The 230,686-nt window shown below is 44.4% G+C and carries 211 protein-coding genes and 23 pseudogenes (1 of these 234 only partly in view); 157 read left to right on the forward strand and 77 right to left on the reverse strand.

Annotated elements, in window-relative coordinates; all coding sequences use genetic code 11:
• Nucleotides 1–144: 144 nt before the first annotated feature.
• The 6 genes and pseudogenes from BLO31_RS16345 (at nt 145) to BLO31_RS16370 (ending at nt 7,589) form a co-directional block, all read left to right on the forward strand.
• Nucleotides 145–971: pseudogene (locus BLO31_RS16345) on the forward strand (helix-turn-helix domain-containing protein).
• A gap of 188 nt (nt 972–1,159) precedes the next feature.
• A pseudogene (gene putA, locus BLO31_RS16350) lies at nt 1,160–4,278 on the forward strand (bifunctional proline dehydrogenase/L-glutamate gamma-semialdehyde dehydrogenase PutA).
• 20 nt (nt 4,279–4,298) lie between these two features.
• Nucleotides 4,299–4,997 (forward strand): 1-pyrroline-5-carboxylate dehydrogenase, encoded by a 699-nt coding sequence (locus BLO31_RS16355; RefSeq protein ID WP_070969072.1) that lies wholly within the window; start codon nt 4,299–4,301, stop codon nt 4,995–4,997.
• A 74-nt stretch (nt 4,998–5,071) separates the two neighbouring features.
• On the forward strand, nt 5,072–6,562 hold the full coding sequence (putP, locus tag BLO31_RS16360) for a sodium/proline symporter PutP (protein WP_070969075.1): 1,491 nt from the start codon (nt 5,072–5,074) through the stop codon (nt 6,560–6,562).
• Nucleotides 6,563–6,724: 162 nt separating this feature from the next.
• Nucleotides 6,725–6,952: a hypothetical protein gene (locus BLO31_RS16365; protein WP_070969079.1), complete on the forward strand. Its 228-nt coding sequence runs from the start codon at nt 6,725–6,727 to the stop codon at nt 6,950–6,952.
• A gap of 160 nt (nt 6,953–7,112) precedes the next feature.
• Nucleotides 7,113–7,589: an Lrp/AsnC family transcriptional regulator gene (locus BLO31_RS16370; RefSeq protein ID WP_070969083.1), complete on the forward strand. Its 477-nt coding sequence runs from the start codon at nt 7,113–7,115 to the stop codon at nt 7,587–7,589.
• A gap of 52 nt (nt 7,590–7,641) precedes the next feature.
• Here BLO31_RS16370 and BLO31_RS16375 read toward each other — a convergent pair.
• Nucleotides 7,642–8,348: pseudogene (locus BLO31_RS16375) on the reverse strand (DUF445 family protein).
• 634 nt (nt 8,349–8,982) lie between these two features.
• Here BLO31_RS16375 and BLO31_RS16380 point away from each other — a divergent pair.
• From BLO31_RS16380 to BLO31_RS16390, 3 genes are all read left to right on the forward strand, one after another.
• Entirely contained in the window at nt 8,983–9,360 is a 378-nt protein-coding gene (locus BLO31_RS16380; RefSeq protein ID WP_139159052.1) for a S24 family peptidase, read from the forward strand.
• Between the two features lie 76 nt (nt 9,361–9,436).
• Complete coding sequence (locus BLO31_RS16385) at nt 9,437–10,468, forward strand: hypothetical protein (protein WP_070969086.1); 1,032 nt, start codon at nt 9,437–9,439, stop codon at nt 10,466–10,468.
• A gap of 2 nt (nt 10,469–10,470) precedes the next feature.
• Nucleotides 10,471–12,012, forward strand: coding sequence for a hypothetical protein (locus tag BLO31_RS16390; RefSeq protein ID WP_070969089.1), 1,542 nt, complete (start codon nt 10,471–10,473; stop codon nt 12,010–12,012).
• Between the two features lie 190 nt (nt 12,013–12,202).
• Here the strand turns inward: BLO31_RS16390 and BLO31_RS23890 are convergent, their stop codons facing one another.
• Entirely contained in the window at nt 12,203–12,373 is a 171-nt protein-coding gene (locus BLO31_RS23890; RefSeq protein WP_175443238.1) for a hypothetical protein, read from the reverse strand.
• Nucleotides 12,374–12,428: 55 nt separating this feature from the next.
• Between BLO31_RS23890 and BLO31_RS16395 the strand changes: the two genes are divergently transcribed.
• Together BLO31_RS16395 and BLO31_RS16400 are read left to right on the forward strand one after the other, a co-directional pair.
• On the forward strand, nt 12,429–12,776 hold the full coding sequence (locus BLO31_RS16395) for a hypothetical protein (protein WP_139159031.1): 348 nt from the start codon (nt 12,429–12,431) through the stop codon (nt 12,774–12,776).
• Between the two features lie 583 nt (nt 12,777–13,359).
• Nucleotides 13,360–14,064: an NYN domain-containing protein gene (locus tag BLO31_RS16400; RefSeq protein ID WP_070969095.1), complete on the forward strand. Its 705-nt coding sequence runs from the start codon at nt 13,360–13,362 to the stop codon at nt 14,062–14,064.
• A gap of 442 nt (nt 14,065–14,506) precedes the next feature.
• On the opposite strand, the gene BLO31_RS16405 is transcribed toward BLO31_RS16400, so the two are convergent.
• Nucleotides 14,507–16,351, reverse strand: a complete 1,845-nt coding sequence (locus BLO31_RS16405; protein ID WP_070969100.1) for an ABC transporter ATP-binding protein — start codon at nt 16,349–16,351, stop codon at nt 14,507–14,509.
• A gap of 308 nt (nt 16,352–16,659) precedes the next feature.
• Between BLO31_RS16405 and BLO31_RS16410 the strand changes: the two genes are divergently transcribed.
• The 5 genes and pseudogenes from BLO31_RS16410 (at nt 16,660) to BLO31_RS24590 (ending at nt 30,884) form a co-directional block, all read left to right on the forward strand.
• The gene (locus BLO31_RS16410; RefSeq protein ID WP_070969104.1) at nt 16,660–17,637 is read left to right on the forward strand and encodes an arginine deiminase-related protein; all 978 of its coding nucleotides are present in this window, start codon (nt 16,660–16,662) and stop codon (nt 17,635–17,637) included.
• 674 nt (nt 17,638–18,311) lie between these two features.
• A complete protein-coding gene (locus BLO31_RS23225) occupies nt 18,312–23,873 on the forward strand; it encodes a retention module-containing protein (RefSeq protein WP_084659874.1) in 5,562 nt (1,853 codons plus the stop codon).
• Complete coding sequence (locus tag BLO31_RS23230) at nt 23,831–25,738, forward strand: hypothetical protein (RefSeq protein ID WP_084659876.1); 1,908 nt, start codon at nt 23,831–23,833, stop codon at nt 25,736–25,738. The genes BLO31_RS23225 and BLO31_RS23230 overlap by 43 nt, the downstream gene beginning before the upstream one ends.
• A 3,362-nt stretch (nt 25,739–29,100) precedes the next feature.
• Nucleotides 29,101–29,526 (forward strand): annotated as a pseudogene (locus BLO31_RS25230) (cadherin-like domain-containing protein); the annotation flags it as partial.
• Nucleotides 29,527–30,533: 1,007 nt separating this feature from the next.
• Entirely contained in the window at nt 30,534–30,884 is a 351-nt protein-coding gene (locus BLO31_RS24590; RefSeq protein ID WP_281182289.1) for a type I secretion C-terminal target domain-containing protein, read from the forward strand.
• A gap of 89 nt (nt 30,885–30,973) precedes the next feature.
• Here BLO31_RS24590 and BLO31_RS16420 read toward each other — a convergent pair whose 3' ends face one another.
• Nucleotides 30,974–31,426: a MarR family winged helix-turn-helix transcriptional regulator gene (locus tag BLO31_RS16420; protein ID WP_070969107.1), complete on the reverse strand. Its 453-nt coding sequence runs from the start codon at nt 31,424–31,426 to the stop codon at nt 30,974–30,976.
• A gap of 91 nt (nt 31,427–31,517) precedes the next feature.
• Between BLO31_RS16420 and BLO31_RS16425 the strand changes: the two genes are divergently transcribed.
• Nucleotides 31,518–32,666, forward strand: a complete 1,149-nt coding sequence (locus tag BLO31_RS16425) for an Acg family FMN-binding oxidoreductase (RefSeq protein WP_070969110.1) — start codon at nt 31,518–31,520, stop codon at nt 32,664–32,666.
• A gap of 201 nt (nt 32,667–32,867) precedes the next feature.
• Nucleotides 32,868–33,680, forward strand: a complete 813-nt coding sequence (locus BLO31_RS16430) for a siderophore-interacting protein (protein ID WP_070969113.1) — start codon at nt 32,868–32,870, stop codon at nt 33,678–33,680.
• Between the two features lie 40 nt (nt 33,681–33,720).
• Here BLO31_RS16430 and BLO31_RS16435 read toward each other — a convergent pair whose 3' ends face one another.
• Nucleotides 33,721–35,022, reverse strand: coding sequence for an NtaA/DmoA family FMN-dependent monooxygenase (locus BLO31_RS16435; RefSeq protein WP_070969116.1), 1,302 nt, complete (start codon nt 35,020–35,022; stop codon nt 33,721–33,723).
• A 179-nt stretch (nt 35,023–35,201) separates the two neighbouring features.
• Between BLO31_RS16435 and fepB the strand changes: the two genes are divergently transcribed.
• From fepB to BLO31_RS16460, 6 genes are all read left to right on the forward strand, one after another.
• A complete protein-coding gene (gene fepB, locus BLO31_RS16440; RefSeq protein WP_425425305.1) occupies nt 35,202–36,140 on the forward strand; it encodes a Fe2+-enterobactin ABC transporter substrate-binding protein in 939 nt (312 codons plus the stop codon).
• Nucleotides 36,137–37,198, forward strand: coding sequence for a FecCD family ABC transporter permease (locus BLO31_RS16445; protein ID WP_070969122.1), 1,062 nt, complete (start codon nt 36,137–36,139; stop codon nt 37,196–37,198). Before fepB ends, BLO31_RS16445 begins: the two co-directional genes overlap by 4 nt.
• Entirely contained in the window at nt 37,177–38,250 is a 1,074-nt protein-coding gene (locus BLO31_RS16450; protein WP_070969125.1) for a FecCD family ABC transporter permease, read from the forward strand. Before BLO31_RS16445 ends, BLO31_RS16450 begins: the two co-directional genes overlap by 22 nt.
• Nucleotides 38,251–38,522: 272 nt before the next feature.
• Nucleotides 38,523–39,026, forward strand: a complete 504-nt coding sequence (locus BLO31_RS23600; protein WP_139159033.1) for a TonB-dependent receptor plug domain-containing protein — start codon at nt 38,523–38,525, stop codon at nt 39,024–39,026.
• The gene (locus tag BLO31_RS16455) at nt 39,023–40,564 is read left to right on the forward strand and encodes a TonB-dependent receptor (RefSeq protein ID WP_139159034.1); all 1,542 of its coding nucleotides are present in this window, start codon (nt 39,023–39,025) and stop codon (nt 40,562–40,564) included. Before BLO31_RS23600 ends, BLO31_RS16455 begins: the two co-directional genes overlap by 4 nt.
• 73 nt (nt 40,565–40,637) lie before the next feature.
• A complete protein-coding gene (locus BLO31_RS16460) occupies nt 40,638–41,465 on the forward strand; it encodes an ABC transporter ATP-binding protein (protein WP_070969129.1) in 828 nt (275 codons plus the stop codon).
• Here the strand turns inward: BLO31_RS16460 and BLO31_RS16465 are convergent.
• The 3 genes and pseudogenes from BLO31_RS16465 to BLO31_RS16475 form a co-directional block, all read right to left on the reverse strand.
• Nucleotides 41,462–43,162 carry a choice-of-anchor I family protein gene (locus BLO31_RS16465; protein ID WP_139159053.1) on the reverse strand — a complete coding sequence of 567 codons (1,701 nt, stop codon included), beginning with the start codon at nt 43,160–43,162 and terminating at the stop codon, nt 41,462–41,464. The two genes, BLO31_RS16460 and BLO31_RS16465, sit on opposite strands and share 4 nt — an antisense overlap.
• Before the next feature lie 199 nt (nt 43,163–43,361).
• Nucleotides 43,362–44,281, reverse strand: a pseudogene (locus BLO31_RS16470) (polyprenyl-phosphate transporter).
• 581 nt (nt 44,282–44,862) lie between these two features.
• Nucleotides 44,863–45,597 carry a PilZ domain-containing protein gene (locus BLO31_RS16475; RefSeq protein ID WP_070969139.1) on the reverse strand — a complete coding sequence of 245 codons (735 nt, stop codon included), beginning with the start codon at nt 45,595–45,597 and terminating at the stop codon, nt 44,863–44,865.
• A 114-nt stretch (nt 45,598–45,711) separates the two neighbouring features.
• Between BLO31_RS16475 and BLO31_RS16480 the strand changes: the two genes are divergently transcribed.
• From BLO31_RS16480 to BLO31_RS16490, 3 genes are all read left to right on the forward strand, one after another.
• The gene (locus tag BLO31_RS16480; protein WP_070969141.1) at nt 45,712–46,020 is read left to right on the forward strand and encodes a GNAT family N-acetyltransferase; all 309 of its coding nucleotides are present in this window, start codon (nt 45,712–45,714) and stop codon (nt 46,018–46,020) included.
• Complete coding sequence (locus tag BLO31_RS16485) at nt 45,999–47,000, forward strand: phosphotransferase (RefSeq protein ID WP_070969145.1); 1,002 nt, start codon at nt 45,999–46,001, stop codon at nt 46,998–47,000. Before BLO31_RS16480 ends, BLO31_RS16485 begins: the two co-directional genes overlap by 22 nt.
• Nucleotides 47,001–47,076: 76 nt before the next feature.
• Nucleotides 47,077–48,258 carry an MFS transporter gene (locus BLO31_RS16490; RefSeq protein ID WP_070969149.1) on the forward strand — a complete coding sequence of 394 codons (1,182 nt, stop codon included), beginning with the start codon at nt 47,077–47,079 and terminating at the stop codon, nt 48,256–48,258.
• A 17-nt stretch (nt 48,259–48,275) separates the two neighbouring features.
• Here BLO31_RS16490 and BLO31_RS16495 read toward each other — a convergent pair whose 3' ends face one another.
• The 9 genes and pseudogenes from BLO31_RS16495 to deoD all read right to left on the reverse strand — a co-directional run bounded on the left by BLO31_RS16495 (nt 48,276) and on the right by deoD (nt 58,684).
• Nucleotides 48,276–49,115, reverse strand: a complete 840-nt coding sequence (locus tag BLO31_RS16495) for an energy-coupling factor transporter transmembrane component T family protein (protein WP_070969151.1) — start codon at nt 49,113–49,115, stop codon at nt 48,276–48,278.
• Nucleotides 49,112–50,806: an ABC transporter ATP-binding protein gene (locus BLO31_RS16500; protein ID WP_070969154.1), complete on the reverse strand. Its 1,695-nt coding sequence runs from the start codon at nt 50,804–50,806 to the stop codon at nt 49,112–49,114. The genes BLO31_RS16495 and BLO31_RS16500 overlap by 4 nt, the downstream gene beginning before the upstream one ends.
• Nucleotides 50,807–50,811: 5 nt before the next feature.
• Nucleotides 50,812–51,360: an ECF-type riboflavin transporter substrate-binding protein gene (locus BLO31_RS16505; protein WP_070969157.1), complete on the reverse strand. Its 549-nt coding sequence runs from the start codon at nt 51,358–51,360 to the stop codon at nt 50,812–50,814.
• Nucleotides 51,361–51,538: 178 nt separating this feature from the next.
• Entirely contained in the window at nt 51,539–52,669 is a 1,131-nt protein-coding gene (locus BLO31_RS16510) for an HlyD family secretion protein (protein ID WP_070969160.1), read from the reverse strand.
• The gene (locus BLO31_RS16515; protein ID WP_070969163.1) at nt 52,669–53,052 is read right to left on the reverse strand and encodes a DUF3302 domain-containing protein; all 384 of its coding nucleotides are present in this window, start codon (nt 53,050–53,052) and stop codon (nt 52,669–52,671) included. Before BLO31_RS16515 ends, BLO31_RS16510 begins: the two co-directional genes overlap by 1 nt.
• 221 nt (nt 53,053–53,273) lie before the next feature.
• Nucleotides 53,274–54,854 (reverse strand): diguanylate cyclase, encoded by a 1,581-nt coding sequence (locus tag BLO31_RS16520; protein ID WP_070969166.1) that lies wholly within the window; start codon nt 54,852–54,854, stop codon nt 53,274–53,276.
• Nucleotides 54,835–56,322, reverse strand: a complete 1,488-nt coding sequence (locus tag BLO31_RS16525; protein WP_070969168.1) for a tetratricopeptide repeat protein — start codon at nt 56,320–56,322, stop codon at nt 54,835–54,837. Before BLO31_RS16525 ends, BLO31_RS16520 begins: the two co-directional genes overlap by 20 nt.
• 127 nt (nt 56,323–56,449) lie before the next feature.
• A pseudogene (locus tag BLO31_RS16530) lies at nt 56,450–57,918 on the reverse strand (transposase).
• A gap of 55 nt (nt 57,919–57,973) precedes the next feature.
• The gene (gene deoD, locus BLO31_RS16535) at nt 57,974–58,684 is read right to left on the reverse strand and encodes a purine-nucleoside phosphorylase (RefSeq protein ID WP_070969172.1); all 711 of its coding nucleotides are present in this window, start codon (nt 58,682–58,684) and stop codon (nt 57,974–57,976) included.
• A gap of 367 nt (nt 58,685–59,051) precedes the next feature.
• On the opposite strand from deoD, the gene BLO31_RS16540 reads away from it, so the two are divergent.
• From BLO31_RS16540 to BLO31_RS16555, 4 genes are read left to right on the forward strand one after another with little or no spacing between them, the layout of a single operon-like run.
• Nucleotides 59,052–60,002, forward strand: a complete 951-nt coding sequence (locus BLO31_RS16540; protein ID WP_139159055.1) for a YbgA family protein — start codon at nt 59,052–59,054, stop codon at nt 60,000–60,002.
• Nucleotides 59,992–60,807: a MerR family transcriptional regulator gene (locus BLO31_RS16545; RefSeq protein WP_070969179.1), complete on the forward strand. Its 816-nt coding sequence runs from the start codon at nt 59,992–59,994 to the stop codon at nt 60,805–60,807. The genes BLO31_RS16540 and BLO31_RS16545 overlap by 11 nt, the downstream gene beginning before the upstream one ends.
• The gene (gene phrB / locus BLO31_RS16550; protein ID WP_070969183.1) at nt 60,804–62,222 is read left to right on the forward strand and encodes a deoxyribodipyrimidine photo-lyase; all 1,419 of its coding nucleotides are present in this window, start codon (nt 60,804–60,806) and stop codon (nt 62,220–62,222) included. The genes BLO31_RS16545 and phrB overlap by 4 nt, the downstream gene beginning before the upstream one ends.
• Complete coding sequence (locus BLO31_RS16555) at nt 62,219–63,124, forward strand: L,D-transpeptidase family protein (RefSeq protein WP_070969186.1); 906 nt, start codon at nt 62,219–62,221, stop codon at nt 63,122–63,124. The genes phrB and BLO31_RS16555 overlap by 4 nt, the downstream gene beginning before the upstream one ends.
• A gap of 224 nt (nt 63,125–63,348) precedes the next feature.
• Here the strand turns inward: BLO31_RS16555 and BLO31_RS16560 are convergent, their stop codons facing one another.
• Genes BLO31_RS16560 through BLO31_RS16570 form a run of 3 tightly spaced genes read right to left on the reverse strand, consistent with a single transcriptional unit; the run spans nt 63,349 to nt 65,573 of the window.
• Nucleotides 63,349–64,395 (reverse strand): phage integrase, encoded by a 1,047-nt coding sequence (locus BLO31_RS16560; protein WP_070969189.1) that lies wholly within the window; start codon nt 64,393–64,395, stop codon nt 63,349–63,351.
• On the reverse strand, nt 64,395–64,943 hold the full coding sequence (locus BLO31_RS16565) for a DUF4875 domain-containing protein (protein WP_070969192.1): 549 nt from the start codon (nt 64,941–64,943) through the stop codon (nt 64,395–64,397). The genes BLO31_RS16560 and BLO31_RS16565 overlap by 1 nt, the downstream gene beginning before the upstream one ends.
• A 30-nt stretch (nt 64,944–64,973) precedes the next feature.
• Nucleotides 64,974–65,573, reverse strand: a complete 600-nt coding sequence (locus BLO31_RS16570; protein WP_084659881.1) for a phage repressor protein CI — start codon at nt 65,571–65,573, stop codon at nt 64,974–64,976.
• 184 nt (nt 65,574–65,757) lie between these two features.
• Here BLO31_RS16570 and BLO31_RS16575 point away from each other — a divergent pair, with 184 nt between their 5' ends.
• From BLO31_RS16575 to BLO31_RS16620, 11 genes are all read left to right on the forward strand, one after another.
• The gene (locus BLO31_RS16575; protein ID WP_070969195.1) at nt 65,758–65,958 is read left to right on the forward strand and encodes a hypothetical protein; all 201 of its coding nucleotides are present in this window, start codon (nt 65,758–65,760) and stop codon (nt 65,956–65,958) included.
• Nucleotides 65,955–66,101 carry a hypothetical protein gene (locus BLO31_RS23895; RefSeq protein WP_175443239.1) on the forward strand — a complete coding sequence of 49 codons (147 nt, stop codon included), beginning with the start codon at nt 65,955–65,957 and terminating at the stop codon, nt 66,099–66,101. Before BLO31_RS16575 ends, BLO31_RS23895 begins: the two co-directional genes overlap by 4 nt.
• A gap of 9 nt (nt 66,102–66,110) precedes the next feature.
• Nucleotides 66,111–66,650 carry a phage regulatory CII family protein gene (locus BLO31_RS16580; RefSeq protein ID WP_070969199.1) on the forward strand — a complete coding sequence of 180 codons (540 nt, stop codon included), beginning with the start codon at nt 66,111–66,113 and terminating at the stop codon, nt 66,648–66,650.
• A 33-nt stretch (nt 66,651–66,683) separates the two neighbouring features.
• Nucleotides 66,684–67,034 (forward strand): hypothetical protein, encoded by a 351-nt coding sequence (locus BLO31_RS16585; protein WP_070969203.1) that lies wholly within the window; start codon nt 66,684–66,686, stop codon nt 67,032–67,034.
• A gap of 65 nt (nt 67,035–67,099) precedes the next feature.
• The gene (locus tag BLO31_RS16590; RefSeq protein ID WP_084659883.1) at nt 67,100–67,687 is read left to right on the forward strand and encodes a hypothetical protein; all 588 of its coding nucleotides are present in this window, start codon (nt 67,100–67,102) and stop codon (nt 67,685–67,687) included.
• A complete protein-coding gene (locus BLO31_RS16595; protein ID WP_031844044.1) occupies nt 67,684–68,091 on the forward strand; it encodes a hypothetical protein in 408 nt (135 codons plus the stop codon). The genes BLO31_RS16590 and BLO31_RS16595 overlap by 4 nt, the downstream gene beginning before the upstream one ends.
• A gap of 16 nt (nt 68,092–68,107) precedes the next feature.
• On the forward strand, nt 68,108–68,392 hold the full coding sequence (locus tag BLO31_RS16600; RefSeq protein WP_070969207.1) for a hypothetical protein: 285 nt from the start codon (nt 68,108–68,110) through the stop codon (nt 68,390–68,392).
• Nucleotides 68,389–68,931, forward strand: coding sequence for a class I SAM-dependent methyltransferase (locus BLO31_RS16605; protein WP_029837881.1), 543 nt, complete (start codon nt 68,389–68,391; stop codon nt 68,929–68,931). Before BLO31_RS16600 ends, BLO31_RS16605 begins: the two co-directional genes overlap by 4 nt.
• A complete protein-coding gene (locus BLO31_RS16610) occupies nt 68,928–69,224 on the forward strand; it encodes a hypothetical protein (RefSeq protein WP_070969210.1) in 297 nt (98 codons plus the stop codon). The genes BLO31_RS16605 and BLO31_RS16610 overlap by 4 nt, the downstream gene beginning before the upstream one ends.
• The gene (locus BLO31_RS16615; RefSeq protein WP_070969213.1) at nt 69,221–71,743 is read left to right on the forward strand and encodes a replication endonuclease; all 2,523 of its coding nucleotides are present in this window, start codon (nt 69,221–69,223) and stop codon (nt 71,741–71,743) included. Before BLO31_RS16610 ends, BLO31_RS16615 begins: the two co-directional genes overlap by 4 nt.
• 11 nt (nt 71,744–71,754) lie before the next feature.
• Complete coding sequence (locus BLO31_RS16620) at nt 71,755–73,269, forward strand: DNA cytosine methyltransferase (RefSeq protein ID WP_070969216.1); 1,515 nt, start codon at nt 71,755–71,757, stop codon at nt 73,267–73,269.
• On the opposite strand, the gene BLO31_RS16625 is transcribed toward BLO31_RS16620, so the two are convergent.
• Complete coding sequence (locus BLO31_RS16625) at nt 73,266–73,592, reverse strand: helix-turn-helix transcriptional regulator (RefSeq protein WP_070969219.1); 327 nt, start codon at nt 73,590–73,592, stop codon at nt 73,266–73,268. The genes BLO31_RS16620 and BLO31_RS16625 overlap by 4 nt on opposite strands.
• 239 nt (nt 73,593–73,831) lie before the next feature.
• On the opposite strand from BLO31_RS16625, the gene BLO31_RS23900 reads away from it, so the two are divergent.
• Nucleotides 73,832–74,071, forward strand: a complete 240-nt coding sequence (locus BLO31_RS23900) for a hypothetical protein (protein WP_031844051.1) — start codon at nt 73,832–73,834, stop codon at nt 74,069–74,071.
• On the opposite strand, the gene BLO31_RS25235 is transcribed toward BLO31_RS23900, so the two are convergent.
• The 3 genes and pseudogenes from BLO31_RS25235 to BLO31_RS16640 all read right to left on the reverse strand — a co-directional run bounded on the left by BLO31_RS25235 (nt 74,013) and on the right by BLO31_RS16640 (nt 77,338).
• The gene (locus BLO31_RS25235) at nt 74,013–74,465 is read right to left on the reverse strand and encodes an ogr/Delta-like zinc finger family protein (RefSeq protein ID WP_076653621.1); all 453 of its coding nucleotides are present in this window, start codon (nt 74,463–74,465) and stop codon (nt 74,013–74,015) included. The genes BLO31_RS23900 and BLO31_RS25235 overlap by 59 nt on opposite strands.
• Nucleotides 74,466–74,530: 65 nt before the next feature.
• Nucleotides 74,531–75,564 (reverse strand): annotated as a pseudogene (locus BLO31_RS16635) (phage portal protein).
• Nucleotides 75,564–77,338 (reverse strand): annotated as a pseudogene (locus BLO31_RS16640) (terminase large subunit domain-containing protein). The pseudogenes BLO31_RS16635 and BLO31_RS16640 overlap by 1 nt, the downstream one beginning before the upstream one ends.
• A 180-nt stretch (nt 77,339–77,518) precedes the next feature.
• Between BLO31_RS16640 and BLO31_RS16645 the strand changes: the two are divergent.
• The 25 genes and pseudogenes from BLO31_RS16645 to BLO31_RS23250 all read left to right on the forward strand — a co-directional run bounded on the left by BLO31_RS16645 (nt 77,519) and on the right by BLO31_RS23250 (nt 94,429).
• A complete protein-coding gene (locus BLO31_RS16645) occupies nt 77,519–78,388 on the forward strand; it encodes a GPO family capsid scaffolding protein (RefSeq protein WP_070969222.1) in 870 nt (289 codons plus the stop codon).
• A gap of 49 nt (nt 78,389–78,437) precedes the next feature.
• Complete coding sequence (locus BLO31_RS16650) at nt 78,438–79,451, forward strand: phage major capsid protein, P2 family (RefSeq protein ID WP_070969226.1); 1,014 nt, start codon at nt 78,438–78,440, stop codon at nt 79,449–79,451.
• Between the two features lie 19 nt (nt 79,452–79,470).
• Nucleotides 79,471–80,184, forward strand: a complete 714-nt coding sequence (gene gpM, locus BLO31_RS16655; protein WP_070969230.1) for a phage terminase small subunit — start codon at nt 79,471–79,473, stop codon at nt 80,182–80,184.
• Between the two features lie 121 nt (nt 80,185–80,305).
• On the forward strand, nt 80,306–80,677 hold the full coding sequence (locus tag BLO31_RS16660) for a hypothetical protein (protein ID WP_070969234.1): 372 nt from the start codon (nt 80,306–80,308) through the stop codon (nt 80,675–80,677).
• Complete coding sequence (locus BLO31_RS16665) at nt 80,674–81,093, forward strand: head completion/stabilization protein (RefSeq protein ID WP_070969238.1); 420 nt, start codon at nt 80,674–80,676, stop codon at nt 81,091–81,093. Before BLO31_RS16660 ends, BLO31_RS16665 begins: the two co-directional genes overlap by 4 nt.
• Nucleotides 81,093–81,575, forward strand: a complete 483-nt coding sequence (locus BLO31_RS16670; RefSeq protein WP_070969243.1) for a phage tail protein — start codon at nt 81,093–81,095, stop codon at nt 81,573–81,575. Before BLO31_RS16665 ends, BLO31_RS16670 begins: the two co-directional genes overlap by 1 nt.
• The gene (locus BLO31_RS16675) at nt 81,553–82,221 is read left to right on the forward strand and encodes a hypothetical protein (protein ID WP_031844058.1); all 669 of its coding nucleotides are present in this window, start codon (nt 81,553–81,555) and stop codon (nt 82,219–82,221) included. Before BLO31_RS16670 ends, BLO31_RS16675 begins: the two co-directional genes overlap by 23 nt.
• 20 nt (nt 82,222–82,241) lie before the next feature.
• A complete protein-coding gene (locus BLO31_RS16680) occupies nt 82,242–83,363 on the forward strand; it encodes a DUF2586 domain-containing protein (RefSeq protein ID WP_070969246.1) in 1,122 nt (373 codons plus the stop codon).
• The gene (locus BLO31_RS16685; RefSeq protein WP_070969251.1) at nt 83,360–83,815 is read left to right on the forward strand and encodes a phage protein; all 456 of its coding nucleotides are present in this window, start codon (nt 83,360–83,362) and stop codon (nt 83,813–83,815) included. The genes BLO31_RS16680 and BLO31_RS16685 overlap by 4 nt, the downstream gene beginning before the upstream one ends.
• A gap of 7 nt (nt 83,816–83,822) precedes the next feature.
• Nucleotides 83,823–84,050 (forward strand): TraR/DksA C4-type zinc finger protein, encoded by a 228-nt coding sequence (locus BLO31_RS16690; RefSeq protein ID WP_070969254.1) that lies wholly within the window; start codon nt 83,823–83,825, stop codon nt 84,048–84,050.
• Nucleotides 84,047–84,469, forward strand: coding sequence for a DUF5675 family protein (locus tag BLO31_RS16695; RefSeq protein ID WP_031844062.1), 423 nt, complete (start codon nt 84,047–84,049; stop codon nt 84,467–84,469). The genes BLO31_RS16690 and BLO31_RS16695 overlap by 4 nt, the downstream gene beginning before the upstream one ends.
• A gap of 3 nt (nt 84,470–84,472) precedes the next feature.
• Nucleotides 84,473–85,060: a 3TM-type holin gene (locus tag BLO31_RS16700; RefSeq protein WP_070969258.1), complete on the forward strand. Its 588-nt coding sequence runs from the start codon at nt 84,473–84,475 to the stop codon at nt 85,058–85,060.
• A complete protein-coding gene (locus tag BLO31_RS16705) occupies nt 85,061–85,336 on the forward strand; it encodes a hypothetical protein (protein ID WP_031844064.1) in 276 nt (91 codons plus the stop codon). It abuts the gene before it with no gap.
• On the forward strand, nt 85,333–85,602 hold the full coding sequence (locus tag BLO31_RS16710) for a putative phage tail assembly chaperone (RefSeq protein WP_031844065.1): 270 nt from the start codon (nt 85,333–85,335) through the stop codon (nt 85,600–85,602). Before BLO31_RS16705 ends, BLO31_RS16710 begins: the two co-directional genes overlap by 4 nt.
• Before the next feature lie 41 nt (nt 85,603–85,643).
• Nucleotides 85,644–85,787: a DUF6890 family protein gene (locus tag BLO31_RS23905; protein WP_175443241.1), complete on the forward strand. Its 144-nt coding sequence runs from the start codon at nt 85,644–85,646 to the stop codon at nt 85,785–85,787.
• Between the two features lie 3 nt (nt 85,788–85,790).
• Nucleotides 85,791–87,662, forward strand: coding sequence for a phage tail tape measure protein (locus BLO31_RS16715; protein WP_070969261.1), 1,872 nt, complete (start codon nt 85,791–85,793; stop codon nt 87,660–87,662).
• Complete coding sequence (locus BLO31_RS16720) at nt 87,659–87,991, forward strand: DUF2590 family protein (protein WP_031844067.1); 333 nt, start codon at nt 87,659–87,661, stop codon at nt 87,989–87,991. Before BLO31_RS16715 ends, BLO31_RS16720 begins: the two co-directional genes overlap by 4 nt.
• Nucleotides 87,991–89,174: pseudogene (locus BLO31_RS16725) on the forward strand (baseplate J/gp47 family protein). The gene BLO31_RS16720 and the pseudogene BLO31_RS16725 overlap by 1 nt, the downstream one beginning before the upstream one ends.
• Before the next feature lie 2 nt (nt 89,175–89,176).
• Complete coding sequence (locus BLO31_RS16730) at nt 89,177–89,791, forward strand: phage tail protein (RefSeq protein WP_070969265.1); 615 nt, start codon at nt 89,177–89,179, stop codon at nt 89,789–89,791.
• A gap of 24 nt (nt 89,792–89,815) precedes the next feature.
• Nucleotides 89,816–90,640, forward strand: a pseudogene (locus BLO31_RS25240) (phage tail-collar fiber domain-containing protein); the annotation flags it as partial.
• Nucleotides 90,641–91,214: 574 nt separating this feature from the next.
• Nucleotides 91,215–91,640, forward strand: a complete 426-nt coding sequence (locus BLO31_RS16740; RefSeq protein WP_070969270.1) for a hypothetical protein — start codon at nt 91,215–91,217, stop codon at nt 91,638–91,640.
• Nucleotides 91,641–92,180: a baseplate complex protein gene (locus BLO31_RS16745; RefSeq protein WP_070969274.1), complete on the forward strand. Its 540-nt coding sequence runs from the start codon at nt 91,641–91,643 to the stop codon at nt 92,178–92,180. It abuts the gene before it with no gap.
• Entirely contained in the window at nt 92,177–92,863 is a 687-nt protein-coding gene (locus tag BLO31_RS16750; protein WP_070969278.1) for a hypothetical protein, read from the forward strand. Before BLO31_RS16745 ends, BLO31_RS16750 begins: the two co-directional genes overlap by 4 nt.
• Entirely contained in the window at nt 92,854–93,591 is a 738-nt protein-coding gene (locus BLO31_RS16755; RefSeq protein ID WP_070969281.1) for a hypothetical protein, read from the forward strand. Before BLO31_RS16750 ends, BLO31_RS16755 begins: the two co-directional genes overlap by 10 nt.
• Nucleotides 93,592–94,189: 598 nt before the next feature.
• On the forward strand, nt 94,190–94,429 hold the full coding sequence (locus BLO31_RS23250; protein WP_084659914.1) for a hypothetical protein: 240 nt from the start codon (nt 94,190–94,192) through the stop codon (nt 94,427–94,429).
• A 113-nt stretch (nt 94,430–94,542) separates the two neighbouring features.
• Here the strand turns inward: BLO31_RS23250 and BLO31_RS16760 are convergent, their stop codons facing one another.
• The gene (locus tag BLO31_RS16760; RefSeq protein WP_070969284.1) at nt 94,543–94,803 is read right to left on the reverse strand and encodes an Lpp/OprI family alanine-zipper lipoprotein; all 261 of its coding nucleotides are present in this window, start codon (nt 94,801–94,803) and stop codon (nt 94,543–94,545) included.
• 385 nt (nt 94,804–95,188) lie between these two features.
• Between BLO31_RS16760 and BLO31_RS24925 the strand changes: the two are divergent.
• The 6 genes and pseudogenes from BLO31_RS24925 to BLO31_RS16790 all read left to right on the forward strand — a co-directional run bounded on the left by BLO31_RS24925 (nt 95,189) and on the right by BLO31_RS16790 (nt 102,019).
• A pseudogene (locus BLO31_RS24925) lies at nt 95,189–96,534 on the forward strand (DEAD/DEAH box helicase).
• Nucleotides 96,535–96,860: 326 nt separating this feature from the next.
• A complete protein-coding gene (locus BLO31_RS16770) occupies nt 96,861–97,682 on the forward strand; it encodes a phosphate ABC transporter substrate-binding protein (protein WP_070969285.1) in 822 nt (273 codons plus the stop codon).
• A 96-nt stretch (nt 97,683–97,778) separates the two neighbouring features.
• The gene (gene pstC / locus BLO31_RS16775) at nt 97,779–98,711 is read left to right on the forward strand and encodes a phosphate ABC transporter permease subunit PstC (protein ID WP_070969289.1); all 933 of its coding nucleotides are present in this window, start codon (nt 97,779–97,781) and stop codon (nt 98,709–98,711) included.
• 5 nt (nt 98,712–98,716) lie between these two features.
• On the forward strand, nt 98,717–99,580 hold the full coding sequence (gene pstA, locus BLO31_RS16780; RefSeq protein WP_070969293.1) for a phosphate ABC transporter permease PstA: 864 nt from the start codon (nt 98,717–98,719) through the stop codon (nt 99,578–99,580).
• Between the two features lie 44 nt (nt 99,581–99,624).
• On the forward strand, nt 99,625–100,374 hold the full coding sequence (gene pstB / locus BLO31_RS16785) for a phosphate ABC transporter ATP-binding protein PstB (RefSeq protein WP_070969296.1): 750 nt from the start codon (nt 99,625–99,627) through the stop codon (nt 100,372–100,374).
• A gap of 259 nt (nt 100,375–100,633) precedes the next feature.
• Nucleotides 100,634–102,019, forward strand: coding sequence for a UDP-glucose dehydrogenase family protein (locus BLO31_RS16790; RefSeq protein WP_070969300.1), 1,386 nt, complete (start codon nt 100,634–100,636; stop codon nt 102,017–102,019).
• A 41-nt stretch (nt 102,020–102,060) separates the two neighbouring features.
• Here the strand turns inward: BLO31_RS16790 and BLO31_RS16795 are convergent, their stop codons facing one another.
• From BLO31_RS16795 to BLO31_RS16815, 5 genes are all read right to left on the reverse strand, one after another.
• Complete coding sequence (locus tag BLO31_RS16795) at nt 102,061–103,203, reverse strand: GGDEF domain-containing protein (protein ID WP_245688511.1); 1,143 nt, start codon at nt 103,201–103,203, stop codon at nt 102,061–102,063.
• 4 nt (nt 103,204–103,207) lie between these two features.
• Nucleotides 103,208–103,627 carry a putative pterin-binding protein gene (locus BLO31_RS16800; protein ID WP_175443242.1) on the reverse strand — a complete coding sequence of 140 codons (420 nt, stop codon included), beginning with the start codon at nt 103,625–103,627 and terminating at the stop codon, nt 103,208–103,210.
• Nucleotides 103,628–103,781: 154 nt separating this feature from the next.
• On the reverse strand, nt 103,782–105,152 hold the full coding sequence (locus tag BLO31_RS16805) for a YjiH family protein (RefSeq protein WP_070969308.1): 1,371 nt from the start codon (nt 105,150–105,152) through the stop codon (nt 103,782–103,784).
• Nucleotides 105,153–105,371: 219 nt separating this feature from the next.
• Nucleotides 105,372–106,046 carry a YoaK family protein gene (locus tag BLO31_RS16810; RefSeq protein WP_070969312.1) on the reverse strand — a complete coding sequence of 225 codons (675 nt, stop codon included), beginning with the start codon at nt 106,044–106,046 and terminating at the stop codon, nt 105,372–105,374.
• A 96-nt stretch (nt 106,047–106,142) separates the two neighbouring features.
• On the reverse strand, nt 106,143–106,550 hold the full coding sequence (locus BLO31_RS16815; protein ID WP_070969317.1) for a GFA family protein: 408 nt from the start codon (nt 106,548–106,550) through the stop codon (nt 106,143–106,145).
• A gap of 87 nt (nt 106,551–106,637) precedes the next feature.
• Between BLO31_RS16815 and BLO31_RS16820 the strand changes: the two genes are divergently transcribed.
• The 3 genes and pseudogenes from BLO31_RS16820 to shyA all read left to right on the forward strand — a co-directional run bounded on the left by BLO31_RS16820 (nt 106,638) and on the right by shyA (nt 109,019).
• Nucleotides 106,638–107,249 carry a hypothetical protein gene (locus BLO31_RS16820; RefSeq protein ID WP_070969320.1) on the forward strand — a complete coding sequence of 204 codons (612 nt, stop codon included), beginning with the start codon at nt 106,638–106,640 and terminating at the stop codon, nt 107,247–107,249.
• Nucleotides 107,250–107,362: 113 nt separating this feature from the next.
• Nucleotides 107,363–107,662, forward strand: a complete 300-nt coding sequence (locus BLO31_RS16825) for an isoamylase early set domain-containing protein (RefSeq protein WP_070969324.1) — start codon at nt 107,363–107,365, stop codon at nt 107,660–107,662.
• 110 nt (nt 107,663–107,772) lie between these two features.
• Nucleotides 107,773–109,019: pseudogene (shyA, locus tag BLO31_RS16830) on the forward strand (peptidoglycan DD-endopeptidase ShyA).
• A gap of 66 nt (nt 109,020–109,085) precedes the next feature.
• Here shyA and BLO31_RS16835 read toward each other — a convergent pair.
• The gene (locus BLO31_RS16835) at nt 109,086–110,930 is read right to left on the reverse strand and encodes a putative bifunctional diguanylate cyclase/phosphodiesterase (protein WP_070969328.1); all 1,845 of its coding nucleotides are present in this window, start codon (nt 110,928–110,930) and stop codon (nt 109,086–109,088) included.
• A 147-nt stretch (nt 110,931–111,077) separates the two neighbouring features.
• Nucleotides 111,078–111,956 (reverse strand): LysR family transcriptional regulator, encoded by an 879-nt coding sequence (locus tag BLO31_RS16840; RefSeq protein WP_070969330.1) that lies wholly within the window; start codon nt 111,954–111,956, stop codon nt 111,078–111,080.
• A gap of 154 nt (nt 111,957–112,110) precedes the next feature.
• On the opposite strand from BLO31_RS16840, the pseudogene BLO31_RS16845 reads away from it, so the two are divergent.
• Both BLO31_RS16845 and BLO31_RS16850 read left to right on the forward strand, forming a co-directional pair.
• Nucleotides 112,111–113,291, forward strand: a pseudogene (locus BLO31_RS16845) (multidrug effflux MFS transporter).
• A gap of 110 nt (nt 113,292–113,401) precedes the next feature.
• A complete protein-coding gene (locus BLO31_RS16850) occupies nt 113,402–113,752 on the forward strand; it encodes a hypothetical protein (RefSeq protein WP_070969333.1) in 351 nt (116 codons plus the stop codon).
• 43 nt (nt 113,753–113,795) lie between these two features.
• Here BLO31_RS16850 and BLO31_RS16855 read toward each other — a convergent pair whose 3' ends face one another.
• The 6 genes and pseudogenes from BLO31_RS16855 to BLO31_RS16880 all read right to left on the reverse strand — a co-directional run bounded on the left by BLO31_RS16855 (nt 113,796) and on the right by BLO31_RS16880 (nt 120,559).
• Entirely contained in the window at nt 113,796–114,419 is a 624-nt protein-coding gene (locus BLO31_RS16855) for a glutaredoxin domain-containing protein (RefSeq protein ID WP_070969336.1), read from the reverse strand.
• Nucleotides 114,420–114,472: 53 nt separating this feature from the next.
• A pseudogene (locus tag BLO31_RS16860) lies at nt 114,473–115,320 on the reverse strand (DMT family transporter).
• 198 nt (nt 115,321–115,518) lie between these two features.
• Nucleotides 115,519–116,439 (reverse strand): DMT family transporter, encoded by a 921-nt coding sequence (locus BLO31_RS16865; protein ID WP_070969341.1) that lies wholly within the window; start codon nt 116,437–116,439, stop codon nt 115,519–115,521.
• Between the two features lie 217 nt (nt 116,440–116,656).
• Nucleotides 116,657–117,986: pseudogene (locus BLO31_RS16870) on the reverse strand (MATE family efflux transporter).
• A gap of 44 nt (nt 117,987–118,030) precedes the next feature.
• Nucleotides 118,031–119,942 (reverse strand): annotated as a pseudogene (locus BLO31_RS16875) (monovalent cation:proton antiporter-2 (CPA2) family protein).
• Nucleotides 119,939–120,559 (reverse strand): NAD(P)H-dependent oxidoreductase, encoded by a 621-nt coding sequence (locus BLO31_RS16880; protein ID WP_070969345.1) that lies wholly within the window; start codon nt 120,557–120,559, stop codon nt 119,939–119,941. Before BLO31_RS16880 ends, BLO31_RS16875 begins: the two are co-directional and overlap by 4 nt.
• Nucleotides 120,560–120,759: 200 nt before the next feature.
• Here BLO31_RS16880 and BLO31_RS16885 point away from each other — a divergent pair, with 200 nt between their 5' ends.
• On the forward strand, nt 120,760–121,734 hold the full coding sequence (locus BLO31_RS16885) for a GGDEF domain-containing protein (protein ID WP_070969348.1): 975 nt from the start codon (nt 120,760–120,762) through the stop codon (nt 121,732–121,734).
• Here BLO31_RS16885 and BLO31_RS16890 read toward each other — a convergent pair.
• The 3 genes from BLO31_RS16890 to norR all read right to left on the reverse strand — a co-directional run bounded on the left by BLO31_RS16890 (nt 121,712) and on the right by norR (nt 124,384).
• Nucleotides 121,712–122,326 (reverse strand): HAD family hydrolase, encoded by a 615-nt coding sequence (locus BLO31_RS16890; RefSeq protein ID WP_070969351.1) that lies wholly within the window; start codon nt 122,324–122,326, stop codon nt 121,712–121,714. The two genes, BLO31_RS16885 and BLO31_RS16890, sit on opposite strands and share 23 nt — an antisense overlap.
• Before the next feature lie 41 nt (nt 122,327–122,367).
• On the reverse strand, nt 122,368–122,724 hold the full coding sequence (locus BLO31_RS16895; protein ID WP_070969354.1) for a glutathione S-transferase N-terminal domain-containing protein: 357 nt from the start codon (nt 122,722–122,724) through the stop codon (nt 122,368–122,370).
• Nucleotides 122,725–122,809: 85 nt separating this feature from the next.
• The gene (gene norR, locus BLO31_RS16900; RefSeq protein WP_070969359.1) at nt 122,810–124,384 is read right to left on the reverse strand and encodes a nitric oxide reductase transcriptional regulator NorR; all 1,575 of its coding nucleotides are present in this window, start codon (nt 124,382–124,384) and stop codon (nt 122,810–122,812) included.
• Between the two features lie 202 nt (nt 124,385–124,586).
• On the opposite strand from norR, the gene BLO31_RS16905 reads away from it, so the two are divergent.
• Complete coding sequence (locus tag BLO31_RS16905) at nt 124,587–124,883, forward strand: DUF3088 family protein (RefSeq protein WP_070969362.1); 297 nt, start codon at nt 124,587–124,589, stop codon at nt 124,881–124,883.
• A gap of 187 nt (nt 124,884–125,070) precedes the next feature.
• Here BLO31_RS16905 and BLO31_RS16910 read toward each other — a convergent pair whose 3' ends face one another.
• The 5 genes from BLO31_RS16910 to BLO31_RS16930 form a co-directional block, all read right to left on the reverse strand.
• A complete protein-coding gene (locus tag BLO31_RS16910; protein WP_070969365.1) occupies nt 125,071–125,553 on the reverse strand; it encodes a hypothetical protein in 483 nt (160 codons plus the stop codon).
• 13 nt (nt 125,554–125,566) lie between these two features.
• Nucleotides 125,567–126,541, reverse strand: coding sequence for a DoxX family membrane protein (locus tag BLO31_RS16915; RefSeq protein WP_070969369.1), 975 nt, complete (start codon nt 126,539–126,541; stop codon nt 125,567–125,569).
• Nucleotides 126,542–126,927: 386 nt separating this feature from the next.
• Entirely contained in the window at nt 126,928–127,461 is a 534-nt protein-coding gene (locus BLO31_RS16920; RefSeq protein WP_070969372.1) for a hypothetical protein, read from the reverse strand.
• Nucleotides 127,462–127,992 (reverse strand): YaeQ family protein, encoded by a 531-nt coding sequence (locus tag BLO31_RS16925; protein WP_070969732.1) that lies wholly within the window; start codon nt 127,990–127,992, stop codon nt 127,462–127,464.
• Between the two features lie 57 nt (nt 127,993–128,049).
• A complete protein-coding gene (locus BLO31_RS16930) occupies nt 128,050–128,259 on the reverse strand; it encodes a cold-shock protein (protein WP_070969374.1) in 210 nt (69 codons plus the stop codon).
• A 353-nt stretch (nt 128,260–128,612) separates the two neighbouring features.
• On the opposite strand from BLO31_RS16930, the gene BLO31_RS16935 reads away from it, so the two are divergent.
• Nucleotides 128,613–128,852 (forward strand): alternative ribosome-rescue factor A, encoded by a 240-nt coding sequence (locus tag BLO31_RS16935; protein WP_070969377.1) that lies wholly within the window; start codon nt 128,613–128,615, stop codon nt 128,850–128,852.
• A gap of 39 nt (nt 128,853–128,891) precedes the next feature.
• On the opposite strand, the gene BLO31_RS16940 is transcribed toward BLO31_RS16935, so the two are convergent.
• Nucleotides 128,892–130,055 carry a threonine/serine exporter family protein gene (locus tag BLO31_RS16940; RefSeq protein WP_070969380.1) on the reverse strand — a complete coding sequence of 388 codons (1,164 nt, stop codon included), beginning with the start codon at nt 130,053–130,055 and terminating at the stop codon, nt 128,892–128,894.
• Between the two features lie 414 nt (nt 130,056–130,469).
• Here BLO31_RS16940 and BLO31_RS16945 point away from each other — a divergent pair, with 414 nt between their 5' ends.
• The 27 genes and pseudogenes from BLO31_RS16945 to BLO31_RS17065 all read left to right on the forward strand — a co-directional run bounded on the left by BLO31_RS16945 (nt 130,470) and on the right by BLO31_RS17065 (nt 154,533).
• Nucleotides 130,470–130,826: an NADH:ubiquinone oxidoreductase gene (locus BLO31_RS16945; RefSeq protein WP_070969384.1), complete on the forward strand. Its 357-nt coding sequence runs from the start codon at nt 130,470–130,472 to the stop codon at nt 130,824–130,826.
• A gap of 204 nt (nt 130,827–131,030) precedes the next feature.
• A complete protein-coding gene (locus tag BLO31_RS16950; RefSeq protein ID WP_070969387.1) occupies nt 131,031–132,200 on the forward strand; it encodes a D-alanyl-D-alanine carboxypeptidase family protein in 1,170 nt (389 codons plus the stop codon).
• A gap of 207 nt (nt 132,201–132,407) precedes the next feature.
• Nucleotides 132,408–132,761, forward strand: coding sequence for a helix-turn-helix domain-containing protein (locus BLO31_RS16955; protein ID WP_070969390.1), 354 nt, complete (start codon nt 132,408–132,410; stop codon nt 132,759–132,761).
• Between the two features lie 87 nt (nt 132,762–132,848).
• Nucleotides 132,849–133,520 carry a DUF3313 domain-containing protein gene (locus BLO31_RS16960; RefSeq protein WP_070969393.1) on the forward strand — a complete coding sequence of 224 codons (672 nt, stop codon included), beginning with the start codon at nt 132,849–132,851 and terminating at the stop codon, nt 133,518–133,520.
• Nucleotides 133,521–133,529: 9 nt separating this feature from the next.
• A complete protein-coding gene (locus tag BLO31_RS16965; protein WP_070969396.1) occupies nt 133,530–133,745 on the forward strand; it encodes a DUF3820 family protein in 216 nt (71 codons plus the stop codon).
• 41 nt (nt 133,746–133,786) lie between these two features.
• Nucleotides 133,787–134,029, forward strand: a complete 243-nt coding sequence (locus BLO31_RS16970) for a hypothetical protein (protein WP_070969401.1) — start codon at nt 133,787–133,789, stop codon at nt 134,027–134,029.
• 272 nt (nt 134,030–134,301) lie between these two features.
• Complete coding sequence (locus BLO31_RS16975; protein ID WP_070969404.1) at nt 134,302–134,604, forward strand: hypothetical protein; 303 nt, start codon at nt 134,302–134,304, stop codon at nt 134,602–134,604.
• Nucleotides 134,592–135,980 (forward strand): ShlB/FhaC/HecB family hemolysin secretion/activation protein, encoded by a 1,389-nt coding sequence (locus BLO31_RS16980; protein WP_070969407.1) that lies wholly within the window; start codon nt 134,592–134,594, stop codon nt 135,978–135,980. The genes BLO31_RS16975 and BLO31_RS16980 overlap by 13 nt, the downstream gene beginning before the upstream one ends.
• Nucleotides 135,981–135,992: 12 nt before the next feature.
• Nucleotides 135,993–138,326, forward strand: a complete 2,334-nt coding sequence (locus BLO31_RS16985) for a filamentous hemagglutinin N-terminal domain-containing protein (protein ID WP_070969412.1) — start codon at nt 135,993–135,995, stop codon at nt 138,324–138,326.
• Between the two features lie 95 nt (nt 138,327–138,421).
• Nucleotides 138,422–140,164 carry an autotransporter outer membrane beta-barrel domain-containing protein gene (locus BLO31_RS16990; RefSeq protein WP_070969416.1) on the forward strand — a complete coding sequence of 581 codons (1,743 nt, stop codon included), beginning with the start codon at nt 138,422–138,424 and terminating at the stop codon, nt 140,162–140,164.
• Nucleotides 140,104–143,004, forward strand: coding sequence for a DUF637 domain-containing protein (locus BLO31_RS16995; RefSeq protein WP_139159035.1), 2,901 nt, complete (start codon nt 140,104–140,106; stop codon nt 143,002–143,004). The genes BLO31_RS16990 and BLO31_RS16995 overlap by 61 nt, the downstream gene beginning before the upstream one ends.
• 8 nt (nt 143,005–143,012) lie before the next feature.
• Nucleotides 143,013–143,849, forward strand: coding sequence for a hypothetical protein (locus tag BLO31_RS17000; RefSeq protein WP_070969422.1), 837 nt, complete (start codon nt 143,013–143,015; stop codon nt 143,847–143,849).
• Between the two features lie 8 nt (nt 143,850–143,857).
• The gene (locus BLO31_RS17005; protein WP_139159036.1) at nt 143,858–144,193 is read left to right on the forward strand and encodes a hypothetical protein; all 336 of its coding nucleotides are present in this window, start codon (nt 143,858–143,860) and stop codon (nt 144,191–144,193) included.
• A gap of 395 nt (nt 144,194–144,588) precedes the next feature.
• Nucleotides 144,589–144,894: a hypothetical protein gene (locus BLO31_RS17010; RefSeq protein ID WP_139159037.1), complete on the forward strand. Its 306-nt coding sequence runs from the start codon at nt 144,589–144,591 to the stop codon at nt 144,892–144,894.
• Between the two features lie 91 nt (nt 144,895–144,985).
• Nucleotides 144,986–145,468: a transposase gene (locus BLO31_RS17015; protein ID WP_217495131.1), complete on the forward strand. Its 483-nt coding sequence runs from the start codon at nt 144,986–144,988 to the stop codon at nt 145,466–145,468.
• Entirely contained in the window at nt 145,441–145,692 is a 252-nt protein-coding gene (locus BLO31_RS24085) for a hypothetical protein (protein WP_217495132.1), read from the forward strand. Before BLO31_RS17015 ends, BLO31_RS24085 begins: the two co-directional genes overlap by 28 nt.
• Before the next feature lie 159 nt (nt 145,693–145,851).
• Nucleotides 145,852–146,241: a hypothetical protein gene (locus tag BLO31_RS17020; protein ID WP_070969433.1), complete on the forward strand. Its 390-nt coding sequence runs from the start codon at nt 145,852–145,854 to the stop codon at nt 146,239–146,241.
• 430 nt (nt 146,242–146,671) lie between these two features.
• Nucleotides 146,672–147,379, forward strand: coding sequence for a transposase (locus BLO31_RS24615; RefSeq protein ID WP_070969439.1), 708 nt, complete (start codon nt 146,672–146,674; stop codon nt 147,377–147,379).
• 466 nt (nt 147,380–147,845) lie between these two features.
• Complete coding sequence (locus tag BLO31_RS17035; protein ID WP_070969442.1) at nt 147,846–148,205, forward strand: hypothetical protein; 360 nt, start codon at nt 147,846–147,848, stop codon at nt 148,203–148,205.
• 69 nt (nt 148,206–148,274) lie between these two features.
• A complete protein-coding gene (locus tag BLO31_RS23910; RefSeq protein WP_175443243.1) occupies nt 148,275–148,451 on the forward strand; it encodes a hypothetical protein in 177 nt (58 codons plus the stop codon).
• Between the two features lie 191 nt (nt 148,452–148,642).
• Nucleotides 148,643–149,395, forward strand: coding sequence for a substrate-binding periplasmic protein (locus BLO31_RS17040; RefSeq protein ID WP_070969446.1), 753 nt, complete (start codon nt 148,643–148,645; stop codon nt 149,393–149,395).
• A gap of 70 nt (nt 149,396–149,465) precedes the next feature.
• Nucleotides 149,466–149,623: pseudogene (locus tag BLO31_RS25245) on the forward strand (IS3 family transposase); the annotation flags it as partial.
• 411 nt (nt 149,624–150,034) lie between these two features.
• Nucleotides 150,035–150,295, forward strand: a complete 261-nt coding sequence (locus BLO31_RS17045; RefSeq protein ID WP_070969449.1) for a DUF5062 family protein — start codon at nt 150,035–150,037, stop codon at nt 150,293–150,295.
• A gap of 642 nt (nt 150,296–150,937) precedes the next feature.
• Nucleotides 150,938–152,500, forward strand: coding sequence for a nickel ABC transporter substrate-binding protein (gene nikA, locus BLO31_RS17050; RefSeq protein WP_070969452.1), 1,563 nt, complete (start codon nt 150,938–150,940; stop codon nt 152,498–152,500).
• A 535-nt stretch (nt 152,501–153,035) separates the two neighbouring features.
• Nucleotides 153,036–153,173: a hypothetical protein gene (locus BLO31_RS24095; RefSeq protein ID WP_217495133.1), complete on the forward strand. Its 138-nt coding sequence runs from the start codon at nt 153,036–153,038 to the stop codon at nt 153,171–153,173.
• A complete protein-coding gene (nikB, locus tag BLO31_RS17060) occupies nt 153,170–153,961 on the forward strand; it encodes a nickel ABC transporter permease subunit NikB (protein ID WP_217495134.1) in 792 nt (263 codons plus the stop codon). The genes BLO31_RS24095 and nikB overlap by 4 nt, the downstream gene beginning before the upstream one ends.
• 194 nt (nt 153,962–154,155) lie before the next feature.
• Nucleotides 154,156–154,533 (forward strand): GNAT family N-acetyltransferase, encoded by a 378-nt coding sequence (locus tag BLO31_RS17065; protein ID WP_175443244.1) that lies wholly within the window; start codon nt 154,156–154,158, stop codon nt 154,531–154,533.
• A gap of 49 nt (nt 154,534–154,582) precedes the next feature.
• Here the strand turns inward: BLO31_RS17065 and trpB are convergent, their stop codons facing one another.
• Complete coding sequence (gene trpB / locus BLO31_RS17070) at nt 154,583–155,806, reverse strand: tryptophan synthase subunit beta (RefSeq protein WP_070969459.1); 1,224 nt, start codon at nt 155,804–155,806, stop codon at nt 154,583–154,585.
• Nucleotides 155,807–156,008: 202 nt separating this feature from the next.
• Between trpB and cbiB the strand changes: the two genes are divergently transcribed.
• The 9 genes from cbiB (at nt 156,009) to BLO31_RS17110 (ending at nt 162,936) form a co-directional block, all read left to right on the forward strand.
• A complete protein-coding gene (gene cbiB, locus BLO31_RS17075) occupies nt 156,009–156,962 on the forward strand; it encodes an adenosylcobinamide-phosphate synthase CbiB (protein ID WP_070969462.1) in 954 nt (317 codons plus the stop codon).
• Nucleotides 156,962–157,216, forward strand: coding sequence for a hypothetical protein (locus tag BLO31_RS23915; RefSeq protein WP_175443245.1), 255 nt, complete (start codon nt 156,962–156,964; stop codon nt 157,214–157,216). Before cbiB ends, BLO31_RS23915 begins: the two co-directional genes overlap by 1 nt.
• The gene (locus BLO31_RS17080) at nt 157,198–157,992 is read left to right on the forward strand and encodes an aminotransferase class I/II-fold pyridoxal phosphate-dependent enzyme (RefSeq protein ID WP_175443246.1); all 795 of its coding nucleotides are present in this window, start codon (nt 157,198–157,200) and stop codon (nt 157,990–157,992) included. Before BLO31_RS23915 ends, BLO31_RS17080 begins: the two co-directional genes overlap by 19 nt.
• Entirely contained in the window at nt 157,985–158,581 is a 597-nt protein-coding gene (locus BLO31_RS17085) for a histidine phosphatase family protein (protein WP_070969465.1), read from the forward strand. The genes BLO31_RS17080 and BLO31_RS17085 overlap by 8 nt, the downstream gene beginning before the upstream one ends.
• A 229-nt stretch (nt 158,582–158,810) precedes the next feature.
• Nucleotides 158,811–160,184 carry a cysteine--tRNA ligase gene (cysS, locus tag BLO31_RS17090; RefSeq protein WP_070969468.1) on the forward strand — a complete coding sequence of 458 codons (1,374 nt, stop codon included), beginning with the start codon at nt 158,811–158,813 and terminating at the stop codon, nt 160,182–160,184.
• 115 nt (nt 160,185–160,299) lie between these two features.
• A complete protein-coding gene (gene fos, locus BLO31_RS17095) occupies nt 160,300–160,698 on the forward strand; it encodes a fosfomycin resistance glutathione transferase (protein ID WP_070969471.1) in 399 nt (132 codons plus the stop codon).
• Between the two features lie 84 nt (nt 160,699–160,782).
• Entirely contained in the window at nt 160,783–161,346 is a 564-nt protein-coding gene (locus BLO31_RS17100; RefSeq protein ID WP_084659895.1) for an RBBP9/YdeN family alpha/beta hydrolase, read from the forward strand.
• Nucleotides 161,346–161,738, forward strand: coding sequence for a ribosome recycling factor family protein (locus tag BLO31_RS17105; protein WP_070969474.1), 393 nt, complete (start codon nt 161,346–161,348; stop codon nt 161,736–161,738). Before BLO31_RS17100 ends, BLO31_RS17105 begins: the two co-directional genes overlap by 1 nt.
• A gap of 184 nt (nt 161,739–161,922) precedes the next feature.
• Entirely contained in the window at nt 161,923–162,936 is a 1,014-nt protein-coding gene (locus BLO31_RS17110) for an AraC family transcriptional regulator (protein ID WP_139159040.1), read from the forward strand.
• Here BLO31_RS17110 and BLO31_RS17115 read toward each other — a convergent pair.
• The 6 genes and pseudogenes from BLO31_RS17115 to BLO31_RS17140 all read right to left on the reverse strand — a co-directional run bounded on the left by BLO31_RS17115 (nt 162,933) and on the right by BLO31_RS17140 (nt 168,300).
• Nucleotides 162,933–164,131, reverse strand: a pseudogene (locus BLO31_RS17115) (MFS transporter). The gene BLO31_RS17110 and the pseudogene BLO31_RS17115 sit on opposite strands and share 4 nt — an antisense overlap.
• Entirely contained in the window at nt 164,128–164,274 is a 147-nt protein-coding gene (locus BLO31_RS23920; RefSeq protein ID WP_175443247.1) for a hypothetical protein, read from the reverse strand. The pseudogene BLO31_RS17115 and the gene BLO31_RS23920 overlap by 4 nt, the downstream one beginning before the upstream one ends.
• 53 nt (nt 164,275–164,327) lie before the next feature.
• Nucleotides 164,328–165,086, reverse strand: a complete 759-nt coding sequence (locus BLO31_RS17125; protein WP_070969485.1) for an NAD-dependent epimerase/dehydratase family protein — start codon at nt 165,084–165,086, stop codon at nt 164,328–164,330.
• A gap of 175 nt (nt 165,087–165,261) precedes the next feature.
• Nucleotides 165,262–166,038 carry an EAL domain-containing protein gene (locus BLO31_RS17130; RefSeq protein ID WP_070969489.1) on the reverse strand — a complete coding sequence of 259 codons (777 nt, stop codon included), beginning with the start codon at nt 166,036–166,038 and terminating at the stop codon, nt 165,262–165,264.
• A gap of 150 nt (nt 166,039–166,188) precedes the next feature.
• Nucleotides 166,189–167,391, reverse strand: a complete 1,203-nt coding sequence (locus tag BLO31_RS17135) for an MFS transporter (RefSeq protein WP_084659898.1) — start codon at nt 167,389–167,391, stop codon at nt 166,189–166,191.
• 15 nt (nt 167,392–167,406) lie between these two features.
• A complete protein-coding gene (locus BLO31_RS17140; RefSeq protein ID WP_139159042.1) occupies nt 167,407–168,300 on the reverse strand; it encodes a dihydrodipicolinate synthase family protein in 894 nt (297 codons plus the stop codon).
• A 158-nt stretch (nt 168,301–168,458) separates the two neighbouring features.
• On the opposite strand from BLO31_RS17140, the gene BLO31_RS17145 reads away from it, so the two are divergent.
• Both BLO31_RS17145 and dsdA read left to right on the forward strand, forming a co-directional pair.
• Nucleotides 168,459–169,760 (forward strand): aminotransferase class I/II-fold pyridoxal phosphate-dependent enzyme, encoded by a 1,302-nt coding sequence (locus BLO31_RS17145; protein ID WP_070969492.1) that lies wholly within the window; start codon nt 168,459–168,461, stop codon nt 169,758–169,760.
• Between the two features lie 28 nt (nt 169,761–169,788).
• Nucleotides 169,789–171,117 (forward strand): D-serine ammonia-lyase, encoded by a 1,329-nt coding sequence (gene dsdA / locus BLO31_RS17150; protein ID WP_070969496.1) that lies wholly within the window; start codon nt 169,789–169,791, stop codon nt 171,115–171,117.
• On the opposite strand, the pseudogene BLO31_RS17155 reads toward dsdA, so the two are convergent.
• Nucleotides 171,093–172,285, reverse strand: a pseudogene (locus BLO31_RS17155) (aminotransferase-like domain-containing protein). The gene dsdA and the pseudogene BLO31_RS17155 overlap by 25 nt on opposite strands.
• Before the next feature lie 105 nt (nt 172,286–172,390).
• Between BLO31_RS17155 and BLO31_RS17160 the strand changes: the two are divergent.
• The 10 genes from BLO31_RS17160 to BLO31_RS25250 all read left to right on the forward strand — a co-directional run bounded on the left by BLO31_RS17160 (nt 172,391) and on the right by BLO31_RS25250 (nt 181,800).
• The gene (locus BLO31_RS17160; RefSeq protein ID WP_070969744.1) at nt 172,391–173,260 is read left to right on the forward strand and encodes an AraC family transcriptional regulator; all 870 of its coding nucleotides are present in this window, start codon (nt 172,391–172,393) and stop codon (nt 173,258–173,260) included.
• A 362-nt stretch (nt 173,261–173,622) separates the two neighbouring features.
• A complete protein-coding gene (locus BLO31_RS17165; protein ID WP_070969499.1) occupies nt 173,623–174,501 on the forward strand; it encodes a helix-turn-helix domain-containing protein in 879 nt (292 codons plus the stop codon).
• A gap of 10 nt (nt 174,502–174,511) precedes the next feature.
• Nucleotides 174,512–175,678, forward strand: a complete 1,167-nt coding sequence (locus BLO31_RS17170) for an EAL domain-containing response regulator (protein WP_070969502.1) — start codon at nt 174,512–174,514, stop codon at nt 175,676–175,678.
• Complete coding sequence (locus tag BLO31_RS17175) at nt 175,662–175,979, forward strand: hypothetical protein (RefSeq protein WP_070969506.1); 318 nt, start codon at nt 175,662–175,664, stop codon at nt 175,977–175,979. The genes BLO31_RS17170 and BLO31_RS17175 overlap by 17 nt, the downstream gene beginning before the upstream one ends.
• A gap of 127 nt (nt 175,980–176,106) precedes the next feature.
• A complete protein-coding gene (locus BLO31_RS24930) occupies nt 176,107–176,949 on the forward strand; it encodes an ABC transporter substrate-binding protein (RefSeq protein WP_070969509.1) in 843 nt (280 codons plus the stop codon).
• Nucleotides 176,946–177,485, forward strand: a complete 540-nt coding sequence (locus tag BLO31_RS24935) for an extracellular solute-binding protein (RefSeq protein WP_070969512.1) — start codon at nt 176,946–176,948, stop codon at nt 177,483–177,485. Before BLO31_RS24930 ends, BLO31_RS24935 begins: the two co-directional genes overlap by 4 nt.
• A 4-nt stretch (nt 177,486–177,489) precedes the next feature.
• The gene (locus BLO31_RS17190) at nt 177,490–179,820 is read left to right on the forward strand and encodes a response regulator (protein ID WP_070969515.1); all 2,331 of its coding nucleotides are present in this window, start codon (nt 177,490–177,492) and stop codon (nt 179,818–179,820) included.
• 170 nt (nt 179,821–179,990) lie between these two features.
• Nucleotides 179,991–180,656 carry a hypothetical protein gene (locus BLO31_RS17195; RefSeq protein WP_070969518.1) on the forward strand — a complete coding sequence of 222 codons (666 nt, stop codon included), beginning with the start codon at nt 179,991–179,993 and terminating at the stop codon, nt 180,654–180,656.
• A gap of 385 nt (nt 180,657–181,041) precedes the next feature.
• The gene (locus BLO31_RS23605) at nt 181,042–181,266 is read left to right on the forward strand and encodes a hypothetical protein (protein ID WP_139159045.1); all 225 of its coding nucleotides are present in this window, start codon (nt 181,042–181,044) and stop codon (nt 181,264–181,266) included.
• Between the two features lie 189 nt (nt 181,267–181,455).
• Nucleotides 181,456–181,800 carry a winged helix-turn-helix domain-containing protein gene (locus BLO31_RS25250; protein WP_070969521.1) on the forward strand — a complete coding sequence of 115 codons (345 nt, stop codon included), beginning with the start codon at nt 181,456–181,458 and terminating at the stop codon, nt 181,798–181,800.
• Nucleotides 181,801–181,853: 53 nt separating this feature from the next.
• Here BLO31_RS25250 and BLO31_RS17205 read toward each other — a convergent pair whose 3' ends face one another.
• Nucleotides 181,854–182,810 (reverse strand): helix-turn-helix domain-containing protein, encoded by a 957-nt coding sequence (locus BLO31_RS17205; protein ID WP_070969524.1) that lies wholly within the window; start codon nt 182,808–182,810, stop codon nt 181,854–181,856.
• A gap of 266 nt (nt 182,811–183,076) precedes the next feature.
• On the opposite strand from BLO31_RS17205, the gene BLO31_RS17210 reads away from it, so the two are divergent.
• The 3 genes from BLO31_RS17210 (at nt 183,077) to yegD (ending at nt 186,719) form a co-directional block, all read left to right on the forward strand.
• Complete coding sequence (locus BLO31_RS17210) at nt 183,077–184,708, forward strand: methyl-accepting chemotaxis protein (RefSeq protein ID WP_175443248.1); 1,632 nt, start codon at nt 183,077–183,079, stop codon at nt 184,706–184,708.
• Nucleotides 184,709–184,822: 114 nt separating this feature from the next.
• Nucleotides 184,823–185,038, forward strand: a complete 216-nt coding sequence (locus BLO31_RS23610; RefSeq protein ID WP_139159046.1) for a hypothetical protein — start codon at nt 184,823–184,825, stop codon at nt 185,036–185,038.
• Between the two features lie 328 nt (nt 185,039–185,366).
• On the forward strand, nt 185,367–186,719 hold the full coding sequence (gene yegD, locus BLO31_RS17215) for a molecular chaperone (RefSeq protein ID WP_070969532.1): 1,353 nt from the start codon (nt 185,367–185,369) through the stop codon (nt 186,717–186,719).
• Here yegD and BLO31_RS17220 read toward each other — a convergent pair.
• Nucleotides 186,716–187,618, reverse strand: coding sequence for a LysR family transcriptional regulator (locus BLO31_RS17220; protein WP_070969537.1), 903 nt, complete (start codon nt 187,616–187,618; stop codon nt 186,716–186,718). The two genes, yegD and BLO31_RS17220, sit on opposite strands and share 4 nt — an antisense overlap.
• Before the next feature lie 103 nt (nt 187,619–187,721).
• Between BLO31_RS17220 and BLO31_RS17225 the strand changes: the two genes are divergently transcribed.
• Entirely contained in the window at nt 187,722–188,204 is a 483-nt protein-coding gene (locus BLO31_RS17225) for a GNAT family N-acetyltransferase (RefSeq protein WP_070969541.1), read from the forward strand.
• A gap of 160 nt (nt 188,205–188,364) precedes the next feature.
• Nucleotides 188,365–188,979 carry a fumarylacetoacetate hydrolase family protein gene (locus BLO31_RS17230; protein WP_070969544.1) on the forward strand — a complete coding sequence of 205 codons (615 nt, stop codon included), beginning with the start codon at nt 188,365–188,367 and terminating at the stop codon, nt 188,977–188,979.
• A gap of 47 nt (nt 188,980–189,026) precedes the next feature.
• Here the strand turns inward: BLO31_RS17230 and BLO31_RS17235 are convergent, their stop codons facing one another.
• From BLO31_RS17235 to BLO31_RS17245, 3 genes are all read right to left on the reverse strand, one after another.
• Entirely contained in the window at nt 189,027–189,341 is a 315-nt protein-coding gene (locus tag BLO31_RS17235) for an AzlD domain-containing protein (RefSeq protein WP_070969547.1), read from the reverse strand.
• The gene (locus BLO31_RS17240; RefSeq protein ID WP_070969550.1) at nt 189,338–190,054 is read right to left on the reverse strand and encodes an AzlC family ABC transporter permease; all 717 of its coding nucleotides are present in this window, start codon (nt 190,052–190,054) and stop codon (nt 189,338–189,340) included. Before BLO31_RS17240 ends, BLO31_RS17235 begins: the two co-directional genes overlap by 4 nt.
• Nucleotides 190,055–190,133: 79 nt before the next feature.
• Nucleotides 190,134–190,982 (reverse strand): AraC family transcriptional regulator, encoded by an 849-nt coding sequence (locus tag BLO31_RS17245; protein ID WP_070969554.1) that lies wholly within the window; start codon nt 190,980–190,982, stop codon nt 190,134–190,136.
• Nucleotides 190,983–191,190: 208 nt separating this feature from the next.
• Between BLO31_RS17245 and BLO31_RS17250 the strand changes: the two genes are divergently transcribed.
• Both BLO31_RS17250 and BLO31_RS17255 read left to right on the forward strand, forming a co-directional pair.
• Nucleotides 191,191–191,835 carry a LysE family translocator gene (locus BLO31_RS17250; protein ID WP_070969557.1) on the forward strand — a complete coding sequence of 215 codons (645 nt, stop codon included), beginning with the start codon at nt 191,191–191,193 and terminating at the stop codon, nt 191,833–191,835.
• Nucleotides 191,836–191,898: 63 nt separating this feature from the next.
• Complete coding sequence (locus tag BLO31_RS17255) at nt 191,899–192,318, forward strand: GNAT family N-acetyltransferase (protein WP_070969560.1); 420 nt, start codon at nt 191,899–191,901, stop codon at nt 192,316–192,318.
• A 70-nt stretch (nt 192,319–192,388) separates the two neighbouring features.
• Here BLO31_RS17255 and BLO31_RS17260 read toward each other — a convergent pair whose 3' ends face one another.
• Nucleotides 192,389–194,095 carry a phospho-sugar mutase gene (locus BLO31_RS17260; protein WP_070969747.1) on the reverse strand — a complete coding sequence of 569 codons (1,707 nt, stop codon included), beginning with the start codon at nt 194,093–194,095 and terminating at the stop codon, nt 192,389–192,391.
• Nucleotides 194,096–194,524: 429 nt separating this feature from the next.
• Between BLO31_RS17260 and coxB the strand changes: the two genes are divergently transcribed.
• The 4 genes from coxB to BLO31_RS17280 are packed head-to-tail and all read left to right on the forward strand — an operon-like array spanning nt 194,525 to nt 198,764.
• A complete protein-coding gene (coxB, locus tag BLO31_RS17265; RefSeq protein WP_425425306.1) occupies nt 194,525–195,643 on the forward strand; it encodes a cytochrome c oxidase subunit II in 1,119 nt (372 codons plus the stop codon).
• Nucleotides 195,640–197,283 (forward strand): cytochrome c oxidase subunit I, encoded by a 1,644-nt coding sequence (ctaD, locus tag BLO31_RS17270; protein WP_070969568.1) that lies wholly within the window; start codon nt 195,640–195,642, stop codon nt 197,281–197,283. Before coxB ends, ctaD begins: the two co-directional genes overlap by 4 nt.
• 12 nt (nt 197,284–197,295) lie before the next feature.
• A complete protein-coding gene (locus BLO31_RS17275; protein ID WP_070969571.1) occupies nt 197,296–197,883 on the forward strand; it encodes a cytochrome c oxidase assembly protein in 588 nt (195 codons plus the stop codon).
• Nucleotides 197,880–198,764, forward strand: a complete 885-nt coding sequence (locus BLO31_RS17280; protein WP_070969574.1) for a cytochrome c oxidase subunit 3 — start codon at nt 197,880–197,882, stop codon at nt 198,762–198,764. Before BLO31_RS17275 ends, BLO31_RS17280 begins: the two co-directional genes overlap by 4 nt.
• Before the next feature lie 4 nt (nt 198,765–198,768).
• Here the strand turns inward: BLO31_RS17280 and BLO31_RS17285 are convergent, their stop codons facing one another.
• On the reverse strand, nt 198,769–198,993 hold the full coding sequence (locus BLO31_RS17285; protein ID WP_070969750.1) for a DUF2909 family protein: 225 nt from the start codon (nt 198,991–198,993) through the stop codon (nt 198,769–198,771).
• 67 nt (nt 198,994–199,060) lie between these two features.
• Here BLO31_RS17285 and BLO31_RS17290 point away from each other — a divergent pair, with 67 nt between their 5' ends.
• The 4 genes and pseudogenes from BLO31_RS17290 to cyoE all read left to right on the forward strand — a co-directional run bounded on the left by BLO31_RS17290 (nt 199,061) and on the right by cyoE (nt 202,175).
• The gene (locus BLO31_RS17290; RefSeq protein ID WP_245688513.1) at nt 199,061–199,723 is read left to right on the forward strand and encodes an SURF1 family protein; all 663 of its coding nucleotides are present in this window, start codon (nt 199,061–199,063) and stop codon (nt 199,721–199,723) included.
• The gene (locus BLO31_RS17295; protein WP_070969577.1) at nt 199,707–200,252 is read left to right on the forward strand and encodes a hypothetical protein; all 546 of its coding nucleotides are present in this window, start codon (nt 199,707–199,709) and stop codon (nt 200,250–200,252) included. Before BLO31_RS17290 ends, BLO31_RS17295 begins: the two co-directional genes overlap by 17 nt.
• Before the next feature lie 15 nt (nt 200,253–200,267).
• Entirely contained in the window at nt 200,268–201,257 is a 990-nt protein-coding gene (locus BLO31_RS17300) for a COX15/CtaA family protein (RefSeq protein ID WP_070969580.1), read from the forward strand.
• A 22-nt stretch (nt 201,258–201,279) separates the two neighbouring features.
• Nucleotides 201,280–202,175 (forward strand): annotated as a pseudogene (gene cyoE / locus BLO31_RS17305) (heme o synthase).
• An 81-nt stretch (nt 202,176–202,256) separates the two neighbouring features.
• On the opposite strand, the gene BLO31_RS17310 reads toward cyoE, so the two are convergent.
• Nucleotides 202,257–202,763 (reverse strand): winged helix-turn-helix transcriptional regulator, encoded by a 507-nt coding sequence (locus tag BLO31_RS17310; protein ID WP_070969583.1) that lies wholly within the window; start codon nt 202,761–202,763, stop codon nt 202,257–202,259.
• Between the two features lie 100 nt (nt 202,764–202,863).
• Here BLO31_RS17310 and BLO31_RS17315 point away from each other — a divergent pair, with 100 nt between their 5' ends.
• Together BLO31_RS17315 and BLO31_RS17320 are read left to right on the forward strand one after the other, a co-directional pair.
• Nucleotides 202,864–204,081: a beta-ketoacyl-ACP synthase II gene (locus BLO31_RS17315; RefSeq protein ID WP_070969586.1), complete on the forward strand. Its 1,218-nt coding sequence runs from the start codon at nt 202,864–202,866 to the stop codon at nt 204,079–204,081.
• Between the two features lie 282 nt (nt 204,082–204,363).
• Nucleotides 204,364–204,582 carry a DUF6500 family protein gene (locus BLO31_RS17320; RefSeq protein ID WP_070969756.1) on the forward strand — a complete coding sequence of 73 codons (219 nt, stop codon included), beginning with the start codon at nt 204,364–204,366 and terminating at the stop codon, nt 204,580–204,582.
• A gap of 205 nt (nt 204,583–204,787) precedes the next feature.
• Here BLO31_RS17320 and dbpA read toward each other — a convergent pair.
• Nucleotides 204,788–206,166, reverse strand: a pseudogene (gene dbpA / locus BLO31_RS17325) (ATP-dependent RNA helicase DbpA).
• A 577-nt stretch (nt 206,167–206,743) separates the two neighbouring features.
• Between dbpA and aroG the strand changes: the two are divergent.
• The 4 genes and pseudogenes from aroG (at nt 206,744) to BLO31_RS17345 (ending at nt 210,349) form a co-directional block, all read left to right on the forward strand.
• Nucleotides 206,744–207,795 (forward strand): annotated as a pseudogene (aroG, locus tag BLO31_RS17330) (3-deoxy-7-phosphoheptulonate synthase AroG).
• A 128-nt stretch (nt 207,796–207,923) separates the two neighbouring features.
• A complete protein-coding gene (locus BLO31_RS17335; RefSeq protein WP_139159047.1) occupies nt 207,924–208,214 on the forward strand; it encodes a hypothetical protein in 291 nt (96 codons plus the stop codon).
• A 138-nt stretch (nt 208,215–208,352) separates the two neighbouring features.
• Nucleotides 208,353–208,805 (forward strand): tetratricopeptide repeat protein, encoded by a 453-nt coding sequence (locus tag BLO31_RS17340; protein ID WP_070969595.1) that lies wholly within the window; start codon nt 208,353–208,355, stop codon nt 208,803–208,805.
• Entirely contained in the window at nt 208,802–210,349 is a 1,548-nt protein-coding gene (locus BLO31_RS17345; protein WP_070969598.1) for an SEL1-like repeat protein, read from the forward strand. The genes BLO31_RS17340 and BLO31_RS17345 overlap by 4 nt, the downstream gene beginning before the upstream one ends.
• A 79-nt stretch (nt 210,350–210,428) precedes the next feature.
• Here BLO31_RS17345 and BLO31_RS17350 read toward each other — a convergent pair.
• Nucleotides 210,429–212,455: pseudogene (locus BLO31_RS17350) on the reverse strand (alpha-amylase).
• Nucleotides 212,456–212,628: 173 nt separating this feature from the next.
• Entirely contained in the window at nt 212,629–213,849 is a 1,221-nt protein-coding gene (locus BLO31_RS17355) for a sugar efflux transporter (RefSeq protein ID WP_070969601.1), read from the reverse strand.
• A gap of 235 nt (nt 213,850–214,084) precedes the next feature.
• On the opposite strand from BLO31_RS17355, the gene BLO31_RS17360 reads away from it, so the two are divergent.
• The 3 genes from BLO31_RS17360 (at nt 214,085) to BLO31_RS17370 (ending at nt 217,724) form a co-directional block, all read left to right on the forward strand.
• A complete protein-coding gene (locus tag BLO31_RS17360; RefSeq protein ID WP_070969760.1) occupies nt 214,085–214,981 on the forward strand; it encodes an AraC family transcriptional regulator in 897 nt (298 codons plus the stop codon).
• A gap of 92 nt (nt 214,982–215,073) precedes the next feature.
• The gene (locus tag BLO31_RS17365; protein ID WP_070969604.1) at nt 215,074–215,436 is read left to right on the forward strand and encodes a VOC family protein; all 363 of its coding nucleotides are present in this window, start codon (nt 215,074–215,076) and stop codon (nt 215,434–215,436) included.
• A 164-nt stretch (nt 215,437–215,600) separates the two neighbouring features.
• Nucleotides 215,601–217,724, forward strand: a complete 2,124-nt coding sequence (locus tag BLO31_RS17370; protein ID WP_084659904.1) for a TonB-dependent receptor plug domain-containing protein — start codon at nt 215,601–215,603, stop codon at nt 217,722–217,724.
• A gap of 16 nt (nt 217,725–217,740) precedes the next feature.
• On the opposite strand, the gene BLO31_RS17375 is transcribed toward BLO31_RS17370, so the two are convergent.
• From BLO31_RS17375 to BLO31_RS17405, 7 genes are all read right to left on the reverse strand, one after another.
• Complete coding sequence (locus BLO31_RS17375) at nt 217,741–219,261, reverse strand: ATP-binding protein (protein ID WP_342668992.1); 1,521 nt, start codon at nt 219,259–219,261, stop codon at nt 217,741–217,743.
• Complete coding sequence (locus BLO31_RS17380) at nt 219,185–219,601, reverse strand: hypothetical protein (protein WP_070969613.1); 417 nt, start codon at nt 219,599–219,601, stop codon at nt 219,185–219,187. The genes BLO31_RS17375 and BLO31_RS17380 overlap by 77 nt, the downstream gene beginning before the upstream one ends.
• Before the next feature lie 203 nt (nt 219,602–219,804).
• Entirely contained in the window at nt 219,805–220,467 is a 663-nt protein-coding gene (locus BLO31_RS17385) for a YfiR family protein (protein WP_070969616.1), read from the reverse strand.
• A 10-nt stretch (nt 220,468–220,477) separates the two neighbouring features.
• On the reverse strand, nt 220,478–222,868 hold the full coding sequence (locus BLO31_RS17390) for a response regulator (RefSeq protein ID WP_070969619.1): 2,391 nt from the start codon (nt 222,866–222,868) through the stop codon (nt 220,478–220,480).
• A 20-nt stretch (nt 222,869–222,888) separates the two neighbouring features.
• A complete protein-coding gene (locus tag BLO31_RS17395; protein WP_070969624.1) occupies nt 222,889–223,773 on the reverse strand; it encodes an EAL domain-containing protein in 885 nt (294 codons plus the stop codon).
• A gap of 5 nt (nt 223,774–223,778) precedes the next feature.
• Nucleotides 223,779–224,078: a response regulator gene (locus BLO31_RS17400; RefSeq protein WP_070969628.1), complete on the reverse strand. Its 300-nt coding sequence runs from the start codon at nt 224,076–224,078 to the stop codon at nt 223,779–223,781.
• Nucleotides 224,079–224,257: 179 nt separating this feature from the next.
• On the reverse strand, nt 224,258–224,746 hold the full coding sequence (locus BLO31_RS17405; RefSeq protein WP_070969631.1) for a hypothetical protein: 489 nt from the start codon (nt 224,744–224,746) through the stop codon (nt 224,258–224,260).
• 357 nt (nt 224,747–225,103) lie between these two features.
• Here BLO31_RS17405 and BLO31_RS17410 point away from each other — a divergent pair, with 357 nt between their 5' ends.
• Nucleotides 225,104–225,910: a class I SAM-dependent methyltransferase gene (locus BLO31_RS17410; protein ID WP_217495135.1), complete on the forward strand. Its 807-nt coding sequence runs from the start codon at nt 225,104–225,106 to the stop codon at nt 225,908–225,910.
• Between the two features lie 129 nt (nt 225,911–226,039).
• Here BLO31_RS17410 and BLO31_RS17415 read toward each other — a convergent pair whose 3' ends face one another.
• Nucleotides 226,040–226,927, reverse strand: coding sequence for a LysR family transcriptional regulator (locus BLO31_RS17415; RefSeq protein WP_070969637.1), 888 nt, complete (start codon nt 226,925–226,927; stop codon nt 226,040–226,042).
• A gap of 183 nt (nt 226,928–227,110) precedes the next feature.
• Between BLO31_RS17415 and BLO31_RS17420 the strand changes: the two genes are divergently transcribed.
• Nucleotides 227,111–228,259, forward strand: coding sequence for an S-(hydroxymethyl)glutathione dehydrogenase/class III alcohol dehydrogenase (locus tag BLO31_RS17420; RefSeq protein WP_070969640.1), 1,149 nt, complete (start codon nt 227,111–227,113; stop codon nt 228,257–228,259).
• Between the two features lie 65 nt (nt 228,260–228,324).
• Nucleotides 228,325–229,167: an S-formylglutathione hydrolase gene (gene fghA / locus BLO31_RS17425; protein WP_070969643.1), complete on the forward strand. Its 843-nt coding sequence runs from the start codon at nt 228,325–228,327 to the stop codon at nt 229,165–229,167.
• A gap of 69 nt (nt 229,168–229,236) precedes the next feature.
• Here fghA and BLO31_RS24630 read toward each other — a convergent pair whose 3' ends face one another.
• The 3 genes from BLO31_RS24630 to BLO31_RS17435 all read right to left on the reverse strand — a co-directional run.
• Nucleotides 229,237–229,584 (reverse strand): GNAT family N-acetyltransferase, encoded by a 348-nt coding sequence (locus BLO31_RS24630; protein ID WP_245688514.1) that lies wholly within the window; start codon nt 229,582–229,584, stop codon nt 229,237–229,239.
• Nucleotides 229,569–230,000, reverse strand: a complete 432-nt coding sequence (locus BLO31_RS24635) for a hypothetical protein (RefSeq protein ID WP_245688515.1) — start codon at nt 229,998–230,000, stop codon at nt 229,569–229,571. Before BLO31_RS24635 ends, BLO31_RS24630 begins: the two co-directional genes overlap by 16 nt.
• A gap of 245 nt (nt 230,001–230,245) precedes the next feature.
• Nucleotides 230,246–230,686 carry the 3' portion of an NAD(P)H-dependent oxidoreductase gene (locus BLO31_RS17435; RefSeq protein WP_070969647.1) on the reverse strand. Its footprint extends 135 nt past the window's final position, so 441 of the gene's 576 nt are visible here — the last part of the coding sequence; the start codon falls outside the window, past its right edge; its stop codon occupies nt 230,246–230,248.

The raw sequence follows: 230,686 nt of genomic DNA on the forward strand, positions 1-230,686 counted from the left end.
TTGGAGATTTTTCACTCGACTCTTTGAGGAATATTTAGTGCTTTATGAGAGTCCTCACATATCTTTGTTCTTTTCTATTCGAACTACCCGTAAATGACACTTTTATTATAAAATTGGACGCGTCCCACAAAAGGTTGCGTAAAAATGGAACGATCTGATCGACAGAATCAGCAAATCTTACACGGTACTGACAAAGAATTGGCACCTAAACCTGCCGAGTTAGTCACCTTGCCTTCCCATAGAAATATCCACGATCACGATTACACCCAAATCGTTATCGGCCTCAAAGGACAAACTAAGTTCGATATCAGTGCCTCGACGGCATTGTTGGGCCCGGCCAAGGATGTGTGGTTAAGTCGGGGAGCGAGCACGCTTTTGGCGGCGTAACCGGTCAATCCGATATTCTCGTTTTGAACTTGCCGAAACCTAATAATGACGATGCTGCGTTACTAGCGCGTTTTCACGAACTCAATCAAGCAGACACCTATTTTCAACTCGATGATCACATTCAAAAGCTGATTCAGATGCTGGTAACGGAAATGCGAGCAAATCCCGATGACCCGCTACTCGCTCGGGCGTGTAACAGTGCGGTGATCTCGCTTTTACAGCGCCACTCTTTCTCATATGCGCTCAAACCTAAGGAGTCGCGATTCGATCTCGACGTATTGGATCGTTATATCGAGCAACACCTCAGTCACAAAATCACGGTCGCTCAATTAGCCAGTAGTGTTTTCCTTGGAGAAAGCCAGTTTCACATGCTTTTTAAGGAGCAGTTGGGTATCACTCCTCATCAATATGTCTTGGGCAAGCGGATCGATATGGCTAAGTCTTTAATTAACGAAGGCCAACTTACCTTAGGTCAGATTGCCGAATTTACCGGTTTTTCAGGCCAAAGCACTTTTGCTCATGCCTTTTCTCGCCACCAAGGAATGTCGCCATCTCAATACAAAAAGCAGAATCGTGTTAAATAAGAAAACAAAACTACTATAATATTTTGACTTTTTGAGTGTGATTCTGTTTTTATTTTGTTAAAAAGCGGAGTTTTTAGCAAAAAGCTCGGAGTTTTTGACAAGTATTTCTCATGCGCTCACAATACACTGCAGGCCATTGTAGGAAACCTGATTGATTTTTTATTCAGGTGTGAGACTGAGGAAATCCCATGTTTACAGCAACCGATGTGTTGAAAACCGACTTTGTTGAGCAACCGCTTAACGAGTTGTGGTCGCTGATCTCACCACTCTATATGGTGGATGAATCTCAATGGCTGAAAGAGCTGCTGCCACTGGCAACCCCTTCTGATTTAGAAAAACAACAGATTGAAATCAAAACAACGGAATTAATCGAAGCGATTCGCGCTGATAAAAAGTCGATTCAAATGATTGATGCCTTGTTACTTGAGTACAGTTTAGATACTCAAGAAGGCATATTGCTGATGTGTTTAGCAGAAGCTCTGATGCGTATTCCCGACGCAGCAACCGCTGACGCTCTTATCCGAGATAAGCTAAGCGTAGCGGATTGGAAATCTCACCTGAAAAATTCTGACTCTGTTTTTGTCAATGCATCGACTTGGGGCTTAATGCTTACTGGTAAAGTCGTTGGACTAAAAGAACAGCAGTCTCAAAGCCCTGTTCAAGCGGTTAATCGCTTAGTAAACAAAATGTCTGAACCTGTGATCCGCAAAGCTATGCATCAAGCGATGAAAGTGATGGGGCACCAATTTGTTCTTGGCCGCTCAATTGCAGAAGCGCAAAAGAACGGCCGTCAGATGCGCGATAAAGGGTTTACATACTCATACGATATGCTTGGCGAAGCTGCTTTGACAACGGCGGATGCAAACAAGTATTTCAAAGACTACTTAATGGCGATTGAAGCGGTGGGTCGAGATGACTACGGCTTGGATACCAGCCCAGCTCCGTCTGTTTCAATCAAGCTTTCTGCTTTGCACCCACGCTACGAAGTCGCCAACGAAGAGCGAGTGATGACTGAGTTGTACGACACTCTGATTCAGTTGTTAAATCGCGCTATTGAGCTGGATGTCGCAATTACTATCGATGCAGAAGAAGCGGACCGTTTAGAGCTCTCTCTTAAACTGTTTGAAAAAGTGTATCGAAGTGAGCTGGTCAAAGGCTGGGGCAAGTTTGGTCTTGTGGTTCAAGCCTACTCTAAACGCGCGTTACCCGTGCTGGTTTGGTTGAACGCGTTAGCGAAAGAGCAGGGCGATCTCATTCCATTGCGCTTAGTTAAAGGTGCCTATTGGGACAGCGAACTCAAGTGGTCACAACAGGCGGGATTTGATAACTATCCGGTATACACTCGTAAGGAAGCGACGGACGTTGCTTACTTGGCTTGTGCCCGTTTCTTATTAAGTGAGAACGTACGCGGGAATATTTTCCCTCAGTTCGCAAGTCACAACGCCCAAACGGTTACTGCGATTGCGGTAATGGCGCAACACAAGGATTTTGAGTTCCAGCGCTTACACGGAATGGGAGACTCTCTCTATAACCACGCGATGGAAGCGTATCAACAATCGGTTCGAATCTATGCGCCGGTGGGTAGTCACAAAGACTTGCTTCCATATCTGGTTCGTCGATTGTTAGAAAACGGTGCAAACAGCTCTTTTGTTCATCGACTCGTGGATGCGCGTTGCCCAGTAAGCACTTTAACAGAGCATCCGGTTGATATGCTGCTGCGCTTTGACACTTTAAATAATGCCAAGATCCCATTGCCGCCGAGTGTATTTCCCGAGCGTCAAAACTCCTATGGCGTCAACATTGACATAGAAAGCGAAGCGCACCGATTTGAATCTTCGGTTGAGCAACACCTAAATACACAATGGACAGCGGGTCCAGTGATCAATGGTGAAGGTTTTTCCGAAAGCATGATCAAGGATGCTACTCAAGTAGAGAAAGTAACTGCACCTTATGATCGCCGTATCAATGTTGGTCAGGTCGCTTTTGCAACCCTTGATCATGTTTCCGCAGCTATCGATGGAGCACAAGAGGCTTACCTCACTTGGCACCAAACATCTACTCAGCAGCGAGGAGCGTATTTAGACAAACTTGCTGATCTGCTAGAAGAGAATCTTTCTGAACTCGTTGCACTGTGTCACCAAGAAGCGGGTAAAACTATCCACGATAGTATTGACGAAGTTCGAGAAGCCGTGGACTTTTGCCGCTACTACGCGAAACAGGCACAAGGGTTGAACCCTTATGAGATAAAAGGCTTTGATGGAGTTGCTCGTACCATTGAACGTCAAGGTCGAGGTGTGTTTGTCTGTATCAGTCCTTGGAACTTCCCATTGGCTATTTTCTTAGGCCAAGTTACCGCAGCGCTTGTCGCGGGTAATACTGTCATTGCTAAACCAGCAGAGCAAACAAGCTTGATTGCGGCGCGAGCGGTGGAATTGATAGATCAAGCCGGATTCCCTGCTGGTACCGTACAGTTCCTACCTGGACGTGGTGCTGATATTGGTCACGCGTTGACCAGCCACAGCGCTATTGCTGGTGTTGCCTTTACTGGTTCTACTGCCACGGCTCAACGCATTAATCAAACGTTAGCTGCGCGTGAAGCGGCACCAGTACCATTTATTGCCGAAACGGGCGGTCAAAACGCAATGATTGTCGATAGTACGGCGCTGCCAGAACAGGTGGTTCGCGATGTGCTTCGCAGTGCTTTTGCCTCTGCGGGTCAACGCTGTTCAGCTTTGCGTATTCTGTTTGTGCAAGAAGATATCGCTGATCGCATCACCTCACTAATTCAAGGTGCCATGCGAGAGCTTAAGGTAGGTAAACCTTATCTTCACTCTACGGATGTCGGCCCAGTTATTGATGGCACGGCTAAAGCTAAGCTGACAGCGCACATCGCAGAGATGAATGCATCTGCAAACTGGTTGCCCAGTTGGAGCTAGATCCAGAGTGTGAGTTTGGCGATTTTGTACCACCAAGCGCTTTTGAGCTTGATGACATTAGCTGCCTAAAAGAAGAGCAGTTTGGCCCTATCCTTCACATCGTTAAGTTCAAAGCAAACGAACTTCACAACGTAGTGAAGCAAATCAACGATACCGGTTTTGGTCTGACTATGGGCATCCACAGTCGCAACGAAACAACCTATCGCTGGATCGAAAAACACGCGCGAGTAGGTAACTGCTACATCAACCGAGATCAAGTCGGTGCGGTGGTTGGTGTTCAGCCGTTTGGGGGACAAGGCCTATCTGGTACTGGACCAAAAGCGGGTGGCCCTCACTACCTATATCGTTTTACTCAGATTCACTATCGCTAAGCACAGGTAAGGAGATAATCATGGTTCATCAAGTAGCACGCTATGCCGATGCTTATGCGGTTTGGGAAAGCTGGAATTTAACGGATTTCGAAGTTAAGTGTGAACACTTACTATCTTTGAAAGGCTCATTAGATAATGCAGGTTCAAGCTTTGCACCTGTTGTTGGATATCACATTGAGCAAGCTTCAGTTTGGGTTTCACCTGTTCATAATTTGGTCGGCCCGACTGGAGAAACGAACGAACTCTACACCGCTGGACGCGGCGTGGCGGTTATCGTTCAGGATGATAACAGTAAATCGGCGCAGCAGTCAGCGTGCGCCATGATCACGGCTGCATTGGTCGCTGGTAACAGCGTCATTGTGTGTAGTGATGATGTGGTGTTTGCTCAGGAGTTTGAGCAAGCCTGCTTGTTATCGTCGTTGCCAACAAACTTAGTCCAGTTTGTTTCTTACGACGCTTATCATCAATTGATGGAAGCCGATATTAGAAACATGGCATACGTTGGCAACCCAACGGTTGAGCTAAGCATCAATCGTCAACTGGCGTCGCGCACTGGCGCGATCGTCAGTCTGGTATCGGAGACAGATCTCGCGGCACTTCCGATGGCAAATGACCCTTCATTAGCTTTGCGTTTTGTTACTGAACGTACCAGAACAATAAATATAACAGCTGTGGGTGGCAATGCGACATTGCTAGAGCTTGGTAACGAAGCCCACTAATTACTTCCTGCCTATGTCCCTAGCCTAGCGTTAGGGACAACCACGGAAGGCGATCTTAAAAGAGGACACACAAGATGGAAAATAGCTTTGCTATTACTACGACATTTATTGCCTATCTTATTATGATGCTGGCAATTGGTGTCATCGCTTATCAACGAACGAAAAACTCAACGGACTACTTTTTGGGAGGCCGTTCTTTAGGCCCTTGGCCAGCGGCACTTTCAGCGGGTGCTTCAGATATGAGTGGTTGGTTGTTGCTCGGTCTACCTGGCTACGCTTATGCAGCTGGTATTGAAGCATTCTGGCTAGCAGGTGGTCTGTTAGTCGGTACGTGGTTAAACTGGTTGATCAACGCGAAGCGACTACGTACTTACAGTATTACAACGGATGCACTGACTCTACCTGAGTTTTTCTCTCGTCGATTCAATGATAACTCGAAACTTATCCAAACGATTTCAGCTTTCTTTATCCTTTTGTTCTTCCTTTTCTACACCAGTTCAGGTCTGGTAGCAGGCGGAAAGCTATTCGAAACCGTCTTTGGCATCAATTACACCACCGCCGTGATTATCGGTACTGTTTGTGTTGTTTCCTACACACTATTTGGTGGTTTCCTTGCGGTATCATGGACCGACTTAGTACAGGGCCTACTGATGGCGGCTGCGCTTATGATCGTTCCAGTTGCTGTGATGAGTGGTGGTTTTGGCCAATTAGGTTCAGATTTGGCTAACATCAATCCAGAGCTATTAACTCTGTGGAATGACTCTAAAGGTGAGCCTCTCACTGCTATAGCGATTATCTCGCTAGTGGCTTGGGGCCTAGGTTACTTTGGTCAACCACATATCTTGGCTCGTTTTAAAGCTTCACGTTCAAATAAAGATCTCGACACGGCTCGCCGTATCGCGGTGATCTGGACTGCACTATCTATGGTTGGTGCAATGCTGGTGGGTGTGGTTGGTCTTGTTTATATCACTAACACGGGTAGCGGCTCCCTGGACGATGGCGAAAAGATCTTTATGGTTCTTGTTAACGCTATGTTCCACCCAGTTATCGCCGGTGTTTTACTCGCTGCTATCTTGGCGGCAATTATGAGTACGGCTGACTCGCAGTTATTGGTATCTTCATCTGCTCTAGCGGAAGATTTCTACAAGCAAGTGTTTAAGAAAGATGCAAGCTCAGAAGAGATCGTAATGGTAGGTCGTATTGCTGTTGTTGGTATTTCTATCGTTGCTCTATTCTTAGCGATGACGCCAGATAGCTCAGTACTTGGCTTGGTTTCATACGCTTGGGCTGGCTTCGGTGCTGCATTTGGTCCGGCTCTAGTACTAAGTTTGTACTGGTCTCGTATGAACCGCAACGGTGCGCTAGCGGGTATTGTTATCGGCGGCGTAACAATCGTTGTGTGGAAACAACTGTCTGGCGGTTGGTTCGACGTATACGAAATTGTACCGGGTATTATCTTCTCTACAATCGCGATTGTTGTTACCAGCTTGATGACTGGTGAACCAGAAGAAGCAGTGAAAGTTCAGCACGCTGAGTTTGAAAAGAACTTAGCAGAACTTGACTAAATATCTGTTCGTTTTAAAGCCCTGCGTAGCAGGGCTTTTTTATATTTGCTTAATAATTATTGAACTTAAATCACATTTCTCTAACTTTCGCATGAAGATTAGGAACTTGAATTCATTACAATTGTCCACCTAAACAATGCCACCCACACAAGGAAGAGAGAGATGCCGAATTTGTACTGCGAATGCTGTCAGAAAGTGACCGCTCATAAAGTTGTAATGACACGTTGTGATTCAGCGGATGCTTCGGTAATCAAAAACATCTCTTGTTTCTTTGCCACCTTGTTCCAAGGGGCGCATTACGTAAAAATGGAAAAGCAAATTTATTGCCGTAAATGTAATGCATTGCATAAGCCAGAGCCAATCAAACTGCCAGAAGCAAAAGCGGCATAATACTCATCTCTCTCAATAATTTCGTGCTAGAGCCTTGATTTCTGATTGGCTCAACTCCTCTTTTTTAAAAAACTCCTTATTATTGCCTTCCAGTGTTGCTTTAGTTGTCATGCAACTAGACTAAAGTAAATGAATCATTGAGTTTGAATGAGTTATATCAATGGAACTAGATCGCATCGATCGAGAAATTTTGCGCATTCTTCACCTGAAGGGGCGTTTGCCTGTTGTTGAACTGGCTAAGCAAGTTAACCTCACCACATCGCCTTGTTCAGACCGAGTGAAGAGATTGGAAAAGGACGGCTATATCCTTGGCTATCACGCCGAGTTAAACCCCGAAAAGTTGGGGCTCGACGTGCAAGTTTTTATCCACATTCGTTTAGATCAGACCAGTTTTTCAATCTTTGAAAAGTTTGCTGACGCAGTAGCGGATATGCCGGAGATAGAAGCCTGTTACTCTTTGTCTGGTGACTTTGACACTATGATCAAAGTCAGAGTGAAAGACATGAAAGCATATCAGAGCTTTATGTCTACCAAGCTGGGCTCTTTGCCGGGTGTGATTCAAACGAGGAGTGAGGTGGTGATTGAAGAGCACAAGACCAGCTTTGGGTTAAACCCCGACTTGTTAACTTCGCTATAAAAAAAGGAAGCCGAGGCTTCCTTTATCAACATGCCAGTGAGGTGAAGTCGCTTTATTGCATGACCAGTGCTGACACAACACCGATAACTCCACCGAAGACACCGCCCCAGACGACTAGCCAGCCTAGGTGTTCTTTAATCATTTTTTGCACCATCTCTTTGACCAGCGAAGGTGTGAGTTCATTTAAGCGCTGGTCAATGATTTGCTCAATGTTCACCTTTATTTCATCGAGCATGGCGGGTGACTCTAGCTGCTCTTTAAGCGCTTCTTTTACCGTGTCGCTCTGACTGATCTCAGTGACAGACTCTTGCATCTTTTCGACAAAGGGCTCTTTTAGAGGTGCTAGCGCTTCGGTGCCACCAAACATAGAGAGCATGCCACCAAATGGAGATGCAGCGATCACCTCGACTAAAGAGTCAAAGGTTGGATTAAAGTCGACTTTTTTAGAATGGGATCGAGGTCGATACTGCTGCCACTACCCATCTCTTTACTCAAGAATCGGTCGATATTTTGATTGGTAAAAAATTGCTCCATCATCAACTGTTTGATGGCAGATTTAAACTCTTCAAAGCGATTTGGGATAACTCCAGAACCGTATAAGCCTGGCACTTTTTCAAAAAGCATATGGACGGCAAGCCAGTTAGTAATTGCACCTGAAAAGGCAAACAAACCAGCGTATAAGGCAATGTCATTGCCTGATTGATAACCACCGGCCAGTAACGCTACGGCAATAAGATTGGTGACTAAACTCTTATTCATAATGGATTGATAACAGTAAAAAAGAATGGCGAGAGTATATCGTAAAACTTGAAAAGGTTTGAAGAAAAGAAAGGGCAGGGTAGTGATTACCCTGCCTTATCGTTTTGTGCGCTTTTAAGTTTATGTTGTTTTTTTGTTCTTTCATTCGGGAAAATGAGAATAGGCAAAGACTGGCAGTTGGCTTTGCTATTGGCGGCTTCAGCGTTGATGTGGAAGAACTCTTTACAAATATTTGCAAGAGCGACAACGGAATGCCGAAACGTGAATGAAGTGCATATTTCGTATTCATAATCAGTGTCCTACATCACTACAAGGCAAAGCGAGCATGTGATACATTGGGTAATCAGTTTTTATCGGTCTAAAACTACATTACGATTCTCTGTTTGTGTATTTATTCGACTTATCTCGGATTTGAATGGAGTAATAAGGGTGGTCAATATCTGTTTTAAGGTTTCTTCGCGCACGAATGGTTTAAAACTTCGGATCTTCAGGAAATAGCTGGGCTTGAATTCCACGTCTCAATTTTTTGATAAGGGTGGTAATTAGTTCCCTATGTGAAAATTTTGGAGATGACGTTATTCCTGATAATGTGGCGGATGGCTCAAACTTCAAGGCAGTGAAGACCTTGTCTCAAATGAATGATAAGTGCGCTGTACCTGTCTATAACGTCTATGCCTCTTGTTTATGGCTAAAACGATTTGGATTAGCAGAAGATTATGCTCGCATCATTATTTACCATGGTGACTCAATGAAATACACACTCAACGATGACGACGAAGTGTTGGTGGATATCAGAGAACTCGACCACCGCGCCAAACGTGGTGTGTACCTGATGCGTATTGGCAAACACGTTTATATCAAGCGGTTGAAATACGACATTATGGCCGAAGGTTATGAGGTGATATCTGATAACCGAGAGGAATATTCCTCATTCATCGTGAATGAGGAGAAACTGAAAGAATTCGCAGTTATTGGCAAAGTTGTTACTACTGTAATGAAAGCAGTAATCTAAATATAAGGCATCCTTCGGGGTGCCTTTTTTGATCGAAAAAATAATAATTTACATAATATGATGAAGGTTGCTAGTTATGAAGTATTTAAACACCAGCTGTCACCACCTTTTTATTGATAAGGGCACACATGAAAAATTTAAAGGTGGAGCAGAAGCGATTAATAATTTCCAAGAGTTTGCCCGTTCATCAGTAAAGCTCACTCAAGAAAACGAAAATACGCAAGAGTATCTTTTTAATCATGGCTCGAGCGTCAAGTCTGAATTTGAAGCATATATGGACGACCCAAACCATTGGGATGTGTTTAGTGAAAGGTTGGCCGCATCGCTTCTAGGAGAGCAGCAAGAATCACAGAAAAACCTAGACAGATTTAAGAGAAAAGTAAAAGTAACACCTGGTAGCTTGCTTCTTATTCACTGCAAGCCCTCTGATAATGATGTTGAGACCTTGGTCTTGATCAAAATGGAGCAAGAAGAAGTAGCTAACGTTGAAGATTTTGAGCACTTGTTTGGCCTTCCTACTGAGAAAAAAGCGTTAAATACTGCTCTGGTGACTTTTGAAAAAGGAAAAGAGCCTGCTTTATGGGTGTCTCGGGCAAATGCTTACTGGATAAAATTCTTAGACGTTTCCCCAATTCGCTCAAGCAGTGTCAATACGTCAAATGCATTCGACGCTATTGATGGTCAGCTAAATAAGTTTAAAAAAGACTTTAAAGCAGATCACCTGCTGGTTAGAAACCACCTGTTAACTTATCTACGTAACCACGATGGAGACACCATATCTTATCAAGACATCATAGAAACGGTAGTGCTTGCACATAAGCCTGTAGATAGTAAATTTAAGCCTAACGAGTGGGCAAAAAGGCTATTGGAATTGCCTAAGAAAACCAAAAAAACTTTCGATAAACAGTTTGAAGTTGATATGTCGAGTGTTAAAGCTAAACGAAAGTCTGTTATCTCTTTGACTGACAAAATCGATCTAAACTTAAAAGATGGAATAGAGAATATTAACGAAGTTATTGAACCTTTTGATGATAGAAGCGGTAGAAAAGGGATTATTATCTACAGTGAACAAGGCTATGAGCATTTTATGAAAAACACAGAAGAATAGTTATGTTAGATGATGTTAGAAGCACTTGGACAACCCCAATAGTTGAATGGGAGGCTACAAAAGAGTCTTTTGATTACTTCTATGCATCTGGCAAGCTTGAAAGCTTACTTGAAAGTGATGTTGATTCTTTGTTTGCTTTCCTGATAAAACACCGAGACTGGCAAGATTCATACACTATTAAAGTTTCCTATGAGTTTGAAGAATCAGTCGAATTCTCTAATCGCACTTCTCAAGATGTATTAGATGAAAGGCTTGAAGAGTTAAGAGACTGTATTGAGAACCTTGATGACGATGAGCAACATCTTACGGTTGAGGTTGAAGTCTTTAAGAAGCTAAAAGAGGTTGGTGATAACGTTCTGGTTGATAACATTTATTCTATTGATGCTTGGTCTAATTACCTTGATAGCCTTTCCATAGAAGAACTACATCACAACATTCACAGACGATATCATAGAGCCGGTATTGAAGGTGTTGTGTTGGTAGGTGATTATACAGAAGCTTGTAGCACCGATTACTTTCACTTTATTCCTAGAGTAGAGTTTTCTCATCGCTTGCTTAAAGTAACATTAAGTAAAAAGCGAGTAGATGACCTACTGAAACTCAGAAGCAACTTAGGGCATTTTGCCAATGCTGCGGAGTGGCAATTTTTGCCAGAACATTTTAAGTTCAATGGAGCTGTTCCCGCAGATATAGAGCTTGTTAAAGCCTTTTTTAATGCACTTCACAATGTCTATCTTATTAGCTTCTTGGCTAACTTCACTATTATTAACAATGGCAAGGTTGAATATACCTTGAAAGGGTTTAAAGACATTGTTGGAGAATATGACCTACCAACTCTAATAAACTCTGATGCATCAGCGCTATGGAGTTTATATCAATGGATATACCAGTCTAACTCTGTTGATAAAATAGGGATCACAAGAAACGTAATTCCACTTCATGTTGAAGAATTATTGAAAGTAAATGATGCTGTAATTACATCAGCTTACTCTGGTTTCAATCTGTCTCAAAAGGATGATGTTAAGAGTTATATTAATGCTACCAACAAGCTAGCTGAACAGGTACAAGCAACTACTCAGAAAGCAAGTGAGGTTGCAGAGAAGGTTGCAAACTCAATTAAAACTGGCGTTTTTGGCCTAGCGACATTTGCCATTTCAACAATCTTATTTAGGATTTTTTCAAAAGGTGCTGATATTCATAGCTATTCCGATTTGTTTGCCTTTATTGGTTCCCCATTGTTTGTTTCGATGATAGCTTTCGCATTGATAATTTTTTCTGCTTTATTTGGCTTGGCTCTATTTGAATCAATTCAGGATCAGGCGAGATTCAAAGAGATGTATGAACAATCAAAAAAGACTTATGAGAATGTACTAACAACACAAGATATGGCTAACATCCTCAGCGATGATGAATATTTTAAGAAAAATAATTTGTTTATATCAGGCAGGCGAAGACTCTACATTTGGGTGTGGGCTGGCGTCCTGTCGGTTATTTCAGCAACACTAATATTTGCGAGCTATTCTGGTTTAAATATCAGTGGATAAGTAAAAGGAACAATGGACTCTTCCTTTATATAAGCCACAAAACTTTATACCAATTCATACCCCTGTTTAATAAAAGTTTAACTATCTAATTTGTATGCGATTTGAATATTACTGTATTCAGAGCTAAAGGAGTTTTACAAATAAATCTCAGGTTCTTGGTGTAGCTCTTCGCTCTCTCTAAACGCTTTTCCTAAAAAAATCTGCGTACTTGAACCTTATCTACCTGATTGAGCTCAAACAGCTTTACATCTGCAGGCAAGGGGATGGAATCTTTGACATGGTCTTCATTTTTCTGGTCGATTTCACCAATCCAATAGGTTTTCCCTTTAAATAGGAATGCAACAGCTTTTTCGATAATCATGAGGAAAATCTGCAATCGGATTTTGAATGATGTTCCTGATAAGGAGAAAATATACATGGCACGGTACCTCGATATAGATGGTAATGAAGAAGACCTACAAGAACTATCGAAACTGCTACAGGCGCAGGGGGTAGAAAATCATTTAGGTACAGTTCAACGTTTTTCAGCAGCAATTCCCGATATAGCAACACTCTTAATCAATACGGTGCCCTATGCCTCGATTGCGGGTGTTCTAATTGCATGGATTAGAATGAAGCAAAACCGAAAAGTGCATATCCAGTACGAGGACAACACATCAATCACTCTTGAGGGGCACCACAGTAAAGAAGAGATTGAGTACTACTTCAATAAAAAAGACAAAGCTGGGATTTACGTTGAGTCAAACCCTTCGAGTAAGCCGTAGACTTTTCAACAAAACTTTATAGCTTCCATCCTATCAAACATTGAAAAATTCCACCCAAACAAATACTGTTTTCATATACAGCGTTTATTTGGGTGCTTTTATGTCTATTCGAAACCTAAAAGACGGCTCCCACATGTTTGAAAAATGTTTGAAAGGACAGTCACTTCAAAATCTGACTTCAAAACCTTAGTCTGCTGAGCAGACTCAAGAATATGCTAGGGCGTTGAAGCCGCACATAAAAAACCAGTAAAAAGCTGGCGACTATGCGCCTTGGAAAATCCAACAGTGGGCTAATCCCGACAATGGATTTTACCAGTGGAAGGGTAGGTTCGCTTAGATAGTTGAATGGGGGCAATCGGTTGTAGTCGGTTACGGTCAGTTATCATAAACGCGCAAATTTTTTGTTGACAGGTCGGTTCAGCCGACCTAGTATTTGCGTGTAAATCGTTAGTTGCCCTCAATGGTAGTAAACAAACTAAACGAACATTACTAAGAACATACCGCCCTTGGCAAATCCTCCCACTATAAGGGAAGTGACGACCCAAGGGCTTTTTTATATCTTGAGTTTGTACAAGAGTGACTTATGCGTGATAGAAAAACAGTAGCCATATTTGTTGATGCTGGCTTTTTTACTCGAATGTTTACGGCGAAGATTGATCCGTGTATGAAACTTTCTCCAGAGAGCCTCGCAAAAAAGATGTGGGGCTATTGGATGTGTCATGTAAATAAAAAAGCAGGGGAGGAACTGTACCGTATTTACTTTTACGATTGTCCTCCTTTGATGGAAAAGTCGCAGCACCCAATAACTAATAAGCCAATAGATTTTGCAAAAAGCGAGCTCTCCAAGTACAAAAATGACTTAATAGATGCGCTACTTAAGAGACCCTACGTGGCAACTCGAATGGGCGAACTAAGTACAATTGATAAAGAGTGGGGTTTTAAGAGAGACTCATCTAAGAAAATCAAGAAAATGTTCCGAGGTGAGCTACTTGCGGGTGAGATTGATCCAAACGACATTGTTATCAAGCCTCGTCAAAAGGGGGTTGATATGAAGTTAGGTATTGATATTTCCTGTGTTGTTTTGAAAGGGTTTGCAAACAAGATTGTGCTAATATCTGGTGACAGTGACTTTGTCCCAGCGGCTAAGCTCGCGAGAACAGAGGGTGCACATTTTGTTCTCGATGCCATGGGGCGCTCGGTTAATGGAGCCTTATCTCGTCATATTGATGGGCTAAAGACTTTCATTAATAGACCTCGTTATACTACTGAACAAAAAGAGCCTGTATAGCTCCTCCATTCAATAACTCATACCCAGCTCTCCTACATCCATATCTAAGTTTGTACCTTTGTCGGCTTTGGCCATAACGATGGTGATTGGGATTTCTGATTGCATCCCCATTTTGATTTCTACTTGGCTGTTGGCCGTTTGAGTACCTAGTGGTTGTTAAGGGCGAAGTTGCGGTGTAGCAAGCAACCATGATACGGCTTTGATTGTTCGCTATAGGCAGGCGGGTCGTCATGATATTGGGCCTGCACGGTTTGCTGGTGCGAGAGTTCGTAAAAGGTGCTTTGTAAGAGCATTCACTTAGTGGGCAAGCTGTTCAGCTCAATTCACTGGAAAATTAGCAAAGAAAAAATGGCGACAACTGTCAGTTAACCTCGGTTTTTCTCGGTTATAGTCAGTATGTCGCCAATATTTTCGTTAACTTAATTCCTTATAAGTCAAGGGCTTATGCTGTTTTCACATCTTCTGCGATGAAACCACCCGTTTGGTGCGCCCAGAGTTGGGCGTAAATACCGTTACTGTTTACTAGCTCTTGGTGGGTGCCTTGCTCAACAATCTGTCCTTTATCGAGCACGATTAGGCGATCCATAGCTGCAATAGTGGATAGACGGTGGGCGATGGCGATAACAGTTTTACCTTCCATTAGCTCGTTTAAACTCTCTTGGATTGCGGCTTCTACTTCGGAGTCGAGAGCAGAGGTTGCTTCGTCCAAAACAAGCAAAGGCGCATCTTTCAGCAGTACACGAGAAATGGCGATACGCTGTCTTTGACCACCAGAGAGTTTAACACCACGTTCACCTACTTGAGCGTCGTAGCCAGTGTTGCCGAATGGATCAGATAGCCCTTGGATAAACTCGTGAGCGTGGGCCTGATTCGTCGCTTTTAATAGCGCTTCTTCCCCTGCGTCTGGGTGGCCATATAGGATGTTCTCGCGAATACTTCGATGAAGTAGCGAAGTATCTTGAGTTACCATACCAATTTGGCTGCGAAGTGAATCTTGAGTCACATCGTCAATCGCTTGCCCATCAATCTTGATCTGGCCTTTTTCCACTTCGTGGAAACGCAATAGCAGGTTTACTAAGGTCGATTTACCCGCACCTGAGCGTCCTACTAAGCCCACTTTTTCACCGGGTTTTATATTTAGGTTTAGGTTGTTGATCACGCCTTTAGTTTTGTCACCGTAGTGGAAACTCACGTTGTCAAACTCGATGCCGCCTTCGGGAACAACAAGATCTTTAGCGTTGGGCTTATCTTCTATGTCGACTGGCTTGGATAGGGTCTTCATTCCATCGACAACTGTACCCATGTTTTCAAACAAGGCTCCGACTTCCCACATTATCCACATAGACATGCCGTTGATGCGCAGTGCCAAACTGATAGCAATGGCGATGGCACCAATGCTGATCGAGTTATCCATCCACAAATAAATAGACAGAGCACCGATTGAGAAAACCAAAATGTAGTTGGTGATCTCAACCGCGACGTCAAAGCCAGTAACCAAACGCATCTGACGATAAACCGTGTTAAGGAAGCCTTTCATCCCCTCTTCGGCGTACTCTGTTTCACGTTTACTATGTGAGAAGAGTTTAACGGTCGCTATATTGGTGTAGCTATCGACAATTCTTCCCGTCATCATAGATCTCGCATCCGCTTGCTCTGAAGCGACCTTTTTCAGCTTGGGAACAAAGTAGACTTGAATAGCGACATAGATAACCAACCAAATGAGCATTGGGATCATTAAACGCCAATCTGCCTGAGCCAGCAAAAAGATAATGGCGGTAAAATAAACGGAGACATAGACAAAAACGTCCATGGTTTTCATTACCGTTTCCCTGACCGATAGAGATGTTTGCATCACTTTAGCGGCAACACGACCTGCATAATCGTCTTGATAGAAATTGACACTTTGCTTTAACAGGTAGCGGTGGGCTAACCAACGAATAGACATTGGATAGTTGCCCAGCAGGGTCTGGTGAGCAAGGAGTGAGTAAATCACCACAAGAACAGGCATGATAAATAGCAGCAGAACCCCATAAAAAATGAGATCGCTTTGGTTTTCTTGCCAAAATGTTTCTGGGTTACTTTGTGAAAGCCAATCAACCAGATTACCCATAGCACCAAACAGAGCAACCTCTACCAAAGCAACTATCGTTGCCATAATAGACATGATGATTAATGGTATTTCAAAGCCTCTGGTGTAGTGACGACAGAAAGCGAAAATACCACTTGGTGGCTGGTCGGGTTCGGAAGGTGGGAATGGCTTTGTAAAAGATTCAAATCGCTTAAACATAAAGATTCCTAGCGCACTAACTTATTGATTGTTATGTGCAAAAACAAAAAATGTGCCGAACATCACTATGTTACTCTGATACTGTTCAAAATGTAACTAATAGATGGATATTTATTATCCTTCCCCTTGCATATTATTCACAAAAACACATCTTACCGTCTTAGTGTCAGTAAAGTTTCCTGTGATGTGATGATTTGGCAGTAAATTAGGCTAACTGGTATAGCAAAAACTGGTTAAAGTTAGTAAAAACTCCATTAACATTATGCTTACAATTGGCGTCGTAGAGTGATTTTTATGAGTTTTTCACTATGTTCAAACAACAAGAATTAGAATCAAAGGCGCCGCTTAATCGTCAAAATGCCAACTGTGTGGTTATGGTTCCACCAAAAGAGTTTCGTTTTAACTCTGAAACGGCTAAAGACAATGAGTTTCAGCACCGAGTTGACCTATCAGAGTCCCAGATCAGAGCACAAGCCCTGAGCGAATTTTCGGCAATGGTGGCTAAGCTTCGCTCGGAAGGTGTACAGGTAATCGTTTTTGATTATCCGCTTAGCGTGCAAGAAACACCGGATGCCGTGTTCCCAAATAATTGGTTTAGCACCACTTCAGACGGCTTTTTTTATACTTTCCCTATGGCCTGTGAAAACCGCCAGTTCGAAGTACGTGGTCAAGAGTTAGCGGAAGTACTATCTCTGTCTGGCAGGCCCGTCATTCAACAAGATTCACTACTCGAATACTTAGAACAAGACGCTCACCTAGAGAGCACTGGTGTGATGGTGAAAGATCATATCAATCGCACCATATATGCTGCTTTGTCTCAGCGATGTGACCGAGAAGTGCTGGAAGAGTACGCCGAGCGCATTGGTTATTCCAGAGTTGTCTCTTTTCAAACCGCATTGCCATCTGGTCACCCGATATACCATACCAATGTCATGATGGCGGTTGGTGAAAACTTTACCGTGATTTGTGATGAGGTGATCCCTGAATTTGAGCGACGCTTTGTGGTTAAGTCTTTAGCCAAAGACAAGCAAGTGATCTCTATTACCCTTGAACAGATGAATCGCTTCTGTGGCAATATTCTTCAACTTGAAACTATCAATGGTGACAAAGTGATCGCCATGTCTAAGTCCGCTTACCAAGCTTTTACTCCTGCGCAACGCAATCAACTGTCCAGCCACGGAAAGTTACTGCCGTTTGATGTGCAAACCATCGAGGACATTGGCGGAGGAAGCGTGCGTTGTATGTTGGGTGAAGTGTTTTTGCCAAGTAGGGTAAAGGTGTTGTAGGTTACTGTCGGCCATTACACCTTGTATCTATTACAATAGTGGTCTGTATTTCCCCTCTTCAATAAAGATTAACGCCCTAGGTTACGATAACTTGGGGCGTTTTTTTAAAAAAAAGAGCAGCTCATCTTTTCGCAAAGTTCGGTGAACAACTCCTTTCCCTGTCATTTTTATTCACAATTTATTTTCCATCGGATCTTTACATCAACGAAAACTATTTATTGTTTTTCTACTGCGGGTTAGCAAACAAATAATGGTGTAGGGATCTAGCAACAAAATCGGGATTAATTATTACTAATTAATCCCAAAACAGTGTTTTTAGAACATTAATTCACGATTTTTACTGTTATCCAAGTTTTAGAGAAAAAGCTCCCTTTATTCATATGGTTGTTAATAAGTTGGGCTAATAAAGGTCTGGTTGTTTTGAATCTTTCTCATAAGTGAGACTTTTCAAGCAGGGCGGGTTCTGTAGCGCAATAAACCGGAATGTTAGACTGTAAATGATAAAAGTGTTATTTACCTCCTTGTTGCGACGTTCTGCAAAATAATCGTCTAAACTGTGAAGTGACACGTTGATATAGCATATAGCCATTAGATTTTGATAGATTTGTTATTAAAGGCAAATTGTATCGAAATGTTATGGCTTGTCAGCGGTGTTTTCAAAGGAGGGATGATGTATGGGTGCAGATGTAATCCAGCAGCAAACTAAGGTTGAATCAGTATCGGGAGATGTGGTTGTTGTCGATAGCAATGGCGCGGCCCATAAAGCGCAACCAGGAGAAACCCTGTCACCCGGTCAGATACTTATCACGGTAAACCAGTCGAACCTGACATTAACCTCTGGGCTAAACGCTTTTGTTCAAAACCCCAACTGCGTGAGCTGTGTTAAGCCAAGCGGTGATCTTCTTGGTGCGCAGCTCAACTCAGAACTGGTTTTAAGCCAAGAGTCGCCAGATGAAGTGGCGTTTGGCGAAGATGACATTGCCGCGCTTCAAGAAGCAATATTAGAAGGTGTCGACCCTACTCAGGCTCTAGAGGCAGCAGCAGCAGGTGTTGGTGCAGGAGGCTCAAGTTCGGCTAATGCCGGCTTTATTACTATCGATTATAACTTTCCCGAAGTGCTTGCTAGCACCTTCTTCGAAACCAGTTTTCAAGCACAAAATAGTATTGAGACAGAAGATGACGATTTTCGTGCCCTAGTCTTCGCCGATGGTGGTGAGACCAGTTCGCAATCTATTACAGAAGATCTTCTCAACAACCCCGATTCAGTCATTGCTACAACTAGCGTGACAATTTTTTCTGGTGATTTACCTCTAGACCCTGACTCTTTCGAGTTTACCGATGCGTCTCTTTCGGCATTGCTATCAGAACTAAACTCCGATATTACCACCAATGGTAACGCGGTCACGTTTACTTACGACAGTGACACAAAAACGATTACGGGGCGCTCGAACGGCCTTGAAGTGATGACCATCTCAATCACCGCAACGAGTTTAGGTAGTGATGTTCAAGTTGATTTCACAACCGAGCTACTACAGCCAATCGATCACCTGCCTTCAGTTGGGGGAGGAGTGGTCGCTATCAGTGGAGACCAAATTACCCTTAGCGGCCAATTGACGGGTTCGGATATTGGCTCAAACAGCATACAAACGCCAGTTAATGTGCAAGTCTCCATTATTGATGGCGCTAATAGCGAGATTGCCAGCGTCGAAGAATCTACGCTTTATGAAGCCGGACTTACTATCGGTTCTGGCGTTGGTAATCAAACAGTAACAGCGAACGGCGAGATAACCTTTGAACAAGGAAGCGATGAAATTGTTTCTCTAGTTATCGATGTAGAGAGTTTCAACAATAACAGCAGTCTTACCTCACAAGGTAACGACATTACTTTGCAAGTGACAGATGCGAGTCAGGGGAAATACACCGCATTTAGTATAGAAAACGGTGTTAGAACCGATGTTTTTGAAGCGACGTTAACTCTTAACCAATCGGGAACGTCTTTCACAGGACAATATCAAATCACGCTCTTGGCTCCACTTGACCACGACCAAGGCGCTAATAATGTCGATCTGCAAATATCACTGCCTATTTTGATTACCGATGCAGACGGAGACCAGTCACAAGCTCGCGATATTACCGTTAACATTACCGATGATACACAAGTACTGGTAGGTGGTGCTCTTGATGTGACCGAGCCAGATGTGGGGCAAACGGCTTTCTCCAATACCATTAATGTGATCAGCCAAGCGGGTGCTGATGGCGCGGTAGTGACTCAATTTACCTTTGATGGTACCACCTATAGCGTGGATGGGAGCCAGACAAGCTATGGGGTGACGGGTGGTACGCTGTACATCAATCAAGCGGGAGAGGTGTATTATCAAGCCGACCCAGAATCCGATCATCCACTGAATAACTTACTGAGCTATGACTTGGTCGTCACTGTGGTGGATGGTGACGACGATCCGAAAGCCATACCACTGACGGTCAATATTACCGATGGCAACCTGCCTGAGATTAATACCATCGCTTCGACCCAAGTCTACGAGTCAGGTATTACGGGTGGCAGCCAAGAAGGGGTGACTGCGGTATCGGCTAACGGGGTGATTTCACTCACTACTGGCAGTGATGAGATCATCGCGCTTAAAGTGAATGTCAGCGAATTCAATACCAACAATTTGCTGGAATCTGGCGGTGAGCGCATCACGCTAGAAGACAATGGAAACGGACTGTATAGCGGATTTATTGGCTCGGGTGCGAGCAAACAGACCGTGTTTACCGTCGAATTAGACCAAACCGACCTCAACGGCTATACGGTGACTTTATTAAAACCCTTGGATCACGACCAAGGTGCCAACGATGCCACCCACAGCCTAGTATTGCCTGTCTACGCCGAGGATAAGGACGGCGATAAATCGGCACAAATGAATCTAAGCGTTACCGTGCACGATGACGAGCAAGTGCTGGTCGGTGGTGATCTTGATGTGATCGAGCCAGATGTGGGGCAAACGGCTTTCTCAAACACTATTAACGTGATTAGCCAAGCGGGTGCTGATGGCGCGGCAGTCACTCAGTTTACTTTTGATGGTACCACCTATAGCGTGGATGGTAGCCAAACAAGCTTTGCGGTGACGGGTGGTACACTGCATATCAATCAAGCAGGGGAGGTTTATTATCAAGCCGACCCAGAATCCAACCACCCACTGAATAACTTACTGAGCTATGACTTAGTCGTCACCGTGGTTGATGGCGACGACGATCCAAAAACCATACCACTGACGGTCAATGTTACCGATGGCAACCTGCCTGAGATTAACACCATCGCTTCGACCCAAGTCTACGAATCGGGTATTACGGGTGGCAGCCAAGAAGGGGTGACTGCGGTATCGGCTAACGGAGTGATTTCACTCACCACCGGCAGTGATGAAATCATCGCCCTTAAAGTGAATGTGAGCGAGTTCAATACCAACAATTTTCTGGAATCTGGCGGTGAGCGCATCACGCTAGAGGAGAATGGCAACGGGCTGTATAGCGGATTTATCGGCTCTGCCGCGAGCAAGCAAACCGTGTTTACCGTCGAATTAGACCAAACCGACCTCAACGGTTATACGGTGACTTTATTAAAACCGTTGGATCACGACCAAGGTGCCAACGATGCCACCCACAGCCTAGTATTGCCTGTCTACGCTGAGGATAAGGATGGCGACAAATCGGCACAAATGAATCTAAGCGTTACCGTGCACGATGACGAGCAAGTGCTGGTCGGTGGTGATCTTGATGTGACCGAGCCAGATGTGGGTCAAACAGCATTCTCCAATACCATTAATGTGATCAGCCAAGCGGGGGCAGATGGCGCGGCAGTCACTCAGTTTACCTTTGATGGCACCACTCAAACTGTAGATGGTAGCCAGACAAGCTTTGCGGTGACAGGTGGTACACTGCATATCAATCAAGCAGGGCAGGTTTATTATCAAGCCGACCCAGAATCTGACCACCCATTGAATAACTTACTGAGCTATGACTTGGTTGTTACCGTTGTTGATGGCGACGACGATCCAAAAACCATACCACTGACGATCAATATTACCGATGGCAATCTGCCTGAGATTAACACCATCGCTTCGACCCAAGTATACGAATCGGGTATCACGGGGGGTAGCCAAGAAGGGGTGACTGCGGTCTCGGCTAACGGGGTGATTTCACTTACCACTGGTAGTGATGAAATCATCGCCCTTAAAGTGAATGTCGGCGAGTTCAATACCAACAATCTACTGGAGTCTGGCGGTGAACGCATCACGCTAGAAGACAATGGCAACGGTCTGTATAGCGGATTTATTGGCTCGGGCGCGAGCAAACAGACCGTGTTTACCGTCGAATTAGACCAAACCGACCTCAACGGCTATACGGTGACTTTATTAAAACCCTTGGATCACGACCAAGGTGCCAACGATGCCACCCACAGCCTAGTATTGCCTGTCTACGCCGAGGATAAGGATGGCGATAAATCGGCGCAAATGAATCTAAGCGTTACCGTGCACGATGACGAGCAAGTACTGGTAGGTGGTGATCTTGATGTGACCGAGCCAGATGTGGGGCAAACGGCTTTCTCCAATACCATTAATGTGATTAGCCAAGCGGGTGCAGATGGTGCGGCAGTCACTCAGTTTACCTTTGATGGCACCACTCAAACGGTAGATGGTAGCCAGACAAGCTTTGCGGTGACAGGTGGTACATTACATATCAATCAAGCAGGGCAGGTTTATTATCAAGCCGACCCAGAATCCGACCACCCATTGAATAACTTACTGAGCTATGACTTGGTTGTTACCGTTGTCGATGGCGACGACGATCCAAAAACCATACCACTGACGGTCAATGTTACCGATGGCAACCTGCCTGAGATTAACACCATCGCTTCGACCCAAGTCTACGAGTCAGGTATTACGGGTGGCAGCCAAGAAGGGGTGACAGCGGTATCGGCTAACGGGGTGATTTCACTCACCACTGGCAGTGATGAGATCATCGCCCCTAAAGTGAATGTCAGCGAGTTCAATACCAACAACCTACTGGAATCTGGCGGCGAGCGCATCACGCTAGAAGACAATGGAAACGGACTGTATAGCGGATTTATTGGCTCGGGCGCGAGCAAACAAACCGTGTTTACCGTCGAATTAGACCAAACCGACCTCAACAGTTATACGGTGACTTTATTAAAACCTTTGGATCACGGCCAAGGTGCCAACGATGCCACCCACAGCCTAGTATTACCTGTCTACGCCGAAGATAAGGATGGCGATAAATCGGCGCAAATGAATCTAAGCGTTACCGTGCACGATGATGCTCCAAACAGTATTTCTGTTGATCTCGCTGCAAGTGATGTCACCGTAAATGAAAGCGAACTGTCCGTCGGTTCGGATTCGACAACAGTAATTGCCCAAGCGAGAGGCGAGTTTGACGTCAGCTCAGGTGCTGACCTGATTGGCGAGTTTGTTATTATTAACGGAGATACCGTTGCAAGTGGGCTGAGATCCGGTGGAGAACTAATCACGGTTACTCAGCAAACTGGTACCTCTTCTACCTACCTTGGGAAGGCGGGTACTGAAACAGTATTTAGGCTGACGTTAAATCAAGATGGTACTTACCACTTCGTTTTAGAGCAGCCTCTAGACCATACCCCTAACCTAGATGAGTTGATCCTCGGCTTTGAAGTAGCGGTAGTAGATAGCGATGGCGATCAGTCTTTGCCAACCTCCTTAAATATCAAAGTGGTTGATGACGGGCCGGAGATTACGTTGATCGCCGGAGAACGTTTGGTCGATGAAGACGACTTAAGTCGAGGTTCGGATCGGGTTAGCAGTGATGATGCGACGATCTCAGGGACCATCACACTTAACGAGGGGGCGGATTCGGTTGTTCGATTCCAGTTAGAAGATCCCGATGCCGTGCTGGCTGGTATCACGAGTGGCAATAATAAAGCCTTGTCATGGGCACCCGTTGATATTAGCGGTGAAGTCACCACTTACACGGCACAAATGAACAATGGTCGTCCCGTATTTACCTTGACTTTGGACGCGTTAAACAACACCTATGAGTTTGAGTTGATTCGCTCTCTTAATCACCCATTAGGTTGGATGAGAATAGCCTTCAGCTCTTGTTCAATGTTCAGGCGGTGGATTACGACGGGGATGTTAGTCCTTCGATGTCGTTGCCTGTTACCGTCACTGACGATGTTCCTACTCTGACGGAACGAAATATTGTCCAGCAGGAAGGCGATGATTTCAGCAGCACGGTAAAACTGTTCGCACGTGGTACCGACAAGGGGGCTGATGGGGCAACAGTTACTGAGGTAGAAGCCGTCAACGGAACTGATTCCACCTTTTTTGTTGATGCACAATCTAACGTTACTTTGGCAAGAGGTTGGAACGAATATCAGATCACGCAAGAGTACACCCCCGCGAATACTGGCACACCTGAAACTCGATTGTTGGGTACCTTGCGCATTCACCACAACGGCAACGTAAGGTTTGATCCTGAGGAAAACTTAGATCAAGAAGGAGATTCACTACAGTTCTCACTGAACGTGACGGCAACTGATGGGGATGGTGATCAGTCTACAGTTCCGGTCAATATCACCATTACCGATAAGCTAGCGACAGCGGAGATTCAAACGCTGATCGCAACAGAGGATACAGGGCGCGGTATAGACAGTTCATTAGAACAGGCGAATGCCAAAGATAACGTCGATGGCAGTGCACTTCCCGAGCAACTCAATTTTGAGGTTTCTTTAGGTGATAGGGACAACGGAGAAACTCTACAAAAAATCACCATTACCGACGGTAATCCTCACGGGACTTTTTACTACAAAGACGGTAGCAATTACATCGCTTTGCCCCTTGATGGGAACAACAAACCTTATCTGACCGCTGACTTAATGGATAAGGCCAATAATGGTGATGACGATAACTATATCGAAACCATTAGCAATATCTATTTTGTTCCCGATCGCCATTATTCCACTAACTCTGATGGCTTTAGAGTGGATTACCAATTGGAAACTCACAATAGCGATGGCTTTGATCATTCGATTACTGATCACTTCATTATCAAAATACAAAATGTCGCTGATACGGCTGACTGGAATCAAAATCAAACCGATAACTTGTATACGACTCAAGAAGACTCGGATTGGGATGATGTTCAGTTGCAAATCCAAGCATCTACTCAGGACCGAAGCCGTCCAGAAACGATTACCTATCTATTGTCAGTCGTTCAAGGTGAAGGCGATTTTGTTTTACGGGATAAAAACGGAGATGTAATCAACAAAAACAGTGATGGCGTCTATGAGTTTACGGTTGAAGAGATGAAAGACGTGTACGTCGATCCAGATGACCACTTCTCCGGACAAATTGAGTTTAGCGCCGTTGCAAAAACAGAGGAACAAGACACCTTCTCTGCTCTGCAAGAAGCCCAGAGCGCTGCTCAGCAACTTATTGTTGACGTCAGTCCTCATGCGGATTCTGGCGGTACCATAAGTACTCGACGAATCAGCATCTTTGAAGATAACGCACTTAATCAAGACTCTATCGATCCTAGCCAAGCGGATCAGCATGACCCGTTTTTACTCAGTGAGGTAATAACTTTAAGTGGAAGTGCAGACCAAGACTCTTCAGAAGTTCTTTATGTTAGGATTTCAAATGTCTCGCTAGAGGGAGTAACCCTGAAATGGTTGGACGATTTGAACCCGTCTCAAATCAATCAACAAAATACGCCAACGGGTGAACTTGAATATTATGAAATACCCTACCAGTACCTAAGCTTAGTTGAAGTCGTTCCACCACTACACAGCAATGAAGATTTCAACTTTAGAGCCGAGGGTATCGTCAAAGATACCGCCACATTGAGTAGTGGTGAAAGCGTTGATATTACCTCGATAGGTTCCAAGCCTGTTTATGTCAGTGTTAAGGCGTTGCCGATGTGCCTTTCTTACCTAGTCTGCCGGATCTTCCTAGTGACGGTGGAGCGGACAACACTTGGTACAACATGGCATCAGCAGCGGGAAGCTTTGGCGCCCAAATCACTATTGAAGAGAGCGGTACGGCCGAAATGAGCTTTGCGGTTCTATCTGGAGAATATGCAGGGTCTCCTCCCGCACCAGCTACGGATCAGTCAGAGTCGCTATCGGTGCTTTTATCTAACATACCGGATGGGGTAAAAATCTATGACGCAACAGGTGAAACCGTAGACTTAGTTTTGGTGGATTTTGTCAATGGTGAACCGGTTTATCAGGCGAACATTGCACAACAAGATCACCCTTCGGGGATCACGATAAAAACCCCAGACTCTATTAGTGGCAATATCAGTTTAAAAGCGACGGTTATCGTGACAGAAGACGATGGTCATGTGCGCGAAGTAGAAGGGGATGTCGTAGTCAAAGTTCGTCCAGTGATCGAAGCTGGTAGTCATGAAGGAGACGGATATTCCACCGTGTCTAAGGGTTTTGAAGACGAGTTTATTAAGGTCAATTGGCCGCTTCCACGCGATGAGCGAATTGACGCCGATGAGCAAGTGGTTCAAATAGAACTTATCTTCGATCAAAACCGACCAGTTGGTCAGGTCCCCAATGATATTGAGATACAGCTGGTTGATGCCAATGGGCTAGCCACACCTCTGTTCCCTATTAACGAGAGCCTAGTGTTCAATAGTGCTCACCCAGAGTTTGCTGATTTGCTAAGTGGTATTGCCTATATTCAGGTGAAAGGACCAGAGCATTCGAGTACAGATTTTATTATCGATACCAAGATCACCTATCAAGAGCAAGATGACGAGCTGATCGCAGGAAATTCGGATAATGAAGGCACAGTGACCGCGGTTGTGGAAGGCAGTACTAAGGTGAAAATTGCCCCCGTTGTAGAGCCAGAAGACGGTCTGAACAAGCTAACAGTGCTGGATGAAGACGAACAGCTGGTGGACTTAACGGCCAATAACCTTGAAGTAGACAACTTAGGTGCGATTAACTTTACGGTTAATGAAGAGCAAAACGTAGCTCAAGATACGTTTGCACTTAACTACAGCAATGTAGATCCCAGTTCTACTGAGGAAGTTCGTGAGCTTATCGTTGATTTTGGCAATGTTGCGCCAGAGGTGTTAGACCAGCTATTTGTCACCAATGCCATCAACAATGGCAATGGCACTTGGACAGTGACCGACCCGAGTAACTTTGCTATCAAGGCACCAAATGGTTTAGACCTTGGTTCGGGCACAGACCCAAATGTGTTTAATGAGCTCGATGTCACCATCTGGACTAAAGTGGTTGATAAAGGTGTTGCGGATGACGGCAGTGGCAGTGCCGACGTTGATCGCAAGATCGATATTACGCTTAGTATTCCCCAGTTTATTACTGGCCCGAATTCGGACGCCGCAGAAATCGTCTTTACTCAAGATGCCAGTACCAATCCCAGTGACCACACCGACCCTAATGCAGTTGTCATTGGTAGCGAGGACAACTCCGTTCAACTTGCTTCAGCACTCTTTAATGAGTTTGCTCCCGGCCAGTCAATATTGAGTGTGACAAACTTTGACAGTGCAAAAGATGAGCTGAGTATAGTTATCAATAAGGGCGACTTACCGGCAGGTTCGAGTATTGAAGGAGCAGAAGATGATTTTGTTAACGGTCAGTGGGTATTTAAAGCTCAAATAGAAACCGATGGTTCACTGACAAACCTTTCCGGATTGAAATTTGTTCCACCGAGAGATTTTTCTGGTGATTTTGAGCTGCCCATCCAAGTTGTCGTTACCGATACATCGTCTGGTGATGAGAACCTATATCCGAATTTGATGATCTCAATAGTTATTCAGCCTCTGGCAGACGACGGTCCCAGTGGACAACCAGAGGATGATCGCTCAACACCAAAAGTTGAGGTATCTGTATTGGGCACGGTAGGTATGCCTGATGAATCCGATGGTCACGCCTATGAAGACGGGCTGATCAAACTGGACTTTGACATTACACTTCGCGATCTCGACACTTCGCAAGATGAAGGTATAGAAACCCTTACAGAACTGACACTGACCTTGCCGTCTGGCGTTAAAGGCGAGTTTGTTACATCCGCTGGCTCGCCACTTGGAACCAGTGTTACTTTCTCTCTTGCCAATGGTGATGATATAGCCACGGAGTTGAATCAGATTTTCTTCAAACCCGAAGAAAACTATCCTAGTGCGGATAACTTAAACACGGTGACGGTGCAGGTAAGCGGTACCATTGTGGACAAAACGCTATTTGATGAAACGGCCGCCACTGGGGTCAATGACACTAGCCAAGGTAGTTTTAACAAAAACGTGTCGTTCGACGTTATTCCAGTGATAGATGATATAGCGCTGACAATCCCAGGTGCATCTCCTAGTGAACAGGTGGTTGTCGGTGGTGAAGATGAGTGGATAGGGCTGAATGTGGGCGGCAATCCTGTTGAACTAGCCCTGACAGACACCGATGGGTCTGAGCAATTCATTTCGGTTAAACTAACGAATTTGCCTGAAGATTTCCTCGTTAGAAGCACGGATCCAGATAGCTATATTGTGAAAAACAATGGTGGCGGCGAATGGAGTTTGCAGCTTGTCGACAACAATGTTGCCACGTTGGATCTGTCTTCTATTGAGGTGAAGCCCGCCAAAGACTTTAGTGGTGATGTGAATATACAGATTTCCGCCATAACTAAAGAAGCGTTACTCAATGAGGTAAAACAGCACAACAGTGTTGATATTCCAATTAAGGTTACTCCAATTGGGGATGCTGTCGACGTCAATCCAGTGGTCGATGTTTCTGGTAAAGAAGGGGAGGATATTGCCATCGCGGTTAACATAGATGTTATTGATGATGCGTTGTCTATCCCTACTGGTGGCACCTACTCGGAAAACGCTGCAGAAACCTTGCGACTGGAAGTGTCCAACGTACCGGATGGCGCGAGCTTGACCATAGCTGGAGCGACATTACTTAGCGTGAATTCAGGCACTTGGACCTTTGATGTGCCGACACAAAGCTTGGCTCAAGTCATATTTAATTCCGGAGACCACAACAGTGCGACTAACTGGAGTCAGTCTCTCTCCTTTAAAGTTCAATCTGTAGATAGTGATGGAAGTACAGTCGATTTAGGGCCAGAAAGTCGATTTGATGTATCGGTGAATGTTGACGCGGTTAATGACCAACCCGTATTTGAAAATGTACAGCAATTAGAAGTGGTGGAAGACAATAGCATCGCCATTGACCAATTTAGCATTGCTGATGTTGATGCGCAGGCGGGGTATGACAACGCCAACGCGCCTTATCTGTTGACCGTGACAATAGACAACGGCAGTTTAGTTCTAGATCAACTAGCAGCTGATGCGTTAGGCGTCACCTATCAGTTTAACGGAGCAAAAGAACTAGAGCTAACAGGGGAAATAGGCCAGATCAATACCTTGATCACCAGTGGACTCATGACCTATCAGCCCGATCAAGATTTCTTTGGTGATGTTGCAGTGAACCTAGTTGTTAACGATGGGGGTAACGCAGGAGAAGTCATTGCAGGAGATGTGACGACAGCAAATACCAATCAAGCTCAGTTTGTTATCTCGGTCACTCCGGAAAACGATGCGCCGACCACTTCGCCAGTCACATTGAATGATATTAATGAAGACGCAGCCGTTATGGTGATAACGGCCAGTGATTTACTGGTCAATGCACAAGATATTGAATCGGATACGCTTTCAGTAGAACAAGTGACTCTTGCCGATGGAAGTCAAGGCGAGTTAACGGCTATCAATGCAACCACGTGGCACTTTACTCCTGCCGAAAACTTCCATGGCAATGTGGTGTTCAATTACGTGATTCGAGATGATGGCACTACCAATGGTCTCACTGATACTAAAACCGTTTCTGGTAGTGCGACAGTTAATGTACTTGCTGTAAACGACGCACCAGAAATAGACGAAACTCACCTAGTAAACACCATAAATGAAGCATCTATGCAGCAGATTACTGGACTGCAAGTTCAAGATATAGATTTTGCAGGGGTGTTTGCGGATGAAGAAATTTCCGTCACCCTCAGTGTCAGTCACGGCAGCCTATCGGTTGTTTTACCTAACCCTACCACGCTGTCGTATAGCACAAGTTTAAGCGGTAAAACCACAATCCAAGGGCATTACACTGAGCTTAACAGTTTGCTAAATGGCGATTTAGTTGGTGGTGGCGTTTATGTAGATGCAACAGCTATTTCCGCAAACACCATCGACCTAACCGTTCGCGTTGACGATCTCGGTGTTCACGACTCTATTTCCGGTTTGTCTCTCTATGATACGGAAACACACCAAATCGATGTCACTCCCGTTGCCAATACACCAAGTTTAGAGGTGGCGTCAGACAGCAGTTTCGTTCGCAATGTGTTTGCTCACCTCGGCGTGAGTCAGCAAGGTATCGCTTTAGTGGGAATCGTTGCATCTTTAACAGACGCTAATGAAACGCTCTCACTAGAAGTGACAGGTCTTCCCCTTGGAGCGAGATTTGAAAGTGCAAATGGCACTGTTAATGAGTCAGGCGGAGTGTGGAGTGTCGACGCCGACGCCATATCGGATCTTAACTTAGTCGATGCACCAATAGGGAACCACACCCTTTCCATCGTGGCGGTTTCCGAAGAAAGCAACGGAGAAACAGCAAGGTCCAGTAGCGTAGATTTTACTTTCAATATAGTGGCGGATAACAGTGATTTAGATGCCTCTGCAGAGGGAGTTGACTCTTGGCTACTTGCATCTGATAACAGTACGGAACTCACTGGCGGTGACCAAAAAGACAAGCTGGAGGGGGGACAGGAGATGACACGCTCAACGGCGGTGCAGGGGCCGATATTATTGAAGGCGGTGAAGGAAACGATATCTTGACCGGAGGTGACGGAATCGACATCTTTGTGTGGCATGAAATCCAAGATGGTGCTCAAGATAAAATCACAGATTTCAGCCTGAACGATGGCGACCAGATCGACCTTAGAGACGTATTACCTGAGTTAAAAGAGCAAGATATCAATATGGCGACTTTGTTCTCTCATATCGATGCGGTCATCGTGAACCAAAAAGACATAGAGCTATACGTGCATCCAGATGGAGTCGGACATGGGGAGCAGAGTATCGTCATTGAGGAGTTGGCGATGCAATACGATTACACAGCGATGAGCTCAGATGAAATCGTATCGACGCTAGTGGCGCAACAAGTCTTAATGCACGATACCTAGAGTTACCCCAATGCAGTTTCCGAATAGGGAACTGCATTGAGGAAAAACGATGTCATGTCGTCGGAAGAACAGTTGCGCTCTAGCAAGTGTTAGCGACGATTATTGTCGAGCCACTGTTTAAGCTTACTGACCGACTGCAAAGTGTTTTTGATTTCCTCACTGTCCCACTCTTCAAAACAACTAAATAATTCTGGCTCGAAGCTAGTGAAAGCTTGTTGAAGTTTAAGCAAACCTTGCTCTGTAATCGAAATCCACTTTTTCCGACCATCGTGCTTATCTTTTTCTGCACTAACCAGATCCATATCTAGCAATTTGTTGATCACTTTCGTGATGCCCGGTTGATTCATCTGCATTACCGACGCCAACTCGCTGATAGTCTGAGCGCGATCGGGCTGGTGAGAAAAATGAGATAGCACATTTAGTTGTGAGCGAGTGATACCGTGAGGTATCAAGGCCTTGTCCAACCAATCATCCGTTAACTGATGAACAATCCCAAGTGTGACAAAGAGTTGTCGTGACAAAAGTGCTTTTTGTTGATCCATTTTAACGATCCTTCTTGACAAATATTCCAAGGAATATATTATTTATTCCGTGGAATGTATTTTAGCGTTTAACCGTGAGTAGGACAAGAAGATGAATAGAAGAAACTTTATTAAAATTCTAGGAACCAGTGCCGTTGTCGTGGCCGCAACCCCAATGTTGGCAGGTAAGTTCGGTGATTCAGAACCGCTGAAGTTACGAGATGGCCACGAGTCCAATGACATTAGAAAACGCCTACTCAGTTACGCACTCTTGTGTCCCAATGCACACAACACTCAGCCGTGGAAAGTCGCCTTATTAGGCGGGAATACAATTCGTCTTTTTGTTGATGAACAGCGACTACTTCCGCAAACCGATCCCGTTCACCGCCAGATCCACGTGAGCCAAGGCACCTTTATTGAAAGCCTAGTTATTGCCGCCTCCCAGTTTGGAATTAGGGCGGATGTGACTTATTTCCCAGAAGGAGAGTACGACAACCAAAGTCTAGAAAACTTACCAGTGGCGGATGTCGTATTAACACCCGACCCGTCCATTTCGCCGGATCCATTGTTTTCCCAGCTTGCTATTAGACGTTCGATCAAAACTCAATACCAGAATGAAACTCTGCCAAAAAATGACTTATCAATACTGGCAGATTTGGTGAAAGATACAGATTTTGAACTTCGCTTTATTGATCAAGAAAGCCAAAAACAGCAGATGGCCGACTATCTTGTGCGAGCAATGGAAATAGAAGAAAGCAATAACAAACGAAGCTTAGAGACAATTTCAATGTTCAGGTTTAGTGAAGAAGAGTTTGCTAAATATCGCGATGGATTCGGCTTGGAGCAAAATGGTGTTTCTGGGGTGAAAAAGTGGTTAGCAGAGTCGTTCTTCTTGTCCCGTGAGTCAGCGGAAAAAGATCCGGCGAGTTTTGGCAAAGAAGGGATTAAAACGACAAAGAATGCTGTTAAAGGCACTCAGCACTACGCATGGCTATCAACCAAAGACAATACAAGAGAAACACAAGTCAAGTTGGGGCGCTTGTATAACCGTTTTAACTTGATGACAACTGCACTGGGTATTGCACAACACCCAATGAGTCAAATATTACAGGAATACCAAGATATGCTGCCGCTACAATCTGAGTTTAAACAATACTTTGGAGTCGAATCCAGTCATACGGTACAGATGTTGTTCCGCTTGGGAAGAGCGAAGCCAACCCCACTGACACCGCGAAGAGAAGTCAGTGACCTTATTGGATAAAAACGATCTGGTCGGAGTAGTGCTGTGCTTTTTTGCATAATTATTGATGGTCAAGTCAACGCTTAATCAAAAGTAGCCTAACCCCAATTATGCTAGCTTGTTTATTGTACTGTTAAGCCGCATTTCTTGTGGCGACACTTGGAAAGATAGGGGGCAGCGCAAAGCTGACCTCAATTAACAATAAAGGATTTTTCATTTCCTATGAGCAGCAATGAACGAGTAACACCACGCCTTATAGAATGTGTAAGCAAAACCTACATCACTCCAAATTTACTGCGAGTGACATTTACCGGAGAAGACTTAAAAGGTTTTCCAGATGATAAAGGTGGGGCGATTGTTAAGCTCTTTCTTCCCAATCAAGAAACTGGGACTTTAGATTTACCATACAGAATTGGTGACACGATACACTGGCCAGAAAACAAGCCTGTATCAAGAGCCTATACGATTCGTCGTTACCACCCAACTACAAATCAGTTAGATATTGATTTTGTGGCACACAGTGAAAAGAGTCCGGGTTCCGGTTGGGCAATCGCTTGTGAGGCGGGTGATAAGCTGGGTTTAGTTGGTCCGGCAGGGCCAGAAATATTGTTGGCAGAGGCTGATTGGCACGTCCTGTTAGGAGATTTGTGTTCTTTACCTGCAATATGTGCTGTATTAGAAGATCTTGATTCAGATGCTCAAGGGGTGGTTCTGCTCGAAGTCGATCACAAAGAAGACATTCACGACTTTATCCATCCAGCGGGCGTAGAAATTATCTGGTATATCCGCGATGGTAAAAGTGATCCTAGACCGCTTATCGATGCGTTAAAACAATACCCGATCCCACAAGACGGTCGTACAGTATCGGCTTTTGTCGCTGGCGAGAATGAAACGGTCGTGGCGTGTCGCAAACTGCTTAAAAACACTTACGGTTTGTCCAAAGATCAAATGTATGCCCTTCCGTACTGGAAACGCGGTAAAGACGAAGATGCCTACCATCACGAAAGACACGAAGTGATGGATGAAGAGTATTAATCACTGAGAAAAAAAGGCCGCTAAGCGGCCTTTTTTACATTTAAGCGAGGTAGTCCAGCAAGCTGTTACCTTGATACTCTTTGTCAAACCAACCCGCCTCGGTCAGTCTTGGCAGTACTTCGTCTAAAAAGAGTTCCAGCGATTCAACTGAGCCGCCAGGCACTGCGATGATGCCGTCCGCTGCGCCCGCTTCAGCGCGCTCTACGATTTCATGGTAAGCATCTTCCGGTGTACCAACGACGACCCAGTGAGAAGAACCAATGACTTCTGGGCGCTGCAAAAGTACCTCCACCGTTGGTTGCTCTCGTTGGATATAAGTTCTCAGTAGCTCAGTGTGGGTCTTACTGCGAACTTGATGCGAGACATTTGGTATCATGTCGGATGTGATGACGTCGGAATCTTTCAATGATGAGATATCTAAACCGATAGACTGCTTAACGTTATCGCATCGTTGTTCGCGGCTGATATTGCTGTGAGTTTCATTAAACAAGGCTTGTGCGCTTTGTCTATCTTTGGCTAAAAACAGGCTCAATCCGGGAAGAACTTTGACGTCTTGAGCTCTTCGGCCAGCTTTTTCGGCGCGTTTAGCCAGATCGTTCTTAAGCTCAATTCCCGCTTCCATATCTGGCGTTGCGGCAAATACGGCATCGGCGATGTTGGCTGCAAATTCGCGGCCGTGTTCCGAAGCACCGGCTTGGAACAGAGCGACCCTTCCATGCTTGTGTGAGGGAACATTGAGCGGCCCTTCGACAGAAAAGTGTTCACCTTGGTGATCAATTGGAGCAATGGCGTCGGTATTGGCAAAGTGTCCATTTTCCTTGTCTAGCAACAAAGAGTCATTGGGGTAACTGTCCCACAATTTTTTAACCACATCCAAAAATTCGGTCGCTTTTTGGTAACGATTTTCGGACGGTAACATAGTAGATTCACCAAAGTTTTTGTGACCATCTATCGCGGTCACAACGTTCCAACCCGCGCGGCCATTGCTGATCCATTGCAGGGACTGAAGTTGTCTGGCTACAACGTAAGGTGGGTTGAACGTCGTCGAAGATGTCGCGATCAAGCCGATATCTTTGGTGTTTGCAGCGACCGCTGACATGATCAAAAACGGGTCTAAACTGCTAAATCCTGGTTCTTTTTTTGTGGCTTCGACAGCAAGAAATAGAGTGTCGGGACGGAAGAGGAAATCCAAACCAGCGGCTTCTGCTCTTTGGGCAAGATCGATATAGGCTTGAATGGAAAATACATCTTCGACACTGTTTTCTTCCTTGCGCCAGCCGTTACGGCTGAGCCAACCCATCACTAATGCCATACCGATGCACAGTGGTTTTTTATCCCTCATATTCTATTTCCTTTAGGCGTTTAATTTGTTGAATTATTCTGAAGACTTACCTGGTCGGGGCATTGGAAACCGTGTTGCGGAGAGTCACTTCGCTAGCTATACTGCGCAAAAATCATCCCTCTTAACGTTTATTCTGCCAAAGCTCAACGGCGTCGAACTTAAATGAACATGGAATAAGAATCAATACTATTATTATGCGTATTATTTTAATTATATTGGTGTTTTTTGCAGGTTTTGCATATGCCAATCCAGATCCTGTCTGGCCTCAGACCTTTGTTAATGCCGATGGAAGCTCAACGGTAATTCCAAGTAAACCAAAGCGAATTCTTTCCACTTCTGTGACCGTAACGGGTACTTTGTTAGCCATCGATGCGCCGGTTATCGCCAGTGCTTCGGCTGTAACAGGCAAATTTTTTGGTCAGTGGGAGCACCTCGCTAAAAACAAAAATGTCGCCAATGTTTGGCCGGCGGGAAGCGTGGATTTGGAATCGGCTTATATCCATCAACCCGACCTTATCGTGATCTCGGCGTCTGGTGCTGACTCGGCGCTAGCTCAGAGAGCGGAGTTCGAGCTGATTGCTCCTACCATAGTGGTCAACTACAGCGGTCAGACATGGCAGGATTTCACATACTTGCTAGGTAGCGCCATTGGCATGGAAAGGGAAGCTGCTCAGGCCATTCAATCGTTTGAAGACTATGTGGCGGAAAGTAAAAGCAAGCTGAATTTGCCAGAAGGCAAAGCCAATATTGTGAGTTACACGGGACCGGGTTCAGTCAATGCCATTGCCAAAGGAAATGGGGCGCATGGCAAATTGCTTACCGCCTTGGGATTTGACTTGGAAACTCCGCTAGATGAGTGGGACACATCGGTGATGAATCACAAAGACTTTTTGACAGTTCACTATGAAAGCTTGACTCATCTACAGGGCACGATGACATTTTTACTTCGTTCCGATGACGCTGATGCCCAAGCTTTTGCCAATGATCCCGTAATGGTTAACTTGCCTTCTGTTCAACAGCAACAGGTGTACGGATTAGGGAAGTACTCTTTCAGAATTGACCTGTTAAGTGCGAAAGAGATTGTCGACAATATGGTCGAACGGTTTGGTCAGCCATGAAAGTAAACCCGAATACCGCTGCTTTGGATTATGAAAACTTAGCTAGGCAGCAAAAGTCATACCTGAGAAAAAAACAGTTTTTTATTGTGGCAGCGTTGATTTTGACGCTGCTCTTGATGTTGGCAAACGTGTTTGTTGGTTCACGCGGTATTGCTCCTGAAGTAACCTTAGATGCGTTGCTTCGCTTTGATGCCTCGAATACTGAACACTTACTCGTACAACACATACGCATTCCAAGAACATTCTTAGCCGTTATTGTTGGCGCTGCACTGGCCGTATCTGGTGTTTTGATGCAAGCACTCACCCGTAACCCTTTGGCAGATCCCGGGTTACTTGGCGTAAACGCTGGGGCTATGCTGGCAGTGGTATCTGCAATCGCAGTGTTTGGCTGGGTTGAAATTCATCAGTATATCGGCGTTGGGCTAGCGGGGGCTGGCCTAGCGGGTTTAACGGTTTATCTGCTCGCGGGTATGCATCGAGAAATTAATCCTGTCAAAGTGGTGTTGGCGGGTTCTGCACTTACTGTAGTATTGCTTGCCATCACTCATATCGTGACGCTAAACAGCAGTGAACAAGTTTTTGACCAGTATCGCCATTGGTCGGTAGGTTCACTTCAGGGCCGTGACATGGATGTGGTAGTCACGGTTTTACCTTTAGTCGTTTTAGGTGTGGGTTTCGCTTTTGCCGTTGGGACTATGCTCGACAGCTTGGTTTTAGGCAATCATTTAGGCGCGTCTCTTGGTGTTAACGCCAACCGAGTGTGGCTGCTCTCTTGTGTTGCCATTATGATCCTGTCTGGCTCCGCCACCGCCGCAGCGGGACCGATTAGCTTTCTCGGCCTTACCGCTCCGCACTTGGCGCGCTTTATCATTGGCGCTCAGCACTCATGGCTAATTCCATTTTCAGCACTGTTAGGTGCGGTGTTAGTACTTGTGGCCGATATCGTTGGCAAGATTGTTGGGGCTCCAGGAGAAGTCAGTGTTGGCGTTATGCTAGCCCTGATAGGCGGTCCGTGTTTTGTATTTATGGTGAGAAGATGGAAACTGGCACAACTCTAACTACAGCATATAAACCGACGGTATCTCGTTGGCGTTTCGGTCAATATTCCATTCGATACAACCGAAGAGAAATTACTATCGCAGTCATTTTGGCACTGATGGTTTTTTTGTTGACCTCCTTTGCACTCACGGTTGGAAAATTCCCAATCAGCAGTGAGCAAATTATTGCCATTGCATTGGGGGAACACAGCTACCCCTTACAAGAAAGAGTACTTGTTAATATTCGCTTGCCCAGAATTTTGACTGCTTTGTGTGTTGGGGCGGCGCTGGGTGTTTCCGGAGCGATATTCCAGTCAGTGTCTAATAACCCTTTGGGGTCACCGGATATAATCGGTTTTACATCGGGGGCAGCAACGGGTGCTCTATTGCAAATCATTATGTATCGAGCAGAACCTTGGCAAGTCTCAGCTGCTGCGGTTGCAGGGGGTATGGCGACAGCTTTGGTGGTCTATTTTCTCTCTCGCAAGCAAGGGCAAGTTGGGCGATATCGCTTGATTTTAACCGGTATTGGGGTTGGTTCCATTCTAACTGCGTTAAACGGCTTATTGCTGGTGAAAGGCGATCTTGACGATGCGTTAACCGCAGGTTTGTGGTTATCTGGCTCTTTACACTCACGAACTTGGCAACATGTCGTTCCGGTGTTTATAGCGTTGTTAGTCTGTATACCCTTGATCAAATTACTGGTGCGATCCCAATTAATGTCTGAAATGGGCAACGATATAGCAAGACAGTTGGGAGTGCGGGTCGAAAGTGTGCAATTTGCCATGATGCTGCTGGCTGTAGTTTTGGCTGCGATGGCTACTGGCGCGGCAGGCCCTATTGCATTTATCGCTTTGGCGGCACCACAACTTGTGCGTCGATTGCGAGCGAGTGAAGGGCTGCCAATCATCAGCTCAGCCCTTATGGGGGCTTGTTTGCTGGTTTGTGCAGACCTGTTGACCATGTTGCTTCCTTGGCAACTCGTTTTACCCATTGGCCGCGTGACTGGCATATTGGGCGGTTTGTACTTGCTTTGGTTGTTAAGCCGAGCTTCCTCTCCAAAATCAAATTAATGGCCCATAGTGGCCATTTTGCATTTTATTCATAATTAAAAAAAATAGTTTACCCATCTCTCATAAATCACACCCAAAATAAGCAACAAATGGTAATGAGAACCCTTTACATTTAGTTGGTGGGTACACAGAATATCCGTGCTGATTTATCGATAAATATAAGCCCAAATTATTAATACGTTTTTTGCGTGCAGTTTTATACACCCTGTTGTATCGGGTGTTGTGGCCTATTGCCCAAGGATTTTTGCACGCCCCTATGGAGAAGAACCTAGATGAATATGCAGCATCTTGTTAAGCGTAAATCAGCGTTTATGCTCAACACACTGACCATCTCTATTTTTGGCGCTCTTTCTGTCGGCCATGCAGTAGCTGAAGAAACAACCCAATTACCTGTGGTTATGGTTTACGGTGAAAAAACCGAGCGTACTCTGCAAGAGACCAGTTCAAGTGTCCGCGTTTTTGACGAAGACGAAATGAAAGCTGTTAACGCTAACGAAGCAAGAGACCTTATGCGTTTAACGCCAAACGTGGTCGACACGGGGTTTGGTAATACGGTACCTACTGTTCGAGGCCTTGACGGTGCTGGCCCAGGTAAAGGGGCTATGGCCTTTATGACGGGTACTCGCCCAAGATTGAATGTTTCGGTAGACGGTCGTTCGCTGACCTATAACGAGTTAGCATTTGGTCCGATGTCAATGTGGGATATGCAACAAGCAGAAATCTATCTAGCCCGCAAAGCTATATTCAAGGCCGTAACTCAATTGCCGGTTCGATGATCTTAAAGTCCAATGCCCCGACCTATGAATGGGAAGGCGCGGCGAAAGTGGGCGTAGCAAACCAAGATTATGTTCAAACCGCAGCTATGCTATCTGGCGCTTTAGTGGAAGATCAAGTTGCATTTCGTTTAAGTGCGGATAGTCAGCAAAAAGAGAGTACTCTAGACCTGAATACCTACGAGCCTGCTGGCAACTCCAAAGAAATAAGGTCTAATGCACTCAGAGCCAAATTCCTATTTGAACCAAAAGGCATTGAGGGGCTTTCAAGTACTTTGACGATCGCTCATTACGACAGTCGTTCTCCCCAAGGGGAAAACTTGCCAGGTGATCCTAAAACTGGCTCTCGTTACACTGCTGATAGACCAATGTTTGAGACTGAATCAGACACGGGTATTTGGGATATCGAATACCAAGCTAACGACAATGTAACGTGGAACTTGAACGCGTTTTACACCAACTTTGATATCGACCGATTGGCATTGCGTCAGGCCGCTCGTATCGATGGCGAAGAGTTTCAGATTGAACCTTCTATTCGTTATCGCTCAGACGACCAGAAACTTCGAGCGCTTGCGGGTCTTCGCTACTTTAGCAATGAACAAGCAGAAGATGTTAAAGGTACGGGACGATACAGAGACGAAACCAAAACGGCTTCGGCTTACCTAGAGCTGTTTTATGCCTTGAGCAATTCACTGGATGTGACTTTTACAGGCCGTTACGAGCGTGAAGACAGATACCGCAAAGGTGGAGACTTGGTTCCTGGACGTCGCGGAGATCTCGACTTTCGCGTAAGCCTAGATGAAACCTACTCAGACTTTATGCCTAAGCTGGTACTCGCGTGGAAAGCGGACGCAAGTAACAACTATGGTTTCAGTGTCGCTAAAGGTTTCCGAGCTGGTGGTGCTGGTGTCGATTTTATTTCCGGAACCAACTACAAGTTTGATGAAGAGCAAGTATGGAACTATGAAATCTTTACTCGTCATCGTTTGAATGGCGGCAGCTTAGAGCTAAACTCAAACTTCTTCTACAACAACTACGACGATTTGCAGCTTCCAGATGGTCAGGGCATCATCAATGTCGGAAAAAGTGTGACGTACGGTGTGGAAGGTGGTCTGAACTGGTTAGCGACGGATGACGTGCAAATCTTTGCCAATGTGGGTCTACTCAAGTCTGATATCTCTGACAGCCCACAGGAAAAGTACAATGGCAACGAACTGCCAATGGCTCCGACTCTGACGGCGGCAACAGGCCTGCGCTACTGGTATGAAGACCTCGAATTTGGTGCGAATATCCGTTACACCGGCGAGTACTACAGCTACTTTGACAACGAGCCAGCAGGTAAGGCGGGTAACTATGCAACGACTAACTTGCAGGCGAGCTATCTGTTTGAAGTGGGACGTGTAACCCTATTTGCCAATAACGTCTTTGACGCAGATGCTGAAGTGTTCTTCGACAAGAACAAGTTCAAAACCACGGACGTGACTGCACCGATCAAGTTACAACCAAGAATGGTTGGTGTATCGGTTGAAATGAACTTCTAACCGAAGTTAAACTATAAACAGGTGGTTTGCTTAGCAAGCCGCCTTTTTTGCCATTAAAGGACTGCCAAAAACAATGTCATCAATAGAGTCTACCTTGGTCGGTGAAGATCTCCATCTCGGATATCAAAGTTATACTGTGAGCCAAGGAATCTCCGTCTCAATCCCCAAGGGGAAGTTTACCGTTATTATTGGTCCAAACGGTTGTGGTAAGTCGACGTTATTAAAAAGCTTATGTCGTTTGATTACCCCTAAACAGGGGCAGGTATTGCTCGATGGCAAAAGCATTCACAATATGCCAACCAAGCAGGTTGCAAAAGCAATTGGACTGTTACCGCAAACCGCGACCGCTCCTGAAGGTATTCGAGTTTTTGACTTAGTGTCGAGAGGGCGCTTCCCACATCAGGGCGTCTTTAAGCAGTGGAGTGAAGAAGATCAGCGTGCCACGGTAGAGGCACTGAGTTCTACTGGCACGTTAGAGTTTGCTGATCGCGGCGTCGATCAATTGTCGGGTGGTCAGCGTCAACGCGTATGGATAGCGATGGCACTCGCGCAGGAAACACCGATTTTAATGCTCGATGAGCCGACAACATACCTAGATATCACCCACCAGTTTGATCTGTTAGATCTCTTTCGCTCAATTAATTTGGAGCAGAATAGGACGCTAGTTGCCGTTTTGCACGATCTAAACCAGGCTTGCCGTTACGCCGATCATATTATCGCTATGAAGCAAGGAAAAGTGGTAGCAGAAGGTTCACCCAAATCACTGATAACCGAATCTTTGATAAAAGAGGTGTTTGAGGTAGATTGCGTGGTTATTCCAGATCCATTGAGTGGCTCACCTTTAGTGATACCAAAAAGCCGCCACGATAGTGACGGCCTAAGCTCAGTATCCGCAGATTAAATGTCGACTTTGTAGATGGTCGTTGTGCCACTCACCTCGTTGCCAACCGCAATAAAATGTTGGTTGTTGCGAACAAAGTGATGAATAGATTCTGGACCTAAGTCACCTGCACTTGGGTTGAACTGGTCGCTCTCACACTCGCCATCGCCGTTGACTTGAGTACATACTGGTTGAGTAAACTCTCGGCTGTTTAAGTAATGTACAAACTTGGCTTTAGCTGGGTCAGAAATATCATAAGTCATGATACCGCCCTGTCTCTCTAAACCAATAAAGGCGTAGGTAGCCCCATGAATATTAGCAACTTCAATTGCTTCAGGTTCAACGCCTTTGTCATCACTGCGGTCATCACCTGATAGATTACTATCGTTAGAGCTATTGAAATTATCGCTACCAAGGCTGAGAACGATACGAGCAAACTCGTCACCGCTATCAAACACCTGTTCGCCTTTATCATTCCAAATCGAGAATGAACGCGCGCCAAATGCATAAACCGTATCATCCTTACTTAGTTGATTTTGAGGAGCGATCACTTTTAACCTAGCCAGTGCTTTATTATCTTTTAAGGCTTGAGCAAGAGGGTGATCGGCATCGACCTTGAGTTTTTTACCGCGCAGTTCATCGCTGTATACAATGCAAAAGTCTTGCTCAGTTTTGTACTGCGGCGAGTTGGAATAATCATCACCATCCCAGCTATGGCCTTTCTCATCACATAGTAGTTGAGTGGTTTGGTAACCGTACTCACGACCATCACCTTCATTGGCAGTTAACACGTATTGTTGGCCATTGATAGTGGCACTGGCGATGCTATCGGGCATATATAGCCCTTCTAATTTTGGATACGCTTTTAGGTTACCCGCTATCCCGTCTTTGTTAGATGCGTCTAACTCTGATTGACTCCAAGATTTTCCTTTAAGAGGGTAAATGGCTTCAACTCTTGCAGTGGGTAGGTCTATCTTAGCCAGCGCATTGTTTTCTTGCAGAGAAACAAACAGCTTTCCATTGCCGGCAAAGGTGAGATACTCCGGCTCTAAGTCCTGAGCGACAGAGGCGTTGGGGCCAGAAATGCGAACCTCAGAAGGGAGTTCATGTTGTCGTGCTTGTCCGTGATTAAAGTCTTCAAATCCAATTTGGGTGACCTCTGCTTGATCAATGCCCTTGCTGATGTCAACCAATGTGATACTTCCCCTTGGATCCACACTGTAGTCGCTATTAGGTTCTCCCTCGTTGGCCGATGCGATATAACGACCATCATTTGAAATACTCACCATATCTGGCAGCGCTCCAGCGGGAAACGTTTTTAATAGATCTAAGGTGTCGGCGCGATATAAAGCGATAACTCCTTCTTTTTGTTTAACTTTGTTTTCGATGGCTACCGCAACGATACCCTTGTATGTGGAAACACTGTTTGCCGCACCGATTTCAATACCAGCCTCTGTGCCTGCTTTGGACAGGTCAATCGCTCTCTCGTGCTTGGGTTGAGTTTGAGAATCAAACCCCAGAACATCGACGCGTTGTGATTTTGCATTGACGACAAACAGTTTATCAGTGCAAGAATCATAGCTAACGATTTCGGCGGCAGAGGTATCAAAATCAGCGTTGGCAATACTGCTACCAACATAAGAGATGCCTTTTACAGCGGCTTTAGTTTGAGGCGCTTTTGATGTTGGTAAGCACTTAATATCCGCAGCCGAGGCCATATTGCTGATAGAGGTTGCGGTTAATGTAAGAGCAAACAGGACTCGCGTAGAAATTTTAAACAAGGGAAACTCCTTTTCATCGATTGAAATTCAGGAGTCTATGCTGAGATGGTGAAGGTAATCTTTTGATGTGATGAAGGATTTGTGATGCTTTTAAGTCAGACCAACATGATGCTGGTCTGACGGTCAGGGATGGTGGCTAGATGTTGTGATTCTCAGAGTATTTTTCTAATCCCAATACTAGACCAATCGCTGCCAACATAAGAACAATCGCCATTACGAGGTGAGCGGGTTGACCAGTAACCAATTCGAAGTCCAACGGCGATAGATTTTGTTGAATGAGTGGTACTTGTTCTCCCTTGGAGTTGGTGCGCCAAGTTAAGGTCTCTTTCCACGGCCATATTTTCGGTAAGGTGCCAATCATCAGGCCAATTAGGAAAGTGAATGTCAGATCTCTAAAGCGTTTTAACAACCAAGATAAAACGTGTGAAAAGCTGAGTATTCCGATAATACAACCCAATAAAAACAGCGCCAAAACGCCGATGTCGAAAGATTTTACGGCCCCCAAGACTGTGGCATACATACCGAGCAACAGGAGAATAAAGCTCCCCGATATACCCGGTAAAATCATAGCGCAGATGGCGATGGCGCCAGCAAACAGAACATTGACTGCCGTTGGTTCCATTGCAAGGGGTTTTAAAACTGTAATACTGTAGGCGAAGGCCACACCTAACAGAAGCATAACCCAACGACTTAAGGTCTTTTGCTCTATCTGTTTTAGCATGTGAAAAACGGAAACTAGGATCAGGCCAAAAAAGAACGACCACAAAGGAATAGGGTGTTCCACCAATAGCCAAGAAATGAGTTTAGCTAAGGTAAGAATACTGGTAAACACACCGCCAAATAGAGCGATCAAAAATCCGCCATTAATATGAGCGAAGGCGCCTTTTAAGCCGCGTTCTCTAACTATGGAAAAAAGTGAGGGATTGATGCGGCGAATACTTTCTAACAGCGTGTCATAAATCCCGGTAATAAATGCAATTGTTCCCCCAGAGACACCGGGCACTACATCGGCAGCACCCATGCTACCCCTTTGAAAAAAGTACTTAAGTAATTCATTTCTAATAATCAGAGAGTTATTGAGCGAGCAGTATAACGAGTTTACCGCTTAAAAAGTACAGCATAAGTGTAATTAATACTACTGATAAGAAACTAAGTGACTATGCATTTTGCGTCTGATTGCAAATTGCATTCGCAAAATGCAAAAGTATTTATAAATTATCTCAATAAATGGGATCTAACAACCAAAAAAGCGCCTTTCAATGTTGGCACGCTTAATGCATAATACTTATCGACCCTTATTAAGCCGAGGGTCACCTAGCCAACTGACGTTGTTAGTGAATGATTTTGTTCACACACTATTACCGCCAATCGTTCTGAACGATTGGCTTTTTTTTACCTCTTGAAAGGTAGACAACGAAAAGGCTTACTAGAAGTCATTTATCCAAGCGCTGTGTTTTCATTTGCTCAGATGTACTGGATGAGAATTTATGCACCTATCACGATAAAACGAATAGACAAAATGATAGCAGGGATACTTTTCACAGATGGATAGCGAATACGGGTCGATATAGCGCCTGAGAAAACTTAGTGATTTTCATTAAACTACTAGCGATGTTTTTAATTGACCGCGGATGATCTTATCGCAGGGAGAGGCGGGTACCATCAAACTTGAGATGACCCAGTAAATTTTTAGCATTGTTTCGGCCTTTCTCATTGAAGGCTACGCCGTACCTTGCATAGTGGGTAGAGCGCTGGAGGTTGCAGATCTTTCCGTACAAAGGTGCAAAATGTTCACCGCGTTTGCCCGTTGTCACTTCAAGCGCTACCTCTTCGCCAACTTGAAATGTTTTTGCAAGTGGTGGAGTGATAAAGCGACAACCACTTTTAGACAAATCTCTGACTTCGCAATCCGCTTTGTGGGTCGCACTAATTATCTTGGCTGCTAAGTTAACGTCGTATCGTGGCTCTTTTCGAAGCTGGGTGACTTGCATCGTTTGTGGAACAGAGATAGCCGCCATAGGAACGGGTGCATTGATGACATAGAGCAGTTGACTTCGGAAGTGAACAACGGCTCCTTCTCCCCGTGGAGAAATTGCTCTAACTGCCATCCAAAAACCTTCTTGGAAGAAGAACTCTAGGTCATCGTGAGACACTTTTGGCAATTCGATCATCACCAAGTTCTGAGAGTGAAAACCGATAAAATTTGTTTTACAGCGGAAGGTAGTGCCGACAGGAGTTGTAATACCAATAGTCATTTCGCTACCGTGCTCAACCATAGCCAAAGCATCTGTACTGTTTAGGGTACTGACGCGTTTTTCTTGAGGTGAAGCTGTACCTGGATTATCTTTAACTACTGCTGCCTGACTGTTCATTTAACCTCCATGAGGCTGACACACGCAAGTTTGCGATTACACGGCAGCCAACTAGGTTTTCACTAAAACCATTGTTTTTAACTGGTTTTTATTTTTAATATTTATTGCATCAATATGTCTGAATTCAACAGTTTTGCAACCAATAGCCGCCATAAAGCGCAATTTGAAGATGAATTTTGTGAGTTTCGTATCTATCTGGAGGGAGATAGCTACGCAAAACTGACGGGCTCATTCAAAAATGACGTCGTTACCATTGCAAGTACACGGGTACCCGAAGTACTCCGTGGAAAGGGTTATGGAAAGGTGATGATGGAAGCTTTTTTATTAGAGGCAAAGCACCATAATTGGAAAGTTACCCCTGTCTGTTCCTATGTTGAACACTACCTAAATAGGAATGCTCAGTGGACTCACCTAAAAGCGTAGTTGAGACGTATCGAGCGTTGCTAGCTGATATCGAGCACTTTACGGTTTCCAATATCGAACCTATTCAAGGGTTGTGGGGCGATTATGGTCGTCTTGACCGAGTGATGGGGTCGAGTAACGGCTGTCCTCATAGTCTCGTGGTCAAGCAAATTAGTTTTCCCAAACCCAGTGATCACCCTCGCGGGTGGAACACGGACTTCGGCCATCAGAGAAAACTTGTGTCGTATCAAGTTGAACAGACTTGGTATCGCGACTATTCCTATCAATGCCTATCTGACTTTGTTACTCCGAAGCTGTTATTGGAAAAGCGAGAAGCAGATAACTGCCTATTAGTTTTGCAAGATTTAAAACCTCTTGGCTTTGTCACTACGTTAAGTACGCACGCCAACGATAGGCAGGTAGAGGCCAGTATTAAATGGTTGGCTCACTTTCACGCCTATTTCATGGGAGAGTCTGCTGAAGGTCTTTGGGAACGGGGCAGTTATTGGCATTTAGACACTCGCCCCGAAGAGTTGCGTCACCTGACCGACCTTAGATTGAAAAAAGCCGCAAATGCAATCGATACGGAGCTTAAAAGCAGCGCTTATCAAACCCTTATTCACGGCGATGCCAAACTGGCGAACTTCTGTTTTAAACAAGACGGTAGTAAGGCTGCCGCTGTCGATTTTCAATACGTGGGTAAAGGGTGTGCTATGAGCGATTTGGCTCTTTTTATTAGCAGTGCGATTGACCCTAAGGAGTGGGTAACAAGAGAGGTCGAGTTATTGGAGTGCTACTTTACTCATTTAAAACATGCTTTGAGTCAGTACCAGCCTGACTTAGAACCATGTTCTGTCGAGCATGAGTTGCGAAGGCTTTATCACATTGCTTGGGCTGATTTTATTCGCTTTATGAAAGGGTGGAGCCCTGAACACTGGAAAGTAAATGAAAGTAGTGAGTATCTTTCATCGCTGGGCTTAAAGCAGCTGCAATGCGAGTAACCGAATGAAGCTACTTGCACTGACATACTAATCCTGATATTAACAATATGTTACCAACTGTTAAGGGAATAATGTCTTGCAAGTCAATCAATCCGGTTGGAAAACACCGATCAACTTTCTCATTCTTATTTCTATCGTTGTCCCTATAGCCTTTTCAAGCTGGATGGCACTGCTTAACAATTTTGTGATTGAAAAAGCTAACTTTGACGGTTCGGATATTGGTCTATTGCAAAGTGTCAGAGAAATCCCCGGATTTTTAGCCTTCACCGCTGTGTTTGTGCTGGCCTTTATCCGAGAGCAAAGGTTTATGATAGTGGCGCTAATCATGTTGACGATGGGAACTGCATTGACGGGCTGGTTTCCTTCACTGTTTGGCCTTCTGGCAACTACGGTTTTGATGTCCACTGGGTTCCACTACTTCGAGACTTTAAAGCAGTCCCTCTCCCTTCAATGGCTGAGCAAAGAAGAAGCGCCAGAAATGTTAGGCAAGTTACTGTCCGTTGGCGCCCTTGCTTCGCTGATCACTTATGGTGTCTTGTGGGTATTACTTGAGTTAGTAGGCTTAGCGTATCATTGGGTCTACACCATAGCGGGAGGAGCGGGCCTTGTCATTGTTATCTGGATGTCCCTTACTTTTCCGCAGTTTGAAACCAAAACCCCGCAAAACAAACGACTTTTTTTGAGAAAACGCTACTGGTTGTATTACGCTCTGACCTTTATGAGTGGTGCCCGCAGGCAGATATTTACGGTATTTGCTGGTTTTTTAATGGTAGAAAAGTTTGGCTATTCAGCAGCAGATATTACTCTACTTTTTCTTATTAATTACTTGTTTAACTTTCTTTTCGCCAAGCGCATAGGTCGCTTTATTGGTGAGGTTGGTGAACGCAAAGCACTGATATTTGAATACTTAGGTCTTATTGGTGTATTTGTGGGCTACGCTTTGGTGCAAACCGCAGAGTGGGCGGCAGCGCTATACGTAATTGACCACTTGTTCTTTGCTTTGGTTTTGGCGATTAAAACCTATTTGCAAAAAATTGCCGACCCAGCAGATATGGCTTCTACGGCGGGTGTTTCTTTCACTATTAATCATATTGCGGCGGTAGTTATCCCCGTCACCTTCGGTCTCATCTGGTTGGTTTCGCCGTCGGCAGTGTTTTACATTGGGGCAGGCATGGCCGTCATATCGCTAGTGCTATCGTTAAATATTCCAAACAGGCCAGAAGAAGGGAATGAAGTGAGAATATTAAAGTGGAGTTAAAGGGGCTACGCCCCTTTTTAGAAGGGATACCAGAACAGGTCTTTTTCTAAAATCCGTTTTGCAATCGCTATTACTGTAAATACTCCAAAGCCGCTTATCACTAGGTAGTCGGCATTAGTCAACGGTTTTAGACTGTACCAAGTGCGGGTTTTATGTCGCCCAAAGCCCCTAAGCTCCATGGCGTTAGAGATCTCTTCGGCCCTGTCTAGGCTGGAGAAAATTAAAGGCGTGAGTATCTTAGAAACATTTTTTAAACGGTTGTAAATCGATACACCTTTTCCTAACTCTACGCCTCTGGCTTGCTGGGCGTGCATTATGTTGACAAAGTCTTTTTTAATTTCTGGTAAGTATCTGAGGGTTAGACTCACTGCATAAGCAATTTTGTAAGGTACGCCTAACCGATTTAGACTTGCGGCGAACTCAGAAGGGTGAGTGGAGAACACAAACAGCAAAGCAATCGGGAACATACTAAAGTACTTTAGGGTCACAGCGGTCAGGTAATATAGAGTTTCTCGACTTAAAACGTGGCTTTCGGAAAAAGAAAATAACGGTGTCGCTGTGCCCAGAATCTCACTCCCTTGGTTTGGAGCGAGCAAAAAGATGAAAAATGCGTTTATGGAAAGTATGGCGCTTGCGGTAACTAATAGAGTTCGATAGACGGAAAAGGGTACTCGACTCAACTTGAGCAAGAGCAACCCGATCAAAAGTAAACCAGTGATAAGTCGCAGATCAAAGGTGGTTAAGACAATCGTTATCCAAGCCATAAAAACGACAAACTTAGTGATGCCGTTCAGTTGGTGAATAGGGGATCCGGTGTCAATGTAACTGATACCGAATTTGGTTTTGCTCTTTGTCATGCCGCCCTTTCTCTAGTAATAAAGAAGTTCATAAAGCCTTGTGTGTCTTCAATTCCCGATATTTTTGCTAGTTCATACAAGCTGGTGGTCGCAAGGTTCGATACACGAAGTAATTTGGGGTCTGAAAAGACCTCTGTCATTGGTTTATCGGCGATCAGTTCTCCATCGGCGAGCACAATCGAACGAGTGGTGTATTCCAATACCAGATGCAAGTCATGGGAGATAATGAGAACGGTAGTTCCCAACGTTTTATTGAGCTGTTCGATAAACTTAAGCATCGAAGAGTAGTTGTTGTAATCCTGACCTGCAGTGGGTTCGTCAAGTATCAGTAACTTGGGTTCAAGGATCAAAATGGACGCTATGGTCACTCTCTTTTTTTGCCCATAACTTAGGGCTTCAATTGGCCAGTGTTTGTATTTACTCAATCCACATAGATCTAATATCTTATCGACCTTTTCTTCAATTTGTTGCTCAGATAGTGTCGCTTTATTTCGCAAGCCAAATGCAACCTCGTCGTAAATCATATGGTGAGAGATCATGTGATTCGGGTTTTGCATAACCACACCGACTTGCTCACTTCGTTCGAAAATAGAAAGTGTCGCGAGGTCGATGCCATCGATAGTAATTGAGCCTTTATCTTGATTGAGAACGCCCATAATCAATTTGGTTATGGTGGATTTACCGGACCCGTTTTTACCGAGAATAGAGACAAATTCGCCCTTGTTGACGTGAAAGCTGACGTCGTTCACTACCTTGTCATTATCGTCATAGGAGTAGGTTAGGTTAGTAATACTCAATAGGGGATCTTGTCTAACCTCACTTTGAGATTCAGAAACGGGTTTGTACCATTGGTTGAGCTTACTAACGACCTGTGGTGTAACGAGTTCGTCAACCTTTGAAGGGCGATTAAAATTTGTGGGGGATACCCCCGCTGCTTTTACGGCAGATAGGTAGAGCGGTTCTCTTATGCCGTGTTTACTTAACAACCCCGAACAGAGCAAGTCGTCGGTAGACATATCTGCCACGATCTCTCCCGCTTCCATCAGAATAATTCGGTCTATTTCTCGGTGCAGAACGTCTTCTAATCGATGTTCGATAATAATGATGGTTTTACCACTGGTCCGGTGTAAGTCATCAATGATTTCTATGGTTTTTTTACTGGTAACGGGATCTAAAGCTGCCAAGGGTTCGTCAAAGAGAAGGGCGTCTACTTGATCGACGAGGATCCCTGCAAGGGACACCTTTTGCTTTTGTCCTCCCGAGAGTTGGCTAGGTTCGCGATTTAACATCTGTTCCAAGTTAACCATGCTAGCCGTCGACTTTACGATGGGGTACATCTCTAGATTTGAGACCATCTGATTTTCAAGGGCAAATGCGATGTCTTCACCAACGCTTAGTCCAACAAACTGACTGTCGGTATCTTGCAATACGGTACCAAGCTGCAAGGTAAAGTCGTGCATTTCAAATGAACGGGTGTCTCGGTTTCCTATGGACAAACTACCGGAGGTTTCACCTTTAATCGCGTGGGGAATCAATCCATTTAAACATTGGCCAAGCGTCGATTTTCCACTGCCGCTTGGCCCAACGATCAGAACTTTCTGACCTTTCTCTATCCTTAGATTAATGTTTTTAAGTGTGGGCTTATCTAAGGACGCATATTTAAAAGAGAAGTCAGAAAATTCTATGGTCATTTAACTTATGCCTCACTTAGATTGCTGCTCTGCTTGTTGCGTTTTGCCACGGACTTAAGGATAAAGTATCCGACGATGCCGATGAGGACTGTATTGGCAGAGGCAATAATGGTGAGCTGAGTGAAAACCTTAGTAAAAGGTTCGGCGTATAAAATGGTGTCCAAGAATGCGGAGCATCCATAGCCAAACACATTACCAACGAGCGCTAATACGACAAAAGTGATGAAATCTTTGTTGGAAAACTCTCCGCGTGCCAGACGGTTTCTGGTTAGACTCGGGTATAGGCCGATCACTAAACCAACAATCCCAGAACCCAGCACCCAAGTTAACCAAACTCCCCAGCCAGCAAACAAATCTGTTACCCAGTGACCAATAAAGCCAACTAAAAATCCGACGATAGGTCCAAAGAGAACGGAAAAGAGAGCAAGAATAGCCATTGCTGGCTTTAAGGTGGTGTTGGCAAAGACTGGGATGCCAAACATGGGCAAGCCACCAATACCGTACAAAGCTGCGCCGATCGCAATAATGACGACAGTCTTAGCAGTAAAGTTCATAAACAACTCCTAGATTTTGTAGTTGGACTTCACCTGAACGTGAATTTAAGAAAATAGCGGAACAGGCTGCATGCTAACCAACGGATTAATAAGTCCTTTTAGCACCTGAATGAATAATAACCAAGTTGGTGTGAAACTACTATCACAAAAAACCGGAGCGCAAGCTCCGGTTATCCAACTAGTGATCTAGGTAGAGATAGTTCTGCCAACTCTTCATCCGGATCAGCACTTTCCGCATGACGGATACGTGGGTAAAACTGTCAGAGTAAACAGCGACCTCCACAGCCGTACCCATGGGAAGGTGATAAGCGGAAACGTCATCGGTGATTCTTAAGGTCGCGAACACGCGACCGCTAGTGCGAAGTGCTTCGGTGCCTAGCAGAGAGCCTCGGGCTTGAATTTGGCTTTCTCCTATAGCAGGCAATACTTCGACGACTTCGCCTTTAAACACCTTACCGGGTAAGGCACGGAACATAAACTCGGCTTCAAAGCCCGGTTGCAGGCGTTGTAATGAGTTTTGTCTGAATGCCGCGGCATAGAGTTTGTCTTCGGTGTGAACAAAGGTCATCACTGGGGCGAGAGGTAAAGGTACTGCCATTACTCCTGGTCTAAGGGCCAGTTGAGTTACATAACCATCCGTAGGGGCGCGCACCACCGTTTGTTCTAGGTTGAACTCTGCCTTGCGCAGCTCTGCCAACAGTTGTGCCACTGCCGTGTTTTCCCCACCAACTTCTGAATCAAGGGCGATTTGAGCTTGCTGCTGTTTGGCTTGTGCTACTTCAAGGGCGGCTTGCGACGCTTTATAGGCTTGGCGTCGGGTATCGAGTTGTTGCTCGGTAAATGCCCCTCTGTCAAAGCCTCTCTGATATCGGTCGAACTCGCGTTTCGCCTTGTCCCTCTCAGCTACGGCTTTAAGCCTTGCAGCTTGAGCCTCTTGTAAGTTGGATTCCAGCCCTAGCGCACCTTGGCTCGCTTCTTTTACTTTGGCTCTTAAGCGAGTGACTTCAGCCTCAAAAGGAATAGGATCGATTTTAAACAGAACATCCCCTTGCTTAAGAAGCGAGTTTGGCTCCACCGGCACTTCGATTACTCGGCCTCTTACCCCAGATACTATCGGTGTAGTGGAATAAACTTGATTGCCCAATTGCGTGAAAGGGTGGTTGTAATTCATCAACAGCACCATGGTGCCGACGAGGACAATACCACCCAACACTGCGGTAGGCACGGTCCACTTATTAAGTGGGATATTAAAGATTTTGAATATTGCGATGCAGATAGCCGCATAGGTTAAGACGAGTAGTAGATCCATTATTGCTCCTCCTCGTGAGATTGAACGTGGGGAGAAGGAGAAGTCCGCTGATGTTGTTTAAGTCTGGTTACTTCTTCTTGCAACTGGTTAACACGCTGGCTAAGTTGCTCCATACGATGGTGGATATCGTGCTGTTCCTCCTCCAGTCGCTGAAAGCCCCAACCGCGCTCTTTTCGCCAGAGGGTTGCCCAGATCCACAAGAACGGCCATAGGGCATGCAGAGTGAATAGGCTTACCCAGCCGGCATAGTGAATGGCATCCTGATGTGGGTGCTGTCTCTCTTTGGCTATTTCGTAGGGGATGTCATGAATGACAATGATACCGTAAAAGAGTACTAGGGCGACAAAGATCAAAAGCCCCAAAGCAAAGTAGTCTAGGAACATGTTAACTTCCTTGTTTTCAAGTATTAAAATCAGCTTATACGGTGGTTAGGAGAATGTATAGCTGTTGCATACGTCGTCATAAAAAGATGCAAGCTGAACGCCAATAATATTAGGCTATTGCGGCGCTTTTTATTGAAGTGATCAAAAAGGGGATGCAATTGGCATCCCCTTGGTTTAGTGGTACTAAAGTGGTGACACTTCGTTCTTCAGTACATAGCTTGCTATTCGGTACAAACCTGATTTCGACCATTGGCCTTTGCTCGGTAAAGGGCTTTGTCGGCTCGATAGAAGGTACGTTGAGTGTTTTCACCTTCTCGGTGCAGTGTAATACCGATACTGACGGTTAACCCCCGTTCACCTAGGATCTCTTTCCAACCAAATTGGAATATGCGGTGACGGTAATTTTCTGCATGCATTTCGGCTTGTTCTAGAGTCGATTTCTCCAATATGACTAAGAACTCTTCACCACCAAAACGAACACAAGAGGCGCCTCGAAACTTGAAGTATCGCGCCAGTTCATGTGAGACGTTGACGATAGCTTTGTCGCCCACCAAATGGCTAAGCTCATCATTAATGGATTTGAAGTGGTCGATATCTACGACCATTAGCGCAAACGGCGTCTCGTGTAGTAAGAGATCTTTGAGCTTGACGTCAAGCCAGCGTCGGTTGTGAAGGCTAGTCAGAGGGTCAGTGAACACATCTTGCTGTAGCTTGGCTACCGCGTGTTTTTGGTTCTCTGTCGTTTCCTTTAGCTCGCGGTTCTCAATTTCCGAAAGGATAAGCTTTAGTTGTAGCTCAAAACGAGACAACTTTCTCAGCTGGCTAGCGCCCAACTCGCCAATTGGAATTTGTTTCATTAGGTCAGTTTCTATACGCAGTGAACGTTTGTGATAGTCCAGTGCACGTCTGTTATCCCCTTGCTTTTCATATACCGTCGCTAGGGCATTACTTAACTTGAGGTTCAATATCGGTGACGAGTAACTTTTGATCCTGCGATGGGCGCTCTCTAGCATATAGTTGGCAAGTTCGTACTTCTGAACTTCGTTCATACAGTGCGCGGTTTCCAAGCGAATCATATTGGAAAGCCAATGCGAGTTGATATTGCCCGCCGTGTACTGAACGTTAGCTAGGCACTGCATCGCCAGTTCGTTTTGCTTTTGTTGGCGGTAAATTTTCGCTTGATAGAGCAAAATTTGCCCGCTGAGAATTTTGTCACTCACCAGTATGCTGAGTTCTTCGCACTCTTTGATAAGGTCTGACGCGGCTGCAATGCGGTTCACTTCAATCAGGGCGGCCAGCATATATAGCTTGTACTTTAAGCGCAGCGAACGACTAGAGATGGCGTGGTCGATACTGTCTATCTTCTGGTAGTAACGAATTGCTCTGGCGTGATCTCCATAGGCCGCACACAAATTCCCCATGCCTAGAACACTCAATACGTAGGAGTCGATATCGCTATTATCAACAGCAATGGTGGTCATTTCTGAGTACTCGGTAAGGGCTGCGGCATATTCGCCGATATCAACCAGCTTCTCAGCGAGGCTATTTTTGACTTCTAAAACCAGTTCTGCATCTTGAGGAAGGTTTAGCAGACCAAGGGCTGAGCGCAACTCTTCGGTACTTGCGCGAAACTGGTGAAGTTCACTGCGGTACTCGGCACTAATGATTAACGACTCGGCTTTTTCTTGCGGTGTTGTTGCGACGTGCTGACGTACATGATTCCAAAATACTAAGGCTTCTTCGCCACTGACGGAAGAAGCATCTAACCCTGAGTCAGATATTTTACTTAATAGTGCTTCCATCGTTGACTTCCTCTGCCTGACTTTCTTCCAACTGCTCTAAAGTGAATGGGAATGTGAGAATATCTCTAAACTCCACTTTTGGTAGTGATGCTTTCAAACCCTTCCGCTTCCATGGATAAATTTCAATCATTTGTGCAAGAATCTTAAATACCTTTATGGCCTCTTCATCTCTATCCGCTAGAAGTATTCCTATGCGCTCGCTGCTCAAGCGAGACAGTAAATCGTTGTGACCACACATAGAGTGTGCCAGTTCGGTGCAAACGTCTAAATAAGCGGGGTCTGAGTGCTGAATCATTATGATGGAATGGTTAGACTCTTTGAGCTCTGTTTTAAACAGAACCATTTGCTCCCACCAATAGGTTTCAGACACCATTTGGCTCAAGTGTTTATCTGGGTCGTATTCGTGTTGACCGCGGATGCGGTTAATCAGTTTGCGCGCGCGTTGTTCAAGCTGGCGCTTAGAGTTACGCGCTTTGTCTTGGCTCACTCTAGCGGTTTGCTCTCGCAACATCTCAATTGAGTACTTGCGATACTTTTTAAATGCCTTTAGGGCGTTTTCGTAATCCCCTTGCTCTTCACAAACACGGGATTGCTGGAAACAAATTTGTGAAAGCAGTTCACCATTGTCGAAAGAAGCGGCTGATTTTTCAGCCTTGTTCAACAATTCAGTTGCTGCGCGAGGATCTTTTTTAAGAAGCTCTAATCTCGCTCGGCTAATATAGGAGTGCGCTTTCATCCAAGTCAGATTGTGTTTTACTGCAAGCTCATGTGCCTTGGCGGTGGCTTGTTCTGCGTCTTCTAATCGCTCTAAGCCAATTAAGGCCAATCCGCGAAAATCCCAAAGTTCAGCGTGCCACGTCTTATCATCGTGATATTCAAGAGCTTCGTTTGCACCATCGAGCACGGTCAACATCTCGACGTAGTTGTTGAGTAAATAGTGGTCCCATGCGAGGAGAATTCGCGCTTTACCTTCCAGCCAACTGATACGGGTATTGTTAGCGACTTTGACCGCCAACTCATGGGTAGTACGCGCCAACTGATATTCATTGGTAATGCGCCACACATTGCCCAATCCGATCAAGCTTTCAATTTGAAACTCAATTTCATCGACCAACGCAGATTGCTCTAGTGCATTGATCCAAAATTGTTGTGCGGAATAGTATTTTGCCTGCCCCCAGTAGTTAAGGGCGTGAATATGAAGAATTTCTGGTAAGAACTCGTCGGTATCAAGAGAACCAAGCCTAGATTGCGCTTCCTTGATCGCCTTTAATCCTCGGCGATAGTCCATCAGACACCAGTGACAGCGAGCGATGATAATTAAACATTTAATCATGCCCTCTGGATAGAGTATTTGATTCGCCCTGATCTCACATTGCTCAGCAGCTATCAACACATTTTCGGGGTCGGACTCTATCCGCCCTCTAAGTAGTTCGATTTCCGTTTCTAGTAGGTGCTGGCTTTTGTCCAATGGGTCAATCCCTTAACAGCTTTAATATTTCCTAATGCTCTTGCATTATAGGTATACCGTTTTCCATGTCGCTAGCAAAAGCAGAAAATTGCAATCGGATTACTGGCTGACTTCACATTACTAATAATTATGAAAGCAGTTCTCTCAGTGTCAAAGGTGATTGCGTCAAACCCAAGCTTTGTGCCGCCGTCATGGCATCTTTATTTTGATAGCATAAATTATGCCATGCTCTAAAAATATCCAACATGGGCAATAATCCGCCAGGACGTAACTTGCGCCTTGGTTCATTGATAAAAGCGGAAAAGAGAACTTGGAAGCGCTGTTGAAAAAACTCTACCTCACTGGTTTTTGCGTTTCTAAGCCATTGTTTTGGTTCGGAATTGTCACCTGCAAGGTAACAGACTCCCTTAGCGTTTTCTCCGTGTTGAGCAATGGCCCAACGGTCGCGCCACCAGCCCATATGTACGATGTCGATTTTTCCAACCTCTTGACTGTTCACCCATTTTTTATCTTCCTCTACATACATTAGGTCGATATTTTGACGTTTAATACGCGGCAAACAGACACTTAATGCCGCTGAACGCAGCACGGGATCTTGGGGCATGTAAATCGAAACTCGCCTATCGTCATTGCACATCCCTAACACGTGCAGGAAATGCGCATATGAAGTGTAGGGTGGTCGAATTAACGCTCCTTTAGAAGGATAGTGAAAAGCGGCCAAGTTACCCATCGGTCTTCGACATTACCACGAGCTAAAATCGCTTGGTATTTTTGGTCGATTCGTTCTCTTAACACACCCGATAGTGGTGGAACGGTAACGCTGGTTTCCGATGCGTAATCACGAGAAACAAAACGGGCGGGAGTATGATAAGGGTCGTGATCCAAACTGCCTTGCGGTTCTTCTTGGGCGGAGTAGTTCACGTGCTGACAAAGTATATAACCACTATTGGCTTCTCCGGTCACAAACCAAAGTACACCGTTGCTGCTTTTTGGTTGTAGCTGAGTGTAATGAGAAGCGAGCTGATACTCTTTGGCGTGGTTTACCCAACGAGCGTCAAACATGGCGAGCTTGCGCCGGCAACGACTGGCAATGTGATCGAGATGGTCGTAGAAGGTCTTAGGATTGATTTCGAGTTTTCGGCAGATTTCTCGAACCGAATAGCTCATAAACAGCAAGCCGAGAAGATTCTCTTGAAAGGCGAGTTTTTTGTTCGCTCCTGACCATTTATCGACAAAGGTGGATTGGCAAGCTTTGCAGCGGTATCGCTGTCTATCACCACTGTAACCAAAGGCGTGGTATAGCTGTTTATGGGTGTGAACGGATTGACCGAAGTTTTCGCACTCTGCGTTGCGACAAGCAGGAAGCCCTTCGCAGTGCAAATGTCTCAGTCGATGAAGCTCATTGAGAACTTCGCGATTGTTAAGTAAGGGGGGGAAAGCGCCACATTCACGGCAAACCATCGCAGGACGTTTGGGGTTCGCATGCTGCACAACATAACGATGTGCCTCACTCAATCCAAAGTTGTTACACGCCAATGTTTTACAAAAGTTGAGCTGTAACCCGTCTGCTTCCGTTGGCAGCTTACCGCTTGTCACAATCACCCCCTCGGGAATTTAGACTGCCGATTTTAATCGGCAGTGTTGGTGTCAATTAAAGCTTAATAGCCGTTTCTAGTGCTACTTTCATCATGTCGTTGAAAGATTTCTGTCGATCTTCAGAACTCAGTTTTTCACCGCGGATAATGTGGTCAGAAACGGTAAGAATGGTCAACGCTTTTGCACCCAGATCAGCGGCAACACCGTAGATACCTGCAGCTTCCATATCGACACCCAAGATGCCTAGCTTGTTCATCTTTTCAAAAATATCGGCTTCAGGAGTGTAGAAAAGGTCGGCCGAGAATACGTTGCCTACTTTTACAGGGACGTTTTGCTCGCGAGCTTGGCCAACGGCAGTTTCAAGTAGACCAAAATCAGCAAGTGCTGCAAAGTCGTGGTCGTTAAAACGGATGCGGTTCACTTTCGAGTCTGTAGATGCACCCATACCGATAACGACATCCATCAGGTTAACGTCATCGCGAACGGCACCACAGCTACCCACGCGGATAACGTTTTTTACGCCGTATTCAGAGATCAGTTCGTGTACGTAGATGCAGCTAGATGGGATACCCATGCCATGGCCCATCACTGAAACTTTTTGACCTTTATAAGTACCAGTAAAACCAAACATATTGCGTACATCACAAACCTGCTTTACGTCGTCAAGGAAAGTATCTGCGATGTATTTCGCGCGAAGTGGGTCACCTGGCATCAATACGGTTTCTGCAAAATCACCTGGTTGCGCGTTAATGTGTGGGGTAGCCATAATCTTTTCTCCAGTGAGACAGTGAATTTCCCATGAAATTACTGTTTGTGTTGAATTTGGTTATTCAGATGAAGCAATACTAGCTAGATCATCATGTGTCACTTGAGATCGTGCTCACATTTCTATCGCTAATTAGTCCAATTATAGCTGTTGATAACTAATTCTGTTGAAAGTGCAGTGCCAAACGATACGACCAAACGTTTGCTTAAAAAAAGTCAGTTTTTTACTGATCGAAACTGAAAAGCGGTCGTAAATCTAAAGTATAAATTATACAAAAATCCTTCTTGTACAACTTTAAAAGAGGATCTATAGTTATACAAGAAATGGCCTTGTACAACATGTGAGGTGTGAAATGAGCAATGACAAAATAAGCAGAGAAATCAAAGTTGGTATTAGTTCATGTGTGTTGGGAGACAAAGTTCGTTTTGATGGCGGACATAAACTCAGTCGCTTCGTGACTAAAGAGTTATCACCTCACTTTTCATTTGTACCCGTTTGCCCCGAAGTGGGAGCTGGTCTACCCGTCCCGCGACCAACCATTCGCCTGGTGAAAAAAGAGCAGCAGATAGCAGTAGTAGAAACAAAAGATCAATCTAACGATCACACTCAAGCTATTGAAGCATTTTCCAAAAAGAAGGTAGAAGCCCTCGCTGAACAGCAGTTATGTGGTTATATCGTATGTGCAAAATCGCCAACCTGTGGGATGGAGCGCGTTAAAGTGTACGGCCAACACAATGCCGAAAAGGAAGGGGTTGGTATCTACACGCGTGAGCTAATGACAAGAATGCCTTGGCTACCAGTGGAAGAAGACGGTCGTCTTAATGATCCAGTGCTGAAAGAAAATTTTGTCACTCGTGTCTATTGCCTGAATGACTTCTACCAGAGCATAGGTGATGAGCCAACTCGCGATAAAATCGTTAAGTTCCATTCTCGCTACAAATTGACATTAATGGCTCACCATCCGCTAGCTTACCGAAAATTAGGAAGATTAGTGGCCGGTATTAGTAACTACTCGATTGATGAGTTTGTTGTTGAATATCGTACACAGTTGATGCAAGCGCTTGCCAACAGAGCAAGCAGAAAGAACAACACCAATGTTCTCATGCATTTGCAAGGCTACTTCAAGCGCAGTTTAAACAAGCAAGATAAAGCAGAACTGAGAAAAGTAATTGATGATTATCGAACTGGTCTGCTGCCCTTACTAGCACCATTAACACTAATTAAGCACTATTTAGCTATTTATCCGGACGCCTACTTGGCCACACAGCGCTACTTAGAACCTTATCCTCAAGAGCTTAGACTGAGATATGCATTGTAATAAAGACGTTTACACGATTAAAGAAATTGCCGAAATAACGGGTGTGAAGCCCGTAACTTTAAGAGCTTGGCAGCGACGCTATAACTTGATTTCCCCTCAAAGAAGCGAGAAGGGGCACCGCAGATATACCGAAGATGATGTGATAGCGATAAAACAGGTTCAAGAGTGGCTCTCTCGCGGTGTGTCAGTTAGCAAAGTGGCGGCAATCATTGCCAAAGAAAGAGAAACCGGCGACCAAGGTGATCTGCTCCCTAGTACTAGCAAGGATTTGGAAGAGGTAAAAGCGGTTATGGATGCTTTAGCTGCGACAAACCTCAACAAAGCCGCAAGCGTTGTCAGCCAAGTGTTTAAGGAGTATCCCATCAAGGTGTGTTACTCAAGTTTTTATTTGCCTTGCCGCCATGCTATCCATCAACTTAACGCAAAAGCAAAGCAGCTTTCCTTGAGCATTTTTGAAGAACTAGTGTGCAAAGAGTTAGACAAAGAGCTAGAGGTTTTGGCTAAGGGAACTGGCAAAGAACAAGTGATTATCGCGACTCAGCAAGCCAATCAAAGGATTGAAGCTCTGTTTTGGTATGGTCTACAGAACTTTCCAGCTAAGCGCGTAGCGGTGTTTGAAAACATTACTAATGCCGCTTCTTTGCAGCCTTTATTGCTATCGGAGAATGTAGTTAAAGTCATCTTTTTCACTGAAAATGAGTTGAACAAGCAGACAAAAACAACACTGTCAGACCTTTCGTTGGAGTATGGCGACAAGTTCGTTGTAGCGAATAGTCACTCAGATATAGAAGAGACTGAACGATGAACATTGTCTGGTTTCGCCGAGATTTAAGGTGTGATGACAACCCTGCTTTGGCCGATGCGTTGCGAACTGAGCAACCCACTATTGCGGTCTATATTGCTACCCCAGAGCAGTGGAAATACCATGGTATGGCCCCAATCCAAGCCGACCTGATCTATCGCAGGTTGTTTGAGCTTCAAAGTGAGTTAGCTGAGTTAGGTGTGCCGCTGATTTATCAACAGGTTGGTGACTTTAATAGCAGTGCTGAGTGGTTGATGACACTTGCCGTGCGAACTCAGGCTAAAACTATTTACTTCAACAAAGAGTACGAACTCAATGAGGTGGTTAGAGACAAACAGCTAAAAGGGTTAGCCGAGCGTGAAAGTGTTGAGTGTAAAAGCTTTGATGACAAATGTATTTTTGTACCCGGTTCAGTAGTAAACGGCAGTGGAGACTATTACAAAGTCTTTACCCCTTTTAAAAATGCGTGCTTGAAACGCCTAATGACTTCTGGTGTGCAAATTGAACCGCTTAAGGTTAAGCAGACAAACACGCCAATTCTTGATTCTGAAATTGAAGAACTCTCTCTTGATAGCCCGTTCGATTACATTCGAGAACCAAGCAAGGTATACAAAGCCAAACGCAGCGAGATTTTAGGGTTGCTGAGAACCTTTGTGGCTGAAAAAGCCTCACACTACCACCTTCAACGCGACTATCCTTTTGTCGACGGAACCAGCCAACTATCCCCGTATTTGGCGATTGGTGCACTTTCCGCTCGACAGTGTGTAGCGCGTTTATGGTATCAAAAAAGTGTGCTAAACGAAGGGGAGTCCATCTGGCTATCGGAATTGATTTGGCGCGATTTCTATCAGCATCTACTCCATTTTCGTCCAGACCTAAGTAGAGGCAAAAGTTTTCACCCTTGGGGAGAAACGCTTAGTTGGAAGAGTTCTAAAGATCATTTTGAAAGATGGAAAAGCGGTCAAACTGGATACCCGATTGTTGATGCTGCTATGCGTCAGCTTAATGCGACAGGTTGGATGCACAACCGACTTAGAATGATAGTGGCCAGCTTCTTAACTAAAGACCTGCATATTGATTGGCACTTAGGTGAAAGCTATTTTATGTCTAAGCTGGTGGATGGTGATTTCGCAGCAAACAACGGTGGCTGGCAATGGTGTGCATCAACAGGGTGTGATGGGCAACCTTACTTTCGAATATTTAACCCGACGACTCAAGGAGAGCGATTCGACCCGACTGGAGATTTTGTTCGTCATTGGGTGCCTGAACTTTCATCGATAGCGGGTAAAAAGGTTCACAACCCATCTAAGCATGTAAATGTGAAGAGTTTGTCATATCCCGAACCTATTGTTGATCACAGTGCTGAGAGAAAGCTAACCTTAGAGCTATACAAGCTTGCCAAGGATAATAGTGAATGATCTGCCGCTTAATGTTTTTTTGTTGTTTGTTAAGCCTGCCTTCGATGGCCGCGACCTACGATTTGCCCTTGGAAGGTAGTAACCTTATTGGTAGAACCCAGTTTCACAAAGTTGAAGCCGGAGAAACCATGGCGCAAATAGCCAAAAAATACGATGTTGGTTTTCTGTCTCTTATGGCAGCAAATAAAGGTGTTGACCCTTTCTTGCCAGATGAAGACTACGTATTAACTATCCCCAGTCAAATTATCCTTCCCCATTCAGTGAGAGAAGGGATAGTAATCAATTTAGCTGAGCTGCGACTTTATTATTTTGAACGAGATAAAGTCCATGTCTTTCCAGTCGGTATTGGCCGTATTGGCCGCGATACACCGGAAATGGAAACCACGATAAGCCAAAAAAGGCCAAATCCCACTTGGACGCCAACCGATACCATTAGAAAAGAGTACTTAGCAAAAGGGATAACACTTCCTCCCGTCGTTCCCGCCGGACCGGAAAATCCGTTAGGCGAGTATGCTTTGCGCCTAGCTTATGGAGCTGGTGATTATTTGATACACGGTACAAATAAGGACTTTGGCATAGGTCTTCGCGTGAGTTCTGGCTGTATTCGCATGGAACCCCAAGACATAGAATGGCTATTTAACCAAGTCGCACTAGGCGTTAAAGTCACGATCATCGATGAACCCGTGAAGATGAGCCTAGAACCAGATAGAAGTGTGTTTATTGAGGCACATGAGCCACTTACAAGAAGTGATGGCAGTAAAAAGCGCTTAGTGATTCCTGATGAGTTAACTTGGTGGCTAGATGAATTTGGTTATTCTGATGCTAAAGCAAGAGCGGTAATCATGACGCAGAATGGCGTTCCCACCGAAGTGGTGCCCCCGTCATTTGGCGAACCAATCTGAAGGCTAAAATAAAGAAAGGGTCTGCAATGCAGGCCCTTTCTATTCCAACCAGATCAGGTAATTACTTAGTATAATCAATAGTGGTTTCTAGAACCCAGTAAAATCAAGGCTTTCACTGCAATTTCAATGCCTTACAAAATACCCATTTAATCAATGTCACTCAATGTTCATCAATATCAATAAAAATTGTCGCCACTTTGTCGCCATTTTTGGGTAAGAAGTGGCTACAGACCTAATCTAGAAATAGGGTTTAATTCGGCTGCTTGAATCAGGTGATCGGGAGAGAAATGGGAATAGCGCATTGTCATTTTGATGTCACTGTGACCAAGGATTTTTTGCAATACCAGAATGTTGCCGCCTGCTTCCATAAATCGACTGGCAAAGGTATGACGAAACACGTGAGTGTTTTGCCCCTCCGGTAAATCTGGGAATGTCTTGTTAACGATATACGCAATGCCGTGAAGACAGCATTTAAACAACTTATCCTTTTCGCCTGTTCGCTTAAACTCTATCAACTCGTTATAGAGTTTTTCGGTGATCGGCACAGTACGGTTTCTTTTACTCTTGGTATCAAGAAACGTGATCTTGTATTTCGTAATTTGCGGCAAACGTAGGTTATTAGCTTCGGAAATACGGGCACCAGTAGACAAGCAAATTTTGCACACTAGTTCGTATTCTTTGGCTCGTTTACTTTTGTTTATTCTGTCGAATAGCGCACTAATATCGTCATTGGAGAAAAAGCCCATTTCGGACTCAGAAACTTGAATCGATTTAACGCTGGCAAGTGGGTTTGGTTGCGTCCACTCGCCAAGTGAAATCAGCTCATTGAAAACGGCCCGTAAATATCTCAAGTCGAGATTATTAGTAGGTGCGGAAATCAGTTTGCCTGCGGTAGTCTCGTCACCGTATCGGTTTTTTGCCTTGCGGCTAGAACGCCAGTGAACAAAGTCTTTTGCAGTAAACTTGATTGCAAACGGGTTGCCGAGTTCTTCCACTATGGTGCAGAGGCGAGGGTAAACTTTTTTCGCGGATTTTAGGTGTTGGCCGTGAAGCTTGTACCAAAGTTCGACTAAATCTTGAAGTGTCCGCAAGTCCTTTCTGTCACCCAGCCAAGGCTTATCGTCGACTTCTTTCATTAGAAACTTTTCGTAAGCCACCGCTTCGCCTTTGGTGGCGAAGCGTTTACGTTTTCTTGCTCCGCTTCTACCTTGTGGGTAGCACTCACAGAGCCATGGCTTTTTGTTTCCGTCTTCTACTTTTCTAACAGACATTAGTTTTCTAAGTTGAAACGGTTGCCTGTATTAGTCTCGCCTGACCAACCTTTTTGATCGGGTGCGTAACTTACAGCAACTTTAGGTACACCATCTTTTTCAATCATTAAATTCACGCTAGACACTTGGACGCGCTTATCATTTTGAATCTGTTTAGCCGCTTTTGCTGCAGTCGCTACTTGTTGCTCATGCGTTAAAGCGGTTGGTGCAAGAATGTTTGAGTTGTATCGAGTACGGCTACCATGGGACAAATCTTGTGAGCGAGTGACTTCATAGTCGACAGCGTAGTATGAAATAACCTGTTCCATTTGTTCATCATGGTTTTGAACAGCACTTTGTTGTGATGATTCGGTAACTTGTTGAGTTTCTGAATTGTCAGAACACGCATACATGCCCAAGCCTAGAACCACCGATAAAACGACAAAACCTAAACAGCCTTGTGCTGCACTAACAGTCGGATTTTTTACCCCGCAATGTGGGCATTCTTTTGCGTTTTTCTCGACTACTTCTTTGCAAGATTTACAAGTGATCTGCTTTTCTTTAGTCATTGGTTGTTACTCCTAGCCAATTAAAAATTATTATTTTTTCTTCATTTCCATCGCTACACGCCCAAGCACTTTTATATCTTCTTCGGATACTTCAATGGTGGATGTGTCAAAAGCAATCGCTAGTTTTTTGCCTGGTAAACGTTGTAGGTAATTAATAGATAGGCGTCCATCTACATCAATCAGATAGTTGCCCGATATTGGGTCTACTGATTCTTTGTTGATGTAATAAATACCAGAATCATCTTCAATTACCTGAGTTCCTGATGGTTTCAATCCAAAGCGATCTAGTGTGGCTAAATCTAGAGACATACTGCTGCTCTTTTCTAAAGCACCACCTTCCAGTCTGTAAATAGCTAGATTTTCATTTGGGCTATGGCTACCAGAAAATGGTTCACCCTCACCAAGAGCAAGGTATTTAACAGATGCTCCAGACGTTAAATGTTCACGAACAATCAATTCGTGTGCGATTCGGTTGTGGTGATGCCAAGTCAATATGGTCGATTTTGGGATTCCGTAGTGATCGGCTAGCAAGTTGTAGCTATCGCAGCCCGTCACTTCTTTTAGTCTATCGGTAAATTCTCGACCACTGGAGTATTCGAAAGGAGGAACCTTAGCAGGAATTCGACTCATTTTATTAACCCTGTCAAATAGATCTAGATCCCGAAATCAATCGCTACCAATCCTTTTTTCAATTAGATTGCATTTAAAGCTTGCTTTGATTGCGTTTTCGATCAAATATAATTTCATATTCAATTGATGCGTCATGTTCCACCAATAAGCATCAATAAAATCTCAAAAGCGTAGGATATCACTTATGGCAACGTTACAAATAGCAATTGATGCGCCTGTCTGCACAAAAAAGGAATTTTTACGTCGCACTGGCATGTCTCCATCTACTTTCGACCGCCAAAAAGACCTTGGCAACATTCCTTTAGTCCCAAAAGACACCACCAAGGGCCTGATTATGGTCAACATGGTGAAGTACATGGAAAAGCTAGCGGCGCAACAAGTATGAAGTTCGCTATCCCACCTAAAACCAAACTCACCCTGCAAGATGCAATGAGTGAGTCTTGGGAAGACAAGTATCCAAACAAATGTCCGCTATGGCTCAATATCGTTGGCTGGGCATTCGTTTTCGCACCGTTCTTCTTCATTTGAGTATTAGTTATGGACGTAAATAACTCAATGTATGTATTACGTGAACGCAAACAACAAGCTTTTGATGCGGCTTGCTGCGATTTTGTTGTCAATCACGATTGTGAAGCGATTGGACGCAGAATCGGCGTTGATGGGCAAGCTATTCGAAACATGCTGAACCCTGCGCAGTCAAGAGTGCTGCACCCTGTAGTTCTTACCCTTATTAGCCGCGACTCTGGCGATTACTCAATCGTAAATACGTTATTTGCTGATGATGGGGTGGTCACTATCCCACTACCAAAAGCAGAAGATGATTTGAATCTGCTTGAACGAGTACTACAACTCAACACCCATTCTGGTGAGCTTTCTAGCGATGCGTTAGCCATGTGCACCGCAGAGCGTTTACCGCGATCTACCAAACGCAAAACACTAGCCAAGGCACAAGCTGCTTTAGGCAACTTGGTTTTGCTAATCAATGACCTTGAACACCGCACCACAGGCCTGCAGCCACTTGTACAAATGGGCACAGACTTTTTGGCTAATGGTGCACCTATCCCCGGCTTAGCCTAAACAGCTTGAGCCAAGAAAAGGAGAGAAAACACCATGAGTCAGTTAGCTAATAAACAAGACCTACAACCGCCTGTTCATCAAGTAGGTACGCCAAGCGCACTAGAAAGTATTGCTGCGTGTAAGTCGCTTTTCGATAAAGGCGCAAAGCGTCAAAAGATTCGCAAGATGTATGACGAAATGAGTGATCGCAGCCGTGGGCTAATCCTGATCGCAGGTGGTATGTCACCGAAAGACTACAACCGCTCATTCGATTCATTTGATGATTTAGAGCTGCAGAAAGTCCGTTCTGGTATGCAGCTTTTAAAAGAAATGGTGTTGAAGTTTGACCGCAAAGTGGGCGATGTCCGCCGCTTGAAACACTCCGATATTTGCAACGTGAATTAATCACCTAGCCAGCCTTGCCCCTGTAACAGGGGGCTTTTTTTCGTCTTAGCGTAGGAGCATAGAAGATGAATGATTCAAATCTTACAGCGCAAGAAGCGCTCAAAATGGCGCGTGAAGCAAGCGCAGTCGCCAAAGAACTTAACGACAACACCAGAGAGCAAATAGCAGCAACGCGACACATGCACGATGAAATGTTGCGTAACCAACGCCGCATTAGTTTTGCGATGTGTAAACTGCTACCAAAACAAGTTGCAGACAACATCGTGTTATCAAACGGTTCAGTGATCGGTTTTGTTGATACTGGAAGCGCAGCCGATGATCTAGTCGGTATGGATAACAATATCGCCTTGGCAATGAAGAACAGAGAAGCGTACGACATCATCCACGCCATCAACGTTCTAGCAATGGCGAACACCGATATGGTTCATGTGTTTACCGAATTTGCGCCTCACATTAACCAATTCTGCGTAAATGTGTACGGAGTTTCCCAAGACTACATATCGAATCCTAGTATCAAGCCTTTAATAAAAGAGCTTGTTTTTCTAGCTGATAACGAAGCATTGGAAAAACTTCTTTCAATCGAAAGTCAGTTAACAGAGCTAATCATTGAAGCCCGTGAAGAAGCCGAAGCAAAAGCGGAGGTGGAAGCATGAGCAACATCTACGCACAACTATTCAACCAGTCATTTGAACAGATTGCCGCACGCTTTGAAAAAAGCAGCATAGCGCAGCAAGAAGAAATCGTGATTCAGCTTGATGCTATCGCTAAAAAGTTAACTCCTGTTCAAACACACCGCCCACTAGAAGACGTTTTAGCTGACATCAAAGAAGCAATGCAGGGTGATCGTGCAAGCGTGTTCTTCGCTCATACCTATGTGAGTTGGTACCGCTCTTATCAAAACGAGAACGCCAAACCACAGCTACACCATTGGTCACAGTTAGATATGAAAAATCGCAGCCTGTTTATTGAAATGCTTGCCTTGCGTGATCTTGGCCGTTGGGACGATGAAGCACTTTTTCAATTCGAACAGTACTGCTTGTCAGTCATTGGTAAGTAAGGAGAGGTGAACGAATATGTGTAATTGCTTTGATGAAATGCTCGCAAGAGTTAAAGACGCTGCCACTGAACAACTAAAAGACACTCCAATGGTTGAGGGGTCTTTAAAAGTCGAATGGAAAAACCGTGTGTTCTTTCTTGATAGTAAACCGTCTGCCCCTGTCGCTCTTTATGTAGAAACAGAGTACCACCCACTAAAGAAAAACAATGAGCCAATGAAGAACAAAAGGAAGCTAGAGAACGGCTTCAAAATGTCTCATTGCCCTTTTTGCGGAACTGCATTTGATGAGGTGGCAGCATGAGTTCAACTACAGGAAAAGTGCAACCTCGTGAGCTGTACCCAACGCCGCCAGAAGTTGTCGACGCATTGCTATCAAAGTTAACCGTTCGCCCAACCGACAAGTTTTTAGAGCCTTGTTACGGTACTGGCGCAATCTTTGACAAGATAGCTTTGCCACAAAGCCAAAAGTCATTTGCTGAAATCGAAAAAGGTATTGATTACCTAACAACGGATTTCGGTACCCAAGACGTGATCATCACTAACCCTCCGTTTTCACTAACGGAGGAATTCATTCGCAAAAGCCTAAGTGAGTTAGCACCAGACGGCACAATGGCATACCTGCAGCGTGTGAATTACTTAGGTTCGAAAAAGCGCCTTCCTTTCTGGTTTGAAATTGGCTTTCCGCCAAAGTGCCCAATCATCGTTCCTCGCCCTCGTTTTGTTGGCGGTGGTTCAGATTCGTGTGAATACGCTTGGTTTATCTGGGATAACGGCAACCGCTTCGATATTCCTCAAGGGCTAAGCCATATCGTTTCAGTTGGTCATGAGGTGGCGGCATGAAATTGAATAAACAGGAAGTAAAAGCGATTGAGGATATGCAATCTATTCTTGATGCGATAAAGCATCCCGAGGGCAAAGGTTATGTGTGTTTTTCTAGCGGCGATATTACAAATATTGAGCGTGTTTTAGGTATCGACCTGTGGAAAGCAACGTTAGGCAATCGTGACGTAAAGAAAGCAGTTCGTGGTAAAGAGCGCCTGTTGATGAAGATTTGCTTTCAAGCAGGTGGTCAATATCCTGCTGAAAGGCATTGTTTCTTTCCATTTCAGGTTAGAACGAAAGCCACTAAATGAACACCCTAATAGAACCAACCGAAATCGACCTATACGATTTTCCATGGCAAGCCCCTTTGACTGAGGTTGAAGCGGGCTGCTTTGGTTCGCGTCGATACAACTCAATTATTGAACCTGATGATCTTAGTGTTCTGGAGCGTAAGCTATTTGATGCGAACCCAGACGATTTCGAGTGGGCGAAAGATAAGATTAAAGACCTACCGGACTACCTAACCAAGTACTTTGTTACTCGTTACGTTTCAGTGTTCGAAAAGAAAGGCCGTAAAGATGCCAACATATTTTTGCGTGAACGTATGGGGCCAGCCGCTGAACGTGCGCTGATGGTTTTACGCAAATACAAAAAGTTACCGACAACCCAAAAGGTTTCTTTGCTTAGTGAAGAGTTTAGCGACACTGAGCAAAGCGACTTTGCACAAAAAGAGCAAATGCGTTTTGATTTCGAAAAGGCAGAGCGCAACCGCAAACCAGTTAAAAGCCGACTACTGGCAGAGCTTGAGCCGTCAGAAGTTAAAGACATGGCATTCAAAATTAGCCAAATCACTAAGGCTAAATTCCCTCTTATCGCTGCACGTGTGGCTAATCGTGATCTGGATGAAGACGAAATTCCAGAGGTGATCGGCTATGAAGAATTAGCCGAATTTGTCTGCCACTTTGGTATGACGCCACCGCGCAAGAAAAAGAAACAAACTGACCTAACCGCACTGAATGACATTTCACGCATGTTAGATGAAAAGTGGTGGTATGGACGCCTTAATAAAACACGCAAAATCATGCGTGAGCACCTAGCCATTGCTATGGGGCAAGTCTCGTCAAAAGCATCACCTTATGCGTCATGGGATTGCGTTCGAGAGCACCAAGCGCAGCAAACAGCTAACTATGAATACATCAAGCAATGCCAGTTATTAGATGAAGAAACAGGCGAAGAAGCTGATCTCTGGGATATGGTCAAAAAGAGTGTGGCTAACCCTGCCATTCGTCGTCATGAATTGATGGTGCGTTGTCGTGGCTGTGAAGACATTGGCAATGAGCTGGGTTTGCAAGGTCTGTTCTTAACGTTGACCACTCCATCTAAGTATCACAACTCATACAAGAAAGGCGGCTTTATTGGTCACTGGAACGGTGCAAGCCCACGTGATGCGCAATCTTACCTAAACAACGTATGGCAGCGAATCCGCGCTAAACTAGGTCGTGAAGAAATCCGCTGGTTTGGTGTTCGTGTCGCTGAGCCACATCATGACGGCACACCACACTGGCATTTGCTTATCTGGGTAAAACCAGAAGACGTGATGCAAGTGCGTGACATCTTTATTTCTTATGCCACGCAAGAAGACCGTGGAGAACTGCATCCAGAGCTTGAGAAAGAGAAGAAAAAGCCATTCCGCAAATGTGCTTACGTTGGGCCGCTAGATTATCGCCCACGTTGTGACTTTGGTTTTATTGACCCAGAGAAAGGCACTGCAACGGGCTACATCGCTAAATACATTTCAAAGAACATTGACGGCTTTGCAATGGACGAGGAGATCTCGGACGAAACAGGCAAGCCAGTCAAAGACATGGCGAAGAATGTTAGTGCTTGGAAAAGCCGTTGGAACATTCGCCAGTTCCAGTTCTTCGGTGGTGCACCAGTCACGACTTACCGTGAACTACGCCGCTTCGCTAACCAGAACAAAAAAGCGTTTATGGAATACCTCTTCATGCAAGAGCGTGTCGACCTACTCACTATCTACTCAATGCTGCAGCGTGATCTTGTTGGTCCTATTAAGCCTAGCAAGCTGATCACCAATGAAGAGTTAATGAAAGTGATTGGTGATAGCTACCAGTCACGCATGAAGACCGAAGACGCAAGCATCACAGACACTTTGAAAGCTGCTGACCATGGTAACTGGCAAGGTTACATCATGGGGCAAGGTGGCCCATTCGTTAAGCGTGAAGATTTACTGATCGTGAACTCTTATGAAGTACTGCCATTCGCTTCACCTCATGGCGAAGACGTTCGCAAAATTGAGGGTTTCACTACACCAGAAGAAACCATCAAAACACGCACCAAAGTTTGGACGATTCAGAAGAAATCAAAGGTTAACGATGATGCTAAAGCGTGCGCTCTTGGGAGCGAAGCGACCGCTTTTGGAGCCTCTGGCTCCTCTCGGAGTTCTGTCAATAACTGTACGGAGCCTGAGAAAGTACAGGTCTGCGATCAGCTAACCCGATTATTAGAGCCTGTTAATAAACGGGCGAATAAATCACCAAATATTGATGAAGCGGCACTGGCCGCACTGCTAAAAGGCAGTTCAATTCGCATCGACGATGCAACCAGTATTCAAATCCGCCCTTCGGAGGTAGACGAACACGGCAATAAACGACCTGCCCAGTTGGTAGAAGTGAGTCGTCAACGTTCGGACGACACTAATTGGATGGATTTCGAGGGTTGGGACAACCTATTCGCCCAACCAGAAAAGCAAGAGTATCAACAACCCGACTTGTCGATTTTCCCTGATGGGGACGACTGGCCGTTAATGTAGGAGAATTTAGGATGATATTACCAGGTGAAATTGTGGTGGATAACTTTGCAGGTGGTGGCGGTGCTTCCACTGGTATGGAGTTGGGTTTAAATCGTCATGTAGATATTGCGATTAACCATGATCCTGCGGCTATCGATATGCATCGAGTCAATCACCCAGAGACGAAACACTATTGCGAATCGGTGTGGGATGTTGACCCAGTTGATGCATGTGCTGGTCGACCTGTTGGTTTAGCGTGGTTTTCACCTGACTGTAAGCATTTTTCTAAAGCAAAAGGAAACCGTCCGGTTGATAAGAATATTCGTGGGCTGGCATGGGTAGCTGTCCGTTGGGCGGCAATGGTACCAGTTCGTATGATGATGCTAGAAAACGTTGAAGAGTTCATGACATGGGGACCAGTTGTTGAAACCGAAAACGGCAAATTCAAACCATGCCCAGACCGTAAAGGCGAAACCTTTGATGCTTTTGTGAAAGTATTAACGGACGGATTGAACGAAGACCACCCAGCATGGGAAGAAATTAAAACAGCCCTTGGCGATGATTTTCCACATTACGATAGATTACAGGATGGCTTAGGCTACACGCTAGACTTCAAGGTTCTTCATGCTTGCGACTATGGCGCACCTACCACGAGAAAACGTTTCTTTATGGTAGCCAGAAATGATGGTCAGCCAATCGAGTGGCCGGCTAAAACTCATGGCCCTGATGGGAGTGGTTTAAAACCTTACGCTTCGGCAGCAGATATTATTGATTGGTCTATCCCTGTTAAGTCTATTTTTAACCGCAAACGACCATTAGCGGAAAAGACAATGGAACGGATAGCCAAAGGGTTAGATAAGTTTGTGCTTTCTTCGGAAGCACCTTTTGTTGTGCCAGAAAACTGCGTTACGCCATTTGTTACTGAATGCGCCAACGCATCGAGTCAAAGAAACATGCCAGCAAATGAACCTTTACGAACCATATGTGCTCAAGTTAAAGGTGGTCACTTTGCTTTGGTAACTGCGTTTATAGCAAAGCACTTTACTGGTGTCAGTGGTTCTGACATCGAGTCGCCATTGCACACAGTAACAACGACTGATCACAATGCGTTAGTAACTAGCCATATGGTAAAGATGCGTGGTACCAATATCGGTCATAGTACCAATGAGCCAGTACATACCATTTCTGCAGGTGGTTTTCATATCGGTGAGGTAAGAGCATTTCTACTCAAGTACTACGGCACAAGTTACGGTGAGGCATGTGACAGCCCAATAGGTACCGTTACTACAAAAGACCGCTTTGGTTTGGTCACGGTTAGAGGTGAAGAGTATCAAATCGTTGATATTGGTATGCGCATGTTAGAACCACATGAGCTGTTCGCGGCACAAGGTTTTCCAGAAGACTATAAAATTTCACACAATAGCGAAGGTAAAAAGTTATCTAAAGCGAGCCAGGTTGCTCGATGTGGTAATGCAGTATGTCCACCTGTGGCGCAAGCTCTGGTTGAAGCAAATGTCGGTGTTGAAAGAGAAAGGATAGCGGCTTAACTACTAACAGCCTTTATCAGCTCAAGTATTGGTTGGCGGATATGAAGAGGGACATGCTTCATAGCTGCCACCAAATCCGTATCACTGATTGACCGTTTACCAAGTTCAGCCCAAGCAAAGTCTAACCAAGTAATACCGTAGTACTCAAAGAGTCCTTGTAGTTCACTCAGCCTTGGGTCACGTCTTCCCTGTTCGATACGCTGGTAAGACGTAAGCGAGATGTCAATTTGATTCGCAATTTGCTCTTGGCTTTTGCGATTTTTCACCCTTAATTGGATTAAATACTCAACTATTGGCTCTAATTGTTTGTTTTTACTCGGCAAAGATTCAAATCCCTAAGTCATTTCTGACTAGTAGTTGCGATTTATATGCCAACGGTGACGAGCCTTTATGGAATGGTGATCCACATATGTTTTGTGGTTATGCACCTTATGTATTATGCGCTGGCTAGGTAAAAAGCTAAGTCGCATAACCCAAATTATAGGCGACAAAAATCCATAATAAATTTGTTAGATAAAAACTACTGTATTAATATACAGTAAATCGTCAGTTAGGAGGCTAAATGTCTGAACTACATAACAATGCGGAGGCGTTTGTTTTATGCGCTTTGGCTGAGGATACAAGCGGGAACCACGAAGAAAACCAAGACATTGGCATGTTCTTAATTTCGTTGATTCTTGCCCACAAAAAAGGACAGCTAAAAGCTGTCCATGTTAATGGGTCTGAATGCGAGAGTGAATTGGTTAAAACAAAGCTAACTGCTGCTTTAAGTGGTCACGGTGATCAGGCTTTAGCACCTTGATTAAGCAGTTAGCCAGTTCACTGGTATCTTTCGATGATGGGCTTAGTGTGTGACTAAAATACAAAGACATAACAAACTGATGTTCACACGCTGGGTTCTTACACTCACAATACAAATCTGCACAGTCGTTCGATAGGCGGTTGGTTTTATTAATCACCGCCCGTTCGCCACAACCACAAGTAATGCGACTACCAAATAAAGACGGTTTACTAGTCGCACCAATTCCGAAATGAAGCTTTGACTGTTTTAGTGAGTGGCGGTAGCCGATAGAACTCACAAAGGTATGCCCACATTCTGGGTTAGAACAGGAACAAGATAAATCTGCGCAATTGGCATCTTTAGCGATGCTTCTACTTACAATCGCGCGTTCACCACATTTGCAATAAACTCGCATACATTGACCTAACTTAACTGACTGACAGCATAATATTACGTCAATGGCTGTGTTTTTGTACAGGTTTATGCGGCTTCTCCTGTATTCACATCAAACTTTAGGTGTAGGCTTGCCATGCCTTTGATTTCTGGGTCGTTGTTCACCTCATCCATAATTAGGTGACATACGGGGATGATCTCGTCTTTGTCATATTCACGACCGACCTTTTCTGGGTCAGGGAAGTTTGAACCAGGTTGCGGCATCATTCCTCCTTTACCTGCAGGGAATCGGTGACCTACAAGGATATCTTGAGCTGTGATGTTCTTAATTCGCTCGAATTCATCCTTTGTGGCTATGTCGCCAACGGGTATCAACTGAATGCCTTTTTCATGACCATTGGGAATATTCACAAACATGCTGCGGAAGTTGCCAACACCTTTTGAACTGGCGATCTTCTCTTTCAACATTTTTTCATCATCATCACTTAGGTTCGGGTCAGTGGCATAGAAGATAAAGCCCATGTGAGCACCGTTCTTGAAGTATCGACGTCTGAACAATGTGGCGTCTTGGTTCAACATGCTGCTTTGAATGCTGCCCAGATAATCAGGCAACCCATAAACCTGCTGTTGTGGGTCGTATTGGCTCAAGAAAATGACATCATCTGGATTATAGGTGCGTTGTTTGTTGCCACGCTCCAAAATGACAATTTTCCCGTTCTTGCGTTTACGAAGGTACATAGCTGGTAATGGATGAAAGCGGACTACTCGACCAAAGTGATCTCGAATCTTCAATAATGCACCATGACCAAATTGGAAGTAATCACGGCAAAAAGCAGCATTTGCTTTCGACGGATGGCACCTTGCTGAAAACGGGCGGTGACATAATTGCCACGGGCAACTAATAGCGAACCATGGTAGGCGTTTGCCCTTGCTATATCTGCTAGCCCTTCGGGGGAGATTGGCGGTTCCCAATAATCGTCAGTGTCGTTGTAAAACAAGTCCGTGTAGTTTGTCATCCAACTATTTGAATCGATGGATTCAGGTGCGCCAAGGTCTACGCCATACACCGATGATGATTGACTTTCTTGTTGTGTTACAAGGTGTGTTGTTTTCTCTGTCATTATGCTGCCATTGCGTAGGTAGATTTGCGTTTTGTTGAGTGATCGATAGGTTCGTTAATCAATGCGTGTGAGAGTGCCCAGAAATCATCGGCATGACCAACCAACTCGCTTCGATCGGCTTTGAACGTTAATGCGTTACCACTATTCGTCGGTACTCGTTTTATCGCCATGAATGACATTGCGGTTTCTTTGAGTGTTTCGTCGAATTGGAGTCGATTGCTGTCAATGACATCAATCATTTTCATGACTAGTCGGTTTTTACTGTCGTTCGAATAGTGAATGGGAACCACTTCACGTGGGAATTTGTTTTGGAGCAGGTCGTAAACACCTGCACCGATACCGGTGACGTCGATACCAAGGTAACTAACGTTAAAGCGTTCGAATACTTTGGCGATCTCACTGGCCTGATGCTGAAAACTCAAACCACGCCAACTTAGTTTCTTTAACACTCGGAACTTTTCGCCAGCGACAATCGGTGGAGCGACCACCATTAGCACAGCGTTATCACGAGTTCGAGAAGGGTCGTAACCTAACCAAACCTCTCTATTGCCAAACGGTTGAGGATCGTCGGGGTTGTAGTCTCGCCATATTCCAGAGTCGACCATACATTTCTGAATTTTGTTAAATTCAAAAATGGAGCTAGCACCGTCAACAAAAATACACATGAACAGGTTGTTGAACTCTGCATCACTGTATTCATCGCGGAGATCTTCGAGGTCTACCAGGTCAAAGCCACTGGCGACAGCATCTTCAATTGTGATGACATAACGCCATTGCTTGTCAGGGCATAATCGACCACCGTCTCTAAACTCATCGAATGTTGGGAATTCGATGTTTTTACGAGAGTCTTTGCCTTCCTTCCATGCGTCACCTGTCCAGAATGTATAGGCTGGATGGGTTTTACTTGATGGAGTAGAAAAGTATGTTCTGCGCCAGTGCTTATGAGTAGCGATAGCAGACGAAACTTTTTTTACTTCTTCAAACCGGCTAATCCAGAAATATTCATCTGTGTATAAATGGCCGCTGTATGACTGTGCGGTTTTACCATTGGTAGAAAGAAACCTAAGAGTTGCGCCATTAGAGAGCACAATAGGGTTGCCAGATAGTTCAAGGTCGAAAAACTCTTTAGCAATACGAATGATGTATGTGCGGAATACTTCGGCTTGAGCTCGTGAAGCTGAAAGGAATATTTGATCATCACCATTGATGACCGCATCTTCAAAGGCTTCACCAGAAAAGTAATAGGTCGCGCCAATTTGTCGAGATTTTAAAATGTTGCGAATGCGCTGATGCAAGTTCTCGCGCATGACTTTTTGAAAGGCATAAAGTGAATTGTGCCATGGAGCAAAGTCATCACCTGTCAGGTGGTCGACGTTGTTTTTCTTCTTGCGTCCACGTGATTTTTTACCATCGCCTTTATTATTGCCGCTGTTCTCATTTCGACCTTGGGGCTCTGGTTGGTTTAAGCGTTTTTCAGCTTTGGCTTTAGCGTCAGCATTTGCCTGAGTAGTTTAACGTGATGTTCGATAAGACGGTCCATCTCCTTGAGCTGCTGGTCGCTCTTTTCGTCTTTATCAATCAACACCGCTAAACGGCGGTTAATCATCTCTTCAACAGATAAATCGTTAACGAGTAAATCCCAGCCGAATTTCTCCGCCCAGGTATAAACAATGCGTGAACTGTTTAAGCTTAGTTCCGCTGCTATTTCTTTAGGAAGTACGCCACGGATATACATCCTTTTGGCGGCTTCTCTTATTTCATCTGAATATGCCATAAGCGCATCATACGCCCCGAAAACTCGCAAATGACTAAGCAAAATTCGGATGAATTCGGATATGGGCTAAATCCGAATTTCTAGGAATTGAAGTGGCTGAAACGACTTATTCAAAGGCGTATTGTTTGGCTCAAATAGATTGTTAAAAGCACTTTGCATACAGATTAGCGAGTCAAATTCATGCCTAAAACCAGTGATTGGATCATTATTGCCACCGAAGGAACTACCGTTTCAGATGGCCGTGTCATTAGCGCAAGTTGGATTAATGACATGGCTGAGCTTTATGACAAAGAAGAGTACACCGCTTTAATTTGGCCTGAGCACTATCGTAGTTCTTGGGCAGTATTTGAAGGTAAAAACTGGGGTGAAGTTGAAGAGCTTAAATCAGGCAAATTCAAAGATAAGCTTCGCCTGTTCGCAAAAGTCACACCAAACAAATATCTGCTAGCAGCAAACAAAGACGGTCAGAAACTGTTTTCTTCTATTGAACCAGAACCAGATTACAAGAAAGAAGGACGTTGTTACCTGATGGGCCTAGCTGCGACTGACTCCCCAGCATCGTCAGGTACAACCCGTATGCGTTTTTCACGTGTGCAAGGTGGTGATTACACCGAACTAGAGGTTAGCCAGTTAGAAGAGTTAGACCTCAATAGCTGCTTTTCTCGCAAAGAACGTTTGTTCTCATTGCTAAACGAATTTCTGTTCTCTGGTGATGAACATCCAGAGACACCACCCGAACCAGAGGACACCGATGTGACCGAAGAACAATTGAAAGCCGCATTAAAGCAATTTAAAGGCGAGTTAAAAACAGAGCTTGCTCAAGAATTTAATCTGAAAGCAGGTGGCGGCAACGAAACCCCTGAAACACCAGAACCTGTGACCAATCAAGGCGCAACCGTTGAGCAGTTTTCTACCACTTTGGAAACACAACTAAAACCATTGTTGGAAAAAGTTGACGGCTTAGAAACTAAGTTCAACCAACTTTCGAAAGAAGTACCAGGTCAAGAGCCTAATGACGCTGGTAACGGTGACGATTACAGCCCCGTTTAAACCGCAGAACTTGGCTAACTGAATTAACTAAATTAGGAGAGATCGCGTAATGTCGCAGATTCTTACTCAATCAGCCCGTGACAACATGGACCATTTCGCGCAGAAGTTAGCGCAGAGTTATGGTGTCACCAATGTGGCTCAATTGTTCAATGTATCACCTCAGTTAGAAACTAAGCTGCGTGCGGCTATCGTCGAATCGGCAGAGTTTCTAAAAATGATCACGGTAACAACCGTTGACCAAATCGAAGGTCAAGTGGTCGATGCTGGCGTTAGCGGTCTGTATACCGGTCGTAAAGCTGATGGTCGTTTCACTAAACAACTTGGTGTTGGCGGTCATAAATACAAGCTAGTTGAAACAGACTCATGTGCTGCAATTACTTGGGCAATGCTTTGTCAGTGGGCTAACCAAGGCGGTCGTGGCAAGTTCATGAAACTGCTGACTGAATTCTCTAACCAGATGTTCGCACTCGATATCATTCGTGTTGGTTGGAATGGTGTGTCTGCTGCTGCAACAACTAACCCAACGACCAACCCACTTGGTCAGGATGTCAACGTAGGTTGGTATCAGTACGTGTTAGAGAAGAAGCCATCACAAATCGTTGATGAAGATGTCTATTTTGATGACGCTGGCGATTACAAAACGCTTGATGCGATGGCGTCGGACATCATCAACAACCAGATTCACCCAGCGTTCCGCAATGACCCCCGCCTAACTGTTTATGTTGGTTCTGGTCTAGTTGGTGCGGCTCAGTACAAAACGTACAGCAAAGCCGACACGCCAACAGAGCAAATCGCTGCGCAAAAACTGGATAAGTCTATCGCTGGCCGTCCTGCTTATGTGCCGCCGTTCATTCCAGATAATGCGATGGTTGTGACTATTCCTACCAACCTGCAAGTGCTGACGCAGCATGGTACTACTCAGCGTAAAGCGAAGCATGAAGAAGACCGTAAGCAGTTTGAAAACGCTTACTGGCGTATGGAAGGTTATGCCGTGGGTGTTCTGGAAGCCTTTGCTGCTTATAACCCAGCGAAAGTCCATATCGCGCCTAAACCTGCTGCTTAACGGAAGGTAATCGATAGCTATGAACTTATCCCCAGCAATGCGCCATAAGTTGGCGCATATGAAAGCCGAACAAGAGCCAATGAATGTTGAAGTGGTAAACACCGATAGCCTTCATTTAAAGCTCATCGAGTTCGAAGAAGACCGCAAGTACTTAAAAGGTTTTAACGCCATTGCTGATCGAGTGGAACATAAACGCTCTGTATTAGTGCCTAAGTACAAGCCGTATATCGAAAAATACCTAGAAGATGGTGACGTTTATTCGAACCCTATTTTCAGCGACATGATCGTGTGGTTGTTCGATATTCAAGAACTTGAATTGGCAATCGACTGGTGTTTCAAAGCTATCGATTTGGGCTTGCCTCTTCCTGAGGGCTGGCGTCGAAAAGACTGGGGAACTGTCTGTGCTGATTTTGTTCTGCAGTGGGCAGAGAAAGAGTCTGTAGAAGGTCGCAGTGTAGAACCGTACTTTAGCCAGGTATTCGAGAAGGTCGAAAAAGAGTGGCGTTTGCATGAAGAGGTTCATGCCAAATGGTTCAAGTTTGCTGGTCTGCACCTGATTCGAAATGAAGAAGGTCACCCACTCGCTTCTTCGGTGGGCTGCGTTGAAACACTGCAAAAAGCTTTAGTGCTGCTTGAGCACGCTGACGACAAAAGCGAAAAAGCCCAGGTGAAAACGCACATTAAAAAAATTAAGAGTCGGATTAACGCCTTACAAGAAGGCAAAAATCTGTAACTCAAAGACTCCTACGCCACCGCGCTCGGCTGGCGAGGTTGCAATAACCGCAAAGGTTCATTGTAAACCGTCGACCCAGTGGCTAGAGCGCCCCTATTTTGAAGAATCGTAAGGATTGATCATGAAGAACTTAGTTAAATGGATAGTTACTTTGATGCTAGTGATAGTGGCATTAGTTAGTCACCAGTTGGGTTATGTCAGTGAAGGTGTGGTCAATCTGATGTTGGTAGCCGCTTGGCTCAATGCAGCCTTACTGATTTGCATGTTCTTCGTACTCTTTGATGACAAGAAGTTAAATGACTTTGCGGAACGGATTAGAACATCTGGGTTAAAGCCTTGGCAGAGCAAATTGCAATCAACACTCGTGACACTGATTGGCTGCACGTTTATCTATTTTGGTTATTGGATTACGGGAGCAGTCTGGTTAATAGCTGCACTGATTGCATCGGTAGTTACGTACGCTCTTCATCAAATGGCGAGTGTTGAACGATGAGCTTTGGTGGATACGTCGAAGAAAATGCAAATACGGACATCGAGTCCGGTGGCTGGCCTGTGCTGAAAACCAGTGAGTTTCGCCAGATGAGACGTATTCCTTCACTGTTCGATGAAAGCTCAATTATTACTGCACTTCAAGCCGCTAGCTTGTACGTGCAGGGTGAACTGGATGAATTGTTGATTGATGGTGAAGCACCTGCACTCGATACGCTGAAAGCATCCGTTTATAAGCGTGCCGTGTATGGAACCGCTCATGCTGACTTATTGCCAGAGTTCGCAACTCAAGACCGAAGAGAAGCGGCAGAAAATACAGCCGAAGACGATTTCAAACAGGCTGACCGATTTAGAACTCAAGCAAAACGGGACATTAGTTTGTTGCTTGGTAGAAGTGTCAACAAGGTGGATTTGATCTGATGCAAACCAAATTACAAGCCTTACACAAATACCTATGTCAGCAACTTAAAGGCAATGTCCATGCGAAAAAAATTCATGCAACCCAAGCTGGCGGTGAGTTGATTGTAAATGGTGAAGACAGAGGCAATGGCGGCTATCGAATTGCTAACTGGTTTTACCAAGCAGGGATACTGATCGAGAACTTCCCTCATAACAAATTAGACCCAAATACATTGTTCGCTTTGGTGGCTTGTTGGATTTCTGAATTTGACCCTGAAAGGGACGAGAACGAAGAGCTTGGTAATCCTGATATCGAGATCGATGTAAACAACGAAGAAAGCGCAGATGTATTAATAAAAATTGCCTTTGAAGAACCCATCGAGTTGATACCAGACCCGAAAGGGTTAGTGCTTTGGAATAGCCAAACTTATCGAGTGAATCCAGTAGAAATCTGGATAGCGGAAGAAGGCGAAATCACGAATGCAGCCAACGATAACGCTTAACGCCAATGATGCAGTCAGTGCCAGAAAAGCACTTGAAGCGTTGATGCTGCCACCAAAGAAACGATTTTGGATTCTAAAAGATTTAGGTCGCTGGGAAATACGCAATACCCGAAGCCGCATTAAGCGTCAGAAAGACACTAAAAACAAAGCGTATGACAAGCGAAAGAAAGGCGAAGGTGCAGTACTAACGAGCTTCGCCAACGGGATGGAACCCTACGTTAAGAACGGAGCAAAGGATCTCGACTTAACGTGGAAAAGCCGGATTCAGGCAAAAAAAGCCGCTGTTCATCAACAAGGTATGACAGAGACGGTCACCGCCAGGCAGCACATAAAAAGCCAGAACAAAAGGTTTGGACAACCTGATTATGAAGCGCAAGCCACTGATGAACAAGCCCATGCACTGCGCCGTTTAGGTTACAAAATCAGGCGAAAAGATGGCGGATTTAATCGCCTGAGTAAACGCAATATTCAAAAGCGACTGACGTTAGGTCAAGCAGGGCTAATTATCCGCATGATGCGTTCAGGTAGTCCGAAAGGGAAACAGAGCTGGACGATAGAAACACCAGAACGTGAGTTGCTTGGAACCCGAAAAGAACTGGTCACCAAACGACTGTTACGCAACATCGAAAAAGCCAAGCACCGCTAGGCGAAAAGAGGATAGAACTGATGGCAACCGGAAAGGTAGAAGTCAATAACTTGAACTTGGGGCAAGGCGATATCCCCGAAATTGAACGCCATCTGCTTTTCATTGGCATTACGTCAAAAGCAGAACTGCAAGGCAAAGTCACTCGTGTTTCTGCAATGACTGACCTATCAGGTGTTGTCGCAGAAGATGAGTTGGGGGCGAATGTGATCGCCGCTCAACTTAACGGTAAGCAAAACTGGACTGCTGCTATCTATGGCTTAACCGCTCCAGAACTTTGGACGGGCGCAGTAGATGAAGCCAATAAAACGGATTCGTTCGAAGGTATTGTTCTGGTCGACAAGACCACGGATAAAGCCGCTTTTGATGACATGATGGCAAAACACAATGAGCTAGTGAGCAAACTAGGTCGTTGGGTGTTCATCTTGGCTGCAGTACCTGGTATCGATTCAGACACTCAAACATGGTCTGAATACGAAACGGCAATGCTTGCACTAGTGAAAGATGTTGCTGCGAATATGGTGGTACCAGTGCCACAGCTTCACGGTAATAACATCGGTGTACTCGCTGGTCGCCTGTGTGATCGCAGTGTTACGGTAGCAGACACACCTATGCGTGTTGCAACAGGCAATGTGTTGGGCTTGGGTGATGCACCTGTAGACAGTGCTGGCAAAGAACTCGAAATGTCGACCATTGAAGCACTTGCAATCGCTCGTTACTCAGTGCCGCAATGGTATGCCGACTACGAAGGTATTTATTGGACTGATGCGACTACGCTCGAAGCTAAAGGTGGTGACTATCAGTACCTAGAGTATGTACGTCCGGTGCACAAACTTAATCGCCGTGTTCGCGTGAAAGCGATTCGTCGTATTGGTGACAAAATCCTCAACTCTACACCAGAGTCTATCGAGCTCAATAAGCAGTATTTCTCAAAAGACATGCGCCAAATGAGTAAAGGTATTCAACTTGGTGATATTCAATTCCCAGGTGAAATCATGCCGCCACGTGATGGTGATGTGACTATCCAATGGATGACTAAATCAAAAGTGGTGATCGGTTTAATGGTGCAGCCGCATAACTGCCCTAAGCACATTGTCGTCAATGTTGCGCTAGACCTGTCTAACCCAGCTGATCAGGAGGCATAAATATGCGCATTTCCGGTAAGAATCTCAAATTCACTTTAAATGACCTCAAGATTAGTGCGCAGAAATGGACAGTTTCTATCACTGACAATAGTGCGGTGACCAAAACCAATGGCGTTCCTGATGGCTTTGTAGAAGGTGATGTCGAAGCATCTGGCGAATTAGAGCTGATCACTAGTCAATTTAACTTGCTGATGAAAGCTGCCGCTGGCGCAGGTTCATTCCGTGGTTTACCTACGTTCGATGCTATGGGCTACGGCAAAACGGAGCGTGACGAACTCAAAGTAGAGATGTTTGGCATTAAGTTGAAAATCTCTGATCTGATTGATGCAGATAGCAACGGTGGTAGTGCGCTAGTTCATAAGATTCCGTTTGATGTGACAGATCCTGATTTTATCAACATCAATGGCGTGCCGTATCTACGACCAGAAGAAACCGCCGACATTATTGGGTAGGTGGTAGATGCCGGACTTATTTGATCATGCAAGCGGTATCGAAACCAAACAAACGGAAATGGCACTGGCCAAGCAATTGGCAGCCAGTGCCAAAGCGAAAGCGCAGCACCCGAACGGCGAAACGCATTGCGTTGAATGCGGTGAGGAAATCCCAGCCGCACGCCGAAAGTATCTGCCTCACTGCTGCACCTGTGTAGCTTGCCAAGAACTTCTAGAGAAGAGGGCAAAACGTTGAAACGATTTGTATTGAAACGCCGTTATTTTCAAGACGGCACATTTGGAACACTTCACCGTGAAGACGGAAGCCAAGTGTGTGTGATTGCTGAACGTAGTTGGCGAAATAACCTGCCTGGTAAATCGTGTGTCCCAGAGGGTTCTTACCAAATTCTGCCACATAAATCGCCTAAGTTTGGTGATTGCTATGCGCTAGAAGCTAGCGAACTGGGTGTAACTCGTCAGGGTCCGAGTTTAAGAACTCACATTCTGATCCATAAAGCGAACACACCAAGCCAACTTCAAGGCTGTTTAGCACCAGGTGTTGATTTTGGTTTTGTTGGGAATGAATGGGCCGTGGTTAATTCAAAAGCAGCATTTGAAGCATTGATGCACGAGCTTGATGGTCAACCGGCTGTTTTAACCATCGTAAAGGACTGAGCCATGTGGGAAAGCGTTAAATCATTAATTGCCACAGCCGCGCCAATGATTGGCACTGTGATCGGTGGCCCTGCAGGTGGTGCCGTAGGTGCGATGGTTGCGAGTACTCTAGGCGTAGAAAATACGCCAGAAGCTATCGAACAAGAGTTGCGAAACAATCCTGACGCGCTGCTAAAGCTCAAACAGCTTGAAAGTGATGAACGTATCAAACTGCAAGAGCTGGCTTTGAGTCACTCAAAGATTGAAAGCGAAGAACGCAAGTTGGCGATTACCACTCAAGCCGCCACCCAGCAAGCAGAGTTAGCCAGCAATGACGCCTATGTTCGACGTTGGCGACCAACGTTTGGTTATGCGATGTGTTTGGCTTGGTCCCTGCTGTTCTTCGGCTTGGCTTTTGCGCTGGTTTTCCACCCAGAGCAAGCAGCCAGCGTTGTGAATAGTGTTGTGGCTCTTACTCCTTTGTTTAGCGTTGCTCTAGCCGTGTTGGGTATCAGCATCCATAAACGAAGCCAAGACAAGCAAGTCGCTCAAGGGACTAAACCTGCAGGGTTTATCGGGAGCTTAAAGCAAGCCGTTACGCAAGGAGGCTAAATGGAAGATTTGCGCGTGTGGTTGGCAGTGGCTGCTTTTCTACTGACTCTGATTGGCTTTGTGTACACACGTGCAGAGAAATCCAATAGCACAGCAAACAGCCTAATGCAGCGCACTCATCAAAATGAAATTGCTATCGAAAGGATGAGAGCGGATAACGCGGAAAAATACGCAACGAAACACGAGCTTAGGGAAGCCGTGGACGACCTTAAAGAATCCATTAACGGACGGTTCGACCGTCTAGAAACGAAATTAGATAGAGAGAAAATCACATGAGCAAGAAAACTATCGTTCTAACTATTGCAGGTTCGGATATTCAGTTTGCACCAACTCCAGAGCTTTACGGTGAGTATGTCGGTGCGATGGCACGTGGTGACATGACCGATTCGGCACACAACTTTGTTATGCAGTCAGCGCAAGGCGATGAAGAGAAAGAAACATTACGCAAGCTTGATGAAGACAACGCTGGCGCAATGATTCAGGTTGCAGGGACGTTAGTTGGTGAGTATGCACCGAAGGTGGCGATCTCAGTAAAAAAATAGAAGAGCTGGTTAAGTCGCTTGAATCAAGCGACTTACTCCAGATGTACGCATTACGAAGGAAATGGTTGCCCCACGAACCTGATACAGAAATGAGCTTGGCTCAAGCGGTTTGGTTAGAGAAACAACACTGGGATAACACCGCGATTTCTAATGCGAACGGAACAGCGAAAGCTTTTGCAGGATAACGAATGTCTTTACCAGAACCACTACGATTCACAGTTGGATTGATAGACCAAATTAGTAAACCGCTGGGCAATATTCAGCGTCAGTTTAGTAGTATGGCTTCTTCCTACCGAGACGGTACTCACACTATGGTGTCGGGTGCGGCTGGCGTAGCTGGTGCTGGTATTGCTTTGCAACAAGCTCTAATGCCAGCGATTGAGATGGACAGAGCACTAGGTGAAGTCAAATCACTGGGTGTTGCTGATGCTCAGTTAAAGAACTTGGCGGAAACTGCACTACAGTTCTCTGTTGAATATGGCAAGTCGGCCTCTGACTTTGTCGCCGCTTCCTATGATATTCAATCTGCAATTGCTGGGTTGGCTGGCAATGAGTTGTCCGAGTTTACTCGCGCCTCTGGTGTGTTGGCCGCTGCCACGAAAGCCGATACAGCAACCATCACCAATTACGTTGGCACCATGTATGGAATATTCCAGAACACCGCTAACGATATGGGTAAAGCCAATTGGGTAAATATGCTTGGTGGTCAAACTGCTAAAGCGGTTCAAATCTTCAAAACCACAGGTTCGGAAATGTCATCTGCATTTACTTCGGTAGGTGCTGCAGCGACATCTGTTGGTGTTGGGATGACCGAGCAAATGGCTATTCTTGGCACTCTTCAATCGACCATGAGTGGTAGTGAAGCAGGTACCAAGTATCGAGCGTTCTTAGCTGGTGCAGCCAAAGCACAAGACACTCTCAATATGTCGTTTACTGACTCACAGGGTCAGTTGCTTCCAATCGTCGACATTCTAGGAAAGTTGAAGCAACGATATGGGGAAACAATTTCAGTTGCGGAAGCTGCGGAACTGTCAAAAGCGTTTGGTTCGCAAGAAGCCACAGCAATGATCCAATTGCTGATGCAAAACACCGATGGTTTAGCCGGTTCAATAGAGCAATTAGGTCAGGTGAAAGGACTCGACGCTGCTGAACAGATGGCAGGCGCAATGACCGACCAATGGGAACGAATGGAGCAGGGAATTTATGCAATTAGAGCAGCGATTGGTACTGCTTTGCTGCCGTCCTTGTTGCCAATGGTTCAAGGTTTGGCAGATGGCGCAATGCAGCTTGTCGAGTGGACCAAATTGTTCCCCAATATTACTCGATACATTGGTTATGCAACGGTTGCTTTCTTTGGTCTAGTCGCTGCAGGTGGTGTGATCACCATGTTGACGGGAGCATTCCAGATGCTTGGCGTGACAGTTTCACTTCTTGGTGGCGGAATTCTGAAAACATTTATGTTTGCCGTAAGTGGTGTGTCAAAAACGCTTGGGTTGTTAAAGGTAGTTATGTTTGCGGTCAATGCTGTTATTGCTGCCAACCCAATCATTCTAATCGTGGGGGCGTGTGTTGCGGCGGGTGCTGCAGTCGTCGGGCTTATGTACTACTGGGATGATCTTAAAGCTAGCTTTGGCGACACAACATGGTTCCAAGTTTTAACCGCAATCACTGCACCTATTCGAGCTTTGTTTGCCGCTATCTATGGTGGTTGGAAATGGGTGACAAGTGGCTTTACTGACTTATCGGGCTTTGATGGTCTATTTGCCATTGTTGACGAAGTGAAAGCCGTGTTTGAAAACTTGTTCGGCTGGATTGGTGAAGGCTTTGACAGCGTGATCAGTTGGATACCAGGTTTCGGTGATGATGAAGCACCAGGTAAAACCATTGGTGCAGTTCAGCAAGCCACGCCAAAAGCGAGAGTTCAACAAGGTGGCGTTGCTCGTCAGATGTCGACTTACAACCAAGGACGTTCGACGAATTACGGCGGCGTAAACATTTATCCAACGTACATGAATAGCCCACAAGACATGGCTAATGAACTAGAGATGGCTGCGCCATGAGTAAAGACTACCTGTACCAAGATTTGCTCATAGAAAACGGTGATGTCGTTTTAGATGCTGGTCGAAATCCAGTGATGATTCAAGACAGAGCCGTGATCGCCCAAGACATTAAACACGCCATTATCGAAAGCGGTTTAGCGGTGGCTTTGATTGGTGAAAAGTCTCGTGATGGTCGCAGTGACATTAAAAAGCAAATAGAGCTCTTGGTTGAAGAAGAGGTTCGATTGGTACCAGGTACCGTTCGAATGGAAGAGCCAGAACTAGGCAAAATCTGGATTTTCGCAACAACACGTGACTTTGGCGACATCGAAATAGAGGTTGAAAGCTAATGGCAAATATTCCACAGCCAGATTATGAAGAAATCCTAAAAGAGTCAGGCATACCAACTGATTCAGAGAGCTGGCGCAAGGTGCTCAAAGAAGAGATGGAAAAGGCAGGTAGCGTGATTAATAACGACAGCCGCTTTTCTCCTTTCTGGCGAATGATAGAGCAAGCGTGATCGTCTCAACTGTTTGGCTGATTGAAAACCTGTTAGTCAAATACGTGCTACCTAATACGTTTCTAGCCACTGCGTTCGGTGAGTCATTGAAACTCAAGGCTTGGGAAGTGGATATCGAGCCAAAAGCTAAAACCAAGGCGAAAGGTACCATTGTTTTTCAACGTGCTGCTTTGCAAGGTCCGGCACTCATTATCCCTAAAGACACGTGGGTTCAAACTGAACCGATTAACGGCACCATTTATCGAGTGAAAGTGCTCGAAGACACGACGATGCCAGAGAACGAAACCACTGTTTCAGCAACTGTCGAAGCTGAACACGAAGGTGCAGCTTATAACTTGGGCGGTGGTTACTACCATGTGATCCCCGTTGCTATTTCGGGTATTGCCGCTGCAACCAATGAAGATGAATGGTTGATAGAAGCTGGCGCAGACGATGAAGACGAAGACGAACTTCGCTTGCGTGTGCGTAACCAGTGGAGTGCGGTTGCTAAATGGCACATTGATGCGGCTTACCGTTCATTACTGATGAAGAAAGCAGGTATCCAAGACGACAACATCTATTTTGAGCATAACGCCCCACGTGGACCAGGTACTGCAAACGCACTGATCTTGTTAGACACCGGCAATCCATCACAAGAGCTGATCGACGATTTAAACCACGAAGTGACAACCAGTGGCTTGCATGGTCATGGTGATGATTTGTTGGTGAAAGCGATGCCAGAAACCCAACACGCTATCAGTGTCAAAGTCTGGCCGAAAGCGAAGCTAACAGAGCAAGAGCGTGTGACGTTAAAAGCGGACATCGAAAATGTAGTGAGAGCGGCATTTCGTGAAAACAGTGATTATGAAGTTACGCCGACGAATCCAATTGGTCGCTTTAGCTTTTCACGCCTAGAAGGTGAGCTACATGCCTTGCTTGAGGGCATCGAGTCATTGCAGTTCGAACAAGAAGACATTGTTAGCAGTTTGAAAATTCCTCGCCTGTCTACGCTGACGATAAACATGCAGGAGTAGCTATGCAACTACCACCAATTAAATTCAAGTACTGGATGGGAAGAGATGAGCTGGCAAAGTTTGCCAACGCACTGCGTAACTACTGGTTAAGAGTGGACGAAGCATTGCGAATGCCACTCAAAAAGCATGACCCACTAACTGCGCCAATTGGCATTGTTCGCCTGATGGCTTGGGAACGAGACATCGAGCCGTTAGAACGTGAAGACGAAATGATTTTTCGTATTCGTGTCGCCAACGCTTATTCGTTTGCCCGTCATGGCGGTGAGACAGCCGGCTTTAAAAACATGTTTGGTAAGTTGGGCGTCGACTGGGTAGAAATCCATGAACGTGAAGACCAAGAACAATGGGACGTTGTCACCATTGAAACCGCTGACAGCGACTTGGCACAAAAGAACTGGCTAATGAATGCCATGATTCGCCAATACGGTCGAACGTGTCGTCGCTACCAGTTCAATGTGACCTATCCGGTAACGATGAAAATGATTGCTACAGCGTTTGGTCACCGTTTCAACCTTCATGCTGCAAAAGCCAACGATGAATCCACCGTGGCGGTGCGAGAAAAACGCATCGAACACAATCAACAGATTTTCACCGCGTCAATGACGCGCCTGAACTGACAAAAGTAAAAGGGAGCGTTAACCATGAGCCAAACGGCTATCCCATTAGAGTTTGAACAGTACCTGCAAAACAAGGTTTCGTTGAAGCAGCCTACTGATCTCAATGAAATCATTTTTGCGATGATTCCTGATCTTGATTTGTCTCAACCGATTGACCGAACTGTGTCACTGCCACCATTAGAACAATGGGTGTTTCAACAAGATGTAGACCAAATCGGTAAATCCGGCAGTAATGCGGTTGTTTATTCCGTGGTGATACCAGGTAGTACAGAACCATTCACATTTAACGCTATGTTCCTGCGTGACAAGAACGTGCCAAATAGCTGCGGTATGGTGGTTTATAAGGCAACCGAAACCAAAGAAACAGGCATGGCGTTAACTAAGTCGATGCTAATGCAGTTCGATGGAGCTGCAGCCGCGGCGAATGTGACAATTGATGCGGCAACTTGGCAAATTGACTACCAAGCCCGATTGAAAGGAATGGACGAAGACCACCGTTTATCTTGCTTAGATAATTATGGTCATACCGCCTTCGTTGATGGCTTTGACGTAACACGCCATGAGATTGACCAAACCAAATATTTGATTGCACCAGGTGTCGCTTATGTTGGTGGTCTGCGCATTCAAAACGCACTTTCAACAGTACAAACGGTCGATAGCAAGCCAACAACTTTGTGGGTCGATGTTTACCGTGATGGCACCGCACTTTCCAAGCATGAAAACCTGTTCCAAATTGTAGCGACCACTGATGATTTAGTGGATTACACTGATAGCGAGAACCGACCTCATTATGTGGCGAAACTGGCACGAATTGAGGCAGATGGTTCGATATTAGATTTGCGTGTAAAGGGTGGTTTGGCTGAGCATGTGGCGGATAGTGATCCACATCCGCAGTACTTTAAGAATGGAAAAGAAGAGCTAAGACTAGAATCTGATGCAGTTGGAAATCCTCGAATTATTGCGAGTAAAGCAGGGAAAAAACGTTGGGCTATTTACTTGGGAGATGGTGCGGCAGAGTCAGGAAATAATATTGGTTCTGACTTATCATTTGACTCTTTTGATGATACAGGAAACTTACTTCATCCATCTGTATTTAGTGTGACTCGAGCAGGTAAAGTAAAAATCAACTCTTACGGTGCTTCTCAAGGTTCAATGACATGGTTCAACTTGCCTGATGGTAAAATATTGTTGATGTTTGACACGGGTTATCAGGCTATTCATGGAGCAGCAGGTACAACTGTGACAATACCTTTTACGTTTCCCAATAGAATTATTAACGCGCAGAGTTGCGACGGTGGTGGTGGATGTCATGCAACGGCCGTAACACCTATATCAAGTAATCAAATAATTGTATGGGGAAAGTGGCCTGGGGATGGCGCGTATCGAGACACTAACATTCGCGTGTGGATTTTAGGAGAATAATATGTATATAAGTATTGATGGTCAAGTATTGCACTCTGGTGTAAATGAAATACCCGATACTGCTGTTTTAGTAGAGGATGAATCTCTGGTTCTTAGTAAATTGTCTGAGGGATTTCATCTCAAAGTTGAAGCTGGGAAAGTGTTTTTTAGTAAACCCAAAATCACAGTTGAACAATATGAAGTTCTAGGGCGAAATATTCGTGATTCTGTATTGAATCAGACAATAAAAATGCAATTACCATCTTATCGAAAGAATGATTTTAAGTTAAATGATAAAGAGCTGCTTGAGTTGGATCTATTTATTCAAAAATGTTGCGAGTGGCCAACAGATAGCGGCTTCCCGTTTACGAACTTCCCAACAGCATCAGAATGGATACTGTCTGAAATAGATGTTCCAGAATTACCGACTCCGCCAGAGGTGGCTTAAATGCTTTCACTCTCAGCAGTTCGAATTCCCCTCAAGGGATTAAAGGTCACTGCAAGACAGCAGCTAGCCGGACAAGATATGTCCGGCAATTCTGCATCCACTGACCAAGCCGAAACAGGGGACAAAGGCAAGGTTCTCGCTGTAACAGGGACTCTGCCATATGACAAAGCCCCAACGCTAAACCAACTCTATACACTGGCTGGCGCAAAACTTGATGGTGCTCGAATGATCTACCGCATCGACAACCGAACGGCTAATGCTCTAAAGGTTAGCCAGGTCAAGTTTCAAGGAACCATTACAGCGCAAGAAGACGCACAGTTGCGCCAGTGGCTAATTAGCTTTGAACTTGTAGAACACATGAGTGTGGCTGAACGAACCGAAAGCAGAGAAGAGCCAAAGCCTGCAGTGCAACAAAAAGCCGCAGGGGTAGAGACACCAACCACACCACCAACGGCTTCTGCAGAAACACCACCGGATACCGAAGTGGAAATGACAGGTGTAATGGGGTATCTGCAATCAATTGATAAGGCACTGGCATGAATACACCAGAGTTTACCATTCAATGCTATGTTGGCAGTGAGCCAAGAAAAGTCAGCCAACATAGGCTGACATTTTCTGATAATGCGCCAGGTAGAGCAAAGTTAACGATACAAGGTGAAGCGAACCCAATGCAGCAAGTCGCTATCGAATTGGGTTGGGGTAATAACATTAGGCGTGTACTGACTGGATTTGTCGAAAGGGTTTCACCAGATAAACCAGGTTACGTTGTTATCTTCTGCAGAGAACTGGCCGCAGCACTTTATCATCCATTGAATGTCATCATGCGACATCCAACGCTTGTTCAGTTGCTTAGTAATATCACTCAAAAAACAGGGCTGCAGTTCGTGGTCCCTGATAGAGCTTATGCCAATAGTGCTATCCCTTGTTTCTATTCGACAGGTAATGGCTATCGGGTACTCGATGAGATAGCACAGGCTTTTAGTATTTCGGATTACATCTGGCAGCAGCAAGGGAATGGACAAATATTTGTAGGAAGCTGGGCTGATAGTTACTGGGCAGACAAGCCAGCGACTATCCCTGCCAACATGCTAAATCCACACCAAGCCCAAAAGACGGCAACGGTTCCTTGCACGCCACATTTTAAGCCAGGTGTGATCGTGAATGGTCGTAAGCTTGCCACCGTTGAACATGTTGGAACGGAGACAGTCATAACATGGACGTAAAAACAATTAAGCGTATTGTCTACCGGCTATTCCCAGAACTAACAGGCAACTGGCATTTGCCTCAGCTTGCCAAAGTCGTTGCATTGCCAGAGCTGCCGAAAGAGGGTGATTTGTCGGAGCGTTTCTATCCTCACTATGCTGCAGATATTCAATTGCTCGATAGTAAGTTGGTCGAACGTAAAGATGTGCCGGTCATGCAAGCAGTACCTTTGCCAGTACCAGGTATTGGTGAACAAGCTGGGCGACTGGAACCGCCAGCGATTGGTGCAATAGTTGAAATTGGTTTTGCTAATGGTGAACCAGATAAACCATTTATTCGAACGGTTTTGGGTTTAGGTTGGAAATTGCCAGCAATCAAAGCGGGTGAAAGTAGATACCAACAAAGACCAGGTGTTTATCACCACGTTGACCAGTCTGGTAACTTTCGCAGCATTACCGATAAACTGGCACAACTGCATTGTAAGTTAAGAGAAGTTCGTGCCAGCACCGAACAAGACTACCGTTCGCCTAAGACATGGCTAGGCTCTGAAAGTGAGAACGTACTCAACTTGCTAGGTGAGTTGATGCAGGTAGTAACTGATTTATCAGATACATGTGCGGCACATACTCATAAGAGCCCAGAGACACAAGCACCAACAACCGCACCAATTCAAGCGGCAACCTTTACCGGGCATGGTGAAAGTAGTACCGGACTAAAAGACAGACTTACTCCTATCACTAAATCCTAACCCTAAGTACTCCACACCAATGCGCAGCCAATCGGCTGCGTTTCTTTTTGTCTAAACGTTAGCGAACTCTCACGAGCATAACAGCAGTCAGATAGCCACGAAAGCGAACGATTGGGTGACGTAAAACGCACTCCCCCTCCCCACCTGCGATGTTTTCGTGTGGCAGTTTATTGAAATTCCATTTTGGTGAAATTTAACGGGGCTAATTCAGCCCCTGAGAAGAGTTAAAGCCTTATGAATAGCGGAACGAGGCAGGTTTTCAAGGCGTATTAAAACGCTGCATATTGCGTTATACAAAATTTCTACAAATGAAATTAATTGATCTGTTTTGCAAAAATGAAGATCAGAAAGCTAGCGTGTTGTTTTGTTAAGTTGTTGAATTTAAAGAGGTGCTAAATTTTTCGTGTGTTTTTTGATGATCTGTAGTGTGAAAAATAGGATCGTGTTTGTTTGTATTGAAGCCAGTAGTGGCAAGGCGTGAGGCGTGTTTTTACACTTGTTTGGTTTTTTCAATATTGATCTGGTGCTGTGGTGTTGAAATTCCGTATCATCAGTGAAAAGCGACAACCACGAAAAACGGTTTTTTATCGGCAAGCTTATGAAGAAAAGTAAACCCATTACAGTAGAGCTCGTAGAGTTTGAGTGTGACGAATGTAGCAAAGGGGTGTATCGAGTCGATCAACCTCAAACACCTAGCAACAACCAATGGCGACACACCTGCACGAATTGTAAAAAAGAAGCCTATTTCGTCTACCCATTCCCTTACATTGTATATAAAGGGGAAGAGTTCATTTTACGCAAACACATTCCAAGACAGTCACCTAAGCCTGATTTGTAAGATGCTATAAAACAAAAGTGGCGACACATAAACGTGTCGCCACTTCATCGCCAAAAACCATTTGGTTATTAGTTAACTTATTGATTTTAAATGGCTATTCACATTCGTTAATCTTACTTAGTATAAGACTGAGCGATATTGTCGATGCGATCGTTGGCACGAGCTGCTTCTTCTTGAGCAGACATAGCGGCATTACCTGCCTTCTGGACTTGCGAAGATAGCTCAGATTTTAGTGAAGAAACTTCTTGGCTAAGCTGGCTTACTTGGTTGCTCAGCTCGTCCATTTTTGCAGTGGTAGCTTCATCGGGACCTGCAGCACAACCGGCCAGAAAGATAGCTGAAGATGCAGCAGCTGCGATTAAGATTTTGTTCATTGAGAACTCCTTTGCAATAACTATATGTATCAAAAGTGTCCTATACCTTCTTACCTGTACAGTGACGTTTTAAATTGTAGACACAATCTCGCCTAACACCTAGTCAATGAAAGTCAAAAAAACCCAAGATTTTAAGTAATTAGTTCAAATTTTGTACATCTGTCTCATTGTTGGTGCTAAATGAGGTCGTCGCAATGGCATTTTTAAAGCCACAAACCGGCGGTCAAACATTGCTTAATATGCCTTAATCTTAATCGGCGGATCGCCGTGTTGTTGCTAATATGAATTTAGTGTTTTGACGAAACTTGCGTTATTATGTGTCGTTTTTTTTAAACCATATGGCCTTTCTGTTTTGTGAGCCGTGTGCGTTTGCTGTCACTAAAATTTGGAGAAACCTTTGCAATTTAAAGATTTAGGCCTAGATAACCGCCTGTTGAAAAACCTAAGCCACTACGATTTCCACAAGGCAACTGAGATTCAGCGCAAAGCGATCCCAGTGTCTATTGCTGGAAAAGATTTGCTGGCCTCATCAAAAACAGGATCGGGTAAAACACTTGCCTTTGTGCTGCCTATGTTGCACAAGTCTTTAAAAAACAAATCATTTTCCGCAAGAGACCCAAGAGGCTGATCCTAGCCCCGACCCGTGAACTCGCCAAGCAAGTCTACGGTGAGCTCAAAACCATGTTAGGTGGTCTCTCATATACAGCGACCTTAATTTTAGGTGGCGAGAATTTTAATGATCAAGTGAAAGCGCTTCGTCGCTACCCTAAGTTTATTGTGGCAACACCGGGACGTTTAGCCGACCACCTTGAGCACCGTTCGCTCTATTTAGATGGTTTAGAAACTCTCGTTCTCGATGAAGCGGACCGCATGTTGGATTTGGGTTTTGCGCCAGAGTTACGCCGTATCCACAACGCGGCCAAGCACCGTCGACGTCAGACACTGATGTTTTCTGCGACCTTAGATCACGCGGAAGTTAATGATATTGCATCAGAAATGCTCAATGAGCCAAAACGCATTGCCGTTGGGGTTTCTAACGAGCAGCATATGGACATTAGCCAACGCTTCTATCTTTGTGACCACCTTGATCACAAAGAGGCGTTGTTGGATAGAATCTTGTCTGAGTCTGAATATAAACAGGTCATTATCTTTACTGCGACGCGCAGCGATACCGATCGTTTAACGGAAAAGCTCAATGAGAAAAAACTCAAAGCGGTCGCTTTGAGTGGTAGCTTAAATCAGACGCAGCGCAACACGATTATGAGTCAGTTTGAGCGCGCGGTATTCAAGATTTTGGTGACCACGGATGTGGCTTCTCGCGGGCTAGATATTGCTAATGTTACGCACGTTATTAATTTTGATATGCCCAAACATACGGAAGAGTACGTGCACAGGGTTGGACGCACCGGCCGCGCTGGTAACAAAGGGGATGCTATCTCCCTCGTTGGACCAAAAGATTGGGACAGTTTTAAGAGAGTAGAGAACTATCTGCAACAAGATCTCAACTTCTCAGTGTTTGAAGATCTCAAAGGTAAGTTCAAAGGAATCAAACCGAAGAAAACGGATCACAGAGGCAAAAAACAGGGCAACGCCGATAAGAAGAAATTCTCTGGTAAGAAGCCAGCGCGTAAGCCTGTTAAGCGCGATAAAGGTTTCTATCAAAACGTTGCCGTCGGTGATTCGGTGTTTATTCCAAAGAAAAAGGTCGCGCCAAAAGTGGACGACGAGTAAGATTCGACTGTCATAAAAGAGCTGCTTCGGCAGCTTTTTTCTTTTTTACGTCACAATAACGACATGCGTTTTAAGTAAAGTAACCTCCGTCGTCATCACCGCTTTTTCCGTTCACGCCTTTAGGTTTTTACTTAAATATCATACGGCTGTATTTTTCCTAAATCTTCGCTTTCTCGCTTTCATTAATGGATGCATCCGACTCCTCGACAAATTTTAATCTGTCACAGAGGCTTCAATTTAGTGAAACACAACTGTCACATTGCCCCCCTAAAGTGAGCATCGTTCAAGTGAAACACAACGCAATAAGGCCAATTAAGGATATTGTGATGAAAAAGACAGTTATCGGTGCAGTAGCACTAATGAGCGCGCTAGCAGTAACTTCAGTTTCTGCTAAAGAAACTATCTCTGCTGTAGGTTCAAGCAGTGTTACTCCTCTGATGGAAGTTTTCTCTGAAACATATATGAAGAAAAACTCGAACGTATTTATCGAAGTTCAAGGTCCGGGTTCTTCTGCGGGTGTTAAAGCAGCGAAAAATGGTTCTGCAGACCTAGGTATGTCTTCTCGCAATCTTAAAGATTCTGAGAAAGAAGCAACGTTAGTAGAAGAAGTCGTTGCTCGTGATGGTATCGCGGTTGTTGTTAACCCTAAAAACAAACTAAGCGAACTAACGGCTGCTCAAGTAACCGCTATCTACAAAGGCGAAATCACCAACTGGAAAGACGTAGGTGGTGCAGACAAGCCTATCGTTGCAATCACTCGTGATACAGCTTCTGGTACTCGTGGCGCTTTCGAAGACATCATGAAACTAAAGAAGAAGATCTCAGGTAAAAAAGTATCTGCTATCTCTCAACGTGCGCAAGTAGCGAACGGCAACGGTGCTCTTAAGACAATGGTTGCTTCTAACCCATACGCAATTGGCTACATCTCGCTAGGTACAGTGGACAGCTCTGTTCAAGCACTAGCTGTTGATGGTACTCCAGCAACTGTAGACAACGTTAAGAACGGCACTTACAAAGTAGCGCGTCCTTTCCTTGTACTTTACAAAGAAGGCAAGCCAACCGCTGAAACTCAAAAATTCCTAGACTGGATGCTAACTGACGAAGCGCAGTCTATCGTTGAGAAGAAAGGTTACATCTCAGTTAACTAATTCCAATTCAACTCCATAATTTGCTCAGCCCACTTTGGTTGAGCCTTTTCTATCACTTCACCTGAATGACTCAAGGCGAATGTGAGGCAAGTAAGTATGACCATCGCAACCAATAGTGAAAAGCTTATGAATACCGAAGCGACTCCCGTAGCGAAAAGCGGCTTAAAAGCCAAGCGACGCGTAGACTGGAAAGAGCGTATTTTCCATGGCTTATTTTTAACCAGTGCCGCCATTGGCATCATCTCACTGGCAGTAATTGCCTACTTTATCGTTAAAGAAAGTATCCCTGCCTTTCAGGAAGCTGGTGTTACCGGCATCGTGTTAGGCCAAGATTGGCTTCCACCAGCGCTCTACGGTGTTGCTACCATGATCGTAGCCTCTGTAGTTTCAACATTTGGTGCAGTTGTCGTCGGTGTTCCCGTCGGCGTTTTGACTGCAATCTTTATTGCAGAAATTGCACCTAAGCGCCTTGCAGACATTATTCGTCCAGCCGTTGAACTTCTCGCAGGCATTCCGTCTGTTGTTTACGGCTTTTTCGGTCTAGTTATTATCGTCCCACTTATTCAACAAGTGTTTGACGTGCCTGCGGGCAACACGATTTTGGCGGGTATTGTGGTGTTGGGCGTAATGATCTTACCGACGGTTATTACCGTCTCAGAAACGTCGATTCGCGCAGTGCCGAGAACTTACAAAGAGGGTTCACTGGCGTTAGGCGCATCAAAAATCTACACCATTTTTAAACTGCTCGTTCCCGCTGCACGCTCAGGCATTATGACTGGTGTCATTCTGGGCATTGGACGCGCACTGGGTGAAACCATGGCGATTATCATGGTAATGGGTAACGCCCCAGCAATGCCAGAAGGTATCCTCGATTCAGCAAGAACGCTAACGGCAAACATCGCGATAGAAATGTCTTACGCAAGTGGGGTTCACGCCAATGCACTGTACGCGACAGGTGTTGTTCTGTTGGTGTTTATCATGGTACTCAACGGTGCTCTGTTGTATCTAAACCGCGAGAAAGCGAGGTAATCAGCATGGATTTTGCAAAATTAAAACAAGCCCGTCTTCGCGCCGATAGAATTCTAAACGCGTTTGTCTGGTTGGCGGCAGGAGTTACGGTTGGATTCCTATTTTGGATTATCTGGTACATTTTATCGAACGGTTTACAGCACGTAGACTGGAACTTCATCACCGACAACTACACTCGTACCGGTGATGAGCACGGTATTTTCCCGATGATCGTTTCTACGATATACATGGTCGTGGCTTCTATCGCAGTGGCTGCTCCACTCGGTATTATGACCGCCATTTATCTCACGGAATACGCCAAAGTGGGCAGTCGCTTGGTTAAGGTAATCCGATTCTGTACCGAGTCATTGGCGGGTATTCCGTCGATTATTTTTGGTCTGTTTGGTATGACCTTTTTCGTGGCGATTTTGGGTCTGGGCTTCTCGATTCTGTCAGGTGCGTTGACACTGAGTATCCTTATCCTTCCAGTCATTATCCGTACAACAGAAGAAGCTTTGATGGCGGTGCCTCAGACTTACCGTGAAGGTTCATATGCCCTTGGTTCTTCACGCATTTACACTATCTGGCGTCTTATCTTGCCCAGTGCAATGCCAGGTATCTTAACTTCGGTCATTTTGAGTATTGGTCGAGTAATTGGTGAATCTGCGCCTGTTTTCTTAACAGCAGGCATGGTGGCTCGTATCCCCGACTCCTTGTTGGATTCAGGTAGAACACTGACAGTACACCTTTACAAACTAACGACTGAGCTATTTACCATTGAGGAATGGAATCAGGCTTATGGTACAGCCACCGTTCTAATTGTCGTGGTATTGGTTATCAACATGGTAACTAAGCTCATTGCTAAACGTTTTAACACCGCGACTTACTAAACAAAGCTCAGCGAAGTATTGACCGAATTTAAGAGATTTTAAAAATGAACAAATTTGACATAGAAAACCTAGACCTATTTTACGGTGACAACCAAGCGCTTAAAGACATCAACCTACCCATTCCAGTACGCCAAGTCACGGCGCTGATTGGGCCTTCAGGTTGTGGAAAATCAACTCTATTGCGCTGTTTGAACCGAATGAACGATCTGATTGAAGGCGTAAAAATCACTGGCAAATTAGATATGGATGGCGAAAACATCTACGGCAATATTGATGTCGCTGATTTGCGTATCAAAGTCGGAATGGTTTTCCAAAAGCCGAACCCATTTCCAATGAGCATCTATGAAAATGTAGCGTACGGTTTACGAGCGCAGGGAATTAAAGATAAAAAATACATCGACCAAGTGGTCGAGCGCTCTCTTAGAGGTGCTGCACTCTGGGATGAAGTGAAAGATCGTCTTAAATCTCACGCTTTTGGTTTATCGGGTGGTCAGCAACAGCGCCTTTGTATTGCGCGTACCATCGCGATGGAGCCTGATGTAATTCTAATGGACGAGCCAACATCAGCGCTTGACCCAATCGCGACACACAAAATTGAAGAACTGATGGAAGAGTTAAAGAAAAACTACACCATAGTTATCGTCACTCACTCAATGCAACAAGCTCGTCGTATCTCTGACAGAACGGCTTTCTTCTTAATGGGAGAGCTAGTTGAGCACGACAACACACAAGTGATTTTTAGCGACCCCAAAGATGATCGTACAAAAGGGTATGTGAATGGTGACTTCGGTTAAATCAGATTTACTGGCATAGATTATAATAATAAGCGATGGTACTTTTGCCCCTCTTTTAGAGGGGCTTTTTTATGGTGGTGAGAAGACTTTTAGCGGTATGAGATTTTTAAGTTTTTGCCCTCTATCCGTTGTCGTATAAAGGCTTGAGATTTTTGTCTTCACTGACACATTTTAGAAGCATAGCTATACTAAAACAGTCATATTTCCTCTTTATGTTAGATAGTAGATTCAGAGAAAGAAGGCTAGCTAAGCTAAGGTTATGAAAGTTACGGTATTTGGTGTTGGGTACGTGGGGTTGGTTCAAGCGGCCGTATTAGCGGACGCTGGGCATAATGTCTGCTGTGTGGATACGGACAAAGCCAAAATAGAGAACTTAAAAAGTGGTCAAGTACCAATTTACGAGCCAGATCTGGCTAACTTGATTGATAAAAATTTTAGAGATGGGCACCTTAAATTTACAACTTGCCCTCAAGAAGGAGTGGACTTTGCGGAGTTGCTTTTTATAGCGGTTGGCACGCCTCCCGATGAAGATGGTTCTGCGGACCTGCAATATGTTCTTAACGTTGCAGAAACCATCGCTTCTTTAATGAAAAATCGCAAAATTGTTATCAACAAATCCACTGTCCCAGTTGGAACCGCTGACAAAGTTAAAGTACGGATAGAGCAGACTTTGGCAAAACGCGGTGTTCAACTGCCCTTTGACGTTGCATCTAATCCCGAGTTTCTTAAAGAAGGCGTTGCTGTTGCCGACTGTAAACGTCCTGATCGAATAATCATTGGTACTGATTCCGATGAGGTAGAGCACATTATGCGCGAGCTTTATGAGCCGTTTAATCGCAACCATGAAAAGATATTGATTATGGATGTCAAAAGCGCTGAGCTGACCAAGTACGCGGCAAATTGCATGTTGGCAACCAAAATCAGTTTTATGAACGAGATGGCTAATATCGCAGAGCAGATGGGGGCCAATATTGAATCCGTGCGCAAAGGCATAGGCTCGGATCCTAGAATTGGCTATCAGTTTATCTATCCCGGTTGTGGGTATGGCGGCTCGTGCTTTCCTAAAGATGTACAGGCGCTAATCAAAACCTCGCAAAGCAACGGTTACGATCCGCAAGTCATCAAAGCGGTTGAAAACGTTAATAACGTCCAAAAAAACAAACTGTTTACTATGATCGAAGACTTATATCGCGTAGCAAACCATTGTGCAGAGCACCCTCTTAAAGGAAAAACGATCGCGCTTTGGGGGTTGGCGTTTAAGCCTAACACGGATGATATGCGTGAAGCCCCTAGCCGCAACTTGATAGAGGCGTTATGGCAGGCGGGGGCGAAAGTACAAGCCTATGACCCCAAAGCGATGGAAGAAGCTCAGCGACTCTATGCTGGTCAAGCGAACTTACTGCTGATGGGAACAAAAGAGTCGGCACTAACCGGAGCCGACATTTTGGTCATTTGCACCGAGTGGCAGAACTTTAAAGCGCCAGATTTTGACCTGATCAAAGATAAACTGAGTCTTGACGTGTTTGGTAAACCGGTGATTGTGGATGGTCGCAACCTATTTGATCCGGTTCGAATGCACGAAAAGGGATTTATCTACCGATCGATAGGTAGACCTGCACAAGATCTCAGGCTGTTTTCAAAGTAACGGTGATTGCGTATACAGGGCGGTCTAATCTCGCTAAAAGGTCAAACCGCTTTTTTCTTTTGTGAGAACTTCATTTTGTACATGTTCTTATCTGCGATAGTAATCAGCTGGTTAAAGTTTTTCGAATCATCGGGGAATTGAGCCACACCAATACTAGTGGACAAGGTAACGGGTTGTTTATCGTTCAGGATAATTGGCTTTTCAAAGCACCTGTTGATCTCCTTGACCAACTGCTTTAGTGCGATGGGTTCTACTTCATCGGAAATCATGGCAAATTCATCTCCGCCAATTCTGAATAGTTCGCAGTGATATTGATTTTTAATTTTGACCATTCGCGTGGAAAGGGTGCGCAAAGCGAGGTCACCTGATTGGTGTCCAAAGTTATCGTTGATCGCTTTAAAGCCGTTTAAGTCGAGTAAAAGAAACGAGAACTTGGCATTTTTTCCGACGCGACCTTTCAAAGAGTGAATAAGAGCGAGCCGATTTGGGATGTTGGTTAAGGGATCGGTGAGTGATAAGGCTTTGTGATGCAGCGCCTCTTTGTGCAAAATGTAACTGACCAGCCCAACGCTAAAAAAGAGTAAAAACATCAGGAAAAACTGAATCTGAGTAAGAAACTTTGCTTGCCCTTCTTGCGATTGATTCAGTGGGCTCTGTACCCGAAAATTGGTATTGATATAACGAATCATATCCTCGTAAATGGCGTTGTACTTCGCTCCTAACGATCTGGTGTAGTTTGGGTCGCCCAAGCGGTTGGCATCAGGCTCAAATTCTTGATAGCGCTTAAACAGTGCGACAAAAAAGGTACGAGCGCCTTCTAGCTCCATAAGGCTATCTGATTCTTGGTTGTTTAACACCAGATCAAAACGGCTCCAAGTCAATTCGTATTGAAGAAGAACTTGTTGTTGCTCCTCTAAGCTGGCATGAGAATAAGGTGTGAGTGTGTTTAGCTCAGTGAACTCTTTTGTCAGTTGGAAAATAAACCACGTCGCTTGGTTTTGCAGTTGAGAGTATGAGCTTGCTAAATCGCGGGTGGCAGACAGCAAATATAGGTTCGCGACGATAAGGGCTGCCGACATAATCATCAGCAACTTTTTCGCGCGACCCAATAGAGGTGATAGGTGACTTTTACTACTGTGTACCATGTTCGGGCTTAGTCGATAGAAATTTCGCTTAGTTGCCAAACCATCATGCGTGATAGCGGCCAAGATCAATTTCTGGGTTGTCATTAAGATTAAAGATCAGCCAATAAGGCCCTTTATTTCGAACCTTCATTCTTTCCCCATCCATTTCATAGGCAATCACGGCTTGATACTCCATCAAGTCGTCGTATTTTACTGGGGAAGTGTAGTCGTTAAGGGCGATAAATATCAGCTCGTCTGCTCTGTCCACGCCTAAGTGTTCAAGCAAATCAGAAACGCGAAACCCCTTAAAGGACTTTTCTGTTTCATACCACGGCAAGTGTGTAGAAAACTCAATCGGCTCAAAAAGAGTCGTGATCTGTTCATAAGTCAGAGTAGTTTTATTGTTTGCATAATCAATAGTTAGGCTAGAAGCAAAAGCACTACAGGACAATAGAAGCAAGCAAGCGTTGATCATCCATTTCATAATCATTCCCAAGAAGTCATTTTTTATTGTGTTTATTTATACTCTTATCACTAATTATATGATTACTTCTTATACATTGAAATGTATACCGTAGACAATATTTTAAATAAGGTACAAAAAAGCCCTGAAATCAGGGCCTTTAGAGTCGGTAAGATTAAAAAATCAAATGGGCAACGGCGGCGATGACCGGAAGGGTTATGAGTGTTCGCAGAATAAATATCACAAAGAGTTCTACGATATTAACCGGAATGCGACTTCCTAGAAGTAGTGCACCTACTTCAGACATGTAAATTAACTGAGTAACGGACATTGCTGCGATAACAAATCTTGTCATTTCGCTATCGATTGAAGCTGCGAGAATTGCCGGAATAAACATGTCCGCAAAGCCAACCACTATGGTTTCAGAAGCGGCGACGGCTTCAGGAATACCTAGCAACTCTAGGAAAGGAATAAATGGCTGACCTAGAATCGAAAATACTGGGGTGTATTCTGCGATAACTAAAGCGATAGTACCCAGACCCATGACAACAGGTAGCACGCCAAACACCATATCAACAGCATTGTGGATGCCTTGTTTAAATACGGAACTAAGGGACTTCACTTGGTCTGCTTTTTGTAACGCTAACTTCATGCCCCACGAAAACGTTGAGTGTCCACTAGGAATCGCGTCTGCGTCTTTTGAAGGTTTGCTACCGTCGATATAAGCATCTTTTTTAAGGCTCAGTGGCGGTAAGCGAGGGATGATGACAGCAGCGACAATACCCGCTAGGCAAATAGCACCGTAAAATGGCAGAAATAGATGCTCTAACTCAACCTGAGCAAGAACCACCAGGCTAAAAGTAATAGAGACCGCTGAGAAAGTGGTACCGACTACCGCAGCTTCACGCTGGGTATAAAACTTCTCTTCGTACTGTTTACTGGTTAGCAAAATACCCACGCTACCATCACCCAGCCAAGACGTCATACAGTCAATGGCGCTGCGACCCGGAAGGTTAAAAATAGGGCGCATTACTTTGCTCAATAGTGTGCCAAAGAGTTCAAGTAGGCCAAAATTAAGCAGTAAAGGCAGTAGAAGTCCGGCAAAAATAAAGACGGAGAAAAGAGTGGGAAGTAGCCCTTCTAATACCAGTCCGCCAGTGTTTTCTTCCCAAATTGCTTTGGGGCCTAACTGGAAGTAGGTCATAACAACAGCGATACCGCCAATTACACGCACGGCCAGCCAAAGAGGGGTTGGGTTAAATAGCCCGTTTAAAAAAGGTCGCTGGCGGATAAATGCTGGATTGTGAACACGGCATAGCAAAGAAGCTACGGCCATTATCGCAATAATGCTTGTTACGATCTCAATAATGAAGTCGCCGAACAGGGCTTGGATCGATTTGGCCAAAATGGCGACAGGTATGGTGATGTCACCTTGATAACTGATTGGCGCCATAAATAAGAAAAGGCCAAGCAGAGAGGGGACGAGAAACATCCAAAAAGTCCCTTTGGACTTGGAAGTCTCTGAAGTTGTTGCGTTATTTTGCATCACGTTTCTCAAGTTACTACTAGTCAACAGTTGCCGTCCTATTGGCATATCTATTCACTAAACATCCGTGTTTAATCAGATGGAAGTAAGGTTAACGGCTTTTTGTTAAGTTTGCAATACTATTCAATAATTATCGCTAATTATTCAGTCTTAACTGTTGCATATGGATCTTGTGACAGACTATTGTTTTGTTGCTGTTATTTCTGTTACTAGACGTGGCTATTGATGTTTTTCTTGTTGAGATTTTAGGCCGAGATATAACCAATATGCTAAAGCGATGACAAACGCCATTGCAGCAGGAATAAGCATGGTGTGTATCTGGAACTTATGGAAACTCAGTGCACCGACCACCCCGCCGGATAGAAAGCCGGAAAATATGAATAAAAAGAGTTTAGCTTTGCGGTGGTCAAAGCTTTCTCCGCGTAGCCGTGCGCCGAGCATCAGTCCGATATCTGTCATAATACCAGTTAGATGGGTGGTGCGAACGACTGCTCCGCTATAGGAAGTGATCATAGCATTTTGCAAACCACAGGCGGCGGAAGCGAAGTATTGACCGTAGTGGGAGTGATTGAGCAGAAGAAAATAGGCAATGAGTAACAGTGTGCCTTCGAAGCAAAGAGCAACCCCATAACGCCGTCCTAATTTAAGAGCCGGGCTGCTAAACAACCATCCGCTAATGGCAGCCCCAAATACAAAGCTGATAAGGATAAAGCAGAGGTGCCAAAGGGAGGGGTGGCCTTCGACGACTTTGCTGCCTAGTAGAGTTATGGTTCCGGAGACGTGGGATACTGCTTGATGTTGAAAACCCAAAAGGCCAACGGCGTTGACGAGTCCAGCCAATAGGGCGAGTAAAAAAGCACCGTATTCCACCCACTTGGGGAGTCTAGAAATCATAAAGGGCCTCCATTTTGACCCTTGGATTATATACCTAAAGCGTTAAGCTGTAAGAGAAAACTTAAATTCGTTATAAAGAATGAGGTGAAGCCGTTACTAGCGGATGGATTCAATTTCGCAGTCGAACTTAACCCAGCCGTGTTTGCGCTCTTCATAAACTGAAAAGCTAGGTTGCGGTAAGTCCTGCTCAGTAAAGAGGCCCAAGGGAACCACTAAAAACTCAGGCGCTGCACTCAGGGATAAAAGCATGGTGGTGCCACAGCTCGGACAGAAGGAGTATTCGACTTCATTGCCACTTTCTGCCAACCGAGAGAAGCGAGTCAGATCGCCAGATATGGAGACTTGTTCTCTATTAAAGCGGGCTTGCACACCGAACACGCTTCCGGTTCGCTTTTGACATTCAAAACAGTGGCAAATGGAGGTTCGCACAGGCTCTCCTTGGCACCTAACACTGGCTTGGCCACACGCGCAATCCGCGCTTCGAGTATGGTTAGATTCGGCCATATCTACTCCTTGAGATATCGAAACTCTATTGTTAAGGTTTACCACCATTAAATTGGGTTTACAAATCTTTTACCTTTGAGTGAGACTATGCGAAAACGACTACCAATCCCTCTGATCTTATTAACTCCAATAGTGCTTCTTGTGGTGGTTGTCATTGCGGGTGTCTATCGCTTCTCTCTTAGCGATGAGGAAATAATGCATAAGTTCCATGCACCCGTCGCTTCAAACCCTATTGTCGCACAACTGTTTCAGTTGCAGACGCCAAACCCTTGGACCATATCGGTACCTGACACTCACGCATTTGCGTTTATTGATAAATACGACAGTGAAAAATCGATGGCGACTGGTGGTTACGATGATGGTCAGGTTCGCGGTAAGGTCACAGTCGATACGCGTTTCTTAACTCCAATAGACAAACACGCATTTGCTGGCGTGATGTCGATAAGTAATCAGGGGACGGGCCTTTTTTATTACTTGGCAACCTTTACCTTTGATTCCCAGCGTCAACGGTTAGTTGTGGCTGATACTCAGTTTATTGGCGACAGAGTTATTATTGAGGACGTGATGGTCAATGAGAAAATTATCGCGGTTGAGAGCCTGCAACGTGATGAAGATCAACCTATGAGTGAGGCACCTCAGCGATCTGAGACTATACTCTTTTCCGTTAATCAAAGATTTTCACTAAAAAAACAAGATTAACGGCTTACCGAACGTCACCAGAACGAACGTCGGTATTGTTTATATGCGATAACTTGCTTATATTGGCCTAGTCAGACTTGAGATGGATTCAATTGCAGGGAATGGAGATATCAATGATAAACAAACGATTTTTTAAAACAAAAGACGAAGTTGAGGTGACTTTTGAACTACCCGCTGCGGAAGTAGAGGGTGGAGTAGCGTTAGTCGCAGACTTCAGTGATTGGCAACCAACTAAAATGAAGAAAGTCGCCAAGACTCAATCTTATAAATGTAAAGTTCGCTTAGCTAAGGATGCTCAGTACGAGTTCCGATACCTAATGGACAATGATGTTTGGCTTAATGACCCAAATGCAGATCAGTACAAGCCAAATGGATTTGGTGAAGATAACAGTGTTATCTCAACTCATCAGTAAAAATAAAGGCGTTTCGACGCCTTTTTTATTATCTTTGACATTACAAAGATGACTTTTCAGTGGTAAAACCTTACCCTTGTTGCTTTGTATAATACTGTTAGGGTCTAGTTGTGCTCATTAGAAACACAAAAGCACGAATATCTTCACTTTCTAAAAAGAAAAAAGCGTGGTTGTTTAGTCTGCCATTGATGGCGCTCGTTTCCGTTAATGCGTTGAAAGGCGACGGCTTGTCTCGAACTATAGACCTATCTATACCCGATACTGAATGGGTTCAATCCATCGTTTCTGAACCAGCAGAGTTTCAAAACCTCCCCGACTATGAGTATGTCATCCGTCGTGGCGATACCTTGAGTAAGATTTTTGAGCAACTGGGTTTTGGCTATAGCGAGCTGATGAAAGTGATGGAAACAGACTTAAACTATCTCGCTTTAGACACCTTAAGACCCGGTAACACTTTGAGATTCTGGAAGTCGGAAATCGACGGTAGCTAGATAAAATGGCGCTAGAGTTTAGCTTAGTGAAAAGTGCTGAATATGTTCGCACCGAAGATGGAAGCTACGAGTTTAACGATGTAACGATACCTGGCGAATGGAAAGAGTTTGCGTTGGTCGGTGAAATTAACGGTAGCTTTTCTCAATCAGTCAATCGCATTGGGTTGGGCAGTTCAGAGATAGAGCACGTTGTCTCTCTTCTTAAAGACAAAATCAATTTCACTCGAGATTTAAGAGCGGGTGACAAGTTTGAAGTGGTTCAGTCGCGCCAGTTTATTGGTGATACGGCGACGGGAAATCGCGAGATCCAAGCGATAAAGATTTATAACCGCGGGAAAGAGTATTCTGCTTATCTTCACACAGATGGTCAGTACTATGACGCCGATGGTAAGAGTTTGCAAAGAGCGTTTCAGCGCAAGCCCTTTAACGGAAAGTATCGCCTGAGTTCTCACTTTAACCCGAGAAGAAAGCATCCGGTGACAGGTCGCGTATCTCCTCACAATGGAACCGATTGGGCCATGCCAACGGGGACACCCATAGTATCAACGGGTGACGGTGTTGTTGTGATGACTCGCAACCACCCTTATGCGGGGAAATATGTGGTGATTAAGCACGGTTCTACCTACAAAACGCGCTACCTTCACTTACATAAGATACTGGTGAAAAAAGGGCAAAAAGTGTCACGTGGCCAACGAATTGGTTTAGCAGGGGCATCTGGGCGTGTCACTGGGCCTCATATACATTATGAGTTGATCGTTAGAGGTCGCGCAGTGAACCCAGTAAAAGCGAATATTCCGATGGCTAGTTCAGTACCTAAAAAGCAAATGGCTCAGTTTAAGTCCAGAAGAGATGAACTGAACGCTTAATAGAGTTGAAAAACCTCAAACTAGCAGCTCAATAGAATAGAAGCCCCCTTGTTAGGGGGCTTTGTTTTAACCGTTAGACACGCGCCGTTTAACAGCGAGGATGTTTGAGTGATGACTCACAATGGCTAACGGGGTCTCTGGACGGGAGAAGTAATATCCTTGAATTTGTGTACAGCCCATGCCGTAGAGTTTTTCTAGTGCTTCTTGGTTCTCAACACCTTCCGCGACTAACTCCACCCCAAGCTGACTAGCTAGCTGAATGATCAGCCAAACCACTCTTTCAGATGAGTCGTTGTTGAGCATGTTTCTAATAAAAGTAGAGTCAATTTTTATACAGTCGATAGGGTAGCTGTGTATGTAGTTAAGGCTTGAGTACCCAGTACCAAAATCATCCAGTGCAACCATAAAGCCCAATTGTCTTAGTTTGTCGAGAATAAAGCGAACTTCATTGGTTTGCGAAAGCAGCACCGTTTCTGTCAACTCTATGGTGAACTCATTGGGAAAGAAGCCATACTTATCAATGGTTTTAGTTAAATGCTGAAGATAGCGGTTAGAATCACTTAACTCGTGAGCCGAGCAGTTTAAACCCAGCCTGACTTTATGCCCAAGACCTCTTTCTAACTCAAGTTTAGCTTCACAAGCTAACTCTACAATGCGCTCTCCAAGTTCTACAATAAGGCCCGATTGTTCAGCGGCTTCAATAAATTCAAGAGGAGAGACGATACCGAGCGCTTGGCTATTCCAGCGAGCTAGGATTTCGAAATAGTTCCAACTGTCATTGTTTCTTTCAACAATGGGTTGAGCCAGAACGTAAATTTCACTGTTCGAACCAAAGGGTTTATCCAGCTCGTTGCGAAGCGCATCGATAATCATAGTGCGACGATAGTATTGAGCGCTTAAATGAGTGTCGTAACACTGTACATGAGTGCTGTTTTGTTGCTTACAGTCTTTTAAGGCCAAACTGGCATTGAGTATCAATTGATCAGCGGTTAAGCGACTGTCCGACTTTCTCGCAATGCCAATACTTACACCAACCTTGATGGTGTGAGAAGGATCAGTGTACCCTTCTTCCAATCGGTTAATGATTTTACGACATATTTTCAGTGGGTCGCCAGAATGGGTGATGAAGGCAAACTCATCACCAGCGATCCGAAATGCAGAGTTCTCTTCGGGAAGGCTGTTGATTATGGTGTTGGCAACAAATTTTATTATCTGATCACCGATATAATTACCATATAAGTCATTGATTGATTTGAAGTTATCTATGTCGATGTAAGCGAGGGTAAACGGCTCTGGACTGGTTTCTGTCAAGCGTTCTAACTTATCCGATAAAAAGCTTCTATTGAGCAAACCCGTTAAGTTGTCGTGAGATACTTCGTAGCTCAGCTGGTTTACCAAACTGTCTGAACGGGCGGAAAGCCATTTAGCTCTTAGGCCGTGCAACACTAAATTGGCAAAGAGCTTGTGGTAAAACACCACATCTTCATCGGCGAGAATAGAACTTTGAAACGTCGATAGTAATACGCCGAGGACTTCTCCACTGCGAGTTCTAAGGGGGATGCCTAAGTAAGCTTGGAGTTCGTGTTCAACAATATAAGTGTCTTCGGGAAAGTGCTGAGAAACGTTCTCGCTGTACAAGCAAAAGTCGCGTTCGGAGTTACTCACACTTTCGCACGGCGTGCCTTTTAAGGGGTAGTGAATGTCTCGTTGTAGCTTGTTGTAACAAGCGTAAGAGAGGGTTTGAGCCTGATAGTTAAACCTGTCCAGCTCTATTATACAAGTACAGTACGAGCTGAACTGCTTATGAAGAGTGAGTGTGACGGTATCCATCAACTCAGCGCCGTCTAACAGTAAGATGTCGTTAATGACACCCATACTGATAACGGGATCAGTGAGAGAGTTCCTAGCCATAACTTTTAACCTGCGTTTTAGTGATTGTGCTTCACTTTTTTATATATATGCACCTAGTTACTATGGTACACAGGTCATTCAATTTCAAACGAGTCGATGGTACTTTCTTGTCATTCTACGGCTATAGTTTTGTTTCAAAAAAGAATATTATTCGTCGGCTAAACGCTGTTTGATAAAGTCCAAAAACAGTTGGGTTCGAGTGTGGTCATAATCGAGCTTTGGGTAGTAAGCGTAGACTGTTGATTCATCAATAGTTACGTCGGGAAGTAACTTTTGCAGTTGACCTTGCTTGACTTCTTCTTTGATCATTACGTCACTAGACACCAGTATTCCCATGCCCGCTTTTGCAGCGTAAAACAGAGATTCAACGTTAGTGGTGGTAAACTTTCCATGCAATGTCAAACGTTTATCTGGACCGAGTCTAAACTCCCGAAAAGGCCTTTCCCCGTAAAGTAATACATTGTGTTCGTTGAGATCTTCTGGTCGATTCGGCTTCCCGAAGCGTTCTATGTAGTCTGGGGAAGCGTAGAATCCCAGCTTGTATTCAAACAGTGGTGTCGCTTTAAAACTCAGCGAGTTGAGCTGCTCGATCTCTCTGCTAATAAAAAGGTCCAAACTCAACTCGGGAAGCTGGCCGGGTGTGGTGGTAAGTAGCAAAATTTTGATATCTGGATAGAGCTTTTGAAACTCATCTAAGTATTGAACGAGAAACTTAGAGCCCACAGCCAAGGTGGCCCCAATTTTTAAAAGCCCAGCGGGGTTTTGACTGACCGATCGAGTTTCATCAACAATGGATTGCCAGCCTTCTATTTGAACTTTGGCTCTTTCGTAAAACAGAGCACCCGCTTCGGTTTGAGTCACGGATCGGGTCGTGCGCTTTAGTAGTTGCGCGCCAATGCGTTCTTCAAGCCAGTGTACTCTTTTACTTATCGCGGAACTCGTTGTATCGAGCTTTCTGGCAGCTCCGTTAAAGCTACCCTCTTCGACGACCCGTATATAACTTTGTACGCTTTGCAACCAATCCATATTAAACCTTTACTGTTTCCTAATGGGAACTAATTCTTTTCCTACGGCAAGTATTATCACATAAAGAGAAGTAAATTAAACTTTGTGACATCAAGGTTTTAAACGGTTCCCCCCGTTTTTACACAAACACAGTACCAAAAGAGGCCACAGCTGAATGAAAAAAACGCCAATACTACTTGCTATGATGATCATTGCCACTGGTCAAGTTGGTGTAAGTATTTACTTACCTTCCTTGCCATCTATAGGCGAAGATTTGCAAGTGTCTCAGGCACAAATTCAGCAGTTAGTTACCCTGTTTTTGGTCGGTTTTGGACTCTCTCAGTTGGTTTATGGCCCCTTGTCAGATTCAATTGGGCGACGTCCAGTGTTTATTATCGGCCAAGGTATCTATCTAGTGGGAACCGTGGTTTGTGTGGCGTTCGCGACAACCTTTGGATGTTAGAAGTAGGAAGGCTGCTGCAAGGTTTAGGCGCGGGCAGTGCATCGGTTCTTGGTCGAAGTGTGCTACGAGACAGCTATGATGGAAAAGAGTTAACCAAAGCACTCTCTTACATCTCAGTGACCGCTTCAATTATGCCAATCGTCGCCCCCGTATTAGGGGGCTGGATCACCTTTCAATTTGGTTGGATTGCGGTATTTTCCTTTGTGTTGCTTTACCTAAGTTCTATTTTTGCATTGGGATTACTGATACTTCCTGAAACGCTGCCCTATTCAAAAAAGCCATTTCAACCACTTAGCTTGTTTCATCGATACGCTAGCCTACTTGCCGACAGGCAGGTGATGAGTAGCGCAAGCTATAATTGGCTAACCTATCTCGCGGCGGTGGTTTCCCTCTCTATCTTTCCGTTTCTGTTACAAACTGAATTAGGGTTAACCGCCGCTGAGTATGGCACCATCATGATACTTCCTTCTATGGGTCTATTGTTTGGTTCGCTCGCGCTAAACGTTTTAAATCGATACTACGCGACGGGACAAATACTGGCATTTTCTATCACGGTGCTTGCCTTGGCGGGATTCTGCCTGCTGTCTTTAGAAATGAGCGTATTTAACCTAGTGTTTTCTTTTACTCTGTTGGCGTTGGCACAAGGACTATCTTTCCCCTTATCGATCAGCATGCTCCTTGCACCACATAAGAAAAATGCGGGAACGGTGTCGGCATTTTCCGGTTCGATACAAATGTGCTTAGCGGGGGTATTCGGCGGCTATATCGTAACCAACTGGATAAATAGCGCGCTGCTACTAGGTGTCTTCTATTTTGTCGTTGCTGGCACGATGGCGTTTGTATTGCTGTTCAATCGCCCGTATGAGATGGAAAAAAAGCTGGAATACTCGTAAATGATGAATTGCTTTTTCCGACGACTCGGTATTTTTGTTAGACGAGTTGTATGACTTGAGCGGAAGACATACAATGCCGCCCATTGATATCGCTTTAAGGTCTCCGAATCATGGAACAAAACGAGTTTAACCAATTAGTCAATGCACTGTGTGAGACAGAAAACCTTCCTCAGGCATTAGAAATGCTTCGCAATAGCGAAAATGAAGAAGTCTCGCAAGCGGCTCAGTCGATTACTGGACAGTTTGCCCTTGCCGAAGTCGAAGGCGAAAAGCGCATCTATCACCTAGTGATTGAAAAAAATGAACAGGGCGAAGATGAAGAACTGGTAGAGCACGTTATGAACGAAGGTGAAGACATTATTCGGTTTGTGGCTTGGTTTTTTGATGCGCAGTTTGAAGTCAAACGCAAAGATACCTATCAAGCGGCGGGAAAAACCTATTCACAACCCAAGCGCGCTTAACATTGCCTCAAGTTTAAAGAAAAAGCCCCGAATGGGGCTTTTTTTATCCGACCGAAGTCTGGTTTGACTCAATGCCAACGACGTTATCCGGTATGGACGTATGGCCGTTTTCTGACATCCAGACCTCCAGATTGTCGGCCCCCCCAATATACGTGCCCTCAATCCAAATTTGTGGAACAGTGACAGGTGTTTTCAAGCCTATGTGGGCTTTAACCTCAGGTATCATTCGATACAAGGCGGCACTCTCTTTGACCACATCGTGATAGGTGTAATCTATTCCAGCTTCGTCGAGCAATTTCTTTGCTTTGACACAGAATGGGCATGTGGCTTTGCCATAGACAATATTGCCTTGGAGTGTGTCGCGCTTGGTCCACTCTTGAATCACTGATTGGACAAGAACTCCTCGGTTTAACGCTTCCCCTTGACTGACGACTTTGCCCTCGACAACCAAGATTGGCGCATGCCACGCACCTTTGGCGAGTGGCTCCCACCAATGAGAAAGCCAGTCTTTCACTTCGAGCTCGACAGGCACACCGTCGAGTTCGTTGGCGAACGTATCCGCCAAAATATCTTTAGTGAGCGTGCATTCACCGCATGGGATCTTCACACTAAAAGGTCCCCAGCTTCCGCCCCAACGATACAAAGTAATTTTGACTGGTGTGGTCATTCGAGTTCTCCCAAACAAAGTTCATACGTTAATAGAACGGATGAGTGAAAAGATTATTTCAAAGCACGTGGTTTTTTTGTTTCCCAATGGGTAATAAATGCCACGGATAAAATAATTATAGCCGCTCCTAGCCATAAACGACCCGGAGGAACCCAGCCAAATACCATCCAACCCGCTAACACGTTAAGGGGCAGCTTGGCGTGATCAAAAGGCTGTACAAAAGAGGCGTCTGCGACGGCGTAGGCTTTCACAATCGCCCACTGAGCCAAGGCGGTCATCGTTCCCGCGCCAATGAGAATAAGCCAAATGTCCAACCAGATGGGGTTTGCCAGTCGGGAAAGGCCAGTAATAAGTTAAATGGGGTGATCAAAACCAGAAGGTAGACGACCATGGTGGATGGCGAATCATCACTTGAAAGTTTCTTCACCATTAGTGAATAGCAAGCCCAGAAGAAGGCCGCTCCTACGGGCAAGAGTGTTGCCCAAGAAAAGTCATCCGCCCACGGTTCTAAAATGATCATCGCACCGCCGAATCCACTTAACGTGGCTAGCCACCTTGCAGCTCCTACTTTTTCTTTGAGGAACAGGCCAGAACCCACTGTGGCAAACAGAGGTGAAGTCATCAAAAGTGCGATACCTTGCCAAATAGGCACGGGATAGGCGAGAGCCCAAAGCCAAAGCTGTATGCCGATAACAGAAAGGAAAACGCGTAAAATATGAGTGCCTAAATGCTGGGTTCGCAAAGAGTTGCGAATACCGAGTGTTTTTAGGTACGGCAAAATGACGACAAAAGCGATAGCGTACTGAACGAGGGCCACGGTCGTAGAAGAAAGACCAAAATGAATACTAGCAACTTGCGCGAGACTGTTGACAATAGCGAATGCCAATCCGGCAGTCAGCATCCAACTTGCCCCTTGCAATGGGTTGTGGTTAGAGCGCATTGTATGAATTAGGTTAATGTAATTAGGTCGTTGAATCATACGACTTTATTATTTAGAAACCAATGAAGATATCTAATAGTTAATATTCTATTGTTTAATTTAAAGCGCAGAGAAAACGGGCTACACCCGTTTTCTCTGACGTAATCACCGGTACTAGAATCATTTGTTTTTGTTGATTACGACAACAGACAAGACAACTAAAGTCATACCGATGGCGTGCCACACCGTGAATAGTTCTCCCAAAAGTAACACGGCAGCGGCAGCGGTGATCCCCGGCCCCATGTTACTGGTTAAGCTCACTTGAGTAGGGCTGAGCCTTGCCATCGCTGCAGCGACCAAGTACGAGGGAACGACAGTGCAGAATATGCCAAGAAAGATGCCCAACAAAATTAAGTCCATGGACCAAGTAGAAGGGTTGCTACCGCTTTGCATTAAGTGAATTACGATGGCAATACCTGCACTGCCCATACCCACGCTTGTAAAGAGTGAGCTACCCATATGACCAATCAGAGGTTTGCTCCAAATTAGGTAAAAGGAAAACGCCAGAGCAGAGCCTATCGCGAGCGCTGCGCCAGCCGTAACCGACGAACCAAAGGTGGATAGGTCATGGGTGAATATCAGTGCGGTTCCCATGTACCCTACGATGGTTGCTATCCACACCGAGCGGCTTGGCTTAGTGCCATAAAAAATCCAACTGATCAAAACGACAAAAGTAGGGAACATAAAAATTAGAAGGCGTTCTAGCTGGGCTGAAATATATGCTAGCGACATAATGTCTAGATAGCTGGCGAAGTAATACCCCAAAACGCCAATGGCGGCCGCTTTTAAGCCGTGCTTTTGAAGGCTATTGCGATGTTCTTGTTTTCGGCACAAGTGCACCAGAATAACTAGATAAAAGGGCAACGAACTTAGCGCCCTGAGAGCCAGAATAGAGCTTGCATCCCCGCCGTATTGATAAGCGATTTTTACCATGACTGGCTTGATAGAAAAGAGAACGCAGGCAAGTAGGGCGAATATTACCCCTAACTGGTATTGCGAATGGCTTGATTCTGATTCTGAAGTGCTGGTTGTCATTGTCATCGTATCCTTAGTGTAATTATTGGGGCTACGAGACATAGGACATCCTGGCTACTTATCTCGTAGCCAGGCACAGTTCAACCTACCGGGCTACAGGCATAAGAAGGAGGAGGAGCCAAAAGTAAGTTGAACGCATAGAGATATCTATCCTTGGTTGTTGAGCAAACCATTCCATATGGTTGATTTTCAGCGTATAGGGATACTTGGGCGATTGCAACCCCTAATCTAGCAAGAGTTTTTGTTCGAGTTGCACCATAGCATTTCTGTACATTAGCCAAGCGCAGATACCGGCGGCAATATTGCCCATAACGCCCCCCAGAACAGGCCCTGTAATCCCGCGACTTGAGCACCAACCCATAAACAAGGAAGGAAGAAGGCAAATAGCCGCAAAGCAGAGATAGTCAATGCTGTATAAGATTTGCCAAGTGCGTTGGATATTGAAACCAACAACATGCAGATGCCCAATGGACCGAGGCTAAAAGGCACTATCATAAGGTGCCATGTCAAAATGGTTTCTACCTTAGACTCACTGGTCATTATGCTGGCTAAAAAACCAGAACCCAGCAGAGTGACAGCGGCAATAGCGGCTTGAAAGATCAACACGTATTGGCATGCAATGGAGACGAGCTTTCTTATCTCTCCAAGAGATTTTTCACCGAGTAATCGGCCGATCATTGGTGGCATAGACATGGTTAACGCCAGTACTGACACAATGGCAAAAAATTCAAATCTAGATCCAATGCCCATGCAGCCACAGCAGCCGTGCCATAACTCGCGAGTAGTTTGGTGGCTAGCATAGACGATAACGGCGGCAGTAATTGGCTGATCATGGCAGGTCCCATGATGTTGCCCAAACACTTTAAACTGTGGCCAATTTTCATATCGTGCCAGTCAAACAGTACCCATTGCTTTTTCCAAACTCTAGGAAGAACAATGGCAATACCAGAGCCAAATGCGAGTATGGTCGCCACTGCTGCGCCATTGATACCCATGTCCAAGGTAAAAATAAACAGGGGATCAAGAACTAAGTTTAGACCACTGGTTACCATCATCATTGTACCGGGGAGCATAGTGTTTCCGTTGGCGCGGCAGACGCTGTACAAAAAGTAAAGAACAGCACCCGTCCACGCGCTGACCAGCCAATAGATCCAGTATTCGTCAATAATGACAAATACTGTATCCGGAGCACTGAGCAGTTTTAACAAGGGCACGCGAATCAAATAGAGAATCACGCCAATTACCGCAACGCTAACACTACCAACGGCAATAACCAGAGCACCTAGCTGTTTTGAATAACGAAGTTTATCTGCGCCAATTGCTCTTGAGATAACGGCGGTGGTCGCGATCCCTAAACCGACTTGTATTCCGATGATGACCATCTGAATAGGTAATGTGAAACCTTGTGCGGCGAGCGGTAATACTCCGAGTTGACCAATAAAGGCACTATCGACCAATTGGAAACTCATCAGTGAAAGGACACCGAATAGCATTGGCCAAGTCATACTAAAAAGCTGACGACCTAGAGAAGGTGTAGTAACGGTTTGTGACATGCAATTGCCTTTATTTGCTTAAGCTCGGTTATCCGAGCTTCTAATTATTCTAAATCGTCGGCATAGCCTTTAGGGGGCGGTGTCCAACTTCTTTCTGTTTGACTGTGGCGGTCACTTCTATCTGTAACTAATGCCGTTTTTATATGTTGCTCTAGCTCCATAAACAACTCGCGATAGTTGTTGTCATAGCGTTCGCTGGTGGAGTTGTTGACCCAAGCCTGATACAGCAAATCGGATTGTGTTTCTTCGATGCGTTTATAAGCTCGCTTTTGCTGTTCAACATCAAAGGGATGTACATTGAGTTGTTTTAGCGCCTGTCCGCCTAGTTCGATGGCAGAATGATAGGTCTCGGACTCGATAACATCTGCTCCTGCTTGCCTTAACTGGTAGCCATGACCTCTGTCAAAAGCCCTTGCCAGAACAGTAAGTTTAGGATGCGTGTGTTTCAAATACTTAACTAACTCTAAACTTGCGTCGGGGTTGTCGATAGCGACAACGACGAGCTGAGCATCTTCAACACCTGCGGTATGCAGTAAGTCTGGCCGCGTAGCATCACCAAAGTAGGCTTTAGTGTCAATCTTTCTCATGTTGTCTACTTGGTCGGCTTGGTGATCTAACACGACGGTCTTTACGCCATTTGAAACAAGTAAACGGTTGACTATCTGCCCAAAACGACCGATTCCGGCAATAATGACAGTCCCTTGGTCGTCGATATGATCGGCGTCTCTTTGGTTAGATTGTCGTTCAAAACGCGGCAAAATCACTTTATCAAACAAGATAAAAAGCCCCGGAGTTAAAAACATGGAAATCGCTACCACTAGAGAGAGGGTTTGCGATAGACCGATAGGAAGCACGTGGTTTTGAACGGAGAAACTCAGCAAAACAAATCCAAATTCTCCCGCTTGTGCAAGACTAAGCGCAAACAGCCATCGGTCACTCCCGCGAACTTTAAAAACAAAGGCCAGTACCATTAGAACCGTAGCTTTAAGTGCCATAACACCAATGGTTAAACCTAAAATCAGCGCTAATTGGTCAAAAAGTAACGCAAAGTTGATGCCTGCTCCAACGGTAATGAAAAATAGCCCTAATAACAGACCTTTAAAAGGGTTGATATTGGATTCTAACTCATGTCTAAACTCGCTGTTTGCCAAGACCACTCCAGCTAAAAACGTGCCCAAAGCGGGTGATAAGCCGACTAGGCTCATTAGTGCTGCTATGCCAACAACCAGCATTAAGGCGGTAGCGGTAAAAATTTCGCGAAGCCCTGAGCTGGCAACAAATTTAAACAGTGGACGGCTGAGATAGTGGCCTGCGATAACAAGGCCGACGATAGACACTAAAATGACTAGGGCGTAGGCCCAGCCGGGTAATCCAGCGACAAGACTTATCTCTGGATGATGTTCGGCAGCGGAGACCGCTGTGCGTTGCGCTTTTTCTACCAATCTGGTAAAGCGAGCAACGGAATAAATGCCAACATAGGGATAACGGCAATATCTTGAAATAGAAGGACAGAGAAGGCGTTATTGCCTCCCTCGGTACGTGTGTATCCCTTTTCATTAAAGGTTTGCAGAACAATAGCCGTAGAAGAGAGAGCAAAGATCAAACCTATGCTTAGCGCGATACTCCAATAAAGTCCAAAAAAGAGCGCAATTCCAGTGACTGCCGCTGTCGTGATCCCCACTTGCAACCCACCTAAGCCAAGTAGCGATTTCTCATTGCCCATAGCATTTTAGGTTCTAGTTCCAAGCCGACGAGGAACAGCATCATGACTACACCAAACTCGGCAAAGTGCTGAATGGTGTTAGTCTCTTCTCCCACTAATCCAGTAATTGGGCCGATGATCACGCCTGCAATAAGATAACCGAGTACGGAACCAAGACCAAAGCGCTTTGCTAAGGGCACTGCAATAACAGCAGCGACTAAGTAGATAAAAGCCTGCAAAAAATAGACGGTCATAGCGATGCCTCTGAAGTTTCTGAGGATACAGTAATATCGAGCTGTTCTGCGTTTTTAGCACTTTCCCAATCGATCTGATTGAGAACGAGTTGCTCAAGTAGTTTTCGGTATCGAGCGACATGTTGATCGATACGTTGCTCTTCTGCGGCGGTACGAGAGCCAAAAAGGGCGAAGGGGGCTATGTATTCCATATGAGTCAAGTTGGCCATCTGCTCTATCGGGGCTAGCAGTTGACGAATCGTAAAGTGATTGTATCCATCAGATTGGTAAGCGTCTTCTCGGCCACCTGCGGTGATGGCGCAGAGGAGCTTTTTTCCTTTCAGCGCTAGACCATCGTGTCCATAGGCAAAGCCGTACTCCAAGACCAAATCTTGCCACTCTTTCAATATAGACGGCGTTGAATACCAATAAAGTGGAAACTGAAAGACAATGATGTCGTGTGCTCTCAGTCTTTCTTGCTCTCGGTCGATATTGATATCTAAGTGGGGATACTCTCGATAAAGATCAACCGCAGTGACACCTTCAGTCTCTTGTGCGGTACGAAAAAGAGGAGTGTTGACCTCTGAGCGTTTTTGAGAAGGGTGTGCGAACAGCACCAATACTTTTTTATTACTCATACTTTGCCTTGCCGTCTTAATTATCAACTCATTGTGGCATAGGTAACGGTGACATACTAAATAAGGCCGCTTAAAAAAAGGACAAGTCTCGTATGTGTAAATCCATGCTAATTAAGTGGTTATGTAAAATGTTTACACATTGTTGAATGTCGAAGTGTCGACTACTTTTAATAAAAAGATGAATAGTGCGAAAGAGAACTATGCAAAAACCCCCTTTTCCAGACAATGAAGACATTCGTCTGCAAAACCTCCGAAACTTGGAAGTACTGGATACCGCTCATGAAGAGAGGTTTGACCGCGTGACTCGTTTGGCCAAACGCCTATTTGATGTGCCTATTTCTTTGGTGAGCTTAGTTGATAGTGACCGACAATGGTTTAAGTCGTGCTTCGGTTTACCCGTTAGCGAAACACCGCGTGACATCTCATTTTGCGGTCATGCAATTTTGAGTGACCAGCCATTTGTGATTGAAAATACACTTGAGGACAGTCGATTTCTAGATAACCCACTTGTGGTTTCTGAGCCTCATATTCGATTTTATGCCGGTGTGCCACTCGTGTATGAAGATGGAAGTGTATTAGGTACTTTATGCATTATAGATACTGAGCCACGTGAGTTTGGTCAAGAGTCGCTGCAAGATCTTATTGATCTTGCCAAAATGGCAGAACGAGAGTTGTGCGCGTGCCATACCGCTTCTCTTGATGAACTGACAGGGATCTCCAATCGACGCGGGTTTATAGAGCTGGCCAATAAAAGCCTCAACTACTGTACTTTTGCTCATTTCCCTTATTCACTGGCCTATTTTGATCTCAACGACCTAAAAGCAATCAACGATAGTCACGGTCACCAAATGGGGGACGAAGTGTTAAAGAATTTTTCGGCTCTGTTGGAAAAGGGGTTCAGAGATTCAGATGTGTTTGCAAGGCTAGGTGGCGATGAGTTTGTGGTGTTTATGTCTGGCGCTTCAGAAAATGTAGCGACTATTGCGATACATAGATTCCAAAAAGTGGTGGACTCGTTTAATGCATCGACCACTTTGCCATACTCCATTAGCTTTAGTTATGGTCTGGTATCAGGGAACAAAAATACGCCAACTACGCTAGAGAGCTTACTAGAACGCGCAGACAAAAAAATGTATGAGCACAAAGCGGAGACTAAACAGTCGGGTCAGTCCTAAGGACGGACAGCAAGTCGTGCAAGGTGGGTACGGTAAGAGAGGCGTGTTTCTCAAATGCGCTTTCCTTGCCGTTAGTCACCAGACAACTGGGGGCTCCCGCATTAGAAGCGGCTTGTAAATCGTACAAATAATCCCCTACATAAAGCATCTCTTGTGGTTCAATTGACCATTTTTCAGTGAGTGCCAATAAAGAATCTGGCGCGGGTTTAGGGGGAAAGTGCTCGCGACTGATCACCGTCTCGATAGAAAGCCTGTTGTGATCGAGTTTTTGAGCCGCAGCGACGGCGCAATTTCTCGTGATCACTGCGGTGAAAAGTGCGTTTGTTTTTATGTATTCCAATATGGGATGACACCCAGGCATGGGATGAGAACTTTGAGCATCATCGATCTCGTGCTGCAAAATCATTTTAGAGGCTTGGGAGCTCTGCTGAGGGCAGTGTATATCGTCGACAAAGGCGAGGAGATCTTGATCTAAGGGGCAGCCCAACTGGTGGCGAAGCCATTGAAAATCCATATTTGAACTGACCAGAGTGTTGTCTAAATCAAAAACGATCGCTTTTAATCGCTGTACTTCCAATGGTATCGCTTGCATGACTGCTCCTTATGGTTGAGCGTGCCGTGAGCTACTTTGAGTTAGGCAAACTCTTTTTCTAAGTATGAGACAATATCTGAAGATTCGTACATCCAAGTGACGTCACCATCCTTTTCAATTCTCAGGCAAGGTACTTTTACGCGGCCACCACCTTGCTCTAGATCTTGGCGATGTGGTTCAGTTTTCGCGTTTCTCACTTCAATATCAACAGATTGACGCTTCATCGCACGGCGAACTTTGACACAAAATGGGCATGCTTCGAATTGATAGAGCGCCATAGACTGTGCTTTTAGATCGACTTGTTGTTGAGCGTGTGAATCACGAGTCACACCTTTTGGTGAAAATAGAGCATTTCCGGCCAGAATAATGCGGCCTAAAATCCAACGAATGAGCTTCATAACTTTCCTTTCTTTATTTTTATCATGGCCTTATGAAAAGCCAAAGTATAGTTTGTTGCGTTATTGTAACCAGTATCGGCAATGACTACATCTCTATTTTGTGTTGTTTCGTTACCTGAATCCCCAAACGTTTTGCCAGACGCACTAGGTTGGCGCGGTCGGTCTCCAGACACCGTGCCGCTTTTGCCCAATTGTATTGCGTATCGCTTAGAGTTTGTACGATTAACTGGCGTTGAAAGTTTTCTGTTGCTTCTCTTAAGTTTTGGTTTTTTGCATCAGTTGGAGCATCAGTGACTGAAGGAACACTACTACTCAGCCCACTCTCCAACACGCCAATATCGGAAGGGCTTACAGATACTAAGTTTTGATTGTCGCAGCGCGCACGTGCTTTTAGTGCGGCGCGGTTGATGACGTGCTCTAACTCACGAACATTGCCGGGCCATGAGTAGTTCGACAGTTCTAGTAAAGATTGATGGGTAAATTTAATTCGAGTGATCCCCAACTTGCGTCTAGCGATTTCTAAGAAAAAGCCAGATAGCAGTTCGATATCCCCGGTTCGATCTCTGAGGGGAGGGACTTCTATAGGGTACACCGTTAACCGATGGAAAAGGTCTGAGCGAAAACGCCCCTGATTGACTTCTTGTTTCAGGTCGCGGTTAGTGGCGGCCAACACCCGAACATCAATGGTGTGGACAGCGTCTTGACCGACAGGTTGTATTTCGTTGCTTTGCAACGCTCTTAGGATTTTACTTTGCGCCGACATCGGCAGTTCACCAATCTCATCAAGGAAGAGTGTCCCTCCATCCGCCAATGCAAATTTGCCCATTCGGTCTTTGTCGGCACCGGTAAAGGCCCCTTTAACATGCCCAAAAAGCTCACTTTCGAGCAGCGATTCAGGAATGGCAGCGCAGTTAACATACACCAAAGGCTGTTTGCGACGAGGTGATAGCATATGTAAGGAACGGGCAACCAGTTCTTTTCCGACGCCAGTTTCTCCGTGAATGAGAATATTGAAGTTGGATGGTGCGACGACATTGATATCTTCTCTTAGAGCCAGCATAACTGGGCTGCTACCTACAATTTCAACACCTTCACGCTCCCAGTTGTCTTCGCTTAATTCTTCCAATCGTTGCTGAACCTGTTTGGCTTGCTGCTCAAGTTGGGAAACGGTAAGGGCTACCTTTAAACTTGATGCCATGATGGCAGAAAGCGCCTCTAAACTGCGTTGGGGAATATTATCAAAGACGTTCGGCGTCAGGCTGTCCATAGTCAAAACGCCGAGCAAGGCATCTCCATAGCGAAGCGGTAAACCCATGCAAGCGTGAATGGGAAGGTCGCCTTCGTGATCGATAAGCAAACAGTCAAATGGGTCGGGTAAATCACAGTCCGCATCAAAGCGAACGGCTTGCTTGGATTCGCAAATACGGGCAAGACGAGGGTGCTCACTGAGCTTAAAGCGTCTTCCCAAAGTATCTTGAGTAACACCTTGCAGAGCTAGCGGGACCAAAGTGTCCCCTTGTAACGACAAAAGTCCCACGCAGTCGCACTGAATAGCCTTGCGTGTGGCGTCGAGCAACTTAGTAAACTTATCTTCTTCACTATGTCCGCTTGCTAAACCTATCGTTAGTTCTATTAAGGTGGAAATTTGAATATCGTTCATGGGTACACCAAACAAGATTTTTTATCCATGATAATGTCATTTTGACCTAGATTAAATGGGTCTAAATGACATTATTAACTTTTGTATGTCAGGTGAATGTTTGTTACTAAAAGGAAAAGTGGTTGACCAAGTTTATGCAGTGCTTCATTGTACGCACTAAATTCTCCGCGCATATCTACTATTTGAATAATGAGGTTAGTTGATGAAACCAAAACTGTTCGTATTAAAAATGCCTTTCGAAGAAGAAGGAAAGTTCTGGTTTTGTACTCATTGTGCACTTATCGAAGGTGCATTAAAGGTGAACCCACAATGGGAAGGACACATTGAAGTGCACAGAATTCCTTTCCCAAAGCCGAGAAAAGAGATCGTTGACATATTGGGTGAAGAGCAGCAATGGCTACCTGTTTTGGTGCTGGAAAATGGTGACACCATTACCGACCCGGTTGATATCACCAACTACATTGCGGTCAACTTTGGCGGCGCAGCCCCACATCCTTAAACCAGAGCATCTGGTTTAATCGAAACTTAATCTTCGCTCTGACCTTTGCACTGAATAGCGATGTTTAGAAACAGCGATTGGAATATTTAACAGCGGATTTAAAAAGGTCAGAACCGAAATAATATCGATTCTGACCTCGGGCCTAATAGCCAATAAAGCGGTCTAATTAGCTCTAATAATGAAGAGTTTACTCGACGCTGTTTTCAGAAATCGTCGCGATCGCAACAATCGGTTTTCCGTTGATGGCGAAGGCGTCGTGGTTGTTCGCGTTTAGACTGACTTTTATTTCATAGTCCCCTGGTGGAAAATCCGATAAATGGTAGTGATGTGCGTATAAGCGCGCCAGTTTTTCACCATTGACATAGATATGCGCGTGACCTTGGTTATCCACATTGGCTAAATTGACCAGCTCGGGTGTAAAGGTGAAGTTTGTGGTATCGACCACTAAGTTCCAACCCGCACTGGTGTCTTTGATAAGCTCAACGGCGATAGTTGGCGCACTTTCCGGCGCGACGTTTATCATGCCGTGTTCCATGCTGTGGTCATGATTATAGTGAGTATCATGATTTTCCGGTTCGCTTGTTACATCAGGGGCAATAATAACGCCAACGAGGACACAAATGACTGCCAAGTAAAGTACATAAGGGAACCTAAGATTGATATTTTTCATAACGCCTCTGATATCAAGAACGAGCAAAGAGTTGGGTGACTTTTAGCTTTTGACCATAGCCCAGTAAAATTAGAACTAGAGCAGAACCAATAATTGGCAAGTGCCCTACAAATTCCATTAATGCGGCTTCTCGGTTGCCCTGAACAATAAACACAATGTTAGAGGTCAGCATAAAACCAGAAATGGTGAGTGTGGTTAGGCGAGTGGTTGTTCCCATCATAAGCAGAATACCTAATATGCATTCGCTGATACCCGCTGATAGGACAAACAATCTATCGTCAAACATTTCAAATCCTAAGTAGGGCATGAAGTTCCACTGGAAGTCAGCGATAAAGGCTTGTCCGTATAGTGCGCCATGAAGCTTCTCGGTGACTCCTAGAACAAAGAGTGCCAAACCGGTAAGGATGCGAAGTGCGTCCACCGAATAAGGTTTAAGCTTAGCTTGGAGGGAGGGAGAAGGCAGATTGTTAAATAACAGGAATAAGCTGATACCCAAAATGTTCACGTATTCTAGGGCACTTACCACGCCGTACTGAACAATAAGCCCAAGATAGAGGATGACAATAAGTATCGATGCGTGATGAATAAATCGGTTGGCAAGTAACATGATACCGATAGTGGCTTGTAGTAAAACCATCGCATCGCCAAACATTCCATAGGCTACGTGATGGGGAGCGATTAAAGCCCCGTCGTAAGCGGTAAGCAAAAATGACATACCGGTGAAAATTCTCAGTATCTCGATAAAATCATGCCTGGTTTTACTGTCTGCGACCTTCACTTTTGGCAATCTTGTGTCTAAAAAAGCAGAGACGACAAAGATAAGCGCCGCGATGGCCATCCAAATTAAAACTGGGGTATCGGTGATCGAATATGGTTGAAAGTTCTCAACAGTTGCCGTGTTGGTGTCGACAAACCATTTAACGTGAGCATGCGCTGGTGCTTGAGCTGCAAGACATATTAAGCCTAACGGCAGTCCTAAATTACGCATAAGTTTCCTCTGAAAAGATAGATTAGTATTTATTATTTGCTGACTTCTTTTTGCTTCCAGGGGGATAGAACTAATATTATTATCAGTATATTTGTAAATGATTATTATTTTTATTTCTATAAATTACAACGCTTAACGCTAGAATGGCCTCGCAACTGTTTACTCTTTGCTCTACTCCTGAACCTAGGTCGTTGTGTGCCTCATGCTACGCAATATTGGACGGCAATAGGCTTGATAATACTCAAGTGCGATTTTTTCGTGCTTCTGGTATTTTTAAGTGGGAGAGGTGTAAGTGCGATACTTTGTTGAAAAGAGCGAAGCGCTAAAACAACTTAATAAGATTTAATGCAATAGGTGGTGTTTGACACCACCGGCTGTAGAGAGGGTTAAGAAAAGAACTGTTTTATACGAGCAAGTATTCCTTGGCTAGATAAGTTTTTAGTCGGGCTAGATTCATCACCCAGATAGAAACTTTTCATCAGTTCAGTACGCAGTCGGTCAGGTTGCTGATTGAGAAGAGGGGCAACTCGTTGTGCTGTTTGCTCGGCATAGTCATTGGCAAGAGAAAAATCCATCTGAAGGTATCCCTGCAAGTAAACCCATAGGTGGGTGATAAGTAGAAGATTGCCAACCGAATGGTTTTGAAACTTGTGCTCATCTCCGAGATGTTCTAGAAAGGTCTCTTCCATTGCCTGAAGGGAACCCATGTTCTGCTCAACACTTGTCAGCGCTTCGATGTGACTTTTGGTCAGTAGGCCGAGCAGCCTTTGCAAGTCCGAAGCGCTTTGGTCATTTGTCGTTATACGGGTAAAAAAGCGGCTGTTTTGCTCACAAAACAAAGTGAACTCAGAATTGAGCGAAAGTGATTCAATACGCGCAGTGACGCCAATGTGCTCCAGAGTCTGAAGTAAATTGGCCACTTATTGAAGCTCCTCGATCTCTACCTCAAAACTTTGATCGCCCAAGGTAAGGTAAATGGTTTGCTCACTGACCATCATTCCGAGGTCTAGGGTACGAGGCAACTCTTCTGCCATCGCATCTAGGCCGTGACCTGCAAGGCGAAAAACTTTGGCTGGGAAGTAAGAGACTTTACCAGCGACTTGATTCCACCATGCATCGGTTTTGCTTGTGAAGGTATAAATACAAACTTGTTTGGCTAGGCGGCAGGCTTTCTTTACCCGGTCTGGGTCGGGTTCGCCTACTTCGATCCAAAGGCTGATAGAGTCATCCAGCTCTTTAATCCAAACGTCTGGTTCTTCGGTGGTGGATAGCCCTTTGGTAAGAGCAATACCTTCTTGAGCGTTTAAACCCAAAGCGAGAACGCGCGCCAACATTCTAGCAACGGTTTCTGAAGGGTGAAGTGCTACGGTAAGCGAAAGTGCTTCGTATTTGTCTCTGTTGGTATCTGAGAGATCGATTCGAAATTTGTAGATTGTTGGTTTCAGTGCCATGAATATAAAAATAGCCAGCAAATAGTGCTGGCTATTATCTATCAATTAGTATTCAAATTATACTAGTTTGATGTTCTCAGCTTGAGGACCTTTTTGGCCTTGAGCGATAGTGAACTCAACTTTTTGACCTTCAGCAAGAGTGCGGAAACCGTCACCAGTGATTGCGCTGAAGTGTGCGAAAACGTCAGGGCCGTTTTCTTGTTGAATAAAACCGAAACCTTTAGTTTCGTTAAACCATTTAACAGTACCAGTAACTGTGTTAGACATTTTGTATATCCTTGTTTAATAAAATTGGCCTATAACGGCACGGATAGCGTGGAAAAGGAAATTGCTATTGCGTACGACGTTACGGCAGATCTACAAAAAACCCAACGAAACGGCGAGGAGTACAAAGAACCCGTTTTCTAGCTGTAGTCCAGTCTAGAGCACGTTCGGTTTAAGTCAACGGATTTCGTCAGAAATCAAAAACTTTTTTTGTTAATTTTCCTGAATTTTGCGTTGTGTATCGTTTATGCATAGAGATTCAACGCTTTTCATGGTTTTGTCACTACTGCGCGTTAGGTGGTCATCGGGTATAATGGCTATACATGAGTGATTACTCATTATATAGAGAGGAAAATATGGCAAAACAAAAGCATGATTGCCCTCATACAGTAGAAGCCTCTAGTTCAGAGGTGGAGTTTGGTAGAGGCGAGATTAAAGACAATGCACTAAAAGCGTTGGTTACCAGTCACTTATTTAGAACTAGAGTGGTTAAAAATAAGAAAGGCAAAGGAAGTTATCAGCGCAAGGCTAAGCACAAAGGTAAAAGCCCAGTTCAAAATCAACCGCTAATGTGGATTTCGAACTGGGCTTTTTAATAGAAGAATAGTGAACGTTGGCTATCTTTTTAAAAACAACTAGCGCTCCGCTTTTGGCGAATAGATCGAGTAAGCCGTTATTTGCCCTGCTACGATGGCCGAAAACATAAACAAAGCGGATAAGCCTATGCTTGGAATGGGCAACACAGATTGCTCGAACAGAGATTGACTAGCGCTGACCAATACTCGGCTACCGGGAACGAGTATGATAATCCCTTGAACGATGTAGATACCGCCAGTCAGTTTCATCTTTTTTGCAATCCAAGTACCGTACAGAGTAATCAAAACCGTTGTCACCCAAGTGCCGACAATCCAGCCACTTTCGAAACCGAGATAGAAAGGCCCCCACATTCCCAGTGCTGCAATAGGTAAGCCCAGTAAGATATCGATAGGACGGGCATTGAAAATAATACTCAGAGCAACCGAGAGCAAAAACAGCCCCATTATGTGAAAGGGCAAAGTAACTTCATTGACATATTCAGATGCAACGGCTTGCCCCCAAATTGCCTCACCTATGTTTAACCCCATAATAATGCCGACAAACAGTTTCATCAGCGTGAGCATACTTTGACCCAATAAGCTGGTTCCTGAAACCAAATCGTTAAAGGCTAAACACTCCAGTGAATTGGCAATGGATAGGCCGGGCACAAATAGAATAATGGCCGCGATACACAAAGCCCAAACCGGAACCGCAGTACCCGTGCTAGCAAAAAGAGCCACCATAACCCCAGTGAGTAGAGCGGCGATAAACTCAACCGCGATAGAGCGGCGTCCTTTACAGACTTGCTGACAGGTCCAGACCATAAGGCCAAGAAAAACGGCAAAAATGATGGCTTCCATTGTACTTCCCACCAGCAAAAGATAGGAAGGAGGAATGACCATATTGGCGAGTGCTATTAGCCACTTAGGGTATTTTATCGGTTCTGGAATTGGTTCGTTACTTGGTTGGTTGATACGAATAATCGTATTGGCAAGTAAGCTAAGGTTGATTGAAGCGGGTGCGTGACGCTTCATGACCACCGCATCGTTATCGTCGGGAAACTGGTAATTTACCGTAGTAGGGGTTGCTTGAACCATTACGTCGATATCGTGTTTGCGGGCGTAGTACTGAGTGTACTTTTCCAGTTTGTAAGGAGCACAACCGCATCGATGGAGAGTATCTCCAACCTCGACGATTCTGTTGATTCGGTATTGTGATGTCATAGTCGATATGCGCTAAATAATGTTGATATCAAAGTGCTAGTCGTTTTGCCCGACATTTTATTGAGTCAAGCGGATAAAATGCAATCTTACTTTGCGAGAGTTTACTCGGCCTATTTTAGGCCAGTCCGTTCATGCTTCAGATCACATAAAGCTAAATTCAGCATAAAAACCTCTATGTTAACAGATTGTTTAATTTGTGGCTGTTTTGGTCTCTTTTCACTGTTTAGTTACTGGCAGTGCTAAAAGTTATTACAAGTGAATTGTAACCTTTATGTTACAAGGTCTCCAGTACGATTTTTGTTGAGCCTGTAACACGTATAATTGGGTTGAATTTTGCACAAGATAGGCGAAAATATACGCAAAATGAGATTTCATATTTGAAAGGATGCTTTTTCAATATTAAGTGAGGTAAGCATGAAACTACTACTGATTATCATGACGTCTATATCCGCTGGTGTCGCGTCGGCCGATCACCTCCATTCTTTCATGTTGGGCTTGTCGATTTCTGCGCTTGCCGTCGGATCTTGTTATTGGTTTGCTTTTCGAACGACTCGTTTTCCTCAATTCGCACTTGCCCTTCTGATGTGCGGTATGTTGGCCAAGTTGGTGGTTACTCTGGTGGGTGTCACATGGAGCTTTTCTGCCGGTCTTATTACTTCACCCTTGGTGTTTGGTTTGTCTTACCTCTATTTCTCTATCGCAATTACCTATCTGTGGTTTAGCTACAAGAGCAGTGTGATTGGTAAGCCTTGGCAGCCAGAATCAACATAAGCCGTTTAATCTATCGAAAGCAGCCAGATGGCTGCTTTTTTATCTGTGCTGGCTTTTAATCGTTCATTTATGATTGATGTCTAAAATAGACCGGAATTTTATTTGCGAGAATTGGCGATTAAACGTAACCATTAGTAACATTAGGACTGCAACAGAACGACGTTTGTTTATACTGAATCCAGTTGTTGGTTACCAAATTTGCTTATGAAAAATAAAACTCTCTTTTTGTGCGGGCTATTGACTGCTTCATCTGTGTTTACTGCTACTTCGAGCGCTGCGCCGACCATTGTTCCTGATCCTCCGGCCCTGGGAGCTAAAGGTTATGTGCTGATTGATTATCATACAGGTCAAATCTTGGTAGAAAAAAATGCCAATAAGAAGCTCAATCCAGCAAGTTTGACCAAGTTAATGACCGCTTATGTTGCTGGTCAAGAAGTGAAGTCGGGTAATATTCGCTTAGATGACCAAGTGGCCGTGAGCCAAAACGCTTGGGCAAAAAACTTTCCCGATTCTTCGAAGATGTTTATCGAAGTGGGCACGAGTGTACCAATGATCGACTTGTACCGTGGCCTTATTGTTCAGTCGGGCAATGACGCAAGTGTTGCAATTGCAGAACACGTCGCAGGTAGCGAAGGTGCGTTTGTTGGTCTAATGAACTCATGGGCCAAAAAACTAGGCCTCGAAAATACGGCTTATACCAATCCACACGGGTTAGATAGTAATGGTTTGTACTCAACACCATATGATATAGCCAAGCTGGGTCAGGCAATCATTCGAGATCTACCAGACATTTATCCGCTGTACAGCGAGACCTCATTTACTTATAACGGGATAACGCAGTACAACCGCAACGGTTTGTTACGCGATCGCAGTATGAACGTCGACGGCATGAAAACCGGTTACACCAGTGGGGCAGGCTATAGTCTTGCGACTTCAGCAACCAGTGGTGATATGCGTCTTGTTTCGGTAGTGATGGGTGCCAATAGCACTAAAAGCCGAGAATCTGAAAGCAAGCAACTGCTAAGTTATGGATTCCGCTTTTTTGAAACGGTTTCACCGACGGAGGCTGGCAAAACCTTAGACAGTGCCCGAGTTTGGATGGGACAAGAAGACGCCCTTAATGTCGGTGTGGCTGAAAATGTGTACATGACTTTACCAAGAGGTGATGTTGGTAAGCTGGCTGCTGAAATTGAATATTTTGGCGATCTCGTTGCACCGATACAAGCGAATGACGTCGTTGGACAGGTTTTGTATAAAGTCGAAGATAAAACCATTGCGACTGTTGACTTAGTGGCACTTGAAGCAGTTGAAGAAGGTGGGCTGTTTAAACGCTTTTTTGACTGGTTTAAACGCCTTATCGGCGGTTGGTTCTAGTCTCAGATAAGATTTAAACAAGTGAAAAGCGCCAAGGTAAACCGGGCGCTTTTTATTTGTCTGCTCAATGATAAATCTTGATAAGCATTTACGGGCTGAAGATCTCATCATGCCAATTCTTGATGCTTTCTTAACTCAACACTGACATTTCCCACTGGTAGCCTTGGACAATGCTGCAGCAAAGTCAGCTCAGCCAAAGGAAGCCACATGGAATTTACACAACAAGACAGAGAAATGCTTTATCAAATTTGGATGTCGCAAAAAGCCAAGATGCGGATTACTCAGATGGAGTTCGCTAAAAAACTCGGTCTTACTCAACTGGAGTTTTCCAATCTTTTGCGTGGGGAACAACCCCTAACTCTCCAATTTGTTAACCAGTTTTGCCGTTCATTGCACATTGATGCCAAACAGGTGATCCCTACTTTAAAAAAAGCGATTCAGCAAGATGACAAGGTGGTCTACCTTCAGTCTAGAATGAGCGTCGACGGGGAGATTCAGAGAGCCTATATTGAAGGTAATCAGGTAGTTGTCGAGTATGTTCATACTTTCAACTCAAATTGATACCCATTTTTATAATCCTGCTTAATATTTACTCGTATACAAATATTATATGGTATATCATACTAATAAAGTAAAGCAGGAGAATTTATGAACATCAAAACCTTATTCATCGCCTTTGTCGCTGCGGCGTTTTTAGCCGGTTGTGCCGGCGGCCCAGTAAAGCGAGCCACAAAGTTTACCAGCTATGAAGATTTTAGAGCCGGACCCGAAGGTGGTGTGGATTTGGTTTGGTCTCGAATCGGATTGAGAACGGAAGAACGCCTTGTAAACAAATTGGCGGAATATGATTCAGTGGTGATAGACCAAGTTTTTGTGGTCGCTGATGAAGAGTCCATTAATCAAGAAGAAATAGAAGAGCTGACAAATTATCTCACCGAAAAGCTGACAGAAAAAATCAGCGTGCACAAACCCGTAGTGCCTGAGCCGAATGGCAAAAGCCTGAGGTTGAGTATTGCACTTAGTAATATTGAAACCCCCAACCCGGTTTTAGCTGTCACCAGTAGCGTGTTACCGTTTGGTCTTGCCATTTCAACCATTTCAAAAGTAACAACTGGCGAACACACCAATGTGGGAAGTGCAAGTATCGAGTTGTTAGTGAGCGATGCACAAGATGGAACCCCACTATTTGCAGCCGTCGACCGTGAAGCAGGAAACAAAGACTTTTCTACCATCATCGACTCACTGGATGATGCGAAAGATGCGATCAACTATTGGGTGGAGAGATTAGGTGTTACTCTAGGTGGATGGCAACAACCTTAAACTTGCTTTATGTTCGAAAAAGAAACCTTACTTAAACTCGCTAAAAGGCAAATGCCTTTTGGCAAGTACGCTGGCCGTGCTTTGATTGATCTTCCAGAAGAGTATCTTTTGTGGTTTGACAAAAAAGGCTGGCCAGAAGGGGAGTTAGGCCAGCTCCTGCAAATCTGCCTAGCGCTAAAGATCGAAGGGTTAGATAGCGTGGTTAAGCCTCTTAAGCGAATGTGAACCGCCCCTGAAACACTATTAATTAAAACAAAAGACCGACTATGAATTTTGATATCGAAGCATTGAGACATCACCAACTGGTTGAAGATGGTCAACTAGAGGGATGTTACATTCACCAACCTGCTCAAGGGAGCCAGCAAGATGACAATGCGGTTTTAGCAGAGCGCCAAGCGTTAGAAAAAATGGGCTTTAAAGTCGTTCAGGTTCAGCCCAAAGGCGGGACAACAACGTTTGCCGAGGCGATGCAAATGTTTGCAAAAAAGAGTGGTCACCAACCCAAGTGATAGATGAATGTAATCCCTATACTTTCTTTCAACTCGCATGAGATAACCTCTTCGTCCTACTAAAAAGAGTCAGCCATTTAGGTTGGCTTTTTTCGTTTCGAACCTGCTTAAAATAGAAACACGGGAAATGTGTATTTACGTGGCTCTCAACATTCAGTTCATAACAATTAGTCATTAATTACAAATCGCGATAACGAGATGACATGTCACTGCTAATCCGTATCTGATAACAATATCGATTGTTGATATAGGTGCCGGTTCAGGGAATAAAGATGCAGAGCTTGTTGTTTTGTCGAACAATCGGATTAGCGATCCTTATTGCTTCTAAAAGTGCTTATTCCGTTTCCTACCAAACGCCTATTCCCGTTTCACCATCCGTCCAACAAGAGAAGGCAAGAGAGCAAGGAGAGCGAATCAAAAGGCTTGAAGAAGAAACGACGGCTTTGCGAGCGCTCGAACCAATAGAGAGCCTACCCGAAGTGACCATCAATATCGATGAACCCTGTTTTCAAATCAACAACATCAGTTTTGAAGGAAACGACACGCTAAGTATGAGACACTGTTGTATTCACTAGAATTTGAACCTGCTTGTATTGGTATCTCTACCATTAATGCTTACCTTCGCACACTCACCAACACGTACATCGAAAGGGGATATGTCACCACTCGGGCCTACCTTACGCCACAGGATTTGTCGTCAAGTATTCTGACTATTGTGATCGTTGAAGGCGAACTAGAGAGTTTACGGTTAAATGAAGAAGAAACGTATTCCTTTGATTTAGCTATTCCATCTAATAAGCAGGAAATACTCAACCTAAGAGATGTCGAGCAAGGCCTTGATCAAATCAACCGATTACAACGTTATGATGCTCAAATCAAAATGCTACCGGGAACAGAGCCAGGTACCACGATAGTGGATGTGCATACCAATATTGGGAAGCCGATTTACATCGACTTTGGATTCAACAATGGCGGCCAGCCGTTGACAGGAGAAGAGCTGCTCTCAGCAAAGCTAGGTGGTGAGAACCTACTCGGCCTGTTTGAACAATGGTCACTAACCGCGACCAAAGCCAGCGAGTTTACTGCTAAATACGACTCAGAAAGCTTGAATTTTGATATCAATGTTCCGCTTGGTTACTGGAACTTAAGTTATCGAACGGCTTACAGCACTTACTACACCGAATTTGATAGCCGAGGATTTACCATAGATACCGATGGCAAATCGACCCTTCATAACGCTGACTTAACTTGGTTGTTTCACCGAGATGGCCAAGGTAAGTCGGCCATCACGTTAGGATTAACTCATCGAAGAGATAAAAATTACCTAATGGGTAGCCTTATCGAATCTGGCTCGCGAGCCCTAACAGCCGCTTCACTGAGCTTAAATATTAGCCATCGACTCTTGGGCGGGTACGCGACATTTTCGCCAGCATTTACCCTAGGCACAGATTGGTTTGGCGGAGAATCAGATAGCGAAGTATTAAGTGAACCTGTCGCCCAGTTCTATAAAGGCACTTTGATGGCGAGTATGAGCTATCCACTTAAAGAGTCTCTTTTTTATACCAGCAGCTTGTTTGCACAGTGGAGCAATAACACCTTGTATGGAAGCCAGCGAATCAGCATCGGCGGTGAATACACCATCCGTGGTTTTAAGAACGTTTCTTTATCAGGGGACGAAGGCTATTACTGGCGCAACGATGTTACATGGGACATCAATCGGTTTGCCTATCTCGGACAGTTACAGGCCCAGTGGGCGATAGATACAGGAACCATAGTGCCTGACAGCCAAGATGCTTATGAGAACGGCTCGTTAATGGGAACCAGCGTAGCTTTTAGGCTACTAGGACAACACTACAAAGCAGTAGCCGCTATCGGTTTTCCCATCGCTGCACCTTCACGTCTACATGTCGATGACTACGTGATCTATTACCAACTTAATCTCACCTACTAAGCGGGCGTCAATATGGAAACAAACAACGCGAGTAGACCAGTTACGCAGTTTCAAAAAGCAACCACCTACTTCATTTTGACGCTTTTTACCATTCAACCGGCTATGGCAAAGGTTGTGGTGAGCAGTGGAAACACAACGGTAGAAAAAGCGGGCAATGGTGTGGAAGTGGTCAATATCGCGACGCCAAACAGCCAAGGCTTGTCTCACAACAAATATCATCAGTTTGATGTTGATCCCTCAGGGTTAGTACTCAATAACTCAACCGAGCAGTTTGCACAGTCTCAGCTTGCTGGGTTGGTTCAAAATAACGCCAACTTAAACAGCAGTGGCGGTGCGACAGTCATACTCAATGAGGTCACGGGAGCCAACCGAAGCCAGTTGCAAGGGTATACCGAAGTATTGGGCCAATCTGCGAATGTGGTATTAACTAACCCATACGGAATAACGTGTGATGGATGCGGTTTTATTAATACCCCTAGAGCGACGTTAGCGACGGGTGAGCCTCAAGTGACCGACGGGGCACTATCAGGCTTTGAAGTATCACAAGGCAGCGTCACCATTGAGGGGTTGGGGTTAGATGCTACACAACAAACCTATTTCGATGTCATTGCTCGAACCGCACAAATTAATGCCGAACTTCATGCCAATGAACTCAATGTAGTGACAGGCCAAAACCGAGTCGACTATCAGACAAATACTGTCACTAAAAGAACCAGCGACGACAGCAACCCCTCTCTAGCGATAGACACATCTCTCCTTGGCGGTTTGTATGCGGGGAAAATCTCATTGGTCGCCACAGAAGATGGAGTCGGCGTCAACCTTGGTAATGTGGCTGCGCAGCAGGGTGACATAAACATAACTGCTGATGGAAGAGTCGTATTTGGAAATGCGAGTGCAGCGAAAGATATCAAAGTCCTTAGTCAAGATGCAATTTCACTGAGTGGCCAGCAATACGCTGATGGGAATCTCAGTTATCAAGCCAATAGCATTGAGGCTAGCAACGCGACTATTGTCGGTAAAGAGAAGTTGACTATAAAAGCCCAAGAAAATCTCAACTTAAACCAGAGCAATGTTGTCGCGGGTATTAATCAAAATGGTCAAGCAGAAGAGGGGGGGATAATTAACCTCGAAAGTGATGGTGTTGAACTCATTGCCAGTCAACTCACCGCCCACGAAAAGCTAAACAGCCAAGCAACCGATATTCAAATAGATGGAGATAGTCAAATAGTTAGCCGCTCTGCGGAACTCGTTGAACTAGCTTCCTTGACAAATGATGGTGAGATAGCCGTGGAAGGGGACCTGAGTCTCCAAGGTCAAGAAATGACGACAAATGGCGGTGGCGCAACCACGGCGCAAACCCTTAATCTTACGGGTAAGCAGCTTACGATCGGCAATGCGGTTAATGGACAAATAGTGACGTTAGATGCCGAACGGAGCCTAACAATTACCGAAGAAGGTGCAGTACATAGCCTAGGAGAGTTGAATCTTGTAGCAGAAACTGCCGTTCAACAGGGCCAACTAACGGCTGGTGGGCATTTGCAGTTGCAAGCGAATACCCTCGTTCACGACGGAAAATCGAGCGCTGATACTATTAATCTACAAGCGGACATCCTCTCGCAGAATGGGGAGCTGGATGCCGAGCAAACGTTAGAGATGAACAGCAAGCAGCTCACACTTTCTGGCAACAACTACGCTGGGGATATCGTTGTTTCAACAGGCTCACTCAATCACACGGGCATTATTCGAAGTGATGGAGAAGTCACATTAACGGCGACCGATACCATAACAAACACAGAAGGGTCACAAGTAAAGTCATCACAAATAATAAGCATAGATGCAAACTCATTGCGAAACAGCGGTGATATTCACGCGGGGAAAACACTATCTATTACCGTGGCCGATGACCTTATCAATCAGACTCATGGTTTGTTACAAGCCGCTGAAAACTTGACGCTAGAAGCACAAAACACTGACTCCAGCGGTGTGATTAAGAGTGGAGGGCAACTGAATCTAACAGCAAGTGGAGGCTCCATAACTCTACAAAGAGAGGGAGAAACCGAAACCAACGATTATTTAACGGTTACGGCGCGTACACTAACTCAATTAGGTTCTTTAAAAGCAAAAGAAACCGTCACTATAGATGCAGAAAACGCTACCTTATCAGGAGACATTCAGTCTGAATATAATGTCACTGTTGATGCTGACACACTGGATTTAAACAGTCAGATCACCGCGAACAATGACATTACTATAATCACTGGCAGCGATCTACATACCCAAAAAGACTTGATAGCAGGACGTCACCTTGCCCTCAGCGTTGCAATGTTGATAACAGCGCTGAACTAAACTCCATTGCCAATACTTCGCTGACTTTAAGCGGGAGCCTCACCAATCACGTTAGTGGGCTAATTTCGGGTAACGACACGGATGTTGCTGCCTCTGTGATCACCAATCAAGGGCAGATACAGTCATTAAACGACCTAACCTTGACTTCAGATGAGTTAACCAACAGTGGTGATATTTCTTCATTAAATCAAGCGACACTAACGCAAACAAGTACATTAACGAGTAGCGGAAACATCCATGCCGATGGCGACGCAACAGTAGAAGCGAAGACCTTAACCTTAGAAACTGAGAGCGAGTTAATTGGAGGTAATGTCACGCTAAATGCTGATACGCTAGTTCAAGATGGTGTTGTGAATGCAGAACAAACACTAAACGTCACGGCTACTACTGTTGAGATTAGAGGTGATATTGGCTCTGAACATGATACTACCTTTAATGTTGACTACCTGACACAAACAGCGAACAGTACTGTCAATACGAACGGTAATCTGACACTGACTGACGCCCACACTTTGACTCAGAGCGGTGAAATTAACGCCAAATCATCCATTACACTAGAGGCAGAGCAAATCACCATAGGCGGTGCGCTTAATGCAGAACACGATGTAACGGTAGAGGCAGATAGACTTGCCTTAAGTAGTCAAGTGATCGCTAACCGCGATATCAATATCACGACTCAAAGCGATCTAAATGCGCAGAAAGATTTGATTGCAGGGCGCAACTTAACCCTAAGTGCTGGATCTTTAGACAACAACGCTGAGATAACATCGACGGGAACGACACAAATCAATGTGTCGGGCACTCTGACCAATCAGCAAGACGCCGTGATTTCGGGATTCAACACCGAGTTGACCTCGAACACCGCCTTCAATTATGGAGTGCTTCAAGCTCTGGCCGACTTACAGTTAAACGCGGCTGATACAACCAATTATGGCGCACTAATCGCCCTTAATAACGCACAAACCAACCTCACTGGAACCTTAACTAATCGCGGAGTGATATACGCAGGTAACAACGGCTATCTTTATGCCAACACGCTCAGCAATTATAGCGACGTGTTAACCTTAAACGATCTCACTATTGCTAAAAATGCAGAGTTAGAAAAAAGTGTTAACCTTTATAACTCCTCTGGAAGGCTTGAATCCATCGGTAATGTTTCAATTTATACCAAAGTTCTCACTAATAGCCGTACAGATTTGTCCATCGAAGCTGATATGTCTAACGATATTAGCTCAGAGTACCCTCTGATCTATGACGCAAATAACACTACACATATGTCGACCAAAGTGGAAAGACAATGCCCGTCATATGCTCCCTGCGAGGATGTGGAGGTCTACGACCCATCGACAGCGAAACATCGGCCCACTCTTCAGCGGGTTTGTGGACCATTAGGTGTTTGTGTTTATGCCGTTTTAGATGGTGCAACCTTCACAGTTCCTGTGCTTACCGAGTCTGAATACCTGCAATCCGCTTCGTCGCCAGCTTATTTAGTTGCGACTAATGAACTCACAATCATGGCTGAGGAAGTAGAAAACAACGCGAGTCATATTGCTGGCAAAGAAGTTGTTGTTGACGCAAAGCACCTCGCCAATATCGGTTACGATTTATCTGATACTTCAGTTTATTATGACTACGAGATAAGAGGTAACGACCACCCTGAGGGAATGACTCATCCTGATGTAGACGGAGTGTTTTACAAAACGCTATGTGACTGGGGAGCGGTACTTCTTCAAGTTCTTGCCACAATGAATTTATATTTGATCGAGTGGGTGTACGCTTGGTTAATAACGGATCGGGAAGCAAACTTAACGCTTCTATCACCGCTACGGGTGACGTAACCCTTAATGTTCCAAACCAAGTTAATAATTCTGTCGTTCAATCAAATGCCAGTAAAGTAAATACCAGCCAATCCGAAAAGCAAACCCAAACGACCAATACCGCTCAGACAAACGTGAATTTTTCAGCGTTAAAAGGCGCTGGAGTAACCAACACTCAATCTGCAGAGGTGAACACATCAATATATGTTGAAGCACCACAAATAGAACTGCCAAACATCAATCAACAGCCATTCCCAGAGTTTCGCTTTCCGGATAGCCCAAATGGCTTGTTTATCTACTCAGCAACTCCAACAAGTCGTTACTTAGTTGAAACTAATCCGCTTCTCACCAATTTAACCAGTTTTTTAGGATCCGATTATTTTTTAGAAAAAATAGGTTACAACCCTAACGCTGATATTACCTTCTTGGGGGATGCCTTTTACGACACCCGCATTATTAACCAAGCCATATTCGAACAAACGGGAAAACGCTATCTAAACGAAAGCGTGGGTACGGATTTAGCACAAATGCAAAGCCTAATAGATGCGGCTGCCGAAGCCCAGTTAGCGCTAGATTTGAGCTTTGGTATCAGCTTAACAGAGCAACAAGTCTCATCATTAGCTCAAGACATATTGTGGTATGAACAGATAACGGTAAATGGACAAACTGTCCTAGCCCCCAAGCTTTATTTGGCACAAATCACCCAAGACCAACTCTCAGATTCTGCCATCATTGCAGGCAAAAACATCAGTATAGGGGTAGGCAAGTTAGACAATAGTGGATCCATATCGGCGGCTAAGCAACTGACTATTATCAGTGAAGATACTATAACCAATGATACGGGAACGCTCGAGGCCAAAGGTGACACTACACTGATAGCCAAGGGCGATATTACCAATTTTAGTGGCAAGATTTCGGGGGATGAAGTTGCAGTAATGTCGGCCGAGGGATCGATAGTAAATCAAACCCTTCGCCAGCAGCTCAATGCTGACAGGGCTGGCAACCTCGTAAGTAGCGATGCCGACAACATCACCCATACCACAACCTATCTAGGTGATACCGCAACGATTTCCTCGAGCGGAAAACTGAATATCATCGCAGGCGGCTCAGTCGTTAGTGTTGGTGGAGATATTTCTGGCGGCGATGATACAAAAATTCAAGCAGGTGATGATATTAGCTTTACCAGCGTTGAAGATAAATCCTATGCCAAATATCACAGTGGAAGTGGGGAAGTAGAAAAAGCCAGCCACGACTATCAAAGCAATAAAGTAACATCCGAAGGCGCACTATCAATCTCAACTGGAAACAGTGTGACGGCGAGTGGTGGCGCAATCAGCGCAGAGAAAAACCTCAGTATTGTGGCAGGCGGAGACGTAGTCATAGGAGCAGATCAGACCTATCAATTAGACCGCTTCGACAGCGGCAGTTCAAAAGACATCAAAAGTAAGTCAAGGCAAGAAGGCACAAGTTTAGAATCTGGGGAAAACCTCAACATAGCCTCCGGTGGAGACACCGTGCTGGTGGCTTCGAAGCTTAGTGCAGAGCAAGATATTAACGTTGCAGCCCAAGGAAAATTGCTTTCCGTCGCGGCTCAAGAAAGTGATTACGCAAGAACCTACCGAGAATCCAGTGGCCTATTGGGTGACTCAATGTCGGACACAGAAATCTCAACCACAACGGCCAAAGGAACAACGTTTGATGCTGACAATATCCGCTTAATCAGCCGAGATAACCAAGTTCATCAAGCCTCAGAAATTACGGCAAACGAAGGGATTGAAATAAGGTCTGCAGAAGGCAAGTTAACGTTTGAAGCAGTAGAAGAGACAAGTTCCTATCGCCACGAAAGTGTTTCCAGCGGATTAATGGTGAAAATGGAAGGGCAAGGCCAATCCCAAACCACTCAAAAGCAAACCAGTATTCTAAGCAAAAGTGGAGAGACCCCAAATATATCAGCGGCTCTTGGCCTGCAAGTGGATTACGTTTCCACAGATGGGCATCTGGCAAAAACGCTGGCTGAAATCCCCGCGGGCGAGCAATACCAGTGGATGGCGCTGCTTAAAGACAATCCAAACGTTAACTGGAATGAAGTTAACGAAGCGTTTGATGAGTGGTCATATAGCGAGCAAAGCCTAAGCGGCCCAGTGGCGGCAGTCATAGCTATTGCGGTGACAATCGCGACTTCAGGAACAGGTGCTACCGTTGCAAGCACAATAGGCGCAACAGGGACCATGAGTTCAGCCGCGGTCAGCGCTGCTACATCTACTTTGATTTCTCAAGCGAGTCTCAGTTTTATCAACAATGGTGGGGATTTAGGGGAAACCTTTAAAGATTTAGGCAGTAGTAACAGCGTCAAAGCATTGGCAACGGCAGCTCTTACGGCAGGCGCGGTTGCTGGATTCGACTCCATGGTGACAACCATACCGACAGAAGGAGCTTTGCCAAGTATTGACGGCGTGACGCAAGCAGCGGGCAACTCGAACATTTTTACTGCCACAAGCAGCTTTACCCCTGAAACCTTGCTTCATCAGTTGGGACGTTCAAGCCTACAAGCTGGTATCGACACCGCCATCAACGACACTGATTTTGTCGACGGCCTAACCAACAGTTTAAGAGGTGCCTTGTCAAATAACCTAGGAGCGACCTTAGCCGATCAAATTGGTGATATGGGGCTAGAGCATGACATGGCCAATGGCAGCTTTAGCAAAGCCATGCTGCACAGTTTAACCCAAGGTGCGATGGCTGAGCTAGCAGGAGGAGAGTTCGCAGCAGGAGCGGCGGCAGGAGTAGCAACCGAGTTGGTAGGAGATGCACTTGATAGCGGCACACTTAGTGAGAAAGCCCAAGTCGAGGTAGCAGGCTGATAGGAGCCATGGCGGGCGCTGCCGCAACAGGAGATGCAGAAGGGGCTTACACAGGACAAAGTGCGGGACAGGTGGTGCATGAGTTTAATTATTTGAATCACGACGATATGTCTTTAGCTTTAGAAAAGTTTAAAGGCTGTAACGGGGAGAATGAATGTGAAAACAAGGTAATCCGAGAGGCACTTGAGCTAAGTGAAGAAAAGGATCGCTTAGCTCAGGTAGCTTGTGAGCAAAGTAACCCTGAGCTTTGTAAGTTACATGAGCAAGAGAGGTTAACGCTCTTTGAAGAAGAAAACGTTGATGGATATTTTGAACAAATAGGGGAAGATAGAACGGCGTTAGCGCTTTATCAGGTGATTAAGCAAGAGAATGTTGAGGCGAATGCCTTGATGGCTGATGCAACGACTCAAGGGGTAGTAAAAGAGCTATATCAAGGAACTGGACTTGATACAGAAACGGCAGAGATACTAGCGGCAGGGACTGGTATACTAAGTACTATTGGGGGAAGTGGAAAGCGCAAGGCTGTCGACGGTGATAATAGTGGTACGATTACTGATGACAGTGGTAGTGTCGCGGAAGTAAGCCAAAAATCCTTCAATAGAGCTAATCATATTTTTGGTCCTAAGGCATTGGAAAAACATAAGCTAGGGAGCGTCCTTGAAAAATTCTCTGGTGATAATGTAAAAGCGTTTCAGGCTATTGAAAAAGCTACTCAAAATCTCGCGAATGATGGAATAATTAGCGATACGTTTGAGGCGAAAGTGAGTGTTAAAGGAATTGAGGTCACGGTCAGAGGTAAAGTGATAGATGGCAATGTTAATATTGGTACGGCATTTATCCCATGATTTATAATATGAAATTGAATAGTATTGAGAAAGCTCTTATTAAGGAATTCTTTTATAGGAAAGGTATTACAGTTGGAGATGATTTTTTCTCTGGTTTAAATGTGAGCAATCGCGAGTTAAGCGTTGTTGGCTTTTTGACTGACTTGGAAAGGTGTAGTCAGCTTAAGATGGGAGAAGAAAATGAAACATATAAGTTTGGTGATTTAGGGGCGAAGATAAACGAGTCAATTGACACTGGATATTTGGTATTTGTTAAAAATGGTTTTCTCGATGCAATTGAAGGATATACTTACACCGATGATTGGCCCGAGGAAATATCTAAAATTGATATTTATTCTAAATAAAAGTACAAGTCGCTCCCAAAGTAGTGCTAGGCATAGTAGAGGCGACAAATAAAGGGGTTGCTCTAGGCAGCGATAAATTTATCGGTGAAATTGAAGCTTTAACAGGAGTTAGAGCGGTAAGCAAAAAGCGAGGACGGAGGTTGGGTTGGCGGAAGAAAGATTAAAACGGCTCTGACCCCTTTTACAGAAGAAAGATTAAAACGGCTCTGACCCCTTTTACACTTCCTTTTACACTTATTTAAAGATCCACCTTACACTACGATTAAGACTCAGGTACCAAAATCTTCATTACCAGAACCAGTCAGTGTTGACGGTGGTATTCCTGCTTATGTAGTACCGAATCAATCCCTAGATGAACTGAAACCAGAAATTTTAGACTCAATGGCGATACCAAAGTGATGAAGAAAGAAGCAACTATATCTATTCGTTTTCTAACTGCCGAAGAAGGAGGCCGCCAATCTTCGCTTGAAAGTGAAAGATATGGTTGTCCTTTGATGATTGATGATGGTCAGGGTTTTGATTGTCGTTTCGTCTTAGATGAGGTTACAGTTTTTGAGCTTGGCAAGGAGTACGAAATAGCTATCATATTCCTTAATCCTGAGAATGCTTTAAGTTACTTAAGGGAAGGTGATGAAGTTTATCTTTGGGAAGGTAAGAAGATAGGTGTGGGAACTGTTAGAAAAATTTTTTCTAGCGAATAAAAGGGGTCAGAGCCGTTTTAAAAGATAAAAGGGGTCAGAGCCGTTTTAAATATCTTTTAGTCTTGGGGGGCAGAAATGGAAGGGAACTGTTATGCCAAGAAAACCGAGATTATCAGTCGCAGGAGTCTGCGAGCATGTTATTCAACGAGGGAACAACCGTCAGGTTATCTTCGCCAATGAAGAGGACATGAAAGCCTACCTTACTTGGTTAAAAGAGTACTCAAATCGTTTTCAAGTATCGATTCATGCATGGGTATTAATGACCAACCATGTGCATTTACTCTGCACACCATCTTCACCCGAGAGTATATCGAAAATGATGCAGTCTCTAGGACGCATGTATGTGATGGACTTTAATCGCACTTATCAAAGAACGGGCACCTTGTGGGAAGGCAGGTATCGTTCATGTTTGGTAGATAGTGATACTTATCTGTTTGAACTTTATCGATATATAGAAATGAACCCTGTAAGAGCGAACATGGTAGCGTATCCAGATGATTACAATTGGAGTAGTCACCACTGCAATCTTATGGAAAAGCAAGTACGTTGGTCACGCCTCATCAACGCTATTTAGAGCTAGGAAAAACACTCGAAGAGAGACAGTCAAATTATCGAGCTTTGTTCAAAGCGCAAGTAGCCCCCAAAGTAGTTTTAGGCATAGTAGAGGCAACAAATAAAGGTGTCGCTCTTGGGAGCGATAAATTTATGGGTGAAATTGAAGCTCTAACAGGAGTGAGAGCGGTAAGTAAAAAGCGAGGTCGGAAGTTGGGTTGGGGGAAGAGAATAGCAGAAGATTAAAACGGCTCTGACCCCTTTTATGCTGCTGACCCCTTTTATGCTGCTTGCAAAGAAAGATTAAAACGGCTCTGACCCCTTTTACACGCATTACTTAATGCCAACTATCAATCTTACGAAGGTGAATTTGATTATTTAAATGATACAGAAGCACTTAGGGAGTTGAATGATATCTACAGAGAGTTCGCTGACCCTGATGGTTCAAAACGCTTGGCAGAGGAGGAACTTGTAAACAACTTGCCGTCTAATGCTGTTACAGCAATAGCAGGAATGTGTACAGTACTGAGCGCTGGTCAATGTGCTTATGTATTTGGAGGACTAGAAATTGCAACAGAAGCAAGCAACATAGATTATGAGAACTGGGAGCAAGACTATAAATTGGGAAAACCTGCAATGGGCCTAATTGGGTTAGGAGTGTCTGACACTATCGCAGATATGCCCGGATTTGGATCTAAAGGAAAAGTTACTCTGGATGTTATTAACTTTTTATATGGGCTAGGCTTTGATGCATTTGTAGACAATATAGAATCAGAAGAGGTTCAAGATGACTGAAAATCGTCACTATTTTGGTTTGTACAAGTTTGGAGGCATGATCGCCTTCTTAGTCTATTTTTCATTTACCTTCATATATAACGAGGCATATGGTTTATTGATCCTCTATTCCCCTTTTTATGTTGTTTATTTTACTAGTAATACAATAAGAAAAGTTATGGAAGAGAATGAAAAATTCAAATGGTATTTGATGATTTCTTCATTTTTTATAGTTTTATGTGGGTTTTTTAATAATTACTTGAGCCTTGCGGTATCTTTCATTTGTTATTTATTATTAAGCAAATGTGTTGTTAGTTTTTATAAGGAAATTGACAATAAAAAGTAAAAAGCGAATAAAACGAATAAAAGCGAATAAAAGGCAAATAAAAGGGGTCAGAGCCGTTTTAAATAGTTTTTAGTCTTGGGGGGGCAGAAATAGAAGGGAATTGTTATGCCAAGAAAACCGAGATTATCAGTCGCAGGAGTCTGCGAGCATGTAATTCAACGAGGGAACAACCGTCAGGTTATTTTCGCCACTGAAGAGGACATGAAAGCCTACCTTACGTGGTTAAAAGAGTACTCAAATCGTTTTCAAGTATCGATTCATGTATGGGTGCTCATGACCAACCATGTGCATTTACTCTGCACACCATCTTCACCAGAGAGTATATCGAAAATGATGCAGTCTCTAGGACGCATGTATGTGATGTACTTTAATCGCACTTATCAAAGAACGGGCACCTTGTGGGAAGGGAGGTATCGTTCATGTTTGGTAGAGAGTGATACTTATCTGTTTGAACTTTATCGATATATAGAAATGAACCCTGTCAGAGCGAACATGGTCACGTATCCAGATGATTACAACTGGAGCAGTCACCAATGTAATGCTTATGGAGAAGGAAGTACGTTGGTCACGCCTCATCAACGCTATTTAGAGCTAGGGAGAACACTCGAAGAGAGGCAATCAAATTATCGTGCCTTGTTCAAAGCGCAAGTAGCCCCCAAAGTAGTGTTAGGCATAGTAGAGGCAACAAATAAAGGTGTCGCTCTTGGCAGTGATAAATTTATCGATGAAATTGAAGCTTTAACAGGTGTGAGAGCGGAAAGTAAAAAGCGCGGCCGGAAGTTGGGTTGGAAGAAGAAAATAACAGAAGATTAAAACGGCTCTGACCCCTTTTACTCTCTTTTACTGCTCGATATGAGGATTGATGTTTAGTAGTTATGAGTATTGAAAAATTAGAAAAATGGGAGCCAATTTCAGGAATTCCCGATAAATTGTATCTATCAGAACTGTCTGATAGTGGGCATGGACTCTGTCTGAGGTTGGTCGGTGAAACCGATGCACCTGTGTTATATGTTAAGTTTGATTCTACTTTGTCTTATCGTAATACGGATGAAGGAGATAGGTTGAAGTTTTTAAATTAAACTTCAGGGCAAATGAAATGGTCTTTATATATTCTTTCTTCTTCTGAATACATATCTTGGTTTAACGAATAAAGTTATTCGACACATATTTCAGGAAGTATCAAACATTATTTATTTTTCACTCCAAATGACATAGTAGAAGTTCTTTCATTTGATGAGCCAATTGTAGAATATGAAGAATAAAAGCTATTTAAAAGGTTATGATGAAAAAAAGTAAAGATTTTATTATATTTTTTATTCTGATTTTAGTTATCTCTAATTTATATATATGCAGTAGAAATAATGTAGAGTTTAATGGGGTTATTGTAGATGCCAAATGCATAGTTTATGGTAAGAGTGATATTGGATTGCAACTTTTAGTTAATAATGGCGATTTCTACAGAAAATTTGCACTTCCGCCTAAAGATAAACTATGTAAGGACTATGTTGAAGATAAGATAAATTACATTGGTAAAGAGGTTACAGTAAAATATAGTCATTTTTATGGTTATTTTCAAAAAACAATGATTTTCTACATAGAAGGGTATGGTGATATAGAGCCTAATTGGGTAAAAGAGTAAAGAATAAAAGGGGTCAGAGCCGTTTTAAATAGTTTTTAGTCTTGGGGGCAGAAATAGAAGGGAACTGTTATGCCAAGAAAACCGAGATTATCAGTCGCAGGAGTCTGCGAGCATGTAATTCAACGAGGGAATAACCGTCAGGTTATCTTCGCCACAGAAGAGGACATGAAAGCCTACCTTACTTGGTTAAAAGAGTACTCAAATCGTTTTCAAGTATTGGTTCATGCATGGGGAATAGATCTATAGATGAGATTGAAGCTTGAACAGGAGTTAGAGTGACAAGCAAAAAACACAGCCGGAAGTTGTAACCCCTTTTATTTCCCTAACAACTATACTGTTTGTAGTGCATGTTGAAGTTGAATTCCGATTGAGTAATAAGACGCTAAAACAGTATGTTTAGGTTTAAGTGTCTGTTTATATTAAGTAAAGGACCAAAAATGAACAGACTGGTTGGAGTAATACTACTTGTTTCTATTATGCTATCTCCTCTCAGTTACAGCGCTGAAGTAAGGATTTTGTGTGAAGATGAAATGTATCCTTTTTCATGGCAAGAAAACGGCGAACCTAAAGGGGTTGTGGTTGAAATGGTACAGTCCATGCTCGATGACATGGGAAAACAGAACCCAATAGAGATCTATCCTTGGAATAGAGTATACAAGTTGGGCTTAACGAGTCCATACACCATGATTTGTACGATGGCAAAAACCGCTGAGCGCAGTCCTCAATTTAAATGGGTAGGAGAAGTGTTTTCCAGCCCACCAGTTCTATTGGCTTTAAAAGGGCGGGAAGATATTGATATTGAATCTTTCCAAGATCTTAAAAATTATACCATTGGTACTCATCGAGGTTCCTTTCGTGAGAAATATCTCGTGGCGCGTGGGTTGTATTTGGAAAAGCATCTTTTTTCTGAAAATTCCAATAGCAGTAACTACAAAAAGTTGAAAAAAGGACGAATCGATCTGTGGTCTATATCTTTGTTACTCGCTTACCAGATTCTACTGGAGCAAGATGAAAACCTAGATGAGAAACTGCGCATTGTTTATACTTTAGATGAACTTCCACAAGGGCAGCATATGGCTTTTCAACTCTCCACACCAGATGATCTTGTTGAACAGTACCGCGAGGCACTTCGCAATATAAAAGAAAATGGTACCCACGAAGCCATCGTCAACAAGTATTTTCGTCGATAAAGTTAAAGCATCCAAGTAAAAGCAAGTAATACGGGCCTAACCCCTTTACGACTGACCCCTTTATAACCCTAAGCGGAAGCTCTATACCACGAGAGAAGAGGCTCGTAGGGACATCTTCGAACATATGAGATGTTCTACAGCATTAAACGCCGACTTGGTTCCAATAATCAATCGTTACCAGTAGAGTATGAAAAGCAATATGAAATCAAGTTAAAAAGTGTCTACTGATTTGTTGGTTATTCAGGCCTCTAATATTAATAAGGTTGAAAATAGATGAAATACTCTGAAGTCGAATTTGATGAATCGGAAGGGTACCCAGTCGGGAAAGATTTGAGTTATCAATGTACGATATGTGGGGATATTCTTTCATCAAATGATGTTAGGACTGCGGGGTTTTGTCGATGCAGGAACTTACATGTAGATTCGGACTATTGCCGTATATCAATCAAGACTTTGAGTAGTGTGAAGTTGCTGAAAAAGATGAAATAGAAAAAAGGAAATAAAAGCGAAACATAAGGGACATGGCCTTTTAATCCACCGCAAGATGTCGTTGTGTAATTTATCAAATTGAGAGCTTATTAACATGCTATCGGTGACACTTAATGTACTCTGATTTAAAGACAAAAGAGGATTCTATCGATGTCAAAAACATCTAAGCTACGCAATGAAGATAAACTGATTAAGAAGGCACTGGAAATTGGCGGTAAAATGGCAAAGATGCAAGGCTTTGATCTCCCTCAGTCGCCACAGCCTTTAAGAGTCAAAGCAATTTATCTATTTTTGGTCGACGCTAAACAGATAACGCCGTTACCTGAAAGCAAACTTGATGGCGCAAGCATCAAGCACAGGCTGGCGCTTTGGGTCCACAATGCGTTGCCAGACAACGACCCACTAAAATAGAGATAATAGAGAAGGGGATTTACTCGGCTGCCTTGTCTGCTTTTAACGGGCGATTATTGATAAGCGTGCATAATCGTTTAGCTAATTCCCTCAAAATACCTAATGCATAATACCGTAAAGACTGTGCTTTGGTATGTAAAGTTATACCCCTTTTCAAGGCTAGGCTATTCAGTCCTAGCCTTTCTGTTTTCAGGTTTTTTTTCTCGTACTATTGCTGTTCTTAACACTATGTTTTTTGTGCCTCTATTTTTTTGTATTTTGATTTTATTTTGGTTTTTAAAGTCCAAATATATTATTTCTATGGACTTTTAGTTTGTATTTTAAATTTGTGAAGTTTGGTTTTTGTATGATTTTTAAATATATTATTTATATTAAATAATATAATTGTATTGTTCAGCAATCCCTTTAATGATTTATTTGTAATTAGCGGTGATTCGTGGATTTATGACATGGATATTTACTAAATTCCACCTAAGTCATTAGTACTAAATAGGTTTTTCGTGTTGTAAATGATTATCATTAATGATATTGATCTGATTTTTTAAAAGTTAGAGAGTAGTTTAATCTCTGATTTTTAAGCTTGTAATAGATTATGTTATTCGATCGGAGAGTCATTATGTGGAGAATCGGAAAGTGAAAAATATGATATTTTCTTTATTTATTTTACTGCTAGTTTCTGGGTGTGATACTACAGAAGTTAGTGATAAAACTTTAACGTTTGCTTGGGAAAAGAATGCCGGACCGCTTAACCCTCATCAAACTATTCCAAACCAAATGTATGCCCAAGCTATGATTTACGAATCCTTGGTAAAGTATGGCAAGGAAGGAAAAATTGAGCCTTGGTTGGCAAAGAGTTGGTCGATCAATCAGGATGCGACAGAATACACTTTCCACTTGAGGGAAGATGTCACGTTCTCGAATGGTGAAAGGTTTGATGCACTTGCTGTTAAAGCTAATTTTGATGCTTTGCTTAAAAATGCCGAAAAACTGAAATGGCTTCAGATCATGAAGATGCTAAAAAGCACTGAAGTTGTGGATGATTTTACGGTAAAGATTTACTTTAAAGACAGCTATTTTCAGGCTTTACAAGAGCTTACCTTGATTCGTCCAATACGTTTTATCGCCCCTTCTCAAATTCCAGAGAGTGGTAATACGGGTGACGGCATTAAATCACCAATCGGCACCGGGCCCTGGGTATTGGAGTCAACGGAGTTAGGTGCTCAAGATACTTTTGTTAGAAACGAAAACTACTGGGGTAACAAGCCTGATATTCAAAAAGTGATCGTTAAAATTATCGGTGATCCGAATACCAGAGCACTAGCATTAGAAACTGGTGAGGTTGATTTGCTGTACGGTAAGCCGGGACAAGTATACCCAGATACTTTTAAACGTTTGCAAAGTAATCCGGATTACGACGTTAAACTCTCCACGCCATTTGCGACCAGAACCATTACATTTAATACAACTCGTCCTGGGCTGAATGATATAGCTGTTAGGAAAGCAATTAACCACGCAGTGGATAAAGACAGCTTTAACAAATTAGTACTTAACGGGGTTTATACAACGGCAGATACGTTATTTTCTAAAACGGTACCTTATGCCGATATACCACTAGAGCCTTATGCATTTGATATTGAAACGGCGAAGCAATTGCTGAATAAATCCGGATGGATTTTGGACGATAAAAGTGGTGTGAGATCTAAAGGTGACGTTACTCTAGAGTTTGGTCTTCTATATAACGGCAAAGATGCCGTAATGAAATCTATTGCCGAGTACGTTCAAAACTCTTTGGATAAAATTGGTATTAAGATTAATTTAGTTGCCCAAGAAAGGTCTGTGTTCTTTTCTTTGCAAAATAAAGGAGAGTTTGACCTAGTATTTAACCGCACTTGGGGTGTTCCCTATGAACCGCATGTATTTATGAGTGGCATGACGCGAAAAAATAATGCGGATTATGAGGCTCAGCAAGGCTTAGAAAATAAATCTTACATTGATGAGCTGATAACCGAAGCGCTACTAACGCCGGATGATGATGTTCGAAGAGAAAACTATAAGATCGTATTAACTGAACTGCACGAAAAAGCCGTTTATTTGCCGATCTCGTTTTCTGGTTCGGTGGCTATTTCGGGTAAGCGGGTGGCCGATTTTGATATGGCGCATATGACCTATTACGTTCCGTTCGAGGAGATGAAAATTGCTAATTAGGTAATCCTCACCCTTTGGTTACCAATCCATTGGGCAGAGAAGTTTACTCCGCTAAACACTAAACTCTGGGTATTTCTAAGTTTTGGAAGTACCCAGATTCACATCTAACGGGCGTGTGTTCTCAAACTGAGGCATTAGGCTTGGGTTACTAAAAAACTTCAATAAAACAAAAACCTAGCCTTGTTGAGTTATCAAATAGGAATAGCTCGCATTTGTGTTGACACACCACGAATAAGTATCGATAATCACGCCAATCGATATGATATAACATACTAATATTAAATGATTTTTGGTTCTTTAACGGGTTTCACCGAAAGTGGATGCACCGCTCGTATTGCTATCCCAAGCACTATGGTAAAAGTCTTAGAGCTTCACCGTGGTTATTGTGGTTGTAATGGGCACGGGGTATCTGATTTTGGGCTTAAAAAACAAGCGTTGGTGAATCGACTTAATGTTGTTCGAAATACCGTAGATTGGGTTACCACGAGTCGTTACCTTTGTTTGCGATTGTTTGCTTGCAGCAAGGTTAACTCATATGCGTAGTTATATTATCAAGCGTTTGTTGATGCTTCCTCCATTGGTTTTTGCTGTTTCTCTGTTTATCTTTTTCTTTTTGAGGTTTAGTGGTACTGAACCTGCGTTAGCTTACTTGCGCGCAGCAACATTCCTTTGACTACCGACTCCATTGCGATGGCCGAGCGTCATCTTGGTCTGGATAAACCCGTATGGGAGCAATATACCCATTGGCTAACCAGTGCTTTCCAGTTGGATTTTGGTCAGTCTTACATGACAGGACGTCCTGTTTGGGAAGATGTTTTGCACTTTTTACCAGCAACCTTAAAGTTATCCGCATTCGCATTGATTATTACCGTAGCACTATCGGTACCGTTAGCTGTATGGGCTGCTCGCTATCGGGATAAATGGCCTGATTTCACCATTCGAGGATTGGCTTTTATTGGTGTGTCTATTCCTAATTTTTGGCTGGCTTTTATTCTTGTTTTTCTCTTTGCGGTGCAGCTCAGTTGGCTCCCTGCGATGGGGTATGGCGGGCTAAGCCATATGCTCCTACCCGGCTTTGCTATCGCGTTTATGTCTTTGTGTATTAATGCTCGTTTACTGCGCGCGAGCATGTTGGAAATACAAGGGCAGCGATATGTGCGATATGCTCGTATTCGCGGGATCCCAGAAAAAAGGGTCGAACGAAGTCATATTCTGAGAAACAGCTTATTACCCGTGGTGACAGCGGTAGGTATGCACATTGGTGAGCTAATTGGTGGCGCGTTGGTTGTGGAAAACATTTTTGCTTGGCCGGGAATTGGTCGATATGTTTTAAGTGCCATCAGTTACAACGACTATCCAGTGATTCAGTGCTTTACCCTGATGATGACCGTGATTTTTATCTTGTGTAACCTGTTTATTGACATTGTTTATGCATGGCTAGACCCAAGAATTCGTGTTTAATCAATATGTTGGCTTGACTGTCTGTTTAGATACAGGCTTAATCTTTAAAACAACTTTAAATAGATTTGGGAGATTAAGTTGAATTTTGCACAATCATTTTCGCATCTCGGCTTACAGTTTGACCCCATTTGTGCACCCGATGGTGTTCACTTATACAAGGCAGTAAGCACCCTGATTTCCCCAAACAGCTACCATTGGGAAAGTTGGCTAGTGAGCAGGATGCGATTCAGTGGTGTAGCGATCGAGCAGACGATTGGAAACGTGGTCAGGGTTTTGTTTGGCTATGTCGAAACCCTGATCAGCAGGTCGTTGGGCAAGTGTCGTTGATTCCTCAAACTGAGCATAGCGCTGTGGCATATTGGATAGATCCGCAACTTTGGGGAAAGGGAATCGCCACTCAAATGTGTAACGCTTTAATAAACCACCTGATTGAGTCGGGCTTTAAAGGCAAATTATGGGCTGGTGTACACCATTGGAATGGTAGGAGTGCCGCGGTTTTAAGCAAGTTGGGTTTTGAACAAAAACCAGCTTGTAAAGACTCGGATATTCTAGAGTTTGAAAAGGCAATGTAGGCAAATAAGATAGAAAAAGCCGCCAGTTGAATGACGGCTTAAGTTCTATTTAAAGCAAGGATTCGATGCCGTAATCAGCGCCATAATTTTCAACGACAAAATCAATGTCTTTGTCACCGCGACCAGAAAGGTTGATAAGAACATTTCCTTTTAAACCCTGCTTAGCAAGTTTTAATGCATAGGCCACCGCGTGGGACGATTCGATAGCAGGAATAATCCCTTCTTCCCGAGATAGTTCGAAGAAGGCATCAATGGCTTCTTTATCAGTGACGGTACCGTAGCTCACTCTACCCGCGTCTTTTAGGTAACTGTGTTGTGGTCCAACGGATGGGTAGTCCAAACCACTGGCAACCGAGTACACTTCTTGAGGTTCGCCTTGCTCGTCTTTTAGCATGTAAGACTTAAACCCATGCATGACGCCAGGCTCTCCAAGTGTCAAGGTGGCAGCGTGCTCTCCTGCTTCTTCAAGTGTTCGACCTGCGGGTTCTACTCCGTGAATAGCAACGTCTTTATCTTCCAAGAATGCGCTGAACAAACCCATAGCATTCGACCCGCCTCCCACACACGCGACTAGGTTATGAGGGAGTTCGCCTGTCATCTCTTTAAACTGAACACGAGCTTCGTTGCCAATAATTGATTGAAAATCTCGTACCATTTTAGGGAAAGGGTGAGGGCCAACGACGGAGCCGATAGCGTAAAGTTGTGTGTGAGGATCTTTTAGGTAAGCCTCAAATGCGGCGTCTACTGCTTCTTTTAATGTTTTGCGTCCGTGTGTCGCTGGAATGACGTTCGCCCCTAAAATTCGCATGCGCACGACATTTGGGTGTTCTTTTGCAATGTCGACTTCACCCATGTAAATATCACACTCTAAGCCAACCAGTGCAGCAGCGGTAGCAAGTGCAACGCCATGTTGACCAGCGCCGGTTTCTGCGATCAATTTAGTTTTTCCCATTTTCTTGGCAAGTATGGCTTCGCCCAAGCAATGGTTAATCTTATGTGCACCCGTATGGTTGAGATCTTCGCGCTTTAGATAGATGTCGACGCCATATTTTTTGGAAAGGTTTTCAGCGTGAAAGATGGGGCTAGGGCGGCCTACAAAGTGCTTGTACAAACGAGCAAGTTCAGTTTTGAATTCTAGATCCTGGCTGCACTCTTCATAGGCAGCATTAATCTCTTTCATTATCTTTTCTAGCTCAGGCGGGATAAAGCTGCCGCCATATTCACCAAAGTAACCATCGCTATTTGGCATTGGGTGTTGGAACGAGTTTTTCATTATTTACATCCTAGTCAATGAGCTTAACTGCCCATTTATACCTAAAACCCTATTTGCTTTGTGTGATCAGGAGCTTAAACAAGAGTATTTGTTTTCGTGAACTAGTTTGTTAGTACGGAATTTTAGACGTTAGCGGGTATTCCAATTATTCGCTAGCACCACTATCCTAGGCGTCTATTGCTAGGGAAGACAGTAAACAACGATGGACAATCTAAATTCTGAACTGCTAATTGGATCCGTCGCGATAATAGCGGCTCTTTGGCTCGATCGCTTGCTAGGAGAACCAAGTAAGTATCATCCACTGATTGGATTTGGTCAGCTTGCCAACACACTAGAAAAAGTACTTCGCGGTTGTAAGAGTTTGAACGAAAAGTCTCAAGGTGTTCTCGCTTGGCTACTGGCTGTTGTTCCTTTGACATTTGCGACATTTGTTATTGTCGAGGTTGCACTTCAGGTCTCTCCGCTATTGGCATTTCTGATCAATTGCATTGTTTTGTATCTCTCCATTGGCGGACGCAGCTTAATAGAACATGCGGACAACATTTATCGTCCTCTGTCACAAGGAGACCTAGATAACGCTCGTGTTGCCGTGTCAATGATCGTAAGTCGAAATACCGAAACGATGAATGAGAAAGAGATAACCTCTTCGGCGATAGAATCTGTGCTGGAAAATGGCAATGATGCGGTTTTTGCTCCACTGTTGTGGTTCGTTCTATTAGGAGCGCCGGGCGCGGTTTTGTTTCGGTTAGCAAATACCTTGGATGCCATGTGGGGATACAAAAATCAGCGCTATTTAAAATTTGGCTATATGTCGGCCAAAGCCGATGATTTTTTAGGGTGGTTTCCGGCTCGGCTGACAGCGATTGTATACGCTTTTCAAGGGCGCTTTATGGATGGGTTAACCTGCTGGAAAAACCAAGCCCATGAATGCAGTAGTCCAAATGGTGGTGTGGTTATGACGACTGGTGCAGGGGCTCTTGGGGTTAGAATTGGTGGGCCTACCTACTACGATGGTGTCCTCAAAGATAAAAAACCAATGGGGATGGGCGAGCCAGCAAATTGGCAAGTAATACCTAAAGCAAATGCGCTAGTCTCTAAGGGGAGTTTTGGGTTGAGTTATATCTGGTTAATTACCTTGTTAGGTTGGAGTTTTTAATGGCATTGGAACACGGAGGAAAGCTTCTTCGCGCCATAGAAGAGTACGGTGGTACAGCGAAAGAGTGGGTTGATTTATCTACAGGGGTGAGTCCGTTTACCTATCCAGCACCAGAGATACCTTCAGAAATATGGAATCGCTTACCCGAGGTCAACGATGGATTGGAAAGAACGGCCCAAGCTACTATAACTCTACCATTGAACCAATCGCTGTCGCGGGATCCCAAGCGGCGATCATGCTGTTACCCAAAGTGATCACCCAAGCGCTAGGAAAGTGTGGAACCATAGCGCTACCTCGTGTTGGTTATAAAGAGCATCAACATGCGTGGCAAGAGTTTTCGGTAGACGGTGGTTCGTGGCGGTGTATCTTTTACGATGATTTCCCTACCCAATCAGATATTGATGCAAGTGATGTGGTCTTAGTAATCAATCCCAACAATCCCACTGGTGTCGATACTGCTGCAGAATCTTTGGTGAACCTACGTGACCAAATGAACCGCAAAGGAGGGTTTCTGATCCTTGATGAAGCTTTTATGGATTGCACTCCAGAACGCTCGGTTCTTAACAAGGTACAAAACCTGTCTAGTTTGGTGGTATTGCGATCCGTTGGGAAGTTCTTTGGATTAGCTGGAGTGCGAACGGGCTTTGTTTTCTCATCTCCGAATGTATTGTCGAAAATTGCCGAGTACCAAGGTCCTTGGACGGTAACTGGGCCGTCTCGCTTTGTGGTTAAAACCGCAATGCAAGATAGTGTTTGGCAAAGCCAAACAAGAGAAAAGATATTGCAAACTGGCCAGCGACTTGAACGCCTGTTAAGTGATACGTTGGCATGTCAGTTATCAGCTTCTAGTCTCTTTGTTACGGCTTATGTCGACAACGCTCCAAGGGTGCATGAGTTACTTTGCCGTGCAAAGGTGTTAACCCGCCTTTGTGATGAAGGTAATGCACTAAGGTTTGGGCTACCTGAGCATGAGTGGCAATGGCAACAGTTGGAATTGGCCTTACAACAAGTTTACGAAACCAATGAGTAGTCCGTTAAAACTTATCTTTGTTCGTCATGGACAAACACACTGGAACATTGAAAAACGGCTCCACGGTTGGCTAGATAGCGGCCTTACTTCTTCTAGTAAAAAAGAAGCGGCGTTGCTTCAATTGCCAGTCAGTTCACCTGCACAAATAATAAGTAGCGATCTCGGTAGAGCAGTAGAAACGACCAATTTAATAGCTAATGCGCGGTCGCTACCGGTACACCTTGATAAGCGGTTGAGAGAAAGGCACTTTGGCGTGTTAGACGGTGAAGTGATAGACCGAGTTCCGAATTTAGAAAAACAGTGGGAACAATATCACCAACGTTATTCTAAGCCGCTGCTTGGAGGCTCATTTGGCGAGGAATCAGAAGTCAGTTTTGAACAGCGCATTGGCAGTTTTTTGTCCGATCTATCTCAATACAACAGCCAAACTTTGATAGTCGTTTCTCACGGCGAATGGATACGAGCATGTCTGAATGTTTTACATGGCAAGCAAACTTGGGTGAGGGGTAGTGGTATCCCCTCCCACCTTTCACCTATAGAAGTCAACATTGAGCCAGACGTGCCTGTTAACTCAAACCCGATAAGATAGAAGATCGCGGTTAAATTTGTTGTGGGGTTGCTTTTTATACAGTGCTCACTTATGGTGGACGATATGAAAAGCGTTATTTTTACTCTTAACTCAACTTGTTGTTGCTGTTGTCTTCGGATCTACGGCGGCGCTAGTGTACCTGACAGTTTTTAAATAGCGCGTATACCTGAGTTTCTAGGGCCGTAGATGATGACATCTACGGCCTTTTTTCGTTTTAAAGGAAAATAAAATGACACAAGCGAGATTGCAGTTTTTTAATACACTTGGAAGAACCCTGTCTGACTTTGTATCCATAGAGGAAAACAAAGTTGGATTCTACGCTTGTGGGCCAACGGTTTACGACTATGCCCATATTGGAAATCTTCGCACATATATCCTAGTGGATACTCTAAGGCGAGTGCTTGAAATGAATGGGTACGATGTCACACATGTAATGAATATTACCGATGTGGGTCACTTGGTGTCCGACGGAGATACTGGCGAAGATAAAATGGAGAAAGGTTCGCGAAAACTCAACAAATCGGCTTGGGAAATTGCGCTCTATTTCGAAAAAGCCTTTTTCAAAGACCTTAAAAAACTCAATATTAAACACCCGACTGTTGTATGCCGAGCGACAGAACACATCCAAGAGCAAATCGAATTTATCCTTGAGTTGGAAGAGAAAGGATTCACCTATAAAACGCCTGACGGTATTTATTTTGATACTGAAAAACTGCCTGATTACGGAAAGCTCGCTCTATTAGATAAAGCGGGACTAGAAGCGGGTATTCGCGTAGCTATGGCAGAGAAAAGAAACCCAACAGACTTTGCTTTGTGGAAGTTTAGCGGCTCTACTAAGAGGCAAATGGAGTGGCCTAGTCCTTGGGGGGTGGGCTTTCCCGGTTGGCATATAGAGTGCTCAGCTATGGCGGAAAAATATTTGGGTAAGACCTTTGATATTCATTTGGGGGGCGAAGACCACATACCCGTTCACCATACCAATGAAATCGCTCAATGTGAGGCGAAGAATGGCACTATTCAAGCTAACTATTGGATGCATGGATACTTTTTACAACTCAACAAAGAGAAGATATCTAAATCCGGTGTTTCTATGCGTTTGGACAGTGTGCTGGAAAGAGGCTACAACCCTCTCGCCTACCGATATTTGACTCTGACCAGTCATTATCGCAGCCACCTAAATTTTACTTGGGAGGGGGTGAGCGGTGCTCAGACTGCGCTTCGAAGATTAAAGAAAAAGATCGCTTTGTTACCCGATGGAGGTAAGCGTGACGATGGTTTTGTTAAGCAGTTTTTTGAGCACATTAACCGAGACTTAAACATGCCGAAAGCTTTGTCGCTGGTTTGGAAACTGTTGGACAGTGACGTGGCGCCGGCGAATAAAAAAGCGACCTTATTGTGGTTCGATCAGGTATTCGGTTTGGAACTGGACAAAGAAGAGTTGGAAGAGAAAATTCCACAACATATTGTGAAGCTGGCGGACGAACGCTTGCAAATGAAGAAAGAGCGTCACTTTGCTAAAGCCGATGAGTTACGAGATAAAATCGTCGAAGCGGGTTATCAGGTACACGACTTAGGTGACAGTTTTACTTTGTCTAAGATGTAATCAATTGTCAGCAACTTTAAGCCTATCTTTGCCGATAGGCTTTTTAACATTATCTCTATATCTTGCTTTTTGATAAAATTAGCGACCAACAATCTTGGCTTAGGAAACATGGAAAGTGTTAAAAGGGATCAACCATATCACCATCGCGGTCAGCGATTTAGACGCGTCACTGCATTTCTATCAAAACGTCTTGGGAATGACAGGCCACGTTAGGTGGGCGGCTGGTGCTTATCTTACGGTAGGGGAGCAGTGGTTTTGTCTTTCTATAGATGACCCAAATCCAGCGAAGGACTATACGCACATTGCTTTTGACGTGGAGAAAGCTGACTTTTTAAAAATGAAAGAGAGGCTTGACCGTCACTCTGTTAAAGAGTGGAAAGTAAACTCCAGTGAGGGAGAATCCATTTACATTCTAGACCCTGATGGGCACAAGCTTGAAATACATGTTGGCAGTCTGCAAACACGGCTGGATCAACTCAAAGATCTACCCTACAAAGACTTACAGTGGCTTTAAAGGCTAGCGGCATTGTGGTCGTTGTACTACTGACATGGTATAACGTAATCCGAATTTGGGTATCTCAACAACTAAGGATATGAAGTGGCTACAATTATTCTCTCTCCCGGTTATACCAACGCAGGGCCAGAACACTGGATGACGTTTATTGAACGCAAATACCAGAATATTGTTCGAGTGGAACAAAAGGATTGGGAGTGTCCGAAGCGGGAAGAATGGATTGCCGGTTTGGAGCATTGTATCTCTTCTATAGAAGGAGATATTGTTCTTGTTGGTCATAGCTGTGGTGCCAATGTTATCGCTCAGTGGGCAGAAAAGCACGATAGCAGCCGAGTTAAAGCGGCGCTGCTTGTTGCCCCAGCAGATATCGACGCAGAGAAAGCCATTTCAGAAATCCAAGTGCAACGACCAATGGCGACACAAAAGCTGCCATTTAAATCCCTAATCGTGTGTAGTGACAACGATGAACATATGTCACTTTCTCGCAGTAAAGAAACGGCAGAGCAATGGGGCAGTGATATTGTTGTTAAAAAAGGCGCTAGCCATTTTCACACCGATGCTGGCTATGGTGACTGGCCAGAAGGCGAAGCAATGATTGAAAGCCTGATTGGCGAACAGTTACTGTTTCCTATTCTAGATGGTCAGTAATGTCCGAAACCCTATTTACCGTGGCTTTACCTTCATTGATACACCGAGTTGGTGGCGATAAAGCTAAAGACTTAAAAGCGATAGCTCTTCAATATCAGTGCCAAGTTAAACGGGTTCGACGTTCTCGAAATTGGACGTTAAAGGGAAAACTGATAGACATCGATAGTGTTCAGTCAGAACTAGCTAAACTCGATGCGTCGGGTTTTCGATTTGTTATCGACAAAGTCGCACCAGTACTGGAAGCGAATCGGGATCTGCTTGTACCGTTAGAAACCAAGCTCGCTCGACTTATCGCTGAGAATGACGGCATCACCTTACATCAGTTAATGGAAGAAACGGGATGTACTATCGCACAAGCAAGACAGGCACGCCTCGGTAGCGATAATTTTTAGAAACGGGTTAAACAAGAATAATGCTCAACACCGGTACTTATACATCAACCAATATCGGCACTCTATTTCTCGGAGACCATAGTTAAACGCAGAGATAGGCTTATACATCGCAATACAAGGCGACATATTTTTACTATATGAGTTGATCGCGTTACCATCGCTCTTCCCTGCGAATGATTATGATGTGAACTACAGCACCAAAATGTATTACATTTCCAATGCAACAATACAGTTCGTCAATGACTTTTTAGTAGAGGCTGGGTGCTCTCATCAACTCCATGCGAAAGTAGTTGATACGCTCAACCCCGAGGAATTTAGTGACGTCGATACGATTTGCTCTTTATATGATCACGGCGATACTTATATCGACAGTTTGGGTTTGAAGCTCGCCGAAAGAAGTTCAGAGCGATACAGTATCGCAGGGTATATTTCGCTCAACAGTGAGACTATACGAAGCGCTATTGAGAATGCGGCTCGTTACTATAAATTACTCTCTAATGTTAACCACTTAACGTTGAAAGAGGACAAAAAGGGTGCCCTTCTCATTCATGACTTTCAAACAATTGGCCGCGATATTCCTCACTCTATGATCGAAGCAAGCATTGCGACGGCATACATCATGTTGTCGCGTCTCGGTGAAGGCTTTAAAACTAGTCCAGTCGAGAGAGTGTCCTTTATTTATCCCAAACCAGATTGCTTAGAACACTATCGTAATTTCTTTAAATGCGACCTTGAGTTTGATGCGCCCTTTAACGCAATATCGCTGTATCCAGAAGTGCTAGATATCTCACTCAACAACGATACGGGAATCCATCACTTTTTGTCTCAGCACGCTGAGCAACTGCTTGGCGAACTCCCAAAAACCTCCTCTTGGATTGCTAACGTCCAACGCGTTATTAAGCAACAGTTGGAAAAAGGTGAATTCACAATTGAAGGTGTTGCCAATCGACTTGGAATGAGTGGCAAAAGTCTTCAGCGCGAACTGAACAAAAGAAACACACAATACAGAGAACAACTTGACACAGTGCGCAAGCAACTGGCTAAGGAATATCTCAGCCAGAAGATGTCTCTTATAGAAGTGACGTTTTTGCTCGGGTACTCTGAACAAAGTGCATTTAACCGTGCATTCAAAAAATGGTTTGGTTGTACACCTCGTCTGTATCGAGAAAGGAAAACTGAAGTTTTCAACAAAAACTAGTTTTGTAGTATTTGCACTGTTTCTTGAGAACGATGGCTCTGCTTAAAGCGAAAGAGTAAGAAAAGCACCAATGATGTAAGAATGGCAATGCCTAGAGTAACACTGTGAAGGCCATAAAGTTTTCCGTTCGCTTCTTCTACGAATGGTGCACTCCAGACGCCGCCAAATGCCATCGCAATGTTAGTGACCACAATATTCATTAAAAGTACTCTGCCTCGCTTTGCTTGGTCTGAATTTTCATTGAGCAGTACTTGCACGGAAGGGTAACGCCCTGCATCGCCAGCCATAATGGCAAAGAGCAAACACGTAATAAACATTGCGGGTAACCATTCAGTAACCGCTATGCTAATCGAAAAGGCGAGTAGCAAAGAGCCCAACGCAATAGGGGCTACTCGCGCTCCTCGTCTTACAAAGAACCCAGCGGTCAAATTTCCAATGATGGCTCCACACCCACCGATAAGCATTGCAGCACCAATATCTGCTGTTGTCATTGAAAAATTGAGTGTGAGCCATGCACCCAGGTGAGGAACCAAACTATAGGTAATAGAAACGAGTAAAAACTCAATGATAAACAGCTGCCTAAGTTCTAGAACTGACCACAAAGAGAAAAACTGCTTCAATTGCTGTAAGGATGAATATCGTTGGCTGGTTGGCCTTAAATGTGGCAGTAACATGGAGATAAGTGCCAGAGATAAACTAACCAAGCCTACAAGGTTAAATACAGTTACCCAACCTAAAGTTTGAGAACCCCATGCGGCTAGCGGCACGCCAGCTGTCGACGCTAGAGGAATAGACAGCAAAATCCAAGTAATGGCTTGAGTTTGCCTTTTACCCGACCAAGCGTCACCGGCATAGGCGATAGCGTAGGCATTAGAATGCCACCAGATAGTCCTGCTACTGCTCTGCAAATCAATATACTGAAATAGCTATCGGAAGAGGCTGTGCCAAAAGCGGAAAAACTTAATGTTAGCAATAACATAATCAAAATAGTCTTTCGCCCAAATTTATCGGCATATGGGGCGAGTAATACGCCCGCGATAGCAGCGAAAATGGGATACGCGGTGATAAGTAGAGCTGACTTCTCTACTTCTAGCCCAAGCTCAATGGCGATCTGAGGGCCAATTGGTATCATCATCACGAAGTCGAGAGTAGATAACAAGACTGTAAACATCAGTGTAAATAGCGCTAGTTTCATTGTTCTCTCTCCTGATTTGACGGACGAACTTCTGAGGTGAGAGAGATGAAATAGTTGAGTGTGTTGGCAATGGCTTCATCCATTGGTGTGGAGTGATCACCAAAGGTTTCTACGTATTTTGCATGTTCAACGATAAACGGCATGTCTCTTTGATATCTAGTTTCTTGGACGGCGCGTATTGAGGGTATAACGAGGCTTAATGCTGTCTCTTTCCAACCTGATATGTTTTTGATTTTTGATTTAATACCCACTTGTTTAAATACTTCGTCAATGAAGGCTTTAGGACTGATTGGCATCGCATTGGGACATGCCAAATGCCTCCATAGGCTCGTTTGTCTTCAGCCAGGGTAATCATAGCTTGCGCGAAATCTTCGATGTAGGTAAAGCTATGGACTGAGGAAAGTGAACCTAGATAGATGGCACTTTTTCCTTCGAGAGCAGATTTAAAAACAAGTTCACCCATCAAGGCTTGATGAACCCCAGGTCCGTAAAAATCAGCCGCTCTGCATGTGACGATGTTCCAGTTCCCTTTTTTCTCAACCAATGAATGATAGGCTTCAAACCTAATTTGTCCCTTTGGCCCCAACGTTGAAGGTGAAGTGTTTTCACAAAATGTCCCAGTTTGAGGACCATACATGTAGAGATTGTCGGCGTAAACAAGAACGATATGCTTATCGCTAAGCTCTTGAGATATCCGCTCAATCATAGGTAGAAAATCCGTATCCCAGTTTTGATATGAAGGGGCGCAACACAGATAAACCTTGTCTTGGTTATTGACTAAGTTGGACAGAAAACCTTCTTCGGTGATATCACCAGTAATAGTTTGCTCAAGTGGGTAGCGTGCATTATGAGGGCTTCTACTTACACTAATAACCTCACAGCCCCTTTCAGTAAGTTTTTTAACGATATGACTGCCAACATGGCCAAATCCACCGAGAACAACGTGTTTGCTCATAACGAACCTCTTATTATCTTTAGATAGTGTGATTGAGAAGTCAGGTTACAAACAGTTGGTGAGGAAATATTGACTTTGGAAAGCGATTTTTTGACTTAAAAGGACAATCTGATGCTGGGACTGCGACGAGAAACGTACAGTGATAACATGTAACCACTGTACGAATCCAAATGCTCTACAAGATGGATGACATCGGAGTAGGTCGGTCGAAGTAAAATCCTTGGGCGAAGTCGACGCCTAACTCTTTTACTACGATAAGCTGCTGTTCTCTTTCAATGCCCTCAGCCAGTACACAACCACCGTATTGATGTACTTTTTTGATCACGGCGGAAAGCTCATCAATAAAAAGATCTCCCGCACTAAGACGATTCATTAATGAAATACAGAGCTTTACGACCTCCGGTTTTACTGTGTCGATAAGCTCTAGATCAAAATATCCACATCCAACATCATCTAGCCAAAACTGGAAGCCATATTTTCTCAGTTCATCCATTTTAGCGAGTATCGGTTTCCAATTATCCACGGGAAGGTGTTCAGTAAGCTCAAGCTTAACCCTATGGGCAAAGGCGCACTCTGACAGCAAGGCTAGGACTTCGTTATCAAACAGCATTTTTGGTGAAAGGTTTACAGTAAATGCGGTTTTTTCAGGTGAGAGAGACACATTTTGAAGATGTGCTTTAAGGCACGCTTTTTCTAACTCATCTTGTTTGTCAAAAGCCGCAGCGGTTTTGAACAGCTTGTCTGGTCGATGCAATTCGGAATTTTCTGGCCCGCGAACCAGCAACTCGTATCCGAAAATTTGTCCGGTTTGAATATTTTGAATGGACTGGCGATAAGACAAAAGGTTGTTTTGCGCAATAATTAACTGCAAATCTTCCAGTGGGGCAGGAGTTTCAAGATTCAGTGGGCACGTGTGTTTCTGGTTTTGAAGTGTGTCGTTGGAGTTAACCATTTTTATCCTCAATAAGCGATGCGCGCAGTGATAGATGTTTATCAGTGTAACGATTGTGCATCGAGATGTTTACTGGTTTGTTTTGAAGGTGTTGTTCAAATAATTTGCAGGTTCTTATTATCTGGATCCTCTGTATCGGTGGTGAAAAGTTCAGGTTTTAAGGTGTCGGTGGAAGACGCTTAATAGGGTTGAGACCAACAAAATAGTAAGGCTGAGCATAAGCGTTAGCGTTAAACTTTTCTCGCTAAGCCATCCTGCGACAAAACTTCCCAAAGATACCGCGCCAATTTTTATTGCTGCTATCCACATAAACACTTGAGAAGCACTTTCCGGTGGGGCGTATTCTGTCCTTGCTGCTAATGTCGAAGCGAAGAAAAATGCATTTGCTATTCCGCAGACGAGGTACGCAATCAGTCCAGCAGCGTAGCTATTGGAAACGGAAACAAAAGCGATACCAGCGATAACAGCAAGAGCATTAAGCGACATCAGAGAGTCTGCCGCTTTCTGACTTGGCTTTCGAATAAGAAACAGCGAGCCAAGCAAGTTTCCTACACCATAGCTACTGACTAGGTTGGCCGCTGCTGCCGGGGTTTCACTCCATGTATGGGCCAAGAAAATAGAGCAGACGGGAAGTGCCGCAAGTGAAAAGGACGTGGCGGAAGTTAAATAGAGAGTGCGACAGAGCGCTGGATTCGTCGCGATTGTCTTCGCGACATCAAAAATAGTTGCACTGCCCTTTCCACTGCTTTCGTCGCTCTCACTGCTAGGAAAGGACGTCACAAGTATGGAAGAGATTAGAGGAAGCAAAGCGATGGACGCGAGTGCAGATTGGGCATTTACTAAGGTGGTCAATATCCCAAAGAGTATTGGCCCTATAGTCGTTCCTATTGCATAGCACGCGACATCCCAACCTTGCGCTTTGCGTCTAACGTTAGGCTGCCCCTGAAACGCTTGATTTAGCAGACCACTGATCCCTCCCATAAGAAATGGGGCGCAGCCTCCACATATGATAAGTAGCGCTGCGATAAGGTAAGTCGATAGCATAGGAAACAGAAGAGACACCAATACCAATGCGCTGCTGTAAACAATACCTGCGATGGCGATGAGTCGCCGAGGGTCATTGGCGCTATCCAGCCACCGCCCCCAAACGGGACCGATAAGGTGCGGTGCGGTAAGGCAAGCGGCTAAACCTCCCAACACCATGCCAGAAAGCTCGCTTTCTGCTGCCAGCACTAGCACTGCGACGATAGAAGCACCTGTCGTCGTGCGGGCCAGACTGGCGGTAAGGGCAAATCGCATTAGAAACACCGAATTTCCATCCAGAGCCGAATTATCGTAGGCCTTGTTTGTCATCAATAAGTTCCTTGGTTAAATGAGTTCTAGCGTTTCAATAAGCTTTTCTAGTTGAGCAATAGAAGGAGAATCAAGGCCCTTAAGAGGCGCTGGTAAGCAGGGACTTTCCGCATACCCCAGTATTTCAGCCGCACTAGCTAGCACGCGCATGCCTCCCATGTTTTGGTCAAACAATTGCCAGAGGTCTTGATATTGTTTAGACAAAGCAATGGCCTGAGTCGGTGTACACTGCTTAGCTTGATGATATAGATGCAGAGCGGTCCGCGGGAACAAACCAGCAAGCACGGAATACCACACGTCACAACCAGATTGAATACCACTCGCCGCGAATGCATCACCACTAACGCCAATTTTTACCGATGCAGGAAGTTGCTTTCTCAGCGTTTCTACTCTTTCTTCTCCATTGATATCGAAGGCCATTCCCGGAAACTTGATGGAAGCAATGTTTTTTAGTTTGGCGATCTCGAAGTGAAGTTCGTCGCTAAAAGTAAAGTGAGTAGCGGCGGGATTGTCATAAACGCAGATGGGCAAGTCAGTGTGACGTGACACCTCTTGGTATAGAAAAAACACTTCGTCATCTGATAAACGCTGATAGGAAATTGGAGCGAGTAACAGACCTTTCGCACCAAGACGTTGAGCTTGATCTGCATTCTCTAGAACCTCTCTGAGGCGCAGTGATCCTATTCCCACAAGTACAGGAATGTCTTGTGAATGTTCAACGGCAATTTGGATAACACTCTGTTTTTCAGCATGGTTGAGATATGGGTAAAGTCCAGTAGAACCCATCGCGCAGATAGAGTTAACACCCGCATCAGCAACTCTATTAATTATTTTTGCGTAGTGATTATGACTAAAGGTATCTCTGTTAAGAGGGGTAATTGGAAAAGCACTTACTCCAGTAAACATCATCGCTGACTCCATTTTGCATTTTTGATAAAGAATAAATATTTGAAGCCTTGCAAAGAGCACACTTTTCATACTGCCAATACAGTGGGAGAGTGTTATCATTGTCATAGTGCTAAATATTTATTGTCATAGTTCGATAGTTATATTGTCATAGGACAAACATGAAAATCAAGATAAAAGGGCAGACAGGACAAGATTTGTTTGAGTCTGTTCGTTCACTGATCGCCTCAGGCGAGCTAGTTGAAGGCAGTGCACTTCCCCCTGTTCGGGAGTTAGCACAAGAAGTTGGTGTCAATAGAAACACTGTTGCAGGCGTATACCAAAAGCTTGTGAAAGCAGGGCTTGCCGAAACAAAAGGACGCTTGGGAACACGAGTCAAGGCCAGACAAGCAGCAGGTCAACAAGATGGGGTTACTGATACTCAGTTAGTCGATTTGGCTGATGGAAACTTAAAGAGAGAATGGTTGCCCGATCTTAACGATATTGCGCAATCAAGTGACTTTAAACAGTTTGCCTATGGTGAATCCCCAATATTGCCGCAAGCCCATACCTTTGGAGTGAAATGGTTTTCTAAGCAGTGCCCGGATGCTTTTGGTATCACGCTGACCAGCGGCGCCGTTGACTCACTGGAACGATTGCTTGTCACACATTTACTACCGGGGGATAAAATACTGGTTGAAGACCCGTGCTATTTGGGGTCATCCAACGCCATTCGACTGGCGGGTATGTCTGCAGTCGGGGCGTGTGTTGATGAGCAAGGTATGGTGACGAGTGAACTGGAAGCCGCTCTTAAAAAAGGAGTGAGGGCAGTGCTGTTTACGCCTAGAGCCCAGAATCCAACGGGGTGTTGCTACAGCGAAGAAAGAGTCAAAGAGCTTAAAGAAATACTTAGTCAATACCCCAATGTCTTGGTTTTAGTTGATGACCACTTTGCCTTATTGTCTGAGCAACCGTTTTACTCAATCGTTCCCGATAATACCAATCATTGGGCCATTTATCGCTCGGTTTCCAAAGGGCTAGGGCCTGATCTTAGGTTGGCATTTGTTGCCGCTGACTTGGTTACGACAGAGAGGCTACAAAGCCGTTTAATGCCAGGAATGACATGGGTAAGTCGCGTATTGCAGGCTATGGTGGTGACGGCATTAGCGTCAAACACCGTTGAAAGACAATTGAAAAAGGCGGCGACTGAGTGCAAAGAGAGTCTGCATTTGTTGATTGATGCGTTAAATAACAGAGGATTTAAGCTTTCTTATATGACGGAAGGCGTAAACCTTTGGGTACCGGTTAAAGGTGAAGCACAAGCTTGTGCCTACGAGTTGTCTAAGCTGGGGTGGTTGGTGCGTCCGGGCAATATGTTTGATGTAGACCATCAATCATCGGGCTTGAGGATCACAACCGTTAAGCTGGATAAGGCATTAGCAGAGCAACTGGCAGAAGATATTGCCAATACTTGCATGTCGTAATGGGCTGGTAGACAAAAGGGTCAGATGAATGTTATCGCGCCGAGAGTTAGAAAATTTAGTCACGGATTTCCCACTACTAAACAAGCTAATCCAGTTAGAAGAGCTGAGTTGGATGAACTCGCATTTAACGTCAATGGCTCAGGCATTACCCAAGGTTGGTTTATCAGAAAAAGATGTAGCCGATGCTAAACAGCGATTAACTCGATTTGCTCCTTATTTGGCTAGAGTGTTTCCTGAGACCTTTGTCTCTGGTGGGATCATTGAGTCTGAAATTGTTGAAGTACCAGCGATGAAACAAGGCTTGGAGAAGAAATTCGGGCATCAAATCCAAGGGGAACTACTGGTTAAACTGGATAGTCATTTGCCAATATCCGGTTCGATTAAAGCGAGGGGCGGGATTTATGAAGTGCTGACTCATGCCGAACAACTGGCCTTTCAGGCAGGGCTACTTTCACCCGATGACGATTATGCCTGTATGGTTGATAGCCGCTTTCGCGAGTTTTTTTCTGACTACAAGATTGCCGTAGGCTCGACAGGTAACTTAGGTTTGTCCATCGGGATTATGTCTGCAAAGCTGGGTTTTAAAGTGTCCGTACACATGTCGGCAGATGCGCGAGAATGGAAAAAGAAAAAACTGCGAAGTCACGGCGTACAAGTTGTTGAATACGATTCAGATTACGGACAAGCTGTCGCTCAAGGGCGTCGTCAAGCCGATAAAGATCCAAGGTGTTTTTTTATTGATGATGAAAACTCAACCACTCTGTTTCTCGGTTACTCTGTTGCGGGAGAGCGACTAAAAGCTCAGTTCGAGCAGCAAGGTAGAAGAGTCGACCAAGATCATCCGGTATTTGTCTATTTACCCTGTGGTGTCGGAGGGGGGCCCGGTGGCGTGGCCTTTGGTTTGAAACTCGCGTTTGGCGACCACCTTCATTGTATCTTTGCAGAGCCAACTCACTCACCTTGTATGCTACTAGGGGTATACAGTGGATTACACGACAAAATATCAGTGCAAGATATCGGTATCGACAACCATACCATCGCCGATGGACTTGCGGTCGGCCGTGCTTCAGGCTTTGTTGGCCGAGCGATGCAAGGCATGTTATCAGGGTTCTATACCCTAAGTGATAACACTATGCTGCAACTGCTCAACCTGTTAAACCAGACGGAACAGATTCAGTTAGAACCCTCTGCACTTGCGGGATTTAAAGGCCCGAGTCTGGTCTCCATGTCTATGGGACAGGAGCTAGGATATAGCGAACAGGCCCTTAAGAATTCGACACATGTTGTTTGGGCAACCGGAGGGAGTATGGTGCCCAAAGAAGACATGTCCGCTTACCTAGATTTTGATGCGCAATAGCGTATCAGTTCATGAGGCAAGACGCAGTCAGCCAGTGTTTGCGCCAATCGCTTAGCTGCTTCTACTAACTTGTCTTTATTGGCGTGGGTAAAGTTTAATCTCAGCCTGATTTCTGTTGGTTGCGTTCGGGGTAGAAAACAGAACTCGGTACGACAGCAACCCCTCGTTCTAATAGACGCTTACATAATGCAAACTCGTCACATTTAGGAATGTCTAACCAAAGAAACATTCCACCGTCTACTGACTGAACATCAAATGAATCTGGCAAGAACTGTCTAAGTGCATTGAGCAAGATGTTGTGTCTTTCCCTATAAATGGATTTTACCTTCTCAAGGTGGTGAGGGAATTCTGGTGCGCTAAGAAGATCACTGAGCATGGCTTGCATGGGCACACTGGAATGCAAATCTGCGCTCTGTTTAACTTGAATCAGTGGTTGAACAAAAGCTTTAGGTCCGTGAACCACACCCACTCTAATCCCCGGAGAAGCTACTTTGGAAAACGATCTCAGTACAATGGCAGAGTCTTGGCAAAATTCAGAAACCATAGGGAGTTCATTTCCATTAAAGCGCAGCTGCCTGTATGGCGCGTCTTCAACCAAAGTCACCTTGTAATGCAAACACAACTGCGCGACTTTTCGGCGGGTGTTTTCACTCCAACACAAACCCGTTGGATTGTGAAAATCCGGTACTGCGTAAAAAAGTTTGGGACTTTTAGTTGCAAATATCTGTTCCAATTGGGTTAGATCTGGACCGTCTTCCGTTTGAGCAACGGTTTGGATATCGGCTTGTACCATGTTGAACACTTGAAGTGCCCCTAAGTAACTTGGCGCTTCCATTACTATAGTGTCACTAGAGTTGATATAGGCGCGAGCGATCAGGTCTAAGGCTTGCTGTGAACCTGTTGTCGCCAATACTTCGATAGATTCATCTAGCAGATATTGGCGTTTAATCAGTGACAATAGCGGTGGATAGCCGCGAGTCTCTCCATATTGAAACAGGGACGGTGTATCCGCAATATTTTTTAGCGACGCTTTAATCAGGTCCATTGGAAATGATGCTGCGTCAGGCAGGCCTCCGGCCAAAGAGATAACGTCTGGCGAGGTAGCTGCACTGAGTATTTCTCTAATGTACGAACTTGGCGTCTGTTTTAAGCTGGTGGCGATTTCCATTTTTGCATTTCCAAAGAACTGAATAGTTGCTCTTATATTAGAAAATATTGAGATAACAAAAGTGTTCATTTATGCTGTTGAACATGTCCATTTATGCTATTTATTATGAAGCCAAACGCGCAGTCGAGAATCAACGACGTCTTGTATCATATACATCGAGATATCAGCAGTGATCTCGGTGCTAGAGAGCTAGCAAAAATAGCCGCCTATTCTGAACAGCATTTTCATCGAGTATTTAAAGATGTAGTTGGGGAGTCGGTGGCTGCTTATATTCGTAGAGTTCGCATTGAATATGCAGCTAATCAACTAATGTTTTCCTCTGATTTGACGGTGCTAGAAGTGGCAAATAACTGCGGCTTTGAATCTGTATCATCATTTAGCCGAGTATTTAAAAAGCGATTCCAAGTATCCCCGGGAGAGTGGCGTAAGGGCGACATTGAAACCAATGATAAACCTTACCTTTCAGACAGTGAGATAGCGGCGGGTTATCGCAAGGTAGCCAAAGACCCCCTAGCGGAACCTCGTATAGTAGAGGTTGAGGCAAGAAAAGTCGCTTATGTTAGACACAAAGGCTATGGACGTTCAATTAAACAGGCTTGGCTGTTGCTTCAGGCTTGGGCCAAACACGAAGGAAGATGTTTTGACAGGCAATTTGGGCTCCATCATTCTAATCCGGCTTGGATACCATTAGATCAATGTAGGTACGTCGCATGTATCGAGATCGAAGGTTCTTTATCTCACCGTGGAAAAGTCAATGAACTAGTGATCCCTGGTGGTTTGTACGGCGTGTTTTCACTACAAGGAAAATACGGTGAGTTGCTACCTCAAGTGAGTAAAATTATGGAAGAGTGGCTACCGACTTCTGGACTAAAAATGCGTTCTACCCCTGCCTACGTTGAATATCACAAGAACCATTTTTTGGAGGGCGATGAGTGTTTTGAGTTAGAGTTCTATCTTCCGCTAAGTTTCTATTAGCTACTGCGATGACGACATATCGAGCTATTTTCTTTCTCTATTATTTTAGTGATTGATAAACCTAACATTACACATTAAATTGAACCAAATTTGTTTTACTTAATTTATTATTATTATTATCTACTAATAATAATTTCACTCCTCCTTACGATTTAGATAATTATTGTCTTTTTGTTCCCTTATAAAAAAATAAATACGCCAGTTGGATTTAATGATAATCATACGGTTGTATTCAAATTTATACGTCCAAAGGCATATGATTATTTTTATATTTAATTGTGCCATATACCGGCTGTCCATAAGCAAATAAAGTTTTGTTCAAATAAAAGTGCTATCGGTCAATAACAAGGGCAAGTCTGAACGTGAAAAACTTTTCAACTGTTTTAAAATCTTTTCGCCAAGAAAATGCAATCACCCAAAGCAAAATGGTGGAGCTTTTACAAAATAGCTGCGAGTCTTTAGTCAAGCTAGATATGGTTACCTTAAGCCGCTGGGAACGCGGTGTTACTTTGCCTTCAAGAAAGCGGCAAAATGATGTACTTCAGGTTTTGGGGTATAGCCTATCAGAAATACTTCAATTTGAACGACGCTCGTGCTTGAGCGATATGCAGGTAGAAAATTTTACTGCTAAAGGTGCCATCTATACGGATGTTTCCTACTTAAGTCGACGAAAAAGCTTATTAATAGATAAAAGTAATAGCATATCTTCCGTTATTAATAATGACCCGTGTTACCGACCTGTGTTAAACAAAGTTTTTAACACCTCTTTTATGTTAAATGAATTAAGCCAAGATCTTAATGTGAGCCCAGAGATTTTAGTAACGACGGCAATAAACCACTTAAATGCGAGGCTTAAGATCGTTGTTGATGATTTGCAAATTATAGGACACATTTTTTATTTCTTAGGTAATAAGTCTGATTTGTCAAAAATAATTTCTGGTGATGAAAAGGTTGAATTTAATAAGAATGAAATGACAGTGATGAGTTTTTTCTCTGTCGATGGGGAAGGCCTATTTTCTGTGTTGGGCGACTTTGTGTACGAGTTTATCGCGTTGCCGTTTGTCGACTGTAGGGCAACGGTCATGTCTGAATACTACGATACGCACCGATACATGGAAAAGCTCGGGTTCGAGTATGAAAAAGTATACGTGATAGGAGCAGAAAGAGTTAGAGCTTATCAAATTACAAAAACTGACATTGTAAGCTCGCCTCTTAGCAGCTTAGAAACCACTAGGTACTAAGGAGCAAAAAATGAAGAGTATCCTGATTGTAGATGACGCCTTGTTTGTTCGAGAAGTTTTAAAACACAGCCTAACTAAAGCTGATAGCAACTTGAAAATATTTGAGGCGGAGGACGCTGAAAAGGCGATTAAAACCATTAAGTCTCTCAGCATTAATTTGGTCATTTGCGACATTATGATGCCAAACAAAGACGGGGTGGAACTGACTGTTGAACTGAGCAAACTGCCAGAGCCACCTGATATCGTGTATTGCTCTTCAGCAGAGGGTTTTATCATTCGGTCCGTTGTTAATTTATCAAAGCTCTATGGATTAAGAGTTCTGGGTGCGTTTCAAAAGCCCTTGAACAGCGAGACCTTATTTTCAATCGTTAAGTCTATTCAAGATCCCTTGTCACTTGATGTGAACTTTAACAACAATCTGGCACCAAACACGTTAAAAGAAAAGATGCCAATCGGCCTCGTCTATCAGCCTCAGTTTGATTCAAGATCTAATAAAATGGTGGGTGTTGAAGCGTTAGCACGCTGGTTTGACGCAGACGGAGGTGTGGTTTCTCCCGATATATTTTTACCCCATTTAGAAAAGGTAAACGAGTTTAAACGCTTCTCTTTGCACGTGATCGAAACCTTAGAATCTGATTACCATAAGGTTTTGTGCCATTTAAATCATGAAGTAACCATCGCTTTTAACATTTCTCCCAACTTGTTGTGCGATGGAGAAGTGATAGCAAGGATCATCGCACTCAACGACTCAATTGACAGTCATCGCCTTTGCGTAGAAGTGACGGAAGAAAAGATGAATTTATGCCAGAACGTCTTTTTTGAAGGTGTTGATAAACTTCGCAGAGCAGGAACCCTTGTCGCGCTGGATGACTTTGGTTCTGACCATTCTAATATGAACCGCTTGTTAGCCATGAACTTTGATTCGCTAAAAGTGGACAAGCATTTAATACAAAACATGTTGAGTAATAATCAGGCCTTTGACCTAGTGAAACTTTTGGCCGGTTTTTGTAAAAAACATGGTTTAGAGGTTGTAGCAGAGGGGGTAGAAGACGAAACGACAGCCAGATTGCTCAAAGAAATGAGTATCAACTTTCACCAAGGATTCCTCTATTCAAAGCCTGTTCCTATGCATGCATTGCTAGACGTGTTGGAGAATCGCGATGAAAGCGTGGTTTGATTGTGAGGTCTTTACCTTAAATACTGGATGCGATCCAAGTAGCGAAGCGGGTCTAATGTTGGTCGAAAAATTAGCACTCACCTTAGTGGACTTTATTGGTGTTCCAGTACGTACCTCAGATGATCTAAAAGCGCTATCACACGGAGTGAAGGGAGTGGCGAATACTGCGGGCTTGGTTCGGTTAGCAAAGATCAGCCTATCTCTTGAGAGATACAGTAAAGTCGTTGACCCAGCTTATTCGGCCCGTGTCTTAAAGCGAGAAATCGAATCTAACACCTTTTTATTATTGGAACACCGTTAGTGGTAAGTCGCACAAGGTTGTCGAAAGTGATAAGCCAATCAACATAGTCGGGGAAAGGTAGTTATACGGGGTGGGCAAATATTTGAAGATAACTTGGGCTTCAAAAGGTTATTCGGAGAAGCGTGTGATGTTATTTAAAGAGACTGTCAAAACCAACTATCCCCTATTATCGTCGTTCTTGACTTTGGCAATGGTCGTTGTGCTGACAATTTTGCCTGAAAGAGCGAGTGGTGCAGTAACTTCAACGCTGGTAAGTAAAGAAATCGATGCAGGTAAACCGACAAAGAAAATCCAATATCGAAACTCAGTACGGCGCAATAAAGTGGTTTCTGTTTTGCTTCCCTACACCCATGTGCAAGCAGGACGATTACTCGCAAAAGAGTTTAAAGAATTAACGGGTATCTCTGTTCTTATTCAACGGTACGACTACAAAAGCTTTGATTTAAATAACCTAAAAGGTAAGGGAGATGTAATTGTTTTCCCGATTCTGTACACCGAAAGATTGGTTAAAGACGAATGGTTATTGGCCTTGGATAACAATCCTGATCTTTTTAAGTTAGGTGGTTTAGGAGCACCAATATCAAGAGTCGATTTTTTAGATAATTTTTGGAAATCAAATATCGTTGATGGCTCACTGTTTGCGATCCCATTCGATGGAGACACGCATTTTATCATCTATCGACGCTCTTGGTTTGAATCACTCGGAATTGAAGCTCCAAGATCATGGCAGGAGTTTAACCAGACGAGCGAAGCCATTGAAAGGCAAATCCCACAAGCCTACGGAACGACGATTATGGCTTTTCCCAGTGATTTTTTGGTGTTGTCTGGATTTTTTAATCGATATTTTGCCTCTGGTGCTGCAGTGTTTGATTCCAATAAAAACCTCGTTTTTGATTGGAGTGTCGCTCATCAGTCTATTCAACAATTGATTGACTTAAAACCCTCGGCGATGCGTCAACGGACAAAATGACCTTTTTTGACAGTGTAAATGCTTTTTTGGATGGTCAGGTTGCCATGGTGGAACAGTGGGCGGATGTTTCGAATATGGCTAATGATAAAACCCGTTCCAAAATCGTAGATGACTGGGGAATAGCACCTCTGCCGAACTTCTATTCGAACCAACTCTATCCAATTAATGCTGGTTGGTCGATGGGGATATCGAAGCAAACTGACAATCAGGCACTTGCAAGTGCTTTTGTTCGCTTCGCATTCCAACCTTCGATGCGTTTAAAGCTCAACACCATGTATGGAAGTTCTGGTACAGATCCCGTTATGCCCTTAACTTTAAATAGCGTGGCCTATCAAGATTACAATCGAGAAAAAGCACAAGTTGAGCAGCAAGTTCTACCCAGAGTTCAGCTCTGGTTTAAGCATGAAAAAGCCCCAGAATTACTCAAGGTGTTTGCCAATTACATTAGCAAAGCCATTTCTGGAGATTTACCGATTGAACAAGCTCTTGCTTCGTTGGAAGTGGAACTCGACTCCTTGCTGCTGACTGAGGAATAACCATATGAGGTTGGCCAAAAAGATAGGTAGTGTGATTTTTTCAACTATGACAGTGTATGTCATTGTTACGATCGTCATATCCGTTAATGCCATCATGTTTGCTGCTAAAGCTCTGGAAGAGGAGAGCAGTAAACTGCTCTATGGGTTGAGTCACGACTTTATCATGCAGTTAGTTGACTCTAAGACCAAGTCAATAGAGCTAGAAGTCGAATTAGCCCGCTCTCAGGTGGGAGTGGTGATAAACGAACTGCGGCAGTTGGTCGATAGTTCGGAGTTCAATGGAAATTATGACAATAGCGTCTTGTTGGCAGGCATTCGCCGCATTAGTTATGATTTAGTAAGTGAAATAGTGGTCTTCGATTTAAAAAATAAGTCAAAGGTCTCTTTGCCGAGAATGTTAACCACGCCTATTGGCTATAATCAATACCAGTCTCTTCAATCTATGCCAGATGACGCCGATCATCACTTTATCCGTCGTTTTCACTCTAACGAACTTAAAAGCCTCTCGGTAAGGTTTCCTGTAACGGAAAGAGATCAACAGAGGTTCGTGATAGAAGTCCATATAAATATGGACCAGTTTTTACACAATATATTGAGCGATGAAGATCTCAAATACTTTCGCTATTTTCTTATAAATGACGAAGCTCAGCTTATCGCGAGTGATAACAGTATTCGTGAATACTTGAAAAAAGAGCTACAGCAAATCGACAACGGATTAGTGACAGACTCAGAAATGATTGATGCGCTAAAAAGAGTAACGGCAGGGGAGTTTGGTATTGCAGACGTTCACACAGACCTTGGTGGATTAGTCGTCGGCTTTGCACCCGTCGATAACATCAACTGGCGGTTGGCTGTTGTAGTACACGAAAATTATCTTATCAGTTCGTTAGACAAAATTTTCGATATTATCGAAATGGTGTCTGGCACGGTGTTGAGGCGTTTGTTTGTTGGGACATTAATCTTTTCAGCGCTCTTAGCCATAGTACTCTCGGTTCTAGCCAAGCACATTACAAATCCAATCACCGAGCTAGAAAAGTGGGCTAACAAGGTGATTAGCGGTGAATACATCATAGATTCGAAAGATGAATCAACAATGCGAAAGGATGAGTTGGGGCGGCTGCAACGGGCCTTTATTTACATGTCCAAACACATTTCAGAGTTGGTCAATAATCTTGAAAAAAGAGTAGAGCTGAGAACGAAAGAGTTAACGGAAGCAAGAGATAGAGCTGAGCGAGTGAATCAAGCGAAAACACGTTTTCTGGCGAATGTATCGCATGAATTACGCACCCCACTCAATGCAATCATAGGTTTTTCGGAAGTACTTAAAGAAAGAAAACACGGTGAACGAGATAGCCACTTAGTTGATTCTATTGCCGCATCTGGAAAAAACTTACTCTATCTAGTCAATGATTTGCTTGATCTCACTAAAATTGACGAAGACAAATTGGATATCATTGTAAAACCAACCTCACTTGTGGATATTGCGGCTGGATTAGAGTCCACGTTTTGCGCTCAGGCTACGGCTAAAGGGGTTGATCTCAAAGTCTTTGTCAAACCCTACCTTCCAGACTTCCTTTTATTGGATCACATACGTATCAATCAAGTCTTAACCAACTTAACCAGTAACGCGGTTAAGTACACCGAGAAAGGAACGGTTGTATTGGATATCAAAGGGGAGGAGAAAAGCGGAAAATGGGACTTAGAGTTCTGCGTTTCTGATACTGGACGAGGTATACCAGAATCTGAACTAGAGACAATTTTTAACGTGTTTGAGCAAGTTAAAAGCCAAGATTCGCTGTCGGGCACCGGCTTGGGTTTAGCAATCGTTAAACGATTAGTGCATTCAATGAACGGTGAGCTAGAAGTAAAAAGTTCGGTGGATGAGGGAAGCCAGTTTTGCTTTAGGTTGAATCAAATTTCGTCATGTGAGGAAGCTGAGATTGCTAAAGAAAAACCACTGGTGACCAACATGAAAGCTTTGGCGAACAAAAGGGTATTGGTTGTGGATGATATAGGGTTTAATCGCGATGTCATTAAGTTAAAACTCGAGAAGTTTGGCTTTGTGATTCAGGAGGCTGAAGATGGCGTTGAGGCATTATCGATCCTTAAAAAACAAACATTTGATTTAGTTCTGACGGATATCTCAATGCCCAAAATGGATGGGATTGAGCTCAGCCAAAAAGTGAGAGTTAAGTGGCCTAGTTTGCCCATTGTGGCCATTACTGCACGCGGCTTTATCCAAGAAGAGCAAGAGATTCGAAAATACTGTCACGATTACTTGAGAAAGCCCATCGAAGATCAAGAGCTCAAAAGAGTGCTGGCTCAAGTTTTTTAGTGGTAAATATCTTTGGATTGAATTTATTGATCTAGCAGTGGCCACACGTCCTCGCTACTTATCCAGTGAAATTGGCGTTCCCAATAAAATATCCTTTTTGTTTGGCTATAAAAATTCTTTTTGGGCTTGGTTAATTTGTATTAAATCCCACAACTTACTAAGAGCTCAAAATGGTGAATGAAATTCCATATGTGAAGAAGAGAATACAAAATATCATTGTGATTATGACTGCTGTTTACATTATTGCTGCAGGAGGAGGGTTCGCTTATGTCATGAACTCATTGGATGACAGCCATCAAGCTATCGATCTGGCTTCTCAAAAAGTGATGCAAGTTTATAGTGTTGAAATGAATACCACTTGGGATGTTCGATTAAAACTGAAAGATCTGCTGTATAACTCAGGCTCTACGTTAAGCAAAGAGTCCTTTATCGAAGATGTAGAACTTTGGCATACAGGTATAGTTAAAAATTTTATCGATGATGGCTCAATACGTGCAGATAAAAGAATGGAAGTGATCAATGATTACTACTTTCACCTGAAAAACTCACCTAAACAACTCGGCAAATACCAAAATGGCGAAATTAATATTACTGAACTGAATGATTGGTTTGAACAAACCGAACACTCTGCGAATACGTTAGAAGATCTGCTTCAAGCATTTGTCAGAGAGATCAATAGCAATCTGACTATGACGCTCGATGAGGCTTATCGTTCCTACGAAACCATGGCCGTGGGATATTTAGTTTCGTTACTCAGTCTTATGGTGTTATTTGCAATGTACGCGTCTTCCTATGTTCGAAATACGATTTACGAAGGGTTTTCCTATGAGCTGTAACTCGTTGTGTAAAGATACACCCCCCTGAATGAAACACATTTTTATATTCATCACATCTAACTGCGAATGAAAGCGAAGTGATCACTTTGATAATCGGAAGACAATGTCACAATTTTTGGGAAAGAGCCGGAAAATGCTCTGTAAATTGTTAGGCAACAAATCTAAATTGAAGAGGCTTAGCAAGGTAGTAAGTGAACTTTGGCTTTGATTTATCCCGCCCTTCTACCGCTAGCAAAGAACAGAGACAATGAGGTTAGGTGGTAGGGAATTATGTGGGGTTCTAACCTTTATCTTATTGTTGCTGTTCTTACTTAAGAAAACCACTGGCCCTAGGCTGGTGGTTTTCTTTCATTGAAATATCGGAAAGTAATAAGGTTGATAAGTTATGTTGTCTCAGGGTTATGCATACTATTATCGAAGAGTCATGATCACTTTGGAGGACGGTTGTTATTGCAGTCACTTGTATCTCGATGATGAGCATATGGTTTTAAAGAAGTCGAGCCTTTACACACTGATAAAGCAGCTTGATAAGACCTTGGAACACGATATTGCTCCAGAAGACAGCCATAAACTAAGTCGAAGGGAGTATTTACAAACCGTAATATCATAAGGGGCTGATAAGTCTAATATTAAGATGCAGTCAGGATTATTTTATCGTTTATAATTAATAGGCATTAATATGGTTTTTATTTATTAATGCTCTTTTTGGTAGGTTAAGCCTTTCATAATATTAAAGTTGACCACTTCTTAATTAGATTAGAAGTGTTATTTACTTTAACAACAATAGCGACAGGTGGCCATGAAAATTACCCTAGATACCAACCGACACTTACTTTCGTCAGAAGCTAAGTCAATTTTGCTATCTGCTACAGAAATTGGCGTGCTCAACTCAATTTTAACTAACTATCCGAGTTCAAGTCATCGAGATTATATAGCAGACGCGAATAAAGCAAATGGACGGGCGATAACATACAATCATGTTAATGTTATCGTCCACTCGTTGCGAAGGAAGTTTAAATCAATTGGAATCGATAACATTATAATGACCGAACGAGGTATTGGTTATCGAGTAAATGACAAAATTAATGTGATTGAACGTCCTCAGGACCATAGCTTTATTCAAAAAATCAAACGATTAATATAGAAAGTTTGATATCCTAAATAGTAAGCGCCCATAAGTAAGGGCGCTTACTTTTATCAGTTTAACAGTGATTGATAATTAAGTATTTCACTTGTGATCGGCGCGTCAAAGTTAATTTTACACTCTGAGCAGTATTTTATTCCCTTGTTACTCGTGACGTCAGCAGCATCAATGTCTAATAACGTATAAGAATACCTTTTGTTCCGCCATTTCACTCCATTAAACGATTCAATTGGCATGCCTACACCTATCACCTTGGCATTGAGGTCATTGCAGTATATTGGAAAGTAGATACGAGACGTACAGGTTCGAACTAAGTTTCTTATATTTCTATTTTTTATTAATGTGTCGTAGATATATAACAACATATGTGCTCGTGCTCTGGCATCCATTGCATGTGAACAGGGAATAACCAGTGTATACTCTCTATCACTTTTCATGGTGTCGAAAGGCTTTATAAGTTGAACGAGATCTTTTAATTGAGTGTTGTGACTTTTACATTTTAAATAATCATTGTAATCAACAACGCCTGCAATCATATGCCCGATTAATTGTGAAGACGTTGAATAAATTAAGGTGCTGTTCACAACGGAACTTGGCATTTCTATTTCAGCTTTTAGATACTTATTGACGTAATGATTAATCGCATTTTTATAGTCTTCTATTTTTTCAGACTCAGTTAAAACCTTTACGTGCAAAATATCGTCAAGATCATAATATGGTTGGTGGTAGCTCCTTTCGCACACCTCGCGAGCATTGGTTTTTATAGGATGAGCACTTGGACAATCGCTACGGTGCTTAAGAATTTTTTCTTCGTCAATGTCTAGGCATCTCGCAATCAAAGACTGGCGTTTTGGAGATGGCGTGGTAATCCCTCTTTCCCAGCGCGATAGAGTTGTTAGGTTAAGAGTTGCAAAGGACTCCGAATATTCAACCAGTTTATCTAATAAGGTTTGCTGAGTCAGTCCATTAATACTCCTTCCCTGTTTTAATATAGAACTAAATAAAGTCATATTTATACCCTAAATTTTCGTTTGTTTGAGTTTTTATATTTGTTGTTATTGGTTAGGTTTAAGTCATGGTTATGTCATGCTTAGGTCAGGGGAATACAATATGTAATGCAATTACTAGCGTGTGTAGTCTTATTCCTACATATTTTAAGGAGGTTTCTTATATTTTTATAGGCAGGTGGTTTATTTATATAAAATACATTGCCGTTAATAAAAAAAGTTAATTGGTTACTATGGGTGCCACCTTATGTTCGTATGAGAATCTCAGTGTGAAAATATTAAATAAAGTAGCAAACATTAAATTAAGTAAGCAGATAGTGAGTATGGTGCTGATTTTATGTGCCTTGTTGTCGGCGTCGTCAACTCTGATTTTAATGAACTTAGATAAAGTCGCCTCTAATTCCGATCAGCGTATTGGAATGGCAGCGGACCACATTAAGAACGTCTATGAGTATGAAGTAATGTCTACTTGGAGGACTCGGCTTAGCTTTAGCAAGATGCTTTCTAACCGTATAACGCAAGAAGAGTTTGGTGATCAATTGCTTAATTGGCATAAAGGCATAGTTGAAGGGTTTATTGACGATGGAACGGCAGGAGCTGACAAACGGAAAGATCTGTTTGAAGCGTATTACCAAACCGTAGGCAAATTCGAGCACTACATAGATGGTTATAGTAAGTACAAAACCATCAGTAAACACGAATACGATAAGTGGTTAAACCAAGTTGACGGAAGTGCAAAAGCTTTGATTGGAGAGTTGGAGGCATTTACTCAAGAACTGAGTGAAAGGGTGGATGTCTCTCTTCAGTTTTCTGGTGAGGAGCGGGAAGTCGCGGTTGCCCAAGCGCTCGGTATTACCCTTACTTTGAGTATGATAGCCGCAATACTGTTTAGTCTGTACTTGTCCAAATTGAGTAAGCCCATTACTAGAGTCACTGAAACGTTAGAGTCCTTTTCTAACGGAAATTTGGTTAATGCACCGACCCTGTCTGGTAGTAGTGAAATTATATCAATCAGTCAGTCCCTCAAGAGTTTTAGAACAACACTTGCAACGTTAGTGAGTAACCTCAGAACTATAGGCAGTTCATTGAGCGTAGAAGGTCAAGAGCTGCAAAAGGTGGTGAATACACTGAGTGAAAATTCGAATAAAGAACTAGAACAAATCGAACTCATCAGCGTGGCTACAACTGAGCTCGCTAGTACGTCTAAAGAAGTCAGTGAGCAAGCGATTCAAGCAGAGGCGTGTGCAAGCCAAGTTGTGAATGCGATTGAAATTGGACAACGAGAGCTAGAGAACGCCAAAGAGAGTCGTCAATTGACGAAAGAAGCCGTGTTGACCAGCAATGATATCGTAGTCGAGCTGCACGAGTCTTCCAATGAAATCAGTAAAGTGGTCGATGTTATTCACAACATTTCAGAGCAAACCAATCTATTGGCGTTGAATGCGGCCATTGAAGCGGCGAGAGCTGGTGAACAGGGACGAGGTTTTTCGGTGGTGGCAGATGAAGTAAGAATGCTTGCTGCCCAAACACAGAAGTCAACAGAAAGCATTAAGGAAGTGATCAGTCGCTTACAGGAAAAGTCTTTTGTTGCGACGGAAGAAATCAAGAAAACCGTTGAGCAATTGGAAATCAGCTCTCAGGCGAATGAAGAAGCCGATCGCTCTTTTGAAAATATTATTAGCGAAATCGAAAACATCAACCATATCAATGCAATGGTTGCATCAGCTTCGTTGCAGCAGGCAAATGTGACGGGTGAGATCTCGCAAAATATCGTCCTTTGTTCGGACTCGATTAAAGCGACAGCAACCAGTGTATCGGGATTGGTAGAAAAAGCGACATCACTGCAAAGTTTGTCTGATCAACAAATATCAGAATTGAGTAATTTTAGCCATGATGAGTAAACAAAACTGTCATAGAGAGGCTCTATACTCTGCCCCGACTTTACTGAGAGGACGCAATCAAATGGACTACACAACGTTGTACAATATGGCAATGGCACTATTAGCTGATAAAGGTTGATTAAGTCCGAAGCTAAGGAGCTTATTCGTTGCGAAGTGCTTCGTTTTAACGTTTTTGATCTTCAAAGATTAGAAAAAGAAAATATCCGTTTTGGTGAAAAAGCGAAAACAGAGCTCTTACAGCGAATCAAACAAGAAAAACTGGCGAGTTATGTGCTTGCTTTAAAAGAGAATCAAGGTTCGTTGAACCTGTTAGTACCTGCGAGTTTGTAGGTACCTAACCAGTTTTCACAGACTCAATGGGAACAAGGAAGTTCCGTCCCCCGCTAACTTTGCCAAAGTGCTTCTCAAACACTTGCTTAATCTATATACTGCCCGACCTTTTTCTTTGCTTATCACTGCATAATCAAAGGATCTCAATATTCCATGAATAGCCTGTCGACTCGACTTTGCGAGCTACCTGCCCTCTTTAGTCTTCCAAAGACGTGGTGGCTGGAGTTTTCGATGGACAGCCTTAGGGCTTAGCGGCAAGTTGGTTGACGGCAGTAATAGTGACACATTGAAAACAGAGCACCCAAAGTTTTCACAATAAGGAGGAGTAATGGCGATAGGTTTTGATTATGGTACGGCGAATTGTTCCGTCGCTTATCTAGAAAAGGGCAAAGTGGTTCCGTTACCTATTGATGGGGAATCGCTTTACATAAGTTCGTCATTAAGTGCTCCGACGGCAGAGTCGGTGTCAGAATATCTCTTTCGATGTTTGAACATATCACCCAGTGACAAAATCGGTGAAGGCGTGTTGCGTAGAGCGATTAATACCAATAAGGATTTAGGTATTGACGTGGGAGATGAGGATATCAAATTTGGACAAACCGCTTTAGATATATACCTTGAAGATCCTAAAGACACTTATTATGTCAAATCCCCCAAATCCTTTTTAGGCGTAGCGGGTCTTCGCCCAGAGCAGTTGTCGATATTTGAAGATCTCGTATGCGCAATGATGTCAAACATTCGCCAAGCTTGTGTGAAACAGATTGGAGAAAAAGCCAATCAAGCGGTAATTGGCAGGCCGGTGAACTTTCTCGGGCGGGGCGGTGAAGAATCGAACGCTCAAGCTCAAGGGATCTTAACAAGGGCGGCAAAGCGCGCAGGTTTTGAACAAGTGGAATTTCAGTTCGAGCCAGTAGCCGCAGGACTAGATTTTGAGGCGACGCTTCGAGAAGACAAAAACGTGTTAGTCGTCGATATCGGCGGGGGAACGACTGACTGCTCGATGATTCGAATGGGACCTTCGTGGCTTGGTAAAAAAGAGCGGCAATCCACTTTACTTGGCCATACAGGGCAAAGAGTTGGCGGTAATGATCTGGATATCCATTTAACCTTTAAAACCTTTATGAAAGAGTTTGGGTTTGGTTCTAAAAAGCAATCAGGTTTAGAGATGCCGACTACGCAATTTTGGAATCCAATCGCGATTAACGATGTTCAAGCTCAGCGCGCATTTTACGCCCTGGACAACTACAAAGTTTTGAAACAGCTTTACAAAGACGCCACAGAACCTAAAAAGCTGGCGCGCTTGATGTTGCTTCACAATGAAACTTTAGGCCATGCCTTAGTAAGGCAAGCAGAACAGGCCAAGATCCAGTTGGCAAGCGTTGAAGAGTTTGACGCACGTTTAGATCTTATTCACGAACAGCTAGCAGTGTCTGTCACTCAATCTGAACTTGAAGAGGCGATAGCGACACCGACCGAAAAAGTGAGTCAGCTCGTCAAGGAAGCCGTAAAGCAAAGTAACATTGTGCCAGATGTCATCTACATGACAGGAGGTTCAGCCCGATCCCCCATTCTGAGACAATCGGTAAGCTGCATTTTGCCAAACATCGAAATTGTCAGTGGCAACTACTTTGGTTCGGTGACGGCCGGTTTGGCGCGATGGGCGTCCGTCTGTTTTGATTAACATTGATGGAAGCGCGAAAACTCGTCGATAAACCAATTTAACTTATCGGATTTGTCGCGAGTTTTATGCCAATAAAGTTTCAGTTGATAGTCTGGAACTTGCAAAGGTAAATCGCTGAGCAAAATGGGCAAGCGGCTACTTATGTGACTGGCGTAAAGTGAAGGCATGGATAGCAAATAAGTGGTGTCAGGGAGAAAATGAGCAGCGGCTAATACACTGTTCATTTTTAAAGCGATATCGCGTTTCTTCTTCACCTTGGCGAGAGATAGGTCAATGATGCCTCTGGATTCATTCCAAGGGGTCACTAAAATGTGCTGATAGTAAAGAAAAGCCTCTAACTGCAAATCTCCCTGCTCAGGGTGAGATTGACATCGTGCACTGACATAAGAGTCGGTCAACCAGATAAGACTCGATAGTGCTTCGCTCGACTCTTGTTGATGAGCAAACCCGCACACCAAATCTACTTCTCCCTCCTTTAGCGCTAGTTCAGGAAGCCTTTGTTCCAACTGGACAAACTCAATATCGACACTAGGAAATTGGCGACTTAAATAGGCGACAAATTTGCGCATACACCAAGAAGTATAATCAGTGACAGCGATACGGAAGGTATGCTTGTCACTGGCGGTAAAAGGATGCGAGGTTTCAATTCCGTTTTTGATAGCGTTGAACGCTGGGACGATATCGGCGGCAAGTTGGTTCGCGTATTCACTGGGCAACATCTGATTGTCCACTCGCACGAACAATTCGTCGTTGAGTCTCTCTCTTAAACGGGTGAGGGCGTGACTGCATGCAGACTGACTTAGGTTGAGCGCTTCGGCGGTCTGCGTCACTGAGCCAGTTTGGTATAAGCTTACAAAAAGTTTGAGCAAGTTAAGATCTAGGTTTGAAAAATTAATCATGTACGACCTTCATTTGATGTGTGAATACAATGCACTTCATTCATATGATTATTCCTTTTACACTTAGCTTTGTACAGTTAATACATCTAGAGAGACGTAACGGATGACCATTTCCATTAGAAAAGCGACCAAAGCCGATGCACCAACCATTTTGAACTTTATTAATGAGTTGGCCATTTACGAAAAAGAAGCCGATTCGGTTATTAACACTGTTGAGCAAATAGAAGAGCGGTTGTTTGGTTCAGAAGTACATGCTCATGGTTTGATTTGTGAATATCAGGGTGAAGCGATTGGTTTTGCCGTTTACTTCTTTAACTATTCGACATGGGTAGGAAAGTACGGATTGTACTTAGAAGACCTATATATCACTGAAAAACAAAGAGGAATAGGTGCGGGCAAAGCGCTCATGAAGCATCTTGCACAAATTGCGGTAGAGAAAGATTGTGGTCGCTTTGAGTGGGCAGTTCTTGACTGGAACCAAAAATCCATTGAGTTTTATGACAGCATTGGCGCCAAACCTCAAAATGAGTGGATCAGCTACCGCATGGATGGCGACACGCTCATCCAGTTTGCTGAGCAAGGCTAAGCGAGCACTGACTTATAAAGCACGTCATGCCTTAATAAAGGCTAAGTTAAAGCAAAATAAGATCCCCGACTCACTTTAATCATTGAAAGCATAGTTTTTATTTTCTTGATACGGGTTTTGGCTAAAATCTGTTCTCCAAGCGAAGGTCAAGGAAGAGAATATGCAAACAGTGAGAGTCGGGGAGTATTCCGTTGCCCCATCAAAAGTGGTATGTGTTGGTAGAAATTACCTAGAGCATATCCACGAACTGAGCAATGCTGTTCCTTCAGAAATGGTCATCTTTAACAAACCTTCAACGGCCATCACTCATACATTGACCGCCTACCATCAAGAACCGCTCCACTATGAAGGGGAAATCTGCTTTGTCGTCAAAGACGGAGCCCTGAATGCAGTTGGTTTAGGACTAGATTTAACCAAGCGCACGCTACAAACAAGTTTAAAAGAGCAGGGTTTACCGTGGGAAAAAGCCAAAGCTTTCGACGGTAGTGCGGTGTTCAGCCGCTTCGTTCCCCTTACTGATATCCCTCTAGAAAGCTTAGAAATAGAGCTTTTTATTAACTGCGTTCGAGTGCAAAAAGGCGGGGTGAAGCAAATGATGTATCCGCCACTCGTCATCTTAGATGAAGTGTCGAGCTATATGACGCTGCAAGACGGCGACATCATTATGACAGGAACGCCAAAAGGTGTCGGTGAAATTCACCGCGGTGATGTTTTCCTAGCGCGTTTGAAAAGCGATGAAAAAACTTTGATAGAAGTCGAGTGGCTAGCTGAGTAAAAGAGGTAAGCCTAAGGCGACGTTCGCTAGGCTCAACTTCAAAGCGACTAGGTTAAGTAGTAGTTTAAAATCAAAAACGCTCCCATGCTGACCAGAGTAGTCAGTAAAACATTTTTAGTGAACCATGCCAAAAGTGCAGCCAAGATAGCCCCCAGAATGTACGGGTTCGCGGGTGACAACCAGAGTTCGTTCTCAGGTAGAAAAACAATGGGTGCCCAAATGGCGGTTAGTACTGCAGGGCTGGAGTATTGCAGTAATCTCTGTACTTGAGCGTTTAATCTGAGCGGTAATTTAGGCTCTAAGAACAGGTAACGACTGGTGAAGACTAACGCGGTCATGGCAAGAATATACAACAGAGTCATGACTTTACTCCTTTCTCTGTAACAAAGCCCGCCAACATTCCACCTAAACTGGCAATGATGAGTCCCCCCTCAATGTTGAAATGGGCGCAAAGTACCGATAAAGCTAAAGAAACAGCCACGGCAGTGATCACGGGATGGCCCTTGATATTGGGTACCACAATCGCAATAAATGTCGCTGCAACCGCAAATTCAAGACCGAGCTCATTCATGTTGGGAATGTATTGACCAGCAAAAATGCCCACTAAGGTGGCTGCATTCCAACAGAGATAAAAACTCAATCCAGCGCCGAGAGCGTACCAAGGTTGGAACTGTTTTTCTGATTGATGCCCAACAATAGCGAACAGCTCATCGGTGAGTAAAAAGCCCAAAGACAAGCGCCATCTAAGCGGCATGTAACGTACTTTCTCTCTCATAGAGACGCTGTAAAGCAGGTGACGTGAGGTTATGAAAAATGTCGTGATCAACATAGTCATTAAGCTAGCACCCGCCTTGAGCATACCCGTAGCCACCAATTGTGCCGAGCCAGCGAAGAGAATAGCGGAGAGCGCTTGGCTTTCCCACATACTTAACCCAGATTCAATCGCATACGATCCGGCCAGTAGACCCCAAGGGATGACAGCAATACTAAGTGGAGTCATCGCAACACAGCCTTGCCAGAACAACTTCCCCCTTGGAGATGAGTTTGGTATTGAGTTCAATGTTTGAGTTTCCATGTGAATCACAACGGTTGATGAAGAATGTCTTTAATCTAGTTGTGATAAAAGTGTTTAGATTGCACAAAATTGCGCTAAGTTACAGACGAAGCTTATCAGCGGATTGCAAAAATTGCTTAGGTGTAATGCCCATTGCTTTTTTAAAGTGGCGATGGAAATGGCTTTGGTCGTGAAAACCAGCTTCCATTGCAGCACTGGCAATCTTATGACCGCTTTTCATTAACGATTTTGCCTTTCTCAAGCGACTTTGGATTTGGTATGCATGAGGAGGAAAACCAAAAGCCTTTTGAAATTGTCTCACCATGTAAAACGGACTAAGCCCCGCCAGTCTAGCTAGCTCCTCAAGAGAGACATCCGCTTGGGGGAAATCATCTAGAAACTCTTTGACACGATGCAAGCGTTGGGCGGTACCCGTCACTTCCAGTGGGGCTTTTTTAGTTCTTCCATGTCGGCTGATTAATTTAACAAGCGTACCGTAGACCAGAGTTTCTCTTAACAAGCGATTGTCTGATTGGGACAAGGTTTCAAAGACCAGTCTCAGTTGCATTGCGAGCTCGGCATCGTAGACCACCGGATCAGGAAAATAGGGAATACCAGAGTTGGCCATACCCAAGTCACGGGTAATTTCGGCAAACTGCTCAGGGAGGGGATACATCGCTTTGTAAGACCAGCCACCTTCTGTGGCCGTCTGTCCACTATGTACCTCATCCGCGTTGACTAAAATGATGCTGTCTTGAGGGGCGACATGATTACCCCCAGTGCGATAAAACTGTTGTGCTCCCTGCTCAATAACTCCAACGGTATATCCTTCATGGCTATGGCGAGAGAAGTTTTGGTTTTTATAACTGGCATCCAAAAGCTCAAGGCCACCCAGCTCGCTGGCAATCTGAAATCGCGCTTGTTCCTTCGCTGGTTTTTTCTGAGTCATCTCATGCCTTTGCCATTGAGTGTGGTGCTGAAGATTCAGTGTAACGCATTCGCTATCACTTTTTTTGTACAAAATTGCCCATTAAACGATGAATTTTTATGGGTAAAAGTTTATTGATTGAAATTAAATCAATTAAATTGGTTTTATATTGAAATTTTTTCATGTTGATCGGACAATCGCGCCCCTGTTCCCGTTCCCGAAAAAACGAATGATTGATCTCTCTATCCTGCCACTGTATTTGACGGCAGTTATCGCTCTTCTCCTATTGCCTGGGCCAGATATGCTGCTTATCGCTAGCTCTAGTATTAATTACGGAAAACGAGTGGGTATTTTTGCCAGCTTAGGCAATGCGACCTCTGGCATAATCTTAACCCTATTAGCGGCCTTGGGTGTATCCGCACTGATCGCTATGAGTCCTACCGCGCTCTTAGTGCTAAACATTCTCGGTGGGGCGTATCTGATGAAGTTAGGTTGGGGCTGTATTCGAGCGCAAGCAGAACAGGCACCGTCTATGAACAGCGGTTCGACAATGGCAAAGTCTTTTTATCAGCGCGCATTGTTAAGTAACCTTCTCAACCCTAAAGCTCTGGTCTTTTTTGTTATGTTTTTACCCCAGTTTGTGTCTACTGCGATCGACGCAAGTTCGGGTGAACAGATGCTAGCTTTAGGTTTGTTATTGAATGTATTGGGTTTGTTGTTTAATCTCTTGCTGGTTGCTTTGGTGGGCCTGTTAGGTAAGCCCCTGTTGGAGAGCCCGCGTTTTCGCATGTACCAACACAAGGTGATGGGTGTTGTTTTCTTTGGCTTAGCGGTTTGGGTGTTAAGTTCGATCGATATTTCACATTTGCTTTAAAGAAATAGGCACTAGCCAAAAAAACTATCTCACTCGATATGATCATTTCAGAAAGGAGTCCTTATGAGTATTGAGCTCGTTGCATCGCCGGATAAAGCGATTAAAGATACGATTTACAATGAGTTAAAAAGCTATAACATGCGCCACCTCCCTGCAGAGGATGTCGTAGAATACGCTTGTGTTCACAAGGATGAATCAGGAAAGATAACTGGTGGACTTACCGCAGAAATCTACACCAACACTTGTTTTATCGAATATCTTTGGGTGGATGATAGCTTACGTGGTAAAGGTGTAGGTAGCCAGCTTGTGAAAGCGATGGAAGAAGAAGCGAAAACCCGTGGAGTTACCCACTTGTACTTAGATACTTATACCTTTCAGGCAGAAGGCTTTTACTTAAAGTTGGGCTTTGAAGTGGTTGGTAGATATCGCGGCTTCCCGACCGCGGGCGTCGATAAGATTTTCCTGCAAAAGGCGATTGTTTAAGCACAGACAATATAGCCTTCACGCTGTACCCAAGATAGAAGCCCAGCTCATTGAACTGGGCTTTGTTAGTTTACAAACTCTCCTGATGCTCGGAGATGAGTTTATCCATGGCTACTTGAGCGCGTTTTTGCGCTTTTTCAAAAGATTCCGTCTGCTCAAAGCTTTCAACTACTTCGTAGTAACACTTGATCTTAGGCTCGGTACCGGACGGTCTAACGATGACACGCGCACCCCCTTCAAGGTGATAGATAAGTACATCGCTGGCAGGCAAAGCAATAGCATCGGTGTCACCTGTTACCATATCAAAGCGCAAAGACGCCTTGAGATCTTCAATGACTTCAACCTTGCGATCCGCTATCACTTTTGGCGGTTTGGCTCTGAGTTGATCGCCAATTGGTGGTGTATCTGGTGATAGGGCGATGCTTCGCTGTGCATTGACATAAAATCCATGTTCTCGATACAAGGTTTCTAACTTGTCCCAAATAGTCTGGCCTTGGCTATAGATCTCCGCGGATAGTTGAGCAAAAGCAACCAAAGCAGACAAGCCATCTTTGTCCCATACGGTATTTCCTATGGTGTAACCAAGCGCTTCTTCGTAAGCAAATAAAAAAGGTAAGTCATCGGTTTGCTTGTGCATGGCGACATTAGTGAGCCATTTAAATCCAGTTAGTGTTTGGTAATATTGCGCTCCGTGGACGCGAGCAATTTTACCCAGCAGGCTAGAAGATACGATGGTGTTGCCAACTAGACTAGGAGCTTCGCCATTTCTTTCTAGTAGATACTGAGCAAACAAAGCGCCGACTTGATCACCCGTTAGCATTTTGTAGCCACCTTCGGGTAAGCGAACGGCAGCGGCAAATCGATCCGCGTCGGGATCGTTAGCGCAAGCAAGTTGAGCGTCTACCGAATCTGCTAGTTCTACTACCATATCCATGGCTCCCGCCTCTTCAGGGTTGGGGAAGTTTACGGTAGGGAAAGTGCCATCTGGTTCTCTCTGCTCTTTTACGCTCAAGACATTTTTAAATCCAGCGTCGTGCAGAAGTGTTTCTGCCATTTTCGCGCCTACGCCGTGCATAGCAGTATACGCAATGGTGATCGAAGAAGGGTCGGAATCACCGGCTAGAAGTTCACTATTACCTAGGGTCTTGCGATAGGATTGATAGTAATCTTCTCCTAGCCACTCTAACAAACCATGCGAATGAGCATCATCTAGCGACATAAGGGGAATGGCTCGTGTCGCGGCAATGTCAATTTCTGACGCTATACCGAGATCATGGGGTGGAATGATTTGAGCACCATTTTCCCAGTACACTTTGAAACCGTTGTATTCGGGAGGATTGTGACTAGCGGTCACAACCACAGCGGCCGCTGCGTTAAATTTTTCAATACCAAATGCAACGATTGGTGTAGCTGCGACATCATGAGTTAGGTAAACCTTGATGCCTAGTGCTGTTAATACTGATGCCGTGTCATGGGCGAACTGTTTAGAATCGGTGCGACCGTCATAGCCTACGACAACACCGCGTTTGCACGCTTTATCAACAGTATCGATAAGATAATGGCCCAGTCCAGCAGCCGTCTCTTGAATCACTAATCGATTCATTCGATTGTAGCCGCAACCCACTTTGCCACGCAGCCCTGCCGTGCCAAATTCTAATCTGGTTTGGAATCTGTCTTTCAACTCGTCTTGCATGTTCTCATCGACCAGATATTGCAGTTCTTCACGAGTACGTGGATCTGGGTCGCGTTCTAACCATTGAGAAAGGATGTCTTTCATCGTCATTACCTGTTTGTTCTTTGTTTTAGGATGATAATTGATATTGATTATCATTAGCGAGAACGCAATCGCTAAAACTCACTAAATTCTCTTGTTAAGTTTAGAACCCATTGGAGGGTTCGTCGCCTTGATCGTGCCATTCGTTTTACGTCCTGATTAATAGGCAAAAGACACAAGGCATTTAGATCGGTACATAAAATGTACTGGTACTTTCTTGCACATTCTAAAATCCTTAACTAGTTTTTATTAACATTAATATAACAAAATGTAACAAAATCGCGATATTAGGGAATGTGTCGTGAAACCTTTATCTACTAAGGCTGTAGCACTTTTCTGCCTTGAGAAGTAAAGGACACTTGTGAGTGCACTGGGCAAGGGAGAAGTCTTTTGAAAAGATTACTGCTTTTTCTTTGGCTATTAACGGATCTTATGTTTGTCGGATTTGCTGCGCCAGCTATCTCTGCTGAACAATCCTTTAATATGACCAAAGGGGTCACCTCGATCAGCGAGCAGGTCTATGACCTTCACATGCTGATCTTCTACATCTGCTGTGTTATCGCCCTTGTGGTGTTTGGTGCGATGTTTTATTCCATTTACCATCATCGCAAGTCGAAAGGTGCGGTGGCCGCACATTTTCACGAGAGTACCAAAGTCGAAGTCATTTGGACGGTGATCCCCATTCTCATCCTGATCGGCATGGCTATCCCCGCGACCAAAACCTTGATTGCGATGGAAGATACCTCTCAATCTGACCTGACAATTAAAATTACCGGATCTCAATGGAAATGGCATTACAGCTATTTCGGCGAAGAGGTGGAATTTTTTAGTCTTTTGGCGACCAGCCAAAAAGCGATCGATGGTGTGGAAGAAAAAGGCGCTCACTATCTACTCGAAGTTGATGAGCCTTTGGTGGTTCCCATCAACAAAAAGATTCGCTTTCTACTGACTTCCGACGACGTAATTCACTCTTGGTGGGTTCCTGATTTTGCGGTCAAAAAAGACACCATACCCGGTTTTATCAACGAGGCTTGGACCAAAATCGACAAGCCCGGCGTCTACCGAGGCCAATGTGCCGAGTTGTGTGGTCGTGCTCACGGCTTTATGCCTGTAGTGGTCCACGCAATGGAAGAAGCGGATTACGAGCAATGGTTAGCAGATAAAAAAGCTCAACTTGCCAAAGCCAAACAAGAAGCCCAAGCGGCGTTGGGAAGTTCATTATCTATGGAAGAGTTGGTGGCATTGGGCAAAGAAGTATACACCCAGCGCTGCGCAGTATGTCACCAAGCGAATGGGGCAGGTATCACCGGAGCCTTTCCTGCTATTACTGGTAGTCCCGTTGCTACTGGCGATGTTAATCAACACATCGATATTGTCGTCAATGGTCGAGCAGGGACGGCAATGCAAGCTTTTGCCAATCAGCTTAGCGATAAGGAAGTCGCGGCGGTAGTGACCTATCAGCGAAACGGTCTAGGAAACAAGGTCGGTGACATGGTTCAAGCCGCCGATGTCAATGCATTTAAGTTGCAGGGTGCGGGGGAAGAAAAATGAGTATCTCCAAACAAGATTCATCAAAGTCGGCGCCAGTAACCGATGCTGAAATGGGTGGTGCAAACAGCACTGCAGTTGTGGATGACCATCACGAGCACCATGCCCCAAGTGGTATTTCACGTTGGATCTATTCGACCAACCACAAGGATATTGGCACCCTTTACTTGTGGTTCAGCTTTATCATGTTCCTGGTTGGTGGTGCGATGGCCATGGTGATTCGTGCGGAACTTTTTCAGCCGGGTCTTCAGCTAGTCGAACCACAATTTTTTAATCAAATGACCACAGTTCATGGTCTTATTATGGTGTTTGGCGCTGTCATGCCAGCGTTTACGGGATTGGCCAACTGGATGATCCCCATGATGATTGGCGCGCCAGATATGGCATTGCCGAGAATGAACAACTTGAGTTTTTGGATCCTTCCGTTCGCATTTTTGATATTGCTATCGTCTCTGTTTATGCCCGGTGGTGGCCCAGATTTTGGTTGGACCTTTTACGCGCCGCTTTCAACCACCTATGGCCCTGATAGCACGGCACTTTTTGTCTTCTCCGTTCACATTATGGGTATCAGTTCCATCATGGGGGCAATCAACGTGATTGTGACCATAGTAAATATGCGAGCACCGGGAATGGGCTGGTTCAAAATGCCAATGTTCGTTTGGACTTGGTTAATTACGGCTTTCTTGTTGATTGCGGTCATGCCTGTTTTGGCAGGTGCGGTAACTATGGTGTTGACGGATAAATACTTCGGTACCAGTTTCTTTGATGCTGCAGGTGGCGGCGACCCCGTTATGTTCCAGCACATTTTCTGGTTCTTCGGGCACCCTGAAGTGTACATCATGATCTTGCCATCATTTGGGATTGTCTCAGCGATTATTCCCGCGTTTAGCGGTAAAAAGCTCTTCGGCTACCATTCTATGGTGTATGCCACTTCGAGTATTGCATTGCTCTCGTTCCTCGTGTGGGCTCACCATATGTTTACAACGGGGATGCCGGTATTTGCCGAGCTCTTCTTTATGTATTGCACCATGTTGATTGCGGTTCCCACTGGGGTAAAAGTATTTAACTGGGTTGCGACTATGTGGCGAGGGGCACTGACTTTCGAAACCCCTATGCTATTTGCTATCGCATTTATCGTCTTGTTTACCATAGGCGGTTTCTCTGGATTGATGCTCGCGATTGTGCCAGCGGACTTCCAATACCACGACACCTACTTTGTGGTAGCGCATTTCCATTATGTACTGGTTTCTGGTGCTGTCTTTTCTATTATGGCAGCGGCATATTATTGGCTACCCAAGTGGACTGGCCATATGTATGACCACAAGCTGAGTTTATGGCACTTTTGGTGCTCAGTGATTTCAGTGAATGTCTTATTCTTCCCAATGCATTTTTTAGGGTTGGCGGGAATGCCGCGAAGAATTCCAGACTACGCCATTCAGTTTGCTGACGTTAACCAGATTGTGTCGATTGGCGGTTTTGCATTTGGCTTGTCTCAGCTGATTTTCTTATGGCTGGTTATTAAGTGCATTCGCGGTGGTGAAAAGGCCAAAGCGAAATCTTGGGAAAGAGCGGAAGGGCTTGAATGGACAGTGCCCAGCCCAGCGCCACATCACACCTTTAGCACGCCGCCCAAGATTGATTAAAGGGGATATGGCATGGAAGCGAAAAAGTCTAATCGACCCTTAACACTTAAATTGGTGGGAGCGACGCTTGCGATGTTTGGTTTTGGGTATGCCTTGGTGCCCTTATACGATGTGATGTGTGAAGCATTGGGTATCAATGGAAAAACAAGTAATCAAGCCGCAGAGCAGCCATCGGGGTTAACGGTAGACAAATCTCGAACTGTTCGAGTTGAGTTTATCGCGCACCAAAATGCGTCTATGCCGTGGGAGTTTAAGCCGGAGACGACCGTACTGGACGTTCATCCGGGGGAGGTAATAGAAACCGCCTATCGCGCTTTCAATCGCTCCGATAAGACCATCATAGGCCAAGCAGTCCCTTCGGTCTCTCCGGGTATGGGCGCAAGCTACTTCAACAAAATTGAGTGCTTTTGCTTCAACAGACAACCCTTGGATAGTCAGCAAACAGCTGAACTGGGGCTCATTTTTTACATTGAGCCCGACTTACCGAAAGAGATACATACACTGACCCTTTCTTACACCCTCTATGACATCACCAGTAAAGAAAGCGCAGATATTAAGGTGGCGAAAGCGACCGAACGTGCACAGGGAGTGACACCATGAGTATGAAACCTCCATCCTATTATGTTCCACCGCAAAGTAGCTGGCCTATCGTAGGGGCTGTTGCGCTGTTTTTGGTCGCGGTTGGGGCAGGATTAACCGTGCAGACCATGGAAGAAGGCGGAGCCGCCAATGTGTTTGGCAAAGTGATTTTGACGGCGGGCTTTATCTTCTTGCTCTACATGTTAGCGGGATGGTTTAGCAATGTGGTGTCGGAATCCATGTCTGGCTTGTATTCAAAGCAGCTTTCTCGCTCGTTTCGACAGGGAATGAGCTGGTTCATCTTCTCGGAAGTGATGTTTTTTGGCGCTTTCTTTGGTGCGCTGTTCTACGCGCGTATGATTTCGGTGCCTTGGTTAGGGGGAAGCGGTAACAACGAAATGACCCATGAGGTGCTTTGGCCTGCTTTTGAAGCCATATGGCCACTGACCCTTACCCCAGCGGGAGACACCACTCTTGCCATGAGCTGGCAAGGGATTCCGTTAACTAACACTATTATTCTGCTGATATCGTCAGTTACTCTTCATTTGGCTCATACGAGTCTGGAGAAAAACAGACGTATGGCGCTTATCGTCTGGTTAGAGATCACCATAGTACTTGCCGCATTTTTTCTTTATTACCAAGGCGTTGAGTATATCCACGCTTATCAGGATTTAGGGCTGACCCTTCAATCGGGCGTCTATGGCAACACTTTCTTCTTACTGACTGGATTTCACGGCTTACACGTCTGTTTGGGGACTCTGTTCTTAATCGTATTGCTATTTAGAATTGCCAAAGATCACTTTACACCAAAAGACCATTTTGCGTTTCAGGCAGGCAGTTGGTATTGGCATTTTGTCGACGTGGTTTGGTTGTGCTTGTTTGTTTTTGTCTATGTGCTCTAACCCGTTAATAAGGGCGGCTATTGGGTTCGATAAACCCGCTGAGAAGTGCAACAACAAGTAGAACAATTGCGAGGGCAGAGAGAACAACACGACGACCGAGGAAATGACTCATAGAGTCGGCTCGTTCTTCCTCTTCGTCCCCAGTTACCATTTCGAACAAGGCTCGGACCAGGTTAAAAATGATAAACAGCAGTAATAGAACAAGTACCAACTTAAACAAGAATACCATTGCTTTCTCCTATGGGATTGTATGGTTTTGTTTGTTCGTGTTGTTAACTGTGGGTGGAGTTTTTGCGTTGGTCAAACTGGGTTTGTGGCAGCAAAGCCGTGGTTATGAGAAACAGATACTAGAAAATCAACTAAAACAACGTGCTAGAGCGGAGGAAATTTCTTTAACAGAATTGCCAGACCAAGGTTTTGTTACTGGTATCAAGGTCAAAGCTAAACTCTCGCCTCTTGCTGGTTACTACTTGTTGCTCGATAACCAAGTACACGAAGGCAGAGTGGGTTACTTGGCCTATCAGTTAATGAAAACCGAGCAGGGCAAGCTACTCTTATTAGAGAGAGGATTTATTAAAGCACCGCTCTCTCGATCGAAGTTACCCGAAATTGATTGGCTACAACAAACGACGAATTTTAGCGGAAGGATCTACCAAAAGTCTCGCAACCCACTTAGCGACAAATTGAGCCCAGAACCGGGTGACGTAACGCGAGTGCAAAATCTTAATTTAACAAGGCTGGCTAAGTTATGGGGTCTTGAAGTGGAACCCTACATTTTTCAGCCGCAGCAAGAAAACTGGCCGTACGCGCAACCTTGGCAACCAATACCAATGGAAAGCAAAAAGCATTTTGGCTATTCATTTCAGTGGTTTGCAATGGCGACTGCACTCCTATTTCTAAGCGTATTTGTTGCGTTTAAATGGTTTAAAAGAGGACAGAAAAATGGACGCCAAAGTTAAAGGAAGACTCACTCTATTGGCACTGGTTTTGTTTTTCGCCATGCCAGCGATTGCCGCTAAGGTGATCCTCAATCAGAACTGGTATCAATCTGGTGTTACCAACAAAGGCACCTTGATTGACTCAGGAATTACCTATCAAACACTTGGGGTTGCCAACCCTTATCACCAGCAGAGTTGGCAGTTAGCCTATCGCATACCAGAGGTTTGTACCGAGCTTTGTCGACAGCAACTTCACTTGCTGCAGCAAAGCCATATAGCACTGGGAAAGTACCAGCAGCGAGTTACCCCAGTTGTTTTAGTGACACCGAAAAGTGACTTGTCAGTTTTGGCACAAATTCCGTTTGCTACCATACCGATTAACGATTCCTTTTCTGAATTAATCGATGAAGCAGAGTATTTAATCGTCGATCCTTTGGGGCAGCTCGTTATGCGCTACCCAAGTACAGAACAAAGCGAGCAGTTACCTTTGCAAACTAAAGGATTGCTTGCGGATTTGCGAAAGTTATTAAAACTTTCCCGAGTAGGTTAAGGCGAGGAGGCAGCAATGAAACTACTCATCTTGGTTCGACTATGCTTGTTGCTAACCTTGACCGTTATCGTGCTGGGCGCATATACCCGTTTAGCTGATGCTGGGTTGGGATGCCCCGACTGGCCGGGATGTTATGGTCAGCTTGGCGTACCAAACAGTGCACAAGAACTCGCCAATGCTAAGACGCTCTATCCCAACCTAACCGTTGAATCAGAGAAAGCGTGGTTAGAAATGATTCACCGATATTTTGCGGGCGCGCTTGGTCTACTGGTTCTGTTTATTAGTGTGTGTTGTGTGGTTCAAAAGCGAATGTCTCCGACATTACCTGTTTTGACCGTATTCACGATAGTGTTTCAAGCGCTGTTGGGAATGTGGACCGTGACCATGAAGCTTATGCCAGTGGTGGTGATGGGGCATTTATTAGGTGGTTTTACACTGCTTTGCTTAATGAGTGTGATTTATTGGCGTTTAAATGCGAATCAAGACATTGTTGACCATTCATATGTCACCCCAATGTTTCGATTACTCTCCGTTGTCGCCCTCATCACCATTGGTCTACAAATAGCACTCGGCGGTTGGACGTCTTCTAACTACGCTGCGTTAATGTGTACTAACTTACCGGTATGCGAAGGTGATTGGGTGAGTCACCTCGACTTTAAACACGCTTTTCAGTTGATACAGCCAGTTCAGGAAAGTTATGAGTTTGGCACCTTAGACTATGGCGCGAGAATGACGATACACGTCACTCACCGATTTGGCGCGTTTGTCGTTGCCGTGTTGGTGAGTTTTTTGGTTTTCCAATCTTTTGAACAAGGTGATAGAGAGATCTCTAAAGCGGGCTGGTGGGCGTTCGCGTTTTTAGTTGTGCAGATCGCACTTGGCATAAGTAATGTGCTTTTTAGCCTCCCACTACCAGTGGCGGTGGCTCATAACTTGGTTGCTGCACTATTACTGGTGAATGTACTTTACATCAATTTCTTGGTTTGGCATCCAGCAGAAGCATGAGTTTAAACAAGGAAGGTGCGCGATGAGTAAATCCATTAGCTTATCTAGCTCAGGCGAAAGGTCTAAGTTTCAGCACTATTTTACTTTAACCAAACCTAAAGTAGTGGCGTTAATGCTGCTTACAGCTTTGGTTGGTATGTGCTTGGCCGTACCAGCGCAGTTGCCATTGCAGCAAGCCGTGCTTGGAGTATTGGGCATTGGCTTAATGGCATCATCAGCGGCAGCATATAATCATTTGATTGACCGAAGAATCGATTCATTGATGGCCCGTACCTATAGAAGGCCCTTGCCTTCAGGGGACTTATCTCCAGTTAAAGTCTTCTTATTTGCCAGTGCGTTAGCCGTTGTGGGATTTGCCATATTAATCACGGGTGTTAATGCCTTAACGGCTTACCTGACAATGGCTAGTATGCTCGGCTATGCAGTGGTTTATACCTTGTACCTCAAACGTGCAACGCCACAAAACATAGTAATTGCCGGCATTGCAGGCGCAATGCCGCCGCTTCTTGGCTGGACAGCGGTAACCGGAGAGCTGCATTCCAACGCTTGGCTATTGGTGATGATCATCTTTATATGGACACCCCCCCATTTTTGGCGCTGGCTATCCATCGCAAAGAAGATTATGCCAAAGCAAACATACCCATGTTGCCTGTCACCCACGGAGAGGAATACACCAAAACCTCGATTCTCTTGTACACCATCTTGCTCGCGGTTATTTGCTTGCTTCCAGTGCTGGTTGGAATGAGTGGTTTGTTTTATTTAATTACCGTGACTGCGCTAAGTGCGGCATTTATTATCAGTGCATGGAAGCTTAAATATACACCGCAGCCTGACACCGCTATTAAAACCTTTAAGCTGTCCATTTACCATCTGATGTTGCTGTTTGTTGCGTTACTGGTGGATCACTATTTCTGGTAGAGCGTTAAGCAAAAAAACATGAGGCGGGCTTGAAGAAGAGAGCGTCACGCTTTTTCAAGCCTTTGAACAAAGCGCGCTGGGTTATGCGTCTTCACTGTTTTTCGCGATCCATAACTTAAAATCTTGCCAGTGTTGGTAGCGTTCATCTGACATGCTGGGTCCCCGTAAACCAGTGACATCTTTAAAGTGCAGCGGCTGTTTACAGTGAGTGCATTGCAAAGCGGGCTCGGTGATCTCTCCGCACAAGTTGTGCTTAAGCATAATTGGGGGCTGGTTTTCGTAGTGCCACTTGTCGCCCCATTGCATTATTGAAAGAAGGATTGGTTCTAGCGCCAGACCTTTTTCTGTCAACTTGTAGAAATGACGGTTCGTTCCGGTTTCGCACTTCTCTATTACCCCCTCTTCTAGCAGCGTAGATAACCTATCGACCAACACCTTTTTTGAAATGCCTAGGTTTTTCTGCAATCCATTAAAACGATTGTTGCCGAGAAAAAGGTCGCGAACGATCAGCAGAGTCCACCACTCGCCGAAAATATTCAAGCTCCGAGCAATGGAACAGTTCATTGAAGAGAAATCGGAACGCTTCATCAGCCTGCCTGTTGTATAAAAATTTAACTGGTTGGAGTGGATTATACCCGTAAAATCGATCTAGTATGTGGTCTCTTAAAGAGACCTTAAGGAAAGTAGTATGCGTCGTGTTGTTGTTACGGGAATGGGTGTCGTTTCAAGTATCGGAAACGACTTAGCAGCGGTGACTCAATCACTTAAGTTGGGTCGTTCGGGCATTCGTTATCAAGAAGAATATGAGAGAGCTGGGCTTCGTTGCCATATCGCGGGGAGCATTGAAGGCTTGGATTTAAAAGAAAAAATTCCTCGCAAGCAGCTTAGATTTATGGGAGAGGCAGCGGCATACTCTTATGTGGCCGCTCAAGAAGCGATTCAAAATGCAGGTTTAACTCCAGAAGATATGCAGAACCTTAAAACGGGGTTAGTGATGGGTTCTGGTGGAGCATCAACAGAAGACATTGTGGTCGCAAACACGCTGCTAAAAGAAAAAGGAATACGAAAAGTTGGCCCTTATCGCGTGACTTCGACAATGGGAAGTACAGTGTCAGCATGTTTATCAACGGCACTAGGTATCAAAGGTATGAACGTATCTATGTCGTCGGCTTGCTCTACCAGTGCCCATTGTATCGGTTATGGTGCAGAGCTGATCCAATGGGGAAAACAAGACAGAGTAATTGTCGGTGGGGGAGAAGCGGAGCATGTAACACAAAGCTGCTTGTTTGATGCGATGGGAGCATTTTCCACTCAATACAACGAAACGCCAGAACGAGCGAGTCGTCCCTATGATGAACATCGCGACGGCTTTGTTATCGCTGGCGGCGGTGGCGTGTTGATTTTAGAAGAGTACGAAATGGCTAAAGCGCGCAATGCAACAATAATCGCAGAGTTGGTTGGGTTTGGTACCGCATCGGATGGATACGATATGGTCGCGCCGTCAGGAGAAGGGGCGACAAACGCGATGAAACTGGCGATACAAGAAGCGCAACGCCCGATTGATTACGTAAATACCCACGGAACTAGCACACCCGCTGGAGACATCGTTGAGTTGGAAGCCATGGATACAGTATTTGCAGAGCAGGGCTATCCAATTTTTTCCTCTACTAAATCGCTTACCGGCCACTCATTAGGCGCGGCTGGTGTGCATGAAGCCATATACAGTTTGATTATGCTGTCTCAAGGTTTTGTCACGGCCTCTGCCAATATCGACAACGCCGATCCGAAAGTAGGTAGCCGACCCTTAGTTACCTCGCGCATCGACAGAACGCTTAAAACCGTTATGAGTAATAGTTTTGGTTTTGGCGGCACTAACGTGAGTTTGGTGTTTAGTAAAATAGATTAACAAGTGGGTTTTGCTTAGGGGCTCAACAATAGGTTGAGCCTTTTTTTTATAGGTTTAACTTAGCCTATATAGTGACGTTAAATCAATATTTTACAATTAGTTAAGTTAACGTTTATTCTAGTTAACAAGTATACGTGTTTTAGTGATTTACTTTTGTATTTTGCACATGAGTTAAAACAGGACGCGGATTTAGAATTTTTGAAACTGACGGCAAGTATCGCTTTTATTCTGCTTGAATCTAACTTGATGCGGTGCTTTGCAATCACAATTAGGGTGTTAAACATGCGTGATTCTTTAAGGCGTAAGGTAATCGAAGTCTGCCAAAAGAAGTTGGAACAAAAGGGAGAAAACGTTGGTGTATCCTTTTATGCTTTTTTCGCTAACAAAAATGATGACCCAGAGTTATTGATGGAAGCCGCAACGTGGTGGATTCAGACACACAAACTCGACCATTTTGAGAAAGCATGGAAGATTAAAGAAATGGTGGAGTCGGGTGAGTAATGAGTTTAAGGATAAAGTGACCACGTCAACACACACCTCAAGAATTGAAAGACGCTTGTTTCTATGATCCTTGCGGAAACTATATCCAATTGGCGCAAGAGCAATAAGGTGTGGAGGCAGGGTGTATTACAAAGCGACTTGAAGTACAAAGCGGCTTGAAGTCTTCAAACTTAACTTCAAGCCATTGAGTCAAGGGGTTAGGGTGCTACTTGATAATCCTTGCTTTAAACTGACGGCCTTTCATCTTGCCATCTTGAAGCTGTTTTAAAGCGCGTTTCACTACATTTTGCTCAACGGCGACGTAGGCCACCATTGGCATGATAGTGATCTTGCCGATTTTTTTCCCATCGATACCCGCTTGTTTGGTTAGTGCACCAAGAATGTCACCAGCACGTACTTTTTGCTTTTTTCCGCCAAGTATTTGAATGGTCTGCATGCGTGGGTAAAAAGGCCTTTCCACTGGCTTTTCTGGCAGAGTGGATGGGGTAATGGCGATATCCATGTATTCGTCGATACGAGCGACGCGATACGCTTCTTTCTCGTTGTAGAAGCTGTAAGCCGCGCCTTTTGAACCTGCTCGTCCAGTACGACCGATACGGTGAACGTGTACTTCAGGATCGCGTGACAACTCGAAGTTAAATACGGCGTCAAGGTTATCGACATCTAATCCGCGGGCTGCGACGTCGGTGGCAACCAAGATAGAAATACTCTTATTGGCAAACATAGTTAACGCTTGATCTCGCTCGCGTTGTTCCATATCGCCGTGCAGTTCGATAACACTAAACCCGCGGTGCGCCAATTCATCGGTAACGTTTTGCACTTCTTTTTTCGTATTGCAGAACACCACGGAAGATTCGGGTTTGTGTGTTAGTAGCAAAGCTTCAAGGGCATCATCGCGTTGCTCTTTGTTCTCTAACTTGTAAAACTCTTGGCGAATCGTACTCGTCTGGTGAGTGGACTCCACTTTAACCATCTGTGGCTGCTGCATAATGTTAGCGGCGATAGCTTCGATCTCTTTTGGAAAAGTCGCGCTAAACAGCAAGGTTTGGCGATCTTTAGGTGCATGAGCGATGATGGTATCAAGGCTTCTTGAAAGCCCATCTCTAGCATTCTATCCGCTTCATCGAGCACGAGCGTATTGAGTTCATCAAGATTGATTCTATCTTTTGTCAGATGATCCAAAATACGGCCCGGTGTACCCACCAAAATATGCGCACCATGTTCCAATGAACCAATTTGTGGACCCATTGGCATTCCACCGCAAAGTGTCAGAACTTTAATATTGTGAATGCCGCGAGCTAAAGTGCGGATCTCCTTGGCCACCTGATCGGCGAGTTCTCTTGTTGGGCAAAGAACAAGTGATTGTACTCGAAAACGTTTTACATTCAGGTTGCTAAGCAAACCCAGAGCAAAAGTTGCTGTTTTCCCCGATCCAGTTTTTCCCTGACCAATCACGTCTTTGCCTTCCAGAACCGCTGGTAAACTCTGTTGCTGAATGGCCGTCATAGATGTGTAGCCGAGTGAGTCTAATGTCGAAAGCAACTCAGTTTTAAGTGGCAATGTTGAAAAAGAAGCGTTAGTCACAAGCGTGTCCTTAGTATTGGCGCGTTTTGCAGGCTGCGTATTATGCCTTTTTCCCAATATTTATAAAGTAAAACCGAACGGCTAACAGACAAAGTTATGCGCTGCTATGGAAGGCGGGTGATACACCTAACAAGAGAAAGAGAGAAACACTCTATTTTATATTTCCCTACAGCGCGATTCGATGTTGTCCATCTAACCTTACCTCGCTAATTTATAGAAAAATTAGTGTGACTTATCTCTATTTCAATATTGTCGTCACTATTGCGTTTCGATCGGTTTATTTGTCCTTTGGTAGATGTTTTTATGAAAGGGTAGGGCTATAAAATCATAATCTTATGGTTTATTGTGGAGTTGTTTTGTTATGTTTTTCGCACATAATCAAACAGGTGTAATTTAAAATTTACACGTCATGTAAAATGTAAAATATGCAGAAATATTGCCTTTTAATAAAAATAGTGCTTGCGCCTTGGGTTTTTAATAGATAAGTTACGGGAAAGAGACAAAAGAACCAATGAACATTGTTTCATCAATCTGGTGAGAAGATGTTCAACCCAAGAGATACAGGAAGAAGTAAGCGATGTTCCAGACAGATGATGTACGAATTAATAAAGTAAAAGAGTTATTGCCACCAATTGCAGTTTTAGAAAAGTTTCCGGCAACCGAAACCGCTTCTTCTACCACTTTTGAAAGCCGTCAGGCGATTTCTCAAATTTTAAAAGGTGAAGATGACCGTCTATTGGTTATTATTGGCCCTTGTTCTATTCACGATACTGAAGCGGCGATTGAATATGGCAAGCGCTTAAAAACGCTTCGCGATGAACTAAAAGACGATCTTGAAATCGTTATGCGAGTCTACTTCGAGAAGCCACGTACTACGGTTGGCTGGAAAGGTCTTATCAATGACCCATACCTAAATGATACCTTTAAGCTAAACGACGGCCTGCGTATGGGGCGTAAACTACTGCTGGATCTAACGGATATGGGTATGCCAACGGCGAGTGAGTTCCTAGATATGATCACGCCTCAGTACGTAGCCGATTTGATTAGCTGGGGCGCAATTGGTGCGCGTACTACTGAATCTCAGGTTCACCGCGAGTTGTCTTCTGGTCTCTCTTGCCCAGTCGGTTTTAAAAACGGTACAGACGGCAATATCAAAATTGCTTCTGATGCGATTCGCTCGGCAAGTGCGTCTCACCACTTCTTGTCAGTCACGAAGTACGGTCACTCTGCAATTGTTGAAACTGCGGGTAACCCAGATTGCCATATCATCCTTCGCGGTGGTAAAGAGCCAAACTACAGTGCGGATCACGTCGGCACTATTAAGCAAGAGTTAAAGACTTCTGGTCTTCCAGAAAAAGTGATGATCGACTTTAGCCACGCAAACAGCTCTAAGCAGTACCAACGTCAGATGCTAGTATCCGACGATGTGTCTAGCCAGATTGCGGGTGGTGAACAAGCTATTTTTGGTGTCATGATCGAGTCTCACTTGGTTGAAGGTCGCCAAGATCTTGTTGATGGCAAAGCGCCAACTTACGGTCAGTCAATTACCGATGCGTGTATCGGCTGGGAAGACAGTGAAAAAGTACTTCGCCAGTTGCTGATGCTGTAAAACAGCGCCGTCAAGGATAAAACTTATCGCTTGTTAAAGCCCTCCTCGGAGGGCTTTTTTGTGGCTGTTATTCAGTGAAAATCGCAGTGTTGTTTGACACGGCTTACCTTGATGCTAACCTAGAGAGGTATAGAGTGAGGAAATGATTATGAAAGCTTGGATCGCCTTAATGAGTTTGTTCGCCGTCGGCAGTGCTTACGCCGATGATGCATCGCTATTTATTTATCAGATCGAGCCGGATAATACCGAAATGACTCCACCTGTACTTCTAGTAGATAGCGAGCCTTCTGAGCAACCGCTAGAATTTGATCTCGTAAAACCTTGTGATATCAAATGTGGGATTCGCAATACAGGGATGGTGTTAGTGCATATCGCTGCTGAAAGCGAGCAGAGAGAAATTGAGCGCCTGACTCTTATGTTGCCACAGTATGAGCCATAGGCAACTGATTACACTTTGCCCAACTAGCAGTGGTAATTCAATCCAGATTGAGAGCTATCTCTCCTCCTCAGATCTCAATCTCATCTCCTATTTACCTCTATGGTAACGTCTAAACAAGTTTAAGAATCAGCGCGAAACATGAAAAAGGCAATATTAGTAGCAGCATTAGGTACTTTACTCCTTGTCGGATGTCAGTCGACCCCTTCCAGTTCGGAATTTCAGCAAACTAAAAACCGAGCTGAAGCGGGCGAAGCTCAAGCCCAATACGAGCTAGCAACTTGGTATCAAAGTGGCGAGCAGTCTCTCAAACAGAGTGATGAGATTGCTATGCAATGGTATGAGAAAGCAGCTGAACAAGATCATGCCCTTGCTCAAACCAGCTTAGGTTTTATCTACGAGCAAGGCTATGGCGTAGATGTCGATTACAAGCAAGCACTGCAGTGGTATGAAAAAGCCGCCAGTCAATGGTACGAGGTTGCCATGTATCGCTTAGGCCGTTTGTATGAGTTTGGTTTAGGCGTCGAGCAAAATTACGAACAGAGTGCATATTGGTACCGATTGGCGGTTGATGAAGAGAGCGCCGATGCATGATCGATTTGGCCGGTTTCTATCTCGACGGTTTAGGCGTTGAAAAGAACGAGCAGATCGCGATTCAACTTTTTGAAGAGTCGGCTCAGCGTGGACATCCTTTAGCGATGGCTAACCTAGGGTGGTTATACGAAATCGGCAGAGGTTTTGAAAGAGACTACGAAAAGGCATTGTACTGGTATGAAGTCGCAGCGAGTGAAGGTTCTTTATATGCGCAAAATCGCTTGGGTTACTTTTATCGCGAAGGGATCGTTGTAGAGAAAAACTACCAGCAAGCGCTAGAGTGGTATCGAAGTGCGGTAGAGTATGAGTACGCTCCTGCACAAGCCAGCCTTGCTTTTATGTATTTAAAAGGGTTTGGCGTCGAAGCGGATATTGATACAGCCATATCATGGTATGAAAAAGCCGCGGCACAGAACGACGAAGATGGCCTATTTGGCCTTGGTGCTATCTACCATCAGGCATTGGGTGTTGAGCAAGACTATACAAAAGCTCTGGCGTGGTACCGCAAAGCTGCGGAACAAGGCCATGAAAGTGCGGCGAACAATATCGGGGTCTTCTATCAATTTGGTTATGGGGTAGAAAGGGATTACGTCAAAGCGCTGGAGTGGTACAAAAAAGCCGCCAAGGTGGGCAACCTTAGCTCGGTGTTTAACGTGGGTTTGATGTATGAAAAAGGATTGGGAACAAAGCCACATCTTCCTAAAGCCATTGAGTGGTATCAAAAGGCAGCCGATAGAGGTTATCCCAAAGCTCAAAACAAGTTGGGTTATATGTATGAGCTTGGTATAGGGGTTAAACAGAGCTATGTCCAAGCTTATCAATGGTACTCTAAAGCAGCGCAACAGGGCAGCGTAGTGGCGAGTTCCAATTTGGGCTATTTGTACCAAAGTGGACTAGGTGTAAAGCAAGACTACTTAGAGGCGGTGTTCTGGTATCGCAAAGCAGCAGAAAGTAACTACCCCAGAGCGCAAACTAATTTAGGTTACATGTATGAAGCGGGGCTTGGCGTCGATCAAAGCTTCTTGATGGCGAAGCTTTGGTATGAAAAAGCCGCAGAACAAGGTGATAGTCGGGCACAAACCAATATTGGTTGGCTTTATGAAACGGGCAATGGCATCGTTAAAGATCTCAAGCAAGCAGCACGGTGGTATCGCAAAGGAGCAGAGCAAGGTTATGCCCGAGCACAAACCAACTTAGCGTATATGTATCGCGAAGGTTTAGGTGTGGAGCAAGATTATCAAGCTTCTAAACAGTGGTACGTTAAAGCGGCGGAACAAGGGTACGCAAGAGCTGAAGCTAACTTAGGTTGGCTTTATCACAGCGGCCATGGCGTTATGCAAGATTACCATCAGGCAAAGGTTTGGTACCAGAAAGCAGCGGCCAATGGGTATGCTTACGCCCAATATATGCTAGGACAGCTATACGAGTATGGTGAAGGGGTAGAGAAAAACGTTAACGAAGCGGCGAAGTGGTACCAAAAATCGTCGGAAAATGGTTACACTCCAGCAAAAGATAAGTTGAGTGAGCTTTCTATAGCCGAATAACTGTAGTAGCGAAGACGAAAAAGGCCGCCAAAATAGATATTGGCGGCCTTTTGCTGTTTTACTCAGGGAAAGGTCAGGGTTACTGACCCAAATAGGCCACGACCACTCGGTCTTCACCTAATTGGCGAGAGAAGACATAAGCGTCTCTTTGTGGAATAACCGTATGTTTGCCAGCGCCAATAGCAGGATGTCGCTGGCGAAACTGGCCCATTGTTTGCCAATGTTCTAACAGAACCTGTCGCTCTTGATCCAGTGTCCATAGCATGTCACTGCGCGTACCTTGGTGGAAATCGTCGGCGTAGGGCCCCAGCTCACGTGCAACTTCATCACCGTAATAGATTTGAATCGCACCCGGAGTCAGCATAAGTGCATTCGCCGCCTGTTTTTGCAAGGCAATGGAGTTGTATCTGGCAAAAAACAGCTCGGTATCATGGGACGACATATAACTCACGGGCGTATAACTTGGATCTGCAACAACAGAATCCGAATAGTCTGGTAAGTTTCATCCATGGTACTAAGGCAGACTGCCGCTTTGTCCATTTTTTTCTGTAAGTCAAAGTTGATCAAGGCGTCGAACCCTTGGTCGGTATAGGGTGAACGGTAAGCTGAATGTCCCCATACTTCGCCCATCATCCAAAAATCTTGACCTGATTGGGCTTGTTTCTCGCGCCAGTGATTAAGCGCTTGACTCGCTTGTGCCTTGAGCGACAGCCATACATCGCCTTCAACGTGTTTTACCGTGTCGACTCGAAAACCGTCGATACCAAACCGTTTCACCCAATCGGTTTGCCACTCAATTAGATAGTCCGCTACCGTGTAGTTGTCTCGATGCTCTACTCTGGTGCCGGGATTGTTCAGTAGCCATTTAGGTGGTGTCACCGCTTTGTCTGACTCAGTAATAAAATCGGGCAAACCTGCTAAGTTGAGTGTGGTATCAGAACTTCCTGGTTTTTGATAGTTTGGCAAGCCCGCTCGCACCCAGTCTTTACCCCACCAGTCAAGCCAATGCTCGCTTTGGTAGTTGATGTGCTGGTGAACGCTATGCCAGTTTTGATTCTCATCGGGAATCCAATTTTTTATTTGATTGGAGACGACGGGCAAATTATCAAATTGAAGGTCTGCAAGGGTCGCGTAACCCGCGTGATTGACAACGGCATCGAGGAATACTCTGATGCCGCGCTTATGCGCTTCTTGTACTAAGTTTTGTAGGTCTTCATCCTTACCAAAGTTTTCATCTATCTTGGTAAAGTCTCTTGTCCAGTAACCGTGGTAAGCGTAAAACGGAAAGCTACCTTTATCTCCACCGCCGACAAATCCATGAACCTGTTCAACAATTGGCGATAGCCAGATGACATCTGTCCCTAGGCTTTGGATGTAGTCTAACTTACTGATTACCCCTTTGAGATCGCCACCGTGAAACGTACCAATCTCCTGCTTTCCATCTTTTTGTCTACCGTAACTCTGATCGTTACTACTGTCACCGTTGTTAAAACGGTCCACCATGACAAAGTAAATATTGGCGTTTTGATAAGTGAACGGATGCTCTGTCATTGTGGTGCTCTCAAAAGCCACCAGCCCACCACTGCTTACAGGAGGCGTTAGCTTAACGGCACCATTTTTAACTCGATAGGTTTTTCCTGAAAAGATTTCTCGCACCACCTCTCCGTCAGCGAAGGTATCCCCGACACCAATATCGATAGTTTTTCCGCTGTTTTGTAAACACTGAACTTGGGGCAGTGGCCGTGTGAAAGTGCTGTTTTCACTGACTTTGGCCTGCCGTACAACTCTTATGGTTTGATTTAATGCATCATAACTAAAAGTGTAGTCGCCACTGAAACGTATCTTCATTTCCAGTTCGGTATCGCTGTTACACTTCAATGGCAAAGGCTTACTAAAGCGAAATTTGTCTGCAAATACATCCTTACATCCAGAGTCGATACCACTAATGGCGAGTTGATAGGTTTGCTTGGAAAGATTAATGGTGACTTCGCCAGAAGTCAGAGGCCAGTCTCGACTAGTGGTTGAGGTCGACAGAGTCAATGTCGGATCGGCATAGGCACTGCAAGCGGTGGTTGCCACTGCCAAAGCTAATAGGTGATGTCGCATGATTTCATCCTTGTCGCTATGATGTTACGACTGATGATAAGTGGTTGAAATGATTCCTACATCATTCTTGCGCTCTACGCCCTAAAAGCTGGAGGGTGTCACAATAATCACTTCAAGGGGAGGAGAAGTAACTATTGTGAAAAAGCAGTGTTGTAGCGGTAGAGGGGAATCTGCTATGACTCGGTGACGGCCGTTCGCAATGCGTTGTCGCTCTCTTTTCGCAATGATGCTGCCAGCAAGGAAACCAGCGCCAGCACAATAAAAAGGAGTGCTAGATAGAAAGTGCTAAAGTAACTGTGCATTTCCGCCAAAAATCCAATCGACACACTGGCCACCAACATGCTTATTTGCAGTAGGTTGGTAAACAAGGTTGAAGCCACGCCCAATTGATCTTTCATCATATCTTGCAGAGCAACCATACCAAGTGTTGCGAACACACCGATAAAGACGCCGTTGGGAACTTGTAGTGCTAACATGTGCCATAGCTCGGTTGCGTTTAACATACCCCAAAAGAAGAGTACGCCAGAGGCCAATCCAATAACGAGCATGTTGCGTGTGCCAAATTTAAGGGCGAGCCAGCCTGCACCGAGCATTATGGGGATTTCGCACAGTGCAGCTAAACCAAAAAGCATACCGGCCCAGCTTGCATCGGCTTGCATCTCAACAGAGAGGTAAAGTGGCATCGCCGTGACGTAGATGTTGTTGGCAGAAAAAGCCATTAAAAGACAAGCTGCAAACATAAGTACGACTATGCGTTGATACCACGCTGACTTGGTTGACGGTAGAAGTGTACTGTTTTCAGAGTCACTTTCTGTCTCTTCTGAACTAATGGCGTCGGGAATAAAAAAGTGAATGACGATAATCGCGACGACAGTACATGCAGCAGCGGTTAGAAATGCAGCCGAGAAACCGTAAAACCCTTTTAATGTAAATGCCAAAGGTGGACCAAACACCCAAGCGAGAGCCATGGCAGCGCGCATGGTTGAAAGGAACGAACCAGAGTCGCTTTTTAAGTGTTTGTCTGCATACTCACGACCCAAAGCAAACAGTTGCCCGGCAATCGCTCCGCTCACGCTGCCAAACACAACGGATATACTAATTGCTAGGTAGTAGTCTCGAATGAATGAGAAACAGACTACGGTAATCAGGTAGCAGAAGAAACCCACCTGCATGATGGTTTTTCTACTCCAATTTTTGTCAGAGTGGTGAGCGATAAATTGGGCGACAATAACGCCACTAAATACGCAAAGCACCATGTAGATACTCAACATGGCGGGAGATGCGCCTAAGCCTTCGACGATCATAATACTGGAAAGCGGATAGAAAAATGCGCCACACAAACCCGTTATGAAAGTGGTAAATATAAAAATGATTGCGGTTTTATCTTTAAGCATAATACGCCTCAACGAACTGCGGCGTACCCAAGCACCTAGAGGTGACTTGGGTACTAGTAAGGAACAATGAGTTAGAGCGGCCACTCTTTGACACTAAACAGTGTAATGGATATCTAAATTTACACTGGTATTAATCCATCGTTGTCTGGTACTTTTCCTTCACATGGGTGCGGGTAATTGACAGTAAAGTACAGACGCTAGTACTGTATGCTAAGTAAAACAAGTGGATGCCAATATGAAACCTTTAATAGAGAAAGTCGACAATCACACGGGCTTTAACTGGCGCGTAGCCGAGTACCAATGCAAGAGCGACGTTGGTGATTTTATGTGTCCGTGGCATTACCACGTAGAGTATGAAGTCGTTATCTATAAAGGCATGACAGACGGACAGGAAGTCACCTGTTTTGTCGGCGATTTCATTCACAATGGTTCGTGGCAAGACTCAACGATGATGATGTACGGACCGGGTTTACCTCATATGGTATCTGGCCGTTATCACGCAAAGAAGCGAGAGGATCATCGTTCGATTGTATTGTGGTTCACTCCAAGTTGGATCGATAGTTTAATTGAAGTTGCTCCAGAACTTCGCGCCCTGAAAAACGTGTTAAGACGCAGTTCGCGCGGGATAAAGTTCAGTAAAGAAAACGCAGAAATCGCTTTTAGTCTACTCCACCAGACGGAAAGTAAGCCCAAGCATCGTCAACTGATAGATTTAATGCAGGTTTTTCAACTGATGATTGAAGATAATACGGCTCATGAACTCTCTTCCACCCCTTACTCTATTACTCAATACAATGAAAAAGAGAGCGATAATGGCAAAGTGGAGGCCGCTCGTCAGTTTATCGAAGATAACTTCCATCGCAACGTAAAGATAAGTGACTTTTGCCAAGCCTTACATATGAGCGAAAGTACCGCATATCGGTTGTTTGAGCGCCATTTCTGTGAAAGTTTTAGCGAGCACTTAAAAAGCTTTCGAATTGGTAAAGCGTGTGAGCTGTTAATCAGTTCTAAAGCGCCAATAGCGCTAGTTGCGGAGCAGTCGGGATTCAACAATTTGTCTAATTTTAATCGTCAATTTAGAGACAAAAAAGGCATGACGCCCTCGGATTTTAGACACCGTTTCAATATGTAGTATTCGCTTTATTTCCGTTGTGAACACGATCTCGTTAATGATAATAGTTATCATCTAGAATAAGAAAAGATGTGCTACATGGAAAGTAAAAAATGAATCTAAACCTGTTAGAGATTAAAGCGTTTGTCCCAGCAAAGGATTATCAAAAATCAATAGACTTCTATCACGCGCTTGGTTTTAACGTTATGGCGGACTTTGGAAATGCCGCTTATCTCAAGTATCAAAGCTGCGCTTTTATGCTGCAAAACTTTTATCAAGAAGAGCATGCGAACAACACCATGATGCATTTACTGGTGGAAGACGCGCAGGCTTGGTTTAACAAAATCAAAGAGTTGAACTTAGAACAAGAGTATTCAACCAGTGTGACCGATATTTCAGAGCAGCGCTGGGGAATGCTAGAATTTTGTCTGGTCGACCCCAGTGGAGTGTTATGGCGAATTGGCCAGCAAACCTAGGTCTTTAATTACCGCCAATCATCAATGTGATATTTGCACGCCCGTTAAGGTCATCTTGGCGGGCGTATTGATTAAAGTATTGACGTAGAAAGTAATCAAAAATCCCAATCAAAGTCTACACTCCTCTATAGCACTCAATAAACAACACAAAGCTAGGGTCGGCGATGAGTTATAGAGCAATGGCAATGACAGTGGTCGCCTGTATATCTATGCAGGCGAACGCAGAAGAAGGTCAAAAGGAACTATGGGAGTTGAGTCTAGAAGAGTTGAGTCAAATCAACCTCTATGAAGATGGCTCTTTAACTCTCACTTCACTGGAAACAACACCCGCAGCGGTAACTCGAATTCAAGCAAAAGACATCAAGGTATCAGGGGCTAGATCCCTACACGAACTACTCGATATCTATGTTCCGGGTGTCCAATGGACAAGGCATCACTGGGAACCATCACATATTGGTACTCGCGGTATTATTAACGACAGGGAAAATAAGATTGTTATCCGTGTTAATGGCCGAGTGATGAACGAGAGAACACGCTCTGGCGCTGTAACCGAAAGAAACTTCCCTATATTACGAGATATCGAGCATATAAGTGTGATTCGAGGCGCTGGTTCAGCTTTGTATGGGCTTGGTGCAGTATCCATGGTTATTGATATCAAGACATTCAATGCGCGCAATCACAGTGGTAATAGCATAGATCTCAAAGCTGGGGCTGGTAATGAGTTTCTGGCGGCAGAAGGGCAATTTAGCAAACTTTACGACAACAACATCGGTTTGTACCTTTATGCGGGTATCTCTGATATGAGCGGTGCAGATGAGAAAGATGCACCGCTCATCATAGGTAGCGATCAAACCAGTCTGGCTACGAAAGAGCTGATACGAAGAGGAGATCCCTTCCCTGTAGGGGTGAATGATCAGCAGCAGCCCGATGGTCATCATCCAATTAAGTTGCACGCACAGATCAGCGCTGATAACTCAGAGTTTTGGCTGCGATACACTCAAGCGGGCGAAAAGGAGATTAACGACGTATTCTTTGTGGTTGATTCGCCGACACCAGTGCCAAGAAATCATTTAGATTTTCGATACAAGCAGTTGACGGCTTATGGGGAATACAGTGCAGACATGACGGAAGCGCTGTCGATCAAAAGTGCGCTCAGTTATGACATGCTTCACTATCGACAAATCTTACCTTATGGGTCAGAGCGCGATTCCCCTAATCACCGAGAGGATGAATGGTTTGGTCAAGTAGTGGCGCAATGGCGAGCAAGTGACACGTCTGACATCGCTCTCGGTGGAGAGGTCTCCTTTGAAACCTTTGGTTTAAAAGAGTGGGGAGGGGATCAAGCCGACGTGTATACGAGTCGTTTGAAAAATACCGACTCTTGGTCAACAGTGACGTACTCTGCGTTTGGCGAGTGGCAGTGGCGTGTCGATAAAGATTGGACCACTTTTTTGGGTGGTCGTGTTGATCGACACACTAATACAGATTTGCTGTTTTCACCGAGAGCATCCCTAGTGTGGCAAATGAGCGCAACACAAGTATCAAAGTTAATGCTGACCCGATCTCAACGCATGAACTTTGCGGATGATAACCGAGCAGGTGAACTCGCTGGTAAAAAGACTCAAGATCCAGAAGTGCTTGATAGTATCGAATGGCGTCATGAGTATTACACCAATAACACTACTGCGGCATTGAGTTTGTTCTACTTAGAGCTAGAAGCCTTGAGTTGGGACGACAAACTCCGACAAAGTCAGATTACTGGAACACAGAACCAGTGGGGTGTTGAATTAGAGTGGGAAAGAGAATTTGATGCGCACCGCTTGGCTCTGTCTCATGCGTTTACCAAACTGGTGGATTTTGACCTAGCAAACCCAGATAGTGAAACCCTGATTACTGCTGAATCATACGGCTACGGAAACGATCTGCACTCATGGAGCAACCATATCAGTAAAGTGCGATACGATTATCAGTCTACGGAAAAATTGAGCTTTAACGGTTCGTTACGGATCTACTGGGGATTTCCTGGTGTAGAAGACTACTGGGATCGCAGACGCGATGATAACTTCACTTTTATTGCACAAGACTGGAGCGAAGGGGTTAAAGAGCAAGTCTTTTTAAATGCAGGTATGAGTTATCAATGGCTAGACAACTCTGAACTGAACGTAAACTTTTACAACCTTATGGGCTTGGTGGACGATAGATACAATAAACGCATCTTCTACAACACATTTGGTGACTACCGTTCAGAGGCAACAGCGATGGTAATTAGCGTTAATACGACGTTTTAATCTCAACTAATGATGGTTAAGAGTCGCTGCTCGGTTTCTTGGTGTGCAGAAGGATAGCGGCTAAATCAAAGTTGTCGATCAACTGTTGTAACTGCTTGGCTTCCCTTGAACTGTCATTGGCGAGCATATCGCTAATTTGTTGCAGTTGGGCGGTGTCACCAATTAGAGCCGCATGGTGGATTTTATCGCGGATATGGTCGGGTAACTGCACGAAGCTGACCGGATCCGACGGCAAAGTGCTCCCTCTTTGTATTTCACTTTCATTGACATAGTCGAAGCTAATGTCTAAATGGTGGTTAATCTCTTCTAGCAACCTTCTCATGTCGATGGGTTTGCTGATCGCACTGTCGACTTGATTGGCATTGATGATGTCTTGTGGTGTGTCTAATACACTCGCCGAAACGATAAAGATAGTTACCTGTTCACCTTTGGGTAAGGCGCGTATTTTGGTGATCGCCTCAAAACCATCCATAACGGGCATTTTTAAGTCCATTAAAATCAGCTTAGGAGTTTCACGGGTAAAAACGTCTATTGCCTGCCTCCCGTTGCTGGCTTCTAGTATGTGAAAGCCCAATGGTTCCAGCATTTCTTTTATCACAATGCGGTTGGTTTCTACATCGTCGGCCACCAGAACTTTCAGCCCTCTGTACGCTTTGGTTAGTCCAGAGATCTCTGGCAGTGATACCACTGGCGGAATTTGTTGCTCAGAAGCTGTACCGACTTTGGTCAGAAAATAGAAACAGGTACCTTCGTCGAGTTTACTGGTAAAGCGAATGTTTCCTCCCATTAGTTGGGCATAGTGTCGGCTAATCGTCAAACCAAGTCCTGTACTTCCTTGTTTTTGGCTTCCGACAGAGCCCTGTTCGAAGGGCTTAAACACCTTATCAAACTCACTTTCGGCCATGCCTACACCTGTATCTTGTATTTTGAAGATAATGGATAAGCTACTAGGCTCTATTGAAGCCGCGACTTCTTCTGAGGGGAAAATGGCCAACGCCCCTGATTCAGAATAGGTTTGAACCTCTACTTCAATCCGACCACTGTCGGTGAACTTTACTGCATTGCCAATAATGTTGATTAGGATCTGCCGTGTTTTTCCCAAGTCGCCAACGACGTAATCCGGAACGGAATCGGATTTTACGCATTGCAGGTCGACGCCTTTTCGGTGGGTTTGCAAACTGAACATCGCTTCCATGTCGTTGAGAACAGACCTCAAATTGAACACAGTACTGGAAAGCTCCACTCGGCCTTCTTCAATTTTTGAAACTTCGAGGACATCGTTGATTAAACCGAGCAGATGTTCACCGCTGCTGTTTACTATGGACACTTTGTTTCTCAGGCTGGTGGCGAGTTCTGGACTGCGTTGAATGAGTTGGGAAAAACCTAAAATTGCGTTTAAGGGCGTTCTCAGCTCGTGGGACATAGTAGCTAAAAAGACGCTTTTTGCCTTGTTTGCTTTTTCAGCATCTTCTTTGGCTTTGGTGAGTTCTATTGCACTTTTTTCTAATAAAAGATGCTGCGATTTTAAGTTGAGTATGGGCTCGTTTTTTAGCTCGGTAACTCAGTAGAGTGACAACCACAAGACTAATGGCGAGCAGAACGGCGATCGCAAACATAGATAATGTGCGTTTTTGATTCCCTATTGTTTGGTTTTTCTCTTCTAGTAGCAATTCATTGGCTTTTATTTTTGTGTCCAGTTGTTCGACGAGTTTTACGCGGGCGTCAATTTGCTGATTTTGTTGCTCTATCATTGCTTCGAGCCCTTCTATATCACTGGCGAGCTGAACGTACTTTTGGCGTTCAGACTCAATTTGTGACGCTTGTTTAGCGATGCGCTGATTTTGAGTTGCGAGTTCTGCTTTGGAAGTTTCTAACAAGGCTCTGCTGTCATTGACTTGCTGTTTTTGTCGTGCAATGGTCGATTTCTGCTGTTCGATAAACAGCTTTTGTTGCTCTAACTTTTCTTTCTGAGTCTGCGTTTCACGCTTAGCTAGGTTCAGTAACTCCTTTTCTTCTGACAGGCGTTTGAGTTGTTCGTTTAGCTTGGTTTTTAGGTTTGCTTCTTGTACTTGGAATGCTTTTAAGCTTCTTCCATTTGCGACCTTCGCTGTTCAAGCCTAGAGACTTTTGTTTCAAGGTCTGCTAACTGGATTTGCCCTTCTTTGTACAACTGAGCGACATCAATCTCCGTACCACCTAATAGAATGATATCTGGGTTAATCCCCAAGTTTCGATTGAGAACATTTGACTTGTTTATTTCAAAACCCAGCTTGTTGTCTTTATTTTGGAATATGTTGATCATCAAGGTACGTTGGTTTGTCGCGCCGTAAGAAACGATCAATACATTTTTCCCAACGGTTTTTGCTAGAACGGACGGATACAAAGCGACTTTCTGCTCTGAGATGAAAACCAAATCGACGGATGAGGGCAGTTGCCCGCTGTGAGAGCGCGAAACTTTAAACGGCTTTCCGTGCAGGCGACTTTTGCTAGAAAGCTGCTTGAGCGTGTCATAAATCTTTGAATTGTCGTCAATAACGTGGATGGTATAGTGTGGTTCGCCTGAAGCGGAAGGCCACTGTATGTTTTCCGCTAATCGATATATGTAGGCAGACAAGATACTTGATTTGGAGTAAGCCGCGCTGGAAAAATTTGACCATACCACTGTCAGTAAGCAAACGGCTGCTAGGGTAAACGCTCGCAGTTTTGAGTAGTGGTTTTGTAACGGCCAAATCAATTTAAACATCGCGTTCCCCCTATGGTTTCTGATCGCGTCCGTCGAGGTATTTATCAATCACAATAAGCACTTCGTCCAATGCCTCCATCACATAGTCAAATTGTGTACTGGCCTTAAGTAAATCGGTGTTAGACGCAAAGTGTTCCAGCTCTTTTAAATCGTCAGACACCTTCTCTATCCCTACCATTTTTATCGAGGACTTTAATTGGTGTGCGTTGGATTTGATGCTTTGCCAATCTTCTCTTTCTCTCGCTTGTTTAAAGTTTTCCTTGTGTTCTAAACACTGCTGGCTAAATCTCATTAAAAACTGTTTGTGGACCTCTGGGTCTTCGCCTAAGTACTGGTTGAGCAACTGAGGGTTGATAGTGCAATCACGGGTTGGTATCGCGGTTTGCTCATCTTGTTCGCCTTCTTGGCGGGGTTGATCTTGTATCCATTTCGCTAAGCATTTGCTGAGCTTCTTTAAAACGATTGGTTTGGTTAAGTAGTCGTTCATTCCCGCGGCTAAACATCGCTGTTCTTCCCCTTCTAATGCGTTAGCAGTGATGGCAATGACGGTGAGGTTGGCGATATTTGGGTCGTGGCTACTTCTGATTTTACTGGTCAACTCAAAGCCATCCATTACAGGCATATGGCAATCTGTTAATACTATATGGAACTCTTTTTTACTTAGCATTGCTAACGCGTCTTCACCGTGGTTGGCAACGTCTGATTGATAACCACATAACTCCAATTGTCTCTTTATTACTTTCTGGTTGATGTCATTGTCTTCTACGATCAGAATTCGACAGTCACTGGCTGGAGTTGTGAGTGCTTTATTGCTCTCGCTATCTGAATGCTCTCGGTGCAGGACGTCGGGACTCGCTCTTCCGCTCGCGACTTCGATCCAATGCACCACTTTGCTTGGTAAGAGGGGATTAGCACTACATACAATTGCGTTCTTATCTGGGATCTGAGCTTGTGTTTGTGTGAAATTGCAAAGGGTAACCAACCTAAGATCGATATCGTCACGGGTGGAACAGGTATCCACAAGGTGATTTCGTTCAGACTCTTCAATATCATAGGTGACCACTATGACTGGTTCTTGAAGGCCTCGAAGAGAAGTGACGGTTTCAATTGAGCGTTCACTATCAAGCGTAGATACGTTCGCGCCATGATGTCCTAATAAGCGTGTTAAGTAGCCTGACATCTGACGATTATTACTCATTACCAAAGTGGTAAGTCCTGATAGCGGCTTGGTTGAATCGGGCTCTATGTCGCTTTTTTGGCGATTTAAAGGGAGACTGACTGTAAAGAGACTACCAACGCCGAGTGTACTTTGACATTGAATGGCTCCACCAAGTAACTCACTTAGCTGCTTACATATCGATAGCCCTAAACCAGTACCACCATATTTGCGATGCGTACTGATATCCTCTTGAATAAAAGGCTCAAAGAGATTTTGCGTAAAGTCTTTACTCATTCCTACGCCAGTATCTTCAACCTCAATAATAACGTGCTGACTGTTTTGTTGGGTGGCAGTGTGGCTGCGGATAATAATATTGCCGATTTGATGATTTTCACTCGTGGTGAATTTGATCGCATTGCCAACCAAATTAATCAAAATTTGTCGGATCCGAACCGGATCACTGTAGATAACACGTGGCGTTGAAGGCTCAATGCAACACTGGAGCGTCAACTTCTTCTCTTTTAGTGCGACGGATAGAGCTTCGGCAACCATCTCGATAAGGCTTCCAAGCTCTAAAGCAATAATTTCAGTCTTTAGTTCCCCTGACTCAATTTTAGAAAAATCCAACACATCATCGATGATTTGCAACAGGGCAAGCGAGCAGTTTTTGGCCGTACTAATTAATTGCTGTTGGTCTGGAGTTAGTTCACTTTGTGTTAGGATATCGATAATCCCAACCACGCCGTTCATGGGCGTTCTGATCTCATGGCTCATGGCAGCTAAAAAACTAGACTTTGCGACATTGGCTAGCTCGGCCTCTTTTTTGGCAAGCTCAAGCTCGCGATTTTTCTTTGCTAAGCTGATGTGTACACTTATTCGAGCGATTAACTCTTCCATGCTAAGCGGTTTAGTCACATAGTCTACGGCACCCAACCCAAATCCTTTTACTTTGTTAAAGTCCTCGTTTAGAGCCGTGGCGAAGATAATCGGTATCTCACGTGTTTCTTCTAACTGCTTTAACTTCTCACAGGCATCGTATCCATTCATAACAGGCATATGGATATCCATCAGGATGAGGTCTGGTGGCGAAGCAAGTGTACTTTGAATAGCAGCCTCCCCATTCAGCGCCACACGGACTTTGAACCCCACACTGCGAAGCATGGATTGAGTGACATTGAGATTATTGGTGTTGTCGTCGACGACTAAGACGGTACCACTGAATCGATTTTGACTGTTTTCCATTCACGCATCTCACGTTATCTCTATAGGGGAGCGTTGTCTTTAAGCCAAGAGGTGAAGGCGTTTGCAGGCATAGGTTTGGCAATAAAATAACCTTGAACCAAACTGCAACCGTGTTCGACAGCTCGGTCCCAATCTTGCTGTTCTTCAACACCTTCAGCAACAATACTGACTCCGAGTTTTTCTGCTAGTGATGCACTAAACTCCAAAATGGCCAGTGCGGCAGGGTCGTCTTTTTGAGTATGAACAAAGGCGCGATCAATTTTGATCTCGCTAAGAGGCAGGTTTTTGATCTGTTCCATGGACGAGTAACCCGTACCAAAGTCGTCAAGAGAGATGGTAAATCCCTTTAAACACAAGCGCGTAAGGATATCCAATGCGCTAGTGAGGTTTTGCATAAAGTGACTTTCGGTAATTTCTATAATGACATCTTCACACTTTAGCCCCGCTCCGCATACTCGGCTTTCGAGCTTTTCCGGTAATACCACCTCGGTAAGGCTTTTGGCGGATAAGTTTAAAGAGAGAGCAAAGTCGTAATTAGATTTTCTCCACTCCACGAGATCACGGCACGCTACTGTCAGGATTTTATCGGTTAGCAAGTCGATAAGATTGTGCTTTTCAGCGATAGGAATAAATGAGACAGGGGAGATAACACCGTGTTTTGGATGAATCAATCGGGCCAATATTTCAACTGAGTGTACCGATTTGTCATGGGTGTTCACTTTGGGTTGATAGTACGGCTGTATGTAATCGTCGACGATGGCTTTGTAAACGTCTTCGGCAGACAAAACATACTCAGAGTTGTGGTAGTACTTAACGTATTGAGGCTTGTATTGATGAAGTACCGAGTTCATCGTATCTCTATCGACTGGCTTGGGAATCGCGCCTAGAACATTTAGCTCATACATACTTGCTAGCTTTGCGCCGTTTTTAATACTCGAATGTTTTCGCCGCTGAAGAGAATAATGCCGCCGAAAAACTGTCTGGTGGCCAATCCCCTGAGTACCTCGATGCCATCCATATCGGGCATATTTAAATCGAGAAGGATAACCATGACCGAATTGCCATCGTCCAACCATTTGAACGCTTCTTCCCCACGATTAAACTTATGAATCGAGCGCACTCCGATAGAGTTTAAAACTATCTCGACTTGATCCAAGATCAGTCTGTCATCGTCCACGACCATAACTTTGAGGTGTTTAACATGAGGCATTTGAATCGATTCCTACTCTTCGTTCAATAATCACCTCTAAAGTCTAGTGCACTAATGAGTTTTCTGTAGAATTAACTCGCTCTATTTTCTGGATCTATTGGTATTTTTAACCATGTCAGCGTTTTAGTTTTAAGGAAACTAAGCGGGTGGGTCAGCGTTGAAAGTTTACGGCACGGTTGCTACGAGCATCCATTAGGTGCATAACCGTCGATTAGGTTGTAAAAGTGGTCGAAAAAGTCCACTTCTTTTTGCTCAGACCTAACGCGTTTTAGCACGTAATTTACGGGGAACACGTGGATTGATTCCTCGTCGAGTTTACATTTAATTACGAAATCCGCTCCCTGAGAATCGACAAAAACTTGCAGCTTGGCCCCTTTTGAATGGGTAATATATTCGGAAATCAGCACGCCTAAGCCGTAAGTTACTTTGATTGATTCAAATTTTTCTCCTTCATCGGCCAGCCACGACTTGTACACTTCATCGAGAACCGTAGGAGTGATTTCTTTTGGGGCAGAAGTAGAGTAATGAGTCACGATGTCGTTACCCCATTTAATGCTCTTCTGTTTTAGCTCACTTTCTTTGGCAGTGAGCTCTCTCACTACACCTTCGTTCGCCCAGCAGTTTGCGGCAAGCAACGTCGCCAACAGTAAACTCAGCCCATATCTCATTAATCCGCTCCTAATACTCGCAATGCGATGACTGCGCTGCATAGTCAAATTTAGCCTTGATACGTTAGCTGATTGAAGGGGTTAACTCAATGATTAACAAAAGAAAAGTGGCATAGCTTCAAAAAGAAGCCACGCAAAAGCCATTGAGGAGTCGAGCCTTGCAAATGTAAAAGGTGAAACCCCGTGGGCAAGACTAAACAAAACTATCTTAATATCAGGAACTTATGTTTCATATGGATAAATTGGAATCCTTATGCAACATATTGTATTTTAGCGTAATTGTTGTACGATTTGTGGCACGAATTTTTCAGTTTTAAGTCTTGCTTGTCTAACAGTGAGATGATTAATGATGAGTTAGTGATAAAGAATGACATAAGCGAAACCCTTTTGATTACCCTATATATGAAGTCGAGGGAATCAAAAAAGCCCGATCCAATCATCAGTGATACAACGGCTTGTCAGTTGGTTGAGAAGATTGATTACGATTTCTCCAAGTTCGATAAAGCCGTAGCCAGCTCAGTCGGAATTGCCATTCGGTCTCGTTACTTTGATGATACGCTTAAAGCATTTATCGAAAAGTCGAACAATCCAGTTATTGTACTGTTGGGAACTGGTTTAGACAGCCGGTACGAACGCATTGGCTATGCAAGGGAGAAAGCGACGTTTTACCAGTTAGACGTGCCTGAAGTGATTGAAATAAGGCAGGATCTGATCCCGCCGCAAGAGAATGAAAGCTTAATTTCTTCGTCGATGTTTGACACGCAATGGATGGATGACATCGCTAAAGCACACCCTGAAGGAAACTTTCTGTTTATAGTCGAAGGCGTATTGATGTATTTTGAGCGCGATATTGTAAAGCAGTGGTTCCAGAACATGGCTGAGCGTTTTTCACAGAGTGAAGTTCTGTTTGATGTCGTCAACACTTGGCTTAGAAACAACTCTCATCGTCACGACTCGCTAAAAGTGATGGATGCCAGATTTGTTTATGGATGTGATGACGACCAAGAGATGGCTACTTGGTCAAACAAGTTAGAACACATTTCTACTAAGCTATATAGCGATTTCCCAGAATGGAAGGGTGTTGGTTGGGCTAAAGTACTACTAATGAAACTGATACCAGTGGTGAAGTACTCGGCAAGGATGCTTCATTACAAGATCAAGTAACGGCGGGTTAGGGCGAAAACCAAGCTAAATATACTTGGTTGCCTAGAGCTAAGGGTAAAGTACGCGGGAGCCAACCGAATGGGTTGTTTAAAGATGGAGCCCGTGTCTATTTGCTTGTAGTCTAAGTTGCTAGCTTAGTGGTGTAGTCTCCGCCATTTTTTGCGCTAAAAAGTCAATCAGTAATCGAACTTTATGAGATAGGTTGCGATTGTTTGGATACAGCGCCCAGATGCCTTCACTTTCTTCCCTATAATCACTTAATACCTCCACCAATTCTCCTGATTTTAGTAATGGATTGACGTAATAGTCAGGAAGCTGGATTAATCCTAAGTTTTTCGTCGCAGCGTCAAGAAGCGCAAATCCCGAGTTACAGTGAATGCGACCCGATACTCTAATCGCTTTGTCTTGTCGGTCTTGTTTAAAGCGCCAATAGTGGGAAGATCCTACCAAGCAGTTGTGATTACTCAATTCCGAAAGAGTTTGTGGAACACCGTGTTTTTCAAAGTATTCAGGGGTTGCGCAGACATAGAGTTGTCTGGTTGCTAACCTCTTGGCGATAAGACTTGAGTCCTCAAGGCGACCTAGACGAATGGCAACATCGATACCAGATTCAATAAGGTCTATCTTGTTGTTGGTCAGGTTTAAATCTAGTTCTACCTTTGGGTATGCGGTTAAAAACTCGGTGAGCAATGGCATGATATGAGATTCACCATACGCCACAGGAGCCGTAATTTTAAGTAACCCCTTGGGTTCACTTTGTATTTTTGTCACGGCTAACTCGGCGTTTTCCAAGCCTTCAACCAGCCCTTTACAATGTAAATAATAGGTTTGACCGGCTTCAGTCACCGATATTTTTCTTGTGGTTCGAACAAGAAGTTTGACCGCTAATCTATCCTCTAAGTTGGCGACGCGTCGACTGACCTGTGCGACCGAAGTTTTGAGTTTTTGTGCCGCTTGAGTAAAAGAATTGGTATCGACTACTGCAACAAATTCAGACACCCCTTCCCAATTTGCCATCACTTTATCCTCTATACTTTTCTGGAGCCGATTTTAGCACTATTACAAATAGGTAAAAGTGTTTATTAAATTTGGCGGATTATCAAATAAAAGAGAAAGTTTAAACTTCCCGCTATTCAAATCGCTTCGCCTCACCCCGTAGAGATGAGGCCACAAAGCAAATACGGCAAAAAGGAAAACGCAATGTCACTAGATATCAAACCAGGCCAAGAATTTATCAAGTCAAAAGCCGCTGTCGCATGGGCAGTAGGCGAACCATTAAAAATGGAAGAAGTGGACGTGCAACTTCCCAAAAAAGGTGAAGTGCTGGTTCGTATTGTTGCCACTGGTGTCTGCCATACTGACGCCTTTACCCTCTCTGGTGATGACCCAGAAGGGATCTTTCCTTCTATTCTGGGACATGAAGGCGGTGGCATTGTTGAAATGGTAGGGGAAGGTGTCACCAGCGTAGAAGTCGGCGACCATGTGATCCCGCTTTACACTGCGGAATGTGGCGAATGTAAGTTTTGTAAATCGGGAAAAACGAATCTTTGTCAGGCGGTTCGTGAAACTCAGGGCAAGGGTCTGATGCCCGATGGTACGACGCGCTTTTATAAAGATGGTCAGCCAATTTATCACTATATGGGGTGTTCTACCTTTTCTGAATATACGGTGTTGCCTGAGATTTCATTGGCAAAAGTGAACAAAGCGGCACCGCTAGAAGAAGTGTGTTTGCTTGGCTGCGGTGTGACCACTGGGATGGGAGCTGTACTTAATACTGCAAAAGTAGAAAAAGGGGATACGGTCGCTGTGTTTGGTCTCGGCGGTATCGGTTTGTCGGCCATCATTGGCGCACGGATGGCAGGGGCAAGCCAAATCATAGGTATTGATATTAACGAAAGTAAGTTTGAGCTTGCCAAGCAACTGGGCGCTACCGACGTGATTAACCCTCAGAAGTTGGATAAGTCTATTCAAGAGGTCATTATAGAAATGACCGATGGCGGTGTGGATTACTCTTTTGAGTGTATCGGCAATGTGAATGTTATGCGTCAAGCATTAGAGTGTTGTCACAAGGGATGGGGAGAATCGGTTATTATCGGTGTTGCGGGAGCGGGACAAGAAATTTCTACCCGACCTTTTCAGTTAGTGACAGGACGCGTTTGGCGTGGCAGCGCATTTGGTGGGGTAAAAGGTCGCTCTGAGCTTCCTGAAATAGTAGAGCGCTACATGGCGGGAGAATTCGGTTTGCAAGAGTTTATAACCCATACCATGGGTCTAAAAGAGATCAACCAAGCCTTTGATTTAATGCACGAAGGTAAGAGTATTCGTTCCGTTATTCATATGAACAAGTAACTGCAGAGTAGCCGTTGTAACTAAGGGTTGTGGCGGCGCTCTCTTTTCGTTAAGAGCACTATCTTATGACACTTGAAAATGTAAGTCACAACAAGACGGCTGGTGGTTGGCACAAGCAATATCGGCATTATTCCAATGTCTTGCAATGCGATATGCGATTCGCAATTTTTCTTCCACCGAATGCGTCTTCAAACAACCCTGTACCGGTACTTTACTGGCTGTCAGGGCTTACGTGTAGCGACGAAAACTTTATGCAAAAGGCGGGTGCTTTTAAAAAAGCCGCACAACTAGGTATCGCCATTGTCGCTCCAGACACTAGCCCGCGAGGAGATGATGTTGCCGACGATGAAAGCTACGATCTAGGTCAGGGAGCGGGCTTTTATGTCGACGCTACGCAGTCACCTTGGTCAGAGCACTACCAGATGTATTCGTACATAAGCAGTGAGTTGCCAGAGATCATCGGAAAAAATTTCCCGGTTTCGAGTATTAAGTCTCTTGCTGGGCATAGCATGGGTGGGCATGGTGCATTGATTATTGGGCTTAAGAATCCCCAAGAGTACAAGTCGATTTCGGCGTTTAGCCCAATTTGCCATCCTTCAGCATGCCCGTGGGGGGAAAAAGCATTCTCTGCCTATTTAGGGGCAGAGAGGTCACACTGGAAAAAGTACGACGCCTGTGAACTATTAAAACAGCAGACCGCCTGTCTGCCTATTTTGATTGATCAGGGTGATGCCGATGACTTTTTACCAGAGCAACTCAACCCGCAAGCCTTATTGGACGCCGCAAGTACGAGTAACACATCCGTTAAGTTAAGAATGCAATCTGGGTATGATCACAGTTACTTTTTCATCTCAACTTTTATTGATGAACACTTGGAATTTCACGCCAAATACATGAGTGGGCAGTAAGAATCCAAACAAGGTCAGAGATGTCTGACCCTATTTAATCTCCACGTATCGGCAGGTTGGTGCGACGTGTTAGTCGGGAGAAGAGTATCCCGTTGTTTGGGCGACGAGCTTAAAACCGTGTTTTTCGACTATTGGACGACTCATCTCGGATGCGTCGATAATGAGATACTGTTTACCACGCGCTTTTGCTTCTTCAATCCGCTTGTTCAATAAGCTGGAGTAGTAACCTCGACCGCGATACTCTTCTAAGGTACTTCCGCCCCAAATACCTGCAAATGGACTGTCACCATTAAAGGTGAGCCAAGCCGAGGTGACAGGTTTTCCATCTTGGTAGACGACATATATCGATACGGCCTCTGGTGACTCGGTGACGAGGTTTAGCAACGCATTGTATTGCCATTCTAAGTCTCCCCCCACACTTGCTGTTGAACTTCGATGGCATCGCGAATGCCCTGAGCATCTGTGACTTGAGTAATTTCGCTATCATTAAAAGGCTTTGCGTCATAGTCGTTTAAGTCGAGCACCATAAAAGATTCGGTTTCTTCTTGTACAAAACCATGTCTCAACAGAACTTGGCTTAATGTACTAGGCGTATCGGTGGTGTAGGTTTTCCACTCAAAGCAGACGCCTTTTTTCTTGAAATACTCGATTTCCCTTAAGACTCTTTTTTCGGCTTCGTCCTCTGGAAAGTCAAAATAAGAGATATAGCTACCATAGGTGCCGTTAGACACGAACTTGACTAGACCGTCTTCGCTAACTTGTACTCCATTAACGAGACTAATGTGTTTGCGCTCAAACTCGTTGAACTGGCGCATGATAGTAGTGGTGTCCATTGTTTACTCTTTTTTGTCAGTGAGCCTTGTTGGGGCGAGGAGTATTGGGGAAGGCAAGGGAGTAACTATATCACCTTGTTTTCATTGCAAAGAGTATAAGAAAGGTACTGGGCAGTAAAGTTATAGCATTGATATTTATCGAAAAGTAGCAATGCTATTTTGGCAATATCGAGCTTGTTAGGGAACAACCCGAGTGAGTGGGAACACTCGGGAAACTCGCTACAGGCTCGTTATTAATGGTGTATTTAACTGGCTTCGGATATCTCGCCTCCGTACAGATACTGCCTTGGATCTGAGCGCTTCGGATCGCTGATTTTACCCACCAACTGGGCACCGAATGCTTCTATCTCTTGGTCAGAAGCCGCCTCCGAGTTAAACATGTATTCGGGCTGTAAGTAAGTCATCTGTGTCAAGTTGGCGGTCATTTGAAAGGGTCGCAGTAGATCAGGAACTGAGGTGAAAATATCAAAGCCTGAATAGAACTTTTCTCTACCGCCGACAGAGACAACTAACTGAAGGTCTTTTCCTTTTAACTCTTCACCTTCGGGTCCAAAAGCGAAGTTGTACGTCAAAACGTCATCTAACCATTTTTTTAGTAGCGGTGGCATTGAATACCAGTAGAAAGGAAACTGCAAAACGATGCGATCGTGTTGCTTGAGCAAAGCTTGCTCCTTTTCTACGTCGAT

It is taken from the genome of Vibrio sonorensis (assembly GCF_001854765.1).
Lineage (GTDB): Bacteria > Pseudomonadota > Gammaproteobacteria > Enterobacterales > Vibrionaceae > Vibrio > Vibrio sonorensis.

Bases quoted from the DNA above. Each gene is read 5' to 3' on its own strand.
- BLO31_RS16895 (WP_070969354.1), bottom strand. From the start codon at position 122,724: ATGAAGCTCATTCGTTGGATTTTAGGCCGCATTATTCTGGCCGGAAAT.
- BLO31_RS16370 (WP_070969083.1), top strand. From the start codon at position 7,113: ATGGAACTAGATCGCATCGATCGAGAAATTTTGCGCATTCTTCACCTG.
- BLO31_RS16560 (WP_070969189.1), bottom strand. From the start codon at position 64,395: ATGTCTGTTAGAAAAGTAGAAGACGGAAACAAAAAGCCATGGCTCTGT.
- pstC (WP_070969289.1), top strand. From the start codon at position 97,779: ATGACCATCGCAACCAATAGTGAAAAGCTTATGAATACCGAAGCGACT.
- BLO31_RS16740 (WP_070969270.1), top strand. From the start codon at position 91,215: ATGTATATAAGTATTGATGGTCAAGTATTGCACTCTGGTGTAAATGAA.
- BLO31_RS17170 (WP_070969502.1), top strand. From the start codon at position 174,512: ATGAAGAGTATCCTGATTGTAGATGACGCCTTGTTTGTTCGAGAAGTT.
- BLO31_RS16585 (WP_070969203.1), top strand. From the start codon at position 66,684: ATGAGTCAGTTAGCTAATAAACAAGACCTACAACCGCCTGTTCATCAA.
- BLO31_RS17260 (WP_070969747.1), bottom strand. From the start codon at position 194,095: ATGAAAGACATCCTTTCTCAATGGTTAGAACGCGACCCAGATCCACGT.
- BLO31_RS25235 (WP_076653621.1), bottom strand. From the start codon at position 74,465: ATGCGAGTTTATTGCAAATGTGGTGAACGCGCGATTGTAAGTAGAAGC.
- BLO31_RS16605 (WP_029837881.1), top strand. From the start codon at position 68,389: ATGAGTTCAACTACAGGAAAAGTGCAACCTCGTGAGCTGTACCCAACG.
- BLO31_RS16910 (WP_070969365.1), bottom strand. From the start codon at position 125,553: ATGAAAAATATCAATCTTAGGTTCCCTTATGTACTTTACTTGGCAGTC.
- BLO31_RS16705 (WP_031844064.1), top strand. From the start codon at position 85,061: ATGGAAGATTTGCGCGTGTGGTTGGCAGTGGCTGCTTTTCTACTGACT.
- BLO31_RS17320 (WP_070969756.1), top strand. From the start codon at position 204,364: ATGCGTGATTCTTTAAGGCGTAAGGTAATCGAAGTCTGCCAAAAGAAG.
- BLO31_RS16570 (WP_084659881.1), bottom strand. From the start codon at position 65,573: ATGAGTCGAATTCCTGCTAAGGTTCCTCCTTTCGAATACTCCAGTGGT.
- BLO31_RS16960 (WP_070969393.1), top strand. From the start codon at position 132,849: ATGAACATCAAAACCTTATTCATCGCCTTTGTCGCTGCGGCGTTTTTA.
- BLO31_RS16620 (WP_070969216.1), top strand. From the start codon at position 71,755: ATGATATTACCAGGTGAAATTGTGGTGGATAACTTTGCAGGTGGTGGC.
- BLO31_RS16805 (WP_070969308.1), bottom strand. From the start codon at position 105,152: ATGCAAAATAACGCAACAACTTCAGAGACTTCCAAGTCCAAAGGGACT.
- BLO31_RS16400 (WP_070969095.1), top strand. From the start codon at position 13,360: ATGCGTGATAGAAAAACAGTAGCCATATTTGTTGATGCTGGCTTTTTT.
- BLO31_RS17190 (WP_070969515.1), top strand. From the start codon at position 177,490: ATGAGGTTGGCCAAAAAGATAGGTAGTGTGATTTTTTCAACTATGACA.
- BLO31_RS16445 (WP_070969122.1), top strand. From the start codon at position 36,137: ATGAAAGTAAACCCGAATACCGCTGCTTTGGATTATGAAAACTTAGCT.
- nikA (WP_070969452.1), top strand. From the start codon at position 150,938: ATGATATTTTCTTTATTTATTTTACTGCTAGTTTCTGGGTGTGATACT.
- gpM (WP_070969230.1), top strand. From the start codon at position 79,471: ATGAACTTATCCCCAGCAATGCGCCATAAGTTGGCGCATATGAAAGCC.
- BLO31_RS16450 (WP_070969125.1), top strand. From the start codon at position 37,177: ATGGAAACTGGCACAACTCTAACTACAGCATATAAACCGACGGTATCT.
- BLO31_RS17045 (WP_070969449.1), top strand. From the start codon at position 150,035: ATGTCAAAAACATCTAAGCTACGCAATGAAGATAAACTGATTAAGAAG.
- BLO31_RS17125 (WP_070969485.1), bottom strand. From the start codon at position 165,086: ATGAGCAAACACGTTGTTCTCGGTGGATTTGGCCATGTTGGCAGTCAT.
- BLO31_RS17420 (WP_070969640.1), top strand. From the start codon at position 227,111: ATGTCACTAGATATCAAACCAGGCCAAGAATTTATCAAGTCAAAAGCC.
- BLO31_RS16675 (WP_031844058.1), top strand. From the start codon at position 81,553: ATGCAGCCAACGATAACGCTTAACGCCAATGATGCAGTCAGTGCCAGA.
- BLO31_RS16660 (WP_070969234.1), top strand. From the start codon at position 80,306: ATGAAGAACTTAGTTAAATGGATAGTTACTTTGATGCTAGTGATAGTG.
- BLO31_RS23225 (WP_084659874.1), top strand. From the start codon at position 18,312: ATGGGTGCAGATGTAATCCAGCAGCAAACTAAGGTTGAATCAGTATCG.
- BLO31_RS16940 (WP_070969380.1), bottom strand. From the start codon at position 130,055: ATGACATCACAATACCGAATCAACAGAATCGTCGAGGTTGGAGATACT.
- BLO31_RS17295 (WP_070969577.1), top strand. From the start codon at position 199,707: ATGGACGCCAAAGTTAAAGGAAGACTCACTCTATTGGCACTGGTTTTG.
- BLO31_RS17360 (WP_070969760.1), top strand. From the start codon at position 214,085: ATGAAACCTTTAATAGAGAAAGTCGACAATCACACGGGCTTTAACTGG.
- BLO31_RS17335 (WP_139159047.1), top strand. From the start codon at position 207,924: ATGAAAGCTTGGATCGCCTTAATGAGTTTGTTCGCCGTCGGCAGTGCT.
- BLO31_RS17040 (WP_070969446.1), top strand. From the start codon at position 148,643: ATGAACAGACTGGTTGGAGTAATACTACTTGTTTCTATTATGCTATCT.
- BLO31_RS23230 (WP_084659876.1), top strand. From the start codon at position 23,831: ATGTCGTTGCCTGTTACCGTCACTGACGATGTTCCTACTCTGACGGAA.
- BLO31_RS23900 (WP_031844051.1), top strand. From the start codon at position 73,832: ATGTCTGAACTACATAACAATGCGGAGGCGTTTGTTTTATGCGCTTTG.
- BLO31_RS17015 (WP_217495131.1), top strand. From the start codon at position 144,986: ATGCCAAGAAAACCGAGATTATCAGTCGCAGGAGTCTGCGAGCATGTT.
- BLO31_RS16615 (WP_070969213.1), top strand. From the start codon at position 69,221: ATGAACACCCTAATAGAACCAACCGAAATCGACCTATACGATTTTCCA.
- BLO31_RS24095 (WP_217495133.1), top strand. From the start codon at position 153,036: ATGCGTAGTTATATTATCAAGCGTTTGTTGATGCTTCCTCCATTGGTT.
- BLO31_RS17395 (WP_070969624.1), bottom strand. From the start codon at position 223,773: ATGTATGAGCTAAATGTTCTAGGCGCGATTCCCAAGCCAGTCGATAGA.
- BLO31_RS17105 (WP_070969474.1), top strand. From the start codon at position 161,346: ATGTCCGAAACCCTATTTACCGTGGCTTTACCTTCATTGATACACCGA.
- BLO31_RS16935 (WP_070969377.1), top strand. From the start codon at position 128,613: ATGGCAAAACAAAAGCATGATTGCCCTCATACAGTAGAAGCCTCTAGT.
- BLO31_RS16495 (WP_070969151.1), bottom strand. From the start codon at position 49,115: ATGACAAAGAGCAAAACCAAATTCGGTATCAGTTACATTGACACCGGA.
- BLO31_RS16975 (WP_070969404.1), top strand. From the start codon at position 134,302: ATGCAGAGCTTGTTGTTTTGTCGAACAATCGGATTAGCGATCCTTATT.
- BLO31_RS17140 (WP_139159042.1), bottom strand. From the start codon at position 168,300: ATGATGTTTACTGGAGTAAGTGCTTTTCCAATTACCCCTCTTAACAGA.
- BLO31_RS16970 (WP_070969401.1), top strand. From the start codon at position 133,787: ATGAATTTTGATATCGAAGCATTGAGACATCACCAACTGGTTGAAGAT.
- fghA (WP_070969643.1), top strand. From the start codon at position 228,325: ATGACACTTGAAAATGTAAGTCACAACAAGACGGCTGGTGGTTGGCAC.
- BLO31_RS17005 (WP_139159036.1), top strand. From the start codon at position 143,858: ATGAAATTGAATAGTATTGAGAAAGCTCTTATTAAGGAATTCTTTTAT.
- BLO31_RS16790 (WP_070969300.1), top strand. From the start codon at position 100,634: ATGAAAGTTACGGTATTTGGTGTTGGGTACGTGGGGTTGGTTCAAGCG.
- BLO31_RS16645 (WP_070969222.1), top strand. From the start codon at position 77,519: ATGCCTAAAACCAGTGATTGGATCATTATTGCCACCGAAGGAACTACC.
- BLO31_RS17310 (WP_070969583.1), bottom strand. From the start codon at position 202,763: ATGAAGCGTTCCGATTTCTCTTCAATGAACTGTTCCATTGCTCGGAGC.
- BLO31_RS16810 (WP_070969312.1), bottom strand. From the start codon at position 106,046: ATGATTTCTAGACTCCCCAAGTGGGTGGAATACGGTGCTTTTTTACTC.
- BLO31_RS17355 (WP_070969601.1), bottom strand. From the start codon at position 213,849: ATGCTTAAAGATAAAACCGCAATCATTTTTATATTTACCACTTTCATA.
- phrB (WP_070969183.1), top strand. From the start codon at position 60,804: ATGAACATTGTCTGGTTTCGCCGAGATTTAAGGTGTGATGACAACCCT.
- BLO31_RS23905 (WP_175443241.1), top strand. From the start codon at position 85,644: ATGTACGCATTACGAAGGAAATGGTTGCCCCACGAACCTGATACAGAA.
- BLO31_RS16430 (WP_070969113.1), top strand. From the start codon at position 32,868: ATGAGCAGCAATGAACGAGTAACACCACGCCTTATAGAATGTGTAAGC.
- BLO31_RS16460 (WP_070969129.1), top strand. From the start codon at position 40,638: ATGTCATCAATAGAGTCTACCTTGGTCGGTGAAGATCTCCATCTCGGA.
- BLO31_RS23250 (WP_084659914.1), top strand. From the start codon at position 94,190: ATGAAGAAAAGTAAACCCATTACAGTAGAGCTCGTAGAGTTTGAGTGT.
- BLO31_RS16945 (WP_070969384.1), top strand. From the start codon at position 130,470: ATGAAACTACTACTGATTATCATGACGTCTATATCCGCTGGTGTCGCG.
- BLO31_RS16760 (WP_070969284.1), bottom strand. From the start codon at position 94,803: ATGAACAAAATCTTAATCGCAGCTGCTGCATCTTCAGCTATCTTTCTG.
- BLO31_RS16835 (WP_070969328.1), bottom strand. From the start codon at position 110,930: ATGGCTAGGAACTCTCTCACTGATCCCGTTATCAGTATGGGTGTCATT.
- BLO31_RS17255 (WP_070969560.1), top strand. From the start codon at position 191,899: ATGAGTATTGAGCTCGTTGCATCGCCGGATAAAGCGATTAAAGATACG.
- BLO31_RS17235 (WP_070969547.1), bottom strand. From the start codon at position 189,341: ATGACTCTGTTGTATATTCTTGCCATGACCGCGTTAGTCTTCACCAGT.
- BLO31_RS24930 (WP_070969509.1), top strand. From the start codon at position 176,107: ATGTTATTTAAAGAGACTGTCAAAACCAACTATCCCCTATTATCGTCG.
- BLO31_RS17250 (WP_070969557.1), top strand. From the start codon at position 191,191: ATGATTGATCTCTCTATCCTGCCACTGTATTTGACGGCAGTTATCGCT.
- BLO31_RS17035 (WP_070969442.1), top strand. From the start codon at position 147,846: ATGATGAAAAAAAGTAAAGATTTTATTATATTTTTTATTCTGATTTTA.
- BLO31_RS16820 (WP_070969320.1), top strand. From the start codon at position 106,638: ATGCGAAAACGACTACCAATCCCTCTGATCTTATTAACTCCAATAGTG.
- BLO31_RS16545 (WP_070969179.1), top strand. From the start codon at position 59,992: ATGCATTGTAATAAAGACGTTTACACGATTAAAGAAATTGCCGAAATA.
- BLO31_RS17245 (WP_070969554.1), bottom strand. From the start codon at position 190,982: ATGACTCAGAAAAAACCAGCGAAGGAACAAGCGCGATTTCAGATTGCC.
- BLO31_RS16965 (WP_070969396.1), top strand. From the start codon at position 133,530: ATGTTCGAAAAAGAAACCTTACTTAAACTCGCTAAAAGGCAAATGCCT.
- BLO31_RS24935 (WP_070969512.1), top strand. From the start codon at position 176,946: ATGACCTTTTTTGACAGTGTAAATGCTTTTTTGGATGGTCAGGTTGCC.
- BLO31_RS17220 (WP_070969537.1), bottom strand. From the start codon at position 187,618: ATGATTAATTTTTCAAACCTAGATCTTAACTTGCTCAAACTTTTTGTA.
- BLO31_RS16840 (WP_070969330.1), bottom strand. From the start codon at position 111,956: ATGGATTGGTTGCAAAGCGTACAAAGTTATATACGGGTCGTCGAAGAG.
- BLO31_RS17225 (WP_070969541.1), top strand. From the start codon at position 187,722: ATGACCATTTCCATTAGAAAAGCGACCAAAGCCGATGCACCAACCATT.
- BLO31_RS16600 (WP_070969207.1), top strand. From the start codon at position 68,108: ATGTGTAATTGCTTTGATGAAATGCTCGCAAGAGTTAAAGACGCTGCC.
- BLO31_RS17405 (WP_070969631.1), bottom strand. From the start codon at position 224,746: ATGAGATATGGGCTGAGTTTACTGTTGGCGACGTTGCTTGCCGCAAAC.
- BLO31_RS23890 (WP_175443238.1), bottom strand. From the start codon at position 12,373: ATGATTATCGAAAAAGCTGTTGCATTCCTATTTAAAGGGAAAACCTAT.
- BLO31_RS17385 (WP_070969616.1), bottom strand. From the start codon at position 220,467: ATGTTTAAATTGATTTGGCCGTTACAAAACCACTACTCAAAACTGCGA.
- BLO31_RS16390 (WP_070969089.1), top strand. From the start codon at position 10,471: ATGTTAGATGATGTTAGAAGCACTTGGACAACCCCAATAGTTGAATGG.
- BLO31_RS17085 (WP_070969465.1), top strand. From the start codon at position 157,985: ATGAGTAGTCCGTTAAAACTTATCTTTGTTCGTCATGGACAAACACAC.
- BLO31_RS16475 (WP_070969139.1), bottom strand. From the start codon at position 45,597: ATGAACAGTCAGGCAGCAGTAGTTAAAGATAATCCAGGTACAGCTTCA.
- BLO31_RS16420 (WP_070969107.1), bottom strand. From the start codon at position 31,426: ATGGATCAACAAAAAGCACTTTTGTCACGACAACTCTTTGTCACACTT.
- BLO31_RS16410 (WP_070969104.1), top strand. From the start codon at position 16,660: ATGTTCAAACAACAAGAATTAGAATCAAAGGCGCCGCTTAATCGTCAA.
- yegD (WP_070969532.1), top strand. From the start codon at position 185,367: ATGGCGATAGGTTTTGATTATGGTACGGCGAATTGTTCCGTCGCTTAT.
- BLO31_RS16650 (WP_070969226.1), top strand. From the start codon at position 78,438: ATGTCGCAGATTCTTACTCAATCAGCCCGTGACAACATGGACCATTTC.
- BLO31_RS16365 (WP_070969079.1), top strand. From the start codon at position 6,725: ATGCCGAATTTGTACTGCGAATGCTGTCAGAAAGTGACCGCTCATAAA.
- BLO31_RS17315 (WP_070969586.1), top strand. From the start codon at position 202,864: ATGCGTCGTGTTGTTGTTACGGGAATGGGTGTCGTTTCAAGTATCGGA.
- BLO31_RS16555 (WP_070969186.1), top strand. From the start codon at position 62,219: ATGATCTGCCGCTTAATGTTTTTTTGTTGTTTGTTAAGCCTGCCTTCG.
- ctaD (WP_070969568.1), top strand. From the start codon at position 195,640: ATGAGTATCTCCAAACAAGATTCATCAAAGTCGGCGCCAGTAACCGAT.
- BLO31_RS16435 (WP_070969116.1), bottom strand. From the start codon at position 35,022: ATGAGGGATAAAAAACCACTGTGCATCGGTATGGCATTAGTGATGGGT.
- BLO31_RS16700 (WP_070969258.1), top strand. From the start codon at position 84,473: ATGTGGGAAAGCGTTAAATCATTAATTGCCACAGCCGCGCCAATGATT.
- BLO31_RS16710 (WP_031844065.1), top strand. From the start codon at position 85,333: ATGAGCAAGAAAACTATCGTTCTAACTATTGCAGGTTCGGATATTCAG.
- BLO31_RS16865 (WP_070969341.1), bottom strand. From the start codon at position 116,439: ATGACAATGACAACCAGCACTTCAGAATCAGAATCAAGCCATTCGCAA.
- BLO31_RS16880 (WP_070969345.1), bottom strand. From the start codon at position 120,559: ATGAGTAATAAAAAAGTATTGGTGCTGTTCGCACACCCTTCTCAAAAA.
- cbiB (WP_070969462.1), top strand. From the start codon at position 156,009: ATGGACAATCTAAATTCTGAACTGCTAATTGGATCCGTCGCGATAATA.
- BLO31_RS17400 (WP_070969628.1), bottom strand. From the start codon at position 224,078: ATGCCTCATGTTAAACACCTCAAAGTTATGGTCGTGGACGATGACAGA.
- BLO31_RS17275 (WP_070969571.1), top strand. From the start codon at position 197,296: ATGGAAGCGAAAAAGTCTAATCGACCCTTAACACTTAAATTGGTGGGA.
- BLO31_RS16985 (WP_070969412.1), top strand. From the start codon at position 135,993: ATGGAAACAAACAACGCGAGTAGACCAGTTACGCAGTTTCAAAAAGCA.
- BLO31_RS23920 (WP_175443247.1), bottom strand. From the start codon at position 164,274: ATGCCGTTTATCGTTGAACATGCAAAATACGTAGAAACCTTTGGTGAT.
- BLO31_RS16565 (WP_070969192.1), bottom strand. From the start codon at position 64,943: ATGACTAAAGAAAAGCAGATCACTTGTAAATCTTGCAAAGAAGTAGTC.
- BLO31_RS16515 (WP_070969163.1), bottom strand. From the start codon at position 53,052: ATGTTCCTAGACTACTTTGCTTTGGGGCTTTTGATCTTTGTCGCCCTA.
- BLO31_RS16950 (WP_070969387.1), top strand. From the start codon at position 131,031: ATGAAAAATAAAACTCTCTTTTTGTGCGGGCTATTGACTGCTTCATCT.
- BLO31_RS16925 (WP_070969732.1), bottom strand. From the start codon at position 127,992: ATGGCACTGAAACCAACAATCTACAAATTTCGAATCGATCTCTCAGAT.
- BLO31_RS16815 (WP_070969317.1), bottom strand. From the start codon at position 106,550: ATGGCCGAATCTAACCATACTCGAAGCGCGGATTGCGCGTGTGGCCAA.
- BLO31_RS16510 (WP_070969160.1), bottom strand. From the start codon at position 52,669: ATGGATCTACTACTCGTCTTAACCTATGCGGCTATCTGCATCGCAATA.
- BLO31_RS16770 (WP_070969285.1), top strand. From the start codon at position 96,861: ATGAAAAAGACAGTTATCGGTGCAGTAGCACTAATGAGCGCGCTAGCA.
- BLO31_RS17415 (WP_070969637.1), bottom strand. From the start codon at position 226,927: ATGGCAAATTGGGAAGGGGTGTCTGAATTTGTTGCAGTAGTCGATACC.
- BLO31_RS16425 (WP_070969110.1), top strand. From the start codon at position 31,518: ATGAATAGAAGAAACTTTATTAAAATTCTAGGAACCAGTGCCGTTGTC.
- BLO31_RS17205 (WP_070969524.1), bottom strand. From the start codon at position 182,810: ATGACTTTATTTAGTTCTATATTAAAACAGGGAAGGAGTATTAATGGA.
- BLO31_RS16505 (WP_070969157.1), bottom strand. From the start codon at position 51,360: ATGAACTTTACTGCTAAGACTGTCGTCATTATTGCGATCGGCGCAGCT.
- putP (WP_070969075.1), top strand. From the start codon at position 5,072: ATGGAAAATAGCTTTGCTATTACTACGACATTTATTGCCTATCTTATT.
- BLO31_RS16455 (WP_139159034.1), top strand. From the start codon at position 39,023: ATGATCTTAAAGTCCAATGCCCCGACCTATGAATGGGAAGGCGCGGCG.
- cysS (WP_070969468.1), top strand. From the start codon at position 158,811: ATGACACAAGCGAGATTGCAGTTTTTTAATACACTTGGAAGAACCCTG.
- deoD (WP_070969172.1), bottom strand. From the start codon at position 58,684: ATGGCTACCCCACACATTAACGCGCAACCAGGTGATTTTGCAGAAACC.
- BLO31_RS16575 (WP_070969195.1), top strand. From the start codon at position 65,758: ATGGCAACGTTACAAATAGCAATTGATGCGCCTGTCTGCACAAAAAAG.
- BLO31_RS16465 (WP_139159053.1), bottom strand. From the start codon at position 43,162: ATGGCCTCGGCTGCGGATATTAAGTGCTTACCAACATCAAAAGCGCCT.
- BLO31_RS16745 (WP_070969274.1), top strand. From the start codon at position 91,641: ATGCTTTCACTCTCAGCAGTTCGAATTCCCCTCAAGGGATTAAAGGTC.
- BLO31_RS17000 (WP_070969422.1), top strand. From the start codon at position 143,013: ATGGCGGGCGCTGCCGCAACAGGAGATGCAGAAGGGGCTTACACAGGA.
- BLO31_RS16380 (WP_139159052.1), top strand. From the start codon at position 8,983: ATGAATGATAAGTGCGCTGTACCTGTCTATAACGTCTATGCCTCTTGT.
- BLO31_RS16850 (WP_070969333.1), top strand. From the start codon at position 113,402: ATGGAACAAAACGAGTTTAACCAATTAGTCAATGCACTGTGTGAGACA.
- BLO31_RS16500 (WP_070969154.1), bottom strand. From the start codon at position 50,806: ATGACCATAGAATTTTCTGACTTCTCTTTTAAATATGCGTCCTTAGAT.
- norR (WP_070969359.1), bottom strand. From the start codon at position 124,384: ATGAACGATATTCAAATTTCCACCTTAATAGAACTAACGATAGGTTTA.
- BLO31_RS17160 (WP_070969744.1), top strand. From the start codon at position 172,391: ATGAAGCCAAACGCGCAGTCGAGAATCAACGACGTCTTGTATCATATA.
- BLO31_RS23915 (WP_175443245.1), top strand. From the start codon at position 156,962: ATGGCATTGGAACACGGAGGAAAGCTTCTTCGCGCCATAGAAGAGTAC.
- BLO31_RS16520 (WP_070969166.1), bottom strand. From the start codon at position 54,854: ATGGAAGCACTATTAAGTAAAATATCTGACTCAGGGTTAGATGCTTCT.
- BLO31_RS16890 (WP_070969351.1), bottom strand. From the start codon at position 122,326: ATGCAAGCGATACCATTGGAAGTACAGCGATTAAAAGCGATCGTTTTT.
- pstA (WP_070969293.1), top strand. From the start codon at position 98,717: ATGGATTTTGCAAAATTAAAACAAGCCCGTCTTCGCGCCGATAGAATT.
- BLO31_RS16590 (WP_084659883.1), top strand. From the start codon at position 67,100: ATGAATGATTCAAATCTTACAGCGCAAGAAGCGCTCAAAATGGCGCGT.
- BLO31_RS17280 (WP_070969574.1), top strand. From the start codon at position 197,880: ATGAGTATGAAACCTCCATCCTATTATGTTCCACCGCAAAGTAGCTGG.
- BLO31_RS16670 (WP_070969243.1), top strand. From the start codon at position 81,093: ATGCAAACCAAATTACAAGCCTTACACAAATACCTATGTCAGCAACTT.
- BLO31_RS16955 (WP_070969390.1), top strand. From the start codon at position 132,408: ATGGAATTTACACAACAAGACAGAGAAATGCTTTATCAAATTTGGATG.
- BLO31_RS17365 (WP_070969604.1), top strand. From the start codon at position 215,074: ATGAATCTAAACCTGTTAGAGATTAAAGCGTTTGTCCCAGCAAAGGAT.
- BLO31_RS16855 (WP_070969336.1), bottom strand. From the start codon at position 114,419: ATGACCACACCAGTCAAAATTACTTTGTATCGTTGGGGCGGAAGCTGG.
- BLO31_RS16355 (WP_070969072.1), top strand. From the start codon at position 4,299: ATGGTTCATCAAGTAGCACGCTATGCCGATGCTTATGCGGTTTGGGAA.
- BLO31_RS16690 (WP_070969254.1), top strand. From the start codon at position 83,823: ATGCCGGACTTATTTGATCATGCAAGCGGTATCGAAACCAAACAAACG.
- BLO31_RS23895 (WP_175443239.1), top strand. From the start codon at position 65,955: ATGAAGTTCGCTATCCCACCTAAAACCAAACTCACCCTGCAAGATGCA.
- BLO31_RS16825 (WP_070969324.1), top strand. From the start codon at position 107,363: ATGATAAACAAACGATTTTTTAAAACAAAAGACGAAGTTGAGGTGACT.
- BLO31_RS16680 (WP_070969246.1), top strand. From the start codon at position 82,242: ATGGCAACCGGAAAGGTAGAAGTCAATAACTTGAACTTGGGGCAAGGC.
- trpB (WP_070969459.1), bottom strand. From the start codon at position 155,806: ATGAAAAACTCGTTCCAACACCCAATGCCAAATAGCGATGGTTACTTT.
- coxB (WP_425425306.1), top strand. From the start codon at position 194,525: ATGTTTGTCGGATTTGCTGCGCCAGCTATCTCTGCTGAACAATCCTTT.
- BLO31_RS16905 (WP_070969362.1), top strand. From the start codon at position 124,587: ATGAAACCAAAACTGTTCGTATTAAAAATGCCTTTCGAAGAAGAAGGA.
- BLO31_RS25250 (WP_070969521.1), top strand. From the start codon at position 181,456: ATGAAAATTACCCTAGATACCAACCGACACTTACTTTCGTCAGAAGCT.
- BLO31_RS16715 (WP_070969261.1), top strand. From the start codon at position 85,791: ATGTCTTTACCAGAACCACTACGATTCACAGTTGGATTGATAGACCAA.
- BLO31_RS16580 (WP_070969199.1), top strand. From the start codon at position 66,111: ATGGACGTAAATAACTCAATGTATGTATTACGTGAACGCAAACAACAA.
- pstB (WP_070969296.1), top strand. From the start codon at position 99,625: ATGAACAAATTTGACATAGAAAACCTAGACCTATTTTACGGTGACAAC.
- BLO31_RS16915 (WP_070969369.1), bottom strand. From the start codon at position 126,541: ATGCGTAATTTAGGACTGCCGTTAGGCTTAATATGTCTTGCAGCTCAA.
- BLO31_RS17130 (WP_070969489.1), bottom strand. From the start codon at position 166,038: ATGGTTAACTCCAACGACACACTTCAAAACCAGAAACACACGTGCCCA.
- BLO31_RS23910 (WP_175443243.1), top strand. From the start codon at position 148,275: ATGCCAAGAAAACCGAGATTATCAGTCGCAGGAGTCTGCGAGCATGTA.
- BLO31_RS24635 (WP_245688515.1), bottom strand. From the start codon at position 230,000: ATGGACACCACTACTATCATGCGCCAGTTCAACGAGTTTGAGCGCAAA.
- BLO31_RS16720 (WP_031844067.1), top strand. From the start codon at position 87,659: ATGAGTAAAGACTACCTGTACCAAGATTTGCTCATAGAAAACGGTGAT.
- BLO31_RS17285 (WP_070969750.1), bottom strand. From the start codon at position 198,993: ATGGTATTCTTGTTTAAGTTGGTACTTGTTCTATTACTGCTGTTTATC.
- BLO31_RS17145 (WP_070969492.1), top strand. From the start codon at position 168,459: ATGAAAATCAAGATAAAAGGGCAGACAGGACAAGATTTGTTTGAGTCT.
- BLO31_RS17300 (WP_070969580.1), top strand. From the start codon at position 200,268: ATGAAACTACTCATCTTGGTTCGACTATGCTTGTTGCTAACCTTGACC.
- BLO31_RS17240 (WP_070969550.1), bottom strand. From the start codon at position 190,054: ATGGAAACTCAAACATTGAACTCAATACCAAACTCATCTCCAAGGGGG.
- BLO31_RS16750 (WP_070969278.1), top strand. From the start codon at position 92,177: ATGAATACACCAGAGTTTACCATTCAATGCTATGTTGGCAGTGAGCCA.
- BLO31_RS17080 (WP_175443246.1), top strand. From the start codon at position 157,198: ATGCTGTTACCCAAAGTGATCACCCAAGCGCTAGGAAAGTGTGGAACC.
- BLO31_RS17370 (WP_084659904.1), top strand. From the start codon at position 215,601: ATGAGTTATAGAGCAATGGCAATGACAGTGGTCGCCTGTATATCTATG.
- dsdA (WP_070969496.1), top strand. From the start codon at position 169,789: ATGTTATCGCGCCGAGAGTTAGAAAATTTAGTCACGGATTTCCCACTA.
- BLO31_RS16385 (WP_070969086.1), top strand. From the start codon at position 9,437: ATGAAGTATTTAAACACCAGCTGTCACCACCTTTTTATTGATAAGGGC.
- BLO31_RS16665 (WP_070969238.1), top strand. From the start codon at position 80,674: ATGAGCTTTGGTGGATACGTCGAAGAAAATGCAAATACGGACATCGAG.
- BLO31_RS16930 (WP_070969374.1), bottom strand. From the start codon at position 128,259: ATGTCTAACACAGTTACTGGTACTGTTAAATGGTTTAACGAAACTAAA.
- BLO31_RS24615 (WP_070969439.1), top strand. From the start codon at position 146,672: ATGCCAAGAAAACCGAGATTATCAGTCGCAGGAGTCTGCGAGCATGTA.
- BLO31_RS17340 (WP_070969595.1), top strand. From the start codon at position 208,353: ATGAAAAAGGCAATATTAGTAGCAGCATTAGGTACTTTACTCCTTGTC.
- BLO31_RS23605 (WP_139159045.1), top strand. From the start codon at position 181,042: ATGTTGTCTCAGGGTTATGCATACTATTATCGAAGAGTCATGATCACT.
- BLO31_RS17230 (WP_070969544.1), top strand. From the start codon at position 188,365: ATGCAAACAGTGAGAGTCGGGGAGTATTCCGTTGCCCCATCAAAAGTG.
- BLO31_RS16610 (WP_070969210.1), top strand. From the start codon at position 68,928: ATGAAATTGAATAAACAGGAAGTAAAAGCGATTGAGGATATGCAATCT.
- BLO31_RS17195 (WP_070969518.1), top strand. From the start codon at position 179,991: ATGGTGAATGAAATTCCATATGTGAAGAAGAGAATACAAAATATCATT.
- BLO31_RS16800 (WP_175443242.1), bottom strand. From the start codon at position 103,627: ATGAAATGGATGATCAACGCTTGCTTGCTTCTATTGTCCTGTAGTGCT.
- BLO31_RS17175 (WP_070969506.1), top strand. From the start codon at position 175,662: ATGAAAGCGTGGTTTGATTGTGAGGTCTTTACCTTAAATACTGGATGC.
- BLO31_RS16480 (WP_070969141.1), top strand. From the start codon at position 45,712: ATGTCTGAATTCAACAGTTTTGCAACCAATAGCCGCCATAAAGCGCAA.
- BLO31_RS16755 (WP_070969281.1), top strand. From the start codon at position 92,854: ATGGACGTAAAAACAATTAAGCGTATTGTCTACCGGCTATTCCCAGAA.
- BLO31_RS23600 (WP_139159033.1), top strand. From the start codon at position 38,523: ATGAATATGCAGCATCTTGTTAAGCGTAAATCAGCGTTTATGCTCAAC.
- BLO31_RS17345 (WP_070969598.1), top strand. From the start codon at position 208,802: ATGATCGATTTGGCCGGTTTCTATCTCGACGGTTTAGGCGTTGAAAAG.
- BLO31_RS16405 (WP_070969100.1), bottom strand. From the start codon at position 16,351: ATGTTTAAGCGATTTGAATCTTTTACAAAGCCATTCCCACCTTCCGAA.
- BLO31_RS16885 (WP_070969348.1), top strand. From the start codon at position 120,760: ATGCAAAAACCCCCTTTTCCAGACAATGAAGACATTCGTCTGCAAAAC.
- BLO31_RS16595 (WP_031844044.1), top strand. From the start codon at position 67,684: ATGAGCAACATCTACGCACAACTATTCAACCAGTCATTTGAACAGATT.
- BLO31_RS17135 (WP_084659898.1), bottom strand. From the start codon at position 167,391: ATGACAAACAAGGCCTACGATAATTCGGCTCTGGATGGAAATTCGGTG.
- BLO31_RS17390 (WP_070969619.1), bottom strand. From the start codon at position 222,868: ATGGAAAACAGTCAAAATCGATTCAGTGGTACCGTCTTAGTCGTCGAC.
- BLO31_RS16730 (WP_070969265.1), top strand. From the start codon at position 89,177: ATGCAACTACCACCAATTAAATTCAAGTACTGGATGGGAAGAGATGAG.
- BLO31_RS16395 (WP_139159031.1), top strand. From the start codon at position 12,429: ATGGCACGGTACCTCGATATAGATGGTAATGAAGAAGACCTACAAGAA.